Source organism: Streptomyces sp. NPDC093018, assembly GCF_040684035.1.
GTDB classification, from domain to species: domain Bacteria; phylum Actinomycetota; class Actinomycetes; order Streptomycetales; family Streptomycetaceae; genus Streptomyces; species Streptomyces murinus.
Genome location: NZ_JBFBFF010000002.1, coordinates 466,551 through 697,236, shown reverse-complemented (window position 1 = coordinate 697,236; position 230,686 = coordinate 466,551). Strand labels below are relative to the sequence as shown.

Here is a 230,686-nt window from a genome sequence, read left to right as displayed (position 1 = left end):
GAAATCTCCACCCAGGAATTCGCCATGCGCTTCACCTCCACCCCGCGCGGCGCGCGGCTCGCCCGGCGGCTGGTGTCGTTGCGGCTGGACGAGTGGGGGCACCCGTACGACAGCCGGGTCAACGAGGCCGTCACGCTGATCTCGGCCGAGTTCGCGGCCAACGCCGTACAGCATGGGCGCGTACCCGGGCGGGACTTCCATCTGCGGCTCGCCGGGGGTGAGGACGTCGTACGCCTGGAGGTCTCGGACACGCTGACCGAGCGGCTACCCGAGCGGCGGGCTCCGAGCGGGGAGGGCGGGCGGGGGCTGATCCTGGTGGAGGCGCTCGCGGACAAGTGGGGGGTGGCGCCGCGGCAGCCCGGTAAGACCGTGTGGGCGGAGGTACGGCTGAGTCCCGCCACCGAGGGGTGACGGGACTCATGATGTCGTACGGGTCAGCCCGCGACGGAGACCGAGGGCTCGCCGGACTCCACGCCCTCGTCCTGCATCTTCTCGGCCAGCTTCATGGCCTCCTCGATGAGGGTCTCCACGATCTTGGACTCGGGGACGGTCTTGATGACCTCGCCCTTGACGAAGATCTGGCCCTTGCCGTTGCCGGAGGCGACGCCCAGGTCGGCCTCGCGGGCCTCGCCGGGGCCGTTGACGACGCAGCCCATGACGGCGACGCGGAGCGGGACGTCCATGCCGGTGAGGCCCGCGGTGACCTCTTCGGCGAGCTTGTAGACGTCGACCTGGGCGCGGCCGCAGGACGGGCAGGAGACGATCTCCAGGCCGCGCTGGCGCAGGTTCAGGGACTCCAGGATCTGGGTGCCGACCTTGACCTCCTCGACCGGCGGGGCCGAGAGGGAGACGCGGATGGTGTCGCCGATGCCCTCGGAGAGCAGCGCGCCGAAGGCGACGGCCGACTTGATGGTGCCCTGGAAGGCGGGGCCGGCCTCGGTGACGCCGAGGTGCAGGGGATAGTCGCACTGCGCGGCGAGCTGGCGGTACGCCTCGATCATGACGACCGGGTCGTTGTGCTTGACCGAGATCTTGATGTCGCGGAAGTCGTGCTCCTCGAAGAGGGAGGCTTCCCACAGGGCGCTCTCGACCAGCGCCTCCGGGGTGGCCTTGCCGTACTTCTGGAGCAGGCGGCGGTCCAGCGAGCCCGCGTTCACGCCGATGCGGATCGGGGTGCCGTGCTCCTTGGCGACCTGGGCGATCTCCTTGACCTGGTCGTCGAACTTCTTGATGTTGCCCGGGTTCACGCGGACCGCGGCGCAGCCGGCCTCGATGGCGGCGAAGACGTACTTGGGCTGGAAGTGGATGTCCGCGATCACCGGGAGCTGGGACTTGCGCGCGATGGTGGCGAGCGCGTCGGCATCGTCCTGGGTGGGGCAGGCCACGCGGACGATCTGGCAGCCGGAGGCGGTCAGCTCGGCGATCTGCTGGAGGGTGGCGCCGATGTCGGACGTGCGGGTCGTGGTCATCGACTGGACCGATACGGGCGCGTCTCCGCCGACCGCCACGCTTCCGACCTGGATCTGCCGGCTCTTGCGGCGCTCGGCGAGCTTGGTCGGTACGGACGGCATGCCGAGAGAAATCGCAGTCATCTGCTGTGCAACCCCAAGTCGTGGATCAAGATCCGGCCCCGTGCTACGGCGGGCTCCGGCATCCGAGATTACGGCACCGGCGCGTGCGCGGGCACATCCCACCCGGGAAACCCCCTCATTGGGGGGCGTCCGGACGCCGCACGGGAAGCGGCCCGGAACCCCAGGGTCCCGGGCCGCCATGAACGCCGGATGGCTAGGAGATTTTCACCGGGTTCACCACGTCCGCGATCAGCACCAGGACGGTGAAGCAGACGAAGATCCCGGCCACCACGTACGCCACCGGCATCAGCTTGGCCACGTCGAAGGGGCCCGGGTCCGGGCGGCGCAGCACCCGGGCCAGGTTGCGCCGCAGCGCCTCCCACAGGGCGCCGGCGATGTGGCCGCCGTCGAGCGGGAGCAGCGGGAGCATGTTGAACAGGAACAGCGAGAGGTTGAAGCCGGCGAGCAGCATCACGAACATCGCCACCTGCTGGGAGGCGGGGATGTCCAGGGTGGCGATGTCGCCGGTGATGCGGGCCGCGCCGACGATGCCCATCGGGGAGTCCGGCTGGCGCGGGGCGTTGTCGAAGGCCGCGTCCCACAGGGCCGGGATCTTGCCGGGCAGGGCGGCGAGGGAGTCGACGGCGTCGCCGACCCGGTCGCCCATCCAGGTCACCGAGTCGCCGAAGCCCTGCTTCTGCACGCCGGTGGCGGGGCTGAAGCCGAGGAAGCCGGCCTTCACGGTGCCCTCGACGTAGTTGCCGCTGGAGTCCTTCTTGGCGACCTCGTTGGTGGCGATCGTGGCGTGCAGGGTCACCTGCTCGCCCTTGCGGTCGACCACGATCGCGACGCTCTTGCCCGCGTCGGCCCGGATGAGGTCCGAAAGCGTGTTCCAGTCCTTGGTCGGGTGGCCGTCGAAGGAGACGATCCGGTCGCCCGCCTTCACGCCGGCCTTGGCCGCGGGGGACGCCGGGTCGGACTTCTTGCAGCTGTCGCGGTGCTGGCTCTGCGCGATGACGCAGGGCGAGACGGACTCCACGTGGGTGGTTTCCTTCTGGATGCCGAAGCCCATCAGCGCGACGAGGAACAGGGCGATGGCGAGCACCAGGTTCATGAACGGGCCCGCGAACATGACGATGACGCGCTTCCACGGCTTGCGCGTGTAGAACATGCGCGTCTCGTCGCCGGGCTGGAGCTCCTCGTAGGCCGCCGAGCGGGCGTCCTCGATCATCCCGCGCCACGGTGAGGTGGAACGGGCGGAGATCCGGCCCGCGTTGTCCGGCGGGAACATGCCGATCATGCGGATGTAGCCGCCGAGCGGGACCGCCTTGATGCCGTACTCGGTGTCGCCCTTCTTGCGCGACCACACGGTGGGGCCGAAGCCGACCATGTACTGCGGGACGCGGATGCCGAAGAGTTTGGCCGTCGACAGGTGCCCCAGCTCGTGCCACGCGATCGAGACGAGCAGACCGAACGCGAAGACCACTATGCCGAGGATGAACATCAAGGTCGTCATGCACGCGCCTCCGCGGTCGCCGTCTTGGCTGTGATCTCACGGGCCCGGGTCCGCGCCCAGGTCTCCGCTTCGAGGACGTCCGACACCGTGAGCGAAGTTCCCGTTTCCGGTGTGCCGTGTTCCTCGACGACCCGGGTGACGGTCTCCATGATCCCGTTGAAGGGCAGCGCGCCGTTCAGGAAAGCCTCGACGCACTCCTCGTTGGCGGCATTGAACACCGCCGGAGCCGTCCCCGCGAGCTCTCCGACATGCCGGGCCAGATTCACCGAGGGGAAGGCGTCGTTGTCCAGCGGGAAGAACTCCCAGGTGGACGCCTTGCTCCAGTCGAAGGCGGGCGCGGCGTCCGGAACCCGTTCGGGCCAGCCGAGACCGATGGCGATCGGGCCCCGCATGTCGGGCGGCGTGGCCTGGGCGATCGTCGAGCCGTCGGAGAACTCGACCATCGAGTGGACGTACGACTGCGGGTGCACGACCACCTCGATGCGGTCGAACGGGATGTCGTACAGCAGGTGCGCCTCGATGACCTCCAGGCCCTTGTTGACCAGGGTCGCGGAGTTGACCGTGATCACCGGGCCCATCGCCCAGGTGGGGTGGGCGAGGGCGTCCTGGACGGTGACGTTCGCGAGGTCCGCCTTGCTGCGGCCGCGGAAGGGGCCGCCGGAGGCGGTGACGACCAGCTTGCGCACATCGGCGCGGGTGCCGGCGGCGAGGGCCTGGAAGAGGGCGGCGTGCTCGGAGTCGACCGGGATGATCTGGCCGGGCTTGGCCAGCGCGGTGACCAGCGGGCCGCCGACGATCAGCGACTCCTTGTTGGCGAGCGCGAGGGTGCGGCCCGCCTCCAGGGCGGCGAGGGTCGGCGCGAGGCCGATGGAGCCGGTGATGCCGTTCAGCACGGTGTGGCAGTCGGACGCGGCCAGCTCGGTGGCCGCCTGCGGTCCGGCGAGGATCTCGGGCAGCGGCTCGCCCGGGCCGTACGCGGCGGCGAGCGCCTCGCGCAGGGCCGGTACGGCGTCCTCGCGGGCGACCGAGACGGTGCGTACCCGCAGCCGGTGCGCCTGCTCGGCGAGGAGGGCGACCCGGCCGCCGTTGGCGGACAGCGCGGTGACGCGGAAGCGGTCGGGGTTGCGCAGCACGAGGTCGATGGCCTGGGTGCCGATGGATCCGGTGGAGCCGAGGACCACCACGTCCTTGGGGCCGTCGCCGGCGAGGGGGTCGTAGACGAGGTGGGGGTCGGCGAGGGGTGCCGGACGGGCAGGGCTGTCGGTCATCCCCCCATTGTGGCCGCAAGCGGTGACGGCCCGGACAGGGTGTCCCCCTGGGGAACGTGTGTCCCCTCAGGAAGTGTGTCCGAATGAGAAGTAAGAGTGAAGATCCTGTGATAGCACTTCAGTCTTCGCTTCTGTTTCCCTTGGGGGGGATCTCTTCATGCGGACCATACGGCTGCGCGCCGCCCTGCCCGCCCTCGCCGGTGCGGCCCTGCTCACCGGCACCCTGCTCAACACCCCGGCCCAGGCCGCCGGGGGTGTGAAGATCTACCACGTCTGGTTCGACAGTCCGGGCTCGGACAACCGCTCGAACACGAGCCTGAACGGCGAGTGGGTGCAGATCAAGAACACCGGCGGCTCGGCGGTCTCGCTCAAGGGCTGGGTGCTCAAGGACGCCTCGAACCACCGGTACGTCTTCCCGAACATCAAGATCGGCGCCGGGAAGTACCTGAAGATCCACACCGGCTCCGGCAAGGCCACCACGTCGGACAGGTACCAGGGCCGCCGCGCCTACGTCTGGAACAACGACAAGGACACGGCCACGCTGACGAAGGCGAGCGGCGCGAAGGTCTGGTCCTGCTCCTGGACGACGCGGGACCCCAGCGACAAGTACTGCTGACACTTCTGACCGGGTACCGCTAGCCGCCGTACGGCCGCCGGGCGTTCTCGTGTGTCGAGGGCCCGGGGGTCGCGTCGGCGATCCAGGGCCCCTCCTCCGACGGGTCCACGATGCCCTCCTCCAGCCAGGTGTAGGCGCCGCCGAGGACGCCCTTGACGACCTTGCGGTCGAGGTCGTCGGTGTTGGTCCACAGCCGCCCGAACAGCTCCTCGACGCGGATACGGGACTGGCGGCAGAAGGCGTCGGCGAGCTGGTACGCCTCCCGGCCGTGCTCGTCGCGGGTGCGCAGCCGCTCGGCCCGTACGCAGGCCGCGCTCATCGCGAACAACTCGGCGCCGACGTCGACGATCCGCCCGAGGAAGCCCTGCTTGGTCTCCATCCGGCCCTGCCAGCGGGACATGCCGTAGAAGGTGGCACGGGCCAGCCTGCGGGAGGTGCGCTCGATGTAGCGCAGATGGGTGGACAGGTCGACACCGTGCCGGAACTCGGCGTACGACGACGGCAGTTGACCCGGTCCCGCGACCAGCCTCGGCAGCCACTTGGCGTAGAAGACCCCGGCCTGCGCACCCGCTTTCGCCTTCTGAGGCAGGGACTTGGCCGGATCGATGAGGTCACCGGCGACGGAGAGGTGGGCGTCCACGGCCTCGCGGGCGATCAGCAGATGCATGATCTCCGTGGAGCCCTCGAAGATCCGGTTGATGCGCAGATCGCGCAGCATCTGCTCGGCGGGGACGGCGCGTTCGCCGCGCGCCTTGAGCGACTCGGCCGTCTCATAGCCGCGCCCGCCCCGGATCTGGACCAGCTCGTCGGCCATCCGCCAGGCCATCTCGGAGCCGTAGAGCTTGGCGAGGGCGGCCTCGATGCGGATGTCGTTGCGGTCCTCGTCGGCCATCTGAGACGACAGGTCGAGCACCGCTTCCAGGGCGAAGGTGGTCGCCGCGATGAAGCTGATCTTCGCGCCGACGGCTTCGTGCAGCGCGAGGGGCTTGCCCCACTGCTCGCGCTCCGCCGACCATTCACGGGCGATTTTCAGACACCATTTACCGGCACCGGCGCACATCGCGGGCAGCGAGAGGCGGCCGGTGTTGAGGGTGGTGAGCGCGATCTTCAGACCGGCGCCCTCGGGGCCTATTCGGTGTCCGGCCGGCACCCGCACCCGGTGGAAGCGGGTCACGCCGTTCTCGATGCCGCGCAGCCCCATGAAGGCGTTGCGGTGCTCGACGGTGATGCCCTCGGAGCCCGCCTCCACGACGAACGCGGTGATGCCGCCCTTGTGCCCCTCAGACTTCGGCACCCGCGCCATGACGACGAGCAGATCGGCGACGACGCCGTTGGTCGTCCACAGCTTCACCCCGTCGAGGACATACTCGTCCCCGTCCGGTACGGCCGTGGTGGCCAGCCGCGCCGGGTCGGACCCGACATCGGGCTCGGTGAGCAGGAAGGCGGAGATGTCGGTACGCGCACACCGCGGCAGAAATGCCTCCTTCTGCTCCTCCGTGCCGAACATCTTCAGCGGCTGGGGGACGCCGATCGACTGGTGCGCGGAGAGCAGGGCGCCGACGGCGGGGCTCACGGAGCCGACCAGGGCGAGGGCCTTGTTGTAGTACAGCTGGCTGAGGCCGAGACCGCCGTACTTCGGGTCGATCTTCATCCCGAGGGCGCCGAGTTCCTTCAGCCCCGCCACGACCTCGTCGGGTATGCGCGCCTCCCGCTCGATCCGCGCCGAGTCGATCTCCGCCTCGCAGAAGGCCCGCAGCTTGGCCAGGAACTCCTCACCGCGCCGTACGGACTCCTCGGCGGGCATCGGATGCGGATGCACCAGATCGAGCCGGAACCGCCCCAGGAACAGCTCCTTGGCAAAACTGGGCTTGTGCCAGTCCCGCTCCCGCGCGGCCTCCGCGACCTGGCGGGCCTCACGCTCGGTGACGGTGCTGCGGTTCTCGGTGGGGGCGGACATGGGATCACCTCGCCGCGAAGGGGGACGGCCGGGACTGGTGGCTACCGACCGGTGCTACTGGGTCGTTGGTACCCGAATCGGACGCCGGGCGCCACCCCTCGCGCGGGGCCTTGAGCCGGTCGGGTGGCAGGCGGCAGGACTCATCCGGTCTGCGTCTCACACACGGTTGATCAGCAAAAACGGGCCGTGCCATCGGATCTGCGTCCGGTGGCACGGCCCGTCTCCCGTCCGTACGTCAGACAGTGCGCTCCGGAGCAGGCGCGGGCTGCGGGACGGGGGCGCCCATGGGCTGGGGAGCGGCCATGGGCTGCGGGGCGGGCGTCGCCTTCCGGCGCGAGAGCGACCGGAAGAAGTTGACGATGACCATGATGGGCAGGATGAACGCCTTGAAGAAGACGATGTACGTGCCCCCCTGGAAGATGAACCCGAGGTAGATGCCGTAGCCCATGAACCCGAGACCGGCGATCACGTTGAACACCCGCCAACCCTTGCTGAGACCACTGGCGTTGATGACACCAAGAATCAGCATCGCGGCGCCGCTGATGAAGAGCAGGACGACGTACCAGGAAAAGAGGGGCTCAGCACCGAAGTCGAGGTTCACGAAAATCCCTTGAAGAAAAAGTCGACGGCCCGCGAATGCGGACGGCGCACACTACCCGGGTCGCACACACTCTCGCCACGCACTTGTGAACGGGAGATCCGGCGCACCCGAGCAGCCTTCTCGGTGAACTAACTCATCAAAACGGGGCGAAGTACTGCAGGACACCGCCGAAACCGCTCCCACGAAACCTCCGGCACACCCCAGGTCCCACAACCGGTGATCCAATCGTTTCCCGTTCGTTGCCCGTTCGGCTTCAAATCCTGCAGCGGCGGCCCCAACGCCGGGAGTTGTCGTACCGCTGGGGCCCGGGTCCGAAGCAGACTCGGGCCCCTTCGCTCGCCTTACATGCCTCGGTCGGGCCCGATCCAGGTGATCGGCTCGTCCCCCGCGGCCATCGGCATCGACTCGAAGACGACCGGGCCCGGGTAGAAAACCGCGCTGCCCGGACCGAACATGTCCTCCCCCGCCAGATACCGGTAGAGCCATTCGGCGAACGGCATCCGGTATTCGTAGAAGTCTTGCTCGTCTCCGTTGCAGGCGAGGATCCTCCACGTCCCATCAGCCTCGTCGACCACGCCGAAGGCGTACTCTCCGCGATCGGTGTCGACCAGCGGGATGAGACCGGCGGGAGCGCCGAAGACAGGGCCGTGCGGGAATCCAGGACACTGCGCGTCGGAGAGATCGCTCGCGGAGAAGGCGCCGACCGTGCTCTTCATCCACGCGCCGAGGTTCCACGATCGCGTAGCCGGATGGGACAGAAAGAGATGCCCGTTGAGCTGCACCGGCCCATAGCCGTCGACAACTTGCTTGTAGTCGCCGGGCAGGACGACGCCCAACCCCCCTTCCAACTGCTCCCAGGCCATCACGGAGGCGTGGACGTCTCTCGCGGGCCCGAGCGTGTCAATGAGTGCGTCGAGGTGGTCACGGGGCACTGGAGGTCACCCCCGGACAGCTCGCGGAACCGGTCGTACGTGGCGCGGTGGGCGAGTTGTAGACGATGCAATGTTTGGTCACACGCATCTCCATATCCGTGTAATTGTACTCAAGCGTGGTCGGGATTCCGGAATGCATCCTTCCATATTTTGGGTTAATAGAAAGGGCAAGATGGTGACCTGCTTCGAGTGACGTGCGGATGTCCTTCTCTACGCCGTCTCTGATGTAGGGGCTGTTGATATCCGAGTACTGGGCCACGAGGTTACGCAAATCCTTGCCTGATCCGCCGCCCAGCTTCGGCTGCAGATGACCGTTGTTCGGCCTGTAGCGCTGGGAACGGATCTCCTGGTACCCGGGTGGCTGCTTGCTGCTGCCCGTACTCGTGCCGGGGCCTGGGTGCGCTGCCGTCGTCAGATCCCTCTGGTCGATGATCCCGTAGATTCCGACGGCCCGGCACTCCTGCCGCTTGGTGAAGTCGTCGTAGTAGCGCTCACGCGGAAGGTAGATGACATGGCCCGTGGGACTCAAGCCGGGACCATCGTCACACTTCTTGTCCCTGCGGTTGCGTCCGCGGGTGCCGCCTCCCGGCTTGTCGGCCGGGTCCGGCAGCGGGTGAAGTTGCTTACCCAGATACGCCGTCGGCGTGAAAAGTGCCACGCCTGCCAGGTCGACCATGGCCTGCGCCGTGATGGTCGTGACGACGGGTGCTCCCACCGACCAGATCCCGGTCGCCAAGATTGGCATAGGCGCGGGGCGGGTGGGCGCCGGGACCGGGTGCGGTCCGTTGTTGGGGTTCTGGTCGATGGGCGGCTTGGGCGGGGTGATCGGACGGCGGGAGATACCGGTGCAGTTGCACCCGCGGCCACCATTGGAGTAGCCGCCTCCGTAGTGGCGGTAGCCGCCGGAACTGTGGCCGCCGCCAGAGCTGTAGGCGCTCCCGGAGCTGTGTCCGCCGTTGCCGTAGGACGAGCTCGCTCCGCTTCCGCCGCACTGCACGCTCCCGGCATGGGTGTCGCAGAAGAGATCGTGAGAAGTCGCCGTGGGCGTCATGTGGCTGTAGTCGCAGGAGTTGCCCGGGCAGTCGTTGACGATGCTGTTGCTGCCCGCCATGTAGACCTGTGAGAAGACCTCCTCCGCTATGGCTTCCGCCGGGTTGAACACCTCCCAGACGTTCATGTGACCCGTGGGGTCCGTGCGGTTCAGCGGGTTGCCGTCGCCGTACAGGTACCGGTTGGCCTCCGCCGAGGGAGTTGGGTCCAGCTGCCAGCTGTCGCGTGAGTCGAAGGAGCCGGTGCCGGGCTGGTACCAGCGTGCGGCCATGTCGACAGCGCCGGAGTCGGGGTCGGTCCAGGCGGACTGGTAGCCGACGTCCGGCGTGGTGCCGTCAGTGGCGGTCTTGGTGCCGAAGGGGTCGTACGACGTCGAGCCGGTCACCTGAGTGCCGTCGGTACTGAGGCCGGCGATCAGGTCGGTGTGGCGGTCGGTGACGGCCCACTGCTTGGTGGTGCCGGTGGAAAAGGAGAGCAGGGCGCCCTCCGGGGTGCGGTCGTAGGTTGTGGTGCCGTCCGAGGTGAGGTCGGCAGACCCTCCGTCGTAGGTGAAGGTCGTCGAGCCGCGGGTCTGAACACGGTCAAGGGAGTCGTAGGTGTAGCCGGTGCCTCCGTCGGTGCTCTGACGGTCGAAGGCATCGAAGGTCAGGGCTCGGGTGCTGCTGCCGTCCTCCTCGGATGCCAGGGTGCCGCGCGACGTGTAAGTGAATGTGGTCGCGCCGTCGGTGAGTTGGCGGTTCCGGGCGTCGTAGGTGGATGTGGACGCACCTGCCTCGGTGCGGTTGCCCGCATCGTCCCACGCGTACGGCGTCGTAGTGCCGTCCTTGGTCCAGGCTGTCAGACGGCCCGCGTAGTCGTAGGTGTAGTTGTCGTCGCCGGCGCCCGCCGTGCCCGTCGTCTTCTTCGACGTCAGCTGGTCGTCCAGGTCATAGCCGTAGGTGGTGGACGTGACCGTGCTCGCGCCGTCGGGGCTGGTGACCGTGTCGGCGGTGAGGCGGCCCAGGTCGTCGTAGCCGTAGCTGCGCTGGGCGGTGATTGTGTGCCCTGAGCCGCTGTCCGGCTCGGTCGCGTACTGCTCCTTGCTCGGCCGGCCGGCCGGGTCGAAGCTGTACAAGATCTGGTCGCCGGTGATCGAGTCGGAGGCGAGATCCAGCCGGCCGGCACTGTCGTAGCCGTAGTCGGTGGTCCCCGCGGCCGTCTTGCGCTGGGTCATGTCACCGTCGGCGTCATAGGTGTAGCTCGCGTCGCCCGCCGGGCCTGACGCGGTCAGGAGTTCACCGCGGTCGTTGTACGTGTACCTGTCCTGACTGGTGCCGTCCGCCGCGGTGGCCGAGGTCAGTCGGCCTGTCAGGTCGTAGCCCAGGGCTCGGTCCGTGGTCGCCGCCTCCGCGCCGGTGCCGGTCTCGTGAGTGAGGCGGCCCAGCCCGTCGTAGGTGCGGTCGCGTCGCACCCCGCCGGGCAGCGTCTCGGTGACGGCTTGTCCCGCCTTGTCGTAGACCGTGGTCCAGGTGCGGTCCGTCTCCGACGGGTCGGCGTGGGTCGCCGGTTCGATGGTCGATTCGGACAGACCCCAATTGTTGTAGGTGTAGACGGTGGTGTTGCCCCGGCCGTCCGTGAGACGAGTGCGGTCGCCCGCCGCGTCGTAACCGAAGGTCGTGGTGATCGACTTGGCGTCCGTGACCGGCTCGACCTGCTTGGTCAGCCGGCCCAGGGCGTCGTACGCGTACGTGGTCCGGGCCTTGGTCTGCGGGTCGGTCACCGCCGTGCGGTTGCCGTCGGCGTCGAACTCGGCCGTCGCCGTGCGCAGGGCCGTGCTGCCCGTGCCGTACTCCGTCGTGGCCGTGACGTCACCGAGGGCGTCGTAGGAAGCGGTCGTCCTGCGCTGTGTCGCGTCCGTGGTCGCGGTCCGGCGGCCCAGGCCGTCGTAGCCGAAGTGGGTGTTACCGGCCGGGTCGGTCACCGAGGTGACCTCGCCCGCCGGGTCGTAACCGGCCGTCGCGGTGATCCCGCCGGGGGTGGTCGAAGCGGTCTGGTCGCCCGCGTCGTCCCAGGTGTAGCGCGCGGTCAGGTTCTGGGTCGTCGGATAGCGCTCGACCGTCGTCGCACTGAGCTGCCGACCGAGTTCGTCGTACGTGGCCTCCGTACGGCCGCCCGTCGGATCGGTGGCCGAGAGCTGCAGGCCGGTCGGTGTCCAGGAGTAGTGGGTGACGCCGCCGCCGCTGGCGCCGATGACCGGGCCCGCGATCACTCCGGACTCGGCAGCGGACCGGGTCGTCAGCGCGGCGGCCGGGTCGGCGACCGGGTCGGTCCTGTTGGTCAGCCGGCCGAACTGGTCGTAGTCGTACCGGGTGACCCGGCCCAGCGGGTCGGTGGCCGTCTCGGGCAGGCCCTGGGCGTTGTAGGTGGTGGAGGCGGTCGCGGACAGCGGCGTCGTGGAGCCCGGCGGGGTGTAGTCGGGCAGCGTCGTCGCGGTCGTACGGCCGAGGCGGTCGAACTGCGCCCGGGTCACCTGGCCGCGAGGGTCCTTGGTCTCGGTGGCTTCGCCGAAGGTGTCGTAGCCGACAAGGATGGTGGGGTGTGCCGTGGCGGGCGTGTCGCCGTTCTCCTCGGCCTGCACCGCCGGAGCGCTCTGGGATACCTGACGGCCCAGTTCGTCGTAGCGGTAGGTGGTGGTGAAGGCGGAGGCGTCGGCGCCCGGTTCGTTGCCGCGCGGGGTGACGGTGGTCAACGGCAGGCCGCGGTCGTCGTAGGTGTGGGTGGTGGTGTGCGTGGTGGTTCCGTCGGTGACGGTCTGCTTCGTCAGGTCACCGGCGGCGTCGTACTCGAAGGACTCGGTGAGCTTGGTGTCGCCGGTGATGGACCGGGTCTGCTCCTTGACGCGGTCGTCGCCGTCGTAGGTGTAGCCGGTGGTCCGGTTGAGGCCGCCGGGGTCGAGGACGCTCGTCGTGGTGCGGTCCAGGGCGTCCACCGTGAACGTCCGGGTCGTGTTCCCGCCGCCGGTGACCTGCCGGGTCATGTTGCCCGCCGGGTCGTAGGCGTCGCTCTCCAGAACGATGTCGTGCCTGCTGCCGTCGGACTGGGTGACCTGCTTCGCGGTGGTGGCCGCCGGCAAGCCGTCGTCGTAGTACGTGTACGCCGTCGTGGCGCCCATCGCGTCCGTGGTGGAGGCGAGGCGGCCCGCCGGGTCGTAGGCGTTGGAGGCGACGGTCAGATCGCGGACGGTGCCGGACGGGTCGCCGGTCCAGCCGTTGAGGACAGTGGTGGCGGGCAGGCCCTGGGGTGTGTAGGTGTACGTGATGTGCGTGGCCGCCGGGTCCGTCACGCCGTCGACGCGGCCCAGTTCGTCATGCTCGTAGTGGGTCGTGTTCAGTTCGGCGTCGGTGGTGCTGTCGTTGAGGCCGTGGTCGTCGTAGTGGTACGTGGTGGTGCGAGCGGTGTCACCTCCGGTGGTGTCCTTCACCGTCTCCGACAGGAGGCTGCCGTCGTCGTCGTAGGAGCGGGTGATCTCGCCCGTGTGAGTGGTGCCGCTGAGCCCGTTCTTCACGGCGGCGCCAGTCTCGGTGACGACGTGGGAGGCGGCGTCATAGGCGTAGGTCGTGGTCACACCGTCCGGGAAGGTACCGGAAACCTGTGTCTCGGCGGTCTCGCGACCCAGCCCGTCGTACATGAACTTCGTGACGAGTCCGGACGGGGACGTCGTCTGCGCCACATCACCGTTCGCGTAGTAGCGGTACGACGTCTTCGCACCGCCGGGGGTCGTCCTCGTGAGCACCAGACCGGCCGGAACCGTGCCGCTGTCGACCGCGGCCTCGGTGCCCGCGGTGTACATGGTGGACGCGGTGCTTCCGTCGGGCCGGACGGCGGTCGTGGGCAGGCCCGCGCTGTTGTAGGTGTACGTGGTGCGGTAGCGGTCGTCCTGGGCGTCGGCCGAACGCGCGTCGCTGTCGCTCAGCGGCTTGTCGTTGCGCGGGTCGAGGGGGTCGCCGGCGTTCAGGTAGAACGAACTGAAGCTCGTCCAGCAGGAGTCGGCGTCCCGGCAGGTCGTGGTCGAGACGACGTTGCCGCGTGTGTCGTGGCCGGTGACGGTGGAGTGGCCGTCGGGATCGGTGACCGTGTGCAGGTTGCCCGCGACATCGTAGGTGTAGGAGGTGGGCGCGCCGCTCTCGTCCGTGTGCGAGACGATGCGCTGGCCGTGCAGGGCGTCGTAACTGGTGGTGCCGGTGTGCTGCTGCGGGTCCGTGACCATGACCGTGGAGGTCAGGCCGGAGACGGCGGACTCGGCCTGGGCACGGTAGTGCCCGGAGACCTGGTCGGCGGTGAGGGCCTTACGGTACAGGGCTACCTCGTCCATGTCGCCGGTGAAGTAGTAGGTGCCCGCGGGCTGGCCCGTCCAGCCGGTGCTGGCGTAACCGCCGCCGAGGTAGGCGTACGTGCGCGACTGCTCATCGATCGTGCCGGCCAGGGAGCCGGCCGCGACGCCGTCCAGGTAGAGGGTCTGCGTGCTGCCGGAGGAGGACAGGACCACGTGGTGCCACTGGCCGTCGGTCACGGGCTGGGCGGAGACGACGGGGGACGCTCCGGGGTTGCCGGTGAGGTAGAACTCGCCGCGCAGCTTGCCGTCGCCGTCGATGTTCAGCACCGGGCGCCAGGATGTCGGTGTCTGCCCGAGCGGGGCGTTCTGGAAGCTCATCAGGACCGCGGAGGGCGTGGAGGTACGGAACCACATCTCCGCCGACAACTGCGTCGCACCGGCCGGTATGGAGCCCGGTATGTCGATGTGACCAGTGTTGCCCAGGTGGACCGCCTGGTTGTCGCCGACGCCGAACACGCCGGGGGTGGCCAGCGCGGACTGGACGGACTTGCCCGAATCGCCCTGGAACGTAGCGTTCACGCCGCTCCCGCCGACCTCGCTGTGCAGGGCGGTGCCGCTGGACTCGCCGAGCCGCCAGTACGCGGCGGGCGCGTCCGCGACGGTGGCGCCCCGGTACTGGTCGCCGGTGCCCTCGACCAGGGCTCGGCGCGCCTGGACATGCAGGTTCGGGGTGTCGGTGTTTCCGGAGCCGCTGGTCCCCGAGGTGTAGCGCCAGGTCACGCTGCCGTCGGAGCCGGTCGTCTTGGTGAAGTTCACCAACGGCTTGTCGTAGAAGGCGACCTCGTCGATCTGCCCGGTGAAGTTGCGGTAACCCGTGTTCTGACCGTCCCAGCCGGCCGAGGAGTAGGCGCTGCCGACGAACACGTGCCCGAAGCGGCTGGTGTCGACACCGGTGGACTCGCTGCCCTGCAGGACGCCGTCCACGAAGAGCGCCTGCGCGCCCTCGTTGCCGGTCAGCAGCGCGTGGTGCCACTTGTTGTCGGTGACGGTGTCCGAGGAGTACAGGCTGCTCGCGTCGGCGGAGAACCGGGCCCGCAGCTTGCCGTCCGCGTCGATCAGGAGCATCGGCCGCCACTGGGTCGGCGTGTCGCCGAACTCCGCGTTCTGGTCGGCGACCAGAACGCCACCGGGGGTGCCGGTCCTGAACCACAGCTCCAGGGACATCCCCGTCTGCGTGCCCAACGACTCGACCGGCACCTCGACCGCACCGTCGCCGGTGAAGCTCGCCGATGTGTCGTCGCCGTCGGCGAAGATGCCAGGGCTGCCGAGGCGGATCCCGTCGCCGTACTGACCGGCGAGCGCGTCGCCCAGCGGGCTGGCCGCGACGGCCCCGGTGCGCTCGCCCAGCCGCCAGTAGCCGGTCGGCTCGCTGCGCTCGATCGTGTCCGCGTAGGACGAGGAGGCCGTCGAGTAGGAGGGCGCCGACACCTTCCAGGTGCCACCGTTCTCGTCGGTGGACTGCGTGAGCCGGCCGCCGACCGGGTCGTACGTCGCGGTCGCGTGCACCCGGCCGGAGGGCAGGGTGACCTTGGTCAGCTGTCCGATCGCGGCGCGCGCGGCGTAGTGCTCGGCGACGGTCGCCGCGTCGATCGGGTGGTCGTAGAAGGCCACCTCGTCCATCTCGCCCTTGAAGTGGTACGTGTCGGACGCGAGGCCCATCCAACCGGTGCTGGCATAGCCGCCGCCGATATAGGCGTGGTAGCCGGACTGGTCGGTGATGGCACCGGTCAGAGAGCCGACCTTGGCTCCGTCCAGGTAGAGGGTCTGCGCGGTCGCTCCGGCGGAGAGCACGACATGGTGCCATTGGCCGTCGGTCACGGGCTGTGCCGAGATGATGGGGGACGCTCCGGGGCTGCCGGTGAGGTAGAACTCGCCGCGCAGCTTGCCGCTGCCGTCGATGTTCAGCACCGGGCGCCAGGAACTCGGCTTGTCGCCCAGCTCCTCGTTCTGGAAGCCGACGAGGACGCCGGAGGGGGTGCTCGTCCTGAACCACAGCTCGACCGCCGGGTACGCGGCGGCCTTGAGGGTGCCGGTGGGGATCTCGATGACCGAGTCGGTGCCGTCGAACGCGACGGAGGTGTCCGTCGTGCCCGCGATCGCGGAGTCGGTGCCGAGCTGGACGTCCCGGTAGATGGCCTGGTCGAGGCCGGTGCGCGAGACCGCCTCGCTGGCGGCCGCGGAGCCGTCGTTCTCGCCCAGCCGCCAGTAGGAGGACGGGGCGGCGTCGAGGACACCGCTGCGGTAGACGGAGCCGTCTCCGTAGTCGTAGACCGTGCACTTGGTGGCCGACGTCGGCGGGCAGACCGTGGTGAGGCGGTCGTCGGCGTAGGTGTAGGTCCAGGTCAGCCCGGGTGTCTTGGCGTCGACCGGGTTCGTGGTCACGGAGCTGACATGGCTACCGGTCCAGGTGAAGCTCAGCGACCGGCCCGAGAGCTGGTCGGTGACCTTCTGCACCGGGCCGCCGGTCGTGGTCGCGCGCGTGACGGTCTGCGCGCGGCCGGCCACGTCCGCGATCCGGTCGAGTGCGCCGCCGGACAGGAAGTGGTACGTCGTGCCGGAACGCTCCCGCAGAACCCAGCCGCCGTCCGGCTCATGGCTCAGCGTCAGGGAACCACCCGCGGGACCGGTGTAGGTCCCGTCGGTGTTCTCACCGAAGCGTGCCTGGGAGCCGTCCGCCAGGGTCACCAGCGCCGTCGAGGTGCCGGGTTCCTCGCGCACGCTCATGTCCCAGGACGTCGACCAGCCGGTGCCGAAGGCCCCGTCACGGCGCGGGTCGAGAGAGTTGTAGGTCCGGGTCACGGACAGCTCGGGCCCGACGGTGCCGATCGCCGCGTCGGTGGCGGCGGTGACGTAGTTGCCCGCGCGGGTGCCGATCTCCTTGCCGTCGTCGGCACCGCCGAGATGACTGGTGACGGTCGGCTGCGGGACCTGTGTGGTCAACAGCGCGGGGCCGGGCCGACCCGAGGAGGCGTCGCCGTCATAGGCGTACGCGTACCAGGCGTACGTCTTGCCCCAGGAGAGCCAGCCGGAGGGTACCGCCCACTGCTGCTCGGAGCTGCGGGAGCCGGTCTTGCAGTTCTTGCGGACGTTGCTGCCCTCGACCTGGCAGACCTCGAAGGTGTACTGCAGCGTCGACTTGGGGTAGTCGTCGGCGTCCGTGCCCGCGGCCCAGAGGGTGGGGGTGAGGGAGTCCGCCGTGATGCCACTGCCCGGCGATTCGGCGGTCAGCTGGGGCGGGATGTTGACCGACGCGATCTTCACCGCCGGCCCGGGGACACCGGCGGAGGTGAAGCGGCTGACGCCGACGTCGTCCATCGTCCACTGCACGGTGTACGTGGCGGGGTCCAGGGGCGCGATCTCCGCGTCCAGGGTCACGCTGTCACCCGGCGCGACGTTCTGGGGCATGGCCGTCCAGGCGATCTTCGAACTGTCGGTGATCTCCTTGCCCGAGGAGTCGAACAGGTTGTAGCGCAGTTTGTAGTTGCCGCCCTTGGACCAGGTCTCCTGGCCCGCGTTGGTGACGGTGACCTTCTCCACGCCCTGCGAGGTGGCGGTGACCGGAGCGGTGAAGTCGCCGAGCTTGTAGGTGGCGCCGTACTTCGTCCAGGTGATGTCCAGGCTGGGCTTCCCGTTCGGGTAGTCGTCCGATCCGAACTGCTTCCAGCCCTTGGAGTCCGAGGTGGATGCCTTCACCGCGAGGCCGTAGTTCTTCTTGCGGCCGTGGGTCCAGTCGTCGACCAGCTTGCGGCCCGCCGAGCCGAGTTTGACACTCTCCCAGGCGGGACCACAGGACCAGGTCGTCGTGCCTTCGGGGCGCCAGCCGTGGGCGAAGCTCTTCGAAGCGAGCGACGAACCGGTCGCCGGACCCGGGTACTTGGTGGTGGTGGACTCCGACCAGTTGGAGGTGATCGGCGACACGGTCACCGGGCGGGCGGAACACGACTGGGACCAGGTGTTGTAGAGCGCCAGGTCGGCGCCGAGGATCCAGTCGTTCTTCAGCGTGCTCTCCACGCCCGGGAAGTGCAGGAAGGCCGCGGCCTTGTGGCTGCCGCTGTCGTAGGTGCCCGCCTTCAGGACCGTGTCGGAGGCGAAGTTCTGGTCGTACGGGGACTCGACGTACGTGCCGGAGCCGGCGTCGAAAGACCGCACGGAGGGATCGACGCGGACCGGGAAGACGCGGTCGGGGTCGTCCAGCCAATCCTTGTCGAGTCCGACCACCAGGACCTGACGGCCGTTCTCCTCGTCCAGGCTGTAGGTGACCTTGGAGGAGATCGCGCCCTCATGGGAGTCCTGGGCGACGCGGGAGTCCTGCATCCAGCCGGCCGGGGTCCAGGCACGCTGCCTGCCGTCCGCGTCGGTGAACTCGATACCGCCGTGGCCGTCGGGGCGGGCGGTGAGTCCGTCGAGGTCGAGCGGGAAGCGCCACTCAGTGGGCGCGTCCTTGTCCTGGAGGACCATGGTCTCCTTGACGGAGCCGTCGCCGGCGAGCAGTTCGAGATCCGCGTGCGGACGTACCTCGGAGTAGGTCACGGTGCTGCCGTCCGCCTGCGCGGGGCTAGGAGCGGCGCCGGACACGCCGTAGCCGACCGAGAGGCCGTCGCCCAAGTCCATCCGTACCAGGTCGGCGGCGTCCGCCGTACCGGCGAAGTCGATCGGTGTCTGGGTCGAACTGGTCTGCCAGCCCGCGTCGTCGCTCACGCTCATCGTGTGTGCGCCCGGTGCGTCCTGGGTCCCGCGGGTGCTCCGGCGGACCAGGGTGGTGTCGATGGGCCGCCAGCTGCCGTCCTTGGCACGGAAGTTGACTGGCTGGTCGTAGAAGCGGGTGGTGTAGGTGCCGTCCGCGTTCTGGAAGACGCGCCGGCGCTCCGCGCGTCCGCCCTTGATCTCCTTGCTGTGCTTGGGGTCAAAGCCCTTGACGGCGGCCGCCTCGGGGGCTGTCGTCCGTTGCACCGGGCCGGGCTTCGGCAGCTCGGGAGCCGCTCCGGCCAGACGTGTCGTCCCTGTTTCGCCCTGCATGGGCAACTCACCGCGCCCCGTGCGGGGTTCGGTGTGACCGCCCTTCGCCGATGCCTCGGTGGCCTTCGCGGAAGCGGTGTGGCCACGACCGGCCGCCGATCCCCAGTGCTGGCCGGGGGCATGCCGGCCGGATGTGCCCGACCAGTGATCAACCGCCAGGGCGGCCTGCTGCGTTCCGGCCAGGACGGCGGTCATAAATGCCACTGCGACGACAAGCGGACGCGCCGGACGCATGGGCCCCCCTCAACTGTTGCTCCGTGCAAAACGAGGGCCATTACTAAGTGATCACACGGAATACATGCAAGTTGCACACAGAATCCGACGACTGTGAAGCGATCAAGGCCGGGGGAGGTTCATCGACAAAGCGACGCAAACCAAGAGAGCACCCCGCGACGGATCCAAGGCCCGATGCGTTCCATGCTGTGAGTTATCTCACTTGAGAGGGGGCGTTCAGCCACTTCGACAGGGGCGGCGGCGGCAAGAAAAAAGAACGGCCGCAGCCCCCGCACAGTGGGCTGCGGCCGTTCCGGTTCGACCTGTTCGTCGCAGGTCGGTTCAGGTGACCTGCCGGCAGGTCAGAGCGCGAGGCCCGTCAGGACGAGGACGCGCTCGTAGGTGTAGTCCTCCATCGCGGAGCGGACGCCCTCGCGGCCGACGCCGGACTGCTTGGCGCCGCCGTAGGGCATCTGGTCGGCGCGGTAGGACGGGACGTCGCCGATGACCACGCCGCCGACCTCAAGGGCGCGGTGGGCGCGGAAGGCGGCCTGGAGGTCGTGGGTGAACACGCCCGCCTGGAGGCCGTACTTGGAGTCGTTGACCGCGGCGAAGGCCTCGGCCTCGCCGTGCACCTTCTGCACGCTGAGGACCGGTCCGAAGACCTCCTCGCGGGCGAGGGTGACGTCCGAGGGCAGGTCGGTGAGGACGGTCGGCGCGTACGAGGCGCCGTCGCGGTCGCCGCCGGTGAGCAGCGCGGCGCCGGCCTCCACGGCCTCCTTGACCCAGGACTCCACGCGCTTGGCGGCGTCCTCGCTGACCAGCGGGCCGACGTCGGTCTTGGGGTCGTTCGGGTCGCCGGTGACCTGGGCCTCGACGGCGGCGACGATGCGCGGCAGCAGCCGGTCGTACACCGGGGCGTCGACGATCACGCGCTGCACGGAGATGCAGGACTGGCCGCCCTGGTAGTTGGAGAAGGTCGCGATGCGGTTCGCGGCCCAGTCCAGGTCGGCGTCCGAGGAGAAGTCGCCGAGGACGACGGCGGCGCCGTTGCCGCCCAGTTCCAGGGTGCAGTGCTTGCGCGGCACCGAGTCCATGATCGCGTAGCCGACCTTCTCGGAACCCGTGAAGGAGATGACCGGCAGCCGCTCGTCCTGGACCAGGGCGGGCATCTTGTCGTTGGCGACCGGCAGGATCGACCAGGAGCCGGCGGGCAGCTCGGTCTCCGCGAGCAGCTCGCCGATGACCAGGCCGGACAGCGGGGTGGCCGGGGCCGGCTTGAGGATGATCGGGGCGCCGGCCGCGATCGCCGGGGCGATCTTGTGGGCGCACAGGTTCAGCGGGAAGTTGAACGGCGCGATGCCGAGCACGACGCCCTTCGGGAAGCGCCGGACCAGCGCGAGCCGGCCCTCGCCGCCGCCGTCGGTGTCGAGGCGCTGGGCCTCGCCGCCGTTGAACCGGCGGGCCTCCTCGGCGGCCCAGCGGAACACCGAGGCGGCACGGCCGACCTCGCCGCGGGCCCACTTGATGGGCTTGCCGTTCTCCGCGGAGATCAGCTGACCGATCTCCTCGGTGCGCTCGATGAGGCGCTTGGCCACGTGGTCGAGGGCGGCGGCCCGTACGTGCGCGGGGGTGGCCGCGAACTCGTCGCGGGCGGCGTACGCGGCGGCCACGGCCTCCTCGACCTGGGCGTCGGTCGGCACGCTGACGGTGCCGACGAGCCGGCCGTCCCACGACGAGGTGACGTCGAAGGTGGTCTCACCGGTGACCTGGCGGCCGGCGAGCCAGAAGGCGTGGGTGGAAGTCATGTGCGATTCCCGGCCTTTCCGCGTTTGGGGGCGTCCTTGGCTTTCGTGCTCCACGGTAGGACGGCCGGGGCCGGGGGTCGCTTGTCCGTGCCGTAGCAGTAGGAGCGACGGGCACTACTGATTGGACTACTACCAGCGCTACTGCTCGCTGGAAGTCGCCTTCAGCGCGAGCCACAGCTCCATGCGTACGTCGGGGTCGTCCAGCGAGCGCCCGAGGATCTCCTCGACCCGGCGCATCCGGTAGCGCAGCGTGTGCCGGTGCACGCCCAGGTCGGCGGCGGCCGCGTCCCATTGGCCGTGCCGGGAGAGCCAGGCGCGCAGCGAGGCGACCAGGTCGCCGCGGCCGGTGGCGTCATGCTCGTACAGCGGTCGCAGCAGTCCGTCGGCGAACGCCTTCACCGCGTCGTCGGCGAGCAGCGGCAGGACGGATCCGGCGGCCAGCTGCTCGTGCTCGACCAGGACCCGTCCCCGGCGCCGGGCGACCGACAGGGACTGTTCGGCCTGCTTGTAGGCGGCCGCGGCGGCGATCGGACCGGCCGGGGCGGACAGTCCCACGACGATCTCGTCCTCCTCGGCGCCCGTGCGCTCGGGGCTGGTGCGGGCGGCCTCCAGGTCGGCGGCCCAGGCGACGCAGGCGGCGACCGCAGCGCCGCCGTCCGCGGCCAGTACGACGAGTCGCTCGCCCTCCGGTACGACCAGTACCGCCTCGCCGGAGCGGGCGGCGGCGGACTCCAGGGCCTCCGCGAGGGTGCCGAGCCGGTCGCCGCCGGTCGCGGTGGCCCGTGCGGCGGGGACCGAGTCGGCGACGATCATCCGGAACGGGGCGTCCAGCAGTCCGCCGTACAGGTCGCCTGCGACGGCGCGGGCGTGGTCGGGTTCCCCGGCGAGCAGCATGCGCAGCACGGCGGTGCCGATGCGCTGCTCGGCGGCGTGCAGGGAGCGGGAGCGCTCGGTGGTGAGGGTGAGCAGGGCGATGGCGGAATGTACGGCGTACCGCTCGGCGGTGCCGGGGGCGGCGGCGGTGCCGACGGCGAGGGCGGCGCGGGGGCGGCGGCCGGTGCCGAGGGAGTGCAGCTCGACGCGGTCCTCGTGCTCGGGTCCGCCGACCACGGAGGAGGCGGGGGCGGGCCGCTCCCTGAGCCGTTCCACCTCGCCGGTGAGGCGGGCGGCGCGGCGGCCGGCCCAGTCGGGGGCGGCGGCGACGACGGTGCCGGAGGCGTCGTAGAGCGCGGCCCAGCCGTCGACCTGGGCGGCGAGGGCGGTGAGCAGGCCCTCGGGGCCGGAGTTCAGGGCCTGCTTGGTCAGCTCGCGCTGGGCGGCGAAGCCGGCGGTGACGGCGCGGTACTGGTCGGCGGCGATGGCGGCGGAGACGGCCTTGCTGATGGCGAGGAAGGGGGTGCGGCGGGGGACTTCGAGCAGCGGCAGGGGTTCGTCGGCGCAGGCGTCGACGAGGGCCTTAGGGATCTCCTCGTAATTGACCCCGACGGCGAACCCGAGGCCGACGACACCCGCGCCGGCCAGTCTCCGTACGTACCGGCGCATGGCCTCCGGGTCCTCCGCGTCCAGCTTGAGCGCGGTGATCAGGAGCAGCTCGCCGCCCTCCATGTAGGGCACGGGGTCGGCCAGCTCGCTGACGTGGGCCCAGCGCACGGGCACGTCAAGGCGGTCGGCGCCGGCCCGGACGGTCAGCTTCAGCGCCGAGTGGTGGACGAGCGAGGCGAGCGTCGGGGGCATGGTGCCTTCACGGTGACGGAGATCTGTCTTGGCCGACACGTACCAACGGCCTTCCCCGATTCTGCCTCACCGTACGGTCCCCCGCTGGCCGCTTCACGCCCTGAGATCCACCAGCAACGGCGGCGCGTGCTCCCCTCGCACACTGGTCAACGACAACACCGCGTGCCCGGCCGGAACCGCGTGCGCCAACTCGGAGGCGGACCAGCGTTCGCGTTCTACTTGGCGGACGGTGACGGCCTCTGTGGTCACCGCCTTGCCGGTCACCAGCTTGCGCAGGGCATGGATCGCCCGGGTCATCGGCTGGTCGGCGAACACGGTGTGCCGGGCCACGTCCCGGGTTTCCACCCACTGCGTGCCCCATGCCTCCGCGAACCTGCCGCCGTCCCATGTGGTGACCCCGGAGAAGGCCATCCGGCAGCCGACCGCCGCGTACAGCGGCCCGTGCAATGTCTCGGGGACGTCCCCGACGGTGCGCAGGGCGAGCACCACGCCCGCGTTGCGGGAGCGCAGGCGCTGCATGCGCCGGACGGATTCGGCCGTCACCGCGCCCGTGGCGTCGTCCAGGACGAGGCAGACGAAGTGGTTCCGTTCACCGGCCGTCGCCACGGCGCCGAACTGGGCGAGCACCAGCCGGGTGATGATCCGGGACGCCTCCTCGTGTCCACGGTCCGGCAGGTCGATCCGGACCCGCAGCGGGTGGTGGACGACCGCGCGCAGCGAGAACGGCCGGGCGCCCCCTGCGCCCGCGCCGAAGAACTCCGCGAACGCCGGGCGAACCAGCAGTGCGAGCCGGTCGGCCAGGATCGGGCCCGGGTCGCCCGCGCTGCCCGCCTGCCGGACGCGCGCATCGAGTTCGCGGCGCATCACCGTGTGCTCGTCCGCCGCGAGCGCCACCCGCAGCGCGTCAAGGGCCGAGGGATCGCCCTCCAGCAGTTCCCGCAGCTCGGGCAGGGCCGGGAAGCGTCCGTGCACTGCCCTGAAGGGGCCGAGGAGCTGGGCGAGCGCGGTGGCGGCGCGCTGTCCGCTCACCGTGTCCAGGTCGCCGGCCAGCCCCTCCGCCAGGAAGGCGGCCGCCTCGTCCGGATCGTCGGAGTCCGCGTACGGATCAAGGTCGTGCACCGATGCGGGATCGCCGAGTCGTACGACGACATCGAAGCCGGAGTCGGGGCCGAGCGGGGTGCCCGCGGCGCACACGGCGACGACGGCACACTGCCCGGCGAGCGCCTGCAGACCGAGGGACTCGACGACCGGCCGGACCAGATGACGGGTCTTGCCGGAGCCGGAGGGCCCGACGGCCAGCAGGGAGGTGCCCAAGGTGTCCGGCGCGAGGGCCGCACCCGCGCCGCCGTAGGACAGTGGGGTGCGCTCGCCGGCCACCCACTGCCCGAGGCGCACCTGCCCGGCGAGCAGGTCGTGCCGGGCGGTCCGGCCCGGCAGGTCGCGAGCGCCGGAGGGGTGGGTCCAGGCGGCGCCGGCCTCGCGCAGCACCGTGTCGGTGAACGACGACAGCCGTGCCTGTGCCCGCGCCATGGTCCACATATGGCCGACCCTGGCGCAGTCCACGTCGTTCATCCGGCCGGTGTGCACCTCGGTGGTGAGCAGGTCCGCGGCCTGATGCTGGCCGGCTTCGCGCAGCTCGGGCCACTGCGACGGCCGCCGCTCGGCAGCGGTCTGCGCAGGCCCATCGGCCTTCGCTCGCTCGCGCGCGGCGAGCTTCTGCCGCGCGAAGGGCCACCAGCCGCCGATCCGGGCGAACGGCCACAGCACCAGCAGGGTGATCAGCGCGTACAGGGTGTCGGTGAGCAGCACCGACGCGAACACGTCGTAGCTGCCTGTGATCAGCACGATGAGGGAGAACAGCGGGTCCTGAACGGGCAGGGCGTCCCAGCCGACACCGAAGGCCTTGGGGAAGACGAAGGACAGCGCGATCAGGGCACCCAGGGCCGCGATGAGGGCGCGAGCGGGCTGGGGCCGGCGGGTGACGACATGCCGGACGATGTCGCGCCAGCTGCCCAGGCGCGCCATGGCGTAGACGAGGATCGCGAAGAACACGCCGTCGGCGACCGTCATCGCCTCGGCGCCCTGGTAGCCCTTCGGTGATGTGGTCCCCGCCCACCACCAGCCGTCCGGGGTGAGCAGCTTCAGGACCGCCCACTGATAGGGGATGCTGCCGTGCCGCCACAGCGACCACACCAGGAGCCCCACCGCCAGGGGCACGAAGAAGCCGACGATGGTGACGGGGGCCAGGCGCTGTTCCTGGCGCGTGGCCTTGGGCCGCCGGTAGCCGTGGCGCCAGATGCCCGGCTCGGCGGCCGGGCGCGGCTCGTCGAGCCAGTCGGCGACCGGGGAACGCGGATGCGGAGGCGGCGAGGCGGAGAAGGCGGGTGCCTGCACGTTGGGCGGTGTTGTCGGCCTCGGTGGTACGCCCGCCGGCTCTGGTGGGCGGGTCGGATGGGGTACCGGGCCCGGCTGGGTTTTGCGCGTGTTGTGGGTTTCGTCGTTGTGCATCCGCCCCGCCCCCTGACCAGCCGATCCGTCCACCGTCAGCGAGCAATCTAGTGCCTGCGGCGGGGAGTTCGGGGGTTGCGGGGCCGCAGGGGGCGCCGAGGGGGCCGGACGGCCGTACGCTCGCTATGTCCACCGCGGACAACCGCGGCGGCGCACAACGCCCACATGGAGCATGCCCACCCCCCCGCACCCGCCTTAGCCTGCGAGAAAAGAAGGCAAGCGTCCGTATTACCCCCAGGAGCCCCGCATGACCGCACTTCCGCAGGAGCGCCGCGTCGTCACCGCCATCCCCGGCCCGAAGTCGCAGGAGCTGCAGGCCCGCCGCACCGCCGTGGTCGCCCAGGGCGTGGGCTCCACGCTGCCGGTCTTCGTCACGCGCGCCGGCGGCGGTGTCATCGAGGACGTGGACGGCAACAGCCTGATCGACTTCGGCTCCGGTATCGCCGTGACCAGCGTCGGCGCCTCCGCCGAGGCCGTCGTACGCCGTGCCTCCGCCCAGCTCGCGGACTTCACCCACACCTGTTTCATGGTCACCCCGTACGAGGGCTACGTGGCCGTCGCCGAGGCGCTGGCCGAGCTGACGCCGGGTGACCACGCCAAGAAGTCCGCGCTGTTCAACTCGGGCGCCGAGGCCGTCGAGAACGCGGTGAAGATCGCGCGTGCGTACACCAAGCGGCAGGCCGTCGTCGTGTTCGACCACGGGTACCACGGGCGCACCAACCTGACCATGGCGCTGACGGCGAAGAACATGCCGTACAAGCACGGCTTCGGCCCGTTCGCGCCCGAGGTCTACCGCGTCCCGGTCGCCTACGGCTACCGCTGGCCGACCGGTGCGGAGAACGCCGGTCCGGAGGCCGCCAAGCAGGCCATCGACCAGATCAGCAAGCAGGTCGGCGCGGACAACGTGGCCGCGATCATCATCGAGCCGGTGCTCGGCGAGGGCGGCTTCATCGAGCCGGCCAAGGGCTTCCTGCCCGCGATCCGCCAGTTCGCCGCCGACAACGGGATCGTCTTCGTCGCCGATGAGATCCAGAGCGGGTTCTGCCGGACCGGGCAGTGGTTCGCTTGCGAGGACGAAGGCATCGTCCCGGATCTCATCACCACGGCCAAGGGCATCGCCGGTGGTCTGCCGCTCGCCGCGGTGACCGGCCGCGCCGAGATCATGGACGCGGCGCACGCCGGTGGCCTGGGTGGCACCTACGGCGGCAACCCGGTCGCCTGCGCCGGTGCGCTCGGTGCCATCGAGACCATGAAGGAGCTCGACCTCAACGGCAAGGCCAAGCGCATCGAGGAGGTCATGAAGGGCCGGCTCGCCGCCATGGCGGAGAAGTTCGATGTCATCGGCGAGGTCCGCGGCCGCGGCGCCATGATCGCCATCGAGCTGGTCAAGGACCGCGCCACCAAGGAGCCGAACCCGGAGGCCACCGCCGCGCTGGCCAAGGCCTGCCACGCCGCGGGTGTGCTGGTCCTGACCTGCGGCACCTACGGCAACGTGGTGCGCTTCCTGCCCCCGCTGGTCATCGGCGAGGACCTGCTGAACGAGGGTCTGGACGTCGTCGAGCAGGCGCTCGCCGGTATCTGAGATCCGGGTCCCGGACCGGTCCCGGCCCGTATCCGGGATTCCGGTTTTCCGGCTGCGGCAGGCCGTGTGAAGAAGGTGTGCGGGGTGCATGTCGGGACGGGAATCCGCCTGCCCAAGCGCCTCGGCCTGCCGTAGGTTCTACCCAGATGAGAGATACACCCCGTCCACGGGGGACCGTGGGCGACCTCAGGCCGAGGCCTCCCCAGCTTCGACCTGGCCGTGCCTTCGCGCACACAACCGGCGCCTGACGCCGGGATCTCCTCACCGATCGGACGGTCGCCGCCCCAAACCCCCCGGGGCGTGCGACGTTCCGGTCCGGACGGCCGCCCCGTGACCACCCCCCCTGTTCCGGGGCGGCCGGCCTCCTTCTCCGCCTGCCCCAGAAGGCGCCCCGGTACGCCCCCTCGCGCGCCCGCCTGCCAAGCTGGCCCCCGTGTCGCACCCCGTCCGCCGCGCCCTGCTCCTCGGCATCCCGGCCCCCGCCGTCCTCTTCCTGCTGATCACCTGGCAGGTCCTCGGCCACGGCCCGCTGCTGCGCGCGGACGCCCGGCTCAGCCGGGATCTGGTCCACCCGGACGGGTTCGCGCAGTTCCTCTCCGACCTCGGCGATGTCCAGGTCGCCGTCCCGGTCCTGCTCGTCGCCGCCGGGTACACCCTGTGGCGCGGGCGCGACGCCGGGCACGCCCGCTGGTGGCTGCCGCCCCTCGCGGCCGCCGTCCTGATGGCGCTGCTCCCGGCGCTCGTGGTGCCGCTGAAGGACTGGATCGCCCGGCCGGGGACCCCCGTGGTGCCCCCGGCCACCGGCTACTTCCCCTCCGGGCACACGGCGACGGCCGCCGTGGCCTACGGCTCCGCGGCCCTGCTCCTGCTGCCGTGGCTCCGCTCCCGCGCCGCCCGGGTGACCGCGCTCGTGCTCTGCGCGGTCCTGGTCCTGGGCGTCTCCTACGGCCTGGTCCGGCACGGTTATCACTGGCCGCTGGACGTGCTGGGCAGCTGGTGCCTGAGCGCGGTCCTGCTGACCGCGCTCGGCACACTGCCGGGGTTCAGCCGAAGTAGCCGTCGAACGTCTTCTGGAACTCCCAGTTCGAGTAGCGGTCCCAGTTGATCGACCAGGTCATCAGGCCGCGCAGGTCCGGCCAGGTGCCATGGGTGGTGTACGAGCCGCAGTCGGTCTTCTTCGTCAGGCAGTCCAGGGTCTTGGTGACCTCGGAGGGGGCGACGTAGCCGTTGCCCGCGTTGGTGGAGGCGGGCATGCCGATCGCGACCTGGTCGGGGCGCAGCGGCGGGAAGACGTTGTCCGGGTCGCCGGCCACCGGGAAGCCGGTGAGGAGCATGTCGGTCATGGCGATGTGGAAGTCGGCGCCGCCCATGGAGTGGTACTGGTTGTCGAGGCCCATGATCGGGCCGGAGTTGTAGTCCTGGACGTGCAGCAGGGTGAGGTCGTCGCGCAGGGCGTAGATCACCGGGAGGTAGGCGCCGCAGCGCGGGTCCTGGCCGCCCCACTTGCCGGTGCCGTAGTACTGGTAGCCGTTCTGCACGAAGAAGGTCTCCGGGGCCATCGTCAGCACGAACTTCGCGCCGTACTTGGCCTTCAAGGTCTTCAGCGCCGAGATGAGGTTGACGATCACGGGCGTGGTGGGGTTCTTGAAGTCCGTGTCATTGGTGTCCAGGGACAGCGAGTGGCCCTCGAAGTCGATGTCGAGGCCGTCGAGGCCGTAGGTGTCGATGATCTTCTCGACGGAGGAGACGAAGGCGTCGCGGGCCGCCGTGGTGGTCAGCTGGACCTGGCCGTTCTGGCCGCCGATGGAGATCAGCACCTTCTTGCCGGCCGCCTGCTTGGCCTTGATCGCCGCCTTGAAGTCGGCGTCGCTCTCGGCGTTCGGGCAGTCCGTGACCGGGCAGCGGGTGAACTCCACGTCCCCGGAGGTCGGTGAGGTGGGCTCGGCGAAGGCCAGGTCGATGACGTCCCAGCTGTCGGGGACGTCCGCGAGCCGGGTGTATCCCGAGCCGTTGGCGAAGCTGGAGTGCAGATAGCCGACGAGGGCGTGGGGCGGGAGACCGGCGGAGCCGCCGCCCGGGTCGCCGCCCGTTCCGCCGGTGCTCGTGGTCACCACCACCGCCGCCGACCTCGCGGACTCCCCCGCGTCGTTGACCGCCGTGACCTGGAAGCTGTACGCCGTCGAGGCGGTGAGCCCCGTGACGGTGGCCGACGTCCCGCTCGCCGACTGGACCTTGACGCCGTCGCGGTAGACCGCGTACCCCGTGGCGCCGCTCACCGCCGACCAGGACAGGGCGACGGACGAGGAGGTGACGGAGGAGGCGGTCAACCCGGCCGGTACGGCGGGCGGTTGGGTGGTGCCGCCGCCCCCGCCGGGGCCGGTGAGCGAGAGGTCGTCGGCGCCGTAGGCACCCGTGCCGTACCAACCGTGGGTGTACACCGTGACCTTGGTGGTCGAGGGCCCGGTGGTGAAGGTGGTGCTCAGCTTCTGCCAGTCCGGCGCCGACTGGGTCCAGGTGGAGACATCGGTGGTGCCGGTGCCGCTCGCGCCCAGGTAGACGTACGAGCCCCGGACGTAACCGGCCAGCGTGTACTGGGAGTTGGGCTGGACGCTCACCGTCTGCGCGCACTGGGCGTCGTCGCTGCCGGCCGGGGTGGCCTGGAGCGCGGAACTGCCGCTGTGCACGGGTGAGTTGACCGTCGTGCCGGAGGAGGCGGAGCAGGTCCAGCCGGAGAGGCCGGACTCGAAGCCGCCGTTCGTGAGCACGTCCGCGTCGGCCGCGTGGGCGGCCGACGAGAGCGCGGTGAGGCCGGGCACGGCGAGGACCGTGGCCGCGAGGAGGGCGAGCAGGGGTCTGGAGCGGTCCACAAAGACCTCCGGGCAGGGGGGAGTTGGAGGGTGGAACGGCACTCAATTTGGTCCAGACCAATCCTGGTGTCAAGACATGCGCGCGCTACCCGTCCTCCTCCGCCCCCAGCACCAGCCGCGCCGCCGCCTCGTGCATCGCCAGTTCCAGCAGCGCCGCGTCGGTCAGCGTGCCGGAGCCGTCCGGCGGCACCAGCCAGCGCACCCCCCGGCTCGCCCGGCCCGGATGCGGTACGACGATCCAGGTGCCGTTCCCGGCGGTGCGCACCCCGGTGCCCAGCCAGCGCTCCGCGGTACCCGGCGCCACGAAGAACCCGATCCGGTTGTCGCCGAAGTCGGCGAGCACCGGGCCGGTCCTGCCGAGCAGCCGGGTCAGCACGTCCAGCGTCGGGTGGCCCAGATGGGCCGGCAGGATCAGCACGTCCCAGGCCCGGCCCGCGGGCAGCAGTGCCACCCCGTGCGGATTGCGCTCCCATTCCCGGCGGCACCCCCGGGGGTCCGGTGCCACGGCTGCCAGCCACTCCACCGCCGTCTTCGTCCCACCCATGAGCAGGCCTCCCGCTCTCCTCGGTGCGCGACGCGCTCGCGTCGCCTCGGGGGGAGAGAGGGAGGCCGTACCGGAGCATTACGCGGGTTCCGGGACCCTTGGGGAGTGACCTGGGTCACGCGAACTAACTGTCGAAGCCCAGGCCCAGCTTGTCCATCGTGCGCAGCCACAGGTTCCGGCGGCCGCCGTGCGCGTCCGCGCGGGCCAGCGACCACTTGGTAAGGGCGATACCGGTCCAGGCGAACGGCTCGGGCGGGAACGGCAGCGGCCGCTTGCGCACCATCTCCAGCTCGGTGCGCTCGGTGCGCTCGCCGTCCAGCAGGTCGAGCATCACGTCCGCGCCGAAGCGGGTCGCGCCGACGCCGAGGCCGGTGAAGCCCGCCGCGTACGCCACCTTGTCCTGGTGGGCGGTGCCGAAGAACGCCGAGAAGCGGGAGCAGGTGTCGATCGCGCCGCCCCAGGCGTGGGTGAAGCGGGTGCCCTCCAGCTGCGGGAAGCAGGTGAAGAAGTGCCCGGCGAGCTTGGCGTAGGTCTCGGGGCGGTCGTCGTACTCCGCCCGGACCCGGCCGCCGTAGTGGTGGACGGCGTCGTAACCGCCCCACAGGATCCGGTTGTCGGCGGACAGCCGGAAGTAGTGGAACTGGTTGGCGCTGTCGCCGAGCCCCTGCCTGCCCCGCCAGCCGATCTCCGCGAGCTGCTCCTCGCTCAGCGGCTCGGTCATCAGCGCGTAGTCGTAGACCGGGACGGTGTACGAGCGCACGCGGCGCAGCAGGCTCGGGAAGATGTTGGTGCCGAGCGCGACCTTGCGGGCGCGGACGGCGCCGTACGGGGTGCGGACGGCCATCCCGGCGCCGTACTGCTTGAGGTCGAGCGCGGGCGTGTGCTCGTACACCCGCACCCCGAGCCGCACGCACGCCTGCTTCAGGCCCCAGGCGAGCTTCGCCGGGTGCAGCATGGCGACGCCCCGGCGGTCCCACAGGCCCGCCTTGAAGGTCGGCGAGTTCACCTCGGCGCGCAGGGCGGCCTCGTCCAGGAAGTCGACGCCGTCCGCGAGGCCCTGCTCCTGGAGCTCCTTGTGCCAGTCGCGCAGCTCCGCGGCCTGGTAGGGCTCGGTGGCCACGTCGATCTCGCCGGTGCGCTCGAACTCGCAGTCGATGCCGTGCCGGGCGACGGCCGCCTCGATCTCGTCGAGGTTGCGCCGCCCCAGCTCCTCCAGCTTGTGGATCTCCCCGGGCCAGCGGGTCAGCCCGTTGGACAGGCCGTGGGTGAGGGAGGCGGCGCAGAAGCCGCCGTTGCGGCCGGAGGCGGCCCAGCCCACCTCGCGGCCTTCCAGCAGGACCACGTCCCGCCCCGGATCGCGCTCCTTGGCGATGAGCGCGGTCCACAGTCCGCTGTAGCCGCCGCCGACGACCAGCAGGTCGCAGGTCTCGGAGCCGGTGAGGGCGGGCTCGGGCGCCGGCTTGCCGGGGTCTTCCAGCCAGTACGGGACCGGCTGGGCTTCGGAGAGAGCGGAGATCCAGTTGTCTTGGCCACGACTCATGGCGCTTGGGGCCATGATTTCAACTCCCTACAGAGCTTTTCGCGCTTTTCGGCTTACGCCTTTTGACTGTTACGGCGATTGTTGATCAGCATCGACACGAGCACCAGCAGCACCGCGAGAAGGAACATCGCCGTGCCGATCACATTGATCTGAACGGGCGTTCCGCGCTGTGCCGAGCCCCAGACGAACATGGGGAAGGTGACGGTCGATCCGGCGTTGAAATTGGTGATGATGAAATCGTCGAAGGAGAGCGCGAAGGACAGCAGCGCGCCCGCGGCGATTCCGGGTGCCGCGATCGGCAGGGTGACCCGCAGGAAGGTCTGCACGGGCCCGGCGTACAGGTCCCGGGCGGCCTCTTCCAGGCGCGGGTCCATCGACATCACACGGGCCTTGACGGCGGTGACGACGAAGCTCAGACAGAACATGATGTGGGCGATCAGGATCGTCCAGAAGCCCAGCTGGGCGCCCATGTTGAGGAACAGGGTGAGCAGCGAGGCGGCCATGACGACCTCGGGCATCGCCATCGGCAGGAAGATCAGCGAGTTGATGGCGCCGCGGGCGCGGAAGCGGTAGCGGACCAGCGCGAAGGAGATCATCGTGCCGAGAATGGTGGCGCCCAGCGTCGCCCAGACGGCGATCTGGAGGCTGAGGGACAGCGAGTTGCACATGTCGGCGACGCCGCACGGCTGTTTCCAGGCGTCCAGGGAGAACTGCTGCCACTGGTAGTTGAAGCGCCCCTTCGGTTTGTTGAAGGAGAACACCGTGACGATGACATTGGGCAGCAGCAGATACGCGAGGGTGAAGAGTCCCGCGATGACGACGAGATGGCGCTTGAGCCAATTGACGACGGGCATTTAGACCAGGTCCTCCGTCCCGGACCGGCGGATGTAGATCGTCACCATGGCCAGGATCGCGGCCATGAGGATGAAGGAGAGGGCCGCCGCCGTCGGATAGTCCAGGATGCGCAGGAACTGCGTCTGGATCACATTGCCGATCATGCGGGTGTCGGTGGAGCCGAGGAGTTCGGAGTTGACGTAGTCACCGGCCGCCGGGATGAAGGTCAGCAGCGTGCCGGAGACCACGCCCGGCATCGACAGCGGGAAGGTCACCTTGCGGAAGGTGGTCGACGGCTTGGCGTACAGATCGCCGGCCGCCTCGTGCAGCCGTCCGTCGATCCGCTCCAGCGAGGTGTACAGCGGCAGGATCATGAACGGCAGGAAGTTGTACGTCAGTCCGCACACCACCGCGAGCGGGGTGGCCAGCACCCGGTCGCCTGCCGTCCAGCCGAGGAAGTCGGTGAGGGACAGGATGTGCAGCGAGTTGAGCGCGTGCACGACGACGCCGTTGTCGGCGAGGATCGTCTTCCAGGCCAGGGTGCGGATCAGGAAGCTGGTGAAGAACGGCGCGATCACCAGGATCATGATCAGATTGCGCCAGCGGCCCGCGCGGAAGGCGATCAGGTAGGCCAGCGGATAGCCGAGCAGCAGGCACAGCACGGTGGCGCCGGCGGCGTAGAAGATGGACCGCAGGAACTGGGGCCAGTACTCGGAGAGGGCGTTCCAGTAGGTCGCGAAGTGCCAGGTGACCTTGTAGCCCTCCTCCAGGGAGCCCGTCTGCACGGACGTGGAGGCCTGGTAGACCAGCGGCAGCGCGAAGAACACGACCAGCCACAGGATGCCGGGCAGCAGCAGCCAGTACGGGGTGAACCGGCCGCGCTTGCGCGGGGGCTTCGCCGTCGGTTCGGCGGGGGCGAGCGGCGGGGGCGCCTCGGTGAGTGTCGACATCAGGCGGCGACCTCTTCCCCGGTGCCCGCGTCGATGGCCTGGGCCGCGTCGAGGCCGAAGGTGTGCGCGGGGCTCCAGTGCAGGACGACGTCCGCGCCGGGGACCAGCCGGGCGTCCCGCTCGACGTTCTGGACGTAGACCGACAGCTCGGGGCAGGCCGGGCTGTCGATGACGTACTGCGTGGAGACGCCGATGAAACTGGCGTCGGCGATCTTGCCGGTGAGGCGGTTGCGGCCCTCGGGGATGGCGCCCGCGTCGTCGGCGTGGGCGAGCGCGATCTTCTCGGGGCGGATGCCGACCAGCACCTTGCCGCCGGCCGGGGCGGGGGCGCTACATCGCGCGGCGGGCAGCACCAGCTTGTCGCCTGCGGCCTTGAGCACGATGTCCTCGCCGCTCCTGGTGTCGACCTCGGCCTCGATCAGGTTGGAGGTGCCGAGGAAGTTGGCGACGAAGGTGGTCCGCGGGTTCTCGTACAGGTCGGTGGGGGCGCCGAGCTGTTCGACGCGGCCGCCGTTCATCACCGCGACCGTGTCGGCCATGGTCATGGCCTCCTCCTGGTCGTGGGTGACATGGATGAAGGTGATGCCGACCTCGGTCTGGATGCGCTTGAGCTCCAGCTGCATCTGGCGGCGCAGCTTGAGGTCGAGGGCGCCGAGCGGCTCGTCGAGGAGCAGCACCTTGGGGTGGTTGATCAGCGCGCGGGCCACCGCGACGCGCTGCTGCTGGCCGCCGGAGAGCTGATGCGGCTTCTTGCGCGCCTGCTCGCCGAGCTGGACCAGGTCCAGCATGTCCTCGACCTGCTTCTTGACGCTCTTGATGCCGCGCCGGCGCAGACCGAAGGCGACGTTCTCGAAGATGTCGAGGTGCGGGAAGAGGGCGTAGGACTGGAAGACCGTGTTCACGGGCCTCTTGTACGGCGGCAGATGGGTGACGTCCTGGTCGCCGAGGTGCACGGTGCCGCTGGTCGGCTCCTCCAGGCCCGCGATCATGCGCAGGGTGGTGGTCTTGCCGCAGCCGGAGGCGCCGAGCAGGGCGAAGAAGGAGCCCTGGGGCACGGTGAGGTCCAGCGGGTGTACGGCGGTGAAGGCGCCGTAGGTCTTGCCGATACCGGAGAGGCGGACGTCGCCGCTGTTGTCTGTCGTCATCGTGGTCGTCACGCCCCTGTGAGCTTGGAGAACTTCTGCTGGTAGGCGGTCTCTTCCTTCTGCGTCAGGGCGCGGAAGGGGTGGGACTTCGCCTGCATGGCCTTGTCGGGCACGATCAGCGGGTTGCTCGCGGCCGACTTGTCGATTTTGGCGAGGTAGGGAACGACGCCCTCGACCGGGCTCACGTAGTTGACGTAGGCGGCGAGTTCGGCGGCCGGCTCGGGCTCGAAGTAGTAGTCGATGAGCCGCTCGGCGTTGGTCTTGTGGCGCGCCTTGTTGGGGACCAACAGATTGTCGGTCGACGTCATGTAGCCGCTGTCCGGGATGAGGTAGCCGACGTCCGGGTTGTCGGCCTGGAGCTGGACGATGTCGCCGCCCCAGGCGACACAGGCGGCGATGTCGCCCTTGGCCAGGTCGGAGGTGTAGTCGTTGCCGGTGAAGCGGCGGATCTGGCCCTTGTCGACGGCCTTCTGGAGGCGGGCGATGGCCGCGTCGTAGTCGTCGGCGGTGACCTTCGCCGGGTCCTTGCCGAGGTCCAGCAGGGTCATGCCGACGGTGTCGCGCATCTCGGTCAGGAAGCTGACGCGGCCTTTGAGCTTGGGGTTGTCCAGGAGGTCGGAGACCGACTTCACCTCGATGCCGTCCAGCGCCTTCTTGTTGAAGGCGATGACGGTGGAGATGCCCTGCCAGGGGTAGGAGTAGGCGCGGCCCGGGTCCCAGTCGGGGTCGCGGAACTGGTCCGAGAGGTTGGCGAAGGCGTGCGGCAGATTGGCCGCGTCCAGCTTCTGGACGTAGCCGAGCCGGATCATGCGGGCGGCCAGCCAGTCGGTGAGGACGATCAGGTCGCGGCCGGTGTCCTGGCCCGCGGCGAGCTCCGGCTGGATCTTGCCGAAGAACTCGTCGTTGTCGTTGATGTCCTCGGTGTACTTGACCTGGATGCCGGTCCGCTTGGCGAACGCGTCGAGGGTGGGGTGGTGCTTGCCCGAGTCGTCGACGTCGATGTACTCGGGCCAGTTGGAGAAGTTGACGACCTTCTCGGTGGCCGAGTGGTCGTCGGCGGACACACCGCCCTGGTTCTTGGACGCGGCGGGGATGCCGCAGGCGCTCAGCGTGCCGAGTCCGCCGATCGCGAGCGCGCCACCGGCGGAGGCGCGCAGCAGCGAACGGCGGGTCAGCGCGGCCCTGCCGCTACGGAAACTCCGGCGTACGGCGGCCTTTTCGACCGGTGTCAGGCGGTCGGCCTCGTAACTCTCCATGCGCGTGGTGGCCTTTCGGGAGGGGAGGGGGTGCCCGGTGGAGGGGACGGGCGTCGTACCCGGCGGAGCGGACCGCGGGCGGGGGTCCCGCGGCCGGGGGTCGCTCTACCGGTCCCCGAAGATCGTGCGGTGCCAGTCCTTGCGGACCACCGCGGTGTTGTCGAACATTACGTGCTTGACCTGCGTGTACTCCTCGAAGGAATACGTCGACATGTCCTTGCCGAAGCCCGAGGCCTTGTAGCCTCCGTGCGGCATCTCGCTGATGATCGGGATGTGATCGTTGATCCACACGCAGCCCGCCTTGATGTCGCGGGTGGCGCGGTTGGCCCGGTAGACGCTGCCGCTCCAGGCGGAGGCGGCGAGGCCGTACGGGGTGTCGTTGGCGAGCCGGATGCCCTCGTCGTCGGTGTCGAAGGGCAGGACGACCAGTACGGGTCCGAAGATCTCGGACTGGACGATCTCGCTGTCCTGGGCGGCGCCGGCGATGAGGGTGGGCCGGTAGTAGGCGCCCTTGGCCAGGTCGCCGCCGGGGGCCTCGCCGCCGGTGACCACGCGGGCATAGGCGCGGGCGCGCTCCACGAAGCCGGCGACGCGGTCGCGCTGGGCATGCGAGATGAGCGGCCCGAGGTCGGTGCCGGGGGCGAACGGGTCGCCCAGCCGCACGGTCTCCATCAGGGCGGCGGTGCGCTCCACGAACGCGTCGTACAGCGGCCGCTGGACATAGGCGCGGGTGGCGGCGGTGCAGTCCTGGCCGGTGTTGATGAGCGCGCCGGCCACGGCCCCGTTGACGGCGGCGTCCAGGTCGGCGTCGTCGAACACGACGAACGGGGCCTTGCCGCCCAGCTCCAGGTGGAGCCGCTTGACGGTGGCGGTGGCGACCTCGGCGACGCGCTTGCCGACGCCGGTGGAGCCGGTGAAGGAGGTCATGGCGACATCGGGGTGCCCGACCAGGTGCTCACCGGCGTCCCTGCCGGTGCCGGTGACGATGTTGATCACGCCGTCCGGGAGGCCGGCGGCGGTGCCGGCCTGGGCGAAGAGCAGCGAGGTCAGGGGGGTCAGCTCGGCGGGCTTGAGCACGATGGTGTTGCCCGCGGCGATCGCCGGGAGCACCTTCCAGGCGGCCATCTGGAGCGGGTAGTTCCAGGGCGCGATGGATCCGACGACACCGATCGGCTCGCGCCGGACGTACGAGGTGTGGTCGCCGGAGTACTCACCGGCGGACTGCCCCTGGAGGTGCCGGGCGGCGCCCGCGAAGAAGGCGGTGTTGTCGATGGTGCCGGGGACGTCGAACTCACGGCTGAGCTTGAGCGGCTTGCCGCACTGCAGCGACTCGGCGCGGGCGAAGTCCTCGGCGCGCTCGGCGAGCACGGCGGCGAAGCGGTGCAGGGCGTCCGAGCGCTCGCCCGGGGTGGCCGAGGACCAGCCGGGGAATGCCTCGCGCGCGGCGGCGACGGCCGCGTCGACGTCGTCGGTGCCGGCCAGGTCGTAGGTGTACACCTCGTCGCCGGTGGCCGGGTCGACCACGGCGTGGCGGCGCCCCGAGGTGCCCTTGGTCAGACGGCCGGCGATGAACTGAGCGCCTTCCGCGAAACGGTCCTCTGCGGGAAATCGTTCCTGGCTGGCGGTGCCCGGGTTGTGCATGTCGCTCTCCTCCGCCGATCACCCCCGTCCCGGGGGTGGGTGGCGTAGCTCCAGCTCGATTTGAGTGCCGATCCTGACAGAGCTATAAGCCTCCAACAAGTGATTCCGTTGTTGCCTTTTGGTTACGCGACGGAATCTGTCGACCAGGTGTCGAGTCGGGCGAGGAAAAGCCGGACGGAGTGTCAGTGGTACGTGCCAGACTCGCGTGCATGGGGAGGATCACTGGGCTGGAGGCCCTGGTCAGCGAGGTCCGGGCGGGGTCCCGGATCAAATACCTGCACTTCTGGGGCCACCGCCCCCGGCCGGACGGCGGCATCGGCGCGAGCTGTCTGAGCCAGTGGTGGCCGTCACCCTTCGTGGTCGACGGCAGGCGGTACGCGACGGCGGAGCACTGGATGATGGCCGCGAAGGCCCGGCTGTTCGGGGACGCGGAGGCGGAGCGCCATGTCCTCGCCGCGGCACATCCCGCCCAGGCCAAGAAGGCGGGCCGTCTGGTCCGCGGCTTCGACGAGGCGATATGGGAGCGGGAGCGGTTCCGGATCGTGGTCGAGGGCAGCGCCCACAAGTTCGCCGCCGACCCCGCGCTGCGCGCGTTCCTGCTGAACACGGGCGACCGGGTGCTGGTCGAGGCGAGCCCGGTGGACCGGGTGTGGGGCATCGGCCTGACGGCGGACGACGAGGCGGCCCAGGACCCGGAGCGCTGGCGAGGGCTGAACCTGCTGGGCTTCGCACTGATGAAGGCACGGACGGAGCTGGCCGCGGGCTAGGTCGGGGGCCGGGTGCGGCCTTTGTGCGGCGGGGGCTGAGGACGGCAGGGGGCTGGGTGCGACCGGAGACCGGGTGCGGCAGGAGGCTGGATCCGGCAGGGGGCTGAGGACGGCCGGAGGCCGGGTCCGGCCGGGGCTGAGGACGGCAGGAGGCCGGGTGCGACCGGAGACCGGGTGCGGCAGGGGGCTGGATCCAGCAGGGGGCTGAGGACGGCCGGAGGCCGGGTCCGGCCGGGGTTGAGGACGGCAGGAGGCCGGGTGCGGCAGGAGGCCGGGTGCGGCCGGAGACCGGGTGCGGCAGGAGCCCGGGTGCGGCCGGAGCCCGGGTGCGGCCGGAGCCCGGAGGCCGGATATGACGATGCCCGCCGGACCGGGGTCGTGCGGTCCGGCGGGCGGGGATCGAGGCGGTCAGCCCTGCGCCGCCACCGTCACCGGCGCCGAGACGGAGTGCAGGGAGCCGTAGTACGGATCGGAGCTGGAGTGGTCCTCGTTGATCGCGGCGGTGATGCCGATCGCGAGGAGCACGATCACGGCCACGCCGACGATGATCCCGATGACGCCCATGATCAGACCGGCCTGGGCCTGGCCGTGGTTGGTCGCCTCGCCGCGCTCGGCCCGGCGCCGTCCCTTGACGCCGAAGACCACCGCGAGGATGCCCAGGATCACGGAGGCGATGCCGTACAGACAGAACAGGCAGATCGAGAGGATGCCGAGCACCATCGCCGCGGTGCCCATGCCGTTCTGCGGGGTCATCGGCATACCGGTCCAGCCGTAGCCGCCGCCGGCCGGGTAGCCGGGGTAGCCGTAGCCGCCCGCGGGCGGCGCGGACACCGGGGGCACGCCGGGCCCGGTGGGCGCGATCGGCGGGGGCGGCACCGGCTCACCCGTGCCGGGGGCGCCGAAGGCGGGCGGGGTGGGCGCGCCGAAGCCCGCGGCGGGCTGGGCCGGCGGGACGGGCGGCGCGAAGTTGGGCTGGGCGTACCCGCCGGTGGGCAGGTCGGTCACGGTGGCCTGCTCGTGCACGGACGGCGGCTGCGCCGGGGGCTGTCCCGCACCGGGCGCGGCGGGCTGGTCCTTGTTCAGCGACAGCCCCGGCTCGGGCGGTGCCCACGGGTCGTGGCCGCCGCCGGCCGCCCCACTCGACTGCGTTCCGTCTGACACGCGTACTTCCCCCTCGGTCGTTCGTCCCCGCCATGCTACGGCCTTCCCGACCCGCCCCGACCGGCCGGTCCCGCCGTCCCGGCAGCGAGGCGGAGCACGGCCGTACCGCTCGTCCGGCCTCTCCCCCGCGCCCTTCGGAGGCCCTCTCCCCGTCCGGCGCCCACCGCCCCTCCCCGTCCGGCACCCACCGCCCTTCTCCGTCCGGCACCCACCGCCCTTCTCCGTCCGGCACCCGCAGCGCCCGACCCGCGCCCACCCCGGCCGCACGGTTCCTCCACCCCGCGCCACCCGTTCCCACCCAGGATCCGCGCGGCCCCCCGTCCGGTCCGTTGCGGCCCTCCCCTCGGCCGTGCCCCGTCCCCGCCCACCTACGATGTCCTCTGACGATCAGCCGATCACCCGCGCCGCGCCCGCAAGGGCCCGTCGGCGCCCTGCCAGGGGAGGCCCCCTTGTCCGCCAGTTCCGTACCCGCCACCGGCTCGGCCGACCGCGACCTGCGCGCGTTCATCGCCGGACTGCCCAAGGCCGAACTGCATGTCCACCACGTGGGCTCCGCCTCCCCCCGCATCGTCTCGGAGCTGGCCGCGCGGCACCGCGACTCCAAGGTGCCCAGCGACCCCGAGGCCCTCGCCGAGTACTTCACCTTCACCGACTTCGCGCACTTCATCGAGGTGTATCTGTCGGTGGTGGACCTGATCCGCACCCCGGAGGACGTCCGGCTGCTCACCTATGAGGTGGCCCGCGACCTGGCCCGCCAGCAGGTGCGCTACGCCGAGCTGACCCTCACCCCGTTCTCCTCCACCCGGCGCGGCATGGACGAGCGCGCGTTCATGGAGGCGATCGAGGACGCCCGCAAGAGCGCGGAGGCCGAGTTCGGCACCGTGCTGCGCTGGTGCTTCGACATCCCCGGGGAGGCCGGACTGCGGTCGGCGGAGGAGACCGTGCGGCTCGCCACCGACGACCGGATCCGTCCCGAGGGCCTGGTGTCGTTCGGGCTCGGCGGGCCCGAGATCGGCGTGCCCCGCCCGCAGTTCAAGCCGTTCTTCGACCAGGCCATCGCGGCCGGACTGCGCTCGGTGCCGCACTCCGGCGAGACCACGGGTCCGCAGTCGGTGTGGGACGCACTGAACGAGCTGGGCGCCGAGCGCATCGGGCACGGCACCAGCTCCGCGCAGGACCCGGCGCTGCTGGCGCACCTCGCCGAGCGGCGCATCCCGCTGGAGGTCTGCCCGACCTCCAACATCGCCACCCGCGCGGTGCGCACCCTGGACGAGCACCCGATCCGGCAGTTCCAGCAGGCCGGGGTGCTGATCACGATCAACTCCGACGACCCGCCGATGTTCGGCACCGACCTCAACAACGAGTACGCGGTGGCCGCCCGCCTCCTCGACCTGGACGAGCGCGGCATCGCGGACCTCGCCAAGAACGCGGTGGAGGCGTCCTTCCTGGACGCGGCGGGCAAGGCGCGGCTCGCGGCGGAGATCGACACGTACACCGCCGACCGGCTCGCGGGCTGAGACACACCACGATCCGCACCACAATGGAGGCCATGCAGACCGTGACCGCCGTGGCCCACCGCGGCGACCCCTACCGCTTCCGTGAGAACACCCTCGACTCGCTGCGCTCCGGTCTCGACCGGGGCGCGGACGCGGTCGAGTTCGATGTCCGGCTCACCCGCGACGGTGTGCCCGTGCTGCTGCACGACGACACGCTCGAACGGCTGTGGGAGGTGGCACGGCCGCTGAGCGCGCTGTCCGCCGAGGAGGTACGCGGGCTCACCGACGGCGGGGTACCGACGCTGGCCGAGGCGCTCGCCGCGACCGGTGACAGCCGGGTGATGGTGGATCTGTGCGGGCGGGTGACGCGGCGGACGATGGAGCGGATCCTGGACGTGATCCGGCAGAGCGGGGCCGGGGACCGGGTGTACTACAGCGCGGGCGCCGAGACGATGCTCACCGTGCGCGCCGCCGACCCGGCCGCGGAGATCGCGCTGACCTGGACGACCCTGGCCCCGCCGCGCCCCGCCCTGCTGGCCGCGATCAACCCCCGCTGGCTCAACTACCGCTTCTCCCTGGTCGATCACGACCTGATCACCCAGCTGCACCGCACCGGCCGGCTCGTCTCCGTGTGGACCCCGGACACCCGGCGCTCCCTGCGCCGTCTGATGGCCCTGGGCGTCGACTCGATCACCACGAACCGCATCGACGTCCTGCACGATCTGCGCTCCCGCTAGGCCAGCGCCTCAAGGCGCTTGATCTTCGTGCGGAGGACGTACAGCGGGAGGATCCCGAAGACGCCGAAGGACATGTCGATCAGGCTCCACCAGAACGGGATGCCGCGGATCGGGCCGCAGACGAGGGCGAGGGGGACGATGCCGGCGCAGGCGATCATGCCGAACTCGATCACCCAGATGTTGCGCACCGGGTCGCGGTAGGGGCCGTAGAAGGCGACGGCGATGACGAGATGGGCGAACGCCAGCCAGTCCGTGCCGTAGAGGACGAACGGGTACTTCGCGTCGACGGCGTCGAGCCCGTCCCGCACCCGTGCGATCCAGCCCATCAGTCCGGGCAGCAGATCCGGCACCCCCAGCGCCCGCAACACGCTCTCCGTCCAGCGCAGTTCATGCACCAGCGGAAACGCCGTGGCCCCGCTCAGCACCAGGCACACCACGAAGAAGACCAGCCAGCGGCGAATGCCCTTCAGCAGGGCGGCTCTGTCGCTCATGGGCAGAGCCTACGCCTGAATTGAACGCGTTCAAAACATGGTCCGAAGTGACCGATGAACGAGTGTGCGGGAGCCCGATCTGCCGTCAATCACGGCCTACTTGCCCATATGCCTGTACATTTCGGACCACCGTTTCGAGAGGTGGTCGCCGAGCGCCCCCTGCCGGGAAGGACGGATCCGTCGATGTCATCAACTCCGGTCGGCAGCAGGGAGATCCGAGGGTTCCGGGCCGGTGACGGGCCGCCGCTCGTGGCCGCCTGGTGCCGGAGCGCACCGGCCGATCCGATCACCCCGGACCGCTTCCGCACCCTCGTGCTGCTCGACGCCAACTTCGACCCCGAGGGGCTCCGGGTGGCCGTGGCCGACGGGCGCGTCCTCGGCGCCGCGTACGCGGTGCGTCGGCTGACCCCGATGCACGGCACCGAACTGGAGCCGGAGCAGGGCTGGATCCCGTTCTTCTTCGTCGACCCCGCCGCCCGCGGGCAGGGCCTCGGCCGGCTGCTGCTGACGGACGCCCTGAACTGGCTGCGCGCACAGGGCCGTACCGCCGTGGACTTCTCCTCCTACACCCCGCACTACCTCCTCCCCGGCCTGGACGCCGCGACCTATCCGGAGGCGGCGAAGCTCCTCGACTCGCTCGGGTTCCGGACGCTGTACGAGGCGGCCGCGATGGACCGCTCGCTCGTCGGCCACCGGATGCCGGACTCGGTCGCCCGGCGCCAGGCCGAACTCGCCTGTCAGGGCTACCGGTTCGGCACTCCGGCCGACGACGACCTGGTGGAGCTGATCGCGCTCGCCGGGAACCACTTCACCCGGGACTGGGCGCGCGCGATCCGGGAATGCCTGGCGGGCGGGGCCCCGTCGGACCGGATCGTCGTCGTCCGGGAGCCCGGGGGGCGGCTGGTGGGGTGGGCGATGCACGGGGCGTACGAGTCGGCCGTCGAGCGGTTCGGGCCGTTCGGGGTGCTGGCGGAGATGCGCGGCACCGGGCTCGGCAAGGTCCTGCTCCATCTGGTCCTGGCCCGGATGCGGGCGCGCGGCGCGCACGGGGCGTGGTTCCTGTGGACCGGCGAGCGGTCACCGGCGGGCCATCTCTACCGCGCCGCCGGTTTCGAGACGACCCGGGTGTTCCGGGTACTGCGCCGGGAGACCGCCCGGTGACGCGTCCCCAACGCGGCCTGAACCGAAGGCACTTCGCGCTCGCGCTACCCTCCGCCCTGCTCACCGCGGGCTGCGCGGCACCGCGCCAGGGCACCGGCCGGCCCGGCGATCCGATCGTGCTCACCCTGCTCTCGCACTACTCCAGCGGGGTGCTGAAGACAGCGCTCCAGGACCCGGTGGACGAGTGGAACGCCACGCACGACCGGGTCAAGGTCCGCACGAAAGCGGTGGAGTTCACCGATCTGCTGACCACGTTCACGGTCCGGCAGGCGGCGGGCCAGGGCGCCGACATCATCCAGCCGTACTGCCTGTGGACCGGCCAGCTCGTCCGGGCCGGGGTGCTGCGGCCCGCCCCGCCCGAGCACACGGCGGAGATCCGGCGCGGCTACAGCGCGGCCGCGGTCGGCGCCGCGTCGGTCGGGGGCCGCGTCTACGGCTATCCCACCGAGACACAGACGTACGCCCTCTACTACAACGCACGGCTGCTGCGCGCGGCCGGTTTCACCGAAGCACCGCGCACCTGGCCGGAGTTGACCGATGCGGCCGAACGCACCACACGCCGGGACCGGTACGGCAACACGCTGGTGCAGGGGTTCGGACTCTCCTCGTACGACGACTCCACCACCGTCGGCCAGACCCTCGCGCTGCTGAACGCGGCCGGGGGCACCTTCGTCAGCGCGGACGGCCGGAGCACCGCGATCGACTCACCGGCCGGGCGGGCGGTGTTCGAGCTGGAGCACCGTCTGGTGAGCACGGGGGCGAGCGCCCCCGGCGTCAATGTCTACCAGGCGTTCCCCGCCGGGCAGGTGGCCATGGTGATCAGCGCGGGCTGGTGGACCGGCAGTCTGAAACCGCTGATGGGCGCGGACTACCGGGAGGTCGGCGTCGCCCCCGTGCCGGTCCCCCGCGCGGGCGACCGGCCCGCCACGCTCTCCACCGGATTTCTGCTCGGGGTCAACACGGCCAGCCGATTCCCGCGCGAGGCCTGGGAGTTCCTGCGCTGGCTCAACGCGGAGCGGACCGGCGCGAAGGGCGTGACCCGGATGAGCGCCCTCCAGGTGTCGGTCGGCTCGCTCACCGGCCGGGCCGACGACATGCGAGCGCTGCTCGGCGGGGGCGGGGACCCGAATCTGCGGCCGTTCCTGGACGCGCTGGCGTACGCGGTGCCGGAGCCGAACATGCCGGGTGCGCAGCAGGCGAAGACGCTGCTGCGCACCCATATCGAGGCGCTGTGGACCGGTCAGCAGTCGGTGGAGGAGGCGCTGCGCGGCACGCGCCGGCAGGTCGATCAGGAGGTGTCGCGGCTGTGGTGAACACGCTCGCCCCGGAGCGGGCCGGACAGCCCGCGTCCCGGGCACGGCCGCCGGGGCCCGGTCTCGCCGCCCGCGCCCGCCGCCGTCAGACGGTGGTCGCCTATCTCTTCCTGGCCCCGGTCCTGCTGTTCTTCGCGGTCTTCCTCGTGCTGCCGCTCGGCTTCGCGCTGCTTTTGTCGATGTCGCGCTGGTCCGGGTTCGATCTCGGGGACATCCGGCCGGTCGGCACGGCCAACTTCACGGCGCTGTTCGCGCGGGGATCGACGTTTCTGACGCCGATCCTCACCAACACGGTGCTGTTCGCGCTGGGGACGGTGGTCATCGCGCTCGCGGGCTCGGTGCTCGTCGCCACCTGTATCGACCGGCTGCGGTTCCAGGGGCTGTGGCGGACGCTGTACTTCCTGCCGATGGTCACGACCGTGGTCGCCGTCGGCAATGTGTGGAAGTACATGTACGAGCCGGGCGGCCTCGTCAACGGGTTCCTGAACGCCCTCGGGCTCGGTTCGGTCGCCTTCCTCCAGGATCCGCACACGGCGCTGCCCGCGGTGGTGGTCGTCCAGGCGTGGGCCTCGGCGGGGTCGGCGATCCTCGTCCTGACGGCGGGGCTGAAGTCGATCCCGCGCTCGTACTACGAGGCCGCGGAGCTGGACGGCGCCGGTGCCGGCACGGTCTTCCGGAAGATCACGCTGCCGTTGCTGCGGCCCTCGCTGCTGTTCGTGTGCATCACCCAATTCCTCACCGGGCTCCAGTCGTTCGCGCTGATCACGGTGATGACCAAGGGCGGTCCCGGCGACGCGACGGCGGTGGCGGCGCTGGAGATGTACCGGCAGGCGTTCTCGTACGGCGACTGGGGTACGGCGAGCGCGGCCGCGTTCGTGCTGTTCGTGGTGGTGCTGGTGATCACGCTGGTGCAGTTGTGGGTGTTCCGGCGCAGCGGGGAGGACGCGTGAACCGCCGTCGTCAGCGGGTGCCGTGGGTGTCGTACCTCCTGGTCCTGTCCGGTGCCGTGCTCATGGTGGTGCCGTTCCTGGACATGGTGATGACGTCCTTCAAGGGGCCGGGCGAGTCGGGGAAACTGCCGTACCGCTTCCTCCCGAAGGGGTTCGGCTTCGGCAACTACCGTGCGGCCCTCGACCAGTTGGACCTGCCGGTGCTGTTCCGCAACAGTGTCACCGCGACGGCGCTGATCACCGGCTCGGTGCTGCTCACCTCGTCGCTCGCCGGGTACGCGCTCGCCAAACTCCGGTTCCGGGGGCGGGACTTCATCTTCCGGCTGGTGCTGGCCACGATGATGTTCCCGCCGTTCCTCTTCTTCGTCCCGCACTTCCTGATCCTGGTGCACTGGCCGCTGGCGGGCGGCAACGATCTGCTCGGGCGGGGCGGCGCGGGGCTGACCGTCAGCATCGTGGCGCTCGCGATGCCGTTCCTCGTCAACGGGTTCGGGATCTTCCTGATGCGGCAGTTCATGGTCTCCGTCCCCGACGAGATCCTGGAGGCCGCCCGCCTGGACGGCGCGGGCGAGTTCACCCTCTGGTGGCGGATCGTCCTCCCCCAGACCGGACCGGTCCTGGTCACCCTGGCCCTGCTGACCTTCGTGGACGCCTGGAACGAGTACATCTGGGCCCTGCTGATCTCCACCGCCGACCCGGACGTGATGACCCTCCCGGTCGGCATCCAGCTCCTCCAGGACTACGTCGACCCCACCCGCACCATGCCGGTCGTCATGGCCGCCCTGGTCCTGAGCATCCTCCCGGTCCTCGTCCTCTTCCTGCTGCTCCAGAAGCACTACATCCGGGGTGTGATGCTCAGCGGCCTGAAGTGAGGCACCAGCGCGCCTGAAGATCCGCGCAGCGGACGGTGATCGAGGCGTCGGTGAGCGCGATCTCGTGCGTACACCCGCCGTCCCCGTCCGGGAGGATCTCGTCGAGCAGCACGGTGTCGACGAGCAGCCAGGGTCCTGTCAGACAGCGATGACATGCTTCATCCGCATCCTTCCGGACACTGGCCCTACGGGATACGCGGCGACCTGCCGCTGTCGACCCCCGAGGCTACCCGCACCGACGTCCCGCTCCAGCCTTCGCCGGTGGCGCTGCGGCTCCTCGCCGCCTTCCGGCTCACAGCCCCACGATCTGGTTCCAGCGGCGGGCGAACTCCACGCGTTCCACAGAGGTGATGTCGCGGGCGATGGCGAGACGGGAGCGCATCGTGGAGTCGGGGAAGATCAGGGGGTTGTCGGCGAGGGCCGCGGTGTCCTTGTCGGCGGCATCGGCCAGGACGTCCTTGGCGGCCGGGACCGGGCAGACGTAGTTGACCCAGGCGGCCAGCTTCGCGGCGACCTCGGGCTCGTAGTAGTAGTCGACCAGCCGCTCGGCATTGGCCTTGTGCCCGGCCCGGTCGGGGATCATCAGGGAGTCCGACCACAGCTCGGCGCCCTCCTCGGGGACGACGAAGCGGATGTCGGGGTTGTCCGCCTGGAGCTGGATGACATCGCCCGAGTACGCCTGGCAGGCCAGGACATCGCCGCTGACCAGGTCCTTGGTGTAGTCGTTGCCGGTGAAGCGGCGGATCTGGCCCCGGCGGACCTGCCGTTGCACCTCGTCGCACATGGTGTGGAAGTCGTGCGCGGTCCACTTGGTGACGTCCACGCCGTTGCCCTGCATCAGCAGCGCGAAGGACTCGTCCAGGCCGGACAGGAGGGTGACCCGGCCCTTGAGGTCGGGCGCCCAGAGGTCCTTGACCGCGCGGATCTCGCGGCCGAGCTTCTTGCGGTTGTAGGCGATGCCGGTGATCCCGGACTGCCACGGCACGGTGAACCTGCGGCCCTTGTCGAAGGCGGGCGTGCGCAGCAGCGGGTCGAGGTACTTCGCCACGTTCGGCTGGTGCGCGCGGTCCATCTCCTGCACCCAGCCCAGCCGTACGAACCGGGCGCACATCCAGTCGCTGATGACGATCAGATCGCGCCCGGTGGTCTGGTGGTTCATCAGCGCGGGGCTGATCTTGCCGAAGAACTCGTCGTTGTCGTTGATCTCCTCGACGTACTCCACGCGTATCCCGGTGCGCTTCTCGAACGCGTCGAGGGTGGGCCGACGGTTCGGGTTCTTGTCGTCGGTGTCGATGTACAGCGGCCAGTTCGCCCAGGTCAGCCGGTGATCGGAGGCGGACTCGTCACTCACCGAGCGATCGCCGGGCCGGACGTAGGCGGCGGGCACTCCACAGCCGGCCAGCGCGCCGAGCGCGGCGGTGCCGCCGAGCGCGCGCAGCAGGGAACGGCGGGACACGGTCGTACGCGAAGAAGTCTGGGGCACCCCGGAAGGATGCCGCTCCCCCGTCCGGGCACACAATCGACGCTGCGTCGAGCGGGGAGCGCCCTGTCCGACACCTTGTCGATCACTTCGGTTCACCAAAAGGCGGCCCCCGCACAGGAAGGTGAACCTGTGCGGGGGCCGCCGGTGCTGTTCCGCGAGGGCTAGCCCAGCGACGTCATCACGTGCTTGATCCGGGTGTAGTCCTCGAAGCCGTACGCCGAGAGGTCCTTGCCGTAGCCGGACTTCTTGAAGCCGCCGTGGGGCATCTCCGCGACCAGCGGGATGTGGGTGTTGATCCACACGCAGCCGAAGTCCATCTTCTTGGACATGCGCATCGCGCGGGCGTGGTCCTTGGTCCACACCGAGGAGGCCAGGGCGTACTCCACGCCGTTGGCGAACTCCAGGGCCTGGTCCTCGTCCGTGAAGGACTGGACGGTGATGACCGGCCCGAAGACCTCCTTCTGGATGATCTCGTCGTCCTGCTTGACGCCGGAGACCACGGTCGGCGCGAAGAAGTAGCCCGTGTCGCCGACCCGCTTGCCACCGGCCTCCACCCGCGCGTGCGCGGGCAGCCGCTCGATGAAGCCCTCGACCTGCTTGAGCTGGTTGGGGTTGTTCAGCGGGCCGTAGAGCACGTCCTCGTCGTCCGGCTGCCCGGTCTTCGTCTCCTCGGCGGCCTTGGCGAGCGCGGCGACGAACTCGTCGTGGATCGACTCGTGGACGAGGACGCGGCAGGCGGCCGTACAGTCCTGGCCGGCGTTGAAGAAGCCCGCCACCGAGATGTCCTCGACGGCCTTGGCGATGTCGGTGTCCTCGAAGACGACGACCGGCGCCTTGCCGCCCAGCTCCAGGTGGACCCGCTTGAGGTCCTTGGACGCGGACTCGGCGACCGACATGCCGGCGCGCACGGAGCCGGTGATGGAGGCCATCGCCGGGGTCTCGTGCTCGACCATCAGACGGCCGGTGTCACGGTCGCCGCAGATGACGTTGAAGACGCCCTTGGGCAGCACCGAGCCGATGATCTCCGCGATCAGCACCGAGGAGGCGGGGGTGGTGTCCGAGGGCTTGAGGACGACGGTGTTGCCCGCGGCGAGCGCCGGGGCGAACTTCCATACGGCCATCATCATCGGGTAGTTCCACGGCGCGACCTGGGCGCAGACGCCGATCGGCTCGCGGCGGATGATCGAGGTCATCCCCTCCATGTACTCGCCGGCCGAGCGGCCCTCCAGCATCCGCGCCGCACCGGCGAAGAAGCGGATCTGGTCGACCATCGGCGGGATCTCCTCGGAGCGGGTGAGCCCGGTGGGCTTGCCCGTGTTCTCCACCTCGGCCGCGATCAGCTCCTCGGCCCGCTCCTCGAACGCGTCGGCGATCTTCAGCAGGGCCCGCTGGCGCTCGGCCGGCGTGGCGTCGCGCCAGGCGGGGAAGGCGCGGGCGGCGGCCTCCATGGCGGCGTCCACGTCCGCCGGTCCGGACAGCGGCGCGGTCGCGTACGCCTCGCCGGTCGCGGGGTTGACCACCTCGGTGGTCCGTCCGTCGGCGGCGTCCCGGAACTCACCGTCGATGTAGTTGCGCAGACGACGCAGCTCGGTGCTCACTGCCGGCCTCCTGATCTGGTTCGAGGGTTCGAGCGGTCCAGCCCGGACGGCCCGTGGGGCTGTCCGATCACTGAAGACACCCCACCCTAGTCGGCACCCCCACGTTTTCAACACCCCCGGTCCCGCTACTTCTGCGAAATCCGCAAGCTTTGATCCCTCAAACAACGAATTTCATCGATTGGGGCTTGCGAAACTGACGAGACCTCGTGCACAGTGAGCGCGTGGCCAGTCGAAGCGCAGACCAGAGGGACTCGCCCCGCGAGTCCAGGAACGGCAGTCCCACGTTGGACGCCGTCTCCCTCGCCATCATTCAGCAGCTCCAGGAGGACGGCCGTCGGCCGTACGCCGCGATCGGCAAGGCCGTCGGCCTGTCGGAGGCGGCCGTGCGCCAGCGCGTCCAGAAGCTGCTGGACCAGGGCGTGATGCAGATCGTCGCCGTCACGGACCCGCTCACCGTGGGCTTCCGCCGGCAGGCGATGGTGGGCATCCACGTCGAGGGCGATGTCGAGTCGATCGCTGACGTGCTGACTGACATGTCGGAAGTCGAGTACGTGGTGATGACCGCGGGCTCGTTCGACATCCTCGCCGAGATCGTGTGCGAGGACGACGACCACCTGCTGGACGTCATCAACAAACGCATCCGGGCACTGCCCGGCGTGCGCTCCACCGAAAGCTTCGTATACATGAAGCTGAAGAAGCAGACCTACATGTGGGGAACCCGATAACCGTGACCCAGAAGGACCTCAGCCGCACCGCGTACGACCACCTGTGGATGCACTTCACCCGCATGTCCTCGTACGAGAACTCTCCCGTCCCGACGATCGTCCGGGGCGAGGGCACCTACGTCTACGACGACAAGGGCAAGCGCTACCTCGACGGTCTCGCGGGCCTGTTCGTGGTCCAGGCCGGGCACGGCCGCACGGAGCTCGCCGAGACCGCGTTCAAGCAGGCCCAGGAGCTCGCCTTCTTCCCGGTGTGGTCGTACGCCCACCCGAAGGCCATCGAGCTCGCCGAGCGCCTCGCCGACTACGCCCCCGGCGACCTGAACAAGGTCTTCTTCACCACCGGTGGCGGCGAGGCCGTCGAGACCGCCTGGAAGCTGGCCAAGCAGTACTTCAAGCTGACCGGCAAGCCCACCAAGTACAAGGTGATCTCCCGCGCGGTCGCCTACCACGGCACCCCGCAGGGCGCCCTGTCCATCACCGGCCTGCCGGGCCTGAAGGCCCCCTTCGAGCCGCTGGTGCCGGGCGCGCACAAGGTGCCGAACACCAACATCTACCGCGCGCCGCTCTTCGGTGACGACCCGGAGGCCTTCGGCCGCTGGGCCGCCGACCAGATCGAGCAGGAGATCCTGTTCGAGGGCCCGGACACCGTCGCCGCGGTCTTCCTGGAGCCGGTGCAGAACGCCGGTGGCTGCTTCCCGCCGCCGCCCGGCTACTTCCAGCGCGTGCGCGAGATCTGCGACAAGTACGACGTGCTGCTCGTCTCCGACGAGGTCATCTGCGCCTTCGGCCGCCTCGGCACGATGTTCGCGTGCGACAAGTTCGGCTACGTGCCGGACATGATCACCTGCGCCAAGGGCATGACCTCGGGCTACTCCCCGATCGGCGCCTGCATCGTCTCCGACCGCCTGGCGGAGCCGTTCTACCAGGGTGACAACACCTTCCTGCACGGCTACACCTTCGGCGGCCACCCGGTCTCCGCGGCCGTGGGCCTCGCCAACCTCGACCTGTTCGAGCGCGAGAACCTCAACCAGCACGTGCTGGACAACGAGGGCAACTTCCTCCAGACGCTGCAGAAGCTGCACGACCTGCCGATCGTCGGCGACGTCCGCGGCAACGGCTTCTTCTACGGCATCGAGCTGGTGAAGGACAAGGCCACCAAGGAGTCCTTCAGCGACGAGGAGACCGAGCGCGTCCTGTACGGCTTCCTCTCCAAGGCGCTGTTCGAGAACGGCCTGTACTGCCGTGCCGACGACCGCGGCGACCCGGTCATCCAGCTCGCCCCGCCGCTGATCTCCAACCAGGAGACGTTCGACGAGATCGAGCAGATCCTGCGGGCCACCCTCACGGAGGCGTGGACCAAGCTGTAATCAGCTGACGGTGTGACCGCGACCGGCCCCGGAGCCGCCCGTTCGAGTGAGAACGGCGGCCCGGGGCCGTGTGCTGTCCGGCCACCGTGCGGCGGCTGCCTAGCGTGCCAGTGACCGATCGGCCCTGCCTTCGTTCCCCCGTATGGAGGAACGGGCACGGGAAAAACGGATCAGAACCGAGGTGTACGCCCATGGAGGCTCCGCCGGACAACGATGTGCTCTGGGCACGCTCCCTGCACTTCACGCACCCCGACGGCTCCCCCGGACTCGCCGGGGTCTCGATCGCCGTCCGGGAGGGTGAGATCCTCGCCGTCAGCGGCCCCCGGGGCAGCGGCAAAACGACTTTGCTGCGCTGTCTGTCCGGCCTGGAGCCGGTGCGCGAGGGCGAGGTCTGGTTCAACAGCACCCCCGTGCACACCCTCGGCCCGGCACACCGCGAGCGGCTGCGCCGCGACCGCTTCTGCTGGATCGGCCCCGAACCGGGCCTGGTGCCCGAGCTGAACGCCTGGGAGAACACGGCGCTGCCGCTGATGCTGCGCGGCACCAGCCGCCGCCGGGCCAAGACCACCGCGCTGGAGTGGCTGGAGCGCCTGGACATCGGGGAGGCGGCCCGCAAGCGCCCGCACCGGCTGCGCCAGTCCGAACGCCAGCGGGTCTCCATCGCCCGTGCGCTGGCCCCGGCGCCCACCGTGCTGTTCGCCGACGAGCCGACGGCCCCGCTGCACCGCGCCGACCGCGGCCATGTGCTGCGCACCCTCACCAGCGCCGCCCGCTCGCACGGCATCACCGTGGTCCTCGCCACCCACGACCCGGAGACCGCGGCCCTCGCCGACCGCACGGTGAACCTGCTGGACGGCCGGCCGGTGCGGACCGTACACCTGCCGGAGATCCCCGACGCGGAAGGCCGGACCGCGTGCTCGATCTCCGTCTGAGCCGCGCGGCCCGGCCCGCCGTCCAGCTGCGCCGCCTGCTGGTGGCGGCGGCCTCCGCGGGCACCGGGTTCCTGCTGCTGTCCTGCCTCGGCTACGCCCTCAAGCGCCCCGAGGCCGCGGGCTCGGGCGCGCTGCGCCTGGCCTGGTGCGTGGTGCCGGTCGCCGCCACGGTGTACCTCACGCTCGCCGTGGCCCGCACCGACCCCGGCACCCGCCCGCGCCCCGGCCTCTCCGCCATCGGCCTCGGGCCGGCCCGGCTGATGGCCGTCTCCGCCCTGGTCACGGCCCTGTCCACCACCCTGGGCTCGCTCGTCGCCCTCTCCCTCTTCCTGCATCTGCGGGGCGACCTGAGGGGAATGCCGTTCGACGGCGCGGGCGCGTCCTTCCTGGCCGCAGGCAAGTCCCTGCCGCTCGCGGCGACCCTGACCCTGCTGGCGGTGGTACCGGTGGTGGCGACGGTCGCGGTGGCGCTGGCCCTGCGCCCGCGGGACCCACGGCCGGTGGCGCGGCCGCAGCGGAGGTATCTGCCGTTCGTCCGGCAGGCCGCGGGTCCGGCCGCGGAGGGCTGCCCCGCCGGGACGGAGGCGGGGGGCACCGGGGCCGCTCCCGCCGCCGCGGGCGGCCCGCCGGACCCGGACAGCCGGATCGACCCCCGGTTCGCGCCGCCACCGCGCCCCGGCAAGGCCGACGACGACAAGGGCCCCGGCGACACCCCCTTCGGCCTCCCCTGGGCGGTCGCCCTCGTGGCCGCCGGTCTCACCGCCCAGGCGTACGCGGGCCGCACACCCCCCACCCCCGTCTTCACCTTCAGCACCGTCCCCACCGGCGCGGGCCTCTTCCTCCTCGGCTGGCTCCTCACCGCCGTCGGCCTGGTCCTGGCCGCCCCCGGCCTCACCCATCTGTGCGGCCGGCTCCTGCAGTGCGCCCGCCCCGGCGCCCTCCGCCTCCTCGCGGGCCGGGGTCTGATGGCGGAGGCCACCAGGATCGGCCGCCCCCTCGGCATCCTGTGCGCGGTCACCGCCGCCGGGTACGCCATCACCACCCTGTACGACGCCCCCGGCCGCCCCTTCGGCCCGCTGAGCGCCCTCGGCGCCCTGGTCGTCGCCGGCTGCGCCTTCGCCACTTTGCTGACGGTGGCAGTCGAAACCCGCCAGTGCCGCGCCGAGACCACCGACGCGCTGCTGCGCCTCGGCGCCCCCACGGGGGTGCTGCGCGGCGCCGCCGCCCTGCGCGCGGTCACCCTGCTGGCCTTCTTCACGCCGCTCACCCTGGCGATCGCCGCGCTGGCCGCCTTTCCGCTGACCCGCTGAGCCACTGAGCCACTGAGCTGCTGAAGGCTTGGGGGCTTGGGGGCTTGGGGGCTGCTTGGGTCACCGAGCACGGCTCGCTCGCCCGCGCCGGGTTCACGGTCGCCACCGGTGGCGGTCCCGGCGCGATGGAGGCGGCGAACCTCGGCGCGTACGCCGCCCCGTTCGCGGACACGCTGCCGGACGAGGCGCCGGTGTGCCGCCGGCCAAGGCGCCCCACGGACCCGCACCCGGCACTCCCGAAGTGCCCCGCGCGGCGCTCATCCGAAGTTCGACTTCTCCAGCCAGAACTCCAGCACCGCACGCTCTCCCACGACTTCGAGCCCCGGCGCGTCCAGCGGCAGCCGCCGGTAGAAGGCGAGCAGCACCGAGGTCAGCGGCCCGCGCAACGCGACCGTCGCCTTCTCGTGGCCGCGCCGCCAGCCGACCCCCTTCTCGTCCATCTCGACCAGCCACTCGGCGTTCAACTCCGGCTGGGCGTCGGTGGCGTGCAGATGGATGCTGCGCGCGGACCCGTGCAGATCCGCGGCCCACGCACGGGCACCGGTGCGCTGCACCCACTCCACCAGCTCCAGCCACTCGTCCAGCGCGTCGACGGCGATATCGGGCGCGAGCTCGTACGGCGCCCCCGCGGTGAGCGCCGCGTCGGCGCGGTGGACGGTGATCTCATGGGTCATCCGGCGCGCCCAGAAACCGCTGGTTGCCATGCCGGTCCAGCTCCACACCTCAAGGTCGGGGCCCGCCTCGCGCAGCGCGCCGACGACCAGTTCGCCGCACTCCGCGAGCCACGCGTCCAGCGCGGCCGGATCACCCTGCTCCTCGGGGCCGCCACCGAGCGGAATCCGGTCCCACGGGATCATCTCCTGGGCCCGCTCCCGCACCAGCGTGCCGGACCAGCGCAGGGCGCCGCCCATGTGTCGTACGAGCCGTTCCAGTGACCACTCCGGGCAGGTCGGGACCGTGGCCGACAGCTCCGCGCCGGAGGCGATCACTTCCCTCAACTGCCCTACTTGGAGGGCGATTTCGTCGCAGTACCGCTCATGTGCGAGGTAGGTCATGGGCCCACCCTAGGCGGCGGGCGTTCAGTCGAGCACGACGATTTCGGCGGCGTCGAACTCCGCGCCCACCGTGTCCCCGCTCTCCGGCGCGTCCCGCAGCGCGCAGGCCGCTTCGAGGCGGGGGCCGTCCTCGGGCTGGAGATGGACGGCGACATGGGTGCCCTTGAAGGTGCGGGCGGCAACCGTGCAGGTCAGCCCGGTGTCGGCGGGGACGAGCCGTACCCCGGCGGGCCGGACGAGCAGGGTCCTGGCACCCTGCGGGGCGTCCTGCGGAACCGGCAGTTTGCCCCAGGGGCTGTCGGCGACCGCGCCCGCGACCGTCGCCGGGACCACGTTCTCGAAGCCGAGGAAGCGGGCCACGAACGCGTCGGCGGGGCGCCGCCAGACGTCGAGTGGCGCCCCGGACTGGGCGATCCGGCCGTCCCGCATCACCACCACCCGGTCGGCCAGCGCGAACGCCTCGCCCTGGTCGTGGGTGACGGCGAGCACGGTCGTACCCAACCGTCCGAAGAGTTCGCGGAGTTCGACCACGAGACGTTCGCGCAGCGAGCGGTCGAGCTGGCCGAGGGGTTCGTCCAGCATCAGCAGCCGGGGCCGGGGGGCGAGCGCGCGGGCGAGGGCGACGCGCTGCTGCTCGCCGCCGGACAGCGCGGCCACCGCCCGGCGGGCCGCGCCCGGCAGCCCGACCAGTTCCAGCAACTCGCCCACCCGGGCGTCCCGTTCGCCCTTCGCCACGCCGTGCATCCGCAGCCCGAACGCCACATTGGCGCCGACGTCGCGCTGCGGGAAGAGCTGGTGGTCCTGGAACATCAGGCCGACCCCGCGCTGATGCGCGGGCACCCCGCCCTGGTCCCGCCCGGCGAGCGACACCTGCCCGGCGTCCAGGGGCTGGAGTCCGGCGACCGCCCGCAGCAGGGTGGACTTGCCGCTGCCGCTGGGCCCGAGCACGCACACCACCTGGTGCTCGGCGACCTCCAGGTCCACCGCGTCCAGCACGGCCCGCCCGCCGAAGCGCACGGTCGCGCCCTGAAGGCTCAGCATCAGAACTCCCCTGTCCGGTCCGTCCGCAGCCGCTCCAGGAGGAGCAGGGCGGCGGCGCACACCACCATCAGAATGGTCGAAAGGGCCATCGCCTGGCCGTAGTTGAGATCGCCGGGGCGGCTGAGCAGGCGGGCCACGGCGACCGGCAGGGTCGGGTTGCCGGGCCGGGCGATGAACACGGTCGCGCCGAACTCGCCGAGCGAGACGGCGAACGCGAACCCGGCCGCGACCAGCAACGCCCGCCGCACCAGCGGGAGATCGATCTCCCGCCACACCCGCCAGGGCGAGGCCCCGAGCACGGCCGCCGCCTCCCGCAGCCGGGTGTCGACGGCGCGCAGCACCGGCAGCATGGTGCGCACCACGAACGGGGCGCCGACCAGGGCCTGGGCGAGCGGCACCAGGATCCAGGACTGGCGCAGGTCCAGCGGTGGCTTGTCGAGCGCGATCAGGAAGCCGAAGCCGACGGTCACGGCGGACACCCCGAGCGGCAGCATCAGCAGCGCGTCGAAGCCCCGTACCAGGCGGCCCGCGTCCCGGCGGGCCAGCGCCGCGGCGGCGAGGCCGCCGATCAGCACGGCGATGGCGGTGGCGACGACGGCGTACTGGAGCGAGGTCCACACCGCGTGCACCGGCGCCACCAGGAACGTACCGCCGTCGGTGCGGGTCAGCGCCCGGTAGTAGCCGAAGCCGGGGGCGTCCAGGGAGCGGCGGACAAGGACGGCGAGCGGCAGCACCAGGAGCAGCGCCACAGTGGCGAGGACGCCGGCGAGCAGGGCCCGCTGCCCGGCGCCGCGCGGCCGCCGCGCGGTGAGCCGGGGGTCGACCAGGCGCAGGGCGCTCTCCCGGCGCCGTACCGTCCAGGCGTGCACGCCGAGGATGGCGCCGACGGCGGCGAACTGCACGAGGGTGAGGACGGCGGCCGTGGTCAGGTCGAAGACCTCGGAGGTCTGCCGGTAGATCTCCACTTCGAGGGTGGAGAAGGTGGGGCCGCCGAGGATCTGGACGACGCCGAAGGAGGTGAAGGTGAACAGGAACACCATCAGCGCGGCGGCGGCCACGGCGGGCCCGAGGGCGGGCAGCGTCACCTTCCGCCAGGCGGCGAACGGTGAGGCGCCGAGCATCCGCGCGGCCTCCTCCTGGCGGGGGTCGAGCTGGGCCCACAGCCCGCCCACGGTCCGTACGACGACCGCGTAGTTGAAGAAGACGTGCGCGAGCAGGATCGCCCACACGGTGGTGTCCAGCCGTACGCCCCACAGCTGGTCGAGCAGTCCGCCGTGGCCGACGAGCGCGAGGAAGGCGCTGCCGGCGACGACGGTGGGCAGCACGAACGGGACGGTGACGACGGCCCGCAGCACCTGTTTGCCGGGGAAGTCGAGGCGGGCGAAGACGAACGCGGCGGGCAGCGCGAGCAGCAGGGTGAGCGCGGTGGAGGCGAGCGCCTGCCAGGTGGTGAACCACAGCACCTGCCGGATGTCCGGCTGGGCGACCACGTCCGCGATCCGCCCGAACTGCCAGCCGCCGTCGGTCTTCAGGCCGCGGGCCACGATCGCGGCGACGGGCCAGGCGAAGAACAGGGCGAAGAACGCGACGGGCAGGGCCATCAGCCCCAGCCGCGCCGCGCTCCCGCGCCGTGTCCGCGCGCGGGCGGTCACTTCAGTACGAGTGACGTCCACGTCTTGACCCACTGATCACGGTCGGCGGCGATCTTCTCGGGGGCCATCGTCTCGGGGTGCCGGGCCGGCGGACCGTACTTGGTGAAGTCGGCCGGTACCTCGGCGCCCGCGACCACCGGGTAGACGTACATGTTCAGCGGCATGTCCTGCTGGAACTCCTTGGAGACCAGGAAGTCGAGGAACGCCTTGGCGCCCTTGGGGTTCTTCGCGTTGCTCAGCAGCCCGGCGAACTCGATCTGCCGGAAGCAGGTGCCGGTCGCCACGCCGGTGGGGGCGGTGGCGGGGCGCTTCTTGGCGTAGATCACCTCGGCGGGCGGGGAGGAGGCGTACGACACGACGAGCGGCCGGTCGCCGCCGGCCTTCTTGCCCTCCGAGGAGCCGGAGAACTCCTGGTAGTAGGCCTGCTCCCAGCCGTCGACGACCTTGACGCCGTTGGCCTTGAGCTTCTTCCAGTAGTCCTGCCAGCCGTTGTCCCCGAACCGCGCGGCGCTGCCCAGCAGAAAGCCGAGGCCCGGCGAGGCGGTGGCCGCGTTCTCGGTGACCAGGAGGTTCTTGTACTGGGGCTTGGCGAGGTCGGCGTAGGACTGCGGCGGGGCGAGGTGGTGCTCGCTGAAGTACGCCTTGTCGTAGTTGACGCAGATGTCGCCGTAGTCGACGGGCGTGACGCGGTGCTTGCCGTCGAGCTGGTACTGGGCGCCGACCTTGTCCAGGCCCTTGGCGGTGTACGGCTGGAACAGCCCGTTGTCGAGGGCGCGGGAGAGCAGGGTGTTGTCGACGCCGAAGAGGACGTCGCCCTGGGGGTTGTCCTTGGTCAGGATGGCCTTGTTGACGGCCTGTCCGGCGTCGCCGTCCTTGAGGACGCGGACCTTGTACCCGGAGCGCTTCTCGAAGTCCGCGAGCACGCTCTTGGAGACGGCCCACGAGTCATGGCTGACGAGCGTGACGGTCTTGCCGTCCGCCTTGTCCTGGCCCTGGTTCGAGCCGCACGCGGACAGCGCGACCAGGCCGAGCCCGACCGCCGCGACCACGAAGGTCTTGTTGTGCACTTGGTTGTCCTCCTGGGGTTGACCAGGAAGAACGCGGCCCTGTCCGGAGCATCCGGACAGGGCTCAACAGCTTGAGTAGTGACCGAACTTCCTACCCAGAATGACCTGGGCGAGGTTCAGAGGGTCTGCGGCCTGGTGCCGCACTCTCAGCGCTGTGGCGCTCCCCTGTCGGAATATGAAGATGTTTCGACTAATTCAATAATGAAGATGTGATGGAACGGGCTCAGACTACCGCTCGGTGGCGGCGAGCTGACCACAGGCTCCGTCGATCTCCTGCCCACGGGTGTCCCGGATCGTCACCGGCACGCCGTGCGCGGCGATCGCCTCCACGAACGCCTTCTCGTCCTCGGGCCGCGAGGCCGTCCACTTGGAGCCCGGAGTCGGGTTCAGCGGGATGAGGTTGACGTGCACGGGCCTGCCGCGCAGCAGCCGGCCGAGCCGGTCGCCGCGCCATGCCTGGTCGTTGATGTCACGGATGAGCGCGTACTCGATCGACAGCCGGCGGCCGCTCTTCTCGGCGTACTCGAACCCGGCGTCCAGCACCTCGCGCACCTTCCACCGCGTGTTCACGGGGACGAGGGTGTCGCGCAGCTCGTCGTCCGGGGCGTGCAGCGAGATCGCCAGACGGCACTTGAAGCCCTCGTCGGAGAACCGGTGGATGGCCGGCACCAGCCCGACCGTGGAGACGGTGATGCCGCGCTGGGAGAGACCGAGGCCGTCCGGCGCGGGGTCGGTGAGCGCGCGGATGGCGCCGACGACCCGCTTGTAGTTGGCGAGCGGCTCGCCCATGCCCATGAACACGATGTTCGACAGCCGCGCCGGGCCGCCCGGCACCTCGCCGTCGCGCAGCGCCCGCATGCCGTCCACGATCTGGTGGACGATCTCCGCGGTGGACAGATTGCGGTCCAGGCCGGCCTGCCCGGTCGCGCAGAACGGGCAGTTCATTCCGCAGCCCGCCTGCGAGCTGATGCACATGGTGACCCGGTCCGGGTACCGCATCAGCACGGACTCCACGAGGGTGCCGTCGAACAGCCGCCACAGCGTCTTGCGGGTGGTGCCCTCGTCGGTCGACAGATGCCGGACGACCGTCATCAGCTCCGGGAACAGCGCCTCGCGCAGCTTCTCCCGGGAGCCGGCCGGGATGTCGGTCCACTGCTCGGGGTCGTGCGCGTACCGCGCGAAGTAGTGCTGCGAAAGCTGCTTGGCACGGAACGGCTTCTCACCGATCCCGGCCACCGCTTCCTTGCGCTCGGCGGGCGAGAGATCGGCGAGATGCCGCGGCGGCTTCTTGGCTCCGCGCGGCGCGACAAAGGTGAGTTCTCCGGGCTTGGGCATGGTGGTACCAGTGTCGCAGATCCATTGGGGTGGCCCGCGGCATGCGTTCGCCCAGGCCGGACGGCGGTACGGCCCCAGGACGTGACGCCGTTCACAGCGCGGTGGTCCCCGGTCCGCCGCCGGCCTTGTGCCCGGCCCCGCCTACATCGGTTTCGGTTTGATCAGCGCGAAGGGGGCGCCCTGGGGGTCGGCGACCACGGTCATCCGGCCGGCCATCATGTCGAAGGGCGGGGCGAGGACCGTGCCGTTGCGTTTGACCAGGGCGTCCACGGTGGAGTCGACGTCGTCGACCGCGAAGTAGGTCAGCCAGTGGGCCGGGGCGCCGGGCGGGTCGGTGGCGAGCTGGGTGACGCCGCCGACCGCGCGGCCGCCGACCAGCAGCGCCCAGTAGGAGTCCGCGCCCTCCATGGGCTCGATCTCGATGCCGAACGCCTCGCCGTAGAAGCCGGTGGCGCCGGGCACATCGCTGGTGTGCAGCTCGTTCCAGGTCAGCGCGCCGGCCTCGTTGACCACCTGGGCGCCGGAGAACTCGCCGGGCTGCCAGACGCCGAAGACGGCGCCCTGCGGGTCGGCGGCGATCAGCATGCGGCCGAGGCTGCCGACGTCCATCACCGGGACGATCAGGGTGCCACCCGCCGAGACGATCGCGTCCTGGGTGGCCTGGGCGTCGGTGGACGCCAGATAGCTGGTCCAGACGGTGGGCGGCGGCTCCGGCATGTCCTGAGGCTTGGGACCGAGGCCCGCCACGGCCTTGCCGTGCAGCTCGCAGACCGTGTAGCCGCCGAACTCGGCCGGTCCCGGCTGCCCCTGCCAGCCCAGCAGATCGCGGTAGAAGTCCAGCGCGGCCTGCTGGTCCGACGCCATCAGGTCGACCCAGCACGGGGTGCCGGTCGCGTACGGAGTGGTGACTTCGGGCATCTCTCGCTCTCCCTACCAGGGGCTACCGGGGGCCACGCCACGGGCCGCTCTCTGCCACCATCGTGTGGCCAAACGTGAGCGCCCGCGCGTCGGAGAGGCGAGGCACTTCGAGGCCGGACGAGCGGACGGCCGTACGACGACGGGCCCCGTCCTGGGATCAGGAGGGGGCCCGTACGGCCGTGACGGCGCGCGCTACCGGGTTTCGTCAGGTGGAGCCGACGAAGAGCACCAGCAGCAGCCAGACCACCGGCGCCGTGGGCAGCAGGGAGTCCAGCCGGTCCATGATGCCGCCGTGGCCCGGGAGCAGGGTGCCCATGTCCTTGATGCCCAGGTCGCGCTTGATCATGGACTCGCCGAGGTCGCCCAGGGTGGCGCTGGCCGCGACCGCGAGGCCAAGCAGCAGGCCCTGCCACCAGTGGCCGCCGTCGATCAGGAACTGCATGCACAGCGCGCCCACGACCATCGAGAACGACACCGCGCCGAACAGGCCCTCACGGGTCTTTCCGGGGCTGATCCGCGGGGCGAGCTTGTGCTTGCCGAAGCGCCAGCCGACGGCATAGGCGCCGGTGTCGCTGACGACGGTGAGCAGCAGGAAGGTCAGGACCCGCCAGGGACCGTCGTCCGCGGTGAGCATCAGGGCGACGAAGGTGGCCAGGAAGGGCACGTAGAACGCGGCGAAGACACCGGCCGTGACGTCCTTGAGGTAGCCCTCGGGCGGCTCCGTCATCCGCCAGACCAGCACCGCGAGCGCGGTGAGGGCCATGGCGACCCAGGCGCCCTCGGCGCCGCGCACATAGCCGGCGACCACCATCGCCGCACCGCCGACCGCGAGCGGCACGAGCGGCGCCTTGATCTCCTTGCGCTCCTGGAGCCTGCTGGTCAGCTCCCACAGGCCGACGACGACGGCGACCGCGATCACACCGACGAACACGGCCTTGACGATGAACAGCGACGCGATGATCACCACGCCGAGACCCACACCGACGCCTATGGCCGCGCTGAGGTCGCGGCCCGCGCTCTTCTTCTGCGGCGCCGGCGTCTGCTGCGGGGCGTCGGGCATGGGTACCGGATTCTGGCTCGGGCTCGGGGTCGGAGCCGGGGTCGGCTGGGGCGTCCCGTACGGGGGCTGCGGCTGCGACCCGTAGGGCTGCTGCTGTCCGTACTGCGGCCGCTGTTCGAACGGCTGCTGCTGCTCGAACGGCTGCTGCTGCGGCTGCTCGTACGACGGCCGCTCCCCGTAGGGGGGCTCGGTGCCGTACTGCGCCGGTGTCCCGTACTGCGGCTGGGGCTCGTCCCGGAACAAGGGGCCGCTCAGCCGAGCAGCCCCCCGGGTGTCGTCCTGGTCTCCGCCATACGCGGGTACGTCGGGCACGATGGGCATGGGGCGCGTCTGCTGCGCCGCGGGCGCATCGTACGCGGGACCCGCCGGGGCGTCCCCGCCCTGGACGGGCCCACCCTCGGTGGGCCCCCAGTAGCCGGTCTGCCCCGCCGGTGGCGGCGCCCCCCAGGAAGAGTCGCTCATCAGACTTCGAGCAGCTCCGCTTCCTTGTGCTTGAGGAGCTCGTCCACCTGGGCGACGTACTTCGACGTCAGGTCGTCCAGCTCCTTCTCCGCACGGCGGCCCTCGTCCTCACCGGTCTCGCCATCCTTGATCATCTTGTCGATGGCGTCCTTGGCCTTGCGGCGCACGGAACGGATGGAGACCTTGGAGTCCTCGGCCTTGCCCTTGGCGACCTTGATGTAGTCGCGACGGCGCTCCTCGGTCAGCTCGGGGAACACCACCCGGATGATGTTGCCGTCATTGCTGGGGTTGACGCCCAGGTCGGAGTCGCGGATCGCCTGCTCGATGTTGCGCAGCGCGCTCTTGTCGAACGGCGTGACGACCGCCATCCGCGGCTCCGGCACGGAGAACGAGGCCAGCTGGTTGATCGGCGTCAGGGCACCGTAGTAGTCGGCCACGATCTTGTTGAACATCGCCGGGTGCGCACGGCCGGTGCGGATCGCGGCGAAGTCCTCCTTGGCGACCACGACGGCCTTCTCCATCTTCTCCTCGGCTTCGAGGAGGGTCTCTTCGATCACCACTTGCTCCTGCGTGTCTTGAGTAAGGCCCGGCTGCGGTTCCTCAGCGGTTCGGCGGCCGGCTGCGTCGCGTCTTCTTCCTGCACGGTTCCCGACCGGCAGGACATTGTCCATCCCCCGGCCGAGGCGCGTCCCGTCCGTCCCTCGGACAGGTGTCGTACCCGGGCGACGGGGGCGTGCCGGTCAGTTCCGGCTGCCGTGGTCACCCACCAGCGTGCCGATCTTCTCACCCTTGACGGCACGGGCGATATTGCCCTCCGCGAGAAGCTCGAAGACGAGGATCGGGAGCTTGTTGTCGCGGCACAGCGTGATGGCGGTGGCGTCGGCGACCTTCAGGTCCCGGGTGATGACCTCGCCGTAGCCGAGGGCGTCGAACTTGACGGCGTCGGGGTTGGTCTTGGGGTCGGAGTCGTAGACCCCGTCCACACCGTTCTTGCCCATGAGCAGCGCCTCGGCGTCGATCTCCAGGGCGCGCTGGGCGGCGGTGGTGTCGGTGGAGAAGTAGGGCATGCCCATACCGGCGCCGAAGATGACCACGCGGCCCTTCTCCAGGTGGCGCACGGCGCGCAGCGGGATGTACGGCTCGGCGACCTGGCCCATGGTGATGGCGGTCTGCACCCGGCTGTCGATGCCCTCCTTCTCCAGGAAGTCCTGGAGGGCGAGGCAGTTCATCACGGTGCCGAGCATGCCCATGTAGTCGGAGCGGGCGCGGTCCATGCCGCGCTGCTGGAGTTCGGCGCCACGGAAGAAGTTGCCGCCGCCGATGACGACCGCGACCTGCGCGCCGTCCCGTACGACGGCCGCGATCTCGCGAGCGATCTTGTGCACCACGTCCGGGTCGACACCCAGGCCGCCGCCTCCGGAGAACGCCTCTCCGGACAGCTTCAGCAGAAACCGGCCGCGTACTTTGCCGTCGTCGCTCTTCTGGGCCTTGTCGGTCATGGGAGATCCCGCCTCTTTCACGTGTTGCACATACGAAGAAGGCCATTGCCGGTGGGGTCGCTATTCGCTCCCATACGCGGCAATGGCCTCCTCGTCAGATCTGCTGCCGTCCGCCCCACACCCGGGTGTGGCGGTGGTCGCGGACGACTGCTGTCGACCCTATCGGGATTTCTCCGCGGGTCGCGCGTCGATCGCGGTACGGACTCAGATGCCGACCTTGATGCGCGAGAAGCGCTTCAGGGTGACACCGGCCTCGTCCAGCACCTTCTGGACCGACTTCTTGTTGTCCAGCGCGTACGGCTGGCCAAGCAGGGTGGCGTCCTTGAAGAAGCCGTTGACGCGACCCTCGACGATCTTGGCGATCGCGGCCTCGGGCTTGCCCTCGGCGCGGGTCGTCTCCTCGGCGATGCGACGCTCGGACTCGACGACCTCGGCCGGGACGTCCTCCTTGGCCAGGTACTTCGGCGCGAACGCGGCGATGTGCTGGGCGATGCCCTTGGCGACGTCGGCGTTCGGCTTGTCCAGCTCGACCAGGACACCGATCTGCGGGGGCAGGTCGGGCATGGTGCGGTGCATGTAGGCGGTGACGTAGCCGTCGGAGAACCGCGCGAAGCGGTCCAGGACGATCTTCTCACCGAGGTTGGCGTTGGCCTCGTCCACGAACGCCTGGACGGTCTTGCCGGCCTCGATCTCGGAGGCGAGCAGGGCCTCGATGTCGGCCGGGGCGGTCTTGGCGACGTGCTCGGCGATGGTCTTGGCCACGGCCTGGAACTTGTCACCCTTGGCGACGAAGTCCGTCTCGCACTTCAGCTCGACCAGGACGCCGGAGGAGTTGTCGTCGGCGATGATGGAGACCACGGCGCCGTTCTCGGCGGAGCGGCCCTCGCGCTTGGCGACGCCCTTCTGGCCCTTGATGCGCAGCGCCTCGACGGCCTTGTCGACGTTGCCCTCGGCCTCGTCCAGCGCCTTCTTGCAGTCCATCATGCCGGCGCCCGTGAGCTCACGGAGCTTCTTGACGTCGGCGGCGGTGTAGTTCGCCATGAGTCAGTGAGTCTTTCTCGAAGTCTGGGAGATCTTCAGATCCGCACGGTCTGCGTTCCACATGTAGATGTAGATCTGGAGCGCATACGTCGTACCGACCTATGGGTGAACAGCGGGGGCGGAGTTGATGTCGCCGCCCCCACTGTCAAACGCTGACGCGGCGGATCAGGCCTGCTCGCCCTCGGCGGCCTTCTCCTCGGCCGGAGCCTCGGTGGCCTCGGCGGCGGGAGCCTCGGCGGGGGCCTCGGTGGCCGGAGCCTCGGTGGCCTCGGCGGCGGGGGCCTCGGCAGCCGGAGCCTCGTCCTTCTTCTCACCCTCGAGCAGGTCGCGCTCCCACTCGGCGAGCGGCTCGGACGCGGCCTTCTCGCCCTTGTCACCGGTGGCGACGCGAGAGCGGGAGATGAGGCCCTCGGCGACGGCGTCGGCGATCACGCGGGTGAGCAGGGTGACGGAGCGGATCGCGTCGTCGTTGCCCGGGATCTTGTAGTCGACCTCGTCGGGGTCGCAGTTGGTGTCGAGGATCGCGACGACCGGGATGTTCAGCTTCCGGGCCTCACCAACGGCGATGTGCTCCTTCTTGGTGTCCACGATCCAGACGGCGCTGGGCACCTTCTGCATCTCGCGGATACCGCCGAGGGTCTTCTCGAGCTTGGCCTTCTCGCGGGAGAGGACCAGCAGCTCCTTCTTGGTCAGACCGGAGGCCGCGACGTCCTCGAAGTCGATCTGCTCAAGCTCCTTGAGGCGCTGCAGACGCTTGTAGACGGTCGAGAAGTTGGTGAGCATGCCGCCCAGCCAGCGCTGGTTGACGAAGGGCATGCCGACGCGGGTGGCCTGCTCGGCGATGGCCTCCTGCGCCTGCTTCTTCGTGCCGACGAACATGACCGTGCCGCCGTGGGCGACGGTCTCCTTGACGAACTCGTAGGCGCGGTCGATGTACGACAGCGACTGGAGCAGGTCGATGATGTAGATGCCGTTGCGCTCGGTGAAGATGAAGCGCTTCATCTTCGGGTTCCAGCGACGGGTCTGGTGACCGAAGTGGACGCCGCTCTCCAGCAGCTCCCGCATCGTGACGACGGCCATGGCCATCTCCTTGAGTTTCTCGGTTGTGCCGCGTCCGCCGGACGGCGGTCGCGCCTGACGCCCGCGTGCGCCGTGCCGCGAAGGACCGAGAGGCGCTTGGTACGAACCGTTTCCGGATGCCGTACCGGGGCGTGCGAAGTCGACCCGGTGACCCGGATCGCCAGAAGAAGTGTACGGGACCGCCGGGCCACCGGGTGACGCAGCTGTCCACAACCGGGGAGTAGCCCACAGGTGAAGAGGCCGGGGCGGTGCGGTGCGGGACGGTGGGGGCATGCGACGACGTGTGTGGTGCGGGGTGGGGTGGGCGGTCCTGGTGACGGCCTTGACGCTGATCGTGTACGGCGGCCGGGCGTGGGCGGGGGCCTCCCGGACGGGGCCTTCGCCATCGGAGCCTTCGCCGTCGGGGCCTTCGGCTATGGCTCCCGTTGCGGGGGTGGCTTCGGAGTCGGCCGGGACTGAGGCCGGGGCTGGAGCTGATGTCGGGGTGCCGGCGATCGCCAGGGTCTGGCCGGTGGGCGTACGGCCGTCGGTCCTGCGCGGCTGGGAACCGCCGGCGACGCCGTACGGCCCCGGGCACCGGGGCGTGGATCTGGCGGCCGCACCCGGGAGCCCGGTACGGGCGGTGGCGGCGGGCCGGGTGGCCTTCGCGGGCCGGGTGGCCGGGCGCGGAGTGGTGACGGTGGAGCTGGCGGGGACGGGGCTGCGCACGACGTACGAACCGGTGCGCCCCTCGGTGGCGGAGGGGGCGCAGGTCGGGGCGGGTGATGTGGTCGGGGTGGTGGAGGCGGGCGCGCACTGCGGGGCGTCGGCCTGTGTCCACTGGGGTCTGCTGCGGGGCGGGACCTATCTGAATCCCTTGTCCCTGCTGCCGCCGTGGCTGCTGGGGCGGGGGCCGTCGAGACTGCTGCCGGTGCTCACCGGCTGACCCCCGCGGCGCTCAGCCCTGGACGCCCCGAAGCGCCATCCTGACCGCGGCGTCCGTCACCGCCGCCGGGTCCTCCGCGCCGATCTCGATCCGCCGTACCGCCGCGTCCACGACGCCCTGGAGCAGCATCGCCGCCAGCCGCGGCTGCGCCTGCCCCAGCTCCCCCAGCGCCTCGACGATCATCGCGACCAGCTCGCCGTGCGCCGCCCGGATCTTCTCCCGGGCCCCGGCGTCCAGCTCGCTCGCGGAGATCGCCACGACCGCCCGGTGCCGCCGGTCCCCGACGAGGGCCAGCTGCCGGCGGACGTACGCCTCGACCTTCCCCTCGGGCGAGTCCGCGCACTCCATGGCGGCGGCCACCTCCGCCGCCCACAGCGGGAAGTCGACCTCGCACAGCTCCTCGACCACGGCCGCCCGGGACCGGAAGTACTCGTACACGGAGGAGCGCGCGAGCCCCGTGCGCTCGGCCAGCGCGGGGAAGGTCAGCGCTTCCGTCCCGCCCTCGGACAACAGGGAACGAGCCGCGTCCAGCAGGGCGGCTCGCTGCATCGACCGGTGCTCGGCCACGGAGGCCGCTCGAATCCTTGGCACGTCGACCACTTTAGGACGCGCCCGCGCGAAGCGGCGTCCGCTCAGCGTCCGAAGCTCGCCAGCTTCGCCCTCAGCTGGAGCACCGACTTGGTGTGGATCTGGCTGACCCGGCTCTCGGTGACCCCGAGGACATTGCCGATCTCGGCGAGTGTGAGGCCCTCGTAGTAGTAGAGCGTGACGACGGTCTTCTCCCGGTCGGGCAGCGTGTTGATGGCCCGCGCGAGGAATCTCCGCAGCTCCCGGTCCTCGGCCACCTCCACGGGGTTGTCCGCGGCGGTGTCCTCCAGCGTGTCCATGAGGCTGAGCCGGTCCCCGCCCTCGCCGCCGACATGCAGCAGCTCCTCCAGGGCGACCACGTTGGCGAGCGACAACTGGCTGAAGACGGCGTGCAGTTCGTCGATCTCCATGCCCAGCTCCGCGGCCACCTCGGTCTCGCTCGGGGTGCGCCGCAGCCGGGCCTCCAGGGTGGCGTAGGCGCGCTCGACATTGCGCGCCTTCTGCCGCACCGAGCGCGGGATCCAGTCCAGCGCCCGCAGCTCGTCGATCATGGCGCCGCGGATCCGGGTGATCGCGTACGTCTCGAACTTGATCTCCCGGTCGATGTCGAACTTCTCGATCGCGTCGATCAGCCCGAACACCCCGGAGGAGACGAAGTCGGCCTGCTCCACATTGGGCGGCAGTCCGACGCTCACCCGGCCGGCCACGTATTTCACGAGCGGCGAGTAGTGCAGGATCAGCTGCTCCCGCAGCCGTTCGTCCCCCGTCGCCTTGTACGACCGCCACAGCTCGTCGAGCGTCGAGGGAGCGGGCGGCCGCACGCTGCCACCGTCGCGGGCGGCTGGGGGGATCGCCGCCCGGTCGGACCCGGAGGTGTGCTGGGGCATTCGTCGCCTTGTGCCGTTCTGCCGTGAAGTGCCGTCAAGTGCCGTGACCGTGAGTGCGGTGCGGGGAGGTCACGGGTCGAAAGGGGCCGCCTGGGTGAGGTGTCGGTCTGATGTCGAGTTGGGTGGTCTGTGGAGACGTCTTCGTGAGCGTAGCGTGACTGGGGAGTCGCGGTGCGCGAACGACGAGGCGCCACCCCCGCGCGGTTCCCGGAGGCCCCTTCGGCATCACCTTCCGCAGCTCGCTCTGTGTGATGGCCGATGGGCGCCAACTCCGGGAAACCCCAAGGGCGTCGGGCGTTCCCCCGGACGGCCGAACACGCTCGGTCAGCACGGAGGGCGACCCGCGCGGGCGAAGATCACCGCCTGGCGTGTCAACTTCCAGCCATCGCCGTGTCGTTCGACGTATCCAAGTGCTCGGAGTTCGTACAGTCTCGCGATCGCCTCGTCCGGGGTGGTGCGGGCGGTCGCCGCGATCTCCCCGGCGGGGGACGCGCGGTCGCCGGGGAGTGCGGCGAGGACGGTCCTTGCGGCCGGGGCCAGCAGGTCGCGGGGCAGTACCGGACCTCTGCGGGGCGGTGCCAGGTCGCCCATGTCGCCGACGAGTTCGGCCACCTCGGCGGCGTCGGTGACGAGGGTGGCCTCGCCGCGCAGCAGTTCGTGCACCCCGGCGCAGAGCGCGCTGGTGACCGGGCCCGGCACGCCCATGGTGTGTCTGCCCAGGCGCTGCGCGGCCCGCGCGGTGGCGAGCGAGCCGCTGCGGCAGGCGGCCTCCACGACGACGGTGCCCCTGGTCAGGGCGGCGTTCTTTGGGGGGATGGTCGCTGTGGTGTGACGTTGCTCTGACACTCCTCGTTGAGCCTCACGGCTTCGATCTGTGGGGGTGTGGCTCTGTGGCGGATCGTTGCATTCGCTTCAGCGCAAGGGGTACACATGCGGGCTTTCCCCGTGAAGATGCCGTCCGGAGTTCGCTACTGGACGGTGATCGACGACGACTTCCACGTAGTGCCGATCGTGGATCACTGGCTACGGCACATCCTGTTCGGCAAGGACCGGGCCGAGCTCACGACGTACGCGTACGCGATCTCCGCCGCTCTCTATCTCCGGTGGTGCCTGAAGACCGGCCGTGACTGGCGAGTGGCCGCCCGGGACCTCGGTCTGTTCATGGTGTGGCTCGCGCACGCGCAGTCCAAGGGAGACGACACGGTCCTGCTGGGGCCGGGTGCCAAGCCGGCCCGAGGCGACCGGCGGATCAACAAGGTCCTCTCGGCGGTGCGGGGCCTGCTGACGTTCGCCGTGTCCGTGGGCGAGGCGCCCTCAGCCGTGCTCGGCCAGATCTACGAGATCGCGGACGGGCGAGACCTCCCCGAAGAACTCCAGGGGGAGAACGGTCTCGCCATGCGCATCGGGGTCCAGCACCGGCTCCAGGAGCCTGAGACGCAGGTCGACAGGGCGACCGACGCCGAGGTCATCGCGATGTTCAAGGCGTGCAGGAACGCCCGCGACCGGCTGATCGTGCTCCTGCTGGCGCGAGTCGGCCTCCGCCGCGGCCAGGCAGCCGGCCTGCACCGGTCGGACTGCCACCTACTGACGGACTCACGAGCTCTCGGCTGCGACGTTCCCGGCCCTCACATCCATGTGGTCCGCCGGCGGAACCCGAACCAGGCGTGGTCGAAGTCGCGGACGTCGTGGGTCCAGCACGTCGACTTCCTCGTCGTCCAGGCATACGACCAGTACGTCGACGAGCGCCACGAGCGGCTGGGCACCGGCGGCAGCGACCTGCTGCTGGTGAACGAGTTCCGTGAGCCGCTCGGGGCCGCGATGCCTCCGGGTGCGATCAACGATCTCTTCGAGGATCTATGCAACCGGGCCGGGCTGGAGCGGTCGGTGCATCCTCATATGCTGCGGCACGCGATGGCTGGCAACGCGGCGGATGCCGGGGCGTCCGAGGACGAGCTCCAGGCCATGCTGGGCCAGAAGCACGTCCGTTCCCAGCAGCCATACCGCCATCCGTCCCATGAGCGGATGCGCCGGGCAGTCGGACGGGTGCCGTCGCCGCGTGAGCTGGTCCACCGGGGTGAGGATCAGTGAGCCTCGCACCTCTCATCGCTCCGGAGCGTCCTGCGGACCCTCGGGAGGCCGAGTTGATCGATGCCCTGAAGCCGTCCTTCCTCAAGCTGGTGAGCTGGGACTGGAACCGCCGCGTCGTTGTCTTCCCCACCGATCACGCGGTGCTGGTGTCCCCGCTCTGCGAGGTCATCGGCTGCGATCACCGGGCAGCCCGGCGCGGGGTCCGGCTCTGCAACGGCTGCTACTACCGGTGGAAGAAGGACGGCCAGCCTGAGCTGGACGGCTTCGTTCACCAGCCGCACCAGAGCCATCGCAGCGTCGACATCGGCGACTGCGCGGTCGAGGGCTGTCCGCGGCCTTGGGAGGACCGGCCGGCCGCGCTCTGCGCGACTCACAGCCACCGACGGAAGTACGTCCTCAAGCTGTCCCTGGAGGAGTTCCTGCGTCATCCGGAGGTCGGGCCGCTGCCGAGCTTCGGCCCATGCCTGGCGGCCTCGTGTTACCGGGACCGGATCGGGCCCCGGACGCTCTACTGCCAGTCCCACGGCAACCGCCTGCGCGTGCTCCAGCGCCAGCAGCCCGTCGACGAGGACCGTTGGCAGCGCACAGTCTCGGCAGTCGCGGTCGGAGGGGAAGTCAGCCTGCGGGGCCTGCCGCCGCTCGTGGTGGCTGAGGTCCTCTACGGACTCCAGGCCCGCACCGCGAAGGGCACCACGACAGTGCCCCACAACGTCAGGCCAGTGGCCGACCTCGCTCGCGCCGAGTTGGTCGGCTCACTACTGGAGCTGGACCGGGCTGGCCGGGGCAAGACCGCCCTCCAGGTGCTGACCATGTTCCAGAAAGCCGTACTTCGTCTCGGGCTCACCCCGGAGACCGAGCGGCACAAGGACGTCTGGGACCTGACGGCCTTCGGCAGGACCGGCACCCTGGACTTCAGGAAGATCTCCCAGCCGGCCCTCCGGGAGGCCACGAAGGTCTGGTCCTACAACACCTTCCCCAACCGGCGCGGCCAAGGGGTTCGCGGCACCAGCCAGAACGAGATCAACGCGGTCGCCCGGTTCTCCGAGAGCCTCCGGCTCCAACGCGAGGACCGCGGCCTCGTCCTCACAGCCCTGGGTCGCCAGGACATCGTCAGCTACCTCAACCGGCTCGGGTTCCTGATCGAAGCCGGGAAGATCAGCCGGCACAAGCAGTGCGGCGACGCCCGGATCGTCCGACGCGTGCTGAACCGCTGGCGCACCCTGGGGCTGACCAGGGCCGGGGAGATCCTCGAGGGCCTTCCAGCGGACCTCTCACTGGCCGCGGAGGACATGCCCGACGACCCCGAGGACAGCGAGGCCGGCAAGGATCTGCCCATCGAGGTGATGCGGCAGCTCTGCGACCGCCTTGACCTCTTGGAACAGGGAAGCTCCCGCGAGGTCCGCGTCGCCGTCGAGGTCCTGATCGACACCGGCCGGCGGCCCGCCGAAGCATCCAAGCTCCCCTACGACTGCCTCGAACGCGACCCCGACGGCTCCTGGGTTCTGATCTACGACAACCACAAGGCACAGCGCCTGGGACGACGCCTTCCGATCGCGCAACCGACCGCCGAGCTGATCCTCAACCAGCAGGAGCGAGTCCGCGGCCGCTTCCCGGGCACGCCCGTCGCCGATCTGGCGCTCTTCCCCGCCCAGGTTTCCAACAGGGACGGGACGAAGCCGCTCAACCCCAACACCATCTCCGGCGCCCACCGGGCCTGGGTCGAGGCCCTGCCGGAGTTCGAGATCCCCACCATGGTCGAGGTCCAAGGCCAGCCGGTCTTGAAGATGGTGCCGTTCGACAAAGCCAAGATCTTTCCCTACGCCTACCGGCACTCATACGCCCAGCGGCACGCGGACGCGCGCGTCGATCAGGACGTGCTGCAACGGCTTATGGATCATCGTCAAGCCACAACTACCCAGCGTTACTACCGAGTTCGGGACGAGCGCCGGCGCGAAGCCGTCGACCGCGTCACCGCGATGCAGTTCGACCGACACGGCACCCGGATCTGGCGAGACGTCCAGACGCTCCTCGATTCCGAGCGCGACCGCCGCTCCATCGGCGAGACCGAGGTCCCCTACGGAGTCTGCACCGAGCCGAGCAACGTGGCCGCGGGCGGAAACGCCTGTCCCCTCCGGTTCCGCTGCGTGGGTTGCGGGCACTTCCGCACCGACGTCTCCTACCTCCCTGACCTGGAGAACTACCTCTCTGACCTGCTACGAGGCCGCGAGCGGCTCATCAGCACCTTCGACGCCGACGAATGGGCCCGCTCAGAGGCCATGCCCTCGGACGAGGAGATTCGCCGTGTTCGGCGCCTCATCACCCGAGTCAAGGAGGACCTCGATCAGCTGACCCCCGAGGAACAGGCCCAGATCAAGCAGGCGGTCCAGATCGTCCGATCCAGCCGATCCGTCCTGCTGGGCATGCCCCGAGTCGGCCTGCCGCCCGAAGAACTACGAGGTGCTTGATCCATGGACTCCCCGATGATCACCGGACGGCGAGCCGACTCAGCCCGCCGCCGAGAACGGGTCGCGAAGGTCCTCAAGGAAGCGATCCGGCTCGGTGAGCCGCTGAACGTCTCGGCCATCGCCCGGCGAGCCGGCGTCGACCGCACGTTCTTCTACCGTCACCGCGACCTGCTGGCTCAGATCCACGCCGCGGAAGCCGCGCCGGCCGTCGGCCTGGAAAGCGGCACCCAGGTGACACGAGCCTCTCTCCAAGCCGATCTCGCAAACGCCCAGGACCGCAACGTCCGCCTCACCGCCCGGGTCCGGCAACTCGAAGACCGCCTCTCCGAGCTCCTCGGTGACCAAGCCTGGAAGGAGTCCGGGCTCGGGGTCACCGCTGACATCGAGGAACTCCAACGACGGATCACTCACCTGGAACAGGCGAACGTGGACCTCACCGGCCAGCTTGAGGACCGCCTAGCCGAGCTTGAAGCCGCTCGGGGCGCGAATCGCGAACTGACCAGGGCCCTCAACCAGGCACGCTCGTGAGCTCCGGTTCCACCACCACCCGCTCGCCACCGATTCACCCTCACCAGCGATAGCGCAACACCTGTTGCACTGGATAGCCTCGGTCACGCCGACGCTGAGCTGCACAAACGCTGAGATCGATGCCTCGCGGCGGCCGTTACCCCCACAGAACTGAAGATGACGCGGTTGCGCAGGATGAAGCGGCTCGGGGTCGGGTGGTCGCCCGGGGGCAGCTCGCCGATCACCAGGCCCTGCTGCGCGATTCGTTCGATCAGGTGGGTGTGGCCGCGGGGGTAGGGCCGGTCGACGCCGCCGGCCAGAACGGCGACGGTGGCTCCGCCGGCGGCGAGGGCGCCACGGTGGGCGGCGGCGTCGATGCCGTAGGCGCCGCCGGAGACGACGACCCAGCCGCGCTCCGCGAGACCGGCGGCGAGGGTGCCGGCGACATGGGTGCCGTACTCGGTGCAGGCGCGGGCGCCGACCACGGCGACGGAGCGCAGGGCCCACATCCGCAGGCTGGGGCGGCCGCGGACCCAGAGCCCGAGGGGGCGGGCGTCCGCGAGGTCGTCCAGCTGTCTCGGCCACTCGGGGGTACCGGGCGCGACGAACCGGGCGCCCGCCGCCCGCGCCTGCGCGAGATCCCGCTCCGGCTCGGCCCGCGCGCCCCGCACCACAAGCCCGGCCCACCGCACCTTGCTGACCCCCGGCAACGCCCGGCCCCCGTCCCTGACCCGCCGCACCGTCTCCCCCACCCCGAACTCCCTCACCCACCGTCCCCCGACCTCATCCCCGGGCTCGATCACCCGCCCCAGAAAGACCCGGCCGAGGGTGTCCTCGTCCACGGCGGGATCGGGGTCCGGGTCCGCGGTCACGGTGGGATCGGGGTCCGGGTCCAGAGTCACGGCGGGGTCGCGGCCCGGACCCACGGCCCCCACGGGATCGCGGCCTGGACGCACGGTCACAGCGGGGCCGGGGCCCGGGCCCACCGCCCCCATGGGGTCGCGGTCCGGACGCACCGTGGGATCAGGGACCGGGCGACCGGCCCTGGCCGACCCGCGGTCCGGGAAGGCGGTCTCGTTACGACCCGCTTCAAAGCGGCGTGTCTTTCCGGAGCCGCGTGCCTCGGTCGCACCAGGACCGGCCTCGCTCCGGTCACTTCCAGGGCAAGGATCCCGATCAAGGCCAGGGCCGGGGCAGCCCGCCCCGGGCCACTTGGCCGAGGTCGGCCCGGGGGCCGGCAGCCCTTCCTCGGCCGGTCCGGGAACCGACGGCCTCTCGTAGGACGGTCCCTGGACCGGCGATCCCGCTTCGGTGCCGCCGCCGCTCATGTCAGCGCGCCGATAGCCGTCGGGACCCCGCGCGGGACGCCGGTGCGCAGTTGCAGGGCGAGGGCGACGTCGGTCGCGTCCGGGCGGTCGTGCCCGACGAGGTCGGCGACCGTCCAGGCGACGCGCAGCACCCGGTCGATGCCGCGGGCGGTGAGCACGCCCCGCTCCAGGCTGCGCTCGGCCTCGTCCATCGCCCCGCTGACGGCCTGGAACCGGCTGCGCAGCTCCCTGCCGGGCACCTCGCTGTTGGTGCGCCAGAGTGTTCCGGTGAGGCGGGCGGCCGTACGCTCCCTGGCCGCCCGGACCCGGTCCGCGACGGTCGCCGTGGACTCCCCTCGGGCGCCCGGCGCGGTGAGCTGGGCCCGGGTGACCGGATCGACCTCGACGCGCAGGTCCACCCGGTCCAGCAGGGGTCCGGAGAGCCGGGCCTGATAGCGGCGGATCACCGAGGGCGGGCACTCGCACAGGGCGTCACGCTGGGAGAATCGGCCGCAGGGGCAGGGGTTGGCCGCCAGCACCATCAGGAAGCGTGCCGGAAAGCGGACCACTCCGGCGCTGCGCGCGATCACGACATGCCCGGACTCCAGTGGCTGCCGCAGGGCGTCCAGGGTCTGGCTGTGGAACTCGGGCGCCTCGTCCAGGAACAGCACACCGCGATGGGCGAGGGACACCGCGCCGGGTCGCGCGATGCCGGGGCCGCCGCCCACGAGCGACTGCATCGTCGCCGAGTGGTGCGGGGCGCAGTAGGGGGCGACGTCGATGAGCGGCTTGCCCGGCGGCAGCAGCCCGGCCACCGAGTGCACCGCCGTGACCTCCAGGGACTCCTCCCTGGTGAGCCTCGGCAGTACGGCGGGCAGGCGTTCGGCCAGCATCGTCTTGCCCGCGCCCGGCGGCCCTTCGAGGAACAGATGGTGTCCTCCTGCGGCGGCCACCTCCACGGCCGTACGGGCCGAGGTCTGGCCGACGACGTCCGCGAGGTCGTGATCAAAGTCGTGCTGGGCCGCGCCGAGGCTGTGCATGCCGGTGGCGGCGCCGGTGCCCGGCACCCGCAGCCCGGCCAGCAGCGGGTCCGGGCGGCCCAGTTCGTCGGGCTCCTCCTCGGGCACGGGTTCCTCGGCCAGTACCGCGATGAGCTGGCGCAGGCTGCGGACGCCGAGCACCGACACACCGGGGACCAGCGCGGCCTCCGCGGCGGCGCACTCGGGCACGACCACCTGCTCGTAGCCCGCGTCGGCGGCGGCCAGCACGGCGGGCAGGATGCCGCGCACCGGGCGCACCCGGCCGTCCAGGCCCAGCTCGCCGATCATGACGATGTCGGCGAGGACCCGGGGGTCGATGCGTTCGGCGGCCCCGAGCACCGCGCAGGCCACGGCGAGGTCGAAGCCGGAGCCCGCCTTCGGCACCGAGGCGGGGCTGAGCCCGACCGTGAGCTTCTTCTGGGGCCATTCGGCGCCGGAATTCACCACCGCCGCCCTCACCCTGTCCCTGCTCTCCGTCAGGCTCTTGTCCGGGAGGCCGACCAGGGTGAAGGCGGCGACGCCGGGTTCGAGGTCGGCCTGGACCTCGACGACCACGCCCTCGACGCCGACGAGGGCGACGGAGCAGGTGCGGGCGAATGCCATTCAGGCCACCCCCCGGGCATGCTCGACCTGGGGTGCGCCGCGGCCGGGGACGAGGACGCCGACCAGGTCGATGCGGACGCCGCCCGGTGGGGCGCCGCCGTGGGCGTGGATCCAGTGTTCGGCGAGGTCGCGCAGCCGGGCGGCCTTCTCGGGGGTCACCGCGGCCATGGGATGTTCGTAGCGGCCGCCCGCGCGGGTCTTGACCTCGCAGACGACCAGGACCTCGCCGTCCCTGGCCACGATGTCGATCTCGCCGCTGCGCCCGGCGCGCCAGTTGCGCGCCAGGATCGTCATCCCGCCCTCGGCCAGCCGCCGGGCGGCCAGGTCCTCGCCGTACCTGCCGATCGCTTCTCGTGCGTTCATGTCGGCACCACCTCCGGCGCCAACCGTCACGCATCCCACCGAAGGAAGTGGATCTTGGTGGGTTACCGGGTGGTTGTGGAAAAGTCCGTCACCCGGATGGGCTAATCGAGCGAAACCCGCAGGTCATCAGCCGCCCGGCAGTTCCAGATCGCTCTTGTTCAGCTCCTCGATGTTCACGTCCTTGAACGTGAGCACCCGGACCTGCTTGACGAACCGAGCGGGCCGGTACATGTCCCAGACCCAGGCATCGGCCATCGACACCTCGAAGAACACCTCGCCCTGGACGGAGTGCACCTGCATCTCGTAGTCGTTGGTGAGATAGAAGCGCCGTTCCGTCTCGATCACGTATTTGAACAGACCGACGACATCTCGGTACTCCCGGTAGAGCTTCAGCTCCATCTCGGTCTCGTACTTCTCGAGGTCCTCGGCGCTCATGGCATGTTCCCCTTCAGCCGTGCGATCCACCCATTGTGCGCCAGTTCCACCGGCCCTCAGACGATTTCCGTGTCGAGGGTCACGGGGCCGGCCGGGGGACCCTCGTCGAGCAGGGTGCGCAGCAGCTCGGCGAGTCTGGTCGGATACACCGTCTCATGCGCCCGGGTCAGTTCCCGACACGTCCACCAGCGCGCTCCGGCGACACTGCGCCGTTCCAGCTCCGTGAGGCCCGTGGCCGCCACCGCGGTCCTGGTCGTACGGGCCAGGTAGTACCACTCGTCCTGGTCCCAGCGGCGGCCCGCGAACGGGAAGGAGCAGCGGCGCCGCCACAGCACCGGGCCGAGGTCGACCTCGGTGATGCCGGTCTCCTCGGCGAGTTCCCGCAGCGCGGCCTGAGCACGGGTCTCGGTGCCCTCCACGCCGCCGCCGGGGGTGAACCACCAGTCGTCGGCGGGGTCGTCGGGCTCATGTCCGTGCAGCAGGAGGATGCGGTCCTGGGGGTCGAGCAGCACCACCCGGGCCACCTTGCGCAGGCCACCCTCGTACGGCTGTTCGCACTCGGGCTCAGCGGACACCGGCCGCCTCCGCACGGGCGGCACGGGCCCGGGAGCGGCCGGCCCGCTTGGCGATCGGGCCGTAGGCGCCGCCGCCGAGGACCAGGACGGCGCCGACGACGATCAGCAGCTCGATGGTGGCCAGCGGTCCCGGCTGCGAGAGGGCGCCCAGCGCCTCGAAGCCGGTGGGGCGCTTCAGCCCGCCCTTCCACGGGAAGACGACGGCGTCCACCCGGGCGATCACCGCGGTGCGGGCGACGGTGCCCTTGGCGGCGTCGGTGAGGTGGGCGGTGGAGTCCAGGGAGCCCTGGCGTTCGTCGCCGAGCAGGAAGAGCCGGCCCTCGGGGACGGTCACGGTGGCGAAGTTCTGGTTCTCGGCCAGGGTGCCCTTGGGCAGATACGGTTCCTCGATCTGCTTGCCGTTGACGGTCAGCTTGCCGTCCGTGCAGCAGGAGACGGTGTCGCCACCGACCGCGACCACGCGCTTGACGACATCGGAGCCGGTGACCCAGCTGTTGTCGCGGAAGACGACCACATCGCCGCGGCGCACCTCGCCGCCGTCCACGCGCTGCGCGAGCACGCGGTTGCCGGCGTCGATGGTGGGGGTCATGGAGCTGGTGGGCACGGTGTAGGGCCGATAGCTCAGCGCCGCCCAGCCGAAGCCGCCGAGGAACAGCACCAGGCCCAGGGCCACGGCCACTCCGGACAGCCGCTGCCCGAGCCGGCCGCCGCTCGCCGCCGTCCCGGTGCCACCGCTGCGCGGGGCCGTACGCGTCGTACTCTCACCACCCATGGACCCGCACCCTACCTGTCGGTACCGAGCGAGGTCAGCCCCTCTTTCACGACCTGGGGCACAGCTTTCCCGGAGCTTCACACGCGGCCAGGGAAAGCGCGGGCAGAGGGCTCAGCGCCGTCCGCCGACCGACTTCTGCAGGGCGTCCGAACGCAGCCGGTCCGTGCGCCGGCGCCGCCACACCACGACGGGGGCGACGGCCGCGACGGCGACGCCCTCGGGGGCGACGGTCAGGGAGGCGGCGGCGGAGGACTGCTGGTTGCCCAGACCGGGCTGGTCGAAGGTGTCCGGGACGGGCAGGGTGCCCCAGTGGCTGATGGGCCAGGCCTTGACGATGGCGCGGCCGACGACCTTGTCGACGGGCACGAAGCCGTGGTTCTTGTCGGTCTGGTTGTAGCGCGAGTCCCGGGAGTTCTGCCGGTGGTCGCCCATCACCCAGAGGAAGCCCTTGGGGACCTTCACCTTGAACTGGCCGCCCTGGTCGTCCTGGCTGCACGGGGTGTTGCCGGGGTAGACGTACGACGATTCGTTCAGCGCCTTGCCGTTGACCAGCAGGGGGCCCGTGCCCTTGCACTCGATGGTGTCGCCGCCGACCCCGATCACACGCTTGATCAGGTCCTTCTCATTGGCGGAGGGCATCAGCCCGATCCAGCTGAGGACCTTCTGCACCGCGTTCGGGTTCGGCGCGGGCTCGCCGGCCAGCCAGTCGTCCGGGTCGTGGAAGACGACGACCTCGCCGCGCTCGGGCTCGGAGCCGAACCACGGGGTGAGCTTGTCGACTAGGACGCGGTCGCCGATCTGGAGGGTGTTCTCCATCGAGGCGGAGGGGATCGAGAACGCCTGGACCAGGAAGGTCTTGATCAGCAGCGCCAGGACCAGCGCGATCACGATCAGGATCGGCAGCTCCTTCCAGAAGGAGCGCGGCTTCCGTGGCGGTGGCGCGGAGTCGCCGGTGCCGCCGCTGCCGAAGCCCTGTCCCTCGCGCGGAGCGCCGTCGCCGCCCGTCGCGTCATTCCCGGTGGTCATGGCGCCGTCCGAACCTGAGTCGTCCGCCTCCGCGGGGTTCCCGCGGTGCTCCTCGCCGTCGTGACCCGACCGTGCGCCAACCGCCACATCCCCCACGCCAACTCCTCACTCCGTGCCGCCGCCCGCGCCACAGACGGCGCAGGCCCACCACTCCCATAACGAGCGGGAGTTCCGCAGGGGTCGGGAGCCGGGTCATTCCGTTCGGATTCTCATGGTCAACCCTATGCGACAGGGGCGGAGCCGCAGCCGTCCGCGTCCCGGCACGGGCAACGCTTGCAAAGGTTTTAGGTTCCTCCAGGCGCGTCCAGTGGCCGATCGGCCAGCCGATCCACATGGCCCGCCCGACCACCGATTTCACCGACACCGTTCCGCCGTACGTGGAGTCCCGGTGGTAGCGGGAGTCCGCGGAGTCGGCCCGGTGATCGCCCATCACCCACAGCCGGCCCTTGGGGACGGTGATGTCGAAGCGCATGTCGGACGGGTCGTTGCCCGGATAGAGGTAGTCCTTCTCGGACAGCGGCACGCCGTTGACGGTGATCCGCCCCTGCGCGTCGCAGCACTTGACGTGATCACCGCCGACCCCGATGACCCGCTTGATCAGGTCCTTCTCGTTGTCGGACGGCAGCAGCCCGATGAAGCTGAGGCCCTGCTTGAGCTGCTTGACCACGACCGGGTCGGGCTTCTGGGCGGCCTGTTCGCCCGCCAGCCAGCCGCCCGGGTCATGGAAGACGACGACGTCACCGCGGTGCGGCTCGGCGCCGAACCAGGGCGTCAGCTTGTCGACCAGGACGCGGTCGCCGATGCGGATCGTCTGCTCCATGGAGCCGGACGGGATCACGAACGCCTGGACGAGGAAGGTCTTCAGGACCAGCGCGATCAGCACGGCGACACCCACCAGAAGGGGGATCTCCCGAACGGCTGAACGTCTGCGCTTGCGCTTGACCTTGCGCTGGAGTTTCCGCCGTTCCGCGCGGGTACGGCCGCCACCGGGCGCGGAACTGCGCCGGGAGCCGGCGCGGGACGACTCGGGACCGGCCGGGCCCGAGCCCGCGCGCGGCCTGCCGCGGTTACCCATGGGCACCGCCCGTCGCGGCGGGCACGCGCGCGTAGGCGGGCGGCCGGGTCAGATGGGTCCAGTGCGGGGACGGCCAGACGATCCAGTCGGCCCGGCCGATCACCCGCCCGACCGGGATCATGCCGCCGCCCGGGGAGCCGAGGTGGTCCCGGGAGTCGCTGGAGTCGCTGCGGTGGTCCCCGAGGACAAAGAGGGTGCCCGGCGGCACCACGACGTCGAACGGCACGCTGGAGGCGCTGTCCCCGGGGTAGAGGAACGACGACTCGTCGACCGCGCGGCCGTTCACCTCGATCCTCCCCCGCTTGTCGCAGCAGACCACATGGTCCCCGCCCACCCCGACGACCCGCTTGATGTAGTCGCCGTCCCCGAAATACCCGCTTCCGTCGAACACAATCACGTCTCCGCGGGCGGGCCCGGCGCCGAAGCGATAGGTCAGCTTGTTCACGAGGACGCGGTCGCCGATCCGCAGACCCTCCTCCATGGATCCGCTCGGGATCTGGAAGGGCTGCACCACGAAGGTGCTCAGCAGGAGCAGGAACACCAGGCAGGCGAAGAGGGTGAGGGTGACGCGGCCGCCCGGCAGCCATTCGGTGAGCCGCGTCAGCAACGCGAAACGCGACCGCTCCTCCGGACCCGGGGAATCCGGGCGGGAGGTGCGGTCGCGCTTCGTCGGCTGTGCTTCGGTGTCCATCGGGGCGAGATGTTATCCGGCCCCGCTATGACTCCGGGGAGGCGCTCAGCTCTCGCGCTTCTCCTTGATCTTCGCGGCCTTGCCGCGCAGCTCACGGAGGTAGTACAGCTTGGCGCGGCGCACGTCACCACGGGTGACCAGCTCGATCTTCTCGACGATCGGGGTGTGCACCGGGAAGGTGCGCTCGACGCCGACGGAGAACGAGACCTTGCGGACCGTGAAGGTCTCGCGGACACCGGAGCCCTGGCGACGGATCACAACGCCCTTGAACTGCTGCACACGGGAGCGGTTGCCCTCGATGACGCGCACGTGGACGTTGACGGTGTCACCCGGGCGGAAGGACGGGAGGTCGCTGCGCAGCGACGCGGCGTCGACGGTGTCGAGCAGGTGAGACATTTCGTCTGCTTTCTTCGCTGATGCCACAGGTCATCAACGGGAGTGAAGATGTACAGGGAGCTGCCGCGCGGGTCGGGTCGGGCGTCTTGTCCCCCTGTGGCAGGGGCGCACACCGGACGAGCGCACAGCAGCGGCCTATTCTTCCATGCCGGGGGCCCGGCGCCAAAATCGGCCGTACGAGTGACCGTCCGGGTCCGGTTCCCAGCCCAGGATGGACAGCATCTCGCGGTCCTTCTTGTCGAAGGCCTTCGGGTCGCAGTGCTCGATCAGATCGGGCCGGTTGCGGGTCGTACGGCGCAGGGCCTCGTCGCGGCGCCAGCGGGCGATCTTGCCGTGGTGGCCGCTGAGCAGCACGTCCGGGATGTCCCGGCCGCGCCAGGCGGGCGGCTTGGTGTAGACGGGGCCTTCGAGGAGGTTTGCCATGGCGCCGGGCGCGAAGGAGTCGTCGCGGTGGGACTCGGCGTTGCCGAGGACACCGGGCAGCAGCCGGGCGACGGCCTCCGTGACGACCAGGACGGCGGCCTCGCCGCCCGCCAGGACGTAATCGCCGATGGAGACCTCGTAGACGGGCATCCGGGTGGCGTACTCGTCGAAGACCCGCCGGTCGATGCCCTCGTAGCGGGCCGGGGTGAAGATCAGCCAGGGCCGCTCGGAGAGCTCCACCGCGAGTTCCTGGGTGAAGGGCCGGCCGCTGGGGGTGGGGACGATCAGCGCGGGGGCGTGGGCGCCGCTCTCGTAGCCGTCGGCCAGGACGGTGTCCAGGGCGTCGCCCCAGGGCTCGGTCTTCATGACCATGCCGGGGCCGCCGCCGTACGGCGTGTCGTCGACCGTGTTGTGCCGGTCGTACGTCCATTCACGCAGGTCGTGGACGTGGACGGCGAGTTGTCCGCGGCGGCGGGCCTTGCCGACGAGCGAGACGTTCAGGGGGTCCAGGTACTCGGGGAAGATGGTGACGACGTCCAGGCGCATTACGCGTCGTCCCCCGCCTTGTCCTTCTCGGGCTCCGCTTCCCCGGCCTCGGGCTCCGCTTCCCCCGCCTCGCGGCTGGAGGCGATCTCGGCGCGGTCGTCGATCAGGCCGGGCGGGGGCGTGATGACGGCCCGCTGCTCCTCCAGATCGATCTCGGAGACGATCTCCGCCACGAACGGGATCATGACCTCCGTGCCGTCCGGGCGCTCCACGATGAACAGGTCCTGCGAGGGCAGGTGCGAGATCTCGGTGATCCGGCCGACCTCCACCCCGTCCTCGGTGACCACGTCCAGGTCCATCAGCTGATGGTCGTAGTACTCGTCCTCGTCCTCCGGCATCTCCTCCGGATCCACGTCGGCGATCAGGAGGGTGTTGCGCAGGGCCTCGGCGCCGGTCCGATCGGTGACGCCCGCGAAGCGCAGGAGCAGACGGCCGCTGTGGACGCGGCCCGTCTCGATGGTCAGCGGCCCCGTGGCGGCGGGATCCGTGGCGAGTACGGCGCCGGGGGCCAGCCTCAGCTCCGGCTCGTCGGTACGTACCTCGACGGTGACCTCGCCCTTGATGCCATGGGCTCGGCCGATCCGTGCGACTACCAGCTGCACCTGTCCAATTCTCCTGTCATCTGCTGCGCGTGTCCTGCCGATACGACTGCTCGTACGACTGCGGGCTGATACGACTGCGGGCCGGGGACGGCCGAGTGGCCCTCCCCGGCCCGAGCCGGTTGCGATGAAGCGTCAGCGGACGTTGTCCACGTCGACCAGGTCGACGCGGACACCGCGACCGCCGATGGCGCCCACGACGGTACGCAGAGCGCGCGCGGTACGACCGTTGCGGCCGATCACCTTGCCGAGGTCCTCGGGGTGTACCCGGACCTCCAGCACGCGCCCGCGGCGCAGGTTGCGCGAGGCGACCTGCACATCGTCAGGGTTGTCGACGATGCCCTTCACGAGGTGCTCAAGCGCCTCTTCGAGCATGCTGCTCAGGCCTCGGTCGACTCGGACTCAGCCGCGGCCTCGTCCTTCTTCTCAGCCTTCTTCTTCTGGGTGATGGCCTCACCCTTGGCGTCGTCGTCGCCACCGAGGGCCTCGAACGACGGACGGGCCGGCTTCGGCGCAGCGACGAGCAGCGGCGCGGGGGCCGGCTCGCCCTTGAACTTCTGCCAGTCGCCGGTCTTCTTCAGGATGGCGAGAACGGGCTCGGTCGGCTGGGCGCCGACGCCGAGCCAGTACGCCACGCGGTCGGCGTCCACCTCGATGACCGACGGGTTGTAGGTCGGGTGGTACTTGCCGATCTCCTCGATGGCCCGGCCGTCACGGCGGGTACGGGAGTCGGCGACGACGATGCGGTAGTGAGGCGAACGGATCTTGCCCAGACGCTTCAGCTTGATCTTGACTGCCACGGGAGTGGATTCTCCTGGTTTTGACGTGGTGGGGCACGGCGCGTTGCCGCGTGGGGTTGCGGTACCCGTGTGCCCGACGGACGCGTCAGCCGGAGGAGAGAGGGGTCCTATGCGGCTGTCGAGTACAGCCATCCATTCTGCCATACCCGGCGGACCGCTCTCGGCCGGGGGACAGAGACCCGGCCGCGCCCGCCGGCCTGGGGTGCCGACGGGCGCGGGGTGTGGTCGTGGTGTGGGGTCCGGCACCCACGAGATGCCGGGGCGAGGGTCAGGCGGCGCCCGACATCTCCGGGATGCGGAAGGGTTTGCCGCAGCCGCCGCAGACGATGGGCGCCTGGGCGAGGACGGAGGGGACCACGCGGACGTTGCGACCGCAGTCGCAGACGGCCTTGACGCGGACGCCGCCGCCGGAGGAGCCGTGGCGGGCGGCGGGCCCCCGGAAGGTGCGGGAGGTGTCCTCCGTCGTGGCCGCCGAGTGCGCCTTGAGGGCGCGCTGGAGACGTTCGATGGTCGGCCGGTAGCGCCGCTTCGCCTCGGGGTTGAGCGTGACCAGGGAGAAGCCGCTGCTGGGATGCGGTTCCTCGGGGTGGTCCAGGCCCAGCTCCTCGGCGATCGAGAGGAACCGTCGGTTGTGGTAGCGACCGGCGCGGGAGGTGTCGCGGACCCCGCGCGCGGCGGCGATGCCGTGGACTGCCTCATGGAGCAGCCGTTCGAAGGAGAGCTCGTGTCCGCACGCGGACGACGACTCTCCGATCAAGGACTCTGGCGCGGCAAGATCGGGCAGATCGGGGTGGTACCGCTGAATGTCGGCCCACGCCTGTGCCAGCTCTGCGGCGAGAACAGGTGGTGTCTGTGTCGTGCTCACGTAATGACAACGAGCGGAGGGCACGCTGTGTTCCTATTCCGGGGCATCCCAAATAATTTGCACGTACCCGTCAGTTGGCACTGATGCGTCCTGACGAGGGCGCGTGCGCCGATGTGCGGAGGAAGCCTCACAGCTCGTAACAAGCCGGTGCGTAGACGGCACTACGATCCGTCCGGTACGCCCTGTCACGACGATGGCCCGTGGCTGCGCAAGGGGCGATTCGGCCGCTCTGGATGCCGAGTCCCACGTCGGTCAGCGCCCGTGACGGTCGCGACGTTACCGTGCGCGACCGCACCCCCCGGCACCGGCCCGTCCTCCGGCGTGATCACCGTAAGGGCAGCCTGGTTGCCGGGATGTGAATTCTCGCCACACCGGCGCACTACGCCCAAGCGGGTCCCCTCGACCCCTGGACGGGGCCGCGAGGCGGGAGTTACCTGGCATACGTGGAACGTCCGCGAGGGCGGCACGGGGGCCACACGCGACCGGACACACACGACCGGACAGCGGCGAACCGTCGGCGGATGGGAGCGCTTATCCATGACAGCTTCGCTCGTACGGCGGCATCCGCCGCACGTGGATCCCATGGCTCACGAGGACGCGAAGGCCCGCGCGCGGGACTGGGCCGAGATCCAGGAGCGCATGCTCGTCCCGCTCCATGAGGCCGTGTACGAACGGCTCGACGTGGGCCCGGACACCCGGCTGCTCGGCCTGCGCTGCGGGGCCGGCCTCGGCCTCCTCCTCGCGGCCGCCCGCGGCGCCGCCGTCACCGGCGCCGACCCCTCCCCCGGCCTGCTGGCCCTCGCCCGGGAACGGCTGCAGTCACCGCACGGCGGCGCCCCGCGCGCGGAACTCCTGCACGGCTCACCGGCAAGCGCCGGGGCCTTCGAGTCGTACGACCTGATCACCGCACTCGACCCGGTCCGGGGCCCCTCGGGCGATCCCCGGGCGCTCGCCGCCCTGCTAACGGAGGCGCTCCCGCGCGCCGTGCCCGGCACCGCCGTGGTGCTCGCCGGCTGGGGTCCGCAGGAACGTTGCACCACCTCCAGCGTGCTGCGCGTCGCGGCGAAACTGGCTGATCCTTTGCGCAGCAACGGCGGCTGGCGTCCGGCCCGGCGGGACGATCTGGAGGAGGCCGCCCAGCGGGCGGGGCTGCGCCCGGACGGCTCCGGGCGGGTCTCCTGCCCGTTCGGATACGCCGGTCCGGACAGCGCGGTGCGCGGGCTGCTGTCCACCGGGCTCTTCGACGCGGCGATCGCGGCGACCGACGCCGAGCAGGTCGACAAGGAGCTGACGGAGGCCCTGCACCCGTACCGCCGCGCCGACGGCACCGTCTGGATGCCCAATGTCTTCCGCTATCTGATCGCCCGCGTCCCGTGAGACACGCTCAGCGCGGCTCCTCGGGGTCCTTGGCCAGCCGCGTGATCCCGGCGATCCGGTACGCGTCCGCCTCCTCCAGCGTCTCGTGCTCAAGGAGCGCCAGCGCCAGCGCGTCCAGCTGACCCCGGTGGTCCCGGAGTTTGTGCCGCGCCTCGTCGTAGCACTCGTCCACGATCCGCCGCATCTCGGTGTCGATCACATCGAGCGTCCCGGGTGCGGCGGCCAGCCCGTACGCCTGCTGGGCATCGCTCGGCAGCGCGGACAGCCGGCCGACCCGCTCGCTCATGCCCCAGCGGGCCACCATCGCACGGGCGATGTTCGTCACCTGTTCGAGGTCGCTCTCGGCGCCCGTGGTGACGACGCCGTAGACGACCTCCTCCGCGGCCATGCCACCCAGCGCACCGATGATCCGACCACGCAGATACTCCTCCGAATGGGCGTACCGCTCGACCTCGGGCGTGGACATCGTCACCCCGAGCGCCCGTCCGCGCGGCACGATGGTGATCTTGCGGACCGGGTCCGCGCCCGGCTGGAGCATGCCCAGCAGCGCATGGCCGCTCTCGTGGTACGCCGTACGCCGCCGGTCCTCCTCCGGCATCACCAGGGTCCGCTCGGCGCCCAGCTGGACCTTCTCCAGCGCCTCGGAGAGATCCGCGCCGGTCACCCGCTCCTGCTTGCGCTTGACCGCGAGCAGCGCGGCCTCGTTGGCGAGGTTGGCCAGGTCGGCGCCCGTCATACCGGGGGTCGCGCGCGCCATCCGGGCCAGGTCCACGTCCGGCTCCAGCGGCACGTCCCGGGTGTGGATCCGCAGGATCGCCTCACGGCCCGCGCGATCCGGCGGGGCCACCGTGACCACCCGGTCGAAGCGGCCGGGACGGGTCAGCGCCGGGTCCAGGATGTCGGCGCGGTTGGTCGCCGCGATGACGATCACACCCTCCGAGCCGGAGAAGCCGTCCATCTCGGTGAGGATCTGGTTGAGCGTCTGCTCGCGCTCGTCGTGCCCGCTCATGGCCGTACTGCCGCTGCGCGCCCGGCCGATGGTGTCGATCTCGTCGATGAAGATGATCGACGGGGCCACCTTGCGGGCCTCCGCGAACAGCTCGCGCACCCGGGAGGCGCCGACGCCGACGATCATCTCGATGAACTCCGATGCCGAGGCCGAGAAGAACGGCACCCCCGCCTCGCCCGCGACCGCTCGCGCGAGCAGTGTCTTGCCGGTGCCGGGCGGGCCCGCGAGCAGCACGCCCCGGGGCAGCTTGGCGCCCATTTTGCGGTAGGCGTCGGGGTGCTCCAGGAAGTCGACCACGTCGTCCAGCTCGCCCTTGACCTCGTCGATCCCGGCCACATCGGCGAACGTGGTACGCCGGGTGTCCGGCTCGGGCCCCACCGGCTTGGGCGGCGCGCGGCGCCCGAACAGACCGCCCGCGCCGGGCAGCGAGCCGCCGAGCTTGCGGGCGAAGAACACCCACACCGCGACCAGGACGAGGATCGGGATCAGGGAGAGCAGCAGATTGGACAGGAAACTGCGCTCCTGCACCATCGGCCGGGCGGTCACCGTGACGCCATGACTGCTCAGGTTCTGCCACAGCCGGTCGTCCGCGAAAGCGGGGCGCTGCGTCTTGAACTTGGTGTACCGGCCGCCGCCCTCGGGATTGCTCCGCGAGGTCTTCAGCTGCCCCTGGATCGCGTCGCCCTTGGAGTAGATCGTGGCGACATTGCCCTCGGAGACCTGCCGGCTGAACTCGGTGTAGGAGATCGTCGGCTGATTGGCCTGGCCGAGGTAGTTCAGGCCGAGATAGGCCAGCAGGAAGACGATCACCGCGGTGACGAGGAGCCCCCACCACTTCCCGCCCCGAAGCCCTCCCCCACCGGACCGCCGGGGCCCTTCGGGGGTGCCCTCGGCGCGCCACGGCTGCTCCGGGTCCTTGCGCGGGGGCGGCGCGTTGCTCATATAGGGACGTTAAGGCAGATATCGGAACACGGCACATGATGAAGGGCGCCCCCTCGGGTGGAGGGGGCGCCCTTCAATGCCGTACGACCGTCAGCCCATGAACTTCTTGAACTCGTCGGGCAGCTCGAACTCCTCGGCGCCCTGCTGGGGCAGCTGGAAGGCGTTGCCGCCCTGGGCCGCGGCCTCGCGGCGCTGGGCGTCCTCCAGCTCCTGCTGCTTGCGCTTCATCGGGTTGCCCGAGCGCTGCTTGCCCTTGGCCTTCTTCTGCTGCTTCTTCTGCCGGCCGGGGCCGCCGCCCATGCCCGGGATCCCCGGCATGCCCGGCATGCCGCCGCCCTGAGCCATTCGGGACATCATCTTGCGGGCCTCGAAGAAGCGCTCGACCAGGCCCTTCACGGCGCTGACCTCGACGCCGGAACCCTTGGCGATACGGGCGCGGCGGGAGCCGTTGATGATCGTCGGGTCCTGGCGCTCGCCCGGGGTCATCGACTTGATGATCGCGGCGGTGCGGTCGACGTCGCGCTCGTCGATGTTCTGGATCTGGTCCTTGATCTGCCCCATGCCCGGCAGCATGCCGAGCAGCTTGGAGATCGAGCCCATCTTCCTGACCTGTTCCATCTGGGACAGGAAGTCGTCCAGGGTGAAGTCCTGGCCCTTCTTGGACGCCAGCTTGGAGGCCATCTTGGCGGCCTCTTCCTGGCTGAAGGTCTTCTCCGCCTGCTCGATCAGGGTGAGCAGGTCACCCATGTCGAGGATGCGGGAGGCCATCCGGTCCGGGTGGAACGCGTCGAACTCGTCCAGCTTCTCGCCGTTCGACGCGAACATGATCGGCTTGCCGGTGATCTGCCGGATGGACAGCGCGGCACCACCGCGGGCGTCACCGTCGAGCTTGGAGAGGACGACACCGTCGAAGCCGACGCCGTCGCGGAACGCCTCGGCCGTGTTGACGGCGTCCTGGCCGATCATGGCGTCGACGACGAAGAGGATCTCGTCCGGGGAGACGGCGTCGCGGATGTCCGCGGCCTGCTGCATCATCTCCTGGTCGATGCCGAGACGGCCGGCGGTGTCCACGATCACGATGTCGTGGACGCGGGTCTTCGCGAACTCGATGGAGTCCTTCGCGACCTTGACCGGGTCGCCGACGCCGTTGCCCGGCTCCGGCGCGTACACGGCGACGCCCGCGCGCTCGGCGACGACGCTGAGCTGGTTGACGGCGTTGGGGCGCTGGAGGTCACAGGCGACGAGCAGCGGGGAGTGGCCCTGCTCCTTGAGCCAGCGGCCGAGCTTGCCCGCGAGGGTGGTCTTACCGGCACCCTGGAGACCCGCGAGCATGATCACGGTGGGCGGCTGCTTGGCGAAGCGCAGGCGCCGGGTCTCGCCACCGAGGATGGTGACGAGCTCGTCGTTGACGATCTTGAGGATCTGCTGGGCGGGGTTCAGCGCCTTGGAGACCTCGGCGCCGAGGGCACGTTCCTTGACGTTCTTGATGAACGTACGGACGACCGGAAGGGCCACGTCCGCTTCGAGGAGCGCGATGCGGATCTCGCGTGCCGTGGCGTCGATGTCCGCCTCGGACAACCGGCCCTTGCCGCGGAGGTTTTTGAAAGTCGCGCTGAGGCGGTCGGAGAGGGTATCGAACACGGTGGCGTCGGTCCTCGGGGTCGGAGGGGTCTGGGCTGCCCTCCAGGGTATCCGGCCCGGCAGGTCATCAGTCCCCGCCCGTCGCATTCGGCGTCCGTCACGGCGCCCGCAGCGTCTCCTCCAGCACCCTCGCCAGCGACCCCGCGTCCTGCTCCGGCAGTGGTTCGCCCGCGCCGGTCGTCACATAGAAGGCGTCGACCGCGTTGGCGCCCAGGGTCGAGACATGCATGCTGCGGACCCGGACGCCCACCTTCTCCAGGGCCGTGCCGATGCGGTGCAGCAGGCCGGGGGCGTCCTGGGCACGGACCTCGATCACCGTGGCGTGGTGGGAGGCGGCGGGGGCGACCGTCACCCGGGGCGGCGGGGCGAGCAGGCCGCGGCGCCTCGGGTAGGCGGCGTCGCGCTCGGCGAGTCGGCCCGCGATGTCGAGGGAGCCGTCCAGGGCGCGGACCAGGTCGGCGCGCAGCCGGGCGGCCTCGGGCAGCGAGCCGTACTCGGCGGCGACCCGCCAGTCGAGCAGCAGCACCGAGCCGTCGCCGTCGTTCACGTCCTGGGGCAGCCGCAGGGTGCGCAGCTCGGCGGTGCGAACGGTGAGCCGGTGCACCGCGAGGACACCGGCGACGGCGGGCAGCACGGCGCTCTGGTCGGGTACGGCGATGAGCAGCTCGACGCCGAGGGGCTCGGGCGCGCCGGGCGTCTCCTCGGCGGGTACCGGCTCGCTGCGGGCGCGCAGGGCGAGGACCGGGCCGCCGGTGCGGAACGCCTCGACGGCAAGGCGTTCCTGCTCGGCGGTGGGCGCGAGGGGCGCGGGCTCGTCCGGGAGGTCCCCGGCGAGCAGGGCGCCGACCCGGCGCACCAGGTCGGCGACGAGGGAGCCGCGCCAGGAGGACCAGGCGGCGGGGCCGGTGGCGAGGGCGTCGGCCTCGGTGAGGGCGTGCAGGAGTTCCAGCGTGCCCTGGGTGCCGACGGCGTCGGCGACGGAGCGGACGGTGGCGGGGTCGTCCAGGTCGCGGCGGGTGGCCGTGTCGATCAGCAGGAGGTGGTGGCGGACCAGCGTCGCCAGGACGGCGACGTCCTCGGCGTCGAAGCCGATACGGCCGGCCACGTCCTTGGCGATGATCTCGCCGGCCACCGAATGGTCGCCGGGCCAGCCCTTGCCGATGTCGTGCAGCAGGGCCCCGACCAGGAGGAGGTCGGGGCGGTGCACATGGCGGGTGAGGGCGGCGGCGCGGACGGCGGTCTCGATCAGGTGGCGGTCGACGGTCCAGATGTGCACGGCGTTGCGCTGGGGGCGGCAGCGGACCCGTTCCCAGTCCGGGAGCAGCCTGCTGATCAGCCCCTCGGCCTCCAGCGCCTCCCAGACCCCGACGGTGGGGCGGCCGGAGCCGAGCAGGGTGACCAGTTCCTCGCGGGCCTCGGCGGGCCAGGGCGTGGGCAGCGGGCGGGCGGCCGCGGCCAGGCGTCGTACGGCGTACGGGGAGAGCGGGAGGCCGGCCTGGGCGGCGGCGGCCGCGGCGCGCAGCGCAAGCACGGGGTCGCGTTCGGGGCGTGCGGCGCGGGCGAGCACCACCTCGCCGTCCTGTTCGACCACGCCCTCGGCCAGCGGGGACCGCTCGGCACCCTGCTTGCCGCCGCCCAGCGCCCGCCCGTCGCCCACCACCGCCCTTCTGAGGAAGTCGCTTCGCTCCCTCGCCATTTTGCGCAGGCGCGGTCGTACGGCGCGCGAGCGCAGCACGCGCCCCACCTCGCGCCAGGTGACGTCCGCGGCGTAGGAGATGACGCCGGCCGCCTCGTAGACCTGCCGGAGCAGGACATCGGCGTCCAGCAGGCCCAGTTCGGCCGCGACCTGGTCCTGTTCCTGGAGGGCGAGCCGGTCGGTGGCGCGGCCGGTGCTCAGATGGAGGGCGTCGCGGACGTCGAGCAGGGTGCGGCGGGCCTCGGCCAGGCCCTCGCGGGGGGCGTCGGCGAGCCAGGAGGCGGCGACGGCGCGCAGTGCGGTGGCGTCGCGCAGTCCGCCGCGGGCCTCCTTGAGGTCGGGTTCCAGGAGGAATCGCAGCTCGCCCTGGCGTTCGGCGCGTTCGTCGCACAGCTCCTTCAGCTCGGGCAGCCGCTTGGGGGCCTGGTTGCGCCAGTCGGCGAGCACGGCGGTGCGCAGTCCCGCGGTCAGGCCGAGGTCGCCCGCGAGGTGCCGGGCGTCCAGCAGGCCGAGCTGGACCTTGAGGTCCTCGCCGGCGGTCCTGCGGGCCTCGGCGAGGGTGCGCACGGAGTGGTCGAGATCGAGGCCGAGGTCCCAGACGGGGTACCAGAGGCGGTCGGCGAGCGCGGCGACCGCGGCGGGGTCGGAGCCGTCGTGCAGCAGCAGGAGGTCCAGGTCGCTGCGCGGGGACAGTTCGCCGCGGCCGTAGCCGCCGACGGCGACGAGGGAGATGCCCGAGATGCCCTGCGGCCGGCCCGCCCCCGCGGTGAAGAGCCCGGCGAGCCAGTCGTCGGTCAGTTCGGCGAGGGCGGCGCGGCGCGGCGGCCCGGTCCGCGCCCCCTCGGTGAGGAGGCGCAGCCGGGCCGCCGCGTAGCCGCCGGGTTCGGGGCTCTCGGCCGATGTCCGCTCTTCCGTTCCCGTCACCCAGCGACTCCCGTTCCGTTCCGGTGTTCCAGGGCTGATCTCGGTTCCAGGGCTGATCTCAGAGGGCGTCCGGGCCGCGTTCCCCGGTGCGGACGCGTACGGCCGTCTCGACCGGGACCGACCAGACCTTGCCGTCGCCGATCTTGCCGGTGCGGGCGGCCTTGACGATGGCCTCGATCAGTTCCTCGGCGTCGTCGTCCTCGGTGAGGACCTCGATGCGGATCTTGGGGACCAGGTCGACGGTGTACTCCGCGCCGCGGTAGACCTCGGTGTGGCCCCGCTGCCGACCGTAGCCGCTGGCCTCGGTGACCGTCAGTCCATGGACGCCGAAGGACTGAAGGGCCTCCTTGATCTCGTCGAGCCGGTACGGCTTGACGACGGCCGTGATGAGCTTCATGCGTCCACCTTCTTGGTCTGCTTCCCGCTCTTCTTGTCGCCCTGATTCTCCGGCTGCTTCCCGCCGCCCGCGCCGGCCGCGGCGGAGAGGGCGGAGCCGAGGACACCGCCGCCGGCGCCGCTGTAGTCGTAGGCGCTCTCGGCGTGCTCGGCGCGGTCGATGCCGGAGACCTCCTCGTCCTGGGTGACACGCATCCCGATGGTCTTGTCGAGGAGGAAGGCGAGGATCGCGGAGACGATCAGGGAGTAGGCGAGGACACCGCCGACGCCCGCGCACTGCTTCCACAGCTGGGTGAAGGAGTGGTCGCCGTAGAAGACGCCGGTGGCGGTGGACTGGCCCGTGCCGCTGGCGAAGAAGCCGATCAGCAGGGAGCCGATGATGCCGCCGACCATGTGGACGCCGACGACGTCGAGGGAGTCGTCGTAGCCGAAGCGGAACTTCAGTCCGACGGCCGCGGCGCAGGCGACACCGGCGATGGCGCCGACCGCGATCGCGCCGAGCGGGGTGACCGCGCCGCCGGAGGGGGTGATGGCGACGAGGCCGGCGACCGCGCCGGAGGCGGCGCCGAGGGTGGTGCAGGCGCCGTGCCGGATCTTCTCGTAACCGAGCCAGGCGAGCATGGCGGCGGCGGTGGCGATCTGGGTGTTGACGAACATCAGGGGGCCGACGCCGTCGTCGTTGCCGAGCCAGGAGCCGGCGTTGAAGCCGAACCAGCCGAACCACAGCAGACCCGCGCCGAGCATGACCAGGGGCAGGCTGTGCGGGCGCATCGGGTCCTTCTTGAAGCCGACGCGCTTGCCGATGACGAGGATGACGCCGAGGGCCGCGGCACCCGCGTTGATGTGGACCGCCGTACCGCCGGCGAAGTCGATCACGCCCAGTTCGTAGGCCCAGCCACCGGTGCCCCAGACCCAGTGGGCGACGGGGAAGTAGACGATGGTGACCCACAGCACGAGGAAGACGGCCCAGGCGCTGAATTTCACCCGGTCGGCCAGGGCGCCGCTGATGAGGGCCGGTGTGATGATCGCGAACATCATCTGGAAGACGGCGAAGACGAAGACCGGAATGGTGTAACCGGGCCACAGGTCCATCTTGCCGATGCCGGTCCAGCCGACGAAGTCGGAGGTCCAGCCGATCAGCGAGCCGTGGTCCGTGCCGAAGCTCATCGAGAAGCCGTAGAGCACCCACAGAATGGTGACGATGCCCATGCTGATGAAGCTCATCATCAGCATGTTCAGGGTGCTCTTGACGCGGACCATGCCTCCGTAGAAGAAGGCCAGGCCCGGGGTCATGAGCAGCACCAGGGCGGAAGCAATGAGCATGAAGCCTGTGTTGGCGGACGACAGCTTGGGTGCGTCCGCCGCAAGCATGATGGCTGGGGCCATCGGCGTCTCCTCGTCGATCGGGGCGCCCCGTGCGGGCGGTGCCTCGGCGGTCCGGTGGGGTGGGGGGCCGGTATGCGCCAGAGACTGACGTAGCACCGTTTCCACGGAAGCCACTCGTTGTTTCACCGGGGTGACGAAGACGACCTGTGTGTTACGCGCCCATGAACCGGCCGCGGCGCGGGCCTCTCGATGACCTGGCGTTGGGGGAGCCGAGTCGGGCGGTTCGGGAGGTCCGGCCGCGGCCGGGGTTTGGGGGGTGCGGTCCGGGTCAGACGGCCTCGGACTCGGGGAGATCGACGGCGAGCTGTTCGGCGAGATCGATCACGGCGGCGAGATCGCCGTGGTCCCGCACGGCCGTGCCGACCGTCTTTCGGATACGGGTGTTCACGCGCTCGGAGCGGACCTTCTTGGCCACCGTCATCGCCCGCGAGGCGAACTCGGTACCGGCCTCGGGCTCGTCCTGGAGCAGATGCACGGTGGCCATGCCGATCAGATTGAGCGCGTACGACCGCTGGTGCTCGCTGTCCTTGGCGAACAGGTCCACCGCGCGGCGCATCAGCGGCTCGGCGAGGGAGGCGTAGGCGGGGCTGCGGCCCGCGCTGTAGGCGAGGTCGCGGAAGGAGTGGGAGTTCTCCGCGTACAGCTCGGCCTCGGAGAAGAAGCGGATCCAGTCGGGGTCCGGCTCGTCCCACTCGTCGGCCTCGGAGAAGGTGTCCTCGGCCATGCGCACCGCGCGCTTGGTACGGCCCGGCTGGCCCATGTTGGCGTAGGCGCGGGCCTCCATCGCATACAGCATGGACTGGGTGCGCGGTCCCGCGCAGTCGCGGCTGCCGTACTGGGCGAGATGGATCAGCTCCAGGGCGTCGTCGGGCCGGCCGAGGTGGATCATCTGGCGGCTCATGCTGGAGAGGATGTACGAGCCGAGCGGCCGGTCCCCCGCCTCCTTGGCGGCGTGCAGCGCGAGCACGAAGTACTTCTGCGCGGTGGGCTGGAGCCCGACGTCGTACGACATCCAGCCGGCCAGTTCGGCCAGTTCGGCGGCGACCTTGAAGAGCTTGCGGGTGGTGGCCTCGGGCTGGGGTTCCTGGAGCAGGTCGGTGACCTCGTGCAGCTGGCCGACGACGGCCTTGCGGCGCAGTCCGCCGCCGCACTGGGCGTCCCACTGGCGGAACATCCGGGTGGTGGACTCCAGCAGCTCCAGCTCCGGCTTGGACAGCCGGCCGGGCCTGCGGGAGTCGAAGGCGGACTCGGGGACGGGCGCGGCCGGGGCGCCGGGGGTGGGCACCAGCCAGCGCTGCATGGGCTCGATCAGGGAGGGGCCCGCGGACAGCGCGAGGGAGGTGCCGAGGAAGCCGCGCCGGGCGAGCATCAGGTCGCTGCGGGAGAACTCGCCGAGCTGGGCGACGGTCTGCGGGCCGGTCCAGGGCAGGTCGACACCGGAGGCGGCGGTCGACTGGCGGGCGGCGCGCAGGCCCAGGTCCTCGATGGAGACCACGCAGCCGAAGCGCTCGGAGAACAGCTCCGAGAGGATGCGCGGGATCGGCTCGCGCGGGTTCTCGCCGTCCAGCCAGCGGCGCACCCGTGAGGTGTCGGTGGAGATGTGGTTGGCGCCCAACTGGCGTGCCCTGCGGTTCACTTGGCGGGCCAGCTCGCCCTTGGACCAGCCGCTGCGCACGAACCACGAGCCGAGCAGCTCATTGGGGCGCTTGTCAGCGTTTGTCCCGCTTCCGCCATTGCCGCCCACTGGAACGCCCCCATCCCTGAGACCTCTTGCCGCCTGAGTGCGCCAAGCCCTATCAGAATGCCGGTAAATACGGCCCGGCGTCCCCCGGTTCCCAGCCTTCGAACGCGATACCGAGCCGTTCTCGGGCCCCTTTCGGGTTACCGCCGAGTCGCCGCCGAGTTACTCCCGGGTTGCCCCCGGCATACCCAGGAACGCATGTGCCCCGAGGATTCCGGGCACTCACAGTAACCCCGTGATCACCGGCTCAGCCACGCGGATCAGAGAAACGCCACCATTCGCCACCCCTTCGAATGAACTCCCGTTCCGTCGCACGCGATTCACTTGACACAGGACGAACGGAAGCGGGCGGAGTGATGCACAAAGGGGCGCGTGGATCCCGGCGCGCCACCCGACATGCTTCAAAGCGCCGCCCCGGTTCCGTCACGTCCAGGGCGGTCGGAGCCGTAGCGTTACGTTCCGCTTCCGTCTCGTTCCGTGTCGTAACCACCGGCGCGCTGGACCCGTTGGAGGGGGCATGGGCTTCACGATCGGCGGCATTCGCGAGATCCGCTCCGGCACGCGTCGGCGTAACCGGTCCGCGGAGTGCACCACCGTCGCCGAGTTCACCGGGCTGTGGGGCTGGGACGTGGTGCCGGGCGCGCGGGCCGCGGCGGGCGCCTGCTCCTGCGGGTTCGAGGACTGTCCGGAGCCGGGCGCGCATCCGCTCGACTTCGCGCCCGAGGTACCGGCCGGGGCCACGCTGGACGATGTGGCCAAGGCCTGGGCGGAGTGCCCGGGCGCCTCGGTGCTGCTGCCGGTGGGCCGCGCCTTCGACGTCGTGGAGGTCTCCGAGTCGGCCGGGCGGCGCGCCCTGGTCCGGCTGGAGCGGATGGGCCTGCCGCTGGGTCCGGTGGCCGTGACCCCCGAGGGCCGGGCCCACTTCTTCGTGGCCCCGGGCGCCGCGGCCGAGCTGCCCCGGCTGCTGTACCGCATGGGCTGGGACGACCCGCGCACCCTTGATCTGCGCGGCCTCGGGTCCGGTACGTACATCACCGCGCCGCCCTGCGACCGGGGCGGCCGGGGCCCGGTGCGCTGGCTGCGTCCGCCCGCCCTCGACTCCGCGACCCGCCCCCCGGCGGCCCGGCTGCTGCTGGGGACGCTGGCGTATGTGGCGCACCGGTCGCGGTGGCGGTCGTAGGGACGCCAGGAGAAGGCGGCCGGAAAGAGCGAAGTGCCCGTCCTCAACTGCACCTTGAGGGCGGGCACTTCTTCATGTCAGGCGGTAATCCGGCGACGGTCAGTCTCCGATCAGCGCGTCCACGAACGCCTCCGGCTCGAACGGCGCCAGGTCGTCAGCGCCCTCGCCGAGCCCGATGAGCTTGACCGGCACGCCCAGCTCGCGCTGGACGGCGACCACGATGCCGCCCTTGGCGGTGCCGTCCAGCTTGGTCAGCACGATGCCGGTGATGTCCACGACCTCGGCGAACACCCGGGCCTGCACCAGACCGTTCTGCCCGGTGGTGGCGTCCAGGACCAGCAGCACCTCGTCAAGCGGCGCGTGCTTCTCGACCACGCGCTTGACCTTGCCCAGCTCGTCCATGAGACCGGTCTTGGTGTGCAGCCGTCCCGCGGTGTCGATGAGGACGACGTCGACCCCCATCTCCTTGCCCTCCTTCACCGAGTCGAAGGCCACGGAGGCGGGGTCGCCGCCCTCGGGACCGCGCACGGTGTAGGCGCCGACCCGCTCGCCCCAGGTCTGGAGCTGGTCGGCGGCGGCGGCACGGAAGGTGTCGGCGGCGCCGAGCACCACGGTGCGGCCGTCGGCGACCAGGACGCGGGCGAGCTTGCCGGTGGTGGTGGTCTTTCCGGTGCCGTTGACGCCGACGACCATCACGATGCCCGGCTTGCGGCCGGCGGGCTCGGTCTTCACGGTGCGGTCGACATCGGTGCCGACCAGCTTGAGCAGCTCCTCGCGCAGCAGGCCGCGCAGCTCCTCGGGGGTGCGGGTGCCGAGCACCTTGACGCGCTCGCGCAGGCTGTCGACCAGTTCCTGGGTGGGCTGCACACCGACGTCGGCGGTGAGCAGGGTGTCCTCGATCTCCTCCCAGGTGTCGTCGTCCAGGTGCTCGCGCGAGAGCAGCGTGAGCAGGCCCTTGCCGAGGGCGTTCTGGGAGCGGGACAGACGGGTGCGGAGCCGGACCAGCCGGCCCGCGGTGGGCTCCGGGATCTCGATCTCCGGAGCCTCGACGGCGGGGACGGGAGGCTCTTCGACGGCGACCGGCGGGCCGCCCGGGAGATCCACCTCCTCGATCGTCCGGCGCGGTTCGTCGCGCGGCGTCTCGGCCTCTTCGCCGACGTGCGGCTCGGCCGGGGGCGCGGTGATGTCGGGCGCCTTCGGGGGCGGCGGGGGCAGCGACTTCCGGCGTCGGGTGCCCACGATCAGCCCGCCGAGCGCGCCGAGCACGACCACGGCGATGACTACAGCAAGGATGATGGTTTCCATAACGCCCCCCAGTATCGGCCATGGGTTCCGCCGGGAGGGGGCTTGTGTCTTCCTCCGAGAGACAAACGCCACGTTTGGCGAGGAGTCGGAGCAAAGTACGATGGTCCGGGCTGCGTTGACGCGCGTAGAGTCCGACCGTCCCCTTCCCCCCACCTCTAGGGCACCCTTCCCCATGAGCAAAACCGTCGAGACCGAAGGCGCTCTCGAGACCCGTGGCATCGAGCAGGTCCCGGACCACGAGCGGACCGGCCGGACCCGTGAGCTGTTCCCGACCTGGGTCGGCGCCAACATCAGCGTCCTGCTGCTGACGATGGGCGCGAGCCTCGTCGTGGCGTACCACCTGAACATCTGGCAGGCGCTGGTCGTCGCGGTGGCGGCGCCCGTCGTGTCGTACGGCCTCGTCGGCCTGATCGGCATCGCGGGCAAGCGGGGCGGGGCGCCGGGCATGGCGCTGTCCCGCGCGGTGTTCGGGCAGCGGGGCAACCTGCTGCCGGGCTCGCTGATCTGGGTGGCCCGCTGGGGCTGGGAGACGATCAACGCGGTGACCGGCGCCTACGCCATGCTCTCCATCCTGGAGATCGTGTTCGGCATCAAGGCGAACAGCGTCCTGGACATGGTGACGCTGCTGGTGTTCGTGGTGGCGACCTTCGCGATCTCCGGGCTCGGCATCAACGCCGTGCAGAAGTGCAACAAGTACGCGACCTACTTCTTCGGTGCCTTCTCGGTGCTGGTCCTCGTCTACCTCGCGGTGAAGACGGACTGGTCGAAGGTGATGGACCACAGCGCCGGTTCCACGGCCGCGGTGATCACCGGCATCGGCATGATCGCGGCCGGCGGCGTCAGCTGGATCCCGACGGCCCCGGACTTCACCCGCTATCTGCCGCGCACGGCCTCCTCGAAGGCGATCGTGGGTACGGCGGTCGGCGGCGCCGGTGTGGTCGTGCTGCCGATGGTGCTGATGGGCGCGGTGATGGCGGTCGCCACCCCGGACCTGGCCTCGGCCGCCGACCCGGTGTCCTTCCTGGGCAAGATCCTTCCGACGTGGATCGCGGTGCCGTATCTGCTCATCGCGCTGGTCGGCATGCTGCTGATCAACTCGATGTCGATGTACTCGGCGGGCTTCACCGCGCAGACCCTCGGCTTCAAGGTGCCGCGGCACTGGGCGGTGTCGGTCAACGCGGTGATCTCGCTGGTGTTCGGCGGGGTGCTGATGCTGGTGGCGACGAGCTTCATGGGCTCCTTCATCGCCTTCCTGTCCCTGCTCGCGGTCGCGTTCTCCGCGTGGGTCGGCGTGTTCGGCGCGGACATGTTCCGCCGCACGGAGTACGACGGCCGGGCCATGGCCGACACCACGCGCACCAGCGCCTACTGGTACAAGGGCGGCTTCTCCCCCGCCGCCGTGGCCGCGTGGGCGATCGGCCTGGTCTCGGGCCTGATGTTCACCACCTCGGACTGGTTCACCGGCCCGCTGGCCAAGAACAACGTCATCGGCGAGTACGGCCTCGGCTGGGTCGCCACGATCGTGATCTCCGGCGTGCTGTACATGGTCCTGCCGAAGCCGGGCATCGAGGCTCCGGCCGTGGACACGGAGGAGGCCGCGCGGGCCGACGGCGCGGACGAGTCCACCTCCGGGCCTACGGGTGAGCAGGCGACGGCCGCGGTCTGATCAGGCGCCCGCCGGGCTCAGTGGCCGCCCTTGTGCAGGGCGGCACCGGCCCGGAAGCACGGTCGGCCGCAGCGGCCCTTGGTCTCCTCGCCGGCGTCGTCCGGGCAGCAGCAGCGCCCGGCGAGCCCCCGCAGCTCGCCGGGATCGAGCCAGAGCGCCACGCGGCCCCGACCGGCTTCGGCCCCCGGGTCCGTGGGCAGGCCGGTCATCCGCCGGCCCCCGTTCCGCGGCCACGCGCATATCACGACACGTCAGCCACCATCCCCCTCCGATGCCTCGCGTCGGAGGGGGATTTCGTTTGCCTCGATGGACGCGAGTTGGGCCGCGAGGATCTCCTCGAACGCGGCGCGGCGGTCGACGCCGAGGGGGCGGACCTCGCGGGCGAAGTGGGCGAGGGCGGGGAAGCGTTCGGGGTCGGCGCCAAGGACGGCGACGCGGAAGTGCTCCATGCCCTGCTCGAACTCCTGCGGCGAGATGGCGCTCATTCCGGCCTCGGCGGCGATCAGCGCGGCGACGAGGATCACGATCCGGTGATAGCGGGCCGGGATCTCCTCGTCGGGCAGGCCCGAGGCCCGCAGCGCCTGGAGGATCTCCTCCATGACCAGCCGGGACCCGGTGCCGCTCGACGCGTAACGTCCCCAGACCGCCGCGAGCTGGGGCTGCCGGCCGAAGGCCTCGCGCAGGCGCAGGGCCAGCGCGGTGATGCGCTGTTTCCAGTCACCCTCGGGGCGGTGGCCCTCCATGGCCGCCAGCAGGATCCGGTCGGCGACCGCGCGCAGCAGCTCCGTCTTGTTGCGGAAGTGTCGGTAGAGGCTGGAGGAGTCGGTGCCGAGCACCGCGGCGAGCCGGCGCACGCTGAACGACTCCGTGTCGCTCGTGCGCAGCATCTCCGCCGCCGTGTCCAGGATCTCCTCGCTCGACCAGCGCCTTCGGCCTGCCATCTCGCCCCTCTCGTCCGGCGCCAGTCTAGCTGTGCACTTGTCGTTGCACGCACCGCGTGCATAATGAGGACACATGCCCAGGGAGGGAGCAGGAGACATGAGCGAGACCACTGCCGCGATACGACCTCCGGAGCCGGACTGGTCGACGATCACGGCCGGGGAACTGGCCGCCTACCGCACCGCCGAGAACCGCTTCCGGGCCTCCGGCGCGGCGCGCGCGATGACCGGGGAACCGGATCCCGGTGCCGTCATCGAGTGGCAGGAAGTGGCGCTGCCCGGCCGCGACCTCCCGGTCCGGGTGCACCGCCCGGCGGCCGGGAGCGCGGACGGGGGCGCTCTGCCGCTCGTGCTGCATGTGCACGGCGGCGGGTTCGTCGGTACGGCGACGCAGTGCGACTGGGTCACCAGCCATGTCGCCGCCCGGCTGCCCGCCGTCGTCGTCTCGGTCGAGCACCGGCTGCTCGCCCCGGACACCCCGCTGTCGGCCGCCGCCGACGACGGCTGGGACGCGCTGCGGCATGTGCTGGGACACGCGCGGGAATGGGGTGTCGACCCCGCGCGGACGGCCGTGTTCGGCGAGAGCTGCGGCGCGTTGATCGGCGCCCTGACGGTACTGCGGGCCAGCGAGGCGGGCCTCGCGCTGAGGGCACAAGTGCTGGTCAATCCGGCCACCGATGTGACCGACGCGATGCTCGACCACCCTTCGATCGCCGCGTACGGACAGGGCCCGGGCCTCTCCGTGGCCCAACTGCGCTTCTTCCGGCGGCTCGCCGTGCCGCCCGGCGCCGACGCACGCGCGCTCTCGCCGCTGTACGCCGCCGATCTGTCCGGGCTGCCTCCGGCGCTCGTGGTGGTGCCGACCGACGACCCGCTGGCCGACCACGGCCGCCGCTACGCCGAACGCCTGCTCGCGGCCGGGACCGTCGTACGGCTCACCGAACACTCCGGCGCCCGGCACGCGTTCCTCAGCGTGCCGGGACTGGAGCGGCAAGCGGCGGCGGCGCGGACGGAGATCCTGGAGTTCCTGCGAACCAGGCTCGCCGCATGAGAGGCGAACCGATGCCGGGGACGCGCCGTGCGCGAGGGGCCATCGTGGCGATGTGCGCCGGGCTCGCGCTCACCGTCGTCGCGACGATCGTCTCGTACACCGACCGCACGACCACCCACCTGCTGGCCGACCACATCCGCGCGGGCTACCCCGGCTACGACACCTCGCGGGTCGACGCGGCCGTCGGCACCTACCTGGTGCTGTCGTCCGTCGTCGGGGCGCTCGGGGTGCTCGGCTGGCTCGGGACGGCCTGGGCCGTGCGGGCGGGCACGCGCTGGGCGCGCCCCATGGCGACCGCGCTGTTCGTGCTCGGCACGGTCATCGGGCTGACCGGTCTGCTCGCCAAGGACACCTCCGGCGCGACCGGTCTGCCGCCCGCTCTGGGATGGAGCGGGGTCGCCCCCTGCCTTGCGGGCGCGGTGGCGGTCGTACTGCTGTGGCGGAGGGGGTGCCGGGAATGACAGCCCGCACCGGCAGGGACACACGGGGCAGGGAGGACGTACCGGTGCGGCGCATCGGCATCATCGGAGTGGGTGAGATCGGGCGGGCCGTCGTCATGGGGCTGCGACACGGGGGCGGGGCGGAGCCGGAGGTGTTCCTCTCGCCCAGGGGCGCGCGCACGAGGGCCGAGTTGGCCGGGCGCTACGCGGGTGTCCATGTGTGCGCCGACAACCAGGCCGTGGTGGACCGTGCGGAGCTGGTGATCGTCGCCGTACGCGGTCAGGACCGGCACGAGGCGCTGGCCGGGACATCGGTCACGGGTGACAAGGTCGTCGTCAATGTGATGGCCGGGGTCGCTCACGACGAGCTGCGGCGGACGCTCGGCACCGAGGCGCCACTGGTGCGGGCGATTCCGCTGCCGGCGGTGCGTGAGCGCCGGTCCGTCACGGTGGTGCACCCGTCGCACCCCGCGGTGGACGCGCTGTTCGAGGGGCTGGGCGGGGTGCTCCCGGTGGCGGACGAGGCCGCTTTCGACGTCCTTTCGGCGCTGACCGGGACGCTGACCACGCACTACGCGTATCTCGCCGCGCTCACCTCGTGGGCCGCCGGCCAGGGCGTTCCCGCGGCCGACGCCGAGCGGTACATCCGGGGCCTCTTCCAGGGTGTCGGCCGGGCGCTCGGCGACGAGAGCCGGTCGCTGGAGCGGCTCGCGGCCGATCACGAGACACCGGGCGGGAGCAACGAGCGCGTCCGGAGCGGCTGGTTCGACCGGGCCAACCGCGAAGCCCTCACGGCGACGCTCGACCAGCTCCTGGCTCATCTGCGCGCCGACGGGTGAAAGCCCCCGCCCCCGGTCCGGGCAGTGGCCGGGCCGGGGGCGAGGGGAGGAACGAGGAGAGGGGCAGCGGGGTCTGAAGGCCCTTCTCCCCGGGTTCGGGGGTGCCTCGGGGGGAGGCTCAGCCCATCTCCTCCAGGGCCTTGCCCTTCGTCTCCTTGACGAACTTCAGGACGAAGGGGATGGAGAGGGCGGCGAACACGGTGTAGATGATGTACGTGCCGGAGAGGTTCCAGTCGGCCAGCGACGGGAAGCTCGCGGTGATCGCCCAGTTGGCGATCCACTGCGCGGCGGCGGCCACGCCCAGGGCGGCGGCGCGGATCCGGTTCGGGAACATCTCGCCGAGCATGACCCAGACGACCACACCCCAGGACAGGGCGAAGAAGAGGACGAAGATGTGCGCCGCGATCAGGGCCACCCAGCCCTGCGTGGCGGGCAGCTTGCCGTCGACCAGGTGGTACGAGAACGCCCAGGCCTCCAGCGCCAGGCCGACGACCATGCCGACCGAGCCGATGAGCGCGAGCGGCTTGCGGCCGATCCGGTCCACGAAGATCATCGCGATCACGGTGCCGACGATGTTGATGATGGACGTGGTGAAGGAGTAGAAGAACGAGTCCGTCGGGTCGACACCGACCGACTGCCACAGCGTCGAGGAGTAGTAGAACGCGACGTTGATGCCGACGAACTGCTGGAAGACCGACAGGCCGATGCCCACCCAGACGATCGGCTTGAAGTAGAAGCCGCCGCCCAGCAGGTCCTTGAAGGTGGAGCGGTGCTCGCTCTTCATCGCGTGCTCGATGTCGGCGACGCGCTTGTCCAGGTCGGCGCTCTCGCCCTCGACTTCGGCCAGGATCTCCTTGGCGCGCTCACGCTTGCCGACGGAGAGCAGGAAGCGCGGGGACTCGGGGATGGCGAAGGACAGCAGGCCGTACAGGGCGGCCGGGATCACCATGACGCCCAGCATGACCTGCCAGGCCTCCAGGCCCATGAGGTGGCCGCGCTGGTTGCCGCCGGCGGCGTTCAGCAGGCCCCAGTTGACCAGCTGGGAGATGGCGATGCCGACGACGATCGCGGCCTGCTGGAAGGAGCCGAGCCGGCCGCGGTAGGCGGGCGGGGCGACCTCGGCGATGTAGGCGGGGCCGATCACGGAGGCCATACCGATGGCGAAACCGCCGACGATGCGCCAGAAGGCGAGGTCCCACAGCGCGAAGGGCAGCGCGGAGCCGACGGCGCTGATCGTGAACAGCGTGGCCGCGATCTGCATACAGCGGATACGGCCGATCCGGTCGGCTATCCGGCCCGCGGTGGCGGCGCCGATGGCACAGCCGATCAGGGCGATGGCGATGACCTGCGCGAGCCCGGCGGAGCCGATGTCGTAACGGTCGCGGATGGCCTCGACGGCACCGTTGATGACGGAGCTGTCGTAGCCGAAGAGGAACCCGCCCATGGCCGCGGCCGCGGCGATGAAGATGACATGCCCGAGATGTTCGGGATGAGCCGTCCCGGCTCCTGACTGAGGTGCCTGCGCTGTGCTGGTCACGTGAAACTCCTCGGGCCACGGCAACGCTGCCGGGGTGGGGTGAGCCCTTCCAGGTCTCCAGTGGCGCATACGTTTGCGCTACTTACACCTGAAGGAAAAAAGCAACGTTGCAGAGACTATGCCTTCAACTTCCGAAGTCAATAGGGGGAAAGCTGTGAGTTAGGAGATACGGCCGATCGCTCCGTGTTCAAGAAATGAACAGGGAGTGAGGTGATCTTGATCGTCCGTCTCAGTGGATCTTGAAAGGGGTCAGCGCAGGCGCTGCGAGATGACCTTCGACACGCCGTCGCCCTGCATGGAGACGCCGTACAACGCGTCGGCCACCTCCATCGTGCGCTTCTGGTGGGTGATCACGATCAGCTGTGAGGACTCCTGCAACTCCTGCATGATCCGGATCAGCCGCTGGAGGTTGGTGTCGTCCAGCGCGGCCTCGACCTCGTCCATCACATAGAAGGGACTCGGCCGGGCCTTGAAGATCGACACCAGCAGCGCGACGGCCGTCAGCGACCGCTCGCCGCCCGAGAGCAGGGACAGCCGCTTGACCTTCTTGCCCGGCGGCCGCGCCTCGACGTCGACGCCCGTGGTGAGCATGTTGCCGGGGTCGGTGAGCACGAGCCTGCCCTCGCCGCCCGGGAACAGCCGGCCGAAGACGCCCTCGAACTCGCGCGCGGTGTCCCGGTAGGCCTCGGTGAAGACCTGCTCGACCCGCTCGTCGACCTCCTTCACCACCTGGAGCAGATCGGCACGGGTCTTCTTCAGGTCCTCCAGCTGCTCGCTGAGGAACTTGTGCCGCTCCTCCAGCGCCGCGAACTCCTCCAGGGCCAGCGGATTGACCTTGCCGAGCTGCTGGTACGCCCGCTCGGCCGCCCTGAGCCGCTTCTCCTGCTCGGCCCGTACGAAGGGGCGCGGCTGGTTGCGGGGGTGCTCCGGGTCCTCCGGCAGCGTCTCGCCGTCGGCGGGGGGCGAGGGCGGCACGGGCTGGTGCGGCCCGTACTCCGTCTCCAGCCCCGCCGGTTCGACACCCAGCTCCTCCAGCGCCCTGGTCTCCAGCTGCTCGATCCGCAGCCGCTTCTCGGCGCCGAGTACCTCGCCGCGGTGGACCGAATCCGTCAACTTGTCGAGTTCCGACTTCAGTTCACGTCCGGTGCCGCGGGCGGCGGCCAGTTCCTGCTCGCGCCGGGCCTTCGCGGCCTCGGCCGCGGTGCGCTCCTGATCGGCGCGGACCAGGGAGACCTCGACATGCGCCAGCAGCTGCCGGGCGCCGTCGGCCACGGCCCGTGCGACCGCCGCCTCGTGGCGCAGCCGGGCCCTGCGCTGCTCGGCCCGTGCCCGTGCCTCCCGCTCCGTGCGGGCGGCACGGTCGAGGGAGTCGGCCCGGCCGGCCAGGCCCTTGACCCGCTCCTCGTGGGTACGGACCTGCAGGCGGGCCTCCATCTCGGTCTGCCGCGCGTTGGCGCCGTCGGCGGAGAGCCGGTCGCGCACCGCGGTGTCCGGCTCCTCCGCCACCGGCATCTCCTCGGCGACGGCGAGCCGCTCCGCGAGTTCCTCCGCTTCCTGTACGGCACCCTCCAGCGCGTCCTGCGCCCGCGCGGCAGCGGCGGCGGAGCGGTCGGCCTCACCGGCGGCGGCACGGGCCTCACCGGCGAGGCGGCCGAGCTGCTGGGCGACGGTGGACTTCTCCCGGTCGGCCGCCCGGCGCCGTTCGCCCAGCTCCTCCACCAGGGCGGCGGCCTCGGTACGGTGGTCCGTCGCCGTGTTCTCCGCCTCGGCCAGCTCCGCGCAGCGGACGGAGAGCTCCGCGAGTTCGGCGGCGGCCTCGTCCACGGAGGCCTGGACCTCCAGGAGGCTCGGGGCGCCCGCGGAGCCGCCGTGGGCGAAGTGGGCGGCCAGTAGGTCGCCCTCGGCGGTGACGGCGGTGAGGTGGGGGTGGGAGCGGATGAGGTCTTCGGCGGCGTCCAGGGTGTCGACCACGACGGTGTCGTGGAGGAGTCTGCGGATGGCCGGCATCAGGTCGTCGGGGGCGCGGACGAATTTTTCGGCGGGGAACGGGCCGTCGTCGGGTGCGGGTGCGCTGTGGCTGGTCGCGCAGTTCCCCGCGCCCCTGAAGGGCGCCTCCGGTGAGCCGGTGATGAGCAGGGCCGCCCTTCCTCCGTCCTGTTTGTGCAGGAGGCGGAGGGCGTCGGCGGCGGAGGCCGGGTTGGTCACGGCGAGGGCGTCGGCGGCGGCTCCGAAGGCGGCGGCCAGGGGGATCTCGTAGCCCGGGGTGACGGTCAGGAGTTCCGCGGCGGGGCCGAGGAGGCCGGTGAGGTGGGCCGTGGAGTCCAGCAGTATTCCGGTGCCGTCCTTGCGGCGCAGGCCCAGGGCCAGTGCCTCGTGGCGGGCCTGGGTCGCGGCGCGCCGGCGTTCGGTGGTGGTGACGGCCCGGCGGGCCTCGGTCAGGGCGGTCTCGGCGTCGGCGAGCCGTTCCCTGGCCGCCCGGTGCCGCTCGGCGAGGTCGGTGTCGTCCGCGTCGAGTCCGTCGACCTCGGCCTTGAGCGCCTCGTACTCCTCCTGGGCGCGCACCGCGCGTTCCCGGGCCTCGTCGCGGGCCAGGGCCAGCCGGTCGATCTCGGCCTGGGCGGCGGCGGCACGTGAACGGGCCGCGCCCACCTGGCCGTTCAGCCGGGCCAGGCCCTCGCGGCGGTCGGCGATGGCGCGGGCCACGTCCTTGAGCCGGCGTTCCTCGACGGCCAGTTCCCGCTCCAGTTCGGCGCGGTGGGCGACCGTGTCGTCCAGGGCGTGCCGGGCCGCTTCCAGGGCGGCCTCCAGCTCGGCCTCCTGCTCGCGGACGCGGGCGGCCTCGCGCTCCAGGTCCTCGGGGTCACGGCCGCGGCGCTCCTCGGGCGGCGCGGAAGTGGCGCTCTTGACCCGGGCGTCGGCCAGCGAGACGGTGCCGCGCACCCGCTCGGCCAGCTGGGACAGCTCGTACCAGGTCTGCTGGGCGCGCTGGAGGCGGGGCGCGAGCTGCCGTACCTCCTCCTCCAGGAGGGACTCGCGGTGCTGGGCCTTGCGCAGCTCCTGCTCGGCGGCCTCCTTGCGCTCCTTGAGGGCGGCCTCGTCGGCGATCTCGGCGTTGAGCGCCCCGCGCAGTCGTACGAGGTCGTCGGCGAGCAGCCGTAGCCGGGCGTCGCGCAGATCGGCCTGGATGACGGCGGCCCGGCGGGCCACCGCCGCCTGGCGGCCGAGCGGCTTGAGCTGGCGGCGCAGTTCGTCGGTGAGGTCCTGGACGCGGGCGAGGTTGGCCTGCATCGCGTCCAGTTTCCGCAGCGCCTTCTCCTTGCGCCTGCGGTGCTTGAGGACACCGGCCGCCTCCTCGATGAAGGCGCGGCGGCCCATCGGATCGGCGTGCAGCACGGAGTCCAGCTGGCCCTGGCCGACGATCACATGCATCTCGCGGCCGATGCCGGAGTCGGAGAGCAGTTCCTGGATGTCCAGGAGGCGGCAGGTGTCGCCGTTGATCTGGTACTCGCTGCCGCCGTTGCGGAACATGATCCGCGTGATGGTGACCTCGGCGTACTCGATGGGCAGCGCCCCGTCGGAGTTGTCGATGGTCAGGGACACCTCGGCGCGGCCCAGCGGGGGGCGCCCGGTGGTGCCGGCGAAGATGACGTCCTCCATCTTGCCGCCGCGCAGCGACTTGGCGCCCTGCTCGCCCATGACCCAGCTCAGCGCGTCCACCACATTGGACTTGCCCGAGCCGTTCGGTCCGACGACGCAGGTGATCCCGGGTTCGAACCGGAGGGTGGTCGCGGAGGCGAACGACTTGAAGCCGCGCAGGGTCAGGGCCTTGAGGTGCACGCCGCCGGACTCTACCGGCCGTCGCTGTCTCACTCCATGAACCCTCGTGACCGCGCGGTTTCACCGCTGGACAGGCAGGGCACACCAGATGTTGAAGAAGGTGAAAGGATGCGCGGGGGAAGAAAGAAGGGACGCCGAAGCGTCCCTTGCGATTCTATGGACGGCCTCGGATGCCGGTCGTCCGATCCGATGAGCGGCTGATACGGGCTGCCCAACCACTGCTGCTGTCGTGGAGCGATGCAGCGATCAGGTGAGCGCAGGCTCCGCCTGGTGTGCGTCGATGCTCTCCATGATCCTGTCCTGAGAGGCGGCAGCCGCCAGCGCGTCGTTCTCCGCCTGGATCCTGACCAGCTCGGACTCCAGGTCCTGAACACGCTGCTGCAGCCGTCGCATCTCGGCGAGGAGTCGAGGGTCGGAGCCGCCGACGTAACCGAGAAGCGCCTTTGCCATGATGGATGGTCCTCCACACTGAGTGACCGACCGATGCGGTGTGGGTCGTGAGGGATTCGCACCCGCGGTGCTTGGCACATCCGAGTGTTGCTCTGCTGTTGCTCCATGCCAAACAGCTAAGGTGCGCGGGGCTTTCAGCGTCTCACCAAAAAGTTTGACGGTCAACACGATCACACCCCGTATTGGCGGGCGGACCGGGGTGCGCGGCCGGAGAGACACGGCGGCGCAGCGGGTCGTCCAGGCCCTGGGGCGCAGCGATCAGCTGTATCTGCGGAGCCTGCCACGCCCCGCCCTTCTTGGCAACCACCAGGCCGTTTCCGCTCCGGGCCGCCGTGTGCGGGGGCCCGGCGGCCGGGGGCAGGGCGGCTTCGGCTCAGCGGATCGCGAAGCCGTCGTAGCCGCCGCGGGGTGTGTCCCAGATCTCGGTGACGCCGTCCACACGGCCGGGCGTGTCGGCCCCTTGGAGCCAGTCGAGCAGCCCTTCGCAGCCTTCGCGCGCGCCCTCGGCGACGACCTGGACCCGGCCGTCCGCCAAATTGAGAGCAAAACCACTCAAGCCGCCGATCTCCAGCGCCTTGGCACGGGTGAACCAGCGAAATCCCACGCCCTGTACGTGTCCACGCACCCAGGCGACCAGTCGAACATCCTCACTCATGGGGGCAACCTAACCGGCCGGTGTCGTTCGGGACACATCGCCCTCGAAGGGCATGAGGTACGGTCCGCACGCGGGCGCACCCCCGGGGAAACTCACTCGATCGGGTGGGGTGGGTCGGCCGGAAGCGCCAAGGAAGTATGAGGAAGAGGGCAAGGTCATGGGACGCCACCGACGCTCGGACGCCGGCCGCGCCGCGGAGGGCGACGACCCGCGTGCCTCCGCCGCCGGGAGCGACGATCCGTCGTCCGCGCCCACGGCGCCGATACCGATGGGCACCGCGCCCTATCTGAACCCCCAGGCGTACGCGGCGGCGCAGGCCAAGGCGGACGCGTATCTCTTCGCGGCCGGGCCGGGGAATCCCGCGCACCCTTCGCCTCCGGAGCCGGGTGCGGCGGGCGGTCCGGCGAGCGGTTCCGGCGCGGCCGGGGGCTCCGGTGAGAACCCGGGCGCGGATCCCGGTGACGGCCCAGGTCCCGGTGCGGACCCCGATCGTGGTCCGCGGCGCCAGAAGCGGGCCGGGCGCGCGGTGAGCATGACGCTGCTCGGGATGTGCGTGGCCGTCGCCCTGGGCACCGCGGCGGTGGCCGCGGGTGTGGTCCCGGGCTTCCAGGGCTACCGCCTCGACGGCAGCACCCACACCACCGGCGACGACCGGATCCGGGCGGCGGGCTCCCCCGGCAACACGGCCGACGCGCAGGGCGGCACGTCCGGCAGCGCGGACGACGGCGGCGCGGGCATCGGCGCCGGTACGAGCGCGGGCACGGGCACGGTTACAGGCACCGGCAGCGGCAGCGGTGGTTCGGCGTCCGGTCGGGGAGCCGTACGGTCGCCCTCGTCCGCCGCTCCGACCCCGTCCTCGTCCCCGACGCCCACGAAGTCCCCGTCGGCCTCGGCCTCGGCCTCGCCGACCCCGTCGAAGTCCGCGAAGCCCACCGCCTCGGCCTCGTCCGCGAAGCCCGGCGCCCCCCGGACCACCCCGGCCGCCCCCGGCACCCCCCGGCCCAAGCCCTCCCCCACCAGGGCGAAGCCGAGCCCGGCCCCCACGAGGACCGCGGCGCCCACGCCGACCACCCCGCCCATGACCGTCTCCGCGCGGGCCGCCGCCGAGGCGGAGGTGCTGAAGCTGGTCAACGACGAGCGGGCCAAGGCGGGGTGCAGCGCGCTGTCCGCGAACTCGGCGCTGACGAACCTGGCCGAGTCCTACAGCGACGACATGGCGGCGCGGGGCTTCTTCTCCGACACCGATCCGGACGGCAAGTCGCCGTGGGACCGGGCGACGGCGGCCGGTGTCACCGGGCTCGGCGCCGAGAACATCGCGCGCGGCCCTGCGGACCCGGCGGCCGTGGTGAAGGCGTGGATGGCCAGCCCCGAGCACCGCGCCAACATCCTCAACTGCGACTTCCACACCCTCGGCGTCGGCGTGCACTTCGGCGCGGGCGGCCCGTGGTGGACCGAGGAGTTCGGCGACTGAGCCGGACTCCTCCGACCGGCGGCCGAGTTACGCGGCTGCCCGGCCCCGCGCGAACGTCCGCGCGGTCTCCGTCACCCGGCGGCCGAGGTGCTCGGCCGTGGCGATGTCCGCCTTGTGGACGCCCTCGGGACCCTGGTCGGTGTCGGTCTGAGCGGCGGCACCGGCGAAGAAGCCGAGGCGGTTGAGGTCGTTCTCGGAGGCGGTGCTGCTGTTCCAGCCCGGGAGCAGACCGAGGTTCACCCAGTGCATGCCGTGCTGCGCGGCGAGCGTCTGGAAGAACTGCAGCGTGTGCAGCTTGTCGCCGCTCTTGGAGCCCGAGTTGGTGAAGCCGGCGGCCAGCTTGTCCGACCAGTCCTGACCGGCCCAGCGCGAGGAGGTCGCCTCGCCGAAGACATGGAAGGCGCCGGAGGCCGTGCCCATGTAGGTGGGCGAGCCAAAGACGATCGCGTCCGAGCGGTCGAGTATCCCCCACTGCTCCTCGGTGATCCCGTCCACCTTGATCAGGTGCGCCTCGGCACCCGCCTCGACGGCACCGGCGCGGACGGCCTCGGCGAGGACGGCGGTGTGGCCGTAGCCCGAGTGGTAGGCGATGGAAAGAACGGGGGCGGTCATGACTCTCCTCGAAAGGGCAGCTCAATAGCGACGACCAAAGGAAAGCACTAACTAGAAGTTAGTGCAACCCAACAGTTAGCGCTGCATGGGCGTATCCTGGTGCCATGACTGCACGCCCCCAGGATCCCGACGAGCTCGCCTTCAACGTCTTCGCCAAGGCATGCCCCTCCCGCTGCACGCTGGAGAACGTCACGGGCCGCTGGGGCGGACTGACCCTCGGCGCGCTGTCCGAGGGCTCGCTGCGCTTCAACGAACTGCGCCGCCGTGTCGACGGGGTGAGCGAGAAGATGCTCTCCCAGACCCTGCACGCGCTGGAGCGCGACGGGCTGGTGCACCGCGAGGCCCAGCCGACCAACCCGCCCCGCGTCGACTACGAGCTGACCCCGCTCGGCCGCGAGGTCGCCGGGCGGCTGCTCGCCCTCATCGCATGCGTGGAGGGCGCCATGGACGAGGTACTGGCCTCGCGCGAGCGTTACGACGAGACGCGCGGCGCCCGCTGACACTTCGGGCAGAAGTAGCTGGAGCGGTTCATCCACGGGCGGCGCCGCATGGGGGTGCCGCAGCGGCGGCAGGGCTCGCCCTCGCGGCCGTAGGCGTCGAGCGAGCGGTCGAAGTAGCCCGACTCGCCGTTGACGTTGACGTACAGGCTGTCGAAGCTGGTGCCGCCGACCGCGAGGGCCGCGTTCATCACGTCCCTGATGTGGCCGAGGAGTTCGGCCGTGACCGGGCGGGTGAAGTGGGCGGTCGGACGCTCGTAGTGGATACGGGCGCGCCAAAGGGCCTCGTCCGCGTAGATGTTGCCGACCCCGCTGATCAACGACTGGTCCAGCAGGGCCCGTTTGACGGTGCTGCGCTTGCGGCGCAGGGCCTGGTGGAAGGCGTCGTCGTCGAACAATGGGTCGAGCGGGTCGCGGGCGATGTGCGCGATGACGTCGGGCAGCCCGTCCGGGGTGTTGTCGTGCAACGACAGCCCGCCGAAGGTGCGTTGGTCCACGAACCGCAGCTCGGTGCCGAGCGAGTCGGCGAACCGGATCCGGATCCGCAGATGCTTCTCGTCGGGCGTCTCCTGCGGCTGCACCAGCAGCTGCCCGCTCATCCCGAGGTGCGCGAGCACCGACTGGCTCGTCTCCTCCAGCGGCAGCCACAGGTACTTGCCGCGCCGGCTGGGGTCGCCGATGTGATGCCCCTTGAGCCGGTGCGCGAAGTCCTCGCCGCCGGCCACATGCCGGCGTACGGCGCGCGGGTGCAGCACCTCGGTCTCGGCGACGGTGCGATGGGCCACCCACCGCGCCAGCCCCCGCCGGACGACCTCGACCTCGGGCAACTCGGGCATCGGGACCCCCGTAGAAAGGCGCTGTACGAGACAGCGGGGCGCGGTAGCGGAAACGCCCGCCCCGTCCGGAATCGGTGGGGCGGGCGCTCGGTGCTGCTTGTCGTGCTGTCGTGCTGTTCGTCAGGCGGTGGCGGACGACGTGTCGTCGTCCTCGGCGGCTTGTACGACGGCCTGCTCGGCCTCCGTCGCCGCCTTGGCGCGCTCGTCCGCGGCGGCCTTGATGGCACGCCAGGCGGACTCGGCGGCCTGCTGCTCCGCCTCCTTCTTGCTGCGGCCGGTGCCGGTGCCGTACGAGACGCCTCCGACGCGGGCGGCAGCAGTGAAGGTCTTCTCGTGGTCGGGGCCGGTCTCCGTGACCAGGTACTCGGGCACGCCGAGTCCCTCGATCGCGGTCAGCTCCTGGAGCGACGTCTTCCAGTCCAGGCCCGCGCCCAGGTTGGAGGACTTCTCGATCAGCGGGTCGAAGAGCCGGTGCACCAGCTCGGACGCCGCGACGAGGCCCTGGTCGAGATAGACCGCGCCGATCACCGCTTCAAGGGTGTCGGCGAGGATGGACGCCTTGTCCCGGCCACCCGTGCCCTCTTCACCCCGGCCGAGCCGGATGAAGGCGCCGAGGTCGAGGCCGCGCCCCACCTCCGCCAGCGCACGCGAATTGACCACCGCGGCCCGCAGCTTGGCCAGTTGGCCCTCGGGCAGGTCGGGGTGGGTGCGATACAGCGTGTCCGTGACGACGAGGCCGAGCACGGAGTCCCCGAGGAACTCCAGCCGCTCGTTCGTCGGCAGACCGCCGTTCTCGTACGCGTAGGAACGGTGGGTGAGCGCACGCACCAGAAGGGCGGACTCGACCTGGTAGCCGAGCCGCCCTTCCAGAACTGTGTGGGACGAGGCCAGTGAGCTACCCCCGCGCTGGCGGGGACTAGCGGCTTTCGCGTCTGTCATCGGGCCTCTCACCAACCGCTCAGACTTCGAGGACCTGGCGCTTGTTGTAGGTGCCGCAAGACGGGCACGCGATGTGCTGCAGCTTGGGCTCGTGGCAGCGCTCGCACGCAACCAGGGTGGGGACCGCAGCCTTCCACTGCGACCGGCGGTGGCGCGTGTTGCTGCGCGACATCTTCCGCTTCGGAACAGCCACGGCTACTTCTCCTGCTTCTCGTCGACGCCCGCTTCGGCGCCGCTCATCTCGTCCTTCTCGCCGTCCGTCGTGGTGCCGGCGAGTCCCTGCAAAGCCGCCCAACGGATGTCGACGGCGTCATGATGGTGTTCCGGGTCGTCCGCGAGCCGGGCTCCGCACTCGGAGCACAGACCCGGGCAGTCTTCCTGGCACACCGGCTGCATCGGCAGTGCGAGCACCACCGCATCGCGCAGCACAGGTTCGAGGTCGAAAAGACCGTCCTCGATGAAGAGCCTGTCCTCGTCGTCCTCGGCGTCGTCGCCCGGTTCCGCGATCACGCGGCCCCGGTCGTCGGCGTCAGGGTACGAGAACATCTCCTGGAAGTCCGCTTCGAGCTCCAGCTCGACCGGCTCCAGACACCTTACGCACTCCCCCTCGGCCGTGGCACGGGCGGTGCCTGTGACAAGCACCCCTTCCATGACCGACTCAAGCCGGAGGCCGAGTTCCACCAGGGTGCCTTCCGGCACTTCGATGACTCCCGGGATGCCGAGATCCCTCGGGGCGTCGATCTCGCGGGTCAGCCGCTGCAGCGCGCCAGGACGCCGACCCAGCTCGTGAGTGTCGAACACGAGGGGGTTGCGGTGGTCGAGGCGGGCGTTGGAGGCCATTCCTGCTTTCGATCTACGTACTCGAAGGGACACCGCCCGTCGGTGTTTCCGGGCAGCGTGGTCGCGGGCGGTTCCGTACGCGAGCGTCAGGGCACGCGCGACCGAAGAGCCAGGATACTGGACCTTGCGCCCAGGGCCCAATCCGACCCCGTCAGCGGCTGCCGCGGCCCTGCTCGTAGGCCCGCAGCTGCTCCGCACTGATCATGCCGGTGTCGAAGAGGCTGGTCTCGTCCAGAACGTAGTCCTGCTGCGGCTGGGACTGCTGCGACGCCTGGGGCAGCTGTTGCTGCTGGGGGTCGTAGCCGCCCTGCTGGACGTAGCCGCTCTGGTACGTATAGGGGTCGGCCTGCTGCTGGTAGCCGTACGGGTCCTGCCCGCCGTAGGCGGCCTGCTGCGGGAAGCCGGTGTAGGCGCCCTGCTGCTGGTCGTAGCCGCCGTAGGCGGGCTGCGGCTCGTACGACGGCTGCTCGGGCCGCTGGTCGTACCCCGGCTGCTCGGGCCGCCGGTCGTACCCGGCCTCGGCCGCCGGTTCGTACCCGGGCCGCTCCGTCCGGGGCTCGTACGACGGCTGCTCCCGCGGGGCCGCCGGGCGCTCGGCCGGGGTGTCCGCGAGGGCGGCGAGGTCGGCGAGGTAGTCGGCGTCGCTGGAGTGCTGGAAGGTCGTGGTGTCGTCGGCGAGGGCGCCGAGGTCGTCGGTGGCGATCCGGCCGTGCAGCTTCTGCCGGCCGCGGCCGACCGCCTCCAGGGTCTTGGCGAGCACCGCCTCGAAGGCGCCCAGCTTGGTGTCCACGTACGCGTCGGCGTTGTGCCGCAGCGTCTCGGGGTCCGGGCTGCGCTCGGGGGCGTCCTCGTCCTCGTAGCCGTTCTCGTCCAGACCCGGGCCGGTGCCGAGGAGCTTCTCGCGGCCGCGGCCGACCGAGCCCAGGGTCTTGGTGAGGACGACCTCGAAGTTGGCGAGCTTGGAGTCGACGTAGTCGTCGGCCTCGGCGCGGACCTCCTCGGCCTCCTGGCGGGCCTCGGCGAGGATCCGGTCGGCCTCGGCCTGGGAGCGGCGGGCGACCTCGGTGCCGGAGACCAGCGAGCCGCGCTCGGCGTGCGCGGTCTCGATGATCCGGTCGGCCTCCTGGCGGGCCTGCTCGACCATCTGCTCCCGGTCGCCGATCAGCTCCTGCGCCTGCGCGAGGGAGCCGGGCAGGGCCTGGCGCACCTCTTCCAGCAACGCGAGCAGGTCGGCGCGGTTGATCACGCAGGACGCCGACATGGGCATGGCCCGTGCGCCGGCGACCGCGGAGACGATCTCGTCGAGCTTCTTCTGCACGTCCACCTGTGCTCGCCACTTCCTACAGCCGGATCGGAGACGGACGGGACGACTGTAGTCCCAAGTCCCATCAGTCCTTGCGCAGCCGCCTGTTGAGGGCGGCGAGGACCTGCGGCGGCACCAGGTGGGAGACGTCGCCGCCCCAGGCCGCGACCTCCCTGACGAGCGAGGAGGACAGGAAGCTGTAGGTGGGGTTGGTCGGCACGAACAGCGTCTCGACGCCGGTGAGGCCGTTGTTCATCTGGGCCATCTGGAGCTCGTAGTCGAAGTCGCTGACGGCGCGCAGGCCCTTGACGATGGCGGGGATGTCGCGCTGCTTGCAGTAGTCCACGAGAAGGCCGTGGTGGGTCTCCACCCGTACGTTGGCGAACTCCGAGGTGACCTCGCGGATCAGCTCGATCCGCTCGTCGACCTCGAACAGGCCCTTCTTGGACTGGTTGATCATCACCGCGACGTAGACCTCGTCGTACAGCCGGGAGGCTCGGGCGATGATGTCGAGATGTCCATTGGTGATCGGGTCGAACGACCCGGGACAGACGGCGCGGCGCACTAGTGATCCCTCGCTCTCCGGTCCGGTCATCGTGCGTCTTCGCACGTAGAGGCGGCGCGACCGTACCAAAACGTTCCCTCGCCGTAGCGACGGGACCGGATCGCCTCGAAGCCGTCCGGCCACCGGAATTCACCGCCTCTGGTGCTGCGCTCCACGGTGACCAGCGCGTCCGCCCCGAGCCAGCCCCCCGAGCGGAGTGTGAGGAGAATCTCGCGAAGATCGTCGTCGGTGACGGCGTACGGAGGGTCGAGGAAGACCAGGTCGTACGGGGCGGCGGGGGGTGCGGTCCTGATGACCTGTTCCGCTTTGCCCGCTCTGACCTCGGCGCCCGGAAGGCCCAGGTTCTTCACGTTCTCGCGGACGGTCCGCGCGGCGCGGGCGTCGGCCTCCACGAGCAGGGTGTGGCCCGCGCCGCGGGAGAGGGCTTCCAGGCCGACGGCGCCGGAGCCGGCGTAGAGGTCGAGGACGCGTTCGCCCGCGAGGGGGCCGCCGAGGAGGGACTGCCAGGTGGAGAAGAGACCTTCGCGTGCGCGGTCGGAGGTCGGCCGGGTGCCGGTGCCCGGCGGGACTGCCAGGCGACGTCCGCCGGCTGCGCCGGCGATCACGCGGGTCATGTGTGGTCCTTCGTCGTGGGTGGCTACAGGGTTCATTGTGGCTGGTGGCGCCCTGCGGCGGCAGCCGCCCGTCCGATACGGCCCCGCGCCCCCGGGTCGGCGTGCTTCAGCCCTTTTCCAGGTACTGCTCCCTCTCCTCGTCCAGCAGCGCGTCCAGCGCGGTCCGCAGGCCCGGCAGCTGGTCCAGGTCCGGGTCCGCCGTCACCAGGGTCATCGCCTCGCTGCGGGCCTCCGCGATGACCTCCTCGTCCTCGATGACCTCAAGGACGCGCAGGCTGGAGCGGGCGCCGGACTGGGCCTGGCCGAGGACGTCGCCCTCGCGGCGCTGTTCGAGGTCGATACGGGACAGCTCGAAGCCGTCGAGGGTGGCCGCGACCGCGTTCAGGCGCTGGCGGGCCGCACTGGCCTCGGGCATCTCGGTGACCAGGAGGCACAGGCCGGGCGCCGAGCCGCGGCCCACCCGGCCGCGCAGCTGGTGGAGCTGGGAGACGCCGAAGCGGTCGGCGTCCATGATGACCATCGCGGTGGCGTTCGGGACGTTCACGCCCACCTCGATGACCGTGGTGGCGACCAGGACGTCGGTGTCGCCCGCGGCGAAGCGGCGCATCACGGCGTCCTTGTCGTCGGGGTGCATCCTGCCGTGCAGCACCTCGACCCGCAGGCCCTGGAGGGGGCCCTTGGCGAGGTGGTCGGCCACGTCGAGGACCGCGAGCGGGGGCCGCTTCTCGGCCTCGTCCTCGGCGGATTTCTTCTTGGCGGCCTTCTTCGGGTCGGCCGCCTCGTCGATGTCGTCCCCGATACGGGGGCAGACCACGTACGCCTGGTGGCCGTTCTCCACCTCCTCCCGCACCCGTTCCCAGGCGCGGGCGAGGAAGTGGGGTTTGTCGGCGGCCGGGACGACATGGCTGGCGATCGGGGAGCGGCCCGCCGGGAGCTGGTCGAGGACGGAGGTCTCCAGGTCGCCGAAGACGGTCATGGCGACCGTGCGCGGGATCGGGGTGGCGGTCATGACCAGGAGGTGCGGGGGCTGCTTGCCCTTGCCGCGCAGGGCGTCGCGCTGCTCCACGCCGAAGCGGTGCTGTTCGTCCACGACGACCAGGCCGAGGTCGTGGAACTGGACCTTGTCCTCGATCAGGGCGTGGGTGCCGATGACGACGCCGGCCTCGCCGGTGGCCAGGTCGAGCAGGGCCTTGCGGCGGGCCGCGGCGCCCATGGAGCCGGTGAGCAGCACCACCTTGGTGGCGTGCTCGGTGCCGCCCAGCATGCCGCCCTCGGCGAGGTCGCCCATCATCTCGGTGACCGACCGGTGATGCTGCTGGGCCAGTACCTCGGTGGGCGCGAGCAGGGCGGCCTGCCCGCCCGCGTCGACCACGGCGAGCATGGCGCGCAGGGCGACCAGCGTCTTGCCGCTGCCGACCTCGCCCTGGAGGAGCCGGTGCATGGGGTGTTCGGTGGCGAGGTCGGCGAAGATCTCGCGGGAGACCTTCTGCTGGCCCTCGGTGAGGGTGAACGGCAGCCGGTCGTCGAAGGCGGTGAGCAGGCCGTCGGTTCGCGGGCGGCGGGCGACCGCCGGGAGCTGGGCGTCCGCGTACCGGCGGCGGGCCAGGGCGACCTGGAGGACGAACGCCTCGTCCCACTTGAGGCGGGCGCGGGCGGCCGCGATGTCGGCCTTGGCGGCCGGGCGGTGGATCTTGAGCAGGGCCTCGGGGAGCGGGAGCAGTCCGCGGCCCTCGCGCAGGGCGGGCGGCAGCGGGTCGAGGGCCTCCTGGGCGGCGGGCAGGACCGTCTGCACCGCCTTGCCGATCTTCCAGGACTCCAGTTTGGCGGTGGCCGGGTAGAGCGGGATCAGGGAGCCCGCCCAGGTCTCGACGGCCTCCTCGCCGTCGCCGCGCAGCAACTCGTAGGCGGGATGGGCGAGCTGGAGGCGGTGGTTGAACACGGAGACCTTGCCGGCGAACATCGCGCGGGTGCCCGGCAGCAGGTCCTTGTGCGGCTTGTGCACGCCGTTGCCGAAGAACACCAGCTGGAGGCGGCCGCTGCCGTCGGTGATGGTGACCTCCAGGCGCTGGCCCTTGCCGCGCGGCGCCCGGGAGGAGGCGAAGGAGTGCAGACGGGCGTCGGCGACCTGGGCGACCACGGTGACGTGCTCGTCCATGGGGAGGTCGGCGAGGTGGGTGAGCTGGCCGCGCTCCTCGTATCTGCGCGGGTAGTGGTGCAGGAGGTCGCCGACGGTGTGCAGGCCGAGGTGCTCGGCCATCACCTTCGCGGTGGCGGGGCCGAGCACTGACTTCAGTGGCTGTTTCAGTGGTTCTTCCAGTGCGGGCACGAGATCCATTGCACACCACCGCACTGACAATGCCGTAGACGCCTGCCCTGCGGGTTCGGCACGGGGTGCCGTGCACAATGCCGTACAGATCCCGGAAACCCCTGGTCGGCCCGGTGGCCGGGGCCCTAGGATGGCGCGTTCCGGCCGTCCTTCGCGGTCACCGCCCTTCGCTGCGGGACCGCCCTACCCCGCGCCGCGTCCTCCCCCTCCGGCGCAGTGACGATGGATTCCCAGACCTCACAGTCATCCCAGTCCTCCCAGTCGCCTCCTCCCCCTCATACGTTCCAGGTCGATCTGCGCGGTCTGGTCGATCTCCTCTCCCATCACCTCTACTCCAGCCCGAAGGTCTACCTGCGCGAGCTGCTCCAGAACGCCGTGGACGCCGTCACCGCCCGCCGGGCCCTGACCCCCGACGCCCCGGCGCTGGTCAGGCTGCACACGGCGGACGGCGGTCTGCGGGTGGAGGACAGCGGCATCGGGCTCACCGAGTCGGACGTGCACGAACTGCTGGCGACCATCGGGCGCAGCTCCAAGCGCGCCGAGGGGCTCCAGGAGGCCCGCTCCGGTTTCCTCGGCCAGTTCGGCATCGGCCTGCTCGCCTGCTTCGTCGTCGCCGAGCGGATCCGCGTGGTCAGCCGCAGCGCCCGCACCCCGGACGCGCCGCCGGTGGAGTGGACGGCGCGGGACGACGGCTCGTACACCGTGCGGACCCTGCCCGACTCCGCGCGGCCCGAGCCCGGTACGACGGTGCAGCTCACCCCACGGGCCGGGGCGGCCGAGTGGCTCGCGCCGGAGCGGGTGCGCGCGCTGGCCCGGGACTTCGGCGCGCTGCTGCCGTACGACGTCCGGGTGGGCGAGGAGCGGATCACCGAGCTGCCCGCGCCCTGGGACCGCCCCTATCCGAGCCCCGGCGCGCGCCGGGTGGCGCTGGCCCGGCACTGTCAGGGGCTGTTCGGGTTCACCCCGCTGGACTCGATCGACCTGGACGTACCGCTGGCCGGGATCCGCGGGGTGGCGTATGTGCTGCCGTCGGCGGTGAGCCCGGCGCAGCGGGCGACGCACCGGGTGCATCTCAAGGGCATGCTGCTGACCGAGCGGGCCGAACAGCTGCTGCCCGACTGGGCGTTCTTCGTGCGCTGTGTGCTGGACACCGACAGCCTGCGGCCGACCGCCTCGCGCGAGTCGCTGTACGAGGACGAGGCGCTGGCCGCCGTACGGGAGGCGCTCGGGGAGCGGATCCGGGACTGGCTGACCGGGCTCGCGGCCGGTGACCCGGAGCGGCTCGCGGCGTTCCTCGCGGTGCACCACCTCGGCGTCAAGTCGCTGGCCCGGCACGACCACGAGATGCTGCGCACGATGCTGCCGTGGCTGCCGTTCGAGACGACCGACGGGCAGGTGTCGCTGGAGGAGTTCGCGCGCCGGCACCCGGTGGTGCACTTCACCCGGGGCGTCGAGGAGTACCGGCAGGTCGCGGCGATCGCCTCGGCGCAGGGCGTGGGCGTGGTCAACGGCGGTTACACGTACGACAGCGAGCTGATCGAGGCGCTGCCGTCGGTGCGGCCGGGGACGGTGGTCGCCGAGCTGGACGCGGACACCGTGACCGCGCATCTGGACGGCGTCGAGCCGGGCGTGGAGCTGCTGCTCACCGGGTTCCTGGCGGCGGCGCGGGCGAAGCTGGACCCGCTGGGCTGCGATGTCGTGTTGCGCGCCTTCCATCCGCTGTCGGTGCCCGCGCTGCATCTGGACGACCGGGCGGCCCGGCACGAGCAGGCCCGCGCGGACGCCGAGGAGCAGGCCGACGATCTGTGGGCGGGCATCCTGGGTTCGCTGCGCGGCAGCGCGCCGCGCGCCCGGCTGGTGCTCAACCATCTCAACCCGCTGATCCGCAGGGTGAGTTCACTGGACGACGCGGAACTGATCGGCACCGCGGTCGAGTCGCTGTACGGGCAGGCGCTGCTGATGGCGCAGCGGCCGCTGCGGCCCACGGACTCCGCGCTGCTCAACCGGGCGTTCATCGATCTGCTGGAGTGGGCGACACGGGGGACGGCCGATGGCTGAGATCACCGACCTCGCGGCGCTGCGCCGGGCGATGGCGGAGAACGCCGAGCGGCCCGAGGGCCCGGCCCGCAATGCCCGAGCCGAGCAACTGCTCGCCGCCGCCGAGGGGTTGAACGTTCCGCTGGCTGTCATCGAGGCGCTCGGGCACCAGTTGAGCGTCTACAACTACAGCTCCGAGAAGGACAAGATGTTCGTCCCCTTCGCGCGGCTGCTACGCCTGTGGGACGAGCGGCCCGGGGACTTCGACGCCTACGAGACGCACTCGCTGCACTGGGTCTTCAAGTGGATGTCGGCGGGCATGCTGGACCAGCCGCACATCCCGCTCGCCTCGATCGAGAAGTGGCTGGGCGAGATGGAGCACCGCTACCGGCTCGCCGGGTACTCCGAACGGGCCGTGCGCGGCGCCGAGTTCAGTGTGGCCGCGCACATCGGGGATCTGGCACGGGCGGAGCGGGCATACGCCGCGTGGCTGGCCGCCGACCGGGACGAGATGGCCGACTGCCATGCCTGCGAGCTGTACGGGCAGGGCCTGTGGCAGGTGAAGCGGGGCCGGGACGCGGCGGCGCTGACCGTGTGGCGGCCGGTGCTGGAGGGCGAGTTCGGCTGTGCGCACGAGCCGCACTCGGTGCTCGCCGCCTCCCTGGTCCCGCTGCTGCGGCTGGGCCGCACGGAGGAGGCCCGGGCGCACCATCTGCGGGGGCTGCGGCTGGTACGGCCCATGGAGAGCATGCGGGCCGCGTACGCCGAGCACGTGGAGTTCTGCGCGCTGACCGGCAACGAGGCGCGCGGTCTGGAGCTGCTGGCCGAGCGGCCCGCCTATTTCACGGACACCGGGCATCCGCGCAGCCGGCTGGACTTCCTGGCCGTGGTGACCCTGCTGACCGACCGCCTGACCGAGCTGGGCCTCGGCGACGAGCCGGTGCCGGGCCCCGCCGGGCGCGCCTGGACGGCACGGGACCTCGCGGCCCACGCCCGCACGGAGGCGCTGGCGCTGGCCGAGCGGTTCGACGCGCGCAACGGCACGTCGTACGTCGGCGAGCGGACGCGGGCGCGGATGGCCCGGCGGCCGCTGGTGGACCGGCTTCCGCTGGGTGTCCGTACTGTGCGCGCGGCGCCCGCCGCCCCGCCGGCCGCTCCCCCGCCGGCCCCGGCCGCCGAAACGTCACTCCCCGCCCTGCTCGCCGAGGCGCACCGGCTGGCGGACACCCTGCGTCCGGAGGCGGTGGATGCCTGGGCCGCGGTGGCGCGGGCCGCCGGTGACGGTGAACTCGCCCCGGCGGACCGTGCGTTGATAGCTGACCACGAGGCGATGTCCCGGGGTCCCGAGGGTGCCGAGCTGTTCGAGCGGGCGGCCGGGCTGTACGCGGCGGCGGGCGACCCCGGCGAGGCGCTGGCGGCACGGGCCCGGGGCGCCTACTTCCGCGCGCTGCGGGGCGAGCCGGATACGGCCCTGGCCCGGGTGACCGGTCTGTCCGAGGAGGTCCGCGCGCTGTACGTCGCCGAGGCCACCGGGGTACGGCAGACCGCGTCGGTCCTGATGAGCAGGGCGCGGATCCTGATGCACCGGGCGCGCACCGGCGCGGGTCCCGCCCGGGACGCGGAGGCCGCGGTGCGCGAGGTACCGGCCCTGATCGAGGGGCACGACGGCACGCCGGACGAGGGGGACGCCCGGCTGGCGGCGCGGGTCGCCGAGTCCTGGGGGATGCTCGCCGAGCTGACCGGGGCCGCCGGGGACGGCGCGGGCGCGGCGGAACTGCTCCGGCGGGCCGCCGCGGAGTACGTGCGCGCCGGGGTGCCGTGGTGTGCGGTGGAGTACGAGGTCCAGGTCGCCGCGCTCGCCGAGGAGGCCGGTGACCGGGCGGAGGCCGAGCGGGCGCTGCGGGCGGCGCTGGAGCACGGCGGCCCGTACGTGGAACCGGCCGGGCAGGTCCAACTACACTTGCGAATAGCCGAGTTGGCGGCCGGGCGCGATGAGGTCGGCGCCGCCGCGGAGCACGCGCTCCAGGCCACGCACTGGGCGGACGAGGCCGGGGAGTCCGGCACGTCGGGAGCCTGGGCGCGGCAGCAGCTGGGCGGATATCTGCTGCGGCAGGGGCGGTGCGCGGAGGCGGCCGAGGTGCTGGAGTCGGCGCTGGCCGACCTGAGCGCCGGGACCCACGGTGACGGGGCCGTCGTACAGGCGCGCTGGTGGCTCGGGGACTGTCTGGAGGAGCTGGGCGAGCACCGGGCGGCGGCCGAGCAGCGGCTGCTGGCCGCCGACATCGCCCGGCACTGGCCCGAGCAGCGCGACCACGCCACGCTCGCGCACCTCGCCGCGGACTCCCTGGGCAGCGCGGGTCTGGTGGCGGAGGCCGACCGGGCCTACGCCCGCGCGGGCGAGCTGTGGCGCGCCCTCGGCGACACCCGGCTCCTCGTCCGCTCCCTGCGGGCCCGCGCGTGGCTGGCGCTGCGCGAGGACTCCGGGACAGCGGAGGCGGAGGCGCTGATGGCCGGGGCCGTGGCGGTGTGCGAGGAGGCACGGGAGAACGCGGCCGACTCCCGCGCCCGGAGCAGCCTGACCCATGAACTGGCCCAGACCCACCGCCAGTTCGGCGACCTCCTCGCCCAGGCCGGGGGCCCGGGCGGGGCCCATTTCGAGCGGGCGATCACCCTGTTCGGCTCCCTCGGCCCCGCCGGACTGCACGACCGCACCGCCGCCGAACTGGCCGCGGCCGAACTGGCGACGGAGCTGGGCCACCCCGAGGAAGCCGCGGCCCGCGCCCATGCCGTACTGGCCGCCTACGAGAACGCGGACGAGACGGACGAGACCGTCCGGACCCGCCGCGCGGCAGCCGCCCGGCTGCTCGGAACGCCCGGGTGAACGGGGACTCGGTCTGTTCGGGGGCGGGTCGGGGACGGTGTGCTCACTCCACGCCGATGAGCAGCAGTGCTCCCTGGTGGCCGCCTCGGTAGACCGCCGTGTCGACGGCCAGGTAGGACTCCCGTACCCGGGTCTCCAGATGGGCGGCGACGGTCTCGGGGGCTTCGTCACCGATGACGAGGGTGACCAGTTCGCCGCCGGCCTGGAGCATGCGGTCCAGGACGGTCTCGGCGGTGGCGGTGACGTCCGCGCCGATCACCGCCACATCGCCGTCGATCAGCCCGAGCACGTCCCCGGCCTGGCAGATCCCGGCCGTCGTCCAGGAGCGGTGCTCGGCGACGACGACCTCCCCGTAGCGGGTGGCGCCCGCGGCCGAGGTCATCTGGACGACGTCCTCGTCGAACCGGCGCCCCGGCTCGGACACCGCGAGCGCCGCGATGCCCTGCACCGCCGAGCGGGTCGGGATCAGCGCCACCCGGACCCCCTCGGTGCGGGCCTGCTCGGCCGCCGCGGCCGCGGTGTCGCGCAGCTCGGCGTCGTTGGGCAGCAGCACGACCTCGCGCGCGTGGGCCCGTCGTACCGCCGCCAGCAACTCCCCGCTGGCGGGCGGCTCCCCGGGCCGCGCGAGCACGGTGGTCGCGCCGGCCTCGGTGTACAGCTCGGCAAGACCCTGACCCGGTACGACGGCCACCACGGCCCGCTGGGCCCGCTCGCGCGGGGGACGCGGCCCGCCGGTGTGCACATCGCCGAGCCCGAAGTGCGTGATCCTGATCCGGTACGGGCGCCCGGCCTCCACGCCCGCCTCCACGGCGGCACCGGCGTCGTCCACGTGCACATGGACGTTCCACAGCCCGTCACCACCGACGACGACCAGGGAGTCGCCGAGGGCGTCGAGCCGGGTGCGCAGCCGGGCCACGGCGGTGTCGTCGGCCTCCAGGAGGTAGATCACCTCGAAGGCGGGGCCACCGTCCTCGGCGGCGCAAGCCCCGGCATCGGGGGCGGGTCCGGCCTCGGTCTCGGGTTCGGGGTCGAGGTCGGGGTCGGGCAAGGCGTTCGGTGTCGCGGCCGCTCGGTCCGGTTCGGTGTCCACCGTCTCCCCCGTGCACGCCTCCACCAGCGCGCCGAGCACCGCCACCAGACCGCTGCCCCCCGCGTCGACCACCCCGGCCCGCGCCAGGACGCCCAGCTGGGACGGGGTCGCCGCCAGGGCCGCGCGGGCGCCCTGGTGGGCGGCCCGGGCGACCGTCCCGCAGTCACCGGCCGTCCGCTCGGCCGCGTCGGCGGCGGCCGAGGCGACCGTCAGCACCGTGCCCTCGACGGGATGCGCCACCGCCTGCCGCGCGGAATCGGCGGCCCGGCGCAGGGCCAGTCGCAGCGCGGGCCCGTCGCAGCGCGGCTCCGCGCCGTCCGCCGCGAGCACCTGGGCCATGCCGCGCAGCAGCTGCGCGAGGATCGTGCCGGAGTTGCCCCGGGCGCCGATCAGCGCTCCATGGGCCATCGCGCGCACCGCGTCCGCGAGGGTGGGACCGGTGGGCCGCGTCGCGTACCCGGGCTGTGTCTCGTACCCGGCGAACACGGCCTCCACGGCCGTCGCCGCGGACTCCACGGTCAGATAGAGGTTGGTCCCGGTGTCGCCGTCGGCCACCGGATAGACGTTGATCGCGTCGATCTCCGCCCGCGCCCGCCCCAGCGCGCGCAGGGCCAGACCGCACCAGGTGCGCACCGCGAGACCATCGAGGAATGTCTGCGGCACCTGCGCCACCTGCGCCTCCCTGAGCCGGCTTGACGTGGTCGCAGCGTAGACCCCGGGACGGTGCCCGCCGGAGGTGGGCCAGGGGTGGGCCGGGGCCCGGACCCCTCGCGACCATGGTAGTTTCGCTCTACCGACGCAGGCTTGCTATGCTGCTCCGGTTGCCCGATCCGATCGGGCTCTCCCCCTGGCAACGCCTTCCAGATCTCAGGTCGTACGATCTCGATCCCGGCATGCCGGGATCAACCGTAAGTGCATCTGAAGTCTTTGGAGTGACCCGTGGCTGCCAACTGCGACGTCTGCGGCAAGGGGCCGGGCTTCGGCAACAACATCTCGCACTCGCACCGCCGTACGTCCCGCCGCTGGAACCCGAACATCCAGCGTGTGCGTACCGTGGTGGGCGGGACGCCGAAGCGCGTGAACGCTTGCACCTCGTGCATCAAGGCCGGCAAGGTCTCGCGCTGACGCTACAGCTGAGCGCGCGGCCACTTGCTGGTTCGCTGCACTGAGCCGGTCCATCTCAGGATGGACCGGCTTTTTGCCGTACCCGCTGCCGTAGTCCCCCCGCATCAGCCCGTCGGCATGCCGACCTGACGCTGTTCGAGGGCGGAACGCAGCCTTGAGAAGGCTTGCGCGGCCGCCGCCGTCGAAGCGTCGTCGAGCGCTCCTCCGATCAGTTCGGCCAGCGTCGCGCCGAACGTCTCCTCCGCCGCGCCGACGAGTTCCGCGCCCTCCTCGGTCAGGGCCAGCAGGGACGAGCGGCGGTCGGCCGGATTCGGCGTCCGGACCGCCCAGCCCTGTTTCTCCAGGCGGTCGACGCCCTTGCTCGTCGCCCCGATGCCGATCGCGAACTCCGCCGCGAGGTCCGCCACCCGCGCCCCTTCGTGGTCGCGCAGATAGCGCAGGGCCTCGAACTGCGAGGTCACGATCCCGTGCCGCTCGCGGAGCCGATCGTTGAGGGCGTTGTACAGCCGCGTCTCGCAGCGCACCAGGTCGGAGAAGAAATCCAGGAGCCCGGCGGTGTCTCCGGTCGTTTTATATGCCACGGCATATAGTGTAGAGGAAGCTAATGACGAGGGGGAGCACCCATGAGCAAGGAACAGCGCGCCCGGATCGACGCCAGGCTGCGGCAGCCGCGCCCCGAGGGGCCCCGGACGATCGAGGAGATCCGGGCCGGGTTCGAGGCGCTGATGAGCGGGATGACCGTGCCCGACGGCATCCGTACGACCCGGACCGCGCTCGGCGACCGGCCCGCGCTGCGCGTGGCACCCGAGGACCGTCCGCGCGCCGGGACGATCCTGTACTTCCACGGCGGCGGCTGGGTGAGCGGCTCCCCCGAGGCCTCGCTCGCGGTGACCGGGCACCTGGTGACCAGGACCGGCCGCACGGCGTACTCGCTGGACTACCGGCTGGCCCCCGAGCATCCGTTCCCGGCCGCGATCGAGGACACGCTCGGCGCCTACCGCGCGCTCCTCGACGGCGGCGCCGACCCCTCGGCGGTCGTGTTCGCCGGGGACTCGGCGGGCGGCGGCCTCGCCGTCACCACCTGCCTGGCCGCCCGGGACGCGGGCCTGCCGGTGCCCGCCGCGGTCCTGGCGTTCTCGCCGGGCCTGGACGCGACCCGCACCGGTGAGAGCATCGACACGAAGGAGGGCGTCGACCCGTTCTTCACCCGCGCGTCCGTCGAGCGCACCGGGATGCTGTACCTCGCGGGCGCCGATCCACGCCAGCCGCTGCTCAGCCCGGCCGTGTGCGCGGACCTGAGCGGGCTGCCGCCGCTGCTGCTCCAGGTGGGCACCAACGAGATCCTGCTGGACGACTCCACCCGCCTCGCCGCGCGCGCCAGGGCCGCCGGGGTGGATGTGATCCTGGACGTCACGGCCGACGTACCGCATGTGTTCCAGGCGTTCGCCGGCGAACTGGACGAGGCGGACGACGCACTGGACCGCGCGGCCCTCTTCCTCGACCAGCGCCTGCGCGCGACCAGGGCGTAGGCCCGCGCCCCACGCGGACGGACCCACCGCACGGGTCCCTCTCGGACGGACTCATCCGGACCCGGACGGGCACGCCTCCGGGTGGCGGGTCCGGAAACGGGCCCGGGAGGCCGGACCGGGGGCGGGCCCGGTGGCGGATCCGCGAGGCGGCCCGGAAGGCCGGTCCCGGCGGCGAATCCGCGAGGCGGGTCCAGGAGGTGGGTCCGCGAGGCGGCCCGGGAAGCCAGTCCCGGTGGCGGGTCCGGGAGGCGGCCCGGGAAGCCGGTCCCGGTAGCGGGTCCAGGAGGCGGAGCAGGAAGGCCGGCCCCGATAGCGCCTCCAGAGGGCCGGTCCCGGCGGCAGATCCGGAAGGCGGATCCCGGCGGCGGATCCGCAAAGCGGCCCGGGAAGCCAGCCCCGGCGGCGGGTCCAGGAGGCGGCCCGGGAAGCCAGCCCCGGTAGCGGGTCCAGGAGGCAGAGCAGGAAGGCCGGCCCCGATAGCGCCTCCAGAGGGCCGCTCCCGGCGGCAGATCCGGAAGGCGGATCCCGACGGCGGATCCGCGAAGGCGGCCCGGGAAGCCAGCCCCGGTAGCGGATCCAGGAGGCGGAGCAGGGAGGCGGATCCCGGTGGCGGACCGCGAGGCGGCCCGGGAAGCCAGCCCCGGTAGCAGGTCCAGGAGGCGGAGCAGGAAGGCCGGCCCCGATAGCGCCTCCAGAGGGCCGCTCCCGGCGGCAGATCCGGAAGGCGGCCCGGAAGGCCGGTTCCGGTGGCGGGTCCGGAAGCTGGGTCCAGGAGGCGGGTTCGGCGCGCACCACGCCCGTACCTGAGCGCAGGCCCGGACCTCGCGCGAACGAGCCCGGCGGAGCACAGGCCCGGCTCACGCGGGGTGAACCCCCGGGACGCGGGACCGGCTCACACGGCGAGCGTCCGTGGCACAGGCCCGGACTCACACGGGCAAGCGGCCGGTGTGACAGCGCCGGGCTCATGCGGGCAAGCGGCCGGTGTGCACAGCGCCGGGCTCATGCGGGCCGACCCCCGAGACACCGGCCCGGCCCTGCCCGGCCCGGCCCACACAGGCAAACCCCCCGGGGTGCAAAACACCGAACTCACATATGCGCATCCACCACGCGACGCCGGTCGGGAAGACCCCCGCTCACGCCCCCGCGGCACCCGCCGCCAAGGCTTCCTCACGTCCTGAACCGCCACCCGTGATCCACCGGCCCGATCCCCGTGCCCAGGGCGAAGCCCGATGCGATCGCACCGGTGACGTACTCCTTGGCCGCCGTGACCGCCGCCGGGACGGGGAGGCCCCGGGCCAGGCCGGAGGCGATGGCGGAGGCGAGTGTGCAGCCGGTGCCGTGGGTGTGCCGGTTGTCGTGGCGGGGCGCGCGCAGCCGGTGCTCGCCCGCCGCGGTGCCGTCCGTCAGGAGGTCCACCGCGTCACCGGCCAGATGCCCGCCCTTGATCAGCACCCAGCGCGGTCCGTAGGCCAGCACGGCGTCCGCGGCGCGTCGTAGATCGTCCTCGGACTCGACCTGGACGCCGGTGAGTTGGCGCACCTCGTCCAGGTTGGGGGTCGCCACGGAGGCCGCCGGGAGCAGCCTGGTGCGCACGGCGTCCAGGGCGGAGTCGGCGAGCAGCGCGTCGCCGTGCTTGGAGACGCCGACCGGGTCGACCACGGCGGGCGCGTCCGTGCCGGCGATCAACTCGGCGACCGTCTCGACCAGTTGGGCCGAGCCCAGCATGCCGGTCTTCACGGCCTGGACGCCGATGTCGTCCACGACGCTGCGGTACTGGGCCCGTACCGCCTCGGCCGGGAGTTCCCAAACACCTTGCACACCAAGGGAGTTCTGCGCGGTCACGGCGGTGAGCACGCTCATCCCGTGGACGCCGAGCGCGAGCATCGTCTTGAGGTCGGCCTGGATCCCGGCGCCGCCGCCGGAGTCGGAGCCGGCCACCGTGAGCACCCGGGGCGGGGTCACGGTTCTATGTCCCCGAAGTGGTCCCAGCCGCCTCTGCTGGTCCAGGGCGCCCCGTCCACCGTCACCTGCGGCAGCGCGGAGGGGTTGAGGACCTCCCCGATGACCTTCCAGCGGGCCGGGAGCTTGGTGTCCGGCGGGAAGGTCGCCACGATCGCGTGGTCCTCTCCCCCGGACAGCACCCACTGGAGCGGATCCACGCCGACGGCCTGCCCGATGTCGTTCATCTGCGTGGGCACGTCGACCGCGCCGGAGCGGATGTCGATACGGACCTTGCTGGCCTCGGCGATATGACCGAGGTCGGCGATCAGCCCGTCGCTCACATCGCACATCGCGGTCGCGCCGAGCGCGGCGGCGGCCGGACCCGCGTGGTACGGCGGCTCGGGGCGCCGGTGGGCCTCCACGAAGGCGCGCGGCGAGCGAAAGCCGCGGGAGAGCACCGCGTAACCGGCCGCGGACCAGCCCAGCCAGCCCGTGACGGCCACCAGGTCGCCGGGCTGGGCACCGGCCCGGGTCACCGGCTCCTGGTTGCGCAGATCGCCGAGCGCGGTGATCGACACCATGATGGTGTCGCCCCGTACGACATCCCCGCCGACCACGGCGGCGCCCGCGACCTGGCACTCGTCGCGCAGCCCGTCCATCATCTCGGTCGGCCAGCTGACCGGGAGTTCGGCCGGCACCACGAGGCCCAGCAGCAGGGCGGTCGGTACGGCGCCCATCGCGGCGATGTCCGCGAGGTTCTGCGCGGCCGCCTTGCGCCCCACGTCGTAGGCCGTGGACCAGTCGCGGCGGAAGTGCCGCCCCTCCAGCAGGACGTCGGTGCTCGCCACCACCCGCCGGTCGGGCGCGGCCACCACTGCGGCGTCGTCCCCGGGGCCGATACGGACCGCCGGAGTGGTGGTGAGACGGGAGGTGAGCTCCCTGATGAGCCCGAATTCCCCGAGCTCACCAACCGTGCCCTTCATGTCCCTGACTCCCCTTCTCTGCCTCTGCCTGACCGTGCTGACTCGCGCCTCATCAGTGTCCCCGATACCGTCGAGATGACCCCGACGCGGTCGGGAACGACCGCCGATACGGTCCCGGACGACCGTCAACTTCCGTCGTGCCTGCACCCTGGCGCGCAAGCCCGGTTCCCGCAGGTCTCCCCGCGAGGAGCGGCGACGCGATACCGTGGCGTTCCTTTTCCCCACATGATCCTCGTGGCCGCCCTGGAGGTTCCGTGGTACAGGCGTACATCCTGATCCAGACGGAGGTCGGCAAAGCGTCGACCGTCGCCGAGACCATCAGCAAGATCCCTGGAGTGATCCAGGCCGAGGACGTCACAGGTCCGTACGACGTCATCGTGCGCGCCCAGTCCGAAACCGTCGACGAACTCGGTCGCATGGTGGTCGCCAAGGTCCAGCAAGTGGACGGCATCACCCGCACCCTGACCTGCCCGGTCGTGCATCTGTAGCCCCCGTCTACGCTTGGCCGGTGAACTTCTTCGGTCACCGGCCCCCCGCCCTGCTCGCCGCCCTGTCCGCGCCGGTCGTGCTGCTCGCGGTCGCGGGCTGCGCCGCGGACGACAGCGCCACGGTCGCGGTTCCCCGTCCCGACGCGAAGACCGCCCCGCTGTGCCGGAGTCTGCACTCGGCGCTGCCCGCCAAGGTGGACGGGCAGCGGCGCGCCGACCCCGAGCCCCGGTCCGTCTACACGGCGGGCTGGGGAAACCCGGCGATCATACTGCGCTGCGGGATCGTCCGGCCGCCGAAGATGATCGACCCCAAGGTGGCCCAGGGCCAGGACCCCGACGCGATCGCGGGCGGGGTCAACGGCGTGGACTGGCTGATGGAGAAGCAGGGCGACGGCACCTGGCGCTTCACGACGGCGAACCGCAAGGCGTATGTCCAGGTGACCCTGCCGAAGAAGCTGTCGGGCCCGGACGACAGCACCCAGGTGCTGGAGGACCTGGCCGCGGCCGTGAAGAAGGCCATCCCCGAGGGGATGGCCTCCATGCGCGGCTGACCGCTCGCGGATCGCTCAGCGCAGTCCGGTGGACCTGCGCAGCGCGGCCTGCACCAGCAGGTCGATCAGCTCGGGGTAGCCGACCCCGGTCGCCTGCCACATCTGCGGGTACATCGAGATCGGCGTGAACCCGGGCAGCGTGTTGATCTCGTTGATCACGAACTCCCCGTCCGCGGTGAGGAAGAAGTCCGCGCGCACCAGCCCCTCGCAGGACGCCGCCTCGAACGCGTCCACCGCGAGCCGCCGGATCTCGGCGGTCTCCTCCTCGGTGAGCGGCGCCGGCACGATGCCGGGCGTGGAGTCGATGTACTTGGCCTCGAAGTCGTAGTACGCGTGCGCGTCCGGCGGCGGGATCTCGGCCGGGAGCGAGGCCCTCGGGCCGTCCTCGAACTCCAGGACACCGCACTCGATCTCGCGGCCGGTGATCGCCGCCTCGATCAGGATCTTCGGGTCGTGCGACTGCGCCTCGGCGATCGCCTCGTCCAGGCCGGACAGGTCGTCGACCTTGGTGATGCCGATGGAGGAGCCGGCCCGCGCGGGCTTCACGAACAGCGGCCAGCCGTGCTCACCGGCGAAGTCCACGATCTTCTTGCGCGCGGCGGCCTCGTCCTGCTGCCACTCGCGGGGCCGGATCACCACGTAGGGGCCGACCTTGAGCCCGAAGGAGGTGAAGACCCGCTTCATGTACTCCTTGTCCTGGCCGACGGCCGAGGCGAGCACACCCGCGCCCACGTACGGCACTCCGGACAGCTCCAGCAGGCCCTGGAGGGTGCCGTCCTCACCGTAGGGGCCGTGCAGCACCGGGAAGACGACGTCGACCTCGCCGAGCGCCTTGGGCACGGAGCCGGGCTCGCTGTAGACGACCTCGCGGTTGGCGGGGGCGACGGGGAGCACCACATCGCCCTCGTGCGACTCCGCCAGGTCCTCGACGGCGGGCAGGGCGCGGTCGGTGATGGCCATCCGCTCCGGCTCGTCGGCCGTCAGCGCCCAACGGCCGTCCCGGGTGATGCCGATCGGCAGGACGTCGTACTTCGTCCGGTCGATGGCCTTGAGGACGGCGCCCGCGGTGACCACGGAGATCCCGTGTTCGGAGCTGCGGCCACCGAACACGACGGCCACGCGGGGCTTGCGCGACGGCTGCTCAGGGCTCTGGGGAAGGTTCTCGGTGCTCATATCGCGTTGAGAGTACCCGTTGGTAGAGCCCGGATACAGCGTCGGCTCCGCCCCGGAACGCACAAAAACGGGCGGATTTCGCACAGTGTCCATGCGTTTTCGCGCAGCGTCCCCGTGGTCTCGCTCAGCGTTCTCGCGGTCTCGCTCAGCGTCGCTCGGGCTTCGCGCTGCGCGACATCAGCTCCTTGAGCGCGACGACCGGCGGCTTGCCCTCGTGCACGATGCCGACGACCGTCTCCGCGATCGGCATGTCGACGCCGTGCCTGCGGGCCAGATCCAGCACGGACTCACAGGACTTGACGCCCTCCGCGGTCTGCCTGGTGACCGCGATGGTCTCCTCCAGGGTCATGCCCTTGCCGAGGTTGGTGCCGAAGGTGTGGTTGCGTGACAGCGGCGAGGAGCAGGTGGCCACCAGGTCGCCGAGACCGGCGAGTCCGGAGAAGGTCAGCGGGTCGGCGCCGAGCACGACACCGAGCCGCGCGGTCTCCGCGAGCCCCCGGGTGATCAGCGAACCCTTGGCGTTGTCGCCGAGCCCCATGCCGTCCGCGATGCCGACGGCGAGCCCGATGACGTTCTTCACCGCGCCGCCCAGCTCGCAGCCGACCACGTCGGTCTCGGTGTACGGCCGGAAGTACGGCGTGTGGCAGGCCGCCTGGAGCCGCCGGGCCACGGCCTCGTCGGCGCAGGCCACCACGGCCGCGGCGGGCATCCGGGCGGCGACCTCGCGGGCCAGGTTGGGCCCGGTGACGACGGCGACACGCTCCGGGCCGACCTTGGCGACGTCCTCGATGACCTCGCTCATCCGCATCGCGGAGCCCAGTTCGACGCCCTTCATCAGGGAGACGAGCACGGTGTCCGGGGCGAGCAGCGGAAGCCACTCGGCGAGGTTCTGGCGGAGGGTCTGGGAGGGGATGGCGAGGACGGTGAACTCCGCGTCGCGCAGCGCCTCGGCGGCGTCCGCGGTGGCGCGCAGGTTCTCCGGGAGCTCCACACCGGCCAGGTAGTCGGGGTTGATCCGGGTGGAGTTGACCGTCTCGGCCAGCTCGGGCCTGCGGGCCCACAGGGTCACGTCACAGCCGGCGTCGGCGAGCACCATGCCGAAGGCGGTGCCCCAGGAACCGGTGCCCATGACGGCCACCCGCACAGGCGTGCTCACTTGCTCTGCTCCTCTTCCTGCCTGGCCTTGTCCTGCGCCCGCGTGCGGCGCCGCTGCTCGATCCGCTCCCGGCGCGGGTCGTACGGCGTCTCGGGCGCCTTCTCGCCGCGGATCTCCTCCAGGAGGCGGGTGATCGCCGCCATGATGACCTCGGTGGCCTCCTTCTGGACGTCCGGGGTCAGCTCCCTGTCGTAGAAGCGCGACAGGTCCACGGGCGGGCCCGCCAGCACATGGTGGGTCTTGCGCGGGAAGAGGTTCGGCTTCTTCGCATATGCCGGGAGCAGTTCATTGGCGCCCCACTGGGCGACCGGGATCACCGGGCACTTGGTCTGCAGGGCCACCCGGGCGGCGCCGGTCTTGCCGGTCATCGGCCAGCCGTCGGGGTCGCGGGTCAGGGTGCCCTCGGGGTAGAAGGCGACGCACTCACCGCGCTCCACGGCGTCGATCGCGGCGCGGAAGGCGCTCAGCGCGTCCGTGGACTCGCGGTAGACGGGAATCTGTCCGGTGCCGCGCATCGCGGCGCCCACGATTCCCTTCTTGAAAAGGCCGCTCTTCGCGAGGAATCGCGGAACCCGCCCGGTGTTGTACTGATAGTGCGCGTATGCGAAGGGGTCCACGTGGGAATTGTGGTTCACCACGGTGATAAATCCGCCCTCGGCCGGAATGTGCTCCATTCCACGCCAGTCCCGCTTGATCAGAACCACCAGCGGCGGTTTGCAGATCACCGCGGCGAAGCGGTACCAGAAGCCGATTCTGCGGCGGGGCACAAGGACACCTTCCTCTAGGGGGATCCACGGGGGACTGACCCCGGCGGGGGCCGCACAAGTGTCGCCCCGGAGCGCCGGTCTGTCGAGAACACCGTACGCCCGACACACCTCAGCCCAGCGGCTGCGGTGACAATGATCGCGACGAGAGAGGGGCGGTACGCCGGTGCAGTGGACGTTGGTCATCCCCCTGAAGCCCCTGTCCCGGGCCAAGAGCAGGCTCGCGGACACCGTGGCGGACGGGGTGCGCCCGGGGCTGGTCCTCGCGTTCGCCCAGGACACGGTGGCCGCGGGCCTCGCCTGCCCCGGGGTCATGGATGTGGTGGTCGTCACGGACGATCCACGCGCCGGGCGCGCGCTGTCCGCGCTGGGCGCGCGGATCGTCCCGGACACCCCGGCGCGGGGCCTGAACGCGGCGCTGGCGCACGGGGCGGAGGCGATACGGCTGATGCGCCCGGGGGCCGCCGTGGCCGCGCTGAACGCCGATCTGCCGGCGCTGCGGGCGGCCGAGCTGGAACAGGTGCTGTGCGCCGCCGCGGAATTCCCCAGGGCTTTTCTCGCGGACGCGGCGGGGATCGGCACGACATTGCTGGCGGCCGGTACGGACCGTGAATTGCGGCCGGGCTTCGGGGCCGGGTCACGGGCGCGGCACCGGGCGTCCGGCGCCGAGGAACTTCTGCTGGGGGGCGTGGATTCGGTACGGCAGGACGTCGACACGGGGGACGACCTGCGGGCGGCGCTGGCGCTGGGGGTCGGACCGTATACGAGCGCGGCGTGCGCGGATGTGCCGGTACCCGGCGCCTGACCGGGCGGCCGGAGGGCCACGGGCACTACCCTGAACCCCATGCAGGCCACCGCGTACACGTACGACAGCGAGACCCGGAGCGGGCAGGTGCTGCTCGACGACGGCACCCCCGTGCCCTTCGACGCCGCCGCGTTCGACCGGGGCGGCCTGCGGCTGCTGCGGCCCGGGCAGCGCGTGCGGATCGAGACCGAGGGGGCCGAGGGCTCCCTGCGGATCACCCTCGTCACGCTCCAGACCCTGTAACTCCCCTTGCACACGCCGCGGGCCGGACTCCGGTGGGAGTCCGGCCCGGCGCGTGAGTGCCCTGATCGATGCCCTACGCCTTGCGCGCGGTGGCCTTCTTCGCGGTGGTCTTGCGGGCCGTCGACTTCTTGGCCGGCGCCTTCTTCGCGGTGACCTTCTTCGCCGGGGCCTTCTTCGCGGTGGCCTTCTTGGCCGTGGCCTTCTTCGCCGCCGCGGTCTTCGCCGTCGCCGTGGTCTTCTTGGCGGTCGCCTTCTTCGTGGTGGCCTTCTTCGCCGCGGCCGCCGTGGTCTTCTTCGCCGTCGTCTTCTTGGCGGTGGTCTTCTTCGCGGCCGCCTTGGCGGTCTTCTTCGCGGCGGCCTTCTTGACCGTCGCCGCGGCGCCCCCGGTCAGGCTGCCCTTGGGCGCCTTCTTCACCGAGACCTCGCCACCGCGCGGGAGCTTCTTCGAGCCGCTCACCAGGTCCTTGAAGCCCTGACCGGCGCGGAAGCGCGGCACGGAGGTCTTCTTGACCCGAACCCGCTCGCCCGTCTGGGGGTTACGGGCGTACCGGGCGGGGCGGTCCACCTTCTCGAAGGACCCGAAACCGGTGACCGAGACCCGCTCGCCCGCGACGACCGCGCGGACGATGGCGTCCAGAACATGATCGACGGCTTCCGCCGCCTGCTGGCGGCCGCCAACCTTCTCGGCAATCGTTTCTACGAGCTGCGCCTTGTTCACGTCTTCCCCTTCGGAGACATCGCCAGAACGAATGTGTTCAAGCTTTTTCGCACGTTAGGCAGATATATACCGCAAATCAAACACGAAACGGGCTTATCACCCTTGTGCCGCAACGGACTCGGCGTTCTCGGGCTGTTCAGCGGTCCTCGTCGGGGATCCGACCCTCGTCGAGGTCCGCGGTGAACCGCTCAAGCCGCCTTGCCGCACCGGCGAGATCGTGCTTGGCCGCGGCCGTAATGACCAGCAGCTTCCGGGTCAGCGCCATCCGTACGCCCTCCGGGACTTGCAGTGCGCGCACTCTTGCGTGCGCTTCCTTGAGTTGGTTCGCGACCGCCGCATAGAGCTGGAGTTGGCCGTCGTGTCCCATGCACAGATTGTGCCATCTGGGGCGAGTTGTCGCCTGCCCAGGGGGCAACTCCCGCCACAAATGGCCTTCCAGGCCCTTGCGGACGGCGCGATCCTCTGCCTCATCTACCCTTCCAACGCCCTTCATAACACGGGAAGTTGAGAGAATCCCCGGAGCCAGGAGGGTCCGTAGGGGCCCCGACATGCGTGTACCCCCGATCGGGGCGATCGGGGGTACGGACGGGTTCGTTGGGTGGCCGAAACCCGACCCTCACGGGATCGGGGACAGGCTACCTGGGTCAGCCCTGGAGGGTCTGCGGCTTGTGGGCGGGCCGCCGCTGCTCGTACGCGGCGACGTCGGCCTCGTTCCGGAGGGTGATGGAGATGTCGTCCAGGCCGTTCAGCAGCCGCCAGCGGGAGTTCTCGTCCAGCTCGAAGGAGGCGGTGACACCCTCGGCGCGCACCTCGCGCGCTTCGAGGTCCACCGTGATCTCGGCGCTCGGGTCGGCCTCGGTCAGCTCCCACAGCGTGTCCACGATCTTCTGCTCCAGCACCACGGTGAGCAGGCCGTTCTTCAGCGAGTTACCACGGAAGATGTCCGCGAAGCGGGAGGAGATCACGGTCTTGAAGCCGTAGTTCTGCAGCGCCCAGACGGCGTGCTCACGGGAGGAGCCGGTGCCGAAGTCGGGGCCGGCGACCAGCACGGTGGCGCCCTGCCGCTCCGGGCGGTTGAGGATGAACCCGGGGTCCTTGCGCCAGGCCTCGAAGAGCCCGTCCTCGAACCCGTCCCGGGTCACCTTCTTGAGCCAGTGGGCGGGGATGATCTGGTCGGTGTCGACATTGCCGCGGCGCAGCGGGACGGCCCGGCCGGTGTGGGTGGTGAAGGCTTCCATCGTTCTCAGACTCCAGCGGGCGTACGGTCGTCGGTCAGATCGGCCGGGGAGGCCAGGTGGCCCAGGACGGCGGTGGCCGCCGCGACCTGCGGCGACACCAGGTGGGTACGACCGCCCTTGCCCTGTCGGCCCTCGAAGTTGCGGTTGGAGGTGGACGCGGAGCGCTCCCCCGGGGCCAGCTGGTCCGGGTTCATGCCCAGGCACATCGAGCAGCCCGCGTACCGCCATTCGGCGCCGGCCTCCTTGAAGACCACGTCCAGACCCTCGGCGGCCGCCTGGAGGCCGACCCGCGCGGAGCCCGGCACGACCAGCATCCGTACGCCGTCGGCGACTTTGCGGTCCTTCAGGATCTCGGCGACATTGCGCAGGTCCTCGATCCGGCCGTTGGTGCAGGAGCCTACGAAGACGGTGTCCACCTTGATGGAGCGCAGCGGCGCCCCGGCCTCCAACCCCATGTATTCCAGGGCCTTTTCGGCGGCCAGGCGCTCCGATGCGTCTTCGTACGAAGCCGGATCGGGGACGTCCGCCGAAAGCGGCGCGCCCTGGCCGGGGTTGGTGCCCCAGGTGACGAACGGGGACAGCGCGGCGGCGTCGATGACGACCTCGGCGTCGAATTCCGCGTCGTCGTCCGTGCGCAGCGTCTTCCAGTACGCGACGGCCGCGTCCCAGTCGGCGCCCTCGGGGGCGTGCGGGCGGCCCTTGAGGTACGCGAAGGTGGTCTCGTCGGGGGCGATCATGCCCGCGCGGGCGCCGGCCTCGATCGACATGTTGCAGATGGTCATCCGGGCCTCCATCGAGAGCTTCTCGATGGCGGAGCCGCGGTACTCCAGGATGTAGCCCTGGCCGCCGCCGGTGCCGATCCGCGCGATGATCGCCAGGATCAGGTCCTTGGCGCTGACGCCCTCGGGCAGTTCGCCGTCGACGGTGATCGCCATGGTCTTCGGGCGGGCCATCGGCAGCGTCTGGGTGGCCAGCACATGCTCGACCTGGGAGGTGCCGATGCCGAACGCCAGCGCGCCGAACGCGCCGTGCGTGGAGGTGTGGGAGTCGCCGCACACCACGGTCGTGCCGGGCTGGGTCAGGCCCAGCTGGGGGCCGACCACATGCACGACGCCCTGCTCGACGTCGCCCAGCGGGTGCAGCCGCACCCCGAACTCGGCGCAGTTCTTGCGCAGGGTCTCCAGCTGGGCGCGCGAGACCGGGTCGGCGATCGGCTTGTCGATGTCGAGGGTGGGGGTGTTGTGGTCCTCGGTCGCGATGGTGAGGTCGAGGCGGCGGACCTGGCGGCCGTTCTGGCGCAGCCCGTCGAAGGCCTGCGGGCTGGTCACCTCGTGCAGCAGGTGCAGATCGATGTAGAGGAGGTCGGGCTCGCCCTGGGCGCGCCGGACGACGTGGTCGTCCCAGACCTTTTCCGCGAGTGTCCTACCCATCGCTTTCCCTCCGGCCGGCACGCTGGCGCCGACCCAACTAGAGATCTTGAGGGCGGCGCCCGCACCCCTGTTTCCGGGCGTCCGCCGCCGGACCCGTCGATGGACGGGCCGCCGTGTTCATCCAGAGTGGCGCGTTCCGCGGAAAATTGAACTTGCGTTTCACAGAGTGAGACGCGAGTATCGTTGCATGGACAACAGTAGCGGCGTCGGCGTTCTGGACAAGGCGGCCCTCGTCCTGAGCGCTCTGGAGTCCGGTCCGGCCACCCTCGCGGGTCTGGTCGGAGCCACCGGACTGGCACGACCCACGGCCCACCGCCTGGCCGTGGCCCTGGAACACCACCGCATGGTGGCACGCGACATGCAGGGCCGGTTCATCCTCGGACCGCGCCTCGCGGAGCTCGCGGCGGCGGCGGGCGAGGACCGCCTGCTGGCGACGGCGGGCCCCGTGCTCACCCACCTCCGCGATGTCACCGGCGAGAGCGCGCAGCTCTATCGCCGCCAGGGTGACATGCGGATCTGCGTGGCCGCGGCGGAACGGCTGTCCGGTCTGCGGGACACCGTCCCGGTCGGCTCCACGCTCACGATGAAGGCCGGCTCCTCGGCACAGATCCTGATGGCCTGGGAGGAGCCCGAGCGGCTGCACCGCGGCCTTCAGGGCGCCCGCTTCACGGCGACGGCCCTGTCCGGCGTGCGGCGCCGCGGCTGGGCCCAGTCCATCGGCGAGCGCGAGCCGGGCGTCGCGTCCGTCTCGGCCCCGGTGCGCGGGCCCTCCAACCGCGTGGTGGCCGCCGTCTCCGTCTCGGGCCCGATCGAGCGGTTGACCCGCCACCCGGGCCGGATGCACGCCCAGGCCGTCATCGACGCCGCGACCCGCCTCTCGGAGGCCCTGCGCCGCACGGGCTGAGCCTTCTCCTCATGGGTCTCGTGGGTCCGCCTCAACGCCGCGGCGGACCCACGAGCGACCCGGCAGCCGTCCTCAGGCGCTCTTCTCCACGGACTCCACGGACTCCACAGACTCCGCGGGCCGCGCCGACCGATAGGCGAACCGGTCCTTCGCGTAGCGCCCGCGCGCGGCGAGCGGCACCTGACCGTGCGCCCCCGCCAGCCCGAACGCCGGCATGTCCGCGTAGATCGCCTCGTACGACCCCTCCGGCACCACGTACGCCTCGTGCCAGATCCCGACCTCGCCCCGCAGCTTGCCCGCCCGCTCCTTGCGGTTCAGCTTCGCCCACACCTCGTGGTGGAAGGCGTCGGGCGCCGTGGCGTAGGCGTACAGCTTCTCCTTGGACTCCCAGTACTGCACGACGTAGTACGTCCGCGGGGACGCCGTGAGCAGCACCTTCTCCCGCAGCCCGCGCTCCGGGTCCTTCGCCAGCTCCCGCAGCATGCGGAGCATCGCGAGCATCACCGGCACCCACAGATGCACCGCCCAGAAGCGGTTGATGCGCATGCCGATCAGCAGGACGACGACATCGCCCTTCGCGTCGGCGGTCGTACGGGACACCATGGCTTCCCCCTTCATCGCGTGCTTGGATAGTGCTCTTATCCAAGAAGGGGCGCAAGAGATGCGGCTGGCCGAACTGAGCAGACGCAGCGGGGTCTCCACCGCGACGATCAAGTACTACCTGCGCGAGGGCCTGTTGCCGCCGGGCCGGCAGCTGAACGCGACCACGGCGGAGTACGACGAGGGGCATCTGCGGCGGCTGCGGCTGGTGCGGGCGATGATCCAGGTCGGGCGGCTGCCGGTGGCGAAGGTGCGCGAGGTGCTCGGGCATGTGGACGACGAGTCCCTGGGCAGCTCGATCCGGCTGGGCGCCGCGCTGTGGGCGCTGCCGCAGGTGCCGGAGCCGGACGAGGACGACGCGTACGTACGGGCCGCGCACGAGGAGGTCGCGGCGCTCGTGGACCGGCTCGGCTGGGAGAACGCCAAGTGCCTCGCGACCCTCTCCCCCGCGTATCGCTCGCTGGTGGTGACGGTGGCCGCGTTCCGCCGGCTCGGATACGACTGGGGGGCCGAACAGCTCGCGCCGTACGCGGAGTTGATGCACCGCACGGCCGTACTCGACCTGGACAACATGGAGACGCTGCCGCCGGGGGCGGAGCGGATCGAGTTCGCGATCCTCGGGGCGATCCTCAACGAGCCGGTGCTGCGGGCGCTGCACCGGCTGGCACAGGAGGAGGAGACGACGCGGCGGTACGGCTTCGAGTGAGCGGGGCCGGAGAACGGCGAAGGCCCTCCGCCGAAGCGAAGGGCCTTCATTCTGTACCCCCGACCGGATTCGAACCGGCGCTACCGCCTTGAGAGGGCGGCGTGCTAGGCCGCTACACAACGGGGGCCTTGGACGCTGCGTTTCCGCAGGTCCGAGCTGGTCTACCTGGACTCGAACCAAGACTAACTGAACCAGAATCAGTCGTGCTGCCAATTACACCATAGACCAATGATGGTTTAGACCAGTCGTACCCCCGACCGGATTCGAACCGGCGCTACCGCCTTGAGAGGGCGGCGTGCTAGGCCGCTACACAACGGGGGCCCTAGCGATCCCGACAAGATCAGGATCAGTACCCCCGACCGGATTCGAACCGGCGCTACTGCCTTGAGAGGGCAGCGTGCTAGGCCGCTACACAACGGGGGCTTTGCAGATAAGCTCTGCGAGCTGGCCTACCTGGACTCGAACCAAGACTAACTGAACCAGAATCAGTCGTGCTGCCAATTACACCATAGGCCACTGGAACTCAACCCCCTGAAGGGTTCTTGTTCTAGTTTGCTCCTCGGGGTTCCGGCCTTTCGGCCCGTTCCCCTCGGCGCAGGAAGAACATTACCCGAAGGTGGACGGGGCTCCAAAACGAGTATCCGAGCGGAGCAGCGCGGGGAGTTCGGACAGGCCGGCGATGCGGTGCACCACGACGTCACCGGCCTCCCGCGCGGGCGACGTACCGCGATCGATCCACACGGACAGCAGCCCGGCCTCGGCGGCGCCCCGCCCGTCGATCTCCGGATGGTCACCGACGTACGCCACCTCGTGCGGGGCGAGGCCCAGTGCCTCGCAGGCGGCCAGGAAGGCGCCGGGCCGCGGCTTGGAGACGCCCAGTTCGGCGGCGCACAGCACGGCCTCGAAGCGGTCCAGCAGACCGAGGGCGCGCAGCTTGTGCTCCTGGACGGGACGGTGATGCTGGAGTTCGACAGGACCGCGTGCAGCGCTGCCCTCGGCATGAACCGTTCCCCGTTCCGTGCCATACGGATGCCGTAGCGTGGGGCCATGAGCGAGTACCGAATCCAGTTCACCGTCGAGGCCCGCTCGGCCTACGACTCCCTGCCCGGCTCGCGCCAGGCGCAGCTGGACAAGGCCCTGCGGATACTGGCCCGCGATCCGTTCCGCAAGACCTCGACCGCTCAGCTCGGCCCGGACGAGCATCTGCGCAAGGCGTACGTGGCCCCGGGCGTGGTGCTGGAATACATGGTGGCCGGCACGATCATGGTCATCGTCGTGCTGGAGATCTTCGACGAGAGCGCCTACCTGGTCGACGAGGCCGACGCGCAGTGACCATGTGGCAGGGGCGGCACCCGGAGTTCCGGGTGCCGCCCCTGTCGCGTGCGGTGGGCCTTACGCGGTGAGCCTCGTCAGGGCCGCGTCGATGCGGGCCAGGGTCGTCTCCTTGCCCAGGACCTCAAGGGACTCGAAGAGCGGGAGGCCGACGGTGCGGCCGGTGACGGCGACGCGGACCGGGGCCTGCGCCTTGCCGAGCTTGAGGCCATGGGCCTCACCGGCGGCCAGGACGGCCTCCTTGAGGGACTCGGGCGACGTCCAGTCCGCGGCCTCAAGCTTCTCGCGGGCCGTGCGCAGCAGGGCGTCGCTGCCCTCCTTCATCGCCTTGGTCCAGGACGCCTCGTCGAGGACCGGCTCCGGCAGGAACAGGAAGTCGACGTTCTCGGTGATCTCGGAGAGCACCTTCAGGCGGGTCTGGGCGTGCGGGGCGATGGCCTCCCACTTGGCCTCGTCGAACGCCTCCGGCGCCCAGGGCGCGAACGGGGCCTTCAGCCAGGTGCGGCAGCGCTCGGTGAACTCCTTCACATCCAGCAGGCGGATGTGGTCGGCGTTGATCGCCTCGCACTTCTTCAGGTCGAAGCGCGCCGGGTTGGGGTTCACGTCGGAGATCTCGAAGGCCGCGACCATCTCCTCGATCGTGAAGATGTCCTGGTCCGCGGAGAGCGACCAGCCCAGCAGGGACAGGTAGTTGAGCAGGCCCTCGGGCAGGAAGCCGCGCTCGCGGTAGAGGTTCAGCGAGGACTGCGGGTCGCGCTTGGAGAGCTTCTTGTTGCCCTCGCCCATCACGTACGGCAGGTGGCCGAAGGCCGGGGTCTGCTTGGCGATGCCCAGCTCCGTCAGCGCCTTGTACAGCGCGATCTGGCGCGGGGTGGAGGAGAGCAGGTCCTCGCCGCGCAGCACGTGCGTGATGTCCATCAGCGCGTCGTCGACGGGGTTGACCAGCGTGTACAGCGGGGCGCCGTTGGCGCGGACGATGCCGTAGTCCGGCACGTTCTCCGGGGTGAAGGTCAGCTCGCCGCGCACCAGGTCGTCGAAGGTGATCGTCTCGTCGGGCATCCGGAACCGGACGATCGGCTCCCGGCCCTCGGCCTGGTACTGCTCGACCTGCTCGGCGGACAGATCGCGGCAGTGGCCGTCGTAGCCGGAGGGCTTGCCGGCGGCGCGGGCGGCCTCGCGGCGGGAGTCCAGCTCCTCCTGGGAGCAGTAGCAGTGGTAGGCGTACCCGCCGTCCAGGAGCTTGCGCGCCACGTCGGCGTAGATGTCCATGCGCTGCGACTGCCGGTACGGCGCGTGCGGGCCGCCGACCTCGGGGCCCTCGTCCCAGTCGAAGCCGAGCCAGCGCATCGCGTCGAGCAGCTGGTTGTAGGACTCCTCGGAGTCGCGGGCCGCGTCGGTGTCCTCGATGCGGAAGACCAGGGTGCCCTGGTGGTGCCGGGCGAACGCCCAGTTGAACAGGGCGGTGCGGACCAGGCCCACATGGGGGTTACCGGTGGGCGAGGGGCAGAAACGGACGCGGACGGGAGAGACGGGGGAGGCGGGTGCGCTAGCCACGCTTGACAACCTTGTTGGTGAGAGTGCCGATGCCTTCGATGGTGACGGCGACGTCGTCGCCGACGTTCAGGGGGCCGACCCCTGCCGGGGTGCCGGTGAGGATGACGTCGCCGGGCAGCAGCGTCATGGCCTCGGTGATGTTGACGATCAGGTCCTCGATGGGGTGGATCATCTCGCTGGTGCGGCCCAGCTGGCGCTGCTCGCCGTTGACGGTGAGCTGCACGGTGAGGTCATTGGCCCGGGCGAGGTCGATGTCCGTCTCCACCCAGGGACCGAGCGGGCAGGAGCTGTCGAAGCCCTTGGCCCGGGCCCACTGCTTCTCGCGGCGCTGGACGTCGCGGGCGGTGATGTCGTTGGCGCAGGTGTAGCCGAGGATCACGTCCTTGACGCGCTCCCGGGGCACCTCGCGGCACATGCGGCCGATGACGACGGCCAGCTCGGCCTCGTGGTGCAGCTCCTCGGTGAACGAGGGGTAGCGGATCTCGTCCCCGGGACCGATCACCGAGGTGGACGGCTTGAAGAAGGCGAACGGTGCCTCGGGCACCTCGTTGCCCAGCTCCCGCGCGTGCTCCGCGTAGTTGCGGCCGAAGGCCACGACCTTGTTGGGGAGGACCGGCGGGAGCAGCCTGACCTTGCTCACCGGCACCTTCGTGCCGGACAGCTCATGGTCGGCGAAGGGGATGCCCTTGATGATGTCGAGGACGAGTTCGTCCTGCTTGTCGCCCTCGACCGCGCCGAAGGCTACGTTCCCGTCGATGGAGAACCTGGCGATGCGCACGGGTGCTTGCGCCCCTCACTGAGAACCGGCGTACTGACGCCCAAGGTTAACCGGTCGGGCGGCGCGATGTTCGGCCGGGAGGGCATGGCGAGGGGATTTTCCGGGGCCGTAATGCGCTTAAGGGGAATTCCCGTTTCCGGTGATTTCGGGGGCGCCGCCGGAGGGACATCGGACGCCTCTCGCGCCTCTGACCTGCGGCGATGTCGTCCGCTTCGGTCGGACGCCGGGGACCGGGATGGCTACGGCGCCCACCGCCGCCGTAGCCGATAAAGGCGGCGGCACGAATGCCGGGGAAAACATGTGCGGCCCGCCGCGGGGGCCGTCGAAAAGACGAGCGCGGCCCGGAAGATCATCGCCGTCGGGTGATCTTCCGGGCCGCGCCCCGGGGTGCCTCGGTCGCTCGGGCGATCACTCGCCGGCGACGGCCGCCGCGGCCTCGGGGAGGTCCATCAGGATGGTGCGCCGGGGGTTGGCCGTCTGGGCGGGGAGTTCGACGGACTGCTCCGGCAGCGCGGGCGTCTGCAGCTCGCCGGCGTCGTCGAGGTGCGCCAGGGTCGTGCGTCGCGGGTTGGCTATCTTGCGGAACATCATCGTCGTCTTCACGGTTGTACGCGTCCTAGTCCTGTGTCGGCGGGTGACAGTGCGGGGTGACAGATACGTCCCTCATGTAAAGCGTCAGGCTAAACATCCGATTCCCTGACCAACTCGCCAACCAGCCCTGATGGTTATGTGATTTTGCTCACCAACCCAGGGACAAACAGGTCAATTCCGGCCTACAACCCGCCCTAACGAAACGGACATTGAGGGCTGGAAGCGCTCATTCCGCTGCCGATCATGGCGACCGGGACACGTGCCACCGAGCGGCAACTCGCAGGGATACGTCCGTTATGGATGAGATCGACTTCCACGACTGGTGACCCGACATGCACACCCTGTCACGGTTGTCACAGCTCGGCACGCGGCCCTTGTTGGAGATCCGCCACTGTGCTGGAATTCCACGGACCGCCGCAGGATCGACCCGGCGCGCAGGGGCGCAACGCAGCGCCGAGTGGCGGCGAGACAAGGGGGAACCAGCGCCGGTCACTCAAGACCACCGGGGGGCGTTTTCAGGGCGCCTTCCACGACGCCGACACCGTGTTCGTCCGCTTGCGCGGAGGGACGCCTGGTCCAGAGGTTGCGACGCTAGTGCAGGGACGTTTCAAGAGGGATGGCAGCGCTTCGGCGGAGCCGGAGCCGCACGACGGGACTGGCCCCATGAAGGGCAGCGCCTCTCCCCAGCACGCCCAGAACCCGGGCCCGACCCCGCCCGGTGAGGGCTCCGACCGCGCACGCCCCGGTGCGGCCGCCTCCTCCGCCAAGGGCACCGCTTCCGGCAAGGGCGGTCCCGCCTCCGGCAAGGGCTCCGCGAAGCCCGCGGGCGGCACGTCGTCCGCCAAGCCCGCCCCGGCCCCGAAGCCCGCGTCGGCGCCGGCCAGTTCCGGCTCGCGCATGGCACTGCGCAACTGGCGCATCTCGACCCGTCTGGTCTCGCTGCTCGCGCTCCCCGTGGTCGCGGCGACCACGCTGGGCGGCCTGCGCATCAACGAGAACCTGAACGACATCCAGCAGCTCGACAACATGAAGCTGCTGACGGACATGACCAAGCAGGCCACCGAGCTGGCCGCCGCGCTCCAGGAGGAGCGCGACCAGTCCGCCGGTCCCATGTCGCACGGGCTCAGCGCGAGCGACTACACGGTCAAGGGCTACCAGCAGAAGACCGACCGGGCCCGCGCCAACTTCCTCGACGCCTCCGAGCAGATCGACGAGGCCAGCAAGGACGGCCAGCTCCAGGGCGTGCGCGACGCGCTCGTCGGCCTCGCCAACCAGCTGGACGACCTGGCGAAGATCCGCCGGTCCGCCTATGAGTCCAAGGGCAACTCGACCCAGACCATCGAGTCGTACCACCGGCTGATCACCCAGCTGATCGACCTGTCCCAGGACATGGCCGAGGCGTCCAGCAACCCCGAGATGATCTCGCGCACCCGCGCCCTGGCGGCGTTCTCCACCGCCAAGGAGTACGCGTCCGTGCAGCGCGCGACCATCGCCGCGGCGCTGCCCTCGACCACCACCAGCAAGGCCGACCTCTCCGAGAACGACCGCCTGTACGGCGAGTCGGCGTACGAGAGCGAGAACTCCGAGCTGGCGATCTTCCGCAAGATCTACGCGAGCCAGAACGCGGAGGAGCTGCTCAAGCCGATCGACGGCGGCAACAACCCGACGATCGAGTCCGCGGACACCTACGCCAAGCGCGCCTTCGCGCAGCGCGGCGGCCTGTCCGACCTGCCCCCGCGCTCCTACCGCGACTGGGTGGACGACAGCTCGACCAAGATCGAGCAGATGAAGAAGATCGAGCACACGCTCCTTGAGGACATGGAGCAGAAGGCGCGCGAGCTCAAGAGCGCCACCCAGCGCGACGCCATCATCTCCGGTGTGCTGATCCTGCTGGTGCTCGGTGTCTCGCTGGTCGGCGCGTTCGTCGTGGCCCGCTCCATGATCCGCTCGCTGCGCCGGCTCCAGGAGACCGCCACCACGGTCGCCCAGGAACGCCTGCCCGAGCTGGTCAAGCAGCTCTCCGAGTCCGACCCGCAGGACGTGGACACCTCCGTCGAGTCGGTCGGTGTGCACTCCCGGGACGAGATCGGCCAGGTGGCCGCGGCCTTCGACGACGTGCACCGCGAGGCGGTCCGCCTCGCCGCCGAGCAGGCCCTGCTGCGGGGCAACGTCAACGCGATGTTCACCAACCTCTCGCGCCGCTCCCAGGGTCTGATCCAGCGCCAGCTGTCGCTCATCTCCGAACTGGAGTCCCGCGAGGCCGACCCGGACCAGCTGTCCTCGCTGTTCAAGCTGGACCACCTCGCCACCCGTATGCGCCGTAACGGCGAGAACCTCCTCGTCCTCGCCGGTGAGGAGCCGGGCCGCCGCTGGACCCGTCCGGTGCCGCTGGTCGACGTGCTCCGCGCCGCCGCCTCCGAGGTGGAGCAGTACGAGCGCATCGAGCTGGCGTCCGTGCCGACGACCGAGGTCGCGGGACGGGTCGTCAACGACCTCGTGCACCTGCTCGCCGAGCTGCTGGAGAACGCCACCTCGTTCTCCTCCCCGCAGACCAAGGTCAAGGTCACCGGTCACGCGCTGCCCGACGGGCGGGTGCTGATCGAGATCCACGACACCGGCATCGGCCTCTCCCCCGAGGACCTCGCGGCGATCAACGAGCGGCTGGCCTCGCCGCCCACCGTGGACGTCTCCGTCTCCCGCCGCATGGGTCTGTTCGTGGTCGGCCGGCTCTCGCAGCGGCACGGCATCCGCATCCAGCTGCGCCCGTCCGACTCCGGTGGCACGACCGCGCTGGTCATGCTGCCCGTGGACGTCGCCCAGGGCGGCAAGAAGGCTCCCGGCAAGCCCGGCGGTCCCGGCGCGGTCGGCGGTCCGGCCGCCGCGCAGGCCGCCGCCGGTGCGGCCGCGGCCCGCCGCGGTGGCGCGGGCGGCCAGGGCGGCGGTGGTCTGCTCGGCTCCGGCGGCAGCGGTGCGCGCGGGCAGGTCGGCGCCGGTCAGGGTCCCCGGGCCGCGCTGCCCGGCGCGGGCCAGGGCGGGCGTCCCGGCGCACCCGGCGGTGCGCCCGGCACTCCGGGCGGCGCGCGTGGTCCGCAGCGCGGCGGTGCCCCCGGCTTCGGTGCCCAGGCGCCGAACGCCCCGCAGAACCTCCAGGCCGCGAACCCGGCCGCGCCGGGGGGACTCCAGGCCGCCAACCCGGCCGGTCCCCAGCAGGATCTGTTCGGTGGCCGCGGCTCGCAGCGCGGCGCCGGTGGCGGCGACCAGGGCCGCCAGCCCCAGCTGCCGCCGCGCGGTGGCCCGCGGGCCGAGCTGCCCGGCGGCGACTCCCGGCGCGGCCAGGACTGGAACGACGGCCGGGCCGCCCTCGACACCCCGCGCGGGCATGACGAGCAGGACCCGTCGGGGACCGCGCAGATGCCGGTGATCGACGACCGGCAGGGTCCGGGCTCGACCGCGCAGATGCCGCGGATCGATCCGCACGGACCCGTGCCCACCGGCGACTTCGGCCGCCCCGAACTGCCCGGCTCCCAGGGCGCGGACCAGTACGGCCGTCCGGAACTCCCGCAGCAGACCGGCCAGTTCGCCCGGCCGGACACCACGGGTCAGTACCAGCGGCCGGACGCCGGTCAGCACACCGGGCAGTTCCAGCGGCCCGAATCCCCGCAGGACACCGGCCAGTTCGCGCGGCCCGACAGCACGGGCCAGTACCAGCGCCCGGACGCCGGCCAGCACACCGGAGAGTTCCAGCGGCCGGACGCGCCGCAGCACACCGGGCAGTTCCCGCAGATGGACGCCCCCCAGCACACCGGTCAGTTCCCGCAGGTCGACCCGGGCCGGCCCACCGGTCAGCACACGGGCCAGTTCCCGCAGGCCGAACTCCCGCAGCAGACCGGGCAGTTCCAGCGTCCCGACGCCGCCCAGCAGACCGGCCGGTTCCCGCGGCCCGACGCCGACCAGCGGCCGGACGCGGCGCAGCAGCAGGGGCGGTACGACGCTCAGGGCGGGCAGCAGGACAACGGCTCGTACGTGCGCTCGGACGTCTTCGGGACCCCGGCCCGGCCGGAGGAGCCCGCCCAGGACGCCGGCCGGTACGCGGCCCCGGGTGCCTATGACAACAGCGGCACCGGACAGCACGCGCTGCCCGGCCGTGCCGACCCGGCGCACACCGGGCAGTTCGAGCGCCCGCAGCCGCCGGTCCGTGACGACTTCGGCGCCCCGCGCCCGCCGGCCCCGCAGCAGGTGCCGGTCCACCAGGAGCGCCCGGTGCGCGAGCCGGAGGCGCTGCCGCCGGCCAGCGGCCCCGGTGACGGCCGTACCCCGCTGTTCGACACGCTGGAGACCAACTGGTTCCACGGCACGGCCGGTCAGCAGCAGGGCCAGCAGCAGGGGGCGCCCGCCGAGCAGCAGCAGCCGGGGGCCGCGCAGCAGCGTGACGCGGCCGCCCCCGGCGGCTCGTGGCGTGCCTCGCCGAACGACGAACTCGTGCGGCAGGCGGAGCGGGTGCGCCAGCCCGCGGCGGGCGGGATCACCACGTCCGGGCTGCCGCGCCGGGTGCCCAGGGCGAACCTCGTGCCGGGCACGGCTCAGCAGCAACAGCACCAAACAGGTCCGCAGGTCTCCCGTGCGCCCGACGACGTACGCGGCCGGCTGACCAATCTCCGTCGGGGCATCGCCCAGGGTCGTCAGGCCGGTACCGGTCAGACGGGCAGCTACCCGAGCCCCACTCACCAGCAGGAGCGTTAGTTGAGTCCGATGAGCCAGGCGGCACAGAACCTGAACTGGTTGATCACCAACTTCGTGGACAACACCCCCGGGGTGTCCCACACGGTGGTGGTCTCCGCCGACGGCCTGCTGCTGGCGATGTCCGAGGGCTTCCCGCGGGACCGCGCCGACCAGCTGGCGGCCGTCGCCTCCGGTCTGACCTCGCTGACGGCCGGGGCTTCCCGGATCTTCGAGGGCGGCACCGTGGCCCAGACGGTCGTGGAGATGGAGCGGGGGTTCCTCTTCCTGATGTCGATCTCGGACGGTTCTTCCCTCGCGGTACTGGCCCACCCGGAGTGCGACATCGGCCTGGTGGGCTACGAGATGGCACTGCTCGTCGACCGCGCGGGGGCGGTCCTCACCCCGGACCTGCGCGCCGAACTACAGGGCAGTCTGCTTCACTGACCGGCCCCGGCACCACACACCTCACCAAAACACCGTCCGGCCGCCACAAACCCCCCACCGGCCCCGTCAGACGGCTTGACTGACCGACTTGCTGTCCCGCCCGGAGGATCCATGACCCCGCCCACCGCCCATCACGATCCGTACGCGGAACCGTACGGGGACGAGGGCGACCAGCCGCTGGTGCGGCCTTACGCCATGACCGGCGGCCGGACCCGGCCGCGTTACCAGCTCGCCATCGAGGCGCTGATCAGCACCACGGCCGACCCCGCCGCGCTCATGGGGCTGCTTCCCGAGCACCAGCGGATCTGCCACCTGTGCCGTGAGGTCAAGTCGGTGGCCGAGGTCTCCGCGCTGCTGAACATGCCACTGGGAGTGGCCCGGATCCTGGTCGCCGACCTGGCCGAGGCCGGTCTGGTCGCCATTCACCAGCCGGGCGGGGACGAGAACAACGGCGGCGCTCCGGACGTGACGCTGCTCGAAAGGGTGCTCAGTGGACTTCGCAAGCTCTGACGCGGGACGGGCCACCACCTCGGCGAAGATCGTGGTGGCGGGCGGCTTCGGCGTGGGCAAGACCACGTTCGTCGGCGCCGTCTCGGAGATCAACCCGCTGCGCACGGAGGCCGTGATGACCTCGGCCTCGGCCGGCATCGACGACCTCACGCACACCGGGGACAAGACCACCACCACGGTGGCCATGGACTTCGGCCGTATCACCCTGGACCAGGACCTCATCCTGTACCTGTTCGGTACGCCGGGTCAGGACCGCTTCTGGTTCATGTGGGACGACCTGGTGCGCGGCGCGATCGGCGCGGTGGTTCTCGTCGACACCCGGAGGCTCGCCGACTGCTTCCCGGCCGTCGACTACTTCGAGAACAGCGGCCTGCCCTTCGTCATCGCCCTCAACGGCTTCGACGGTCACCAGCCGTACACGCCGGACGAGGTGCGCGAGGCACTCCAGATCGGACCCGACACCCCGATCATCACCACCGACGCCCGGCACCGCGCCGACGCGAAGAGCGCGCTGATCACGCTGGTCGAGCACGCGCTGATGGCCCGGCTGCGGTAACGCTCAAGTGCGACACCCCGTACGGCAGTTGCCGTACGGGGGCCGCGCGGGGCCGACTGTGGCCTTTGACACGGTCGGCCGCGGTGTTCATAACAGTTCGGCAGAGGAATCGCCCGAGTCCACCACGCGACGCGGTCACCCGATGTCGCTGCGCGCACAATTGCCCCGCCTTTTGGCGGGGCTCGCTCTTTATGACCGTTTTATCTCTCGTTTACAGCCGAACCGGCACAGGGTTTCCACTGTTTGGAAGTGCGCTGGTCCACGTGCTGGAATGCCTGAACTGCCCCATGGTCCCTGACGTACTGCGTCGTCGTCGGCCGAGCGGGCTCTGAGAGACTGCGGCACGACGTAGGTGCCGACCGCCGAGAGGTTGTTGGTCGAGTGAGGCGAAGCAAGAACGGTCCCGAGCCGTCGGCGCGGGGCAACTTCACCCCGCCGCCGCGCGCCGCGGCACCCGCCCCGGTGTCGGGTGCGGAGCCGGCGGACACTCCCGCGCCGAGCGGCGGCCGCTTCTCCCCGCGCAACTGGCGGGTGCCCACCAGACTGAACGCGATCCTGCTCATACCCGCGGCCGTCGGCCTGGTCATGGGCGGTTTCCAGGTAAACAGCTCGATCGACACCTGGCAGCAGGCCCGGGACGCCGAGAACACCGCCCGGCTGGTGCGCGCGGCCCTCGTCTACGCGGACGCCGTGGAGAACGAGCGCGACATCACCGCCGAGCCGCTCCTTCTGAACAAGAAGGACAGCAAGAGCAAGGCGACGATCGAGAACGCGCGCAAGGCCACCGACCAGGCCGCCGCCGGTTTCACCGAGGCGACCAAGAGCATGCCGCACACGCCCGGTCTTGAGCGCCGGCTGAAGCTGTTCCGCAAGGCCGAGCCCGAGATCCAGGTCCTGCGCAAGACCGCCTACACCTCCAAGCTCACCGGCGTACAGACCGAAGAGGCGTACGTCGAGGTCGCCCACCCCCTGATGGAGTTCGCCAACGAGCTCGGTCTGGGCACCGGCAACATCACCTCCTACGGCCGTACCGTCTACGCCATGTCGCTGACCAAGGCGGCGCTGTCGCTGGAGCGGTCCATCGGCACGCATCTGCTGGTCAAGCCGGGTCCGGACGCACCGAACCTCTCCACCCAGCGGGTCTCCCTGGCCTCGTACGCCTACCTTGAGCGCATCGCGATCGAGGAGTACCAGGGCGGTGGCACCGCGCAGGACTCGCAGGTGCTGGCCGACGCGCAGAAGAAGGTCCTGGCGGACGCCAAGGCCGAGGCCGCGCAGGCCGAGCAGGACGACCCGAACTACGTGCCGCCGCCGAGCAACCCGAACAGCATGGTCTCGGCGCTGGCCACCATGAAGGACACCAGCCCGGCCACCCGTGACGCGCTCGCCGCGAACGGTGTCAGCGCCCAGAACTGGTACGCGGTCAACACTCTCAAGTACAAGGCGTACCGCAAGATCGAGTCGGACATGGCCGACAAGGCCGTGAACGAGGCGTCCGGCATCGCCGACGACGCCCGTACCTCCGCGATCATCACCGGCACCATCGTGGTCATCGCCCTGCTGCTCGCCTTCCTGCTGGCCGGTGCGGTCGCCCGGCAGATGAGCCGCTCGATGCGCCAGCTGCGCAACGCCGCCTTCGGTATCGCCGAGCAGCGGCTGCCGATGCTGGTCGACCAGCTCTCGCGCACCGACCCCGGCCGGGTCGACACCCGGGTCGCCCCGATCCCGATCCACACCAAGGACGAGATCGGCGAGGTCGCCCGCGCCTTCGACCAGGTGCACCGCGAGGCGATCCGGCTCGCCTCCGAGCAGGCCCTGCTGCGGGGCAACATCAACGCGATCTTCACCAACCTGTCGCAGCGCAACCAGTCGCTGATCGAGGGCCAGTTGACCCTGATCACCGACCTGGAGAACAACGAGGCCGACCCGGACCAGCTGGAGAACCTCTTCAAGCTGGACCACCTGGCCACCCGTATGCGCCGCAACGGCGAGAACCTCCTGGTCCTCGCGGGCGAGGAGCCCGGCCGCCGCTGGGACCAGCCGGTCCCGCTGGTCGATGTGCTGCGGGCCGCCTCCTCCGAGGTGGAGCAGTACGAGCGCATCGAGCTGTCCGGTGTCCCGGACGCCGAGATCCACGGCCGCGCCGTCACCGACCTCGTGCACCTGCTGGCCGAGCTGCTGGAGAACGCCACCACGTTCTCCTCGCCGCAGACCAAGGTCAAGGTCACCGCGACCCGGCTGCCCGACGGCCGGGTCATGGTCGAGATCCACGACAAGGGCATCGGCCTGACCGCCGAGGACTTCGCGGACATCAACCACAAGCTGGCCAACCCGCCGACCGTGGACGCCGCGATCTCCCAGCGCATGGGCCTGTTCGTGGTCGGCCGGCTGTCCGACCGGCACGGCATCCGGGTCCAGCTGCGCCCCTCGGGCGAGCAGGCCGGCACCACCTCGCTGGTCATGCTGCCGGACGCGATCACGCACGGCGGTGGCGGCGACACCTCGCTGGAGCGCGAGGAGTTCACGGTCTCGCAGATCATCCCGGAGCAGCAGTTCCAGGCGGAACGCCCGGAGGTGGCGCCGCCGCTGCGCACGGCCGCCGAACTCGGCTTCGACGACAGCCAGTACACCGAGGTCCCCGACGACATCCGCGACCTGGACCCGGTCGGCCGCTCGCTGCTCCGCGAGGGGCGCCGCGCCGCCCTGGAGGCGCAGACCCACGGCCAGCCGCAGCCGGCCGAGCCGCGCCAGGACACCGGCGAGACCTACGCCGAGCCGCTGTTCGAGCAGCAGAGCACCGGCTATCCCGAGCAGCCGCAGCAGCCGTACGAGGAGACTCCGTACCAGGAGACCCCGTACCAGGAGGCCGGGTACCAGGAGGCCGGGTACCAGGAGGCCGGGTACCAGGAGGCCGGGTACCAGGAGCAGGCGTACCAGGAGCCGTACACGGAGACGCCGTCCGCGTCCTACGAGCGGTCCTACGACGGGCAGTACTACCCCCAGAACGGTGAACCGGCGGGCGCGGAGGGCTACTCGGCGAACGGCGGCTACCCGCAGAACGGCTATGCGGAGCCCGCCTACCAGGGCGACTGGCAGCAGCAGGGCGCCTACCAGAACGGCTACCCGGCCCATTACGCTCCGGAAACGGAATCCGCGCCGGCCGACGCGAGTGAGCAGAACCGCGTAGGCTTCGACAGTCCCGGAGCGGTCGCTCCCGCCGCGCACGAGCTGACCGACGCCGGGCTGCCCCGCCGGGGATCCGTCCCGAACGGTTTCGACGGCGCGGCCCCCGCACAGCAGGAGACGCCGGCTGCCGCACCGGGCAACACCGGTGACGGCGCATGGCGTTCGGCGGACGACGGCGACGGAGACGACGACTGGCGTTCGGCGAACGACGAGCGCTGGCAGCAGGCTTCCCAGCTGCGCAAGCCCAAGGCAGGCGGGGTCACCGCCTCCGGGCTGCCGCGGCGGGTGCCCAAGGCCAACCTGGTCGAGGGCAGCGCCGAAACCACCCCCCAGGGAGGCCCCCAGGTCTCCCGTGCCCCGGAGGACGTCCGGGGCAGGCTGAGCAATCTGCGCCGGGGCGTCCAGCGCGGACGCAGCGCAGGCAGTGAAACGAACGGCCAGGCCACTGGGAATGAACACAGTGGTCCTGACAGCACCTACAACCAGGAGCGTTAGTGTGAGCCCGATGAGCCAGGCGGCACAGAACCTGAACTGGTTGATCACCAACTTCGTGGACAACACCCCGGGGGTGTCCCACACGGTGGTGGTCTCCGCCGACGGACTCCTTCTGGCGATGTCCGAAGGCTTCCCCCGTGACCGCGCCGACCAGCTCGCCGCCGTCGCCTCCGGTCTGACCTCGCTGACCGCCGGTGCCTCGCGCATCTTCGAGGGCGGCAGCGTCAACCAGACGGTTGTGGAGATGGAGCGGGGATTCCTCTTCCTCATGTCCATCTCGGACGGATCGTCCCTCGCGGTCCTGGCCCACCCGGAAGCGGACATCGGCCTCATCGGGTACGAGATGGCCCTGCTGGTGGACCGCGCGGGCACGGTCCTCACCCCGGATCTCCGCGCGGAGCTCCAGGGAAGCCTTCTCAACTAGTAATCGGACGGTGCGTATTCGTGTCCCGGGGCCTTAAGGTTTCGGGACGCGGCTCCACACGGATGGGTGCCCGACGCAGTCGGAGGAGGAGAAAGTGGCAACACCCCCAGGAGGTTCGCCCTCGGGCAATTGGTCGTACGGCCCTGCCCAGGGCCACGGCGACGGCTCGGCGAACCCGTACAACTTCCCCTCCGCACCGCACCACCGGCAGCCGTACGCCCCGCAGGGCCCCGGCCCCTCGCCGTACGACCGGCCCCAGGGCCCCGGTCCTTCGCCGTACGACCAGCCGCCTGCCCCGCGCATCCAGCCGGTCCAGCCGCAGCGCCGCCCCGAGCCGGCGCCCGCAGCGAACAACCCCTTGGTGCGTCCGTACGCCATGACCGGTGGCCGGACCCGCCCGCGCTACCAGCTCGCCATCGAGGCGCTGGTGCACACCACCGCTGCTCCGCACCAGATGCAGGGCCAACTGCCCGAGCATCAGCGGATCTGCAATCTCTGCCGGGAGATCAAGTCGGTGGCCGAGGTCTCGGCCCTGCTGACGATCCCCCTCGGCGTGGCCAGGATCCTCGTCGCCGACTTGGCGGAGGCGGGCCTGGTCGCCATCCATCAGCCCGGCGGCGACGAGAACGCCGGTGGCCAGCCAGACGTGACACTGCTCGAAAGGGTGCTCAGTGGACTTCGCAAGCTCTAGCGGAGGGCCGGTTTCTCAGAGTCGCTCCACCACCTCCGCGAAGATCGTGGTGGCGGGCGGCTTCGGCGTGGGCAAGACCACGTTCGTCGGCGCCGTCTCGGAGATCAACCCGCTGCGCACAGAGGCCGTGATGACGTCCGCTTCGGCCGGCATCGACGACCTCACCCACACCGGAGACAAGACCACCACCACGGTGGCCATGGACTTCGGCCGTATCACCCTGGACCAGGACCTCATCCTGTACCTGTTCGGTACGCCCGGTCAGGACCGCTTCTGGTTCATGTGGGACGACCTCGTCCGCGGCGCGATCGGCGCCGTCGTCCTCGTCGACACCCGGAGGCTCGCCGACTGCTTCCCGGCCGTCGACTACTTCGAGAACAGCGGCCTGCCCTTCGTCATCGCCCTCAACGGCTTCGACGGCAACCAGCCGTACAACCCGGACGAGGTGCGCGAGGCACTCCAGATCGGGCCCGACACCCCGATCATCACCACCGACGCCCGGCACCGCGCCGACGCGAAGTCGACGCTCATCACGCTCGTGGAGCACGCGCTGATGGCGCGCCTGCGATAGCGACCGCTGATCTGTACGTCGTGAGGGGCGGCAACCTGACCGGTTGCCGCCCCTCACGCACGCATCGGGTGCCTGTGCGAGTCGATCGAGTCGATCGAGAAAGCCGACGTATGAGTACGACGTTCACCATGCCCACCTCGCCCGAGACTCTCGAACTCCTCGACTCGATCGCGGACAAGATGGTCTCGGAGTTCGGCATCACGCGTGCCGAGGCCGTCGCCCGAATCAATGCGCACTGGCACGGGCAGGACCTGTCCGACGAGGACTGTCTCGTCCCGCATGAGGAGGAGCGGTTCTGGGCGTTCGTGATCTATTACGGCAGGAACGTGCCGGACTGGAGTCCGGGGGCGGATCGCAGTGGCTGGGTTCCCACGGAGCCGCCGGCCGCCGGTTCGGAGTACTGGACCGTGCCGGGCTGAGACGCGACGAGAGCCGCCGACCCCAACGGGGTCGGCGGCTCTCGGTGTTCAGGGGCCCGACGGAGTCAGTGCCAGCTGTGCGGGGCGCGGAAGCCGGGCTCGCGGTCCAGGCGGCGCCAGCCGGCCTTGGGGTGGGGGCGGTGGTGGGTCGGCTCGGCGGGGCGGGCGGCGGCGCGGGCGAGCAGGACGGCCGTGATGGCGGCGACCTCCTCGGGGTCGGCGTGGCCCTTCTCGACGCGGATGTCGGCAGTGCTCATGGGTGTCAGTCTCCGTAAGAGAGATGTCCGCTCGGTTACTGCGGGGGGTTGCCGTGCTTGCGGGACGGGAGGTCGGCGTGCTTGGTCTGGAGCATCGCCAGCGACTTCACCAGCACCTCGCGGGTCTCGGCCGGGTCGATGACGTCGTCGACCAGGCCGCGCTCGGCGGCGTAATAGGGGTGCATCAGCTCGGACTTGTACTCCTTGACCATGCGGGCCCGCATGGCCTCGGGGTCCTCGGCCTCGGCGATCTGACGGCGGAAGATGACGTTGGCCGCGCCCTCCGCGCCCATCACGGCGATCTCGTTGGTGGGCCAGGCGTAGGTGAGGTCGGCGCCGATCGACTGGGAGTCCATGACGATGTAGGCACCTCCGTACGCCTTGCGCAGGATCAGCGAGATCCGCGGCACGGTGGCGTTGCAGTAGGCGTAGAGCAGCTTCGCGCCGTGCCGGATGATGCCGCCGTGCTCCTGGTCGACGCCGGGGAGGAACCCGGGGACGTCCAGGAAGGTCACGATCGGAACATTGAAAGCGTCACACATCTGAACAAAGCGCGCAGCTTTTTCACTCGCCTCGATGTCCAGTACGCCCGCGAGGACCTGCGGCTGGTTGGCGACGATGCCGACCACCTGGCCGTCGATGCGGGCGAGGGCGCAGATGATGTTGCGCGCCCAGCGCTCGTGGACCTCCAGGTACTCGCCGTCGTCGACGATCTCCTCGATGACCTTGGTCATGTCGTACGGCCGGTTGCCGTCGGCCGGGACCAGGTCGAGCAGGACGTCCGAGCGGCGGTCGGCCGGGTCGGAGCACTCGGTGCGCGGCGGGTTCTCGCGGTTGTTCTGCGGCAGCAGCGACAGCAGATAGCGCACCTCGGCGATGCACGTCTCCTCGTCGTCGTACGCGAAGTGGCAGACACCGCTCGTCTCGGCGTGCACATCCGCGCCGCCGAGGCCGTTCTGGGTGATCTCCTCGCCCGTCACCGCCTTGACCACGTCGGGTCCGGTGATGAACATCTGCGAGGTCTCACGGACCATGAAGACGAAGTCCGTGAGGGCCGGCGAGTACGCCGCGCCGCCCGCGCACGGGCCCAGCATCACGGAGATCTGCGGGATGACACCCGAGGCCTTCGTGTTGCGCTGGAAGATGCCGCCGTATCCGGCGAGCGCGCTGACGCCCTCCTGGATGCGGGCGCCCGCGCCGTCGTTCAGGGAGACCAGGGGCGCGCCGGCCGCGATGGCCATGTCCATGATCTTGTGGATCTTGGTGGCGTGGGCCTCGCCCAGCGCGCCGCCGAAGATCCGGAAGTCATGGGCGTACACGAAGACCGTACGGCCCTCGACCGTGCCCCAGCCGGTGATGACACCGTCGGTGTACGGCTTCTTGGCCTCCAGACCGAAGCCGGTCGCGCGGTGCCGGCGCAGCTGCTCGACCTCCTGGAAGGAACCCGGGTCCAGGAGCAGCTCGATCCGCTCCCGCGCCGTCAGCTTGCCCTTGGCGTGCTGCGCCTTGGTCGCCTTCTCGCTGGGGCCGGCCACGGCCTGCGCACGGATGTCGTGCAGTTCGGCGACCCGTCCGCGCGCGTCCGTCGGCTCGCCGGTCGGCTCACCCGTCGTCTCTTCCAAAACGGTCATGTAGCGACCTTACGAAGGACACCAAGGAAAGCGAGCCGTCGACTCCGTACAGTCTCACGCCCGTTTTCCTGGTGCGAGTGAACAGAACCCGGGCGAGGTGCAGCCGTTCCGACTGCTCAGAGGCGGCTTGCGTTGTGGGAACACCACAAGGACGACACCGGGGAACCATCCCGCATTCGTGGGAACGGGCATGCCATCCCTGGAGTGACACCACCCCTCGGACGGCCCTCAGCCGGGGCCCGGCCCCCACGGTAATGCGCATCTCCCGGCGAGCGCGCATAGTGACTTTGAGTCATTGACACGCCACGCTGCGGATGATGTTGAAAACCGAACGGAATGGGTCTACCGTCTGAGCCGTTCGGTTCGTTGAACGTTAAACAGAATGGCTCCAGGAGGACGTCATGGGCATCTTCGGCCGCAAGGACAACACGACCGCCGCCACCGCAGGGGCCCCCGGCCCCGATCTGGCCGCGCTGACCGGCGACTACACGATCGACCCCGCGCACACCACGATCGAGTTCGTGGCCCGCCACGCGATGGTCACCAATGTGCGCGGCAGCTTCCAGGACTTCAGCGGCAGCCTCCACCTGGACGGTCAGGATCCGGCCAAGTCCACGGCCACCCTCGACGTCAGGATGGCGAGCATCGACACCGGCAACGCCGACCGCGACGGCCACCTGAAATCGGCCGACTTCTTCAAGATCGACGAGTTCCCGACCATGACCTTCCGCTCCACCAGGGCGGAGTCCCTGGGCGGCGAGGACTACCGCATCACCGGCGACCTCTCGCTGCTCGGCGTCACCAGGCCGATCACCATCGACCTGGAGTTCAACGGCGTCGCCAAGGACCCGTTCGGCAATGAGCGCGCCGGGTTCGAGGGCAAGGCAGAACTGCTGCGTTCCGAGTGGGGCCTGACCTGGAACGCCGCGCTGGAGACGGGCGGGGTGCTGATCTCCGACAAGATCAAGCTCAACTTCGACGTCTCCGCGATCAAGAACGCGTGAGCCCCGGCCGGCCGCGCCCTACCGGCAGCAGCCACCACGCCGACGCCACCGACAGCACCGCCCCCGCCGCGATCGCAAAGAGCCGGGCCGGCAGCTGATCGGTGGCGTTCTGGCCGAAGTACCCGAGGAGCAGGGAGAGGGCGGTGGTCATGCCGGCCGCCCAGAAGGCGTAGTCGAGCGGGCGCAGCCACAGGGCGATGGCGAGGACGCCGAACAGGGCCGCCACCGCCGCGTGTCCGGCGAGCCCGCAGACCGCCACCCCGGTCGCGAGCAGGGTGCCCGCGCAGGCACCGAGGAACCGGCGAACCCCCTTGCGCAGTACGTCGTTTCGCCCCCGGTTGCCGCTCGCCGTGACGTACGCGGTGAGCACGATCCAGGGCCAGTGGTCGTCGTACAGGAGCCGTCCGAGCACGAACGCGGCGGCGGTCGCGGTCGCGGTCTGTACGGCCATCCGCGTGCTGGGGCGCGGGCGCGGGGTGGTCGCGCGACGGGGCTTCAGGGGCTCGGGATGCCCGGACTCCTCGGGGCCCGGGGTGAGTCGGGCGGCGGATGTCCGCACCAGCAGCACGCTCGCCCAGGCCAGGAGGCCGATCAGCGCGGACCAGCCCCAGTTCACCGCCTCGGGCCGGCCACCGGCGGGCAGGGTGGGGCCGGGCACGATCAGCAGGGCGATGAGCGGCAGGGTGATCAGGGTGCCCGCGCGGGTGGCGGCGGGGCCGTAGCGGCGGATCCAGATCGCGAGGGCGAGACCGGCGGTGAAGACGGCCGCGCCGATCCCGTAGTGGGCGGCGAGCAGCCGGGACAGGCCCGCGCACCCGGCGGCCGCCAGGGGCAGCAAGGTGAGCGCGGTGAGCCGGCCGCGCCGGCCGGCCCACCAGCGGCCCCGTGCGAGGGTCAGGGTGAGGGCGACCGCGAGGACCACGGAGTCCGTGTGCAGCCAGGCCGCGCCCTCCAGCCACAGAGCGACCGCCCAGGAGAGCAGTACGGCCGTCATCGTCACGGCGGCTTCATAAGCGTTGCGTATCAGTCTCTGACGCACTGTCCGAGAATAGAGCCTGCGAGTCGGCTCTTTAATAAGTGGCTGCGTACGATATCGCGCATGGATGATCATCTCGCCGATGCCGCCGCTCTCCGTCGTGCCGTCGTCCGGATCAACCGGCGGCTGCGGCAGGAGCGCGGGGAGGGCGGCCTGAGCCCCAACCAGCTCGCGGTGCTGGGACATCTGCACGCGCACGGCCCGGCCACCCCGGGGCGGATCGCGGCGCGCGAGCGGCAGCGACCGCAGTCGCTGACCCGGGTGTTCGCGGATCTGGAGGCGGAGGGGCTGATCGCCCGGGAGCCGGACGCGGACGACCGCAGGCAGTCCGTGCTGACCCTCACCGAACCGGGACGCCGGGCGCTGGAGCGGGACATGGCCGAGCGGGACATCTGGCTCGCCGCGGCCCTGAGCACGCTCGGCGAGACGGAACGCGGGGTGCTGACGCTGGCGGCGGCGCTGCTGGAGCGGGTGGGGTCGATGGAGATACCGGGCACGGAGGTCTGACCGCCCACTCGCGCACGGAACCCCCCTTGCGGGTACGGCTCGGTCCTCCCCTTACGGGTACGGCTCAGTCCCCGAACCCGCCGCCGAAGTCGCCCCCGTCTCCCCCGCCGAAGCCCCCGCCGTCACCGAATCCGCCGCCGAAGTCACCGGGGTCGAAGTCGGTGCCGGAGACGTCGCCGCCCTGGAAGTCGGCGCCGCCGAAGTCGCCGTACCCGGCGCCGTAGTCGGCCGCGTAGGAGGGCGTGGACATCATGGAGCCCAGCAGGGTGCCGAAGAGCAGGCCGGGGAGGATGCCGCCGCCGAAGTAGCCGCCGGCCCAGGGGCCGTAGGCGGGTCCGGCGTCCCAGTAAGGGCGGCGGCCGTGCTCGGTGTCGACCTCGCGGATCACGGGATCGCGGCCGTCGGCGAGGCGGGTGGCGTCGGCGGCGCAGACCGGGACCTCGCGCGGGGCGCCACTGGGCGGACTCCAGGTGGCGTCGGCGACCGAGGGGCCGTGGCGGGGGTCGAAGAAGCAGGGCGGGCGGCGCTCGGGCAGCGGGCGGCCCGCGCGGCGCGCGGCCAGCTGGGCGAGGCAGAAGCGGCCGTCCTCCAGCGCCTCGGTGACCGGCCGGACATCCTCCGGCCTGGCCGCCTCGGCCATCCGCTGCTTCGCGCTCTCGTAGGCGTCCAGGGCACGCTCGTAGTCACCGCGCATCGCGTCGTCCGCGCCGGGTTCGGCCGGATGGAAGTCGAGGCGGTCGAGTTCCTCGCCGAACGCGGTGATGTCCTCGTCCACCACCACCCGCAGCCGCTCCAGGGCAGCCCGCTGCTCCCGCTCGCGCCGTCGCCGGCTCCGCCGTACCAGCGTGTACGCGCCCGCGGCGCCCGCCACCAGTACCGCGGCGACCACGATCAGGCCGGTGCCGGAGCCTGCGCCGCTGCCTGCGGCGTTCCAGCCGCGGGGCGCGCGGCCGCCCATGGTGGCCAGCGCGCGGTCGGTGAAGTCGGTGAGCTGGGCCTTGGTGTTCTCGCCGTGGACGCTGGTCACCAGGTTCTGCCGGGCGGTCGACGACATCACGGAGGCATCCGCGCGGGCGTCGAAGCGGTCGCCGAGCCGGATGCCGTACAGACCGGTGATGCCGGTGGCGGCGCGCAGGTCGGGGAAGAGGTTCGTGGTGGGGTAGCCGGCCGGGAGGACGGCGATGAACAGCGGTTTGTTCGCGTCCTTGATCCGTTTCGCCAGCGCGTCGGCGTCCGCGCGGGACAGCTGGGCGGAGGCGGCCGGGTCGACGTAGACCGGGCCGGAGCGCAGGGCGCGGGCGATGGTGGAGACGCCGGTGTCCGCGCTCGCCCCGGGGGCGAGCCCGGTCGCCAGGACCAGGGCGAGCACGGCGAGCAGCAGGGCGGGGAGGCTTCGGGTCCGCGGGACGGCCTTCATGTCTCGACGCTACCCGAAGCCTCCCTTAAGGGGTCATTCAGGGCGGACCGGTCAGGCCGCCCGGTACGCCTGTGCCAGCTTCGCCAGCGCCTGCCCGTAGTGGCCGGTCAGCAGCAGATGGTCCGCGTCCGCGAAGGGCTTCGCCACGGCCGCCGTCATCCGCTGCCCCACCTTCTGCTGGACCAGCAGCCGGGCCTGGTCGACCAGGTCCCGGCCGGTCGTCCGGTCCCCGCGCCGCTCCGCCGTCGCCGCCCGCGCGGCCAGCGACGCCAGGGTGCCCGCGCCGCCGTGCGGGACGGTGGTGCGGGTGGTCAGACCCCACCCGTAGGGGAACTGGGGGTCGTACGAGGCGTCGCCCACGTTGATCGGCAGCTGGGCCTCGGACTTCGGCCAGGTGACCGGGAGCTGTCCGGTGAAGGGGCGGGCGCCGTAGAGGACGTCGGCGACGCCCTCGCCCTCGGTGCCGGGCAGCCAGGAGGCCACCAGGGAGTCGATCTCGCCGAGCCGGTCGCCGATGAGCTGGGGCCGCCCGGAGACGATCAGCACCACGCACTTCATGGCGCCGCACACCTTGTCCACCGCAGCCTGATCGGCCGCCGACAGGGACAGCGAATGGCCGTTGCCCACGTCGCCGACGCCCTCCGCGTAGGGGGTCTCCCCGACGACGACCACGCCGACGTCGTACCCGGCGGTCGGGGCGGAGGCGTCCTTGGAGTAGGTGACGTCGCCGCCCGCCTGCCGCATGCCCTGGAGGATGGTGGTGCCGGGGACGGTGTCGCCGGAGGCGCCCTGCCAGGTGAGGGTCCAGCCGCCGGTCTGGTTGCCGATGTCGTCGGCGTCGGACCCGGCGACGTACACCTTCTCGCTCTTCTTCAGCGGCAGCAGCCCGCCGTCGTTCTTCAGCAGCACCTGCGACTCGGCGGCCGCCTGGCGGGCGACGGCGCGGTGGGCCGGGGAGCCGATGGCGGCGGCCCCGCTGGTGTCGGCGTACGGGTGCTCGAACAGGCCCAGTTCGAACTTCTGGGTGAGGATCCGGGAGACGGCGTCGTCGATCCGCGCCTCGGTGACCCGGCCGGCCTTCACCTCGTCGCTCAGCGTGGAGCTGAAGTCCTTGTAGGTGTACGGCACCATCATCATGTCGACGCCCGCGTTCACGGCCGTGCGGACCTGGTTCGCGTAGTCGCCGGGGAGCTGGTCGATGGCGTTCCAGTCGCTGATGACGAAGCCGTCGAAGCCCAGCTTGCCCTTCAGCTCGCCGTTGATCATGTCGCCGCGGGCGTGCATCTTGACCGCGCCCTTGCCGTCGCCGGTGATGTCGAGGGAGGAGTACGAGGGCATCACGGTGCCGATCCCCCGCCGCACCGCGCTCTGGTAGGGGGCGAGGTGGATGTCCTCCAGCTGCTGCCGGGTGACGGTGGTGACGCCCTGGTCGATGGTGTAGGTGCCGGTGGTGGAGGAGCCGTAGGCGGTGCCGCCGTCGCCGACGAAGTGCTTGGCGGTGGCGAGGACCTTGTCGGCACGGCTCAAGTCGCTGCCGTCCGACCGGCCCTGGAGGCCCTGGATCATCGTCTCCATGGACTCCACGAGCGCGGGGTCCTCACCGAAGGACTCGTAGGAGCGGCCCCAGCGTTCGTCGCGGCTCACGCACAGGCAGGGCGCGAAGTCCCAGGGGACGCCGGTCGCGCGCACCTCGGCGGCGGTCACCGCGCCGGTACGCTCGGCCAGTTGGGGATCCCTGGTGGCGCCGATGCCGATGTTGTGCGGCATGACGGTGGCGCCGTAGAGGTTGTTGTGGCCGTGCACCGCGTCCACGCCGTAGATCAGCGGGATCTGGAACCGCGTCGCTTGGGCCTGGAGTTGGAAGCCGTCGATCATGTTCGCCCAGCCCTCGGCGGTGTTGGGCGTGGGCGTGGAGCCGCCGCCGGACAGCAGTGAACCGAGGTCGTACGAGGCGATGTCGCCCGGCGTGGTCAGGCCCGCGCGTTCGGCCTGGGTCATCTGCCCGGCCTTCTCCGCGAGCGACATCCGGGACAGCAGATCGGCGACCCGCTTCTTCACCGGCAACTTGGCGTTCAGGTACGGCAGTCCATGGGCGTCGATGACGACCTGCGGGGTCTCGGTGGGGGCCTTGGCGCCGTCGACGGTGAGTTTGAGGGGGATGGTCTCGGCGGACTCGGCGGCCCTGTCCTTGCGGGTGGGCACCTCGATGGTGCGCGCGGTGCCGGAGGGGGTGCCCGCCGGGAAGGTGAGGGTGCCGGAGACCGGGGTGTAGTCCTGGCCTGCGGTGGCGGTGCCGCCGCCGGTGGCGTAGGTGACGGTCACCGGGTCGTCCACGGGCTTGCCGCCGGTGGTGGCGAGGGTGACCTTCACCTTGGCGGTGCCGCCCTCGGTCACCGGGTAGACGGAGGCGTCGGTGGCGACGGAGGCATGCAGCGCCTGGTCGGCCTTGCCGTACAACTCCACGTCGTCCATGGCGAATTCGCCCTTGAGGCCGGTGGGGAGCGTGACCGCGTAGCCCCACATCCGGGTGAGCCCGAGGACGTGGTCGATGCCGCCGACCGGCTGGTAGTCGGTGCGGTAGGTGAAGTCGCCGAACGGGATCCGGATCTGCTTCCAGCCGCTGAAGTCGTCGGTGAAGGACGTCGTCCACAGCTCGGACGCCTCGCCGTTCGCGCCGCCGTCCTTGATCTCGAAGGCGATCTTCTTGCCGTTGTCGTGCCCCTCCCACCAGAAGCGGATGCCCTGGTGGGCGGACCAGTCGTGGGCGGGCCGGTCCGCGGCGAAGTCATGGGTGAAGCCGCCGTAGCCGCTGATGTCGTAGCTGCCGGTGAGCACCTTGGCACCCTCGGGGGCGTCGGCGCGGTCGGCGAGGCTCAGGGTCGGCGGGTCGTCGGTGTCGCCGCCCCAGGTGAAGATGCCGTCGGCGGGCTGGGACGCGAAGGGCACCTCGCCCTCGAAGCGGTCGACGGGCACCGGCGGCGGATCGTCGGCGGCCTGCGCCGCGGCGGACAGGGGCAGCAGGGCGGCGAGCAGGGCCCCGGGGACGAGCAGGGCGGTTCTTGGCCTTGGCATGGACCTTCCCTCGGCTCTCATGGTTCACTCATGGCTTAGCTCACGGCGTGAGTTAACTGACGCCTCCCCAACTCGTCAAGACCACACGTCAGTTGCACCGCTCCGCTCAGCCCCGCTCGTCATCGCTCTGTCGACCCGAGAGGAAGGGCGACCGCACCATGAGGAGATCCCCCCGCGCACTCCGGCTGCTGCTGGCCGGGCTGCTCTCCGCCGCCGGATTCACCGCGGCCATATCCCCCGCGCATGCCGCCGGTGAGCAGGTCACCGCGTGGCTCACCACCACCGACGACTCCGGTGGCCGCCATGTCGTACGCGGCCTCGAAGCGCAGGCGCCGTTCGCCTTCCAGTCCGGGACGGGCGGTGGCGGCACCGACATCACCGTGGACGAGAACACCCGGTACCAGACCTTCACCGGTGCCGGTGCCTCGTTCACCGACACTGCGGCCTGGCTGCTCAACAGCAGCGGCGCCCTGTCCCAGGCGACCCGGGACGCGACGATGCGCAAGCTGTTCTCGCCGACCGACGGCATCGGGCTGTCCTTCCTTCGCAACCCGATGGGCGCCTCGGACCTCGCCCGCTACGGATACACGTACGACGACGTGCCGTCCGGGCAGAGCGACCCGAACCTGAACCAGTTCTCCCTCGCGCACGACCTGGCGGACGTCGCGCCGCTCACCAGGCAGGCGCTCCAGCTGAACCCCGCGCTGACCGTGATGGCCTCGCCATGGACGGCCCCGGCCTGGATGAAGGACAGCGGCTCGCTCAACGGGGGCTGGCTGAAGGCGGAGGACTACGGCGCGTACGCCGCGTACTTCGTCAAGTACCTCCAGGCGTACCGGGATCAGGGCATCGACGTCTCGTACGTGACCCCGCAGAACGAGCCGACCTGCTGCTCCGGCTACCCGTCGATGAGCTGGAACGCGAGCGGCCTCGCCTACTTCCTCAAGAACGACCTGCTGCCGCAGCTCCAGTCGGCGGGCCTGAGCACCAAGGTCCTCGCGCACGACTGGAATTGGGACAGCTACGACTCGTACGCCGCGCAGTCGGTGGACGATCCGGCGATCCGCGACCACCCCAACTTCGGCGGCATCGCCTGGCACGGCTACGGCGGCGATGTCTCCGAGCAGTCGACGATCCACGCCAAGTACCCCTCGCTGGACGCCTTCGGCACCGAGCACTCCGGGGGCACCTGGATCGCCGACCAGCAGCACGAGGACATGTCGAACATCATCGACTACACCCGCAACTGGGCGAAGTCGGTGACCAAGTGGTCGCTGGCCGTGGACCAGAACATGGGCCCGCACAACGGGGGTTGCGGCACCTGCACCGGCCTGGTCACCGTGCACGACGGGGACAGCAGGAGCGGGAGCGTGGACTACACCGTCGAGTACTACGACATGGGCCAGCTGACCAAGTTCGTACGGCCAGGCGCCCAGCGGATCGCCTCCACCGCGTCCACCGCCGTGCCCAACGTGGCCTGGCGCAACCCGGACGGCAGCAAGGCGCTGATCGCCTACAACGGCTCCTCCGCCGCCCAGACGGTCACCATCGACTGGGGGGCGCAGCACGCCACTTACTCGCTGCCCGGCAAGACCTCCGCGACCTTCACCTGGTCCGGCACCCAGTCCGGCACCGGCGCCACGAGCGGTGCCTTCGTCGGTCTGGCCGGCAAGTGCCTGGACGTGGCCGGCGCGTCGAGCGCGAACGGTACGGCCGTACAGCTCTACGGCTGCAACGGCAGCGCCGCCCAGCAGTGGAGCGTGGGGCCCGACGGCTCCGTACGGGCGCTCGGCAAGTGCCTGGACGTCACCTCGGGCTCGACGGCCGACGGGGCGAAGGTGCAGCTCTACGACTGCAACGGGACCGGCGCCCAGCAGTGGTCGTACAACGCGAGCACCCATGACGTGGTGAACCTTGCCGCGAACAAATGCCTGGACGTCACCGACAACTCCTCGGCCGATGGGGCCCGCGCGCAGATCTGGTCCTGCACGGGCGCCGCGAACCAGAAGTGGCAGCTCGGGTGACGAGCGGTCCGTGGGCGGCCGGGGGACGACGAGGGAGCCGGTCGTCCCCCGGCCGGTGCACCGCTCGCGCATCGGTGTGTGGCGTGCCGACGACGAGGCCGAGCGGCGTGAGAAGGTGCTCGGTACGCTGCCGCTGCGGCCCTGGACGGGTCTCACCGCCACCCCGCTGGAGTCCCTCATGACCACACCGCAGGATCTGTTCCTCGTCAGCGTGGACGTCCCCGGCGCGCGCCCCGTCGAGCAGGGCGATCTGTCGCTGGCCCTCGCGGGGGCCGAGCTGATCGATCTGCTCGGGACGCGGGCGCTCACCCTGGACGGGGAGCGCATCGTGCCGGGGACGGCGCTGGACACGGGTGACCGGATGCTGGACGAGGCGGCCGCGGCGCTGGTGCGCGCGGAGCCGTACGAGAGCGTCGAGGACTGGCTGTGGCGCCGGGGCCGCGGGCTCGCCGCCGCCTACCGGGACGACCTGGACCGCGCCGGTCAGCTCACCGGGGAATCCCGGCGCTGGCTGCCCCGGCTCGGCGACGCCCCGCAGCCCGACACCCCGGCCCGCCGCGCCGCGGCCGACCGCTGGTGGTCCAACGAACCGGTCCTGACCGCCCTCGCCGTCCCCCTGGGCATCGGCGAGGACCGCACGGACGGCAACGAGAACGCCGACGACGCGGTCCTCACCGTCCTGGCCACCGTCGGCGACGCGATCACCGAACTGACATCGGTCCGCGAACGCCGTCGCATCGAGAACGCCGCTTTCGACAACATCTGGCGGGCACCCTGAGGGTGGGGGCCGCCCCAAACGCCTGAGCGTGTCCCCCTCACGGGGAGTCGCCGCCGCCCGGACAGCCGCCGGGGAGCCGGAGAGCCTTGAGGGCAGACACCCCGAGCCGCGCCGGAGCGCCGGACACACGCCGGCCCGGCGCGGCAGGCACCCGGATCCCCCAGGGCAAGCGCCCCGGGCTCATCGGGGCAAGCGCCCGCAGGCCGGTCAGGGCTGAGCGCCCGGCCTCCGCCAAGGGAGGCGCCCAGCCCCTGTCCTGACGACCGCCCCGGATCCCTCCGAGGCAAAAGGTTCACAGGCCCGTCAGGGCAGTCACTCCGAGGCCCGCGGGGCGGCTGGCTCGGGGGCCCGTCCGGGGAGGCTGGCTCGGGGGCCCGTCCGGGGAGGCTGCCGAGGACGGTCCGGGACCGGGCGCCCGAACCCCGCCGGGGCGCGCAACCGGACCCCGTTCAGGTGGCCACCCCGGAACCCGCCGGGGTGCAAGGTCCGAGACCCCGTCGCCGCAGGCACCGCGGATCCCCCAGGGCTCGGCGCCCGGAAGCCACCCCGGGACGGACGTCCCAGACCCCGCCAGGGTCACAGACCGCACCCCATCAGGGTCGCCACCCGACCTCCGTCAGAGCGGACGATCCCGGGACCCGTTCAGGCTTCACCCCGAATCCCCCTCCACGGCGCGGCACCCGAAACCCAACCCGGAACGGACGTCCCAGACCCCGCCAGGGTCACAGACCGCACCCCATCAGGGTCGCCACCCGACCTCCGTCAGGGCGGACGATCCCGGGACCCGTCCAGGCTTCACCCCGAATCCCCCCAACGGTGCGGCACCCGAAACCCAACCCGGGACGTGCGGTCCGAACCTCACAGGGAGACGCGGCCCGGCCGGGAGGCGCGGCCCGAAACCCCGGCCGGGAGGCGCGGTCCGGGATGCCGTCAGGGAGGGCGCCCAAAACCCGAGCCCCTCGAAGTGGGGTGTCCCGGGGCCCTCGTACCCGCGGAGCGCTACGCCGGTTCCACGCCCGCGCGCAGCAGGCCGTATGTGTAGGCGTCCTCCAGGGCCTGCCAGGACGCGGCGATGACGTTGTCCGCGACGCCCACCGTGGACCACTCGCCGGTGGTGTCGGAGGTGGAGATGAGGACGCGGGTGGTGCTGGAGGTGCCGTGGCGGCCTTCCAGGATGCGGACGCGGTAGTCGACCAGTTCGAGGGCGGCGAGCTGGGGGTAGATCTTCTCCAGGGCGACCCGCAGGGCGCGGTCGAGCGCGTTGACCGGGCCGTTGCCCTCCGCGGTGGCCACGATGCGCTCGCTCTTGGCCCACAGCTTGACCGTGGCCTCGTTGGCGTGGCTGCCGTCGGGGCGGTCCTCGGCGATCGCCCGCCAGGACTCCACGTCGAAGTACTTCAGCGCCCTGCCCTCGACCTCGCCGCGCAGCAGCAGTTCGAAGGAGGCGTCGGCGGCCTCGTAGGTGTAGCCCTTGAGCTCGCGTTCCTTGACCCGGGCCACCACCCGCCCGATCAGCTCGCGGTCGCCGCCGAGGTCGACGCCGAGTTCCTTGCCCTTGAGCTCGACGGAGGCGCGGCCCGCCATGTCGGAGACCAGCATCCGCATGGTGTTGCCGACCAGCGCGGGATCGATGTGCTGGTACAGGTCCGGGTCGACCTTGATCGCGGAGGCGTGCAGCCCGGCCTTGTGCGCGAACGCGGAGACACCCACGTACGGCTGATGGGTGGAGGGCGTGAGGTTGACGACCTCGGCGATGGCGTGCGAGATCCGGGCCATCTCGCGCAGCCGGCCCTCGGGCAGCACCCGCTTGCCGTACTTCAGCTCCAGGGCGGCGACCACCGGGAACAGGTTGGCGTTGCCGACCCGCTCGCCGTAGCCGTTGGCCGTGCACTGCACATGCGTGGCGCCGCCGTCGACCGCGGCCAGCGTGTTGGCGACCGCGCAGCCGGTGTCGTCCTGGGCGTGGATGCCGAGCCGGGCGCCGGTGTCGGCGAGCACGGTGGCGACGACGGCGTGCACCTGGGCGGGCAGCATGCCGCCGTTCGTGTCACACAGCACCACCACATCGGCGCCGGCCTCCGAGGCGGCGCGTACGACGGCTTTGGCGTACTCGGGGTTCGCGCGGTAGCCGTCGAAGAAGTGCTCGCAGTCCACGAAGACCCGGCGGCCCTGCTCGCGCAGGTAGGAGACGGTGTCGCGGACCATCTCCAGGTTCTCGTCCAGCGTGGTGCGCAGCGCCATCTCCACATGCCGGTCGTGCGCCTTGGCGACCAGTGTGATCACCGGGGCGCCGGACTCCAGCAGCGCCCTGACCTGTGGGTCGTCGGCCGCCTTGGCACCGGCGCGGCGGGTGGCGCCGAAGGCGACCAGCCGGGCGGTGCGGAATTCGATCTCGGTCTTGGCGCGGGCGAAGAACTCGGTGTCGCGGGGGTTGGCGCCGGGCCAGCCGCCCTCGATGAAGCCGACGCCGAAGTCGTCCAGGTGCCGGGCGATGGCGAGCTTGTCCGCGACGGTGAGGTTGATGCCCTCGCGCTGCGCGCCGTCGCGCAGCGTGGTGTCGAAGACGTGGAACGAGTCGTCGAGCTCGCTGGTTGCCGTCTCGGTCATGGTCTCAAGGCTCCTGTTGTGGATCTTCGGTCTTACCGGAATGACCGGCTCCACCGTCCCCCCAATACTCCCTCGCGCTCGGTTCACGGCTGAAGGTGGGCCGTAAAACGAAAAAACCCCTCGCGGATGCGAGAGGTCTGCGCGCGGGTCGAGGACGAACGGTGGCCACCCGCACCTGGTCGTACGAGATGGTCACTGCGGACCGGCGCGCCTGCTGCCAATAATCGTGGCGAACGTAAGCACGGGGGAAGTCTGGCACAGCACCGCCCCCGGCTCACCGTCCGTCTCAGGATGCGGTCGTCACAGTGGACTCCCCCACTCCACTGGCCCCCCGCGTCCCGGCCAGGTCCAGGTCCTTCGTCTCCCGCATGGTGACGTACACGACAAGCGATACGGCCGCGCATCCCGCCACATACCAGAAGAATCCGGACTCGATCCCGGCCTTCTTGAACCACAGCGCGATGTATTCGGCGGTGCCGCCGAAGAGGGCGTTGGCGAGGGCGTACGGGAGGGCGACGCCCAAGGAGCGGACACGCGTCGGGAACAGCTCGGCCTTCACGCAGGCGTTGATCGAGGTGTAGCCGGTGACGATCACCAGCGCGAGCAGGGAGAGGCCGAGCGCGGGCCAGTAGCCGCCGGTGTGCCTCAGCAGGGTCATGATCGGCACGGTCAGGACGGTGGAGCCGACCGCGAAGGTGATCAGCAGCGGCCGGCGCCCGATCCGGTCGGACAGGGCCCCGGCGAGCGGCTGGAGCCCGGCGAAGACGATCAGCGCGGTGAAGGAGACCAGGGTCGCGGTGTCCTTGGACAGGCCCGCGGAGTTGGAGAGGTACTTGGTCAGATAGGTGGTGTACGTGTAGTACGCGACCGTGCCGCCCATGGTCAGCGCGATGACGAGGAACGCCTCGCGCCGGTACCGCCACAGGGCGCGCAGGGTGCCGCGCTCCTCGGCGGCCGAGGCGTCCTCGTCGTACACCTCGCTCTCCGGCATGGTGCGGCGCAGATAGAAGACGACGGCCGCGCCGAGGGCGCCGACGACGAAGGGGATGCGCCAGCCGTAGCTGTGCAGGTCGGAGTCGGACAGGGCGCGCTGGAGGACGATCTGGAGGCCGAGGCCGATGATCTGGCCGACGGTCATGGACACGTACTGGAAGCTGGAGGCGAAGCCGCGCCTTTTCGGGTCGGTGGCCTCGGTGAGGTAGGTGGCGCTGGCCGCGTACTCGCCGCCCACCGACAGTCCCTGGAGCAGCCGGGCGACGAGCAGGACGAGCGCGCCGCCGTACCCGGCGACCGCGTACGTGGGCGCGACGGCGATCAGCACCGCGGAGGCCGACATCAGCGTGACGGTGAGCGTCAGCGCCGCCTTGCGGCCCCTGCGGTCACCGACCCGCCCGAGCAGCCAGCCGCCCACGGGTCGCATGAAGAACCCGACGGCGAAGATCCCGGCGGTGTTCATCAGCTGCGCGGTGGGGTTCCCGCTCGGGAAGAACGCCCCGGCGAAATAGGTGGCGAAGCTGGCGTACACGAACCAGTCGAACCACTCGACCATGTTCCCCGCCGAACCGACCCAGATCTTCTTCCAGTGCTGGATTCCCATGGCCCGTTACCTGCCCGGCTCCGGACCAGTGGATGCGTCCCGAAGGGGCGCGGGGAACCGCGCGAGCGACCACGACGCACCCGCACCCGCCGAACCACCCAGGGACCTACGGCGACCGGGCGATCAGTCCGTCCTCGATGAACTCCCCCACATGCGCGAGCACTTGCTCCCGTGAAACCCCCCGCAGCCCGATGGCGACATGGATCGAGAAGCCGTCGAGCAGCGCACGCGTCCTCGTCGCGAAGCGGTCGGCGTCCACCGCTCTGAACTCTCCCCGTGAGATGCCCTCCGCGATCAGGGCGGTGAGGTCACGGTGCCAGGCGCTCTCGATCGCGGACTGGCGGGCGCGGGCGTCGTCGTCGGCGTTCTGGGAGCGGTTCCAGACCTCCAGCCAGAGGGTCCAGTGCGGATCGCGGTGGCCGTCGGGGACGTACAGGTCGACGTAGGCCGCCAGCCGTTCCCGGGCCGGGCCCGCCCCCGCGAGCAGTCGGCCGCGGGCCGCCCCGAGCCGGCCCTCGCTCCACTCCAGGGTCTGGAGCAGCAGTTCGTCCTTGGAGCGGAAGTAGTAGAGGAGGTGTCCGCTGCTCATCCCGACCTCGCGGCCGAGCGCCGCCATGGTGAGCTTCTCCAGACCGCGCTCGGCGATCATGCCCATGGCCGCGGCGAGCAGGTCCTCTCGGGGCGGGGCGGGGGTGCGCCGGCGCGGCGCGGGAGCCTCGCTCATGCGGGCACCAGCCGTACCGCGGCGGGCAGGAAGTGGGTCTCGTACGGCCCGTAGCACTCGGCGAACAGCGTCGCCACCGGCGCCCGGCAGCCCGGGCACAGGAAGTTGGGCCCCTGCCGGCCGGTGGGTCCGCAGCACCCGGAGTCCTGGCAGTCGTCGTCGCCCAGGAGGTGGCCGTGGGTGTCCTCGGGGTGCACGACCAGGGTGTCCCGGGGCCCTGCGGACATCAGGAAGCCAGGCCCGTCGGGGTCGGCGACGGCCACGCCGGGCACCGCGGCCCCGGCCCACTCGGGGTCCGGGTGCGGCACGAACGGCGCCCCCGACGGCTCGGGGTCCACCGCGCAGGTTCCGCGCGGCACGGTGGAGGGCGCCTGCCGGGACCCGTCGGCGTTCTTGCGCCCGCTGTTCAGGGGGCGCTCGGGCAACTCGGCCAGCAGGCGCACCGGCTCACAGAGCCGGTGGCCGCAGCCCGCACAGACCAGGACGTTCACCCGTATGTTCTACCCGACCCGAGGCGCCGAAGGCTGCCGGGCGGGGGTTTGCGCCACCCCGGCGGGCGGCCGCCCCTGGGTCCAGACCGCCCGGACGGCCATCCGGGCGAACCGCCAGCCGTCGCCGGTCCGGGTGAGCGTGGCCTCGAAGACCCCGCCCACCTGGAACAGCGTGGCGTCGTGATGGACATGGACCATCAGGGCGTTCCAGGAGGCCCGCGCCGTGCCCACGGCCGTGCCTTCAGCCGTGTCGGCGACGACGCCGGAGGCGAGGTGCTGCGTACGGTCGTACCGTCCGAGCGCCTCCTCGGTGGCCCGGACGGCCGCCGCACCCTCGGCCGTCCCGAGCGGGGTCTGCATCCGGGCGTCCGGGGTGAGGAAGCCGTCCGCCCAGCCGGGCGTGAACTCCCGTGCGTCCAGGGCCCGGAAGAAGCGGTCCACAAGCGCGGTGATCTCTGTCCGATCCGTCTGCGTGGTCATGTCCTCAGCCTCCGACCTGAAGCGGACTTGAGGTCAAGGGCGGCGGGTCCTGGGCTGCTGCTGGGTGATGCAGTGGATGCCGCCGCCGGCCGCGAAGATCTGGCGGGCGTCGACCAGGGTGACGGTGCGCTCGGGGAAGAGGCGGCGGAAGAGGGCGGCGGCCGTCTCGTCGCGGGGGTCGTCGAAGGCGCACAGGACGACGCCGTCGTTGCAGAGGTAGTGGTTGATGTAGGAGTAGTCGGCCCAGTGGCCGTCGGCCTCCAGGACGGTCGGCGCGGGGACCTCCACGACCTCCAGGGGGCGGCCCTGGGCGTCGGTCGAGGACCTGAGGAGGCCGATGACCTCCTTGCTGACCTCGTGGTCGGGGTGGGCGGGGTCCGGCTGGTGGTGGGCGAGGACGACACCGGGGCGGGCGAAGGCGGCGACGATGTCGACATGGCCGAGGGTGCCGTAGCCGTACGGGGGGTAGTCGGCGGTCAGGCCGCGCGGCAGCCAGATCGCCTTGCTGGTGCCGAGGTGGGCGTGGATCTCCGTCTCGACCTGCTCCCGCGTCCAGTGCGGGTTGCGCTCGGGACCGAGTTGCACGGTCTCGGTGAGCAGCACCGTGCCCTCGCCGTCGACATGGATGCCGCCGCCCTCGTTGACCAGCGTCGAGGCGTACGTCTTCGCGCCCGCGAGGTCGGCGACGTGTCCGCCGATCTTCGCGTCGTGCTCCCAGCGGGCCCAGTCCTGGGCGCCCCAGCCGTTGAACGTCCAGTCCACGGCGGCCAGTTCGCCCTCGTCGCTGGTCAGGAAGGTGGGGCCGATGTCACGCATCCAGGCGTCGTCGAGGTCGCGCTCCACCAGGTCGATGTCCGGCCCGAGCAGTTCCCGTGCCCCGGCCGACGCGCCGGGGCCGCAGACCACGGTCACCGGTTCGAAGCGGCGCACGGCGCGGGCGACCGAGGCCCAGGCGCGGCGGGAGGCGGCGAGGTCGTCGGCGTCGTCGAAGGTGGGGTTGGGGCCCGGCCACGCCATCCAGGTGCGCTCGTGCGGGGTCCACTCGGCGGGCATGCGGTAGCCGTCGGCGGCAGGGGTGCTCATCTGGGGGTCCGTTTCGGGGTTCACAGGAGGTGTGCCAGGCGCATGGGAGGTGCGCCAGGTTCACAGGAGTCTTCGAAGGTCACAGGAAGTAGAGGCGGTTGAGAGAGACCGAGTCGGCCGGCTCCGAGCGCAGCGGGTCACCGTCGAGGGTGACCAGACCGGTGCGCTGATCGACGTCGACCGCTCCGGTACGGGCGTTCAGCCGCAGGTCGGCCGGGCCGATGCCCCGGGTGCCGCGGACGGCGACCCGGCGGCGGCGCGTCGGCATGGTGTCGTTGCCCTGGTCCACGGCCGCCTGTGCGACGAACGCGACGGAGAGGTCGGCGGCCGTCGCGCCGTACGCCCCGAACTGCGGTCCCAGGACGAGGGGTTCGCAGGTGTCGGTGGCCGCGTTGGGGTCGCCGACGACGCCGTACGCGGGGAACCCCGACTTGAGGACCAGCTGCGGCTTGGCGCCGAAGTACTCGGGGCGCCAGAGCACCAGGTCGGCGAGCTTGCCGACCTCGATGGAGCCGACCTCGTGCGAAAGACCGTGCGCGATGGCGGGGTTGATGGTCAGCTTGGCCATGTAGCGCAGCACGCGGGCGTTGTCGTCGCCCTCCCCGTCACCCTCCAGCGGGCCCAGTTCGCCCTTCATCTTGCCGGCCATGGCGAAGGTACGCCGTACCGTCTCGCCCGCGCGGCCCATGCCCTGGGCGTCGGAGGAGGTGATGCCGATCGCGCCCAGGTCGTGCAGCACGTCCTCGGCGCCCATGGTGCCGGCCCGGATGCGGTCGCGGGCCATGGCCGCGTCACCGGGCAGTTCGGGCTTGAGGTCGTGGACGGAGACGATCATGCCGTAGTGCTCGGCGACCGCGTCCCGGCCGAAGGGCAGGGTGGGGTTGGTGGAGGAGCCGATGACGTTCGGCACCCCGGCCATCTTCAGCACGTTCGGGACGTGTCCGCCGCCGCAGCCCTCGATGTGGAAGGCGTGGATGGTGCGGCCCTCCAGCACCCTGAGGGTGTCCTCGACCGAGAGGCACTCGTTCAACCCGTCGCTGTGCAGGGCGACTTGCACGTCGTGTTCCTCGGCGACCCGGAGCGCGGTGTCCAGGGCGCGGGTGTGGGCGCCCATGTCCTCGTGCACCTTGAAGCCGCTCGCGCCGCCCTCGGCCAGCGCCTCGATCAGCGGGGCCTCACGCGAGGACGAACCCCGGCCCAGGAAGCCGATGTTGACGGGCCAGGCGTCGAAGGCGTTGAAGGCGTGGCGCAGCGCCCAGGGGGAGTTGACGCCGACGCCCCACACCGGGCCGAACTCCTGCCCGATGATGGTGGTCACACCGGAGGCGAGGGACGCCTCCATGATGCGCGGCGACAGCAGATGGACATGGGTGTCGACGGCGCCTGCGGTGGCGATCAGGCCCTCGCCGGAGACGATCGAGGTGCCGGTGCCGACCACGACGTCCACCCCGTCGAGGGTGTCCGGGTTGCCCGCGCGGCCGATCGCGCTGATGCGGCCCTCGCGGATGCCGATGGACACCTTGCGGATGCCCTGCACCGCGTCGATCACCACGACGTTGCTGATCACCACGTCACAGGTCTCGCGCACGGCGGCGGCCTTGAGGTGCAGTCCGTCGCGGGCCGTCTTGCCGAAGCCGGCGAGGAACTCGTCGCCGTAGCGCTGGGAATCGGACTCCACGCGGATGGTCAGGCCCGAGTCGCCGAGGCGGATCCGGTCGCCCGCGCGGGGGCCATGAGTCGCGGCGTAGGCGCCCGGGTCGACATGGATCGCCCGGCTGACCTCTCGTCCCTTGGAACGGCTCATCGCTCCTGCCCCTTCGCCTCGTCGCTCCTGACCGCCGGACATCCGCTTTCCTCGTCGCCGTCGCCCATGACCCCCAGATATCCGCAGGCCGCGGCCCTGCGCAGGGCCTCCGCGCGGGCGCCCGGGGCGTCCAGCGGTCCGTCGACCAGCCCGGCGAAGCCGATGGCGATCCGCTCCCCGCCGATCGGCACCAGGCCGACCTCCTCGCTCTCGCCCGGCCCGAAGCGCACCGAGGATCCGGCGGGTACGGCGAGCCGCATGCCATAGGCGGCGGCGCGGTCGAAGTCGAGGCGCGGGTTGGCCTCGAAGAAGTGGAAGTGGGAGGTGACGGAGACCGGCACGGTCGCGGTGTTGGTGACGGTGAGCCGGCGCACCGGTTCGGGGTCGGTGTGCGCGGGGCCGGGCAGCAGCGCGCCGGGGGCGTCCGGGCCCAGGCCGCCGCCGATGGGGTCGGAGACCACCGCGAGCCGGGAGCCGTCGTCGAAGACGGCCTCGACCATCACCTCGGTCACCACGTCGGCGACCCCGGGCAGCACGTCCTCGGGCCCGAGCACCGCGCACGCCGCCTCGACGGCCTCGGCGAGCCGTCTGCCGTCCCGGGCGGCCTCGCAGACGGTGTCCGCGATCAGCGCGGTCGCCTCCGGCACGTTCAGCCGCAGGCCGCGGGCGCGGCGGGCGCGGGCCAGCTCGGCGGCGCCGAAGAGCAGCAGCCGGTCACGTTCCGTGGGGGTCAGTCGCACGGCGCGGGACCTCCTTCTCGTCAACCCTTGAGAGCACTCACCCATCTTTAGAGCGGCGCTCTAAACCTTTAGAGCAGCACTCTAAACGGAGAGGGCGGGAGAAGAGAAGAGGTCCGACGGGGATGGGCACGTGAGGGATCGAACACCGCTCCAAAAACGCGCAGGGCCGCCGCGATCCCCCGAAGGGAATCCGCGGCGGCCCTGCGAGAGCGCGCCTCGGCGTCAGCCGATCTTGTGCATCCAGCCGTGCTTGTCCTCGATCATGCCGCGCTGGACGCCCAGCAGGGCCTCGCGCAGGCGCATGGTGACCTCGCCGGGGGTGCCGTCGCCATGGGTCCACTCGTCGGACTTGGTCTTCACATGGCCGATCGGGGTGACCACGGCCGCGGTGCCGCAGGCGAAGACCTCGGTCAGCTCGCCGGAGGCGGCGTCCGCGCGCCACTGCTCCAGGGTGATCACGCCCTCCTCGGCCTGGTAGCCGAGGTCGCGGGCGACCTGGAGGAGCGAGTCGCGGGTGATGCCCTCCAGGATGGAGCCGGTCAGGGTGGGCGTGACGATCTTGTCGCCGTAGACGAAGGCGACGTTCATGCTGCCGCTCTCCTCCACCTTGGTGCGGGTGACCGCGTCGAGGTAGACGACCTGGTCGCAGCCGTGGGCCGCGGCCTCGGCCTGCGGGAGCAGGGAGGCGGCGTAGTTGCCGCCGGTCTTGGCGTCACCGGTGCCGCCGGGGACGGCGCGGACATGGTCCTCGGCGACCCAGATGGTGACCGGCTTGACGCCACCGGAGAAGTAGGCGCCCGACGGCGAGGCGATGAGCAGGAACATGTATTCGTTGGCCGGGTGCACGCCGAGCGCGGCCTCGGTGGCGATCATGAAGGGACGCAGATAGAGGGCCGCCTCGCCGCCGTGCGACGGGACCCAGTCGGCATCCTGGACGAGCAGTGCGTCCAGGGCCGCGATGAACAGGTCCTCGGGCAGCTCGGCCATGGCCATACGGCGGGCCGAGGTGCGGAAACGGCGGGCGTTGGCCTCGGGACGGAACAGCGCGATCGAGCCGTCGGGCTGGCGGTAGGCCTTCAGCCCCTCGAAGATCTCCTGGCCGTAGTGCAGCACCTGGGTGGAGGGATCGAGGGAGATCGGGCCGTACGGCACGAGCTGGGCGTCGTGCCAGCCGCGGCCCTCGGTCCACCGGATCGTCACCATGTGGTCGGTGAAGTGGCGGCCGAACCCGGGATTGGCCAGGATCGCCTCGCGCTCGGCGGCGGCGAGGGGACTGGCGGAGGGCTTGAGCTCGATCGTGGGCGTCGTCATGAGTGATTGTCCTTCACCGGTTGTTGTGTCGGGCCGCGCTCACTCCTGACACCGGCTGGCGACCGGTGCTCGGACGTCCGAGCTTTCCCTCATACCGCGGCTCCGCGTTCGATTATCGCGCGCGGGCCCCGGCCGACGGAATCGGGTGGGCTGTGGCCCAGGGGTCGTGGTGGCGGCCCGGGGGCGATCGTTTCACCCGGCGGAGACATGCGGAAGCCGCCGGGCGGTCGTGCGACCCGGCGGCTTCTTTCGAATCGAGCGCCGGGTCAGCCGGCTACTCGGGAGGCGAGCGCGTCGCCGATCTCGGAGGTGCTCCGGGCGGGCTTGCCCGCGCGCTCGGTGAGGTCGGCGGCGACCGCCGCGTCGATGCGGTCGGCCTCGGCGTCGTACCCGAGGTGACGCAGCAGCAGGGCGACGGAGAGGACCGTGGCCGTGGGGTCGGCCTTGCCCTGGCCCGCGATGTCCGGGGCCGAGCCGTGCACCGGCTCGAACATGGACGGGAACTCGCGGCCCGGGTTGATGTTGCCGGAGGCGGCCACGCCGATGCCGCCGGAGACGGCCGCGGCGAGGTCGGTGATGATGTCGCCGAAGAGGTTGTCGGTGACGATCACATCGAAGCGCTCGGGCTGGGTGACCAGGAAGATGGTGGCCGCGTCGACATGCAGATAGTCGGTGGCGACCTCGGGGAACTCCTGGGCGACCTTGTTGAAGATGTCGGTCCAGAGGTGGCCGGCGAAGGTCAGCACGTTGTTCTTGTGGACCAGCGTGAGCTTCTTGCGCGGGCGGGCCTGGGCGCGGGCGAAGGCATCGCGGACGACGCGCTCGACGCCGTAGGCCGTGTTGACGGACACCTCGGTGGCGACCTCGTGCGGGGTGCCCTTGCGGATGGTGCCGCCGTTGCCGGTGTACGGGCCTTCCGTGCCCTCGCGGACGACGACGAAGTCGATCTCCGGCTGCCCGGCGAGCGGGGTGGCCACGCCCGGGAGCAGCTTGCTCGGCCGCAGGTTGACGTGGTGGTCGAAGGCGAAGCGGAGCTTGAGCAGGAAGCCGCGCTCCAGGACGCCGGAGGGCACCGAGGGGTCGCCGATGGCGCCGAGCAGGATGGCGTCGTGCCGCTTCAGCTGCGCGAGGTCCGCGTCGGTGAGGGTCTCACCGGTGGCGTGGTAGCGCTTGGCGCCGAAGTCGTAGTCCTGGGTCTCCAGCTTCACATCCTGCGGAAGGACGGCGGAGAGGACCTTCAGGCCTTCGGCCACGACCTCCTGGCCGATGCCGTCACCGGGGATCACTGCGAGATTGAGGCTGCGAGACATGCGGGCACCCTACTCCTCGTCCCAGGTGATGACACGGGCCGTCCAGTATCCGGACGGCCCGTGTCATGGAGAGCGGCTCGGAAGGAGGTTCGGCGATCGGCTCAGTGGCCGGTCTGGCCGCCGTTGTCCCGGCGGTCGAGGGCGCGCTGGAGGGCGGCGGCGGCGTTCTTGCGGTCGGACTCGCCGGTGCTGGGCACGTGGCGGACGCGGCGGCGGACGGTCGTCTCGGCCATGGAAATCGACTCCTCGGCATGAAGGGAGCACGGTCATGAGGGGGGTGTGCGAGACGCCGGAGGGCGGGGAGCACCGGCCACAGGGGTTGCCTGTACAGGGCCCGGCTCACGACCGCCATTCGCTGGATCGAGCGAGACGTTCGGCTTCTTCCAAGCTAAGGGAGCGGCCCGCGTCTGTCTGCATAGTTACTCGGACTTCCTACTATCTGAGACGGCGGACCCCCGCGAACGGCTCTGAGCTGCGCCGACGTGCGTTCGAGTGAGTGCGGGACCGCGTCCGAGCGAGCGCAGGACACGGATCAGGGCGCGTACGGCGTCGGCGGTGGCCAGTTCCGGGGTGGTGACGTAGCCGACGCCGCGGTACGGGCGGTCCGGGCCGAGGTCGGTGATCTCCACCGAGGGCGGTGCCCCGGTGAGGGACAGTGCGGGCATGACGGCCATGCCGAGGCCGCTGCCCACCATGGACAGCACCGCCCCGTCGTCCTCGGCGCGGACGGTGGCGGGCGGCAGCCAGTCCTGGGCGGCCCACCAATCGCGGGCGTGGGAGCCGCAGTTCTCGGCCCAGTCCACGAGCGGCAGACCGCGCGGGTCCGGGTGGCCTGCCGGATGCACCAGGGCGTACGGCTCCTCCAGCAGCGGCCCGCCGACCAGCCCGCTCGGCGGTGCCCCGGTCAGCGTGGCGATCCCGAGGTCGGCCCGTCCGGCGGCGACCTCGGCAGCGGTGCCCGCCCCCAACTCCCGTACGACGGTGACCTCCACCTCGATGCCGGGGTGCAGGGCGGCGAGCCGCTCCAGGGCGGGCGGCAGCAGATGCAGGGCCGCGCTGCGGAACGCGGCGACGCGCAGCGGTCCGGTGAGGTGCCCGCTCTCGCTCGCGCGCACCTCGGCGGCCAGCACCGCCAGCATCCGCAGCACGCGCCGGGCATGGGCGGCGGCCCGCTCACCGGCCGGGGTGGGGCGGGCGCCGAACCGGCCGCGCTCGAACAGCACGGCGCCCAACTTCCGTTCGATGCCGCGTACGGCATGGGACACGGCGGACTGGGTGGTGCCGAGCCGGGTGCCCGCGGCGGAGAAGCCGCCCTCGTCGGCCACGGCGACCAGGATCCTCAGCTCCTGCGGGGCAAGGTCTGTCACTCGGGGGCTCCCACCTGCGGCTATGAGACCGCTTCATGGATCAGCGGGTTCCATGAGCCCAACCCTCTGCTGCCGCGCGGCATTCCTCCCTACCGTCTCTCTCATGACCGAGACCGCGCTCACCGTGCAGCAGACCGCCCGCCCCACCGGCTTCCCCACCGCCGCCCACTTCCGCTTCGCCGAGTCCCCGGTGCCCGAACCGGCGCCGGGCACCGCCCTGGTGGAGAACCTGCTGTGGTCGGTGGACCCCTACCACCGGGAGATGATGGACGGCGACTTCGCGCTGAACGCCCCACTGGAGGGCCGCGCCCTGGGCCGGATCACCGCCTCGCGCACCCCGGACCTGCCCGAGGGCGAGATCGTCTTCCACCGCCAGGGCTGGCGCACCCACTCCGTGGTCACCCCCGAGGAGGTACGGCGGCTCCCCCACCACCCCGGCGTCCCGCTGACCGCGTACCTCAGCGTGCTGGGCGGCACGGGCCTGACGGCGTACGTCGCCCTGACCCGGGTGGCGCGGCTGCGCGCGGGCGAGGACGTGTTCGTCTCCGGCGCGGCGGGCGGTGTCGGCACCGCGGCGGGCCGCTTCGCCCGGCTCCTCGGCGCGGGCCGGCTGATCGGCAGCGCGGGCACGCCCGAGAAGGTCGAGTATCTGACGGAGCAGGTGGGTTACGACGCCGCCTTCGACTACCACGAAGGCCCCGCCGCCGACCTGCTGACCGCGGCGGCGCCCACCGGCGTGGACGTCTTCGTGGACAACGTGGGCGGCGAGCAACTCGGCGCGGCGATCGGCGCGTTGCGTCTTCGGGGCCGGGTGGCGCGGGTCGGCACGATCAGCCAGTACAACACCCCCGACGCCCCGCCCGTCGTCCTCGACCACACCGCCGTGGTGGAACGCAGGCTGCGCATCGAGGGCTTTTTGGTCTCCGACCACCGGGACGCGCAGGACGAGTTGTACGACTTCGCCGTACCGCATCTGCGCAGCGGCGCGCTGACGGCGGACGAGACGGTGATCGACGGCTTCGACCGGATCGTGGACGCGTTCCTGCTGATGCTGCGGGGCGGGAACACGGGCAAGATCCTGGTGCGGAAGGCGGATTGACGGGGGCCCGCGTGCCCTCGCCGCGCCGTGCCGCTACGTCACATCGCCGTCGCGCCAGTCGAGCACCAGCGCGTCGGCGGGGTCGAGGCCGGGCCGGGCATCGACGGCGGGGTCGGCGCCGGGCCGGGCATCGGGGGCGGGGTCGGGGCAGGGTCGTACATAGAAGCTGCCTTCTTCCGCGGGCAGCCGCACGATCCCGTCCTTCGGCGACAGGGCGCACACGTGCCCCTCCCAGCGCCGCCAGCCGCGCGCGATGTACAGCGGGGCCCCCTTCGCGCTGGCGGACAGCGCGCCGAGATCGTAGGCCCGCTCGATCACCCGTTCGAGCTCCGCCATCACCCGGCCGCCGAGCCCGGTCCGCCGCGCGTCCGCGCGCACGGCCACGGCCTCGACGTACCCGGTGCGCAGCCAGCGCCCGGCGTGCCGCAGCCGCCGCATGACGACCGCTCCGTGCGCGGCGAGACCGGAGCCGTCCCGGATCAGCACATGCAGACCGCCGAGACCGTGGTCCCAGTCCTCGTCGGAGAAGTCTCCACCGAAGGCGGCGTCCAACAGGGCGCGGATCTCGGCGAGTTCGGCGGGGTCGAGATCGGCGGTGTGGGCGAGGCGGAGCCGGACGGTCATGACCACCAGTGTGGCACCCGGCCGCCGACGCGCGCCGGGAATTGGAAACGGGCCGGGAAGCCTGCTCGGGGGGTCAGGCTTCCCGGCCCGTCGTTCGGGCGGGCTGAGGGTCAGCCCATGTGCGGGTACGCGTAGTCGGTCGGCGGGACCAGGGTCTCCTTGATGGCGCGGGTCAGGGTCCAGCGCATCAGGTTCTGGGGGGCACCGGCCTTGTCGTTGGTGCCGGAGGCGCGGCCGCCGCCGAAGGGCTGCTGGCCGACCACGGCGCCGGTCGACTTGTCGTTGATGTAGAAGTTGCCCGCCGCGTAGCGGAGCTTCTCCATCGTGTACGCGGCCGCCGCACGGTCGCCCGCGATGACCGAGCCGGTGAGGGCGTAGTCCGAGACCGACTCCATCTGGGTCAGCATCTCGTCGTAACTGTCGTCCTCGTAGACGTGCACCGCGAGCACCGGGCCGAAGTACTCGGTCGTGAAGACCTCGTTCTCCGGGTCGGAGCACTCGATGACGGTCGGGCGCACGAAGTAGCCGACCGAGTCGTCGTACGTGCCGCCCGCGACGATCGTGCAGGTCGGGTCCGCCTTGGCGCGGTCGATCGCGGCCTTGTTCTTGGCGAAGGAGCGGTCGTCGATGACGGCGCCCATGAAGTTGGACAGGTCCGTCACATCACCCATGGTGAGGTAGTCGACCTCGGCCGCGAACTCCTCCTTGAAGCCGGCGTTCCAGATGGAGGCCGGGATGTACGCGCGGGAGGTGGCGCTGCACTTCTGGCCCTGGTACTCGAAGGCACCACGGGTCAGGGCGGTCTTGAGGATCGCGCGGTCGGCGCTCGGGTGGGCGACCACGAAGTCCTTGCCGCCGGTCTCGCCGACCAGACGGGGGTACGCGCGGTACTTCTCGATGTTGTTGCCGACCGTCTTCCACAGGTACTGGAAGGTCTTGGTCGAACCGGTGAAGTGGATGCCCGCGAGGTCGCGGTGCTCCAGGGCGACCTTGGAGACCTCGATGCCGTCGCCGGTGACGAGGTTGATGACGCCCTTGGGCAGACCGGCCTCCTCCAGCAGCTGCATGAGCAGCACGGCGGCGTGCGTCTGCGTCGGGGACGGCTTCCAGACCACCACGTTGCCCATCAGGGCCGGGGCGGTGGGCAGGTTCGCCGCGATCGCCGAGAAGTTGAACGGCGTGATCGCGTAGACGAAGCCCTCCAGCGGGCGGTGGTCCATGCGGTTCCACACGCCCGGGGAGTTCGCCGGGGGCTGCTCGGCGAGGATCTGGCGGGCGTAGTGCACATTGAAGCGCCAGAAGTCGACCAGCTCACAGGGGCTGTCGATCTCCGCCTGCTGGGCCGTCTTGGACTGGCCGAGCATGGTGGAGGCGGCGATCGTCTCGCGCCACGGGCCGGACAGCAGCTCGGCGGCGCGCAGGATGATCGCGGCGCGGTCGTCGAAGGCCATCGCACGCCAGGCCGGGGCGGCGGCCAGGGCCGCGTCGATGGCGTCCTGGGCGTCCTGCTGGGTGGCGTGGCGGCCGGTGCCGAGCACGGCCTTGTGGTTGTGCGGCTGCACGACCTCGAACGGCTCGCCGCCGCCGAGGCGCTTCTCGCCACCGATGGTCATCGGCAGCTCGACCGGGTTCTCGGCCAGCTCCTTGAGCTTGGCCTCCAGGCGGGCGCGCTCGGGCGAGCCGGGAGCATAGCCGTGCACCGGCTCGTTGACGGGGGTGGGGACCTGGGTCACAGCGTCCATGAGATCCGAACTCCTTGTACGTGAGCGGGTGGTGGGCTCAGCCCTTGCTGACCATGCTGCGCAGGAAGAAGCGCAGGTTCGCCGGCTTCTCCGCCAGACGGCGCATGAAATAGCCGTACCAGTCGGTGCCGTACGCCGTGTAGACGCGCATGCGGTGACCCTCTGCGGCCAGCCGCAGATGCTCGTCGCCGCGGATGCCGTACAGCATCTGGAACTCGTACTCGTCGAGCTTACGACCGGCCTTGTGGGCGAGCTCCTGCGCGATGGAGATCAGGCGCGGGTCGTGGGACCCGATCATCGGGTAGCCCTCGCCGTCCATCAGCGTCTTCAGGATGCGCACGTAGGCCTTGTCGATCTCGTGCTTCTGCTGGTAGGCGACCTCGGCGGGCTCCTTGTAGGCGCCCTTGACCAGGCGGACCCGGCTGCCGGCCTCGGCGAGCCGCTTGGCGTCTGCCTCGGTGCGGAACAGGTACGCCTGGATGACACAGCCCGTCTGCGGGAAGTCCTTCCGCAGCTCCTCGTGGATGGCGAACATCGAGTCGAGGGTGGTGTGGTCCTCGGCGTCCAGCGTCACGGTCGTACCGATGGCGGCGGCGGCCTCGACGACGGGACGGACATTGGCGAGCGCCAGTTCGTGGCCGCCCTCCAGCGCCTGGCCGAACATCGACAGCTTGACCGACATCTCGACCTTCTCGCCGAGCTCCAGCTCCTTGAGGTGGTCGATCAGCGCGAGGTAGGCGTCGCGGGCGCCCTCGGCCTGCGCGGGGGTGGTGATGTCCTCGCCGACGACGTCCATCGTCAGCTGCAGGCCCTTGCCCGTCAGGTCCTTGATGATCGGGACGATGTCGGACACCGTCTCACCCGGGATGAAGCGGTCGACGACCTGCTTGGTCACGGGGGCCGCCGAGATCAGGCGACGCATCCGGTCGCTGCGCGACGCGGCGAGAATCACGGGACCCAGCACGGGGCACCTCCACAGACAAGCACCAAAAGAGGCCATCACCCGACGATTCGGGTACGGCACGGAGAACCACCGTGAAACCTACGGATCCCTTTGATCGTCGGCCATCGACAGCTGTCACGCATCCGTGCCCGGGATCTCAGACATCTGTATGAAGATGGCCGGAAAATGGGGGAGAATGCCCGGGTGGCGGCGGATTACAAGGGTGATTACCAGGAACTGGTGGACGAGATCTCGGAGCTGCTGGGCGCGCCCGCGACCCTGGAGAACCGCGACTTCGAGCTGCTCGCCTTCGGGGCGTACGACAGCGACGACGAGCTGGACGCCGCGGCGCTGGACCCGGTGCGCACCCGCTCGATCCTGACCCGGCGCTCCACGGCGGGCGTGCGCACCTGGTTCGAGGGCTTCGGCATCACCCGCGCCACCGGCCCGGTCCGTATCCCGCCGAGCCCCGAGGCCGGTGTCTACCGCGGCCGGATCTGCCTGCCGGTGCGGCACCGGGGCGTCGTGGTCGGCTACGTCTGGCTCCTGGAGGGCGAGCCCGGCCCGACGGACGCCCAGCTCGACGCCGCGATGCGGGTGGCCGGCCGGATCGGCGCGCTGCTGGCGGACGAGGCGGAGGCGGGGGCCGGGCTGAGCCGGGAGCTGCGGGCGGTGCTCACCGCCGAGGGCGGCTGGCAGCGGGACATGGCGGTGGCCGAGCTGCGCACCGCGCTCGGTCCCCGCGCGGACGGCCCGCACACCCTGATCTGTGTGGCCCCCTGGCCCTCCCCCGACCCGGACGACGCACCTTCCGCCCGTTCCGTGCCGCACGCGGCGGCCCTGTGCACGATCCCCTGGGGAACGGCGGCCCAGAGCCTCGCGGTCCTGGTCCGGCTCCGCTCCACGGCGGTGGGCGCACCGGCGCTGGCGGCGGCGGGCCGGGTGCTGGAGGAGGCGGAGGGAGCCTGGGGGGCCCTCGGGGTGCGGGGCGGTACGGAGACGGCTACGACGACGGCGGGGGGCGGCCCGGGACCGAGCGGTTCCGGCGCCGGGGCGCGGGGAGCCTCGGGCAAAGGGGCCGGGAGAACTTCGGGCACGGAAGCCGGAGGAGCTTCGGGCAAGGGGACCGGAGGGACTTCGGGCAAGGGGGTGCGCGGGGCGGTGCCGAGGGGGGCCGGGGCCGCGGTGGCGGCGGCGGTCGCCGCGGGGGTCGCCGGGGCGGGCCGGTACACCGGCGGCCCCGGGACGTCCGGGTTCGGCGGACCCGCCGCCGGGATCGGGGACCCCCGGGTCGGACTGGCCGAGCTGGGCGCGGTCTGGCAGGAGGCGCGCGCCGCGGCACAGGCGGCGCTGGCCGAACGGCGCCTCGGGCCGGTCGCGCAGTGGCGGGGCATCGGGCCGTACCGCCTGCTGACCGCGCTCCCCCCGGAGTCCGCGCAGGACCCGGCCGCAGGCCCCCTCCTCTCCCCCGCCCACCGCGAGCTGGCCCGCACCGCCGAGGTCTATCTCGACTGCGCCGGGCAGGCGGGCCGTACGGCGTCCGAGCTGGGCATCCACCGCCAGACCCTCTACTACCGCCTCAACCGCGTGGAACAGCTGACGGGCCTCGACCTGGACGACGGCGAGGACAGGCTGCTGCTGCACATGGCGTTGAAGAGGGCCCGGCTGTAGGGGCGCGGCGCGGGAATTCCGGTTGCCCCCAACTGCCCGTCGGGACAAGCCTCTTCGCCATGGCTTCCCCTTCTTCCTGCTCCTTCCGCGCGCCCGACGGCACCGAACTCGCCCACCACGTCCGCGGCGAGGGCAGCCCGCTGGTCGTTCTGCCCGGCGGCCCGACGGACTCCGCGTACCTCGGCGATCTGGGCGGCCTGTCCCGCTACCGGCGGCTGGTCATGCCGGACCCCCGGGGCACGGGCCGCTCGGCGACCCCCCGGGACCCGGCGTCGTACCGCTGCGACCGGATGGTGGCCGACGTGGAGGCCCTGCGCATGCGTCTGGGCCTGGACCGGATGGATCTGCTCGCGCACTGCGCCGGGGCGAACCTGGCCGTTCTGTACGCGAGTTGCCACCCCGAGCGGGTCGAGCGGCTGACCCTGGTCACCCCGAGCGTCGCCGCCGTCGGCCTCACGATCAGCGGTGAGCTGCGCCGGGAGACCGTCCGGGCCCGCGCCGCGGAGCCCTGGTTCCCGCAGGCGTACGCGGCACTGGAGGCGATCACGCAGGGCCGTGCGACGGCGGCCTCGTGGGCGGCCATCACCCCGTTCTCGTACGGCCGTTGGGACGAGACGGCGCGCGCCCATCAGGCCGCGGCGGACGAGCGGTCGAACCCCGAGATCATGGCCGCGTACGGCGCGGAGGGCGCGTACGACCCGCCGGCCACCCGCGCCGCGCTGGCCCGTCTCACCGCGCCGGTACGGCTCCTCGCGGGCGAGGTCGACCCGGGCGCCCCGCCCGCCACGGTCGCCGCGTACGCGGCCCTCTTCCCCGACGCCGAACTGGTCATCCAGCCCGGCGCGGGCCACTTCCCGTGGCTGGACGACCCCGACCGCTTCGTGGTCTCGGTGTGTCCGCAGGCGTTCAACCCGGTCGGCGCGTTCAACGCATCGCCGCCCTCCGACGGCTGACTCCCGGGCGCCCACCGACTTGACTGGGCGGATCACATCGTGCCCGGCACCGGTCCGGTGCCGGCCGCTGCCCCAGAGGTGAGCACATGCCCCGTCCCGACACTCCCGCACCAGGATCCGCGTTGTTCACCGCACCCCTCTGGGGAGACCTGGAGGTCCGCTCGGCGCTCCACCCCGGGACCGAGGCCGGCCGCGAACGCAACCTTCGGCGGCTCCGGGGCCGCCGGCTGTTCGCGGACGAACGGGCCTTCGAGTGGTACCGCTCCTGGGACCTGGAGGGTCTGGTGGGCGCGGTCTATCCCTACGTCGACGATGTGGGCCTGGACCTGTGCAACTACGCCACCACCTTCATGACCGTGTACGACGACCAGTTCGAGGGCACCTCGGCGACCGCGTCGGCCGAGGCGGCGGCCGAGGTGCGCACCTGTCTCGGCGTCATCGACGAACGGACCGACGTCCCCGCCACCTCGCCCCTGACCGGCATCTTCACCGAGATCTGGCACGAGTGGCTGCGCGCCGGGCTGTCCGCCGAGTGGCACGCCCGGGTCCGCACCGACTGGGTCTACTGCCTGACCTCGATGGCCCATGAACGCGTCGCGCTGCGCACCGGACGGCCACTGCTCCTGGACCAGTACCTGTGGCTGCGCAGGGGCACCTCGTACATGCCGCTGTTCCTCGACCTGATCGAGCTGGCCGGCGGCCGGGAGTGCCCGCGCATCGCCTTCCACGCGCCGCCCCTCCAGATCATGCGCTGCATCACGATGGACGTCGTCAACTACATGAACGACGTCCTCTCGCTGCACAAGGAGATGGCCCGCGGGGACAACGACAACATCGTGCTCACCCTCCGGGGCGCGTACGACTGCTCGCTGGACGAGGCGATCTCACGGGTGTGCGCCTCGGTCCGCGAGCAGGTGCGCCGGTTCTCCGAACTCCACGGCCGGCTCCCGGAGATGTGCGCGGACCTGGGGCTGTCCGGGGCGGAGACCGAGGCCGTGCTCGGTTACGGACACGGCCTTGAGTGCTGGATCGGCGGCTACGACCCCTGGCAGCGGAGCAGCGCCCGCTACACGGCCGCGTTCGCCCAGCGCCCGGCGGATCAGCGATGGGCCTTCCGGATGGGCCGGACGTGATCCTCCGGGCCGGTCCGGGAGACGGCGGAAGGCCGGACGCGCCGAGGAGTTCCTCGGTGCGTCCGGCCTTCCGTGAACCGGGTCAGACCAGGTTGACCGAGCGGGCCGAGGCGGCGCCGATCTCGGCGGAGACCTCGGCCAGCACATTCGCCGTCACGGTGTCGTCCACCGTGAGGACGGCCAGCGCCTCGCCGCCGACCGTGGCACGGGCGACCTGCATACCGGCGATGTTCAGACCGGCCTCGCCGAGGATGCGGCCGACGGTGCCGACGACACCGGGACGGTCCTCGTAGCGCAGGACCAGCATGTGGTCGGCGAGGGCGAGGTCGACGTCGTACTCCCCGACCGCGACGATCTTCTGGACGTGCTTGGGTCCGGCCAGGGTGCCGGAGACCGACACCTCCTCGCCGGTGCCGAGCGTGCCGCGCACCGTCACCACATTGCGATGTTCGGTGGCCTCGGAGCTGGTGGTGAGGCGGACCTCGACGCCGCGCTCCTGGGCGAACAGCGGGGCGTTCACATACGACACCGTCTCGTCGACGACGTCCTCGAACACGCCCTTGAGCGCGGAGAGTTCGAGCACCTTCACGTCGTGCTGGGTGATCTCGCCGTAGACCTCGACGTCCAGGCGGACGGCCACCTCACCGGCGAGCGCGGTGAAGATACGGCCCAGGCGCTCGGCCAGCGGCAGGCCCGGCTTGACGTCCTCGGCGATGACACCGCCCTGGACATTGACCGCGTCCGGGACCAGTTCACCGGCGAGGGCGAGGCGCACCGACCGGGCGACCGCGATGCCCGCCTTCTCCTGGGCCTCGTCCGTGGAGGCGCCCAGGTGAGGGGTGCACACGACCTGGTCCAGCTCGAACAGCGGGGAGTCGGTGCAGGGCTCCTTGGTGTACACATCGAGGCCGGCGCCGGCGACCCGGCCCTCCTTCAGCGCCGCGTACAGCGCCGCCTCGTCCACGATGCCGCCGCGCGCGGCGTTGACGATGCGCACGCTCGGCTTGACCTTGCGCAGCGCCTCGTCACCGATGAGGCCGAGGGTCTCGGGGGTCTTCGGCAGGTGGACGGTGATGAAGTCGGAGACTTCGAGGAGCTCGTCCAGGGACAGCACCTTGACGCCCATCTGGGCGGCGCGCGCCGGCTGTACATACGGGTCGTAGGCGACGACCTTCATGCCGAAGGCGGACATGCGCTGCGCGACCAGGGCGCCGATGCGGCCGAGGCCGACGACACCGAGGGTCTTCTCGGCCAGCTCGACGCCCGTGTACTTGCTGCGCTTCCACTCGCCGTTCTTCAGCGCGGCGTTCGCCTGCGGGATGTTGCGGGCGGTGGACAGCAGTAGACCGCAGGCCAGCTCGGCCGCGGTCACGATGTTGGAGGTCGGGGCGTTGACGACCATCACACCGGCCTTGGTGGCGGCGGACACGTCCACGTTGTCCAGGCCGACGCCCGCGCGGGCGACGACCTTGAGCTTCTTGGCCGCGGCGACGGCCTCGGCGTCGACCTTGGTGGCGGAACGGATCAGGATCGCGTCGACGTCGGCGATGGCGGGCAGCAGCTCCGCCCGGTCGGCTCCGTTGCAGTGCCGGATCTCGAAGTCCGGGCCAAGGGCGTCGACGGTCGCGGGCGAAAGCTCTTCGGCGATGAGTACGACGGGTTTCGAGCTCACGTGGGTCCTCACAAGTCCAATGCGGACGGCCGTCCCGACGGCCGCTGGCGGAGGGGTGCTAGCCGCGTGGAAGACGCACGACGCTGTGGGCCTGACGCGTATGTTGTGCAGCAGTCTAGTGGCGCCGCGCTCTTCGTTTTGCGCCGCTGCGGAAGGATCACCCGGACGGGGAACTCCAATGTGGAGTGCTGTCGGAGATCGTGGCGAATGGGGGCCGGAGCAGCATGCCCCGGCCCCCTGACGCGAGGCTTACGCCTCCTCGTTCACCCAGCTCATCAGCCGGCGCAGCTGCTTGCCGGTGGTCTCCAGCAGGTGCTCGGAGTCCTGCTTCTTGTACTCGTTGTACTTCTTCAGACCGCCGTGGTACTCGTCCATCCAGTTCTTGGCGAAGGTGCCGTCCTGGATCTCGGCGAGGACCTTCTTCATCTCCGCCTTGGTGGCGTCGGTGATGATCCGCGGGCCGGTGACGTAGTCACCCCACTCGGCGGTCTCGGAGATGGACCAGCGCATCTTCTCCAGGCCGCCCTCGTACATGAGGTCCACGATCAGCTTCAGCTCGTGCAGGCACTCGAAGTAGGCGATCTCCGGCTGGTAGCCGGCCTCGGTCAGGGTCTCGAAGCCCGCCTTGACCAGCGCGGCGGTGCCACCGCACAGCACGGCCTGCTCGCCGAAGAGGTCGGTCTCGGTCTCCTCGGTGAAGGTCGTCTTGATGACGCCGGCGCGGGTGCCGCCGATGCCCTTGGCGTACGACAGGGCCAGCGCGAAGGCGTTGCCGGAGGCGTCCTGCTCGACGGCGGCGATGCAGGGCACGCCGCGGCCTTCCTCGTACTGGCGGCGGACCAGGTGACCCGGGCCCTTGGGGGCCACCATGCAGACGTCCACGCCGGCCGGGGGCTTGATGAAGCCGAAGCGGATGTTGAAGCCATGGCCGAAGAACAGCGCGTCGCCGTCCTTCAGGTTGGCGGCGATGGACTCCTCGTAGACCTGGGCCTGGATCGGGTCCGGGACCAGGATCATGATGACGTCGGCCTCGGCCGCGGCCTCGGCCGGGGTGACCACGCGCAGGCCCTGCTCCTCGGCCTTGATCTTGGACTTGGAGCCCTCGTGCAGACCGACCCGGACGTCCACACCGGAGTCGCGCAGCGACAGGGCGTGCGCGTGACCCTGGCTGCCGTAACCGATGACCGCGACCTTGCGGTTCTGGATGATGGACAGGTCGGCGTCAGCGTCGTAGAACAGCTCGGCCACTTTGGGTTCTCTCCCTATGTGTGCAGGTGGTGCGTCCCACCGTATGACGGTGGGCGGTGAGGTGGTTTCGGGGTCTCGGCATACGGGCGAGCGGTGCGACCGGCCGCCCGTACGCGGCCGTACCGGGTGTTACGCGGATCGGTCCAGGGCGCGCAGCGAGCGGTCCGTGATCGAACGGGCGCCGCGGCCGATGGCGATGGTGCCGGACTGGACCAGCTCCTTGATGCCGAACGGCTCCAGCATCTTGAGCATGGCGGACAGCTTCTCGCCTGACCCGGTGGCCTCGATGGTCACGGCCTCCGGGGAGACGTCCACGGTCTTGGCGCGGAACAGCTGGACGATCTCCACGATCTGGGAGCGGGTCTCGTTGTCCGCGCGGACCTTCACCAGAACGAGTTCGCGCTGAACGGCCTGATGGGGCTCCAGCTCGACGATCTTCAGGACCTCGACCAGCTTGTTGAGCTGCTTGGTCACCTGCTCCAGCGGCAGTTCCTCGACACCGACCACGATGGTGATCCGGGAGATGTCGGGGTGTTCGGTGACGCCCACCGCGAGCGAGTCGATGTTGAAGCCGCGGCGGGAGAACAGGGCGGCGATCCGGGCGAGGATGCCCGGCTTGTTCTCCACCAGGACGGAGAGCGTGTGCTTGGACATGGTCTTTTTACGTCTCTCTCGCTCAGTCGTCTTCGCTGTCGCCGAAGTCGGGGCGGACGTCCCGGGCGGCCATGATCTCGTCGTTCGAGGTGCCGGCGGCGACCATCGGCCACACCATGGCGTCCTGGTGGACGATGAAGTCCACGACCACCGGACGGTCGTTGATGGAATTGGCCTCCTCGATGACCTTGTCCAGGTCCTCGGGGCGCTCGCAGCGCAGCCCCACGCAGCCCATCGCCTCGGCCAGCTTCACGAAGTCCGGCACCCGCGTGCCCCGGGCCTCGGGGTTGACGTCGTCGGGACCGCTGTGCAGGACGGTGTTGGAGTAGCGCTGGTTGTAGAACAGAGTCTGCCACTGGCGGACCATCCCGAGCGCGCCGTTGTTGATGACGGCGACCTTGATGGGGATGTTGTTCAGGGCGCAGGTGGTCAGTTCCTGGTTGGTCATCTGGAAGCAGCCGTCGCCGTCGATCGCCCAGACCGTCCGCTCGGGCCGGCCGGCCTTGGCGCCCATGGCGGCCGGGACCGAGTAGCCCATCGTCCCGGCGCCGCCGGAGTTCAGCCAGGTGGCGGGCTGCTCGTACTGGATGAAGTGCGCGGACCACATCTGGTGCTGGCCGACGCCCGCCGCGAAGATGGTGCCCTCGGGGGCGAGCTGTCCGACGCGCTCGATGACGGCCTGCGGGGACAGCGAGCCGTCCTCGGGCCGGTCGTAGCCGAGCGGGTAGGTCTCGCGCCAGCGGTTGAGGTCGTGCCACCAGGCCGCATATCCCGTTCGGGCGGCCTCGCCCTGGTGGCCCTCGCTGTGCTCTTTCTGCACGGCCTGGACCAGATCGGCGATGACCTCGCGGGCGTCGCCCACGATCGGCACGTCGGCCTCGCGGTTCTTGCCGATCTCGGCCGGGTCGATGTCGGCGTGCACGATCTTGGCGTACGGCGCGAAGCTGTCCAGCTTGCCGGTGACGCGGTCGTCGAAGCGGGCTCCGAGGGCGACGATCAGGTCGGCCTTCTGCAGCGCGGTGACGGCGGTGACCGCACCGTGCATGCCCGGCATTCCCACGTGCAGCGGGTGGCTGTCGGGGAATGCGCCGAGCGCCATCAGGGTGGTGGTGACGGGCGCTCGGGTGAGTTCGGCGAGGACCTTCAGCTCGGCGGTGGCCTTGGCCTTCAGGACGCCGCCGCCGACGTAGAGGACCGGCCGCTTGGCGGCGGTGATCAGCTTGGCGGCCTCGCGGATCTGCTTGGCGTGCGGCTTGGTGACCGGGCGGTAGCCGGGCAGGTCCATGACCGGCGGCCAGGAGAAGGTGGTCTTCGCCTGGAGGGCGTCCTTGGCGATGTCGACCAGCACCGGCCCGGGGCGTCCGGTGGAGGCGATGTGGAAGGCCTGCGCGATGATCCGCGGGATGTCCTCGGCCTTGGTCACCAGGAAGTTGTGCTTGGTGATCGGCATGGTGATGCCGACGATGTCCGCTTCCTGGAAGGCGTCCGTGCCGATCGACTTCGAGGACACCTGGCCGGTGATCGCGACCATCGGCACCGAGTCCATATGGGCGTCGGCGATCGGGGTGACCAGGTTGGTCGCGCCCGGTCCGCTCGTCGCCATGCAGACGCCGACCTTGCCGGTGGCCTGCGCGTATCCCTCGGCCGCATGGCCCGCGCCCTGCTCGTGACGGACCAGGACGTGGCGCACCCGGGTGGAGTCCATCAGCGGGTCGTACGCCGGCAGGATCGCGCCGCCGGGAATTCCGAATACCGTGTCCGCCCCGACCTCCTCAAGGGAGCGAATGAGGGACTGCGCGCCCGTGACGTGCTCGACGGGGGCGGAGTGCCCGCCGGATCGGGGCCGGGGCTGCGGATGATGGGCCCCGGTGGCCTGCTCGGTCATCGGCTTCTCTTCTCGATGCTGAGGGTTTTTGCGAGGTTCGGGCGGAGTTCGTCGGTCGTACGAGGGTCACTCGTGCAACAAAAAACCCCTCGTGCCGTGAGGCAAGCGAGGGGAGCGCGCCGGTGAGGGTCGCTGGGGATTCCGGATCGCATTCCGGTGGGTCCCAGCTCAGCCGACGCGCTGTCCAAGTACGAGAATTCGGGTGCGCATGGCACTGACCCTCCCCCCGGGGCGCACCACGTGTCAAGTGGGTGGGACGGGCGTCTCAGAATGTGAGCGAAGGGCACTGCTGCCTCCGAAAACAGCGGGTACTCCTCCGGTGTACACCCCCGCGGCACCCAGCCGCCCCTGTGTTTCCCGCACTCTGCCCGCGAACGCCGGTTCCACCGGCACATGGGGCCCGCTCGATGTGCGCGGACCGGTCCCGGCGTGGGCTCCGCCCGGGGCGTGCGCCCCGGCCGGTGCGTGCGCTCCGGCCGCCGCGTGTGCTCCCGCTCCGCCGTGCGGCACCGGGCAGGACCCGGCGCCGAGGGCCCGGCGCAGCCGGTACTCGTCCAGCGGACCGGAGAACGCCGCGCCGCTGCCATGGGTGCAGCCCATCGCGCGCAGCGCCACCGCCTGCTCGGGCAGGTCCACGCCCTCGGCGACGGACTGGAGCCCGAGATCGCCCGCGATCCGCAGCAGCCCGCTGGTGATCTTGTGCAGCCGCGCGGAGTCCACCACGCCCTCGACCAGGCCGCGGTCGAGCTTGAGGATGTCCACGGGCAGCCGCCGCAGCGCGGCGATCGCCGCCTGGCCGCTGCCGAAGCCGTCCAGCGCGATCCGCACCCCGAGCCGGCTCAGCGCGGTCAGCCGCCGCTCCAGCTCGTCGAGACCGAGTCCCGGATCGGTGTCGGACAGCTCGATGACCAGCGCCCCGGGCGGCAGCCCGTATCTGGTCAGCAGCGCCTCCACGGAGCCGGGCGGCAGCGAGCGGTCCAGCAGCCGCCGGGCGCTCATCCGCACCGCCACCGGTACGACGAGCCCGCTCGCGGCCCGCTCGGCGGCCCCCGCCACGGACTCCTGGAGGATCCAGCGGTCCAGCTCGGCCGTCTTGTCGCCGTCCTCGGCCACCCGCAGGAACTCGGCCGGGGTGAACAGCACCCCCTGCGAGGAGCGCCAGCGGGCCTGCGCCGAGACCGCCGTGATCCGGCCGTCCTCCAGGCACACCACGGGCTGGTGCAGCAGCGCGAACTCCCCGTCGTGCAGCGCGGCGCGCAGCCGGGTGGCCAGCTCCGCCTTGCGTACGACGTCCTGCTGCATCTGCGGCTTGTACAGCTCGACCCGGCCCTTTCCGGCCGATTTCGCGCGGTACATCGCGAGGTCGGCGTTGCGCAGCAGCTCGCCCGCGCCGAGGCCGGGTTCGGCGAAGGCGACGCCGATGGAGGCGTTGACCCGGACATCGTTGCCGTCGATCGCGTAGGGCTGGGAGAGGGTCATCCTGAGGCGGTCGGCGAGCTCCAGGATGTTGCGCTCACGGGCGGCACGGTCATGGGTGCCGTCCCCGACGATCAGGGCCGCGAACTCGTCGCCGCCGAGCCGGGAGGCGGTGTCGCCCTGGCGGACCGCGTCCTGGAGTCTTCGGGCGGCCTGGACGAGGAGTTCGTCGCCGGCCTGGTGCCCGATGGTGTCGTTGACGGCCTTGAAGCCGTCGAGGTCGATGAAGAGCACCGCGGTGCCGCGCAGGGCGGCGCCCCGGTCGGTGGCCCGGCGGCCGGACAGGGCCTGCTGGACGCGCCGGGTGAACAGCGCGCGGTTGGGCAGGTCGGTCAGCGGGTCGTGCTCCGCGTTGTGCTGCAACTGCGCCTGGAGGCGCACGCGTTCGGTGACGTCCCGGCTGTTGAAGATCAGGCCGCCGTGGTGGCGGTTGACGGTGGACTCGACGTTCAGCCAGCCTCCCCCGCTTCCTGCTCCTCCCCCGGCGCCCGGCCGGGAGGTGCCCCCGCCGCCGGAGCGGAAGCGGCACTCGATGCGGGTGGTGGGCTCGGTCAGCGGGCTGGCCGCGAGGAAGCGGCGCACCTCGTGCACCACGCAGCCCAGGTCCTCGGGGTGGATCAGGGCGGCCAGCTCGGTGCCCACCAGGTCCTCGGCGGGACGGCCGTAGACCCCGGCGGCGGCCGGGGAGACGTAGCGCAGGATGCCGTTGGGCGCGGCGATCATGATGACGTCGCTGGAGCCCTGCACCAGGGAGCGGAAGTGGTTCTCCTTCTGCGCCAGTTCCTGGGTGAGGGCGATGTTGTCCAGCAGCATGATGCCCTGGCGGATCACGAGCGCCAGCACGACGCAGCCCGCGGTGATCAGCACGACGTGGTCGGGCCTGCGGCCGTTCAGGACGTTGTACAGGATGCCCAGGGTGCACACCGCGGCGGCGAGATACGGGGTGAGCGCGGCGAGCGAGCCGGTGATCGGACGGCCTGCCGGGTAGCGGGCGGAGTCGGCACCGGCGTGCAGAGCCGGGTCGGTGCGGTCGGGTGCCGGGAGCGGTCCGTGCCCGGCGCCCGGGAACGTGCTGTCCCCGGCGTCCTGGAAATGACTCGGGTCCGGGTACGAGCCGTGTTCGGCGCCCTCGTACACGTCGCGCTCGGCCCCCGCGTACCCGTCGTGCCCGGCGCCTGCGTCCTGCCCGGAGCCCGGGTCCCGGCTGTGCTCGGCGGTCGGGGCGGGCGCGGACGGGTCGGGCGCGGACGGTGGCCGAAGGCCAGCGGCGCGCGGCGCGGGCAGGTGCCCGGAGGCCGCGCGGGTGGGCCCGTCCGGCGTCGGCGCGGTCCCGGGCCGGGGTGTGGCCCAGGGGGCGTAGGCGAGCAGCAGCGAACCGGCGAACCAGCCCGCGTCCAGCAGCTGCCCGGAGCGGTAGCTGGTGTGCAGCAGCGGCGAGGTGAACAGCGCGTCGCACATCACGGTCAGGGCGAGCGCGCCGATCGCGGTGTTCACGGCGGTGCGGTTGCCGGGCGCGCGCCGGAAGTGCAGCGCGAGCACCATGCTGACCAGCACGATGTCCAGCAGCGGATAGGCCAGCGAGAGCGCGGTGTGCGCCACGCTCGGCCCGTCGAACCGGGCCGCCTGGGCGAGCGCGAGGCTCCACGACAGGGTGAGCAGCGAACCGCCGATCAGCCAGGCGTCCAGGCCCAGACAGATCCAGCCGGCCCGAGTCACCGGACGGCTGGCGAGCACCAGCAGGCCCACGATCGCGGGCGGCGCGAAGCACAGGAAGAACAGATCGGCGTACGACGGGCTGGGCACGGGCCTGCCGAGCACGACCTCGTACCAGCCCCAGACGGCGTTGCCCAGGGCCGCCATGGCCGAGGAGAGTCCGAACAGCAGCCAGGCGGGGCGGTAGCGGACCCGGGGGCCGCGGGCGTAGAGGAAGCAGGAGACGGCGGCGACGCCGGCCGCGGCGCTGAGCCCGAAGTCGCCCATGACCAGCGCGATCTCGTCCGTGCCCCAGTCGAACGCGGCGCCGACGGCGTATGCCGCGCAGACGAGGGCGAGGACGAGCTGTTCGGAGGCGCGGGTGCGCCCGACGCGGACCCGTCCGCGCGCCGGCGGATCCTGGTGCGGGTGCGGCGCGCGCACCTCTGCGTGGACGGTGGTGGTCGGCGTGGGCGCGCTCACCGGGGCCTCCCGGTGGGTGACGCGCCCGTGTCCCGCCGCACCCGGCGGACCGGGCGTGTGTGCCTGCGGGGGCCGGCCGGCCGGCGCGGGTGGTGGCTGTGGTGAGCGGTGTGGTGGCCGCGTCCGCCCGCGGCCGTGCGCCAGGGCCGCCGTCGGCGGCTCCAACGCGTCGGATCGTTCGTCCATAGGCCGTGCATCGCCCGTCGCCCCCCTCACAAGATCTGAAATGTCATCCCCGGCGCCGATGTAGGCGGCGCTGCCCCTGTCGGGACGATACACCAGGTTCGTCACTCAGGGACATAGCTTCTCTACGCTCCGTGACGACCAGCGGCGATGCGGGCACGGGCCGCGTCCGAGAGGTCGCGGAGGGTGCCGGAAAGGCCCTAACGCCCGTTCGTTCCCGGGGTGTCCGGGCCCTCCGGATCTGTTCCGGCCGGATCTTCGGGGGCCGTTCCCACCGGCTCCTTCGGGTCCTGTCCCGTCGTCAGGATCACGTTCCGCAGCGGCTCGTGGTTCACGAACCGGGTCAACTGATCGACCAGCAGCCGCCGGGCGCGCGGCAGGAAGGCCGACGTGGGTCCGCCGACATGCGGGGTGATCAGTGCGCCGGGGGCCTTCCAGAGGGGGTGGCCGGGCGGCAGCGGCTCGGGGTCGGTGACGTCGAGGGCGGCCAGGATCCGGCCCCGCTCCAGCTCCGCGAGCAGCGCGTTCGTGTCCACGACCGGCCCCCGGGCGACGTTCACCAGGAGGGCCCCGTCCTTCATCCGGGACAGGAACTCGGCGTCCACCAGACCATGGGTGGCGTCCGTGAGGGGGGTGGACAGAATCACGACATCGGCGTCCGGAAGCAGAGAGAGCACATCGGCGATCGGATGTACGAGACCGCGCGCCGTGGTGCGCCGGGAGCGCGCGACGCGCGCCACCCGCGCAAGCTCGAAGGGCGTGAGCCGGTCCTCGATGGCGGCGCCGATCGAGCCGTAGCCGACGATGAGCACGTTCTTGTCGGCGAGCGCGGGCCGGAACGCGCCCTGCCAGCGCTCCTGTTGCTGGGCCCGCACGAAGTCCGGGATGCCGCGCAGCGCGGCCAGGGTCAGGGTGAGCGCCAGCTCGGCGGTGCTCGCCTCGTGCACCCCTCGCGCGTTGCACAGCCGTACGCCCGGCACGATGGCCGAAAGCCGCGCCGTGATGTCGTCGACGCCCGCCGTGAGCGTCTGGATGACCCGGACATTGCTCAACTGCTCCAGCGGGCGCACCTTGACCGGCCACCGCTTCATGTACGGCACCACGTACATCACGCAGCGCGCCGGGTCGCCCGGAAACTCCTGGTCGCCGTCCTCGCCGCCGTCCCAGAACAGGTACCGGAGGCCCTCGGGCAGCCCCTCGATCTCCTCGGGCGGAAGCGGAAGCCATACGTCTGCGCTCATGGTCAGGAGGCTATGTCAGGTACGCGCGGTGCAGAGGTTAGGTTGGGGGTCAGGCTAGGGGAGGTTCCGGAGCAGGTGGAGCGCAGGACGATCGGCGCGGGGGCGCTCGCGGTGGGGGCCGTCGGACTCGGGTGCATGCCGATGAGCTGGGCGTACAGCACCTCGCGGCAACGGGGCGAGGAGTCGGTGAGATGCGTGCACCGGGCCCTGGACCTGGGGTCGAGCCTGCTGGACACCGCGGACATGTACGGCCCGTTCACCAACGAGCTGCTGCTCGGGCGGGTGCTGAGGGAGCGGCGGGCGGACGCGTTCGTCTCCACGAAGGCGGGGCTGCTGGTGGGCGAGCAGCACATCGTGGCCAACGGCCGCCCCGGCTATGTGAAACGGGCCTGCGACGCCTCGCTGCGCCGGCTCCAGACGGAGGTGATCGACCTCTACCAGCTGCACCGCCCCGACCCCGAGGTGCCGATCGAGGAGACCTGGGGCGCGATGGCCGAGCTGGTGCGGGCCGGGAAGGTGCGATCGCTCGGCCTGTGCGCGCTGGGCGCGCGCGGCGGGCGCCGCTCGGGCGCCGGGCGCTACGACGGCGTGCTGCGCCAGTTGCAGCGGGTGCAGCAGGTGTTCCCGGTGGCCGCGGTCGAGGCGGAACTGTCGGTGTGGTCCCCGGAGGCGCTGCGGACGCTGCTGCCGTGGTGCGAGGCGCGGGGCGTGGGCTTCCTGGCAGCGATGCCGCTGGGCAACGGCTTCCTGACCGGCACGCTCACCCCGGGCGAGGGCTTCGAACCGGACGATGTGCGCGCCCGGCACCCCCGGTTCACCGCCGAGATGATGGCGGCGAACCAGCCGATCGTGGCCGGTCTGCGCCGCGTCGCCCGGCGGCACGGTCCGGAGGTCACCCCGGCGCAGGTCGCGCTGGCCTGGGTGCTGTCCCGGGGCCGCCATGTGATCGCGCTGCCGGGCACGAAGCGGGAGCGCTGGGCCGCGGAGAACGCGGCGGCGGCCGGACTGCGGCTGTCCCCCGCGGATCTGGCGGAGATCGCACGGCTGCCGAGGGCGCAGGGGTCGTGGGACTGAGGGACCCTTGGCAGGGGAAGATCTGCCGCTGGAACGCCGCCCCGAAGGGATCATGATCGTGCGACGTCGAGCTGTGCCGACCGTGCTGGCCGCGACCGCCCTCCTGCTGACGGCGGGCTGCTCCTCCGGCTCCTCGGGGGTGGGCTTTCCCGGCCGGCTCCCCCGTACGGCGCCCGCGAGCACCGCGCCGGCCGCCCCGGCCACGGAGTCGGCGGCGCCGGCCAAGGGCTCGGTACGGGTGCTGCGCACGGTGGCCGAGGGTCTGAAGTCGCCCTGGGGCCTTGCCGTGCTGCCGGGCGGCGATCTGCTGGTGTCCTCCCGCGACGACGGGACGATCACCCGTATCGACCCGGACACCGGCCGCAAGACGGAACTGGGCACGGTCTCCGGGGTCTCCCCGGCGGGCGAGGGCGGCCTGCTGGGCATCGCGCTGTCCCCGCACTACGCCTCGGACCACATGATCTACGCCTACTTCACCTCCGCCTCGGACAACCGCATCGTCCGCATGCTCTACGACGACAAGAAACCGGCCGGTGAGCAACTGGGCGCTCCCGACACCCTGTTCAAGGGCATCCCCAAGGGCCCCGTCCACAACGGCGGCCGGATCGCCTTCGGCCCCGACGGCATGCTGTACGCCGGCACCGGCGAGAGCGGCCGGCGCGGCCTCGCCCAGGACCGCGACTCCCTGGGCGGCAAGATCCTCCGGCTGACCCCCGACGGCGAACCGGCCCCCGGCGGCCCCTTCCCTGGCTCCCCCGTCTACTCCCTTGGCCACCGCAACGTCCAGGGCCTCGCCTGGGACGACCGCCAGCGGCTGTTCGCCTCCGAGTTCGGCCAGGACACCTGGGACGAACTGAACGCCATCAAGCCCGGCGGCAACTACGGCTGGCCCGACGCCGAGGGCAAGTCCACCGACCCCCGCTTCCAGAACCCCATCGCCGAGTGGCACACCGACGACGCCTCCCCCAGCGGCATCGCCTACGTCCACGGCGTCATCTGGATGGCCGCCCTCAAGGGCGAACGCCTGTGGCGCATCCCCCTCCACGGCACCCGCGCCGCGGCCGCCCCCCAGTCCTTCCTCACCGGCGCCTACGGCCGCCTGCGCACGGTCGCCCCGGCGGGCGACGGCAAGCTGTGGCTGATCACGAACAACACGGACGGACGGGGGCATCCGAAGAAGGGGGACGACAGGGTTCTGGAGCTTCAGGTGAGCTAGCAGCGCCGACGACTTCTGGGGGCCTCCCCCCGTTACCGTTTTCATGGCTCCGCAATGGGAGTCTCCGGCCGCAGCCTCTGACGAGCGGCCTCAAGCTGCTGGTCATAGTCGGATGCGAACAGCCCGGCTGAGGTCCGTCATCTGGAGCTTCTCCAGCCAGTGCGACAGCACCAGTGCCTCGTCACTCGTGAGCTTGATCATCACGGCCTTCGACCTCGGCCGAACAGACAGGGGCACCCCCTCTCCAATCCCGCCCTTCGCCCTCCGGCTCCGGCTCTGTCCGCTCCTCCTCTGGCTCCGTGGTCGCCGGGTTCGGGGCGGACAGGCGTATGACCGCCTTGCCGGAGGTCAGGTCTATGGGGCCGCGGCCCGGGTCGCTGTCGCCGACCTCCTCCCGGGTCAGTTCGAGGCGGTTCTGTTCGTCGCGGGTGTGTTTGCGGCCTGGTGCGAACAGTTCACTGAAGGCGTCGAACACGGCTTCTCCCCCTTGCCGGTTGTCCCGGGGCCATTATCCCGCCGCCAGCCGGTCCTGGGCCGGGAAGAGACCGAGCCGGTGGGCCAGGGCGGCCGCCTCGCCGCGGCTGGAGACACCGAGCTTGGCCAGGATGTTGGAGACGTGAACGCTCACCGTCTTCGGCGAGATGAACAGTTCCTCGGCTGTCTGCCGGTTGGTGCGGCCGGCCGCGAGCCGTCGCAGAACCTCCTGTTCCCTGGCGGTGAGGCCGAGGCCCGCGGCCCGGTCGGCCGGGGTGGCGCCGGACCGTCCGCGGCCGGGGGTCAGGGCCAGTCGGGCACGGCGGGCGGAGCGGGTGACGGTGTCCATGAGGGGGCGGGCGTCCATGTGGGTGGCGACGGCCGCGGCCAGCCGGAGGAGTTCCAGCGCGCGGTCGCGCTCGCCCGTGCCGCCCGCTCTCAGCAGCGCCCCGGCCAGGCGGAGGCGGACCCGGGCGAGGTCGTAGGGGCGGTCCAGGTGCTCGAAGGCGGTGACCACCGGGGTCCAGGCGTCCACGGTGTCCCGGCCGTCCGCCCTGCGCAGTTCCGCGCGGGTCCATTGGTCGTAGGCGTCCCACAGCGGTGCCCCGGTGGTGAGGGTGCGCGCGGTCTCGGTGAGCCGGTCGAGGATCTCGGCCCGGCCCGTCCGGGTGCTGGGCCGGGCGCGGGTGTCGGCCTCGGCGGAGGCGGCGGCGCGCAGCAGCGGCCAGCCGTGGCGGTGCGCGCCGGTCGGGAGGCCGGCGTCCAGTGCCCGGAGCAGTTCGGCACGGGCGTCGGCGAGGCGGCCCTGTCCGGCGGCGATGCCCAGGGCGACGCGGGCCGGTGGGAGGGACTGGTGGGGCATGGGGGCGTGGTCCCCGAAGTGGTCGCGGGCGGTGGCGAGTCGGCGGGCGGCCTCGGGGAGGTCGCCGTGGGCCAGGGCGAGGTGGGCCAGTTTCAGGGCGCCCGCGGCACGGGGCTCGGTGCCGTGGCCGATCCGGGTGGCGTGGGCGGCGGCCTGGGCGGCTTCCGGCCACTGCCCGAGTGCGTACCGGGCCTCGGCCAGCCCGGCCCACATCCAGGCCTCGGAGTCCGGCAGTCCGTGTCCGCGGGCGAAGGCGAGGCCTTCGTGCAGCAGGGGCAGGGCCTCTCGGTTCCGGCCGAGGCCCGTCAGTGCGGACGGGAGGTTCACATAGGCGCGGCCCGCGACCTGGTGCATGCCCTCGGCGAGGGCGGCCCCGAGGACCTGCCGCATCTGGGCGAGTCCCGGCTCATGGGCGCCGGCGTCGACCTGGAGGCCGCCCAGGGTGAGGCGGGCGTGCAGCTCTATGGCGCGGGCGCCGACCATCCGCGCGTACTGCACGGCCTGTTCGGCGGCGGCGAAGGCCTCGGGGCCCGGCCGGTGCCGCATGGACCAGTTGGCGGCGAGGGTCAGCACCTCGGCGTGCACCTCGGACGGGGGCAGGCCGCGGACCAGTTCCTCGGCGGTGGCCAGTTCGCGTCGGCCGTCGCCGTGGGCCTGGGCCTGGACGAGCTGGGAGCGCTGCAGCCAGAACCAGGCGGCGCGCAGCGGGTCCGGTGCGTCCTCCAGCAGGCGCAGGGCGCGCTTGGTGATCGTGAGGGCACGTTCGCGTTCGCCGCCGAAGCGGCCCGCGACGACGGCCTCGGCCAGCAGGTCGAGATAGCTCAGGGGGGTGGTGGGGTCGCCGCCGCATGGGGTGCGGTCGACGGGGCGCAGGGCGGAGCGCACGGCTTCGGGGGCGCTGTCCCACAGCTCCATCGCCCGCTCCAGCAGGCCGAGTTGCTCGGTGTAGGCATGTCGGCGGCGGGCCGCGGCGGAGGCGGCGAGGACGGCGGGCAGGGCCTTGGCGGGTTCGTGGGCGTGGTACCAGTACCCGGCCAGGCGGGAGGGGCGGGTCTCGGCCGGGACGAGGGTGGGGTCGGCTTCCAGTGCCTCGGCGTAGCGGCGGTTGAGGCGTGAGCGTTCGCCGGGCAGCAGGTCGTCGGCGACGGCCTCGCGGCTCAGGGAGTGCCGGAAGCGGTAGCCGGTGCCGCCCGGGTCGGTGGTGAGGATGTTGGCGCCGACGGCGGCCCGCAGTGCCTCGATGAGGTCGTCCTCCGGGAGCCCGGCGACGGCCGCGAGCAGTGGGTACTCCACGGTGGAGCCGCCCTCGGCGATGATCCGGGCGATCCGCTGGGCGGGTTCGGGCAGGGTCTCGACCCGGACCAGGAGCAGATCGCGCAGGGAGTCGGTGAGGCCGGTGCGGCGGCCCTCGCGGGCGGCCACGGCGAGTTCCTCGACGAAGAAGGCGTTGCCGTCGGAGCGTGCGAAGACGGCGTCGGCCTCGGCGGGGTCGGGTTCGCGGGCCAGGATGCCGGCGATCAGCCGGGCGGCCTCCTCGCGGGTGAGGCGGGGGAGGCTGATCCGGTGGACGGTGCGCAGCCGGTCCAGTTCGGCGAGCAGAGGGCGCAGGGGGTGGCGGCGGTGGATGTCGTCGGAGCGGTAGGTGGCGAGGACGAGGAGTCTGCCGGTGCGCGGGGTGCGCAGGAGGTAGGCGAGGAGATGGCGGGTGGCGGCGTCGGCCCAGTGCAGGTCCTCCAGGACGAGGGCGATGGTGTGGTCGGTGGCGAGCCGGGCCAGCAGCCGGGCGGTGAGTTCGAACAGGCGGGCCATGCCGTGTTCGTCATGGCGGCCCGCTGGGTGTTCGCCCAACTCGGGCAGCAGCCGCGCCAGTTCCTCCTCCCGACCGGCCGTGGCGATGGCGAACTCCTCGGGCCGGGCGGCGCGCAGGGCACGCAGGGCGGCGGAGAACGGGGCGAACGGGAGCCCCTCGGCGCCGATCTCCACACAGCCGCCGACGGCGACGAGGGCCTCGCGCCTCGCGGCGGCCGTGGTGAACTCCTCGACCAGGCGGGTCTTGCCCACGCCCGCCTCACCGCCGAGCAGCAGCGTCTGTGGCTGCCCCGCGGCGGCGCGGGTGAGCGCGTCGTGCAGGACGGCCAGCTCAGCGGCGCGGCCGACGAACTCGGGACTGGGGGATCTGGTCTCCACGCGGCCGAGCATCGCACGGGGCGCGGGGACCGGGTCGCCGGTTTTCCACAGGCCCGGTGCGATTGTCGTACCGACCGCAGGGCGGGGCGTGCCGGTCACCGGGCGGGGCGTGCCGGTCGGGCGAGCCGGCGTACGGATGGCGAGGGACGTCGTGCCCACGGCGGGATGCGTCGTGCCCATGGCGCGGTCACCCGGTGCGCAGGGGCCGCTGCCATAGGGACGGGGACCCGTGCGGGTCGCCGACCCGGCCCTTGCCGCCGGCCCAGGCTCGTGCGATGCGGCGGGCGCGGCGGCGGGTCCGGGTCAGTTCGCGGGCCAGGCGCTGCCGCTCGGCCTCCAGGAGGAGTCGCTCGGTGCGCATCCGGGCGTGGTTCTCGATCTCGATCATGGCGGGACCCTTCGCGGGGAGAGAGGCGGTGCGGGGCTTCGCTCGCTGCGATGCCTCCGCGGGATGCCTCCACCTTCCGCTCCCGGCCGGGCGCGCCGCATCGGGAAAGTTCCGCATCTTCGGGCGGCCGTCCGGCACGGGCCGACGTCTGAGGGGTCCTCAGAATTCGCGCCGGGCACGCGTAAGGGGCCTCGGGGAGCCCGTGACATGTGCACGGATTCCCTAAGGCCCCTGAGGTCGCTGACGCCGCTGAGGTCCCTGGGCGCCGGGGGTTGTCGCCCGCTCAGCTCGCCGACGGCAGTGCCAGCAGCGCGTCCGAGTACTTCAGGACCGCCAGCAGCAGCCCGATGACGCCGAGCGAGACGCCGGCCCAGGCCACCGACTTGATCCAGGGGGCCTGCGGGCGGCCGGGGGTGCCGAAGGCGGGGCGGGCGAGGACGACCACGCCGGTGATCAGCGCGAGCAGGGCGAAGAAGCCGGCCCACAGCGCGGTGGTGTGCCAGGAGTCGCCGTAGACCGCCTTGATCTGCGTGGCGACGCTCGCGGTGGAGGACGTCCGCAGCTGGCCGACGAGCTGCTGGCGGGCGCCCGCGACGGTGCCGATCCAGCCGCCGCTGAGCGAGACCAGGCCCAGCGCGGCGGAGACCACGGCACCGGCGCCCTGGCCGACCCCGGAGGGCGCCTTGGCGTCCGCCGCGTCGTCCTCGAACCCGTCCACCGGCCCGTCCACCGGCCCGTCCGCCGGCCCGTCCACCGGCTCCTCGGCGAGCGGGCCGTCGGCCGGCTGCTCGGTGCCCCCGGCGACCGCCGCGCCCTCGGCGCTCGCGCCCTCGGTCTCCGCCTTCCCCGCGGTGTCCTGCGCCGCGGTCTCGACCCCCTGTGCCGTCTCGTCGTCGTGCTGCGCCGCCGTCGTACCGGCCGCGGCGTCTTCCGATGTCTTCGTTGCCATGGCAACAACCGTACGGACGCCGTATGAGAGGTCGCTTAATGATCGTCAATGGGCGTGTTGCGCCGCGCCCTCGCCTGCCGTAGGCCATTCGGGGGCCAGCACCGACCAGATCTCGGTGCTGGTGCGCTCCCCGTCGTGCGGATAGTTCTCGCGCAGTACACCCTCACGGGTCATGCCGAGCCGCCGGGCCACATTGATGCTGGGCTGGTTGGCGGTGGCCACCCGCCACTCCACGCGGTGCATGCCGCGCGTCCGGAACGCCCAGTCGATCAGGAGCCGCATGCCGCGGGTGACGAGCCCGCGCCCGGCCGCCGCGGGCTCCAGCCAGCAGCCGGCCTCGCACACCCCGCTCGGCGTGTCCCAGGTGCGGAAGAGCAGTCCGCCGACGAGCGTCCCGTCCTGCCAGATGCCGTGCAGCGCGCCGGTGTCGGTGGCGCGCTTCTCGCCGTAGGACCGCAGGTAGGCGCGGGCGCCGTCCAGGTCGGCCACCACCTGGGGCAGCCCGATGTGCTGCCCGATGAAGGCGCGTCCCCGGTCGATGTTGGCCAGCATCTCCGCGGCGTGCCAGACCTCCAACGGGCGCAGTTCGGCGCCGTCACCCAGGGATATCGCGTACATCGCGCTGTGCTTCCTTCTGCTGTTCGTGGATCCGGTCCGGGCCGATCCGGTCGGCCGGGACGCGTCCGAGCCTCTCATGCGCGGCGCGGCACTCCGGCGGCTCGATGCTGATGTGCGGCAGCCGGCGCTCCAGCCAGCCGGGCAGCCACCAGTTGGCGGCGCCGAGCAGATGCATCAGGGCGGGCACCAGGAGGGTGCGCAGGACGAAGGCGTCGAGGGCGACGGCGGCGGCGAGCGCGATGCCGAACATGGCGATCACGCGGTCGCCGCTGAGCACGAAGGCCAGGAAGACCGAGATCATGATCACGGCCGCGGAGTTGATCACCCGGCTGGTCTCGGCGAGGCCCACCCGGACGGCGCGCCGGTTGTCGCCGGTCGCCAGCCATTCCTCGTACATCCGGCTGACCAGGAAGACCTGGTAGTCCATGGAGAGCCCGAAGAGCACCGAGACCATGATCACGGGCAGGAAGGGCTCGATGGGGCCCGCGCGGCCGAGGCCGAGCAGTTCGCTGCCCCAGCCCCACTGGAAGACGGCGACGACCACGCCGAACGCGGCGGCCACGGCGGCGATGTTCATCACGGCGGCCTTGAGCGGGATGCCGAGCGAGCGGAAGGCGAGGAGCAGCAGCAGGCAGCCGAGCCCGATGACGGTGCCGACGAACAGGGGAAGTTTGCCGACGATCACATCGGCGAAGTCGTCGTAGCTGGCGGTCACCCCGCCGACCTGGATGTCCAGGGAGGTGCCCTGTTCCGCGCGGGGCAGCACCGTCTCGCGCAGCCGGTCCACCAGGGCGCTGGTGGCCTGGGACTGGGGCGCGGAGTCGGGGACCACGGTGAGGTAGGCGGTCTCGCCGCCGGTGGCGTAGGCGGCCGGAGTGGCGGAGGCGACGCCGGGGGTGGCGCGCAGGGTGGTGTCGAGGTTGTCCAGGGCGAGCCGGTCGGCGGCGCCGTCCACCCGGGTGACGAGGGTCAGCGGCCCGTTGACGCCGTGTCCAAAGCCGTCGGCGAGCAGGTCGTACGCCTTGCGGGTGGTGGAGGTGCGGGGGTCGTTGCCCTGGTCGGAGGTGCCGAGGTGGAGCGAGAGGGTGGGCAGGGCGAGCAGCGCGATCACCGCGACGGCGAGCGAGCCGAGCAGTTTGGGGCGCCGCTCCACCAGCGCGGACCAGCGGGCGGCGAGGCCGGTGGGCACCTCGGGGCGCGGCCCGTGTTCGGCGAGCCGGCGGCGTTCGCGGCGGCCGAGGGCGCGCGGGCCGATGTACGACAGCAGGGCGGGCAGCAGGGTGACCGAGGCGGCGACGGTGAGGATCACGGTGAGGCTGGCGGCCACGGCGACGCCGTTGAGGAAGCTCAGGCGCAGGATCAGCATGCCGAGCAGGGCGATGCACACGGTCGCCCCGGCGAAGACGACGGCGCGTCCGGTGGTCGCGACGGCGCTCACGGCGGCCTCGGTGACGTCCAGGCCGCGTCTGAGTCCGCGCCGGTGCCTGGTGACGATGAACAGCGCGTAGTCGATGCCGACGCCCAGGCCGACGAGCATGCCGAGCATGGGCGCGAAGTCGGCGACCGTCATGGCGTGGCCGAGCAGTCCGATGCCGGCGTGGGCGGTGCCGACGCCGATCAGGGCGGTGGCGATCGGCAGCAGGGAGGCGGCGAGGGAACCGAAGGCGAGGAAGAGGACGACGGCGGCGACGAGGACGCCGACCACCTCGGCGGTGCGGTCGTTCGGGGTCTCGGTGAGCCCGATGGCGCTGCCGCCCAGCTCCACCTGGAGCCCGTCGCCCTGGGCCGCCTTCGCGGCGCCCACGACGGCCTGCGCCTCGTTCTCGCCGATGTCCTCGGCCTGCCGCGCGAAGGTGACGGTGGCGTAGGCGGTGCGCCCGTCGGCGCTGATCTGCCCGCCGCCCTGGCCCTCGTACGGCCCGTCCACGGAGGCGACGCCCGGCAGCCCGGCGATCCGGTCGAGGGCGGTGGTCATGCTCTGTTCGACGTCGGCGGCGCGGACGGTGCCCTTCGTGGTGTGCCAGACGACGGTGTCGCTGTCGCCGCCGAGGCCCGGGAAGCCCGCCTGGAGGAGCTGCGCGGCGCGGCCGGACTCGGTGCTGGGGACCGAGTAGTCGTTCGAGTACGACGTGCCGGCGAAGGAGGCGGCCGCGGTGGCCCCGCCGAAGGCGCACAGCCACAGCAGGACGGCGATCAGTCGGTGCCGGACGCACCAGCGCGCGAGGGCTGCCACGGACGTGCTCCCAAGGAAGATTTGTGGATCTTTGGCCGGGAACGATCGTCCATAGACTGAACAGCCCGCAAAGAACGCATGAGCAATCGCTGGACACTCTTGCAGGCAAAAGTGATCCTTTGCCGTGTTCGTGGGCTTATTCACAGCGGGAGAAAAACGCCGTGGGGGGACGCGCCGGTGCGGCGCGTCCCCCCACGGGTTGACGGTGACTCAGCTCTCGCCGGTCAGCCCTCGCTGACGCCGAGCCGCTCCAGGATCAGCTCCTTGACGCGGGCCGCGTCGGCCTGGCCGCGGGTGGCCTTCATGACCGCGCCGACCAGGGCGCCGGCCGCGGCCACCTTGCCACCGCGGATCTTGTCCGCGATGCCGGGGTTGCCGGCGATGGCCTCGTCCACGGCGGTGCCGAGCGCCGAGTCGTCCGAGACGACCTTCAGGCCGCGCTTGTCGACGACCTCGTCCGGGGTGCCCTCGCCCGCGAGCACACCCTCGATGACCTGACGGGCCAGCTTGTCGTTCAGATCACCCTTCGTGACCAGCTCGGTGACCCGGGCCACCTGCTGCGGGGTGATCGCCAGCTCGTCCAGGGACGTGCCGGACTCGTTGGCGCTGCGCGCCAGTTCGCCCATCCACCACTTGCGGGCGGAAGCCGCGTCGGCCCCGGCCTCGATGGTGGCGACGATCGGGTCCAGCGCGCCGGCGTTCAGGATCGCCTGCATCTCCGTGGCGGAGATGCCCCAGTCGGCGAGCAGCCGGGTACGGCGCACCAGCGGCAGCTCGGGCAGCGCCGCGCGGATCTCCTCGACCCACTCGCGCGCGGGCGCGACGGGGACCAGGTCGGGCTCCGGGAAGTACCGGTAGTCCTCGGCCTCCTCCTTCACGCGGCCCGAGGTCGTGGACCCGGTGTCCTCGTGGAAGTGGCGGGTCTCCTGGATGATGGTGCCACCGGAGTTGAGCACGGCCGCGTGCCGCATGATCTCGAAGCGGGCCGCGCGCTCCACCGAGCGCAGCGAGTTGACGTTCTTCGTCTCCGAGCGCGTGCCGAACTTCTCGGCACCCTTGGGCATCAGCGACAGGTTCACGTCACAGCGCATCTGGCCCATCTCCATGCGGGCCTCGGACACGCCGAGGGCACGGATGACCTCGCGCAGCTCACGCACGTACGCCTTGGCCACCTCGGGGGCGCGCTCGCCGGCGCCCACGATCGGCTTGGTGACGATCTCGATGAGCGGGATGCCGGCGCGGTTGTAGTCCAGCAGGGAGTGGGACGCGCCGTGGATACGGCCGGTGGCGCCGCCGACGTGCGTCGACTTGCCGGTGTCCTCCTCCATGTGGGCGCGCTCGATCTCCACGCGGAAGGTCTCCCCGTCCTCCAGCTGCACGTCGAGGTAGCCGTCGAAGGCGATCGGCTCGTCGTACTGGGAGGTCTGGAAGTTCTTCGGCATGTCCGGATAGAAGTAGTTCTTCCGGGCGAAGCGGCACCATTCGGCGATCGAGCAGTTCAGCGCGAGGCCGATCCGGACGGCCGACTCGACGCCGGTCGCGTTGACGACCGGGAGCGCGCCGGGCATGCCGAGGCAGACGGGGCAGGTCTGCGAGTTGGGCTCGGCGCCCAGCTCCGTGGAGCACCCGCAGAACATCTTGGTCTTGGTGCCGAGTTCGACATGGACCTCAAGGCCCATGACGGGGTCGTACGACGCCAGCGCGTCCTCGTACGACACCAGGTCGGTCGTGGTGGTCACGGTGAAAACTTCCCTCTCAGCCCAGCAGGACGTCGTCGTCGCCCAGCCGCTTCAGCTCGCGGTAGAGGATCGCGAGGCCGGTCACGATCGCGACGGCGGAGACCGTGGCGTCGAGCAGCCGCAGCGTGTCGTGCTCGGCGCGGGCCTTCTTGATCTGCTTGGTGACACCGATCGCGCCGAACGCGGTGGTGGCCATGGACAGGTACGTACCGGACTTGGACTTCTTGAAGTCCTTGGCCTTGGACAGCTTGCTCACAGCGACGGTGCCTCCTCAAGCAGCGGGTGTCCCCACTTTTCCACGAAGGCGGCCTCGACGGCGGCGCCCACCTTGTACAGGCGGTCGTCCTGCATCGCAGGGGCGATGATCTGCAGGCCCACCGGGAGGTTGTCCTCCGGGGCGAGACCGCAGGGCAGCGACATGGCCGCGTTGCCCGCCAGGTTGGTCGGGATGGTGCACAGGTCCGCGAGATACATCGCCATCGGGTCGTCGGCGCGCTCGCCGATCGCGAAGGCGGTGGTCGGGGTCGTCGGGGAGACGATCACGTCGACCTGCTCGAACGCCTTCTCGAAGTCCCGCGTGATGAGGGTGCGGACCTTCTGCGCGGAGCCGTAGTAGGCGTCGTAGTAGCCGCTCGACAGGGCGTACGTGCCGAGCATGATGCGGCGCTTGACCTCGGGGCCGAAGCCGGCCTCGCGGGTCAGGGAGGTGACCTCCTCGGCCGAGTGCGAGCCGTCGTCGCCGGTCCGCAGGCCGTAGCGCAGGCCGTCGAAGCGGGCGAGGTTGGAGGAGCACTCGGAGGGCGCGATCAGGTAGTACGCCGACAGCGCGAGGTCGAAGGACGGACAGTCCAGCTCGACGATCTCGGCGCCCAGCTCCTTCAGCAGTTCGACGGACTCGTCGAAGCGCTGGATGACGCCGGCCTGGTAGCCCTCGCCGCGGAACTGCTTGACGACGCCGACGCGCATGCCCGCCACGCTGCCGTTGCGGGCCGCCTCGACCACCGGCGGGACCGGGGCGTCGATGGACGTGGAGTCCATCGGGTCGTGGCCCGCGATGACCTCGTGCAGCAGTGCCGCGTCCAGGACCGTACGGGCGCAGGGGCCGCCCTGGTCGAGGGAGGAGGAGAAGGCGACCATGCCGAAGCGGGAGACCGCGCCGTACGTCGGCTTCACGCCGACGGTGCCGGTGACGGCGGCCGGCTGGCGGATGGAGCCGCCGGTGTCGGTGCCGATGGCGAGCGGGGCCTCGTAGGAGGCGAGCGCGGCGGAGGAGCCGCCGCCGGAGCCGCCGGGGATCTTGGTGAGGTCCCAGGGGTTGCCGGTCGGGCCGTAGGCGCTGTTCTCGGTGGAGGACCCCATGGCGAACTCGTCCATGTTGGTCTTGCCGAGGATGACGACGTCGGCGGCCTTGAGGCGCTTGGTGAGCGTCGCGTCGTACGGCGGGATCCAGCCCTCCAGGATCTTCGAGCCGACGGTCGTGGGCACGCCCTCGGTGGTGAAGATGTCCTTGAGCGCGAGCGGGACGCCGGCCAGCGGGCCGAGCTGCTCGCCGCGGGCCCGCTTCTCGTCCACGGCGCGGGCCTGGGCGAGGGCGCCCTCGCGGTCGACGTGCAGGAAGGCGTGCACCTTCTCGTCGACGGCCTCGATGCGGGCGAGGTGGGCCTCGGTGACCGCGACCGCCGTCAGCTCGCCGGAGGCGATCTTCTCGGCGATCTGCGCGGCCGTGAGCTTGATGATGTTGTCCGTCATGGTCACTCCTCCCCCAGGATCTGCGGCACCTTGAAACGCTGCTGTTCCTGGGCGGGGGCGCCGGAGAGCGCCTGCTCGGGGGTGAGCGAGGGACGGACCTCGTCCGCCCGCATGACGTTCGTCAGCGGGAGCGGGTGCGAGGTCGGCGGTACGTCTTGGTCGGCGACCTCACTGACGCGGGCGACCGCGCCGATGATGTCGTCGAGCTGGCCGGCGAAGTGGTCGAGTTCTTCGGGCTTCAGCTCCAGACGCGCCAGCCGGGCGAGGTGGGCGACCTCCTCGCGCGTGATGCCAGGCATGCAGCGATCCTCTGGGGTGAGTGCGTGTTGTTTGGAGCCAATCCTATGGGGCGGGGCGGCCCGGCCGTTAAACGGTTTGCCCGGGACGGGCTCGCGGCGGCTCCGGGGCACCCCGGCCGGCGGACCGGTCAGGCCGCGAACAGCAGCGCGGCGCAGCCGAGGACCACCACGGCGGTGGCGAAATGGATCCCGAACGCGACGGCCCGCGTACCGCCGTGCCGCAGGACGGTCACGGTGTCGAGGAGCGGGACGAGGGCCACACAGACCATGAACCAGGCCTCGGCGCGCGCTCCGACGAGCGCCAGCAGGACCAGCCCGACGAGACCGAAGGCGGCGTCCCTGCCGCCCTTGACCGACAGATAGGCGCCGGCGTCGCCCGCGGGGTCGGCGGGGACGCCGTAGCCGGCGGCGGCCGGGGCGGGCTGGAACCAGAAGCGGTAGCCGAGGAAGAGACAGAACAGGTCGAGCAGGACGGCCAGCGTGTACGCGGCGATGGTCATGACGTCTCCCGTTGATGTTTTCCCGCAGCGTGTTTTCTAGCAGCGCGCTTTCTAGCAACGCTAGGAACACGAGTGACGCTAGCAGAGCGTCGACAGATTGCCTAGCGTTGCTAGAATTCCGGGTATGACGATCCAGACGCGCAGGGAGCGCGAACGAGCCGAGCGCAGGCAGCTGATCGTGACGGCGGCCCGGGAGCTCGCCGAGGCGGAGGGCTGGGACGCGGTGACCACGCGTCGGCTGGCCGCCGAGATCGAGTACAGCCAGCCGGTGCTCTACAGCCACTTCAAGGGCAAGGACGCGATCATGGCGGCGGTCGCGGTCGACGGCTGCGCCGATCTGGCGACGGAGCTACGGCGGGCGCGCGCGGGCGCCGACGGCGTCCGGGCCCCGCTCGCGGCGATCGCCCGGACCTACACCGCCTTCGCCCGGCGCCGGCCCGCCCTGTACGACGCGATGTTCACCCACCTGGTGGACCTGCCGTTCGCCACGGCGGAGGCCCCTGCCCCGCTCCGGGACGCCTTCGGCGAACTGCTGGCCGCGGTGGCGCCGGTCACCACCGAGGAGGACGCCGGCCTGCTGACCGAGACGTTCTGGGCGGCCCTGCACGGACTGGCGACCCTGATGCGCAGCGGCCGCCTGCCGGAGTGGGCGCACGAACGGCGCCTGGAGCTGCTGGTGGACCGGTTCGCGGGGCCGACCAGCAACTAAGAGGAACTAAGAGGGATTAGGAGGGGCTAGGAGGGGCCGAGGGACGGTTTACGGCCGCCCGCCGTCGCCGGAGGCGGGCCGCTGCCGTCGGGGACGGGCACCTCGCCCGCCGGCAGGGGGCGGCGCGTGGGCGAGCCGACGCTGGTCTGCCGGAAGCGCAGCCAGGCCGTCGCCTCCTCCGGCGGCATCGCCGCGGCCACCAGCCATCCCTGCACCGCGTCGCAGCCCAGGTCCCGCAGCCGCTCCCAGGTCTCGTCGTCCTCCACGCCCTCCGCGACGACCAGCAGCCCCAGGGAGTGCGCGAGGTCGACGGTGCAGCGCACGATCTCGGCGTCCTCGGTGTCCACCGCGAGCCGGGCCACGAAGGAGCGGTCGATCTTCAGCTCGCTGACCGGCAGCCGCCGTAGATGCACCAGGGAGGAGTACCCGGTGCCGAAGTCGTCCAGGGACATCTTCACGCCGTGCCCGGTCAGCGCCGCGAGGGTGTCGGCGGCCCGCTGCGGGTCCTCCAGCAGGACGTGCTCGGTGATCTCCAGCTGCAGCGCGCCCGCCGGTACCCCGTGCCGGGCCAGCCGCGCGGCCACCGAGCCCGCGAAGCCGGGCGTGTGCACATCGCGCGGGGAGACATTGACCGCGACCGGCACCCGGATGCCCCCCGACCGCCAGCGGGCGACCTGTTCGAGGGCGGTCTCCAGGACGTACTCGGTGAGATGGGGCATCAGCCCGGAGGACTCGGCGATCGCGATGAACTCGTCCGGCGGCACCTTCCCGCGCTCCGGGTGCACCCAGCGCACCAGCGCTTCGAGACCGGCGACCTGCCCGTCGAAGCGCACCTTGGGCTGGTAGTGCAGCTGCACCTCGTGCGCGTCCAGCGCCCGGCGCAGATCGCCGAGGAGGCCGAGCCGGTCCGGGGTGTTGGAGTCCCGCTTGGACTCGTAGACCTCGACGCCCGTACGGTCCCGCTTCGCCTGGTACATGGCCACGTCGGCCCGCCGCAGCAACCCCTCCGCGTCCCTCGCGTGGTCCGGGAAGACGGCGACCCCGGCGCTGGCCTCCAGCACGAGGGTGAGGCCGTCGAGGTCGAGCGGGGAGCTGAGGGCGGTCACCAGACCGCGGGCGACCCGCATCGCCGACGTGATGGAGTCGGCGACGGGCAGTAAGACCGCGAACTCGTCGCCGCCGAGCCGGGCCGCCTCCGCGCCGCGCGGCAGGGCGAGCCGCAGCCGCTCGGCGATCTGCAACAGCAGCCGGTCACCGGCGAGATGACCAAGGGTGTCATTGACCGAACGGAAGCGGTCCAGGTCGATCAGCATCAGTGCGGAACGGGCGCCGATGCGGTCGGCGTCGTCCAGCGCGGTCCAGATCCGCTCCTGCAGCCACTGCCGGTTGGGCAGTCCGGTCAGCGGGTCGCGCAGCTGCTCCTCGGCACGGGCGCGGGCCATCCACAGGGCGGAGTCGAGGGCGATGAGGGGGATGGCGAACAGCGGCAGCAGTACCGGCTGGGCGTCGGCGACCACGCACACCAGCGGTGCGATGCCGAGCAGCGCCACGGCCACCAGGCCCTGTCGGACCAGCGCGGGCCGCGGGATGCTCGGCAGTCCGTGCTCGCGCGGCGCGGTCAGGTACCAGAGCAGGCCGCGGCTGACGGCGAGATAGGCGACGGCCGCGAGCGCAATCTCGGGGGCGGTGGCGAGGCTCCAACTGTGCGCCCGCCAGGGCTGCTCCACGCTGGGCACCCGGCCGAGCGCGCCGAGCAGCAGGGCGGCCACGCCGATGCCGAGGATGTCCGTGGCGCCGTGCAGCACGCCCTGGCGCCAGCGGTGCCGGCGGGCGATGCCGACCAGGACGACGACGGTCAGGCTGACCAGGCCGGCGGGCACCCAGCCGTAGAGCAGCAGCACGGCGAGGGTGAGGGCGGCGCCCGAGCCGGTGCCGCCCCACCAGCGGGCGCGGCCCAGCATCACGAGGTGGCCGACGATGATCCCGGTGAGCAGGGCCAGCGACCAGCCGGTGGTGCCGCACGGGAAGAGCGCGTGCCGTCCGCCGAAGGCGCGCAGGAAACCGGCGGCCAGGACGAGGGCGGCGGCCGCCGTGACGGCCGCGGGCAGCGCGGGCCAGGGGCTCGGCCGGCCCGCCTCCGGCTCGCCGCCGAGGCCGGCACCCGCACCCGCGAGGCCGGGCGAGGGCTCGATGGCGAGCGGCACCCGGGTGCCCGGCGGGGTGAGGGGGCCGGCCTGGGCCGGACGGACGCGCGGGCGGGTACGGCCCTCGGCGCGGCCGGGCCGCAGGATCTCCCGCCAGGCGAGCGCGCGGCGGCGCAGGCGCAGCCGTGAGTCCGGGGCGACGCTCTCGGTCGGTTCCATTCCCGTCCCTCTCACAGCCGGCGGTGCCCACGCCACGCGGTCCGATGTCCGACACCATCGACGGCTTCGCGCTGAAGAAACCCTTGCCGCGCCCGCGGCGGGCAGGGAAATGCCCCCGTCCGTCGCCGGGATCGGCAGGTGCACAACTCAACACTAGGCCGCGCGGGGCTTCCACGGGCACCGGTCGTCGGCGGTTGCCCGAATGCGCCCGGGGCCACCCGTATGCAACTGGTATGCGCCGAACGGGTGGCCTTCAACCGCTACTCCTCGGTCGGAAGCGCGGCCTCCGTCGCGGCGTCCGGGCCCTGTTCCAACAGGACGCCGAATCCGTCCTCATCGAGCACCGGAACCTTCAATTGCATGGCCTTGTCGTATTTCGATCCCGGATTGTCACCAACGACTACGAAAGAGGTCTTCTTCGAAACCGAGCCGGTCACTTTGGCGCCCCGGCTCTGGAGTGCCTCCTTGGCGCCGTCCCGGGTGAAGTTCTCCAGCGTGCCGGTGACCACCACGGTGAGGCCCTCCAGCGGACGCGGACCCTCCGCCTCCCCGCTGACCTGGTCCTCCAACGGGACGCCCGCGGCCTTCCACTTGCGGACGATCTCGCGGTGCCACTCCTCGGTGAACCACTCCTTGACCGCGGCCGCGATGATGGGGCCGACGCCGTCGGTGGCCGCCAGCTCCTCCTCCGTGGCCTGTTCGATGCGGTCGACCGAGCGGAACTCGCGGGCGAGGGCCTGGGCGGCGACCGGGCCGACATGCCGGATGGACAGTCCGTTCAGAAAACGGGCCAGCGGACGGGACTTGGCCGCCTCGATGTTCTCCAGCAGCGCGAGGGTGTTCTTCTTCGGCTCGCCCTTCTGGTTGGCGAAGACCGTGACGACCTTCTCCTCACCGGTCTTTGGATCCCGCTTGGGCAGCCCGCTGTCCGGGTCGAGGACGTACGCCTTGATGGGCAGCAGCTTCTCCACCGTCAGGTCGAACAGGTCGCCCTCGTCCACCAGCGGGGGTTCGGCCGGCTCCAGCGGGCGGGTCAGGGCTGCCGCGGCCACCCCGCCGAAGTGCTCGATGTCCAGGCACTCACGGCCCGCGAGATAGGAGACGCGCTCGCGCAACTGGGCCGGGCACGTACGCCCGTTGGGGCAGCGGAGGTCGATGTCGCCCTCCTTCATGGGCCGCAGCGGGGTGCCGCACTCGGGGCACTCGCCGGGCATCACGAACTCCCGCTCGCCGCCGTCGCGCAGGTCGACCACCGGGCCGAGGATCTCCGGGATGACATCGCCGGCCTTGCGGATCACGACGGTGTCGCCGATCAGCACGCCCTTGGCCTTGACCACCTCCTGGTTGTGCAGGGTGGCGAACTCGACCTCGCTGCCCGCGACGGTGACCGGCTCGACCTGGGCGTACGGCGTGACCCGGCCGGTGCGCCCGACGCCCACCTTGATGTCGATGAGCTTGGTGTTGACCTCCTCCGGCGCGTACTTGTACGCGATGGCCCAGCGAGGGGCGCGCGCGGTGGAGCCGAGGCGGCCCTGGAGGCGGATCTCGTCCAGCTTGATGACGGCGCCGTCGATCTCGTGTTCCACGGAGTGGCGGTTCTCGCCGTCGTAGTGCGCGATGAACCCGCGGACGCCGTCGAGGTCGTCGACCACCCGGTTGTGCGAGGAGGTGGGCAGGCCCCAGGTCTTGAGGAGGTCGTACGCCTGGGACAGCCGGGTCATGCCGCTGAAGCCCTCCAGCGCGCCGATGCCGTGCACCACCATGTGCAGCGGGCGGGTGGCGGTGACGCGGGGGTCCTTCTGGCGCAGCGAACCGGCCGCCGCGTTGCGGGGGTTGGCGAAAGGCTTGTCGCCGGCCGCGACCAGCCGCTCGTTCAGTTCGAGGAACTTCTCCATCGGGAAGTAGACCTCGCCGCGGATCTCGACCAGGTCGGGGACCACGTCTCCGTGCAGCCGGTCGGGGATGTCCGCGATCGTACGGACGTTGGGCGTGATGTCCTCGCCGGTGCGGCCGTCGCCGCGGGTCGCGGCGCGGGTGAGGCGGCCGTGTTCGTACGTGAGGTTGACGGCGAGGCCGTCGACCTTCAGCTCGCACAGGAAGTGGTAGGTCTGGTCGCCGAGTTCGCGGGCGATGCGGTCGGCCCAGGCGGCCAGCTCCTCGTCGTTGAAGGTGTTGTCGAGGGAGAGCATGCGCTGGCGGTGCTCGACCGCGGTGAACTCCGTCGCGTACGACCCCGCCACCTTCTGGGTGGGCGAGTCGGGGGTGCGCAGTTCGGGGTACTGCTCCTCCAGCGCCTCCAGGGACTTCAGGAGCTGGTCGAACTCCGCGTCACTGACAACGGGAGCGTCCTTCACGTAGTACCGGAAGCGGTGCTCCTCGATCTGCTCCGCCAGCTGCGCGTGCCTGTCGCGGGCCTCGGCGGGCACCGCCGTGGTCTCCGCCTGCTTGTCGCCGGCCACCGTGTTGTCCTCCCGTTACTCTGGGTTGTCCGCGAGGGATCTCGCCGCCCGGACGCACTGGGCGAGCGCCTGGCGCGCGTAGGCGGGGGAAGCGCCCGCGAGACCGCACGCCGGGGTGAGGGTGACCGCCTCGGCGAGCAGGCCCGGGTGCAAGCCCAGCCTGCGCCACAACGTCCTGACACCCATGACGCTACCGGCAGGGTCTGACAATGGACCGTCCGTGCCCGGCACGACACCGGCGAACAGCCGGGTACCCGCCTCGACGGCCTCACCGATCACATCGTCGTCACGCTCGGTGAGAAGCGCGAAGTCGAAGGAGACGGCGTCGACGCCGGCCCGGCGCAGCAGCGCGAACGGGACGTCGGGAGCGCAGGAGTGGACGGCGACGGGTCCGTCCGGGTGGGCGCCGATGACGTCGCGCAGGGTGTGCTCGACGAGTTGGCGGTCCACGGCGCGGTGGGTGCGGTAGCCGCTGGCGGTGCGGACCTGGCCGCGCAGTACGGCGCTGAGCGAGGGCTCGTCGAGCTGGAGCAGGACGCGGGCGCCGGGCACCCGGCGCCGGACCTCGGCGAGATGCAGCCGCAGTCCCTCAGCGAGGGAGGCGGCGAGGTCGCGGCAGGCGCCGGGGTCGGAGAGGGCGGCCTCGCCGCCGCGCAGCTCCAGGGCGGCGGCGAGCGTCCAGGGCCCGACCGCCTGCACCTTCAGGTCGCCCTCGTACCCCTGGGTGAACTCCTCCAGCGCGTCCAGGTCCTCCCCCAGCCAGGCCCGCGCCCGCCGGGTGTCCCGCCCCGGCCGGTCGCCGATCCGCCAGCCACTGGGCTCCACGCGCGCGTACAGCTCGACCAGCATCCCGGCGGTCCGGCCGATCATGTCGGCACCGGGGCCGCGGGCGGGCAGTTCGGGCAGGTACGGGAAGTCCTCGAAGGACCCGGTGACGGTCTTGACGGCCTCCCGGGCGTCGCCGCCCGGCATGGACCCGACTCCGGTGGCTCCGGCGAACCTGAACACGCTGTTTTCGCTCACCGGAGAAGCCTACGGAACCCGCGGGCACCGCTCGGCGCCCCGGTCGGGCGGTCAGGCCGACGGCCCGGCCGACCGTCGGGTCAGCGGCCCGGTCATCCCGTCAGCTCAGCGGCCCGGTCGTACCGTCAGATCATTGACCTCGGCGTCCCGGGGCAGGTCGAGGGCCATCACGATCGTCGTGGCCACCGACTCGGGGTCGATCCACTGGTCGGCGTCGTACTCCTTGCCCTCCTGCTGGTGCACCTTGGCCTGCATCGGGCTCGCGGTGCGGCCCGGGTAGACGGAGGTGACGCGGACTCCGGAGGCGTGCTCCTCCTGGCGCAGGGCGTCGGCGAGGGCCTTGAGGCCGTGCTTGGAGGCGGCGTAGGCGGCCCAGCCGGCGTGGGCGGCGAGGCCCGCCCCGGAGTTGACGAAGAGGACGTGGCCGCGGGACGCGCGCAGCTGGGGCAGCAGGAGGCGGGTCAGCTCGGCGGGGGCGAGGAGGTTGACGTCGAGCTGGTGGCGCCAGGACCTGGGGGTCAGCTCGCCGACCTCGCCGAGGTCCACCACCCCGGCGATGTGCAGCAGGGAGTCCACCCGGTCGGGCAGGGTCTGGTGGGAGAACGCCCAGGAGAGCCGGTCCGGTTCGGCGAGGTCGCCGACCAGGGTGCGCCCCCCGGGGAACTGTGCGGCCAGTTCCTTCGCGCGGCCCGCGTCGCGCGCGTGCAGTACGAGTTCGTCCCCGCGCGCGTGCAGCCGGCGGGCGAGGGCCGCGCCGATGCCGGAACCGGCCCCGGTGATCACATGTGTAGCCATACCCGCCATGCTCGCATCAGCGGGTGCCCAGCTGCTCCTCCAGGTAGGCGAGGGCGCCGACCGGCTCCTCGGCGAAGAAGACCAGGTCGGCCAGGGGGCGGGGCAGGAAGCCCTCCTCCTCCATGCGGCGGAACTGCTCGCGCAGCCCGTCGTAGAACCCGGCCGTGTTCAGCAGCACCACCGGCTTCTGGGTGCGGCCGTGCTTCTTCAGCTCCAGGATCTCGGTGGCCTCGTCCAGCGTGCCGGTGCCGCCCACCATGACGACCACGGCGTCGGCCTTCTCCAGGAGCAGCTTCTTGCGCTCGGCGAGGTCGGGGGCGATCACCATCTCGTCGGCGGCGGGCCGCGTCTTGTTGGCCAGGAACTCCACGGACACGCCGACCAGCCGGCCGCCCGTCTCCTCCACCCCGTCGGCGACGACCTTCATCAGACCGACGTTGGAGCCGCCCCAGACCAGGGTGTGGCCGCCCTTGCCGATCAGCTTCGCGAACTCACGGGCGGGGCGGGTGTACCGCTCGTCGAGGTCGGCGGCGGAGAGGAAGACACAGATGTTCATGGTCCCCACCGTACGCGGGAAGAACCGGGCGCCCGTCGGCGCTGTCCAGGTATGGCCGAAGGACACACCATCACCATCGAAGCCGGCGAGCGGCACGTGCGCGTGGTGCACGGCGACCAGGTGCTCGCGGAGACCGACCGCCCCCTCGTACTGCGCGAGACGGGCTGCCCGGATCGCTACTACATCCCGGCCGAGGACATACGCCTCGACCTGCTGACCCCGTCCGGGACCCACACCGTCTGCCCGTTCAAGGGCACGGCGTCCTACTGGTCGCTGCCGGACGCCCCGGACCTGGTCTGGGCGTACCCGGAGCCGAAGCCGGACGTCGCGCCGATCAAGGACCACCTCTGCTTCTACGACGTCGACGTGTCGTGAGCGACGAGTCCGGCGTCGTGCGGCAGTCTGCACCGACATGGACAAGAAGACGACTTCACGCGACGGAACCTCCCTCGCCTACTCGGTGAGCGGCCGGGGGCCCGTGGTGATCCTGGTGAGCGGCGCGATGTCCACCGGCGGCACCCTGGCCCCCCTGGCCGAGCGGCTCGCGGACCGGGTGACGGCCGTCGTCTACGACCGCCGGGGCCGCGGTAAAAGCGGCGACACGGCGCCGTACGCGGTGGACCGCGAGGTCGAGGACCTGGCCGCGCTGCTGGAGGCGGTCGGCGGGGACGCCGCGCTGTTCGGCGTCTCCTCCGGCGGCGCGCTGGCGCTGGAGGCGGCGGCGAGCGGGCTGCCGGTCACCCGTACGGCGGTGTACGAGGTGCCGTACGCGGACCATCTGGCGGGCGGCGCCGAGCGGGAGGCCGCGTACAAGCGGGACCTGGGACAGGCGCTCGCGGAGGGCCGGCGCGGGGACGCGGTCGAGCTGTTCCTGCGGCTCACCGGGCTCGGCGAGGAGATGATCCAGCGGGCCCGCCAGTCCCCCATGTGGCCGGGCCTGGAGGCCGCCGCGCCGAGCCTCGCGCACGACGACGCCGTGCTGGGCGACGGACTGCTCCCCCGGGCCCGCCTCGCGGCCGTCGCCGTGCCGCTGCTGGCGGTCGTGGGCGGCGCGAGCCCCGAGTGGATGCGGCGGGCGGGCCGGGACATCGCGGACGCGGTGCCCGGCGGCGCGTACCGGGTCCTGGAGGGGCAGACCCACATGGTGGAGCCGGAGGTGCTGGGGCCGGTGCTGGCGGAGTTCTTCGCCGCTTAGGCAGAAGGGCGCCGTGAAACGGCGGTCACGCCGCCGTCGTCGCCCGGGTGGTGGAGGCGATGGTGGCCGAGCCGACGACACGGGTGCCGTCGTACAGCACGATCGCCTGGCCGGGGGCGACGCCGCGGACCGGTTCGGTGAAGGTGACGTGCAGTTCGCCGTCTACCGGCTCGGCCCGTACCTCGGTCTCGCCGCCGTGGGCGCGCAGCTGGGCGGTGTAGGTGCCCGGGTCGGTGGGGGCGGTGCCGCACCAGCGGGGCTTGATCGCGGTGAGGGCGGTGACGTCCAGGGCGGCGGCCGGGCCGACGGTGACGGTGTTGTCCACCGGGGAGATGTCGAGGACGTAGCGCGGCTTGCCGTCGGGGGCCGGGGTGCCGATGCGCAGCCCCTTGCGCTGGCCGATCGTGAAGCCGTACGCCCCCTCGTGGCTGCCCAGACGGGCGCCGGACTCGTCCACGATGGCGCCCTCGGCCTTGCCGAGCCGCCGGGCGAGGAAGCCCTGGGTGTCGCCGTCGGCGATGAAGCAGATGTCGTGCGAGTCGGGCTTCTTGGCCACCGCGAGGCCCCGGCGCTCGGCCTCGGCGCGGATCTCCTCCTTGGTGGTGACCGTGTCCCCGAGCGGGAACATCGCGTGCGCGAGCTGCTTCTCGTCCAGGACGCCGAGCACGTACGACTGGTCCTTGGCCATGTCGGAGGCGCGGTGCAGCTCGCGGGAGCCGTCCGCGCGGACGATCACCTGGGCGTAGTGGCCGGTGCAGACGGCGTCGAAGCCGAGGGCGAGCGCCTTGTCGAGGAGCGCGGCGAACTTGATCTTCTCGTTGCAGCGCAGGCACGGGTTGGGGGTGCGGCCGGCCTCGTACTCGGCGATGAAGTCCTCGACGACGTCCTCGCGGAAGCGGTCGGCGAGGTCCCACACGTAGAAGGGGATACCGATGACGTCGGCGGCGCGGCGGGCGTCGCGCGAGTCCTCGATGGTGCAACAGCCCCGCGCGCCGGTGCGGAAGGACTGGGGGTTGGCGGAGAGCGCGAGATGGACGCCGGTGACGTCATGGCCGGCTTCCGCGGCGCGCGCGGCGGCGACGGCGGAGTCGACCCCGCCGGACATGGCGGCGAGGACGCGGAGGGGGCGCTGCGGGGTCTCAGTCATAACGCTTCCAGGGTACGGGCCGCGGAAAAATCATGGGCCGGGCTCTTTATGTCTGGTATGGGCGGGATTACTCTGATTACAGGCCTACGAGACGAGTGAGGGAGTCCAAGCGGAGTAGCCGACGTCAGCGTGAGACCGCGAGGGATCCGCTGGTGCCGACGTCGACGCTCGGGCTGAGAGGCCGGAAGGTCGCAGGACGGACCGGAAGGCGACCTCCAGACACCTGATCCGGACCATACCGGCGAAGGGAACCCGCCTCGTAGGTCGTTTTCTGTGCCCTTTTCCGGCTTATGTGCCCTTTTCCGGTCGCGGGTTCAGGTGAGGCCGGCCGCGCGGGCGCGTTTCACCGCGGGTCCGATGGCCCCCGCGACCTCGTCCACGTCCGCCTGGGTGGAGGTGTGGCCGAGGGAGAAGCGCAGGGTGCCGCGGGCCAGGTCGGGATCCACACCGGCGGCGAGCAGCACATGGCTGGGCTGGGCGACGCCCGCGGTGCAGGCGGAGCCGGTGGAGCACTCGATGCCCTGGGCGTCCAGCAGGAGCAGCAGGGAGTCGCCCTCGCAGCCGGGGAAGGTGAAGTGCGCGTTGGCGGGCAGCCGGCCGCCGGGGGCGGGGTCGCCGCCGAGGATCGCGTCCGGTACGGCGGCCAGCACGGCGTCGGCCAACCGGTCGCGCAGGGCGCCCACTTCACGCTCGAACGCCTCGCGCCGCTCCGTCGCGAGGCGCCCGGCGACGGCGAACGAGGCGATGGCGGGGACATCGAGGGTGCCGGAGCGCACATGGCGTTCCTGGCCGCCGCCGTGCAGGACGGGCACGGGGGTGTACTCGCGGCCCAGCAGCAGGGCGCCGATGCCGTACGGGCCGCCGATCTTGTGCCCCGAGACGGTCATCGCGGCGAGACCACTGGCGCCGAAGCCGACGGGGACCTGGCCGAAGGCCTGGACGGCGTCCGCGTGCAGCGGTACGCCGAACTCGGCTGCCACGTCGGCGAGTTCGCGGATCGGCATGATCGTGCCGATCTCGTTGTTGGCCCACATCACGGTGGCCAGCGCGACGTCCTCGGGAGCGCGGGCGATGGCCTCGCGCAGGGCGTCCGGGTGGACGCGGCCGTGGGCGTCGACGGGGAGGTACTCGACGGTTGCGCCCTCGTGCTCGCCGAGCCAGTGCACGGCGTCCAGGACGGCGTGGTGCTCGACGGGGCTGCACAGCACCCGGGTACGGGCGGGATCGGCGGCACGGCGGGACCAGTACAGGCCCTTCACGGCGAGGTTGTCGGCCTCGGTGCCGCCGGAGGTGAACACGACCTCGCTGGGTCGTGCGCCGAGCGCGTCCGCGAGCGCCTCGCGGGATTCCTCGACCGTACGGCGGGCCCGGCGGCCGGAGGCGTGCAGGGAGGAGGCGTTGCCCGTGATGCTCAGCTGCGCGGTCAGAGCCTCTGCCGCCTCCGGGAGCATCGGGGTGGTCGCGGCGTGGTCGAGGTAAGCCATGGTGGGGAGATTCTACGGCGCCGCCTTCTCTCCGGCGGCGCGCCCTCCGTCGGCCGCGCCCGCCTTCCCCGTCGCCGTACGGGCCGCCGGCCGGTCACAGGCTCCAGGACACCGTGTTGGAGACCTGGATGGCGATCAGCAGGACGGCGAGGTCGGCGACGCCCAGGGCCAGGCCCAGGTAGGCGCGGCCGCGGCGGGCGGTGCCGCGCCACAGGGAGACCGCGGCCAGGGCGATGGCGATCGGGCCGAGGAAGAGGTTCAGGACGAGGAGGCCGAGAAGGCCGAGGATGAAGGACGCGACGGCCATGCCGTCGGCGTCGCGGGTGCGGGCGGGGGCCTGGGTGCGGCCCGCGGCCGGTGCGGTGAGTTGCATGGTGCTCGACTCCCGGTGGTCGGTGGCGGTCAGTTGGCCGAGGTGCGCCGGCGGCGGCCGATCCGCTCGCGGACGGCGAAGACGCCGAGCCAGACGGCGATGACGGCGGCCAGTGCGCCGGTGACGGTCAGCGGTGCGTGGGCGACGGTGCCCAGCACCACACCGAGCAGCATGAGTGCGGCGACGAGGAACAGCATGGGATCAGATCCCCCTCCGAGATGCCTCGCGTTCCAGCTCTGTAAAGTTTCAGTGAACAGTTGTAGTAACACTTGTTCACTGACTTTGAGTCTAGCGCGTCCGACGGCTTTTCAATTCCAGAGAACAGTTGTTAACTGGATGACATGAGTCACACCCTCGGCACCCGGCAGGCCCAGAAGCAGAAGACCCGGCAGGCGTTCCTCGACGCGGCGCTCGCGCTGCTGGAGGAGCAGAGCCTGAGCAGCCTGGGTCTGCGCGAGGTCACCCGGGCCGTCGGTGTCGCGCCCACCGCCTTCTACCGGCACTTCCGCTCGATCCCCGACCTCGGCGTCGCCCTGGTCGACGAGGCGCTCGGCAGCCTGCACCCGATGGTGCGCGAGACGGTGACCACGACCGGCGACAGCGAGGAACGCATCACCCGCGCCGTGGAGTTGATCGCCCACTATGTCGCCGCCCACCCCTCGCACGTCCGCTTCATCGCCCGCGAGCGGCACGGCGGGGTGCAGCCGGTGCGCGAGGCCATCGGCGGTCAACTGGCCCGGTTCGCCGAGGAGGTGAAGGCCGCCCTCGCCCAGGACCCCGAGGCGGCGGGCTGGAGCGACGACGACGTGCTGATGCTCGCGCGGCTGTACGTCGACCAGATGCTGATCAGCGCCTCCCTGTTCCTGGAGGCGCTGGAGGGTCCCGCGGACGAGCGGGACCGGGTGGCCCGGCTGGCCACCCGGCAGCTGCGGCTCATCACCATCGGCCGCGACCACTGGCTGGACTGAACCCCCGTATGGTTTCGTCCGGTCGGCTCGTGCGAGCCGTCAGTGCTTGGTGTCGCTGTTGAACAGCGAGCGCGACCAGAGGTAGCCGGTCAGCGCGATCCCGGCGCACCAGGCCAGCGAGATCCATCCGTTGTCGCCGATCGCGGTGCCGCAGAGCAGTCCGCGCAGCGTCTCGATCATCGGCGTGAACGGCTGGTTCTCCGCGAACCAGCGCAGCCCCGGCGACATCGATCCGGCCGGCACGAACGCCGAGCCGAGGAACGGCAGGAACTGGATCAGCAGCGGCTTGTTGCTCGCGGACTCGACCGTCTTGGAGATCAGGCCGAGCGCCACCGACAGCCAGGTCACCGCGAACGCGACGGCCGTGAGCAGACCTGCCGCGGCGAGCCACCGCAGCGGGCTCGCCCCGGAGCGGAAGCCGACCGCGAGGGCGACGCCCACGACCGGGACGCAGCAGAGCATCGTCTGGATGACGCTGCCGATGACATGACCCGTCAGGAACGACGAGCGCGTGATGTTCATGGTGCGGAAGCGGTTGATGATGCCCTCGGTCATGTCGTTGCAGACCGCGATCGAGGTCGACATCGAACCGGCGGCCACGCCCATGACGATGATCCCGGGGGTGAGATAGCCGATGTACGCGTCCCGGCCGCCCATGCCCGCGCCGATCGA

194 protein-coding genes, 5 tRNA genes, 4 pseudogenes and 1 riboswitch (2 of these 204 only partly in view) are annotated in these 230,686 nt (G+C 71.3%); of the genes and pseudogenes, 61 read left to right on the top strand and 142 right to left on the bottom strand.

The genetic code is table 11. The annotated features are described in order from the left end of the window. Positions 1-411, top strand: partial view of an ATP-binding protein gene (locus AB0N90_RS06980; protein WP_232986539.1) — the 3' portion only. Its footprint begins 9 nt before the window's first position; 411 of the gene's 420 nt are visible here — the last part of the coding sequence; its start codon lies beyond the left edge, outside the window; its stop codon occupies positions 409-411. A 23-nt stretch (positions 412-434) separates the two neighbouring features. Here the strand turns inward: AB0N90_RS06980 and ispG are convergent, their stop codons facing one another. The 3 genes from ispG to dxr form a co-directional block, all read right to left on the bottom strand. Further along, positions 435-1,592 carry a flavodoxin-dependent (E)-4-hydroxy-3-methylbut-2-enyl-diphosphate synthase gene (gene ispG / locus AB0N90_RS06975; protein ID WP_085566817.1) on the bottom strand — a complete coding sequence of 386 codons (1,158 nt, stop codon included), beginning with the start codon at positions 1,590-1,592 and terminating at the stop codon, positions 435-437. Positions 1,593-1,785: 193 nt separating this feature from the next. After that, complete coding sequence (locus tag AB0N90_RS06970) at positions 1,786-3,087, bottom strand: RIP metalloprotease (RefSeq protein WP_085566816.1); 1,302 nt, start codon at positions 3,085-3,087, stop codon at positions 1,786-1,788. Next, positions 3,084-4,355 carry a 1-deoxy-D-xylulose-5-phosphate reductoisomerase gene (dxr, locus tag AB0N90_RS06965; RefSeq protein ID WP_085566815.1) on the bottom strand — a complete coding sequence of 424 codons (1,272 nt, stop codon included), beginning with the start codon at positions 4,353-4,355 and terminating at the stop codon, positions 3,084-3,086. Before dxr ends, AB0N90_RS06970 begins: the two co-directional genes overlap by 4 nt. Positions 4,356-4,512: 157 nt before the next feature. On the opposite strand from dxr, the gene AB0N90_RS06960 reads away from it, so the two are divergent. Next, complete coding sequence (locus tag AB0N90_RS06960; RefSeq protein WP_086810316.1) at positions 4,513-4,971, top strand: lamin tail domain-containing protein; 459 nt, start codon at positions 4,513-4,515, stop codon at positions 4,969-4,971. A 19-nt stretch (positions 4,972-4,990) separates the two neighbouring features. Here the strand turns inward: AB0N90_RS06960 and AB0N90_RS06955 are convergent, their stop codons facing one another. The 7 genes from AB0N90_RS06955 to AB0N90_RS06925 all read right to left on the bottom strand — a co-directional run bounded on the left by AB0N90_RS06955 (position 4,991) and on the right by AB0N90_RS06925 (position 25,162). Beyond that, on the bottom strand, positions 4,991-6,928 hold the full coding sequence (locus AB0N90_RS06955) for an acyl-CoA dehydrogenase family protein (RefSeq protein ID WP_365193488.1): 1,938 nt from the start codon (positions 6,926-6,928) through the stop codon (positions 4,991-4,993). Positions 6,929-7,163: 235 nt separating this feature from the next. Next, complete coding sequence (locus tag AB0N90_RS06950) at positions 7,164-7,529, bottom strand: hypothetical protein (RefSeq protein WP_365193486.1); 366 nt, start codon at positions 7,527-7,529, stop codon at positions 7,164-7,166. 341 nt (positions 7,530-7,870) lie between these two features. Further along, the gene (locus tag AB0N90_RS06945; protein ID WP_365193484.1) at positions 7,871-8,392 is read right to left on the bottom strand and encodes an SMI1/KNR4 family protein; all 522 of its coding nucleotides are present in this window, start codon (positions 8,390-8,392) and stop codon (positions 7,871-7,873) included. A 58-nt stretch (positions 8,393-8,450) separates the two neighbouring features. Continuing rightward, positions 8,451-19,094, bottom strand: a complete 10,644-nt coding sequence (locus AB0N90_RS06940; RefSeq protein WP_365193482.1) for a LamG-like jellyroll fold domain-containing protein — start codon at positions 19,092-19,094, stop codon at positions 8,451-8,453. Positions 19,095-19,474: 380 nt separating this feature from the next. Further along, positions 19,475-20,920: an aldehyde dehydrogenase family protein gene (locus AB0N90_RS06935; RefSeq protein ID WP_085566805.1), complete on the bottom strand. Its 1,446-nt coding sequence runs from the start codon at positions 20,918-20,920 to the stop codon at positions 19,475-19,477. A gap of 138 nt (positions 20,921-21,058) precedes the next feature. Then, entirely contained in the window at positions 21,059-22,654 is a 1,596-nt protein-coding gene (locus tag AB0N90_RS06930; RefSeq protein WP_365193479.1) for a PucR family transcriptional regulator, read from the bottom strand. 93 nt (positions 22,655-22,747) lie between these two features. Beyond that, on the bottom strand, positions 22,748-25,162 hold the full coding sequence (locus AB0N90_RS06925) for an ATP/GTP-binding protein (RefSeq protein ID WP_365193478.1): 2,415 nt from the start codon (positions 25,160-25,162) through the stop codon (positions 22,748-22,750). Positions 25,163-25,409: 247 nt separating this feature from the next. Between AB0N90_RS06925 and gabT the strand changes: the two genes are divergently transcribed. Both gabT and AB0N90_RS06915 read left to right on the top strand, forming a co-directional pair. Then, positions 25,410-26,744 (top strand): 4-aminobutyrate--2-oxoglutarate transaminase, encoded by a 1,335-nt coding sequence (gene gabT, locus AB0N90_RS06920; protein ID WP_365193476.1) that lies wholly within the window; start codon positions 25,410-25,412, stop codon positions 26,742-26,744. 433 nt (positions 26,745-27,177) lie between these two features. Beyond that, entirely contained in the window at positions 27,178-27,849 is a 672-nt protein-coding gene (locus AB0N90_RS06915; protein ID WP_365193474.1) for a phosphatase PAP2 family protein, read from the top strand. Here AB0N90_RS06915 and AB0N90_RS06910 read toward each other — a convergent pair. From AB0N90_RS06910 to AB0N90_RS06875, 8 genes are all read right to left on the bottom strand, one after another. Further along, positions 27,788-29,611 carry a glycoside hydrolase family 18 protein gene (locus tag AB0N90_RS06910; protein ID WP_365193472.1) on the bottom strand — a complete coding sequence of 608 codons (1,824 nt, stop codon included), beginning with the start codon at positions 29,609-29,611 and terminating at the stop codon, positions 27,788-27,790. The genes AB0N90_RS06915 and AB0N90_RS06910 overlap by 62 nt on opposite strands. Before the next feature lie 85 nt (positions 29,612-29,696). Continuing rightward, complete coding sequence (locus tag AB0N90_RS06905) at positions 29,697-30,155, bottom strand: hypothetical protein (RefSeq protein WP_365193469.1); 459 nt, start codon at positions 30,153-30,155, stop codon at positions 29,697-29,699. A 124-nt stretch (positions 30,156-30,279) separates the two neighbouring features. Then, positions 30,280-31,710: an FAD-dependent oxidoreductase gene (locus AB0N90_RS06900; protein ID WP_365193468.1), complete on the bottom strand. Its 1,431-nt coding sequence runs from the start codon at positions 31,708-31,710 to the stop codon at positions 30,280-30,282. A 38-nt stretch (positions 31,711-31,748) separates the two neighbouring features. Further along, complete coding sequence (locus AB0N90_RS06895) at positions 31,749-32,549, bottom strand: ABC transporter permease (RefSeq protein ID WP_365193466.1); 801 nt, start codon at positions 32,547-32,549, stop codon at positions 31,749-31,751. Further along, a complete protein-coding gene (locus tag AB0N90_RS06890) occupies positions 32,550-33,479 on the bottom strand; it encodes an ABC transporter permease (protein WP_361676969.1) in 930 nt (309 codons plus the stop codon). Beyond that, a complete protein-coding gene (locus AB0N90_RS06885) occupies positions 33,479-34,624 on the bottom strand; it encodes an ABC transporter ATP-binding protein (RefSeq protein ID WP_365193464.1) in 1,146 nt (381 codons plus the stop codon). Before AB0N90_RS06885 ends, AB0N90_RS06890 begins: the two co-directional genes overlap by 1 nt. An 8-nt stretch (positions 34,625-34,632) precedes the next feature. Continuing rightward, positions 34,633-35,880 carry a spermidine/putrescine ABC transporter substrate-binding protein gene (locus tag AB0N90_RS06880; RefSeq protein WP_365193461.1) on the bottom strand — a complete coding sequence of 416 codons (1,248 nt, stop codon included), beginning with the start codon at positions 35,878-35,880 and terminating at the stop codon, positions 34,633-34,635. Positions 35,881-35,985: 105 nt separating this feature from the next. After that, complete coding sequence (locus AB0N90_RS06875; RefSeq protein WP_365193459.1) at positions 35,986-37,521, bottom strand: gamma-aminobutyraldehyde dehydrogenase; 1,536 nt, start codon at positions 37,519-37,521, stop codon at positions 35,986-35,988. 209 nt (positions 37,522-37,730) lie between these two features. On the opposite strand from AB0N90_RS06875, the gene AB0N90_RS06870 reads away from it, so the two are divergent. Then, positions 37,731-38,288, top strand: coding sequence for an NADAR family protein (locus AB0N90_RS06870; protein WP_365193457.1), 558 nt, complete (start codon positions 37,731-37,733; stop codon positions 38,286-38,288). A 408-nt stretch (positions 38,289-38,696) separates the two neighbouring features. Here AB0N90_RS06870 and AB0N90_RS06865 read toward each other — a convergent pair whose 3' ends face one another. Further along, entirely contained in the window at positions 38,697-39,449 is a 753-nt protein-coding gene (locus AB0N90_RS06865) for a DUF4190 domain-containing protein (protein ID WP_365193455.1), read from the bottom strand. Between the two features lie 373 nt (positions 39,450-39,822). On the opposite strand from AB0N90_RS06865, the pseudogene AB0N90_RS06860 reads away from it, so the two are divergent. Both AB0N90_RS06860 and AB0N90_RS06855 read left to right on the top strand, forming a co-directional pair. Then, positions 39,823-40,966: pseudogene (locus AB0N90_RS06860) on the top strand (adenosine deaminase). A 32-nt stretch (positions 40,967-40,998) separates the two neighbouring features. Beyond that, a complete protein-coding gene (locus AB0N90_RS06855; protein ID WP_365193454.1) occupies positions 40,999-41,682 on the top strand; it encodes a glycerophosphodiester phosphodiesterase in 684 nt (227 codons plus the stop codon). Here AB0N90_RS06855 and AB0N90_RS06850 read toward each other — a convergent pair. Further along, entirely contained in the window at positions 41,679-42,173 is a 495-nt protein-coding gene (locus tag AB0N90_RS06850) for a hypothetical protein (protein WP_365193453.1), read from the bottom strand. The genes AB0N90_RS06855 and AB0N90_RS06850 overlap by 4 nt on opposite strands. 183 nt (positions 42,174-42,356) lie before the next feature. Between AB0N90_RS06850 and AB0N90_RS06845 the strand changes: the two genes are divergently transcribed. From AB0N90_RS06845 to AB0N90_RS06830, 4 genes are read left to right on the top strand one after another with little or no spacing between them, the layout of a single operon-like run. After that, positions 42,357-43,334, top strand: coding sequence for a GNAT family N-acetyltransferase (locus tag AB0N90_RS06845; RefSeq protein WP_365193451.1), 978 nt, complete (start codon positions 42,357-42,359; stop codon positions 43,332-43,334). Further along, positions 43,331-44,647, top strand: coding sequence for an extracellular solute-binding protein (locus tag AB0N90_RS06840; RefSeq protein ID WP_365193449.1), 1,317 nt, complete (start codon positions 43,331-43,333; stop codon positions 44,645-44,647). Before AB0N90_RS06845 ends, AB0N90_RS06840 begins: the two co-directional genes overlap by 4 nt. Beyond that, positions 44,641-45,597: a sugar ABC transporter permease gene (locus AB0N90_RS06835; protein WP_365193447.1), complete on the top strand. Its 957-nt coding sequence runs from the start codon at positions 44,641-44,643 to the stop codon at positions 45,595-45,597. The genes AB0N90_RS06840 and AB0N90_RS06835 overlap by 7 nt, the downstream gene beginning before the upstream one ends. After that, positions 45,594-46,469 (top strand): carbohydrate ABC transporter permease, encoded by an 876-nt coding sequence (locus AB0N90_RS06830; RefSeq protein WP_365193445.1) that lies wholly within the window; start codon positions 45,594-45,596, stop codon positions 46,467-46,469. The genes AB0N90_RS06835 and AB0N90_RS06830 overlap by 4 nt, the downstream gene beginning before the upstream one ends. On the opposite strand, the gene AB0N90_RS06825 is transcribed toward AB0N90_RS06830, so the two are convergent. The 3 genes from AB0N90_RS06825 to AB0N90_RS06815 all read right to left on the bottom strand — a co-directional run bounded on the left by AB0N90_RS06825 (position 46,453) and on the right by AB0N90_RS06815 (position 49,550). After that, entirely contained in the window at positions 46,453-46,581 is a 129-nt protein-coding gene (locus AB0N90_RS06825) for a hypothetical protein (protein WP_361677005.1), read from the bottom strand. The genes AB0N90_RS06830 and AB0N90_RS06825 overlap by 17 nt on opposite strands. A 180-nt stretch (positions 46,582-46,761) precedes the next feature. Next, positions 46,762-47,952 carry an extracellular solute-binding protein gene (locus AB0N90_RS06820; protein ID WP_365193443.1) on the bottom strand — a complete coding sequence of 397 codons (1,191 nt, stop codon included), beginning with the start codon at positions 47,950-47,952 and terminating at the stop codon, positions 46,762-46,764. Between the two features lie 161 nt (positions 47,953-48,113). Beyond that, entirely contained in the window at positions 48,114-49,550 is a 1,437-nt protein-coding gene (locus AB0N90_RS06815; protein ID WP_361677011.1) for a gamma-aminobutyraldehyde dehydrogenase, read from the bottom strand. A gap of 206 nt (positions 49,551-49,756) precedes the next feature. Here AB0N90_RS06815 and AB0N90_RS06810 point away from each other — a divergent pair, with 206 nt between their 5' ends. From AB0N90_RS06810 to AB0N90_RS06795, 4 genes are all read left to right on the top strand, one after another. Beyond that, on the top strand, positions 49,757-50,275 hold the full coding sequence (locus AB0N90_RS06810; RefSeq protein WP_037654527.1) for an Lrp/AsnC family transcriptional regulator: 519 nt from the start codon (positions 49,757-49,759) through the stop codon (positions 50,273-50,275). Next, complete coding sequence (locus AB0N90_RS06805; RefSeq protein ID WP_365193440.1) at positions 50,260-51,642, top strand: aspartate aminotransferase family protein; 1,383 nt, start codon at positions 50,260-50,262, stop codon at positions 51,640-51,642. Before AB0N90_RS06810 ends, AB0N90_RS06805 begins: the two co-directional genes overlap by 16 nt. A gap of 191 nt (positions 51,643-51,833) precedes the next feature. Continuing rightward, complete coding sequence (locus tag AB0N90_RS06800; protein WP_365193439.1) at positions 51,834-52,574, top strand: ATP-binding cassette domain-containing protein; 741 nt, start codon at positions 51,834-51,836, stop codon at positions 52,572-52,574. After that, a complete protein-coding gene (locus AB0N90_RS06795) occupies positions 52,556-53,884 on the top strand; it encodes a hypothetical protein (protein ID WP_365193438.1) in 1,329 nt (442 codons plus the stop codon). Before AB0N90_RS06800 ends, AB0N90_RS06795 begins: the two co-directional genes overlap by 19 nt. Positions 53,885-54,141: 257 nt before the next feature. Here the strand turns inward: AB0N90_RS06795 and AB0N90_RS06790 are convergent, their stop codons facing one another. From AB0N90_RS06790 to rpsB, 11 genes are all read right to left on the bottom strand, one after another. Next, positions 54,142-54,939 (bottom strand): maleylpyruvate isomerase family mycothiol-dependent enzyme, encoded by a 798-nt coding sequence (locus AB0N90_RS06790; RefSeq protein ID WP_365193436.1) that lies wholly within the window; start codon positions 54,937-54,939, stop codon positions 54,142-54,144. Between the two features lie 24 nt (positions 54,940-54,963). After that, on the bottom strand, positions 54,964-55,980 hold the full coding sequence (locus AB0N90_RS06785) for an ABC transporter ATP-binding protein (protein WP_365193435.1): 1,017 nt from the start codon (positions 55,978-55,980) through the stop codon (positions 54,964-54,966). Further along, complete coding sequence (locus tag AB0N90_RS06780; protein WP_365193622.1) at positions 55,980-57,581, bottom strand: iron ABC transporter permease; 1,602 nt, start codon at positions 57,579-57,581, stop codon at positions 55,980-55,982. The genes AB0N90_RS06785 and AB0N90_RS06780 overlap by 1 nt, the downstream gene beginning before the upstream one ends. Positions 57,582-57,628: 47 nt before the next feature. Further along, a complete protein-coding gene (locus tag AB0N90_RS06775; protein ID WP_361677030.1) occupies positions 57,629-58,699 on the bottom strand; it encodes a thiamine ABC transporter substrate-binding protein in 1,071 nt (356 codons plus the stop codon). A gap of 70 nt (positions 58,700-58,769) precedes the next feature. Further along, positions 58,770-58,876, bottom strand: a riboswitch (TPP riboswitch). 51 nt (positions 58,877-58,927) lie between these two features. Then, positions 58,928-60,034, bottom strand: a complete 1,107-nt coding sequence (gene rlmN / locus AB0N90_RS06770) for a 23S rRNA (adenine(2503)-C(2))-methyltransferase RlmN (RefSeq protein WP_361677034.1) — start codon at positions 60,032-60,034, stop codon at positions 58,928-58,930. 141 nt (positions 60,035-60,175) lie between these two features. Beyond that, the gene (locus AB0N90_RS06765; protein WP_365193433.1) at positions 60,176-60,952 is read right to left on the bottom strand and encodes a VOC family protein; all 777 of its coding nucleotides are present in this window, start codon (positions 60,950-60,952) and stop codon (positions 60,176-60,178) included. A 205-nt stretch (positions 60,953-61,157) separates the two neighbouring features. After that, a complete protein-coding gene (locus tag AB0N90_RS06760) occupies positions 61,158-62,474 on the bottom strand; it encodes a phosphatidate cytidylyltransferase (protein WP_365193432.1) in 1,317 nt (438 codons plus the stop codon). Further along, complete coding sequence (gene frr, locus AB0N90_RS06755; RefSeq protein WP_037654542.1) at positions 62,474-63,031, bottom strand: ribosome recycling factor; 558 nt, start codon at positions 63,029-63,031, stop codon at positions 62,474-62,476. The genes AB0N90_RS06760 and frr overlap by 1 nt, the downstream gene beginning before the upstream one ends. A 183-nt stretch (positions 63,032-63,214) precedes the next feature. After that, the gene (gene pyrH, locus AB0N90_RS06750) at positions 63,215-63,973 is read right to left on the bottom strand and encodes a UMP kinase (protein WP_046421052.1); all 759 of its coding nucleotides are present in this window, start codon (positions 63,971-63,973) and stop codon (positions 63,215-63,217) included. A gap of 204 nt (positions 63,974-64,177) precedes the next feature. Further along, positions 64,178-65,014, bottom strand: a complete 837-nt coding sequence (gene tsf / locus AB0N90_RS06745; RefSeq protein WP_361677043.1) for a translation elongation factor Ts — start codon at positions 65,012-65,014, stop codon at positions 64,178-64,180. A 165-nt stretch (positions 65,015-65,179) separates the two neighbouring features. After that, positions 65,180-66,094, bottom strand: a complete 915-nt coding sequence (gene rpsB / locus AB0N90_RS06740) for a 30S ribosomal protein S2 (RefSeq protein ID WP_361677046.1) — start codon at positions 66,092-66,094, stop codon at positions 65,180-65,182. 415 nt (positions 66,095-66,509) lie between these two features. On the opposite strand from rpsB, the gene AB0N90_RS06735 reads away from it, so the two are divergent. Further along, entirely contained in the window at positions 66,510-67,019 is a 510-nt protein-coding gene (locus tag AB0N90_RS06735) for a M23 family metallopeptidase (protein WP_365193431.1), read from the top strand. Between the two features lie 12 nt (positions 67,020-67,031). Here AB0N90_RS06735 and AB0N90_RS06730 read toward each other — a convergent pair whose 3' ends face one another. From AB0N90_RS06730 to AB0N90_RS06720, 3 genes and pseudogenes are all read right to left on the bottom strand, one after another. Beyond that, positions 67,032-67,586: a TetR/AcrR family transcriptional regulator gene (locus AB0N90_RS06730; protein WP_365193619.1), complete on the bottom strand. Its 555-nt coding sequence runs from the start codon at positions 67,584-67,586 to the stop codon at positions 67,032-67,034. A 65-nt stretch (positions 67,587-67,651) separates the two neighbouring features. After that, positions 67,652-68,494 (bottom strand): RNA polymerase sigma factor WhiG, encoded by an 843-nt coding sequence (gene whiG, locus AB0N90_RS06725; protein WP_361677052.1) that lies wholly within the window; start codon positions 68,492-68,494, stop codon positions 67,652-67,654. Positions 68,495-68,818: 324 nt separating this feature from the next. After that, positions 68,819-69,295 (bottom strand): annotated as a pseudogene (locus AB0N90_RS06720) (DNA-processing protein DprA); the annotation flags it as partial. A 129-nt stretch (positions 69,296-69,424) separates the two neighbouring features. On the opposite strand from AB0N90_RS06720, the gene AB0N90_RS06715 reads away from it, so the two are divergent. From AB0N90_RS06715 to AB0N90_RS06705, 3 genes are read left to right on the top strand one after another with little or no spacing between them, the layout of a single operon-like run. Then, positions 69,425-70,582, top strand: coding sequence for a tyrosine-type recombinase/integrase (locus tag AB0N90_RS06715; RefSeq protein ID WP_365193429.1), 1,158 nt, complete (start codon positions 69,425-69,427; stop codon positions 70,580-70,582). A gap of 53 nt (positions 70,583-70,635) precedes the next feature. Continuing rightward, entirely contained in the window at positions 70,636-73,047 is a 2,412-nt protein-coding gene (locus tag AB0N90_RS06710) for a site-specific integrase (RefSeq protein WP_365193428.1), read from the top strand. Positions 73,048-73,050: 3 nt separating this feature from the next. Next, complete coding sequence (locus tag AB0N90_RS06705; RefSeq protein WP_365193426.1) at positions 73,051-73,575, top strand: DUF6262 family protein; 525 nt, start codon at positions 73,051-73,053, stop codon at positions 73,573-73,575. A gap of 86 nt (positions 73,576-73,661) precedes the next feature. Here AB0N90_RS06705 and AB0N90_RS06700 read toward each other — a convergent pair. The 15 genes and pseudogenes from AB0N90_RS06700 to AB0N90_RS06630 form a co-directional block, all read right to left on the bottom strand. After that, positions 73,662-74,396 (bottom strand): annotated as a pseudogene (locus AB0N90_RS06700) (DNA-processing protein DprA); the annotation flags it as partial. Positions 74,397-74,878: 482 nt separating this feature from the next. After that, positions 74,879-76,504, bottom strand: coding sequence for a YifB family Mg chelatase-like AAA ATPase (locus AB0N90_RS06695; protein WP_365193424.1), 1,626 nt, complete (start codon positions 76,502-76,504; stop codon positions 74,879-74,881). Beyond that, the gene (locus tag AB0N90_RS06690; RefSeq protein ID WP_085566773.1) at positions 76,505-76,867 is read right to left on the bottom strand and encodes a YraN family protein; all 363 of its coding nucleotides are present in this window, start codon (positions 76,865-76,867) and stop codon (positions 76,505-76,507) included. A 126-nt stretch (positions 76,868-76,993) separates the two neighbouring features. Further along, on the bottom strand, positions 76,994-77,302 hold the full coding sequence (locus tag AB0N90_RS06685; RefSeq protein WP_003965949.1) for a DUF2469 domain-containing protein: 309 nt from the start codon (positions 77,300-77,302) through the stop codon (positions 76,994-76,996). A 56-nt stretch (positions 77,303-77,358) separates the two neighbouring features. Beyond that, on the bottom strand, positions 77,359-77,877 hold the full coding sequence (locus tag AB0N90_RS06680) for an NUDIX hydrolase (protein ID WP_365193422.1): 519 nt from the start codon (positions 77,875-77,877) through the stop codon (positions 77,359-77,361). Beyond that, complete coding sequence (gene lepB / locus AB0N90_RS06675) at positions 77,867-78,649, bottom strand: signal peptidase I (RefSeq protein ID WP_361677064.1); 783 nt, start codon at positions 78,647-78,649, stop codon at positions 77,867-77,869. Before lepB (AB0N90_RS06675) ends, AB0N90_RS06680 begins: the two co-directional genes overlap by 11 nt. 111 nt (positions 78,650-78,760) lie before the next feature. After that, the gene (gene lepB / locus AB0N90_RS06670; protein ID WP_365193420.1) at positions 78,761-79,771 is read right to left on the bottom strand and encodes a signal peptidase I; all 1,011 of its coding nucleotides are present in this window, start codon (positions 79,769-79,771) and stop codon (positions 78,761-78,763) included. After that, positions 79,659-80,750 (bottom strand): signal peptidase I, encoded by a 1,092-nt coding sequence (gene lepB / locus AB0N90_RS06665; protein WP_365193418.1) that lies wholly within the window; start codon positions 80,748-80,750, stop codon positions 79,659-79,661. Before lepB (AB0N90_RS06665) ends, lepB (AB0N90_RS06670) begins: the two co-directional genes overlap by 113 nt. Beyond that, positions 80,743-81,441: a signal peptidase I gene (gene lepB / locus AB0N90_RS06660; RefSeq protein WP_365193416.1), complete on the bottom strand. Its 699-nt coding sequence runs from the start codon at positions 81,439-81,441 to the stop codon at positions 80,743-80,745. The genes lepB (AB0N90_RS06665) and lepB (AB0N90_RS06660) overlap by 8 nt, the downstream gene beginning before the upstream one ends. 45 nt (positions 81,442-81,486) lie before the next feature. Further along, positions 81,487-81,837, bottom strand: a complete 351-nt coding sequence (gene rplS / locus AB0N90_RS06655) for a 50S ribosomal protein L19 (RefSeq protein ID WP_037654561.1) — start codon at positions 81,835-81,837, stop codon at positions 81,487-81,489. Positions 81,838-81,972: 135 nt separating this feature from the next. Beyond that, entirely contained in the window at positions 81,973-82,806 is an 834-nt protein-coding gene (gene trmD / locus AB0N90_RS06650) for a tRNA (guanosine(37)-N1)-methyltransferase TrmD (RefSeq protein WP_365193414.1), read from the bottom strand. Further along, positions 82,806-83,408: a ribosome maturation factor RimM gene (gene rimM / locus AB0N90_RS06645; protein ID WP_365193412.1), complete on the bottom strand. Its 603-nt coding sequence runs from the start codon at positions 83,406-83,408 to the stop codon at positions 82,806-82,808. The genes trmD and rimM overlap by 1 nt, the downstream gene beginning before the upstream one ends. 132 nt (positions 83,409-83,540) lie before the next feature. Then, positions 83,541-83,780 carry an RNA-binding protein gene (locus AB0N90_RS06640; protein WP_111585579.1) on the bottom strand — a complete coding sequence of 80 codons (240 nt, stop codon included), beginning with the start codon at positions 83,778-83,780 and terminating at the stop codon, positions 83,541-83,543. A gap of 5 nt (positions 83,781-83,785) precedes the next feature. After that, complete coding sequence (gene rpsP / locus AB0N90_RS06635; protein ID WP_037654569.1) at positions 83,786-84,205, bottom strand: 30S ribosomal protein S16; 420 nt, start codon at positions 84,203-84,205, stop codon at positions 83,786-83,788. A gap of 268 nt (positions 84,206-84,473) precedes the next feature. After that, on the bottom strand, positions 84,474-85,070 hold the full coding sequence (locus tag AB0N90_RS06630) for a hypothetical protein (protein WP_037654570.1): 597 nt from the start codon (positions 85,068-85,070) through the stop codon (positions 84,474-84,476). Between the two features lie 537 nt (positions 85,071-85,607). On the opposite strand from AB0N90_RS06630, the gene AB0N90_RS06625 reads away from it, so the two are divergent. Continuing rightward, positions 85,608-86,447 carry a methyltransferase domain-containing protein gene (locus AB0N90_RS06625; RefSeq protein WP_365193410.1) on the top strand — a complete coding sequence of 280 codons (840 nt, stop codon included), beginning with the start codon at positions 85,608-85,610 and terminating at the stop codon, positions 86,445-86,447. A gap of 7 nt (positions 86,448-86,454) precedes the next feature. Here the strand turns inward: AB0N90_RS06625 and ftsH are convergent, their stop codons facing one another. The 6 genes from ftsH to AB0N90_RS06595 all read right to left on the bottom strand — a co-directional run bounded on the left by ftsH (position 86,455) and on the right by AB0N90_RS06595 (position 96,185). Further along, a complete protein-coding gene (ftsH, locus tag AB0N90_RS06620; protein ID WP_361677085.1) occupies positions 86,455-88,398 on the bottom strand; it encodes an ATP-dependent zinc metalloprotease FtsH in 1,944 nt (647 codons plus the stop codon). A gap of 90 nt (positions 88,399-88,488) precedes the next feature. Next, complete coding sequence (gene ffh / locus AB0N90_RS06615) at positions 88,489-90,039, bottom strand: signal recognition particle protein (protein ID WP_086811076.1); 1,551 nt, start codon at positions 90,037-90,039, stop codon at positions 88,489-88,491. Between the two features lie 97 nt (positions 90,040-90,136). Beyond that, positions 90,137-92,659 (bottom strand): [protein-PII] uridylyltransferase, encoded by a 2,523-nt coding sequence (locus AB0N90_RS06610; RefSeq protein ID WP_365193407.1) that lies wholly within the window; start codon positions 92,657-92,659, stop codon positions 90,137-90,139. Positions 92,660-92,717: 58 nt separating this feature from the next. Further along, complete coding sequence (locus tag AB0N90_RS06605) at positions 92,718-93,056, bottom strand: P-II family nitrogen regulator (protein ID WP_085566762.1); 339 nt, start codon at positions 93,054-93,056, stop codon at positions 92,718-92,720. Continuing rightward, positions 93,053-94,441 (bottom strand): ammonium transporter, encoded by a 1,389-nt coding sequence (locus AB0N90_RS06600; RefSeq protein ID WP_085566761.1) that lies wholly within the window; start codon positions 94,439-94,441, stop codon positions 93,053-93,055. Before AB0N90_RS06600 ends, AB0N90_RS06605 begins: the two co-directional genes overlap by 4 nt. 268 nt (positions 94,442-94,709) lie before the next feature. Beyond that, entirely contained in the window at positions 94,710-96,185 is a 1,476-nt protein-coding gene (locus AB0N90_RS06595; protein WP_085566760.1) for a hypothetical protein, read from the bottom strand. A gap of 514 nt (positions 96,186-96,699) precedes the next feature. On the opposite strand from AB0N90_RS06595, the gene AB0N90_RS06590 reads away from it, so the two are divergent. Continuing rightward, positions 96,700-97,362, top strand: a complete 663-nt coding sequence (locus AB0N90_RS06590) for a bifunctional DNA primase/polymerase (protein ID WP_365193404.1) — start codon at positions 96,700-96,702, stop codon at positions 97,360-97,362. A gap of 99 nt (positions 97,363-97,461) precedes the next feature. On the opposite strand, the gene ftsY is transcribed toward AB0N90_RS06590, so the two are convergent. Next, positions 97,462-98,667 (bottom strand): signal recognition particle-docking protein FtsY, encoded by a 1,206-nt coding sequence (ftsY, locus tag AB0N90_RS06585; protein WP_365193402.1) that lies wholly within the window; start codon positions 98,665-98,667, stop codon positions 97,462-97,464. A gap of 172 nt (positions 98,668-98,839) precedes the next feature. Here ftsY and AB0N90_RS06580 point away from each other — a divergent pair, with 172 nt between their 5' ends. Next, a complete protein-coding gene (locus AB0N90_RS06580) occupies positions 98,840-100,333 on the top strand; it encodes a cytosine permease (protein ID WP_365193401.1) in 1,494 nt (497 codons plus the stop codon). A gap of 17 nt (positions 100,334-100,350) precedes the next feature. Here the strand turns inward: AB0N90_RS06580 and AB0N90_RS06575 are convergent, their stop codons facing one another. Together AB0N90_RS06575 and AB0N90_RS06570 are read right to left on the bottom strand one after the other, a co-directional pair. After that, a complete protein-coding gene (locus AB0N90_RS06575; RefSeq protein WP_365193399.1) occupies positions 100,351-100,542 on the bottom strand; it encodes a hypothetical protein in 192 nt (63 codons plus the stop codon). Between the two features lie 42 nt (positions 100,543-100,584). After that, the gene (locus tag AB0N90_RS06570) at positions 100,585-101,274 is read right to left on the bottom strand and encodes a TetR/AcrR family transcriptional regulator (protein WP_365193398.1); all 690 of its coding nucleotides are present in this window, start codon (positions 101,272-101,274) and stop codon (positions 100,585-100,587) included. 97 nt (positions 101,275-101,371) lie between these two features. Here AB0N90_RS06570 and AB0N90_RS06565 point away from each other — a divergent pair, with 97 nt between their 5' ends. From AB0N90_RS06565 to AB0N90_RS06555, 3 genes are read left to right on the top strand one after another with little or no spacing between them, the layout of a single operon-like run. Further along, positions 101,372-102,322 (top strand): alpha/beta hydrolase, encoded by a 951-nt coding sequence (locus AB0N90_RS06565; RefSeq protein WP_365193397.1) that lies wholly within the window; start codon positions 101,372-101,374, stop codon positions 102,320-102,322. Next, the gene (locus AB0N90_RS06560) at positions 102,319-102,783 is read left to right on the top strand and encodes a hypothetical protein (RefSeq protein WP_365193395.1); all 465 of its coding nucleotides are present in this window, start codon (positions 102,319-102,321) and stop codon (positions 102,781-102,783) included. The genes AB0N90_RS06565 and AB0N90_RS06560 overlap by 4 nt, the downstream gene beginning before the upstream one ends. After that, on the top strand, positions 102,780-103,601 hold the full coding sequence (locus AB0N90_RS06555; RefSeq protein WP_365193393.1) for an NAD(P)-binding domain-containing protein: 822 nt from the start codon (positions 102,780-102,782) through the stop codon (positions 103,599-103,601). The genes AB0N90_RS06560 and AB0N90_RS06555 overlap by 4 nt, the downstream gene beginning before the upstream one ends. Positions 103,602-103,719: 118 nt before the next feature. On the opposite strand, the gene AB0N90_RS06550 is transcribed toward AB0N90_RS06555, so the two are convergent. The 4 genes from AB0N90_RS06550 to AB0N90_RS06535 form a co-directional block, all read right to left on the bottom strand. Then, positions 103,720-105,138 carry a sugar porter family MFS transporter gene (locus AB0N90_RS06550; protein ID WP_085566751.1) on the bottom strand — a complete coding sequence of 473 codons (1,419 nt, stop codon included), beginning with the start codon at positions 105,136-105,138 and terminating at the stop codon, positions 103,720-103,722. 249 nt (positions 105,139-105,387) lie between these two features. Further along, positions 105,388-108,975, bottom strand: coding sequence for a chromosome segregation protein SMC (gene smc / locus AB0N90_RS06545; protein ID WP_365193391.1), 3,588 nt, complete (start codon positions 108,973-108,975; stop codon positions 105,388-105,390). A 246-nt stretch (positions 108,976-109,221) separates the two neighbouring features. After that, positions 109,222-109,425: a hypothetical protein gene (locus AB0N90_RS06540; RefSeq protein ID WP_018544743.1), complete on the bottom strand. Its 204-nt coding sequence runs from the start codon at positions 109,423-109,425 to the stop codon at positions 109,222-109,224. Between the two features lie 373 nt (positions 109,426-109,798). After that, positions 109,799-110,080 (bottom strand): acylphosphatase, encoded by a 282-nt coding sequence (locus tag AB0N90_RS06535; protein ID WP_085566748.1) that lies wholly within the window; start codon positions 110,078-110,080, stop codon positions 109,799-109,801. A 157-nt stretch (positions 110,081-110,237) separates the two neighbouring features. Here AB0N90_RS06535 and AB0N90_RS06530 point away from each other — a divergent pair, with 157 nt between their 5' ends. After that, entirely contained in the window at positions 110,238-111,551 is a 1,314-nt protein-coding gene (locus AB0N90_RS06530) for a CAP domain-containing protein (protein ID WP_365193390.1), read from the top strand. Between the two features lie 27 nt (positions 111,552-111,578). On the opposite strand, the gene AB0N90_RS06525 is transcribed toward AB0N90_RS06530, so the two are convergent. Further along, the gene (locus AB0N90_RS06525; protein ID WP_365193389.1) at positions 111,579-112,163 is read right to left on the bottom strand and encodes a flavodoxin family protein; all 585 of its coding nucleotides are present in this window, start codon (positions 112,161-112,163) and stop codon (positions 111,579-111,581) included. A gap of 104 nt (positions 112,164-112,267) precedes the next feature. Here AB0N90_RS06525 and AB0N90_RS06520 point away from each other — a divergent pair, with 104 nt between their 5' ends. Next, a complete protein-coding gene (locus tag AB0N90_RS06520) occupies positions 112,268-112,663 on the top strand; it encodes a helix-turn-helix domain-containing protein (RefSeq protein ID WP_365193387.1) in 396 nt (131 codons plus the stop codon). Here the strand turns inward: AB0N90_RS06520 and mutM are convergent. From mutM to recG, 8 genes are all read right to left on the bottom strand, one after another. Beyond that, positions 112,636-113,496, bottom strand: a complete 861-nt coding sequence (mutM, locus tag AB0N90_RS06515; protein ID WP_365193385.1) for a bifunctional DNA-formamidopyrimidine glycosylase/DNA-(apurinic or apyrimidinic site) lyase — start codon at positions 113,494-113,496, stop codon at positions 112,636-112,638. The two genes, AB0N90_RS06520 and mutM, sit on opposite strands and share 28 nt — an antisense overlap. Positions 113,497-113,616: 120 nt before the next feature. Then, positions 113,617-114,435, bottom strand: a complete 819-nt coding sequence (gene rnc, locus AB0N90_RS06510) for a ribonuclease III (RefSeq protein WP_365193383.1) — start codon at positions 114,433-114,435, stop codon at positions 113,617-113,619. A gap of 19 nt (positions 114,436-114,454) precedes the next feature. Further along, entirely contained in the window at positions 114,455-114,628 is a 174-nt protein-coding gene (gene rpmF / locus AB0N90_RS06505) for a 50S ribosomal protein L32 (RefSeq protein WP_007493396.1), read from the bottom strand. Positions 114,629-114,630: 2 nt separating this feature from the next. Further along, positions 114,631-115,275 carry a DUF177 domain-containing protein gene (locus tag AB0N90_RS06500; RefSeq protein ID WP_365193382.1) on the bottom strand — a complete coding sequence of 215 codons (645 nt, stop codon included), beginning with the start codon at positions 115,273-115,275 and terminating at the stop codon, positions 114,631-114,633. A gap of 151 nt (positions 115,276-115,426) precedes the next feature. Further along, positions 115,427-116,599 (bottom strand): cell division initiation protein, encoded by a 1,173-nt coding sequence (locus AB0N90_RS06495; protein ID WP_365193381.1) that lies wholly within the window; start codon positions 116,597-116,599, stop codon positions 115,427-115,429. Positions 116,600-116,663: 64 nt separating this feature from the next. Beyond that, entirely contained in the window at positions 116,664-117,143 is a 480-nt protein-coding gene (coaD, locus tag AB0N90_RS06490; protein ID WP_216369648.1) for a pantetheine-phosphate adenylyltransferase, read from the bottom strand. 26 nt (positions 117,144-117,169) lie between these two features. Further along, positions 117,170-117,757, bottom strand: a complete 588-nt coding sequence (gene rsmD / locus AB0N90_RS06485; protein ID WP_365193379.1) for a 16S rRNA (guanine(966)-N(2))-methyltransferase RsmD — start codon at positions 117,755-117,757, stop codon at positions 117,170-117,172. A gap of 106 nt (positions 117,758-117,863) precedes the next feature. Beyond that, on the bottom strand, positions 117,864-120,092 hold the full coding sequence (recG, locus tag AB0N90_RS06480; RefSeq protein ID WP_365193378.1) for an ATP-dependent DNA helicase RecG: 2,229 nt from the start codon (positions 120,090-120,092) through the stop codon (positions 117,864-117,866). Positions 120,093-120,305: 213 nt separating this feature from the next. Between recG and AB0N90_RS06475 the strand changes: the two genes are divergently transcribed. Continuing rightward, positions 120,306-122,141: an HSP90 family protein gene (locus AB0N90_RS06475; protein ID WP_365193376.1), complete on the top strand. Its 1,836-nt coding sequence runs from the start codon at positions 120,306-120,308 to the stop codon at positions 122,139-122,141. Then, entirely contained in the window at positions 122,134-125,001 is a 2,868-nt protein-coding gene (locus tag AB0N90_RS06470; RefSeq protein ID WP_365193374.1) for a tetratricopeptide repeat protein, read from the top strand. Before AB0N90_RS06475 ends, AB0N90_RS06470 begins: the two co-directional genes overlap by 8 nt. Positions 125,002-125,044: 43 nt before the next feature. On the opposite strand, the gene AB0N90_RS06465 is transcribed toward AB0N90_RS06470, so the two are convergent. Continuing rightward, positions 125,045-126,763 carry a DAK2 domain-containing protein gene (locus tag AB0N90_RS06465; RefSeq protein WP_365193372.1) on the bottom strand — a complete coding sequence of 573 codons (1,719 nt, stop codon included), beginning with the start codon at positions 126,761-126,763 and terminating at the stop codon, positions 125,045-125,047. A gap of 267 nt (positions 126,764-127,030) precedes the next feature. On the opposite strand from AB0N90_RS06465, the gene rpmB reads away from it, so the two are divergent. Continuing rightward, positions 127,031-127,216, top strand: coding sequence for a 50S ribosomal protein L28 (rpmB, locus tag AB0N90_RS06460; RefSeq protein ID WP_003993230.1), 186 nt, complete (start codon positions 127,031-127,033; stop codon positions 127,214-127,216). Between the two features lie 104 nt (positions 127,217-127,320). Here the strand turns inward: rpmB and AB0N90_RS06455 are convergent, their stop codons facing one another. Continuing rightward, positions 127,321-127,797, bottom strand: a complete 477-nt coding sequence (locus AB0N90_RS06455; protein ID WP_365193370.1) for a MarR family transcriptional regulator — start codon at positions 127,795-127,797, stop codon at positions 127,321-127,323. A gap of 42 nt (positions 127,798-127,839) precedes the next feature. Between AB0N90_RS06455 and AB0N90_RS06450 the strand changes: the two genes are divergently transcribed. Next, on the top strand, positions 127,840-128,745 hold the full coding sequence (locus AB0N90_RS06450; RefSeq protein WP_365193368.1) for an alpha/beta hydrolase: 906 nt from the start codon (positions 127,840-127,842) through the stop codon (positions 128,743-128,745). A 1,167-nt stretch (positions 128,746-129,912) separates the two neighbouring features. Here the strand turns inward: AB0N90_RS06450 and thiD are convergent. Both thiD and AB0N90_RS06440 read right to left on the bottom strand, forming a co-directional pair. Next, a complete protein-coding gene (gene thiD, locus AB0N90_RS06445) occupies positions 129,913-130,707 on the bottom strand; it encodes a bifunctional hydroxymethylpyrimidine kinase/phosphomethylpyrimidine kinase (protein ID WP_365193366.1) in 795 nt (264 codons plus the stop codon). Beyond that, positions 130,704-131,669 (bottom strand): thiamine-phosphate kinase, encoded by a 966-nt coding sequence (locus tag AB0N90_RS06440; RefSeq protein ID WP_361677151.1) that lies wholly within the window; start codon positions 131,667-131,669, stop codon positions 130,704-130,706. The genes thiD and AB0N90_RS06440 overlap by 4 nt, the downstream gene beginning before the upstream one ends. A gap of 254 nt (positions 131,670-131,923) precedes the next feature. On the opposite strand from AB0N90_RS06440, the gene AB0N90_RS06435 reads away from it, so the two are divergent. Beyond that, positions 131,924-132,157, top strand: coding sequence for an Lrp/AsnC ligand binding domain-containing protein (locus AB0N90_RS06435; RefSeq protein WP_037654619.1), 234 nt, complete (start codon positions 131,924-131,926; stop codon positions 132,155-132,157). Positions 132,158-132,177: 20 nt separating this feature from the next. After that, positions 132,178-132,708 carry a DUF3515 domain-containing protein gene (locus AB0N90_RS06430; RefSeq protein WP_365193364.1) on the top strand — a complete coding sequence of 177 codons (531 nt, stop codon included), beginning with the start codon at positions 132,178-132,180 and terminating at the stop codon, positions 132,706-132,708. Between the two features lie 15 nt (positions 132,709-132,723). Here the strand turns inward: AB0N90_RS06430 and AB0N90_RS06425 are convergent, their stop codons facing one another. From AB0N90_RS06425 to AB0N90_RS06415, 3 genes are all read right to left on the bottom strand, one after another. Further along, positions 132,724-133,881, bottom strand: coding sequence for a D-alanine--D-alanine ligase family protein (locus AB0N90_RS06425; RefSeq protein ID WP_365193363.1), 1,158 nt, complete (start codon positions 133,879-133,881; stop codon positions 132,724-132,726). Between the two features lie 145 nt (positions 133,882-134,026). Then, complete coding sequence (locus tag AB0N90_RS06420; protein WP_361677159.1) at positions 134,027-135,037, bottom strand: NAD(P)H-dependent glycerol-3-phosphate dehydrogenase; 1,011 nt, start codon at positions 135,035-135,037, stop codon at positions 134,027-134,029. Beyond that, positions 135,034-135,804, bottom strand: a complete 771-nt coding sequence (locus AB0N90_RS06415; RefSeq protein ID WP_365193360.1) for a lysophospholipid acyltransferase family protein — start codon at positions 135,802-135,804, stop codon at positions 135,034-135,036. Before AB0N90_RS06415 ends, AB0N90_RS06420 begins: the two co-directional genes overlap by 4 nt. A 163-nt stretch (positions 135,805-135,967) precedes the next feature. Between AB0N90_RS06415 and cofC the strand changes: the two genes are divergently transcribed. Beyond that, positions 135,968-136,606 carry a 2-phospho-L-lactate guanylyltransferase gene (gene cofC, locus AB0N90_RS06410; protein ID WP_365193359.1) on the top strand — a complete coding sequence of 213 codons (639 nt, stop codon included), beginning with the start codon at positions 135,968-135,970 and terminating at the stop codon, positions 136,604-136,606. Between the two features lie 39 nt (positions 136,607-136,645). After that, positions 136,646-136,849, top strand: a complete 204-nt coding sequence (locus tag AB0N90_RS06405) for a hypothetical protein (protein ID WP_037654628.1) — start codon at positions 136,646-136,648, stop codon at positions 136,847-136,849. Between the two features lie 73 nt (positions 136,850-136,922). Here the strand turns inward: AB0N90_RS06405 and AB0N90_RS06400 are convergent, their stop codons facing one another. The 4 genes from AB0N90_RS06400 to leuC all read right to left on the bottom strand — a co-directional run bounded on the left by AB0N90_RS06400 (position 136,923) and on the right by leuC (position 140,235). Beyond that, on the bottom strand, positions 136,923-137,567 hold the full coding sequence (locus AB0N90_RS06400; RefSeq protein ID WP_346076989.1) for an HU family DNA-binding protein: 645 nt from the start codon (positions 137,565-137,567) through the stop codon (positions 136,923-136,925). Between the two features lie 136 nt (positions 137,568-137,703). Further along, positions 137,704-137,934 (bottom strand): hypothetical protein, encoded by a 231-nt coding sequence (locus AB0N90_RS06395; protein ID WP_037654633.1) that lies wholly within the window; start codon positions 137,932-137,934, stop codon positions 137,704-137,706. Positions 137,935-138,211: 277 nt separating this feature from the next. Next, positions 138,212-138,805 (bottom strand): 3-isopropylmalate dehydratase small subunit, encoded by a 594-nt coding sequence (gene leuD / locus AB0N90_RS06390; protein ID WP_365193357.1) that lies wholly within the window; start codon positions 138,803-138,805, stop codon positions 138,212-138,214. Positions 138,806-138,810: 5 nt separating this feature from the next. After that, on the bottom strand, positions 138,811-140,235 hold the full coding sequence (gene leuC, locus AB0N90_RS06385; RefSeq protein WP_361677175.1) for a 3-isopropylmalate dehydratase large subunit: 1,425 nt from the start codon (positions 140,233-140,235) through the stop codon (positions 138,811-138,813). 187 nt (positions 140,236-140,422) lie between these two features. Between leuC and ndgR the strand changes: the two genes are divergently transcribed. Beyond that, a complete protein-coding gene (gene ndgR, locus AB0N90_RS06380) occupies positions 140,423-141,139 on the top strand; it encodes an IclR family transcriptional regulator NdgR (RefSeq protein WP_037654641.1) in 717 nt (238 codons plus the stop codon). A gap of 72 nt (positions 141,140-141,211) precedes the next feature. On the opposite strand, the gene AB0N90_RS06375 is transcribed toward ndgR, so the two are convergent. Then, complete coding sequence (locus AB0N90_RS06375; protein WP_365193355.1) at positions 141,212-141,757, bottom strand: DUF4188 domain-containing protein; 546 nt, start codon at positions 141,755-141,757, stop codon at positions 141,212-141,214. Positions 141,758-141,800: 43 nt separating this feature from the next. On the opposite strand from AB0N90_RS06375, the gene AB0N90_RS06370 reads away from it, so the two are divergent. Beyond that, complete coding sequence (locus AB0N90_RS06370) at positions 141,801-142,445, top strand: MerR family transcriptional regulator (protein WP_365193354.1); 645 nt, start codon at positions 141,801-141,803, stop codon at positions 142,443-142,445. A 54-nt stretch (positions 142,446-142,499) separates the two neighbouring features. Here the strand turns inward: AB0N90_RS06370 and AB0N90_RS06365 are convergent. From AB0N90_RS06365 to AB0N90_RS06340, 6 genes and pseudogenes are all read right to left on the bottom strand, one after another. Next, a tRNA-Glu gene (locus AB0N90_RS06365) sits at positions 142,500-142,572 on the bottom strand. Positions 142,573-142,601: 29 nt separating this feature from the next. Further along, positions 142,602-142,673: transfer RNA gene (locus AB0N90_RS06360), tRNA-Gln, on the bottom strand. 20 nt (positions 142,674-142,693) lie between these two features. Next, positions 142,694-142,766 (bottom strand) — tRNA-Glu (locus AB0N90_RS06355). 29 nt (positions 142,767-142,795) lie between these two features. Beyond that, positions 142,796-142,868 (bottom strand) — tRNA-Glu (locus AB0N90_RS06350). 21 nt (positions 142,869-142,889) lie between these two features. Next, positions 142,890-142,961 (bottom strand) — tRNA-Gln (locus AB0N90_RS06345). A 90-nt stretch (positions 142,962-143,051) separates the two neighbouring features. After that, positions 143,052-143,393 (bottom strand): annotated as a pseudogene (locus tag AB0N90_RS06340) (HAD family hydrolase); the annotation flags it as partial. Positions 143,394-143,492: 99 nt separating this feature from the next. Between AB0N90_RS06340 and AB0N90_RS06335 the strand changes: the two are divergent. Beyond that, entirely contained in the window at positions 143,493-143,777 is a 285-nt protein-coding gene (locus AB0N90_RS06335; protein WP_365193627.1) for a hypothetical protein, read from the top strand. Positions 143,778-143,837: 60 nt separating this feature from the next. On the opposite strand, the gene gltX is transcribed toward AB0N90_RS06335, so the two are convergent. From gltX to AB0N90_RS06320, 3 genes are all read right to left on the bottom strand, one after another. Further along, positions 143,838-145,331 (bottom strand): glutamate--tRNA ligase, encoded by a 1,494-nt coding sequence (gltX, locus tag AB0N90_RS06330; RefSeq protein ID WP_365193352.1) that lies wholly within the window; start codon positions 145,329-145,331, stop codon positions 143,838-143,840. Next, positions 145,324-146,109, bottom strand: coding sequence for a fumarylacetoacetate hydrolase family protein (locus tag AB0N90_RS06325; RefSeq protein WP_365193350.1), 786 nt, complete (start codon positions 146,107-146,109; stop codon positions 145,324-145,326). Before AB0N90_RS06325 ends, gltX begins: the two co-directional genes overlap by 8 nt. A gap of 408 nt (positions 146,110-146,517) precedes the next feature. Then, a complete protein-coding gene (locus AB0N90_RS06320) occupies positions 146,518-146,712 on the bottom strand; it encodes a hypothetical protein (protein ID WP_361677186.1) in 195 nt (64 codons plus the stop codon). 582 nt (positions 146,713-147,294) lie between these two features. Here AB0N90_RS06320 and AB0N90_RS06315 point away from each other — a divergent pair. The 9 genes from AB0N90_RS06315 to AB0N90_RS06275 all read left to right on the top strand — a co-directional run bounded on the left by AB0N90_RS06315 (position 147,295) and on the right by AB0N90_RS06275 (position 158,715). Further along, positions 147,295-151,440: a nitrate- and nitrite sensing domain-containing protein gene (locus AB0N90_RS06315; protein WP_365193348.1), complete on the top strand. Its 4,146-nt coding sequence runs from the start codon at positions 147,295-147,297 to the stop codon at positions 151,438-151,440. A 9-nt stretch (positions 151,441-151,449) separates the two neighbouring features. Then, entirely contained in the window at positions 151,450-151,863 is a 414-nt protein-coding gene (locus AB0N90_RS06310) for a roadblock/LC7 domain-containing protein (RefSeq protein WP_037654657.1), read from the top strand. 111 nt (positions 151,864-151,974) lie between these two features. Then, positions 151,975-152,373, top strand: a complete 399-nt coding sequence (locus AB0N90_RS06305) for a DUF742 domain-containing protein (RefSeq protein WP_037654659.1) — start codon at positions 151,975-151,977, stop codon at positions 152,371-152,373. Next, positions 152,354-152,929: an ATP/GTP-binding protein gene (locus AB0N90_RS06300; RefSeq protein WP_085566720.1), complete on the top strand. Its 576-nt coding sequence runs from the start codon at positions 152,354-152,356 to the stop codon at positions 152,927-152,929. The genes AB0N90_RS06305 and AB0N90_RS06300 overlap by 20 nt, the downstream gene beginning before the upstream one ends. Positions 152,930-153,310: 381 nt before the next feature. Next, positions 153,311-156,610 carry a nitrate- and nitrite sensing domain-containing protein gene (locus AB0N90_RS06295; protein WP_365193347.1) on the top strand — a complete coding sequence of 1,100 codons (3,300 nt, stop codon included), beginning with the start codon at positions 153,311-153,313 and terminating at the stop codon, positions 156,608-156,610. A gap of 10 nt (positions 156,611-156,620) precedes the next feature. Beyond that, the gene (locus AB0N90_RS06290) at positions 156,621-157,034 is read left to right on the top strand and encodes a roadblock/LC7 domain-containing protein (protein WP_030948713.1); all 414 of its coding nucleotides are present in this window, start codon (positions 156,621-156,623) and stop codon (positions 157,032-157,034) included. A gap of 94 nt (positions 157,035-157,128) precedes the next feature. After that, positions 157,129-157,725 (top strand): DUF742 domain-containing protein, encoded by a 597-nt coding sequence (locus AB0N90_RS06285; RefSeq protein ID WP_361677195.1) that lies wholly within the window; start codon positions 157,129-157,131, stop codon positions 157,723-157,725. Next, a complete protein-coding gene (locus AB0N90_RS06280) occupies positions 157,706-158,296 on the top strand; it encodes an ATP/GTP-binding protein (RefSeq protein WP_085566719.1) in 591 nt (196 codons plus the stop codon). The genes AB0N90_RS06285 and AB0N90_RS06280 overlap by 20 nt, the downstream gene beginning before the upstream one ends. Positions 158,297-158,406: 110 nt before the next feature. Then, positions 158,407-158,715 (top strand): hypothetical protein, encoded by a 309-nt coding sequence (locus AB0N90_RS06275; protein ID WP_365193345.1) that lies wholly within the window; start codon positions 158,407-158,409, stop codon positions 158,713-158,715. Positions 158,716-158,780: 65 nt separating this feature from the next. On the opposite strand, the gene AB0N90_RS06270 is transcribed toward AB0N90_RS06275, so the two are convergent. Beyond that, positions 158,781-158,972, bottom strand: coding sequence for an acyl-CoA carboxylase subunit epsilon (locus tag AB0N90_RS06270; protein WP_085566717.1), 192 nt, complete (start codon positions 158,970-158,972; stop codon positions 158,781-158,783). 35 nt (positions 158,973-159,007) lie between these two features. After that, positions 159,008-160,603, bottom strand: coding sequence for an acyl-CoA carboxylase subunit beta (locus tag AB0N90_RS06265; RefSeq protein WP_085566716.1), 1,596 nt, complete (start codon positions 160,601-160,603; stop codon positions 159,008-159,010). Positions 160,604-161,004: 401 nt separating this feature from the next. On the opposite strand from AB0N90_RS06265, the gene AB0N90_RS06260 reads away from it, so the two are divergent. Continuing rightward, the gene (locus AB0N90_RS06260; RefSeq protein WP_365193342.1) at positions 161,005-161,607 is read left to right on the top strand and encodes a YceI family protein; all 603 of its coding nucleotides are present in this window, start codon (positions 161,005-161,007) and stop codon (positions 161,605-161,607) included. Here AB0N90_RS06260 and AB0N90_RS06255 read toward each other — a convergent pair. Continuing rightward, positions 161,594-162,601 carry an FUSC family protein gene (locus tag AB0N90_RS06255; RefSeq protein ID WP_365193616.1) on the bottom strand — a complete coding sequence of 336 codons (1,008 nt, stop codon included), beginning with the start codon at positions 162,599-162,601 and terminating at the stop codon, positions 161,594-161,596. The two genes, AB0N90_RS06260 and AB0N90_RS06255, sit on opposite strands and share 14 nt — an antisense overlap. Positions 162,602-162,706: 105 nt before the next feature. On the opposite strand from AB0N90_RS06255, the gene AB0N90_RS06250 reads away from it, so the two are divergent. Continuing rightward, a complete protein-coding gene (locus AB0N90_RS06250) occupies positions 162,707-163,150 on the top strand; it encodes a MarR family transcriptional regulator (RefSeq protein WP_085568755.1) in 444 nt (147 codons plus the stop codon). A gap of 64 nt (positions 163,151-163,214) precedes the next feature. Here AB0N90_RS06250 and AB0N90_RS06245 read toward each other — a convergent pair whose 3' ends face one another. Both AB0N90_RS06245 and AB0N90_RS06240 read right to left on the bottom strand, forming a co-directional pair. After that, the gene (locus AB0N90_RS06245) at positions 163,215-164,567 is read right to left on the bottom strand and encodes a hypothetical protein (RefSeq protein WP_365193340.1); all 1,353 of its coding nucleotides are present in this window, start codon (positions 164,565-164,567) and stop codon (positions 163,215-163,217) included. 51 nt (positions 164,568-164,618) lie between these two features. Further along, the gene (locus AB0N90_RS06240; RefSeq protein WP_365193338.1) at positions 164,619-167,639 is read right to left on the bottom strand and encodes a glycoside hydrolase family 3 N-terminal domain-containing protein; all 3,021 of its coding nucleotides are present in this window, start codon (positions 167,637-167,639) and stop codon (positions 164,619-164,621) included. Between the two features lie 158 nt (positions 167,640-167,797). Here AB0N90_RS06240 and AB0N90_RS06235 point away from each other — a divergent pair, with 158 nt between their 5' ends. Continuing rightward, complete coding sequence (locus tag AB0N90_RS06235) at positions 167,798-169,663, top strand: ricin-type beta-trefoil lectin domain protein (protein WP_365193336.1); 1,866 nt, start codon at positions 167,798-167,800, stop codon at positions 169,661-169,663. 178 nt (positions 169,664-169,841) lie between these two features. Then, positions 169,842-170,441 carry a GPP34 family phosphoprotein gene (locus AB0N90_RS06230; RefSeq protein WP_365193613.1) on the top strand — a complete coding sequence of 200 codons (600 nt, stop codon included), beginning with the start codon at positions 169,842-169,844 and terminating at the stop codon, positions 170,439-170,441. 999 nt (positions 170,442-171,440) lie between these two features. Here the strand turns inward: AB0N90_RS06230 and cimA are convergent. From cimA to AB0N90_RS06170, 12 genes are all read right to left on the bottom strand, one after another. Further along, on the bottom strand, positions 171,441-173,048 hold the full coding sequence (cimA, locus tag AB0N90_RS06225; protein ID WP_361677213.1) for a citramalate synthase: 1,608 nt from the start codon (positions 173,046-173,048) through the stop codon (positions 171,441-171,443). 286 nt (positions 173,049-173,334) lie between these two features. Further along, on the bottom strand, positions 173,335-174,645 hold the full coding sequence (locus AB0N90_RS06220; RefSeq protein WP_365193334.1) for an MFS transporter: 1,311 nt from the start codon (positions 174,643-174,645) through the stop codon (positions 173,335-173,337). Between the two features lie 106 nt (positions 174,646-174,751). Next, positions 174,752-175,369 carry a TetR/AcrR family transcriptional regulator gene (locus AB0N90_RS06215; RefSeq protein ID WP_361677219.1) on the bottom strand — a complete coding sequence of 206 codons (618 nt, stop codon included), beginning with the start codon at positions 175,367-175,369 and terminating at the stop codon, positions 174,752-174,754. Next, a complete protein-coding gene (locus AB0N90_RS06210) occupies positions 175,366-175,860 on the bottom strand; it encodes a hypothetical protein (protein WP_365193332.1) in 495 nt (164 codons plus the stop codon). The genes AB0N90_RS06215 and AB0N90_RS06210 overlap by 4 nt, the downstream gene beginning before the upstream one ends. A 9-nt stretch (positions 175,861-175,869) precedes the next feature. Then, positions 175,870-176,340, bottom strand: a complete 471-nt coding sequence (locus AB0N90_RS06205; RefSeq protein WP_365193330.1) for a nuclear transport factor 2 family protein — start codon at positions 176,338-176,340, stop codon at positions 175,870-175,872. Positions 176,341-176,373: 33 nt separating this feature from the next. Next, positions 176,374-177,423, bottom strand: a complete 1,050-nt coding sequence (locus tag AB0N90_RS06200; protein ID WP_365193328.1) for an agmatine deiminase family protein — start codon at positions 177,421-177,423, stop codon at positions 176,374-176,376. Positions 177,424-177,502: 79 nt separating this feature from the next. Continuing rightward, positions 177,503-179,227, bottom strand: coding sequence for an urease subunit alpha (locus AB0N90_RS06195; protein WP_365193326.1), 1,725 nt, complete (start codon positions 179,225-179,227; stop codon positions 177,503-177,505). Then, the gene (ureA, locus tag AB0N90_RS06190) at positions 179,224-179,967 is read right to left on the bottom strand and encodes an urease subunit gamma (RefSeq protein ID WP_365193324.1); all 744 of its coding nucleotides are present in this window, start codon (positions 179,965-179,967) and stop codon (positions 179,224-179,226) included. The genes AB0N90_RS06195 and ureA overlap by 4 nt, the downstream gene beginning before the upstream one ends. A gap of 222 nt (positions 179,968-180,189) precedes the next feature. After that, complete coding sequence (locus tag AB0N90_RS06185; protein ID WP_365193322.1) at positions 180,190-181,278, bottom strand: branched-chain amino acid aminotransferase; 1,089 nt, start codon at positions 181,276-181,278, stop codon at positions 180,190-180,192. 266 nt (positions 181,279-181,544) lie between these two features. After that, positions 181,545-182,588: a 3-isopropylmalate dehydrogenase gene (locus AB0N90_RS06180; protein WP_365193320.1), complete on the bottom strand. Its 1,044-nt coding sequence runs from the start codon at positions 182,586-182,588 to the stop codon at positions 181,545-181,547. Between the two features lie 101 nt (positions 182,589-182,689). After that, the gene (locus AB0N90_RS06175; protein ID WP_086812259.1) at positions 182,690-182,821 is read right to left on the bottom strand and encodes a hypothetical protein; all 132 of its coding nucleotides are present in this window, start codon (positions 182,819-182,821) and stop codon (positions 182,690-182,692) included. A gap of 186 nt (positions 182,822-183,007) precedes the next feature. Next, positions 183,008-183,955 carry a LysR family transcriptional regulator gene (locus tag AB0N90_RS06170; RefSeq protein ID WP_365193318.1) on the bottom strand — a complete coding sequence of 316 codons (948 nt, stop codon included), beginning with the start codon at positions 183,953-183,955 and terminating at the stop codon, positions 183,008-183,010. 103 nt (positions 183,956-184,058) lie between these two features. On the opposite strand from AB0N90_RS06170, the gene AB0N90_RS06165 reads away from it, so the two are divergent. Next, positions 184,059-185,054, top strand: coding sequence for an NADP-dependent oxidoreductase (locus AB0N90_RS06165; protein ID WP_365193316.1), 996 nt, complete (start codon positions 184,059-184,061; stop codon positions 185,052-185,054). Positions 185,055-185,087: 33 nt separating this feature from the next. Here AB0N90_RS06165 and AB0N90_RS06160 read toward each other — a convergent pair whose 3' ends face one another. The 3 genes from AB0N90_RS06160 to AB0N90_RS06150 form a co-directional block, all read right to left on the bottom strand. Beyond that, positions 185,088-185,678 (bottom strand): GNAT family N-acetyltransferase, encoded by a 591-nt coding sequence (locus AB0N90_RS06160; RefSeq protein ID WP_365193314.1) that lies wholly within the window; start codon positions 185,676-185,678, stop codon positions 185,088-185,090. 110 nt (positions 185,679-185,788) lie between these two features. After that, on the bottom strand, positions 185,789-187,420 hold the full coding sequence (gene pruA, locus AB0N90_RS06155; protein WP_361677253.1) for an L-glutamate gamma-semialdehyde dehydrogenase: 1,632 nt from the start codon (positions 187,418-187,420) through the stop codon (positions 185,789-185,791). A 37-nt stretch (positions 187,421-187,457) separates the two neighbouring features. After that, entirely contained in the window at positions 187,458-188,384 is a 927-nt protein-coding gene (locus AB0N90_RS06150; protein ID WP_136104324.1) for a proline dehydrogenase family protein, read from the bottom strand. A gap of 165 nt (positions 188,385-188,549) precedes the next feature. Between AB0N90_RS06150 and AB0N90_RS06145 the strand changes: the two genes are divergently transcribed. From AB0N90_RS06145 to AB0N90_RS06135, 3 genes are all read left to right on the top strand, one after another. Then, positions 188,550-190,034, top strand: coding sequence for a helix-turn-helix domain-containing protein (locus tag AB0N90_RS06145; protein WP_365193312.1), 1,485 nt, complete (start codon positions 188,550-188,552; stop codon positions 190,032-190,034). Between the two features lie 59 nt (positions 190,035-190,093). Then, positions 190,094-190,987: an alpha/beta hydrolase gene (locus AB0N90_RS06140; protein ID WP_365193310.1), complete on the top strand. Its 894-nt coding sequence runs from the start codon at positions 190,094-190,096 to the stop codon at positions 190,985-190,987. 86 nt (positions 190,988-191,073) lie between these two features. Further along, complete coding sequence (locus AB0N90_RS06135) at positions 191,074-192,120, top strand: terpene synthase family protein (RefSeq protein ID WP_365193308.1); 1,047 nt, start codon at positions 191,074-191,076, stop codon at positions 192,118-192,120. An 82-nt stretch (positions 192,121-192,202) separates the two neighbouring features. Here the strand turns inward: AB0N90_RS06135 and serA are convergent, their stop codons facing one another. The 6 genes from serA to AB0N90_RS06105 all read right to left on the bottom strand — a co-directional run bounded on the left by serA (position 192,203) and on the right by AB0N90_RS06105 (position 202,654). Continuing rightward, on the bottom strand, positions 192,203-193,792 hold the full coding sequence (gene serA / locus AB0N90_RS06130) for a phosphoglycerate dehydrogenase (protein ID WP_085566695.1): 1,590 nt from the start codon (positions 193,790-193,792) through the stop codon (positions 192,203-192,205). A gap of 249 nt (positions 193,793-194,041) precedes the next feature. Beyond that, complete coding sequence (gene ilvC / locus AB0N90_RS06125) at positions 194,042-195,040, bottom strand: ketol-acid reductoisomerase (RefSeq protein WP_365193307.1); 999 nt, start codon at positions 195,038-195,040, stop codon at positions 194,042-194,044. 129 nt (positions 195,041-195,169) lie between these two features. Next, entirely contained in the window at positions 195,170-195,694 is a 525-nt protein-coding gene (gene ilvN, locus AB0N90_RS06120) for an acetolactate synthase small subunit (RefSeq protein ID WP_037657258.1), read from the bottom strand. Between the two features lie 22 nt (positions 195,695-195,716). Continuing rightward, the gene (locus AB0N90_RS06115; protein WP_361677271.1) at positions 195,717-197,579 is read right to left on the bottom strand and encodes an acetolactate synthase large subunit; all 1,863 of its coding nucleotides are present in this window, start codon (positions 197,577-197,579) and stop codon (positions 195,717-195,719) included. Positions 197,580-197,822: 243 nt separating this feature from the next. Next, positions 197,823-201,230 (bottom strand): EAL domain-containing protein, encoded by a 3,408-nt coding sequence (locus AB0N90_RS06110; protein WP_365193305.1) that lies wholly within the window; start codon positions 201,228-201,230, stop codon positions 197,823-197,825. A 383-nt stretch (positions 201,231-201,613) separates the two neighbouring features. After that, positions 201,614-202,654 carry a 2-hydroxyacid dehydrogenase gene (locus tag AB0N90_RS06105; protein WP_361677277.1) on the bottom strand — a complete coding sequence of 347 codons (1,041 nt, stop codon included), beginning with the start codon at positions 202,652-202,654 and terminating at the stop codon, positions 201,614-201,616. A gap of 75 nt (positions 202,655-202,729) precedes the next feature. Here AB0N90_RS06105 and AB0N90_RS06100 point away from each other — a divergent pair, with 75 nt between their 5' ends. Both AB0N90_RS06100 and AB0N90_RS06095 read left to right on the top strand, forming a co-directional pair. Next, positions 202,730-203,728, top strand: coding sequence for an aldo/keto reductase (locus AB0N90_RS06100; protein WP_365193303.1), 999 nt, complete (start codon positions 202,730-202,732; stop codon positions 203,726-203,728). A gap of 52 nt (positions 203,729-203,780) precedes the next feature. Then, positions 203,781-204,944 (top strand): PQQ-dependent sugar dehydrogenase, encoded by a 1,164-nt coding sequence (locus tag AB0N90_RS06095; protein ID WP_365193302.1) that lies wholly within the window; start codon positions 203,781-203,783, stop codon positions 204,942-204,944. Between the two features lie 181 nt (positions 204,945-205,125). Here AB0N90_RS06095 and AB0N90_RS06090 read toward each other — a convergent pair whose 3' ends face one another. From AB0N90_RS06090 to AB0N90_RS06040, 11 genes are all read right to left on the bottom strand, one after another. Next, entirely contained in the window at positions 205,126-205,419 is a 294-nt protein-coding gene (locus AB0N90_RS06090; protein ID WP_365193300.1) for a DUF6191 domain-containing protein, read from the bottom strand. Positions 205,420-205,452: 33 nt separating this feature from the next. Further along, positions 205,453-208,479, bottom strand: coding sequence for an AAA family ATPase (locus AB0N90_RS06085; protein WP_365193611.1), 3,027 nt, complete (start codon positions 208,477-208,479; stop codon positions 205,453-205,455). Between the two features lie 175 nt (positions 208,480-208,654). Next, positions 208,655-208,855 carry a hypothetical protein gene (locus AB0N90_RS06080; protein WP_365193298.1) on the bottom strand — a complete coding sequence of 67 codons (201 nt, stop codon included), beginning with the start codon at positions 208,853-208,855 and terminating at the stop codon, positions 208,655-208,657. Positions 208,856-209,138: 283 nt separating this feature from the next. After that, positions 209,139-209,804, bottom strand: a complete 666-nt coding sequence (locus tag AB0N90_RS06075; RefSeq protein ID WP_365193297.1) for a hypothetical protein — start codon at positions 209,802-209,804, stop codon at positions 209,139-209,141. A 45-nt stretch (positions 209,805-209,849) separates the two neighbouring features. Then, positions 209,850-210,422 (bottom strand): GNAT family protein, encoded by a 573-nt coding sequence (locus AB0N90_RS06070; RefSeq protein WP_365193296.1) that lies wholly within the window; start codon positions 210,420-210,422, stop codon positions 209,850-209,852. After that, positions 210,400-212,655, bottom strand: coding sequence for an MMPL family transporter (locus AB0N90_RS06065; protein WP_365193294.1), 2,256 nt, complete (start codon positions 212,653-212,655; stop codon positions 210,400-210,402). The genes AB0N90_RS06070 and AB0N90_RS06065 overlap by 23 nt, the downstream gene beginning before the upstream one ends. Positions 212,656-212,879: 224 nt before the next feature. Further along, complete coding sequence (gene gatB, locus AB0N90_RS06060; RefSeq protein WP_085566684.1) at positions 212,880-214,394, bottom strand: Asp-tRNA(Asn)/Glu-tRNA(Gln) amidotransferase subunit GatB; 1,515 nt, start codon at positions 214,392-214,394, stop codon at positions 212,880-212,882. A 16-nt stretch (positions 214,395-214,410) separates the two neighbouring features. Beyond that, positions 214,411-214,650 carry a hypothetical protein gene (locus AB0N90_RS06055; RefSeq protein ID WP_037657242.1) on the bottom strand — a complete coding sequence of 80 codons (240 nt, stop codon included), beginning with the start codon at positions 214,648-214,650 and terminating at the stop codon, positions 214,411-214,413. After that, positions 214,647-216,143, bottom strand: coding sequence for an Asp-tRNA(Asn)/Glu-tRNA(Gln) amidotransferase subunit GatA (gene gatA, locus AB0N90_RS06050; protein ID WP_361677305.1), 1,497 nt, complete (start codon positions 216,141-216,143; stop codon positions 214,647-214,649). Before gatA ends, AB0N90_RS06055 begins: the two co-directional genes overlap by 4 nt. A gap of 2 nt (positions 216,144-216,145) precedes the next feature. Further along, entirely contained in the window at positions 216,146-216,442 is a 297-nt protein-coding gene (gatC, locus tag AB0N90_RS06045; RefSeq protein WP_006130840.1) for an Asp-tRNA(Asn)/Glu-tRNA(Gln) amidotransferase subunit GatC, read from the bottom strand. 128 nt (positions 216,443-216,570) lie between these two features. Continuing rightward, complete coding sequence (locus AB0N90_RS06040) at positions 216,571-216,942, bottom strand: DUF4267 domain-containing protein (RefSeq protein ID WP_365193292.1); 372 nt, start codon at positions 216,940-216,942, stop codon at positions 216,571-216,573. A 124-nt stretch (positions 216,943-217,066) separates the two neighbouring features. On the opposite strand from AB0N90_RS06040, the gene AB0N90_RS06035 reads away from it, so the two are divergent. Continuing rightward, positions 217,067-217,651 carry a TetR/AcrR family transcriptional regulator gene (locus tag AB0N90_RS06035; RefSeq protein WP_365193291.1) on the top strand — a complete coding sequence of 195 codons (585 nt, stop codon included), beginning with the start codon at positions 217,067-217,069 and terminating at the stop codon, positions 217,649-217,651. A 26-nt stretch (positions 217,652-217,677) separates the two neighbouring features. Here the strand turns inward: AB0N90_RS06035 and AB0N90_RS06030 are convergent, their stop codons facing one another. The 5 genes from AB0N90_RS06030 to AB0N90_RS06010 form a co-directional block, all read right to left on the bottom strand. Then, the gene (locus AB0N90_RS06030) at positions 217,678-220,014 is read right to left on the bottom strand and encodes a bifunctional diguanylate cyclase/phosphodiesterase (RefSeq protein ID WP_365193290.1); all 2,337 of its coding nucleotides are present in this window, start codon (positions 220,012-220,014) and stop codon (positions 217,678-217,680) included. A 260-nt stretch (positions 220,015-220,274) separates the two neighbouring features. Continuing rightward, the gene (gene ligA, locus AB0N90_RS06025; RefSeq protein ID WP_361677317.1) at positions 220,275-222,473 is read right to left on the bottom strand and encodes an NAD-dependent DNA ligase LigA; all 2,199 of its coding nucleotides are present in this window, start codon (positions 222,471-222,473) and stop codon (positions 220,275-220,277) included. 15 nt (positions 222,474-222,488) lie between these two features. Beyond that, positions 222,489-223,496 carry a methionine synthase gene (locus AB0N90_RS06020; protein ID WP_365193289.1) on the bottom strand — a complete coding sequence of 336 codons (1,008 nt, stop codon included), beginning with the start codon at positions 223,494-223,496 and terminating at the stop codon, positions 222,489-222,491. Between the two features lie 105 nt (positions 223,497-223,601). Next, positions 223,602-224,300 (bottom strand): SDR family oxidoreductase, encoded by a 699-nt coding sequence (locus tag AB0N90_RS06015; RefSeq protein ID WP_365193287.1) that lies wholly within the window; start codon positions 224,298-224,300, stop codon positions 223,602-223,604. Positions 224,301-224,307: 7 nt separating this feature from the next. Further along, a complete protein-coding gene (locus AB0N90_RS06010; protein ID WP_365193286.1) occupies positions 224,308-224,847 on the bottom strand; it encodes a TIGR00730 family Rossman fold protein in 540 nt (179 codons plus the stop codon). Positions 224,848-224,898: 51 nt separating this feature from the next. Here AB0N90_RS06010 and AB0N90_RS06005 point away from each other — a divergent pair, with 51 nt between their 5' ends. Further along, complete coding sequence (locus tag AB0N90_RS06005; RefSeq protein ID WP_365193284.1) at positions 224,899-225,222, top strand: DUF427 domain-containing protein; 324 nt, start codon at positions 224,899-224,901, stop codon at positions 225,220-225,222. Between the two features lie 37 nt (positions 225,223-225,259). Next, positions 225,260-226,042, top strand: coding sequence for an alpha/beta fold hydrolase (locus tag AB0N90_RS06000; protein ID WP_365193282.1), 783 nt, complete (start codon positions 225,260-225,262; stop codon positions 226,040-226,042). A 25-nt stretch (positions 226,043-226,067) separates the two neighbouring features. On the opposite strand, the gene mnmA is transcribed toward AB0N90_RS06000, so the two are convergent. The 4 genes from mnmA to AB0N90_RS05980 form a co-directional block, all read right to left on the bottom strand. After that, on the bottom strand, positions 226,068-227,189 hold the full coding sequence (gene mnmA, locus AB0N90_RS05995) for a tRNA 2-thiouridine(34) synthase MnmA (RefSeq protein ID WP_361677330.1): 1,122 nt from the start codon (positions 227,187-227,189) through the stop codon (positions 226,068-226,070). 314 nt (positions 227,190-227,503) lie between these two features. Next, positions 227,504-228,673, bottom strand: a complete 1,170-nt coding sequence (locus AB0N90_RS05990; protein WP_365193280.1) for a cysteine desulfurase family protein — start codon at positions 228,671-228,673, stop codon at positions 227,504-227,506. A 94-nt stretch (positions 228,674-228,767) separates the two neighbouring features. After that, positions 228,768-229,046: a DUF4190 domain-containing protein gene (locus tag AB0N90_RS05985; RefSeq protein WP_361677336.1), complete on the bottom strand. Its 279-nt coding sequence runs from the start codon at positions 229,044-229,046 to the stop codon at positions 228,768-228,770. A 29-nt stretch (positions 229,047-229,075) separates the two neighbouring features. Further along, a complete protein-coding gene (locus AB0N90_RS05980) occupies positions 229,076-229,243 on the bottom strand; it encodes a hypothetical protein (protein WP_361677340.1) in 168 nt (55 codons plus the stop codon). Positions 229,244-229,387: 144 nt separating this feature from the next. Here AB0N90_RS05980 and AB0N90_RS05975 point away from each other — a divergent pair, with 144 nt between their 5' ends. After that, complete coding sequence (locus tag AB0N90_RS05975; protein WP_361677343.1) at positions 229,388-230,014, top strand: TetR family transcriptional regulator; 627 nt, start codon at positions 229,388-229,390, stop codon at positions 230,012-230,014. A 39-nt stretch (positions 230,015-230,053) separates the two neighbouring features. Here the strand turns inward: AB0N90_RS05975 and AB0N90_RS05970 are convergent, their stop codons facing one another. Continuing rightward, positions 230,054-230,686, bottom strand: partial view of an ABC transporter permease gene (locus AB0N90_RS05970; protein WP_365193277.1) — the 3' portion only. It continues 147 nt past the right edge of the window; only the last 633 of its 780 coding nucleotides appear in the window; its start codon lies off the right edge, out of view — the gene reads right to left on this strand; its stop codon occupies positions 230,054-230,056.

Bases quoted from the DNA above. Each gene is read 5' to 3' on its own strand.
- AB0N90_RS06475 (WP_365193376.1), top strand. From the start codon at position 120,306: ATGGATTCCCAGACCTCACAGTCATCCCAGTCCTCCCAGTCGCCTCCT.
- AB0N90_RS06145 (WP_365193312.1), top strand. From the start codon at position 188,550: ATGGGGGAGAATGCCCGGGTGGCGGCGGATTACAAGGGTGATTACCAG.
- AB0N90_RS06405 (WP_037654628.1), top strand. From the start codon at position 136,646: ATGCAGGCCACCGCGTACACGTACGACAGCGAGACCCGGAGCGGGCAG.
- lepB (WP_365193418.1), bottom strand. From the start codon at position 80,750: ATGGGTAACCGCGGCAGGCCGCGCGCGGGCTCGGGCCCGGCCGGTCCC.
- AB0N90_RS06205 (WP_365193330.1), bottom strand. From the start codon at position 176,340: ATGACCACGCAGACGGATCGGACAGAGATCACCGCGCTTGTGGACCGC.
- AB0N90_RS06305 (WP_037654659.1), top strand. From the start codon at position 151,975: ATGACCCCGCCCACCGCCCATCACGATCCGTACGCGGAACCGTACGGG.
- AB0N90_RS06900 (WP_365193468.1), bottom strand. From the start codon at position 31,710: ATGGCCCCAAGCGCCATGAGTCGTGGCCAAGACAACTGGATCTCCGCT.
- AB0N90_RS06425 (WP_365193363.1), bottom strand. From the start codon at position 133,881: ATGAGCACCGAGAACCTTCCCCAGAGCCCTGAGCAGCCGTCGCGCAAG.
- AB0N90_RS06785 (WP_365193435.1), bottom strand. From the start codon at position 55,980: ATGCTGAGCCTTCAGGGCGCGACCGTGCGCTTCGGCGGGCGGGCCGTG.
- gatC (WP_006130840.1), bottom strand. From the start codon at position 216,442: ATGCCTGGCATCACGCGCGAGGAGGTCGCCCACCTCGCCCGGCTGGCG.
- rnc (WP_365193383.1), bottom strand. From the start codon at position 114,435: ATGACAGACGCGAAAGCCGCTAGTCCCCGCCAGCGCGGGGGTAGCTCA.
- AB0N90_RS06370 (WP_365193354.1), top strand. From the start codon at position 141,801: ATGCGGCTGGCCGAACTGAGCAGACGCAGCGGGGTCTCCACCGCGACG.
- pruA (WP_361677253.1), bottom strand. From the start codon at position 187,420: ATGGACGCTGTGACCCAGGTCCCCACCCCCGTCAACGAGCCGGTGCAC.
- AB0N90_RS06870 (WP_365193457.1), top strand. From the start codon at position 37,731: ATGGGGAGGATCACTGGGCTGGAGGCCCTGGTCAGCGAGGTCCGGGCG.
- AB0N90_RS06540 (WP_018544743.1), bottom strand. From the start codon at position 109,425: ATGGCAAAGGCGCTTCTCGGTTACGTCGGCGGCTCCGACCCTCGACTC.
- AB0N90_RS06015 (WP_365193287.1), bottom strand. From the start codon at position 224,300: ATGGCGGGTATGGCTACACATGTGATCACCGGGGCCGGTTCCGGCATC.
- AB0N90_RS06245 (WP_365193340.1), bottom strand. From the start codon at position 164,567: ATGAAGGCCGTCCCGCGGACCCGAAGCCTCCCCGCCCTGCTGCTCGCC.
- AB0N90_RS06195 (WP_365193326.1), bottom strand. From the start codon at position 179,227: ATGAGCCGTTCCAAGGGACGAGAGGTCAGCCGGGCGATCCATGTCGAC.
- AB0N90_RS06790 (WP_365193436.1), bottom strand. From the start codon at position 54,939: ATGACCTACCTCGCACATGAGCGGTACTGCGACGAAATCGCCCTCCAA.
- AB0N90_RS06640 (WP_111585579.1), bottom strand. From the start codon at position 83,780: ATGCTCGAAGAGGCGCTTGAGCACCTCGTGAAGGGCATCGTCGACAAC.
- AB0N90_RS06850 (WP_365193453.1), bottom strand. From the start codon at position 42,173: ATGAGCGACAGAGCCGCCCTGCTGAAGGGCATTCGCCGCTGGCTGGTC.
- AB0N90_RS06375 (WP_365193355.1), bottom strand. From the start codon at position 141,757: ATGAAGGGGGAAGCCATGGTGTCCCGTACGACCGCCGACGCGAAGGGC.
- AB0N90_RS06520 (WP_365193387.1), top strand. From the start codon at position 112,268: ATGACTGCACGCCCCCAGGATCCCGACGAGCTCGCCTTCAACGTCTTC.
- AB0N90_RS06440 (WP_361677151.1), bottom strand. From the start codon at position 131,669: ATGAAGGGCACGGTTGGTGAGCTCGGGGAATTCGGGCTCATCAGGGAG.
- pyrH (WP_046421052.1), bottom strand. From the start codon at position 63,973: ATGACCGACAAGGCCCAGAAGAGCGACGACGGCAAAGTACGCGGCCGG.
- AB0N90_RS06075 (WP_365193297.1), bottom strand. From the start codon at position 209,804: ATGGCAACGAAGACATCGGAAGACGCCGCGGCCGGTACGACGGCGGCG.
- AB0N90_RS06000 (WP_365193282.1), top strand. From the start codon at position 225,260: ATGGACAAGAAGACGACTTCACGCGACGGAACCTCCCTCGCCTACTCG.
- AB0N90_RS06070 (WP_365193296.1), bottom strand. From the start codon at position 210,422: ATGTACGCGATATCCCTGGGTGACGGCGCCGAACTGCGCCCGTTGGAG.
- AB0N90_RS06760 (WP_365193432.1), bottom strand. From the start codon at position 62,474: ATGAGCGACTCTTCCTGGGGGGCGCCGCCACCGGCGGGGCAGACCGGC.
- AB0N90_RS06450 (WP_365193368.1), top strand. From the start codon at position 127,840: ATGAGCAAGGAACAGCGCGCCCGGATCGACGCCAGGCTGCGGCAGCCG.
- AB0N90_RS06555 (WP_365193393.1), top strand. From the start codon at position 102,780: ATGACAGCCCGCACCGGCAGGGACACACGGGGCAGGGAGGACGTACCG.
- rpsB (WP_361677046.1), bottom strand. From the start codon at position 66,094: ATGGCCGTCGTCACGATGCGGGAGCTGCTGGAGAGCGGCGTCCACTTC.
- ilvN (WP_037657258.1), bottom strand. From the start codon at position 195,694: ATGTCCAAGCACACGCTCTCCGTCCTGGTGGAGAACAAGCCGGGCATC.
- ftsH (WP_361677085.1), bottom strand. From the start codon at position 88,398: ATGAGCAACGCGCCGCCCCCGCGCAAGGACCCGGAGCAGCCGTGGCGC.
- AB0N90_RS06500 (WP_365193382.1), bottom strand. From the start codon at position 115,275: ATGGCCTCCAACGCCCGCCTCGACCACCGCAACCCCCTCGTGTTCGAC.
- recG (WP_365193378.1), bottom strand. From the start codon at position 120,092: ATGGATCTCGTGCCCGCACTGGAAGAACCACTGAAACAGCCACTGAAG.
- lepB (WP_365193416.1), bottom strand. From the start codon at position 81,441: ATGGACACCGAAGCACAGCCGACGAAGCGCGACCGCACCTCCCGCCCG.
- AB0N90_RS06765 (WP_365193433.1), bottom strand. From the start codon at position 60,952: ATGCCCGAAGTCACCACTCCGTACGCGACCGGCACCCCGTGCTGGGTC.
- AB0N90_RS06115 (WP_361677271.1), bottom strand. From the start codon at position 197,579: ATGACCGAGCAGGCCACCGGGGCCCATCATCCGCAGCCCCGGCCCCGA.
- gatA (WP_361677305.1), bottom strand. From the start codon at position 216,143: ATGACGGACAACATCATCAAGCTCACGGCCGCGCAGATCGCCGAGAAG.
- AB0N90_RS06265 (WP_085566716.1), bottom strand. From the start codon at position 160,603: ATGACCGTTTTGGAAGAGACGACGGGTGAGCCGACCGGCGAGCCGACG.
- AB0N90_RS06255 (WP_365193616.1), bottom strand. From the start codon at position 162,601: ATGACGGCCGTACTGCTCTCCTGGGCGGTCGCTCTGTGGCTGGAGGGC.
- AB0N90_RS06955 (WP_365193488.1), bottom strand. From the start codon at position 6,928: ATGTCCGCCCCCACCGAGAACCGCAGCACCGTCACCGAGCGTGAGGCC.
- mutM (WP_365193385.1), bottom strand. From the start codon at position 113,496: ATGCCCGAGTTGCCCGAGGTCGAGGTCGTCCGGCGGGGGCTGGCGCGG.
- AB0N90_RS06690 (WP_085566773.1), bottom strand. From the start codon at position 76,867: ATGAACGCACGAGAAGCGATCGGCAGGTACGGCGAGGACCTGGCCGCC.
- AB0N90_RS06395 (WP_037654633.1), bottom strand. From the start codon at position 137,934: ATGGGACACGACGGCCAACTCCAGCTCTATGCGGCGGTCGCGAACCAA.
- AB0N90_RS05980 (WP_361677340.1), bottom strand. From the start codon at position 229,243: ATGCTGTTCCTCGTCGCCGCACTCATGCTGCTCGGTGTGGTGCTGGGC.
- AB0N90_RS06565 (WP_365193397.1), top strand. From the start codon at position 101,372: ATGAGCGAGACCACTGCCGCGATACGACCTCCGGAGCCGGACTGGTCG.
- AB0N90_RS06010 (WP_365193286.1), bottom strand. From the start codon at position 224,847: ATGAACATCTGTGTCTTCCTCTCCGCCGCCGACCTCGACGAGCGGTAC.
- AB0N90_RS06935 (WP_085566805.1), bottom strand. From the start codon at position 20,920: ATGACTTCCACCCACGCCTTCTGGCTCGCCGGCCGCCAGGTCACCGGT.
- AB0N90_RS06140 (WP_365193310.1), top strand. From the start codon at position 190,094: ATGGCTTCCCCTTCTTCCTGCTCCTTCCGCGCGCCCGACGGCACCGAA.
- AB0N90_RS06535 (WP_085566748.1), bottom strand. From the start codon at position 110,080: ATGAGTGAGGATGTTCGACTGGTCGCCTGGGTGCGTGGACACGTACAG.
- AB0N90_RS05985 (WP_361677336.1), bottom strand. From the start codon at position 229,046: ATGCAACTCACCGCACCGGCCGCGGGCCGCACCCAGGCCCCCGCCCGC.
- AB0N90_RS06235 (WP_365193336.1), top strand. From the start codon at position 167,798: ATGAGGAGATCCCCCCGCGCACTCCGGCTGCTGCTGGCCGGGCTGCTC.
- AB0N90_RS06180 (WP_365193320.1), bottom strand. From the start codon at position 182,588: ATGTCTCGCAGCCTCAATCTCGCAGTGATCCCCGGTGACGGCATCGGC.
- AB0N90_RS06250 (WP_085568755.1), top strand. From the start codon at position 162,707: ATGGATGATCATCTCGCCGATGCCGCCGCTCTCCGTCGTGCCGTCGTC.
- AB0N90_RS06530 (WP_365193390.1), top strand. From the start codon at position 110,238: ATGGGACGCCACCGACGCTCGGACGCCGGCCGCGCCGCGGAGGGCGAC.
- AB0N90_RS06880 (WP_365193461.1), bottom strand. From the start codon at position 35,880: ATGGAGAGTTACGAGGCCGACCGCCTGACACCGGTCGAAAAGGCCGCC.
- AB0N90_RS06270 (WP_085566717.1), bottom strand. From the start codon at position 158,972: ATGAGCACTGCCGACATCCGCGTCGAGAAGGGCCACGCCGACCCCGAG.
- AB0N90_RS06890 (WP_361676969.1), bottom strand. From the start codon at position 33,479: ATGTCGACACTCACCGAGGCGCCCCCGCCGCTCGCCCCCGCCGAACCG.
- AB0N90_RS06940 (WP_365193482.1), bottom strand. From the start codon at position 19,094: ATGACCGCCGTCCTGGCCGGAACGCAGCAGGCCGCCCTGGCGGTTGAT.
- ftsY (WP_365193402.1), bottom strand. From the start codon at position 98,667: ATGGAAACCATCATCCTTGCTGTAGTCATCGCCGTGGTCGTGCTCGGC.
- AB0N90_RS06580 (WP_365193401.1), top strand. From the start codon at position 98,840: ATGAGCAAAACCGTCGAGACCGAAGGCGCTCTCGAGACCCGTGGCATC.
- ispG (WP_085566817.1), bottom strand. From the start codon at position 1,592: ATGACTGCGATTTCTCTCGGCATGCCGTCCGTACCGACCAAGCTCGCC.
- AB0N90_RS06200 (WP_365193328.1), bottom strand. From the start codon at position 177,423: ATGAGCACCCCTGCCGCCGACGGCTACCGCATGCCCGCCGAGTGGACC.
- AB0N90_RS06560 (WP_365193395.1), top strand. From the start codon at position 102,319: ATGAGAGGCGAACCGATGCCGGGGACGCGCCGTGCGCGAGGGGCCATC.
- AB0N90_RS06575 (WP_365193399.1), bottom strand. From the start codon at position 100,542: ATGACCGGCCTGCCCACGGACCCGGGGGCCGAAGCCGGTCGGGGCCGC.
- trmD (WP_365193414.1), bottom strand. From the start codon at position 82,806: ATGCGCCTGGACGTCGTCACCATCTTCCCCGAGTACCTGGACCCCCTG.
- AB0N90_RS06175 (WP_086812259.1), bottom strand. From the start codon at position 182,821: ATGGCCGAGACGACCGTCCGCCGCCGCGTCCGCCACGTGCCCAGCACC.
- lepB (WP_361677064.1), bottom strand. From the start codon at position 78,649: ATGGGTGGTGAGAGTACGACGCGTACGGCCCCGCGCAGCGGTGGCACC.
- AB0N90_RS06215 (WP_361677219.1), bottom strand. From the start codon at position 175,369: ATGAGCGAGGCTCCCGCGCCGCGCCGGCGCACCCCCGCCCCGCCCCGA.
- AB0N90_RS06735 (WP_365193431.1), top strand. From the start codon at position 66,510: ATGGCTCCCGTTGCGGGGGTGGCTTCGGAGTCGGCCGGGACTGAGGCC.
- AB0N90_RS06895 (WP_365193466.1), bottom strand. From the start codon at position 32,549: ATGCCCGTCGTCAATTGGCTCAAGCGCCATCTCGTCGTCATCGCGGGA.
- rplS (WP_037654561.1), bottom strand. From the start codon at position 81,837: ATGTCTCACCTGCTCGACACCGTCGACGCCGCGTCGCTGCGCAGCGAC.
- AB0N90_RS06855 (WP_365193454.1), top strand. From the start codon at position 40,999: ATGCAGACCGTGACCGCCGTGGCCCACCGCGGCGACCCCTACCGCTTC.
- AB0N90_RS06040 (WP_365193292.1), bottom strand. From the start codon at position 216,942: ATGACCATCGCCGCGTACACGCTGGCCGTCCTGCTCGACCTGTTCTGT.
- gabT (WP_365193476.1), top strand. From the start codon at position 25,410: ATGACCGCACTTCCGCAGGAGCGCCGCGTCGTCACCGCCATCCCCGGC.
- AB0N90_RS06335 (WP_365193627.1), top strand. From the start codon at position 143,493: ATGAGCGAGTACCGAATCCAGTTCACCGTCGAGGCCCGCTCGGCCTAC.
- rlmN (WP_361677034.1), bottom strand. From the start codon at position 60,034: ATGCCCAAGCCCGGAGAACTCACCTTTGTCGCGCCGCGCGGAGCCAAG.
- cimA (WP_361677213.1), bottom strand. From the start codon at position 173,048: ATGACCGAGACGGCAACCAGCGAGCTCGACGACTCGTTCCACGTCTTC.
- AB0N90_RS05990 (WP_365193280.1), bottom strand. From the start codon at position 228,673: ATGGCTTACCTCGACCACGCCGCGACCACCCCGATGCTCCCGGAGGCG.
- AB0N90_RS06105 (WP_361677277.1), bottom strand. From the start codon at position 202,654: ATGAGCGCAGACGTATGGCTTCCGCTTCCGCCCGAGGAGATCGAGGGG.
- AB0N90_RS06875 (WP_365193459.1), bottom strand. From the start codon at position 37,521: ATGCACAACCCGGGCACCGCCAGCCAGGAACGATTTCCCGCAGAGGAC.
- whiG (WP_361677052.1), bottom strand. From the start codon at position 68,494: ATGCCCCAGCACACCTCCGGGTCCGACCGGGCGGCGATCCCCCCAGCC.
- AB0N90_RS06095 (WP_365193302.1), top strand. From the start codon at position 203,781: ATGATCGTGCGACGTCGAGCTGTGCCGACCGTGCTGGCCGCGACCGCC.
- AB0N90_RS05975 (WP_361677343.1), top strand. From the start codon at position 229,388: ATGAGTCACACCCTCGGCACCCGGCAGGCCCAGAAGCAGAAGACCCGG.
- AB0N90_RS06625 (WP_365193410.1), top strand. From the start codon at position 85,608: ATGACAGCTTCGCTCGTACGGCGGCATCCGCCGCACGTGGATCCCATG.
- AB0N90_RS06135 (WP_365193308.1), top strand. From the start codon at position 191,074: ATGCCCCGTCCCGACACTCCCGCACCAGGATCCGCGTTGTTCACCGCA.
- tsf (WP_361677043.1), bottom strand. From the start codon at position 65,014: ATGGCGAACTACACCGCCGCCGACGTCAAGAAGCTCCGTGAGCTCACG.
- AB0N90_RS06030 (WP_365193290.1), bottom strand. From the start codon at position 220,014: ATGGAACCGACCGAGAGCGTCGCCCCGGACTCACGGCTGCGCCTGCGC.
- AB0N90_RS06925 (WP_365193478.1), bottom strand. From the start codon at position 25,162: ATGCACAACGACGAAACCCACAACACGCGCAAAACCCAGCCGGGCCCG.
- AB0N90_RS06165 (WP_365193316.1), top strand. From the start codon at position 184,059: ATGACCGAGACCGCGCTCACCGTGCAGCAGACCGCCCGCCCCACCGGC.
- AB0N90_RS06930 (WP_365193479.1), bottom strand. From the start codon at position 22,654: ATGCCCCCGACGCTCGCCTCGCTCGTCCACCACTCGGCGCTGAAGCTG.
- AB0N90_RS06160 (WP_365193314.1), bottom strand. From the start codon at position 185,678: ATGACCGTCCGGCTCCGCCTCGCCCACACCGCCGATCTCGACCCCGCC.
- AB0N90_RS06970 (WP_085566816.1), bottom strand. From the start codon at position 3,087: ATGACGACCTTGATGTTCATCCTCGGCATAGTGGTCTTCGCGTTCGGT.
- AB0N90_RS06260 (WP_365193342.1), top strand. From the start codon at position 161,005: ATGGGCATCTTCGGCCGCAAGGACAACACGACCGCCGCCACCGCAGGG.
- AB0N90_RS06310 (WP_037654657.1), top strand. From the start codon at position 151,450: ATGAGCCAGGCGGCACAGAACCTGAACTGGTTGATCACCAACTTCGTG.
- AB0N90_RS06085 (WP_365193611.1), bottom strand. From the start codon at position 208,479: ATGCTCGGCCGCGTGGAGACCAGATCCCCCAGTCCCGAGTTCGTCGGC.
- AB0N90_RS06800 (WP_365193439.1), top strand. From the start codon at position 51,834: ATGGAGGCTCCGCCGGACAACGATGTGCTCTGGGCACGCTCCCTGCAC.
- AB0N90_RS06600 (WP_085566761.1), bottom strand. From the start codon at position 94,441: ATGGCCCCAGCCATCATGCTTGCGGCGGACGCACCCAAGCTGTCGTCC.
- AB0N90_RS06780 (WP_365193622.1), bottom strand. From the start codon at position 57,581: ATGGCCCTGCCCGTCGCGTTCTTCGCCCTGTTCTTCGCCTGGCCCGTC.
- AB0N90_RS06290 (WP_030948713.1), top strand. From the start codon at position 156,621: ATGAGCCAGGCGGCACAGAACCTGAACTGGTTGATCACCAACTTCGTG.
- AB0N90_RS06470 (WP_365193374.1), top strand. From the start codon at position 122,134: ATGGCTGAGATCACCGACCTCGCGGCGCTGCGCCGGGCGATGGCGGAG.
- AB0N90_RS06905 (WP_365193469.1), bottom strand. From the start codon at position 30,155: ATGGGTGGGACGAAGACGGCGGTGGAGTGGCTGGCAGCCGTGGCACCG.
- AB0N90_RS06570 (WP_365193398.1), bottom strand. From the start codon at position 101,274: ATGGCAGGCCGAAGGCGCTGGTCGAGCGAGGAGATCCTGGACACGGCG.
- AB0N90_RS06685 (WP_003965949.1), bottom strand. From the start codon at position 77,302: ATGAGCGCCGAGGACCTCGAGAAGTACGAGACCGAGATGGAGCTGAAG.
- AB0N90_RS06605 (WP_085566762.1), bottom strand. From the start codon at position 93,056: ATGAAGCTCATCACGGCCGTCGTCAAGCCGTACCGGCTCGACGAGATC.
- AB0N90_RS06275 (WP_365193345.1), top strand. From the start codon at position 158,407: ATGAGTACGACGTTCACCATGCCCACCTCGCCCGAGACTCTCGAACTC.
- AB0N90_RS06035 (WP_365193291.1), top strand. From the start codon at position 217,067: ATGACGATCCAGACGCGCAGGGAGCGCGAACGAGCCGAGCGCAGGCAG.
- leuC (WP_361677175.1), bottom strand. From the start codon at position 140,235: ATGGGTAGGACACTCGCGGAAAAGGTCTGGGACGACCACGTCGTCCGG.
- AB0N90_RS06220 (WP_365193334.1), bottom strand. From the start codon at position 174,645: ATGGGAATCCAGCACTGGAAGAAGATCTGGGTCGGTTCGGCGGGGAAC.
- AB0N90_RS06590 (WP_365193404.1), top strand. From the start codon at position 96,700: ATGGGCTTCACGATCGGCGGCATTCGCGAGATCCGCTCCGGCACGCGT.
- AB0N90_RS06945 (WP_365193484.1), bottom strand. From the start codon at position 8,392: ATGGCCTGGGAGCAGTTGGAAGGGGGGTTGGGCGTCGTCCTGCCCGGC.
- mnmA (WP_361677330.1), bottom strand. From the start codon at position 227,189: ATGACTGAGACCCCGCAGCGCCCCCTCCGCGTCCTCGCCGCCATGTCC.
- AB0N90_RS06005 (WP_365193284.1), top strand. From the start codon at position 224,899: ATGGCCGAAGGACACACCATCACCATCGAAGCCGGCGAGCGGCACGTG.
- AB0N90_RS06185 (WP_365193322.1), bottom strand. From the start codon at position 181,278: ATGACGACGCCCACGATCGAGCTCAAGCCCTCCGCCAGTCCCCTCGCC.
- leuD (WP_365193357.1), bottom strand. From the start codon at position 138,805: ATGGAAGCCTTCACCACCCACACCGGCCGGGCCGTCCCGCTGCGCCGC.
- AB0N90_RS06525 (WP_365193389.1), bottom strand. From the start codon at position 112,163: ATGACCGCCCCCGTTCTTTCCATCGCCTACCACTCGGGCTACGGCCAC.
- rsmD (WP_365193379.1), bottom strand. From the start codon at position 117,757: ATGACCCGCGTGATCGCCGGCGCAGCCGGCGGACGTCGCCTGGCAGTC.
- AB0N90_RS06960 (WP_086810316.1), top strand. From the start codon at position 4,513: ATGCGGACCATACGGCTGCGCGCCGCCCTGCCCGCCCTCGCCGGTGCG.
- AB0N90_RS06705 (WP_365193426.1), top strand. From the start codon at position 73,051: ATGGACTCCCCGATGATCACCGGACGGCGAGCCGACTCAGCCCGCCGC.
- AB0N90_RS06230 (WP_365193613.1), top strand. From the start codon at position 169,842: ATGACCACACCGCAGGATCTGTTCCTCGTCAGCGTGGACGTCCCCGGC.
- ndgR (WP_037654641.1), top strand. From the start codon at position 140,423: ATGGACAACAGTAGCGGCGTCGGCGTTCTGGACAAGGCGGCCCTCGTC.
- AB0N90_RS06885 (WP_365193464.1), bottom strand. From the start codon at position 34,624: ATGACGACAGACAACAGCGGCGACGTCCGCCTCTCCGGTATCGGCAAG.
- AB0N90_RS06240 (WP_365193338.1), bottom strand. From the start codon at position 167,639: ATGCCAAGGCCAAGAACCGCCCTGCTCGTCCCCGGGGCCCTGCTCGCC.
- dxr (WP_085566815.1), bottom strand. From the start codon at position 4,355: ATGACCGACAGCCCTGCCCGTCCGGCACCCCTCGCCGACCCCCACCTC.
- AB0N90_RS06845 (WP_365193451.1), top strand. From the start codon at position 42,357: ATGTCATCAACTCCGGTCGGCAGCAGGGAGATCCGAGGGTTCCGGGCC.
- AB0N90_RS06715 (WP_365193429.1), top strand. From the start codon at position 69,425: ATGCGGGCTTTCCCCGTGAAGATGCCGTCCGGAGTTCGCTACTGGACG.
- AB0N90_RS06695 (WP_365193424.1), bottom strand. From the start codon at position 76,504: ATGGCATTCGCCCGCACCTGCTCCGTCGCCCTCGTCGGCGTCGAGGGC.
- AB0N90_RS06080 (WP_365193298.1), bottom strand. From the start codon at position 208,855: ATGATCGAGATCGAGAACCACGCCCGGATGCGCACCGAGCGACTCCTC.